The sequence below is a fragment of the Pseudomonas sp. GW821-FHT07F01 genome, assembly GCF_059418825.1.
Genome location: NZ_JBWKQO010000002.1, coordinates 245282 through 475967, shown reverse-complemented (window position 1 = coordinate 475967; position 230686 = coordinate 245282). Strand labels below are relative to the sequence as shown.

Here is a 230686-nt window from a genome sequence, read left to right as displayed (position 1 = left end):
TCGGGGCGTTGCAGCACTGGAGCCACAGCCTGTGCAGCACGGTGCAACTGATGCTCGGCTCGCCGCTGCCGATGGTGATGCTCTGGGGCCCCCTGGGCTACATGATCTACAACGATGCCTATGCCGAGTTCGCCGGCGGCCGCCATCCCTACCTGCTGGGCTGCGCCGTGGAGATGGGCTGGCCGGAGGTTGCCGAGTTCAACCGCGGGGTGATGAACACCTGCCTCAGCGGCGGCACCCTGTCCTATCACAACAAGGAACTGGTGCTGCTGCGCAACGGGGTGCCGGAAGACGTCTGGATGGACCTCTACTACAGCCCGGTGGCGGGGGACGACCAGGCTCCGGCCGGGGTCATCGCCATTGTCGTGGAAACCACCGCCCATGTGATTTCCGAGCGCCGCCGCCAGGCCGCGGAGGCCGCCTACCGGGCGGAGAACGAGCGCGTGCAGCTGGCGCTGAATGCCGGTGCGTTGCTGGGCTCCTTCGTCTGGGACGTCCAGGCCGACGTGCTGTCTTGCGACGAGCGATTTGCCCGGACCTTTTCCTACCCGGCGGACCAGCCCCTGGACAACCTGCCGATCGATATCACCGAAAGCCGCATCCACCCCGATGACCTGCCGCGCATCAAGGAACTGGCCCGGTACAGCGTGACCCAGGGCGGGCCCTACAACGCCGAATACCGGGTGCGCCGCGAGGACGGCAGCTACACCTGGGTGCTGGCCTGTGGCCGTTGCGAGTTCGACGAGTCGGGCCAGGCCTTGCGTTTCCCCGGGGTGCTGATCGATATCCAGGAGCGCAAGATCGCCGAGGAAGCCCTGCGCCAACTGACCCGCAATCTGGAGCAGCGGGTGCTGGAGGAGGTCAACGCGCGGCTCAGCGCCGAGGAGCAACTGCGCCAGGTGCAGAAACTCGAAGCCATTGGCGGCCTGACCGGCGGCGTGGCCCATGATTTCAACAACCTGCTGCAGGTGATCGCCGGCAACCTGCATCTGCTGTCCCGCCACGAAGCGGGCAACGCCAATGTGCAGCGGCGCACAGCCGCCGCGCTGACGGCGGTGGAGCGCGGCGCCAAGCTGTCGAACCAACTGCTGGCCTTTGCCCGGCGCCAGCCGCTGTCACCGGCCAGCTACAACCCGCGGCACCTGTACGAGGGCCTGGGGGAGTTGCTGCAGCGGGCCCTGGGCGAAACCATTTGCATCGATGTGCAATTGCCCGCCGAGCCCTGGTGCATCCATGTGGATCGCAACCAGTTGGAAAACGCCGTGCTCAACCTGGCGATCAATGCCCGGGATGCCCTGGGCGGCGAGGGGCGGATCCTCATCAGCGCCGAGAACCAGGTGCTGGATTCGCACTTCTGCGCCGGCAAGGGCATCGCTGCCGGCGAGTACCTGTGCCTGAGTGTGGCTGACGATGGCCCGGGCATGCCCGCCGAGGTGCTCAAGCAGGCCTTCGAACCCTTCTTCACCACCAAGGCCGACGGTCATGGCACGGGCCTGGGCTTGAGCATGGTGTTCGGTTTCGTCAAGCAGAGCGGCGGCCATATCGAGATCTTCAGCAGCCCGGGGCAGGGCACCCGGGTGCAGATGTACTTTGCCCGCAGTGCCGAACCTACGCTGCAGCAGGCGCCGCGCCCGGGTCAGCGGGCGGGTGGTGGCGAGGAAAGCATCCTGGTGGTGGAGGACAACGCCGAGGTGCGCAGCGCCGCGGTGGAAATGCTCGAACACGAGGGCTACCGGGTGCGCACCGCGAGCAATGGTGACGCTGCCATGCAACTGCTGCTGGACGGGCTCAAGGTCGATCTGATCTTCACCGACGTGGTGATGCCCGGTCTGATCAAGAGCACGGATCTGGCCACCTGGGCCAAGACCCAGGCACCGCCGATCGCGGTGCTGTTCACCTCGGGGCACACCCGCGACATGATTTCGCGCAACCACCAGCTCAGCCCCGACACCCACCTGCTGAGCAAGCCCTACGGGCCTGCAGACCTGAGCGCCATGGTGCGTTCGGTGCTGGAGGCCTGAGCGGCGCCTGGCGCCAAGTGTGAAGCAGCGCATAAAAATCCCCAGGGAGCGACGACAAACTGGCGTCAAACTTCTACGCTGCATGAAGTTGAATGAACTTGTACGTTTTTTCTGCTGACCAAGGACAGGGGCATCGACCGCCTGATCCCATAACAACAAACGTCGTCTTGCGCGGTTTTTCTTCTCAACCTTTTTTGGATGCTCCGCCGTGATCTCCACCCTTGAACTGCGCAGAATCGTTGAAACCAGCTTCCTGCCCCTGCATTGCCAGTGCACCGTCGGCCACGACGGGGCCATGACTGTGCGCATCTGCGACCCCGCCAGCGGGCGCGTCGACCTGTTGGTCACCGGCATCGCCACCCGCGGCCTGACCAGCTCCCGGGCGCTGTCGGAGCTGATTGCCGAGTTGCGCTACGACCTCCAGCACACCCGCCTGAGCACCGAGCAGCAAGCCCGCCGCCAGCACGGTCGCTGAAGCGCCAGGGAACATTGCGCCGGGGGCGAGGCTCGAACCCCGGGTACGCGCGTCGATCTTCCACGGGGCTTGCCTCGGGCCTCGGACCTTGTGTGATGATCGCGCTTCGACTGTTCGCGGTTCTCGACATAAGGCTGGTTCATGACTGCTTCCCGTAGCCCCTCCGATGCTTCCCAGGCGAGCCCTTCGTCCTTTCCAGCCAGCGGTTTTGTCCGGGTGCGCGGCGCCCGCGAGCACAACCTGAAGAATGTCGACGTGGACATTCCCCGGGATGCGCTGGTGGTGTTCAGTGGGGTGTCGGGCTCGGGCAAGTCGTCCCTGGCGTTCTCCACCCTGTATGCCGAGGCCCAGCGTCGTTACTTCGAATCGGTGGCGCCCTATGCCCGGCGCCTGATCGACCAGGTGGGGGTGCCGGATGTCGACCGCATCGACGGCCTGCCGCCGGCGGTGGCCCTGCAACAGCAGCGCGGCACTCCCAGCACGCGCTCTTCGGTGGGCAGCGTGACCACCTTGTCGAGCCTGGTGCGCATGCTCTATTCCCGGGCCGGTAGCTACCCGCCGGGGCAGCCGATGCTGTATGCCGAGGACTTTTCGCCGAACACGCCCCAGGGCGCCTGCCCGGAATGCCATGGCCTGGGGCGGGTCTATGAGGTCGACGAAGCGAGCATGGTTCCCGACCCTTCGCTGACCATCCGCCAGCGCGCCGTGGCCTCCTGGCCCCTGGCCTGGCAGGGACAGAACCTGCGGGACATCCTGGTGACCCTGGGCTACGACGTCGACATCCCCTGGCAGCAACTGCCGAAAAAGCAGCGTGACTGGATCCTCTTCACCGAAGAAACCCCCACAGTACCGGTGTACGCCGGGCTGACCCCGGAACAGACCCGCGAAGCCCTCAAGCGCAAGCAGGAACCCAGCTACATGGGCACCTTCAGCGGCGCCCGGCGCTATGTGCTGCACACCTTCACCCACACCCAGAGCGCGCTGATGAAAAAGCGTGTGTCGCAGTTCATGCGCGGCAGCCCGTGCCCGCTGTGCGAGGGCAAGCGGCTCAAGCGCGAGGCCCTGGCGGTGACCTTTGCCGGGCTGGATATCGGCGAGCTGGCGCGCCTGCCGCTGCTGCAACTGGCCGAGGTGCTGCGGCCGGTGGCGGCGGCAGATTACCTGGAGCAGGCGCCCGCCGATGATCCGGTGCTGAGCCACGCCCAGACCCGTGCCGCGCGTCAGCAGCGCCATGCCCAGGGCGCCCCGGAGCATCGTGGCGCGCCGGATGTGCGGCATACGCCGAACCTGTCCCTGGAAAAGCGCCTGGCCGCCCAGCGCATCGCCCAGGACCTGCTGGAGCGGGTCAGCACCCTGACCGACCTCGGGCTGGGCTACCTGGCCCTGGAGCGCAGCACGCCGAGCCTGTCTTCCGGTGAGTTGCAGCGCCTGCGCCTGGCGACCCAGCTGGGCTCGCAGCTGTTCGGGGTGATCTATGTGCTGGACGAGCCCTCGGCAGGCCTGCACCCGGCGGATGCCGAGGCACTGTTCGAGGCCTTGCAGCGGCTCAAGGCCGCCGGCAACTCGCTGTTCGTGGTGGAGCACGATGTGCAGACCATGCGCCGTGCCGACTGGCTGGTGGACGTGGGCCCGGCGGCGGGAGAGCGTGGCGGCCAGGTGCTGTACAGCGGCCCGCCGGCCGGCTTGGCCGAGGTGGCGCAGTCCCAGACCCGGGCCTACCTGTTTCCCGAGCAGGCCCCGGCCCGGCGTACCCCGCGCCCGCCCCGGGGCTGGCTGCGGCTGGAAGGTATCAGCCGCAACAATCTCAAGGAGCTGGACGCCGAGTTTCCCCTGGGCTGCTTTACCGCGGTGACCGGGGTTTCCGGTTCCGGCAAGTCGAGCCTGGTGAGCCAGGCCCTGCTGGAACTGGTGGGCGCGCACCTGGGCAAGGCTTCGGCCAGCGATGAGGCGCCGGAGCTGGACCTGGCGGACGACGCACCGGTCAGCAGCGGCGGGCGGGTGGTGGCCGGCATGGAGCAGATCAAGCGCCTGGTGCAGGTGGACCAGAAACCCATCGGCCGCACCCCGCGTTCCAATCTCGCGACCTACACCGGGCTGTTCGATCAGGTGCGCAAGCTGTTCGCCGCCACCGACGAGGCCCGGGAGCGGGGCTTCGACGCCGGGCAGTTTTCCTTCAACGTGGCCAAGGGCCGTTGCCCGGCCTGCGAGGGCGAGGGCTTTGTCAGCGTCGAGCTGCTGTTCATGCCCAGCGTGTTCGCCCCGTGCCCGACCTGCCATGGCGCGCGCTACAACCCCCAGACCCTGGCCGTGACCTGGCAGGGCCTGAACATCGCCCAGGTGCTGCAATTGAGTGTCGAGCAGGCCTTGCCGGTGTTCGCCGAACAACCGGGCATCCGCCGCGCCCTGGAAGTGCTGCGCGACATCGGCCTGGATTACCTGCGCCTGGGCCAGCCGGCCACCGAGCTCTCCGGCGGTGAGGCGCAGCGCATCAAGCTGGCCACCGAGCTGCAGCGCACTGCCCGGGGCGCCACCCTGTACGTGCTGGACGAGCCCACCACCGGCCTGCACCCACGGGATGTGGACCGTCTGCTGGAGCAACTGGACAAACTGGTGGCCGCCGGGCACAGCCTGGTGGTGGTGGAGCACGAAATGCGCGTGGTGGCCCAGGCCGACTGGGTGATCGACATCGGCCCTGGAGCCGGCGACCAGGGCGGCACCCTGGTGGCCTGCGGCACCCCGCACCAAGTGGCAAAGCAGCGCACTAGCCGCACCGCGCCCTTTCTTGCCCAAGCGCTGGGCGGACGTTGATCCAGGGCAAAAGTGGCGACGAACGGTTACCGCTGGTCTGATTGGCGGTCGACAGACCCGGTCCGGCGAGGCCATTCTGATAACCGGCAGGGGCGTGATGACGCCCTTGCTGCCGATCAACCACGGAGGTGTTCCATGCCGGTGACCCACGACCTTTACCAGGACCTGAGCTGCAGTAAAGAAGACATTCAACAGCGTCGGGCCAGTGACCCCCACCTGAATGCGCTGTTCGACAAATACACCAGCATCGACGATCAGGTGCTCAAGGCCGAAGCTGCCGCTGCCGCAGACGATGAACTGAAGAAACTCAAGGAAAAACGCCTGCTGATCAAGGATGAGATCGCCGGGAAACTCACCGCCGGTTCCTGACCCCCCTGTAGCAAAGACGCTCGCAGTAGCAAGGAGCTTGTTGTGGCAAGGGAGCTTGCTCCCGCTGGGCGGCATAGCCGCCCAGACGCCCGCCGGGCTGTCCCCACCCCAAGCTGCAACGCACCCACCCTCAAGGCGCCAGCGCCTCCTTCAACGACAACCGGGCCATGTGCCTGGCCGTCAGCGACCCCAGGTACAAGGCATCGCCATATTCGCGCACCGTGGTGATCGGCGAGTAGTTGCCGCTGCTGCCATCCTGCAGGTTGGCGATCACCCGGCCCTGGGTATCCAGGCCCAGCACGAAGCCGCGTTTCTCCACCGGCTTGGGCAATACCGTCATCGCCCGCACCAGCATCTTGCGCACGAAGGGGTAGGGCGCGGTGGCGTCGAGCAACGGGTTGCGCGGTGCGTACAGGGCCACCCAGAAACGCCCGGCGCCATTGAAGCTCAGGTTGTCCGGCAGCCCCGGCAGGTTGTCGATGAACAGGTCGTGGCTGCCGGCCTTGTCACCCTTGAGCCAGTAGCGGCTGATGCGGTAGGCGCCGGTTTCATTGACCAGCACATAGGCCTCGTCCGGCCCCAGGGCAATGCCGTTGGCGAACTCCAGGCGGTCCAGCAGCACCTCGGTGGTGCCGCTCTGGAAGTCGTAGCGCAGCAGGCGGCCATCGGCGCCGTGCTCGATCACCGCTTCGCCGTCATGGCCATAGCCCCAGCGGCTGGTGGCGTCGCTGAAGTAGGCGTAGCGCCCCGCGGCATCGACCGCCACATCGTCGGTAAAGCCGAACTTCAGGCCGTTGGCCTCGGTGCTCAGGGCCTGCAACTGGCCCTGGCTGTCCAGGGCCAGCAGGCCCTTGATGGCATCGGCGATGATCAGGCGCCCGTCCGGGTGCCGGGCCAGGCCCAGGGGCCGGCCGCCGGTATTGACCAGCACTTTGAGCGCACTGCCGTCGAGGCTGCTCTGGATCACCCGGCCGTCATGCAGGCCGCTGAGCAGTTGTTCGTGTTCCAGCAGCAGGGCTTCGGGGCCGTCGATGTCCCGGGCGCCCACCGGCTGCACGGCCTTGAGCTTCTGGTTCTCGGCAAACGGCCCCTGGCTCAGGGACGGCGCCGGCGCCGGGTTCCAGGCCACCGGCTGGACCCTGGTCGGCATCAGCAGCAGGAAGGCCAGGACGGCCAGCAGCACCAGCAGGACAATCCGCAGGCCGCTGAAGCGGCGGGGGGCAATCTGATTCATGCAATGACTCCTGTCGGGGCGGCCTCAGGACGGGCGGCCGGGGGCCTCGGTGGCGGGCAGCGGGATAGCTTGCTGGGCCATCTCGCACAATGCCAGCAATGAGGCGGCGGATTCCCGTTCTATCCGTCGCTTGAATAACAGCTGATTGCCCAGGCGCATCAGCAGGTTGTCAAAGCCGTACTCCAGGGTCCGCACGAAGCGCGTGTGCTGCGCCCCCAGGGGCTGGCATTCGTAGGTCACCTGCAGGTGCAGGCCGTGATCGCCCCGGGCACTGGCACGCCAGCGGTGCCCGGGCAGGTACTCCTCGACCGTCCAGCTCAGGTGGCCGCTGCGCCCGCCGGCATGGATGTCTTCCTCGAAGCCTTGCCCGGCGAACAGCGGGCCTTCGTCGCCCTCGACCTTGAGCGAGGAGGGGTGCCACTGTGGCCAGAGCCGCGAGCTGGCGGCATAGGCCAGGGTGCTGGCGGCGCTGCGGGGGATGTCGACCTGGTGCTGCATGCGGGTCATGGGCGTGGCCTCGTCAGGGGTGGAAGTGACGGCGGGCGGCTCTTGCGGTTGCCAGTGCAGGGTACCGAACAGCCAGTCCATCAGCGGCAGGACAATATTGAAGTTGCGCTCCTGCATCAGCTCGCGGCGGTGATGCAGTTCGTGCAGGCGGCGCATCTGCCGCACCCAGGGCAGGCGCGTCAGGGGGTGGTTGGCGGGCAGGTGCTCGCAGGCATGGAACACCTCGTAGGCCAGGTAGCCGAGCAGGGTGCAACTGGCGAACAGCGCCGCCACGTTGCCATTCCACAGGCGCAGCAGCGCCCACAGGGGCAGGGCGAAGAGCAGGCTGTGCACCACGATCAGCCAGGCCGGAAACAGAATCACCCGCCAGTCCCGGTAGCCTTCATAGGCCATCAGCCCGGGGGCGAAGAAGCTGTGGTGGTCGCCGGTATGGCGGGCATAGAACATCCGCGCGAAGCGCTGCTTGTGATGCCCCAGCCAGCGGTGCACCACGTAGATGCACAGGTTGAAGAACAGCAGCGCCACCGGCACCGCCAGCCATTCTAGGGGCTGCACCTGGCTCAGGGTGCTGCATAGCAGGCCGATGCACAGCAGGCCATAGGCCAGGACAAAGCCGCCATGCAGCCAGGGGTTGTAGCGCGGACTGACCGCCGCTCGGTATTGCTGACGAAAGTGCTGGGTGGTTTCTCGCACGGCCCGATTCCCGTTGTTGTTTTTATGGGCAGCAGCGTAGCCGGCGGGTAATTATCCAGCCAATGGATAGTGGGAATGAGGATTATTCATCAGGCTGAAAATGCCTGGATAAAGCCCAGGGAAACGACAGCGAGGCGAATGAAAGATTGACGCCAGAATAGTGGCTATTTAGTATTTTGATATTGAATTGATATCATTTCTGCTCGCACTCTGCTTCTTTCTGGTTCCGTTTTGCCTGTCAGGCATCGAGGGGCTGCCAGTTCGACCCTGCTTGCCGAAATCAATTTTTCCTCGCCATGGGCCTTCAGGATGAAGGCTCCAGGGGCTTGTGCTCCTGCATTGCTAAGAGACTGACATGGACGTTCGCCACTTCACCTTCCTGGCCCAGCAACCCTCTGCTGTCCTGCAATCCCGTGATTCGTTCTGCGGCTTGTCCAAGCGCAGCCTGGCGTTCGTCCTGGCCAACATGATGTTCTGGCAGCCGCTGGTGGCGATGGCCGACGGCATCGTGGTCAACGGCAGCGGTACAACACTGGGGCAGGCCGGCAATGGCGTGCCCATCGTCAACATTGCCACGCCCAATGGCAGCGGCCTGTCGCACAACAAGTTCAGCGACTACAACGTCGGCCAGCAGGGGCTGATCCTCAACAACGCCACCGGCCGCACCCAGGAAACCCAGCTCGGTGGAATCATTCTCGGCAACTCCAACCTGGGTGGCCGCGCGGCCAATGTGATCCTCAACGAGGTCAACGGCGGCAGCCCCAGCCAGCTCAAGGGCTACACCGAAGTGGCCGGGCAAGCGGCCCATGTCATCGTCGCCAACCCCTATGGCGTGAGCTGCAACGGCTGCGGCTTCATCAACACCCCCAAGGCCACCCTGACCACCGGCAAGCCGGTGATCGAGAACGGCCAGGTCCAGCGTTACCAGGTGGACCAGGGCAGCGTGTCCATCGAGGGCGCGGGCCTCAACGCGAGCAATATCGACCAGTTCGAAATCATCACCCGCAGCGCCAAGCTCAACGCCGAGATCCAGGCCCGGCACCTGGCGGTGATCGCCGGGGCCAACGACGTCGACGCCAAGACCTTGAACGCCACGGCCCGCACCGCCAACCCGGCGGATGCACCGCAACTGGCCATCGACTCATCAGCCCTGGGCGGCATGTACGCCGGGGCCATCAAACTGGTGGGCACCGAGGCCGGGGTGGGGGTGAAGCTCGACGGCAAGCTGATTGCCAGTGGCGGTGATATCCAACTGGACGCCGATGGCCAGTTGCGCATGGCCGAAGCCACTGCCGAGAAGGGCGCGGTGGCGATCAAGGCCGGCAGCCTGGAGGCCCAGGGCGCGGTCTACGCCGGCACCGATCTCAAGGTGCAAACCCGGGGCGACCTGAGCAGCCAGAAAACCCTCGCCGCCCGCGACAGCATCCAGCTGGACAGCAGTGGCCAACTGAGCAACCAGGGCATCATCGAAGCCGGGGTCAATACCGATAACTCTCGCAACGCCAACGGCGATATCAGCCTCAACGCCCGGGATCTCGACAACCGCGGCAAGAGCATTGTCGCCAGCCGCGACCTGACCCTGAACACGGCCCAGACCCTGGACAACCGGGGCGGTACCCTTAGTGGCCAGCATCAGGTGAAGGTCAGCGCCGGCACTCTGGACAACCAGAACCAGGGCCGGGTCCTGAGCAGCGACAGCCTGGAACTGCAGGCCACCCAGGTGCTGAACCACAATGCCCTGATCACCAGCGACGGCCAACTCAAGGCCGAGATCGGCCACCTGGGCAATCGCCACGGCGAGCTCAGCAGCCTGAGCCGGGTTCGCCTGCAACTGGCGGCGCTGGACAACGTCGCCGGGCTGGTGATGGCCGGTGAAACCCTGGATATCAACGCCAGCGGGGCCATCGACAACCGTGGCGGTGCCCTGGGGGCGGAGCGCTTGCTGAAGGTGCAGGCCGCATCCCTGGACAACAGCAAGGCCGGTAACCTGCGCAGCGAGGAGCGCCTGGAGGTCCAGGTCGCCGGGCGTCTCGACAACCAGGACAGGGGCTTGATTCAGGCTAACCAGGCCATGGAAGTACAGGCCGGGCAACTGGACAACCGCAAGGGCAGGATTTCCGGCAGCGACACCCTGGTGGTGCGCGGCGAGAGTGCGGACAACCGCGGTGGGGTGATACATGCCGATCAGGCCCTGGGCCTGCACAGCCGTGACGTGGATAACCGCGACAAGGGCCGCCTGGAAAGCCGGACCGCCGTCACCGTCGAAGGCAACCGCCTGGACAACAGCGGTGGCCTGCTCAGCGCCACTTCAACCCTGACGCTGAACAGCGGCGAGGTGCTCAACCACGCTGGCCGCATCGCCAGCAAAGGCGAACTCCATGCCCAGGTGGACAGGCTTGCCCAGCATGGCGGCGAGCTGGTGGCCGAAGGCGCTCTGCATCTGCAGGGCCAGTCCCTGGATAACCGGGACCAGGGCCTGGTGGCCTCCCTCAAGGCCCTGACCCTGGACGTCGTCGAGGTGGATAACCGTGGTGGTGCACTGTCGGGCCAGGGGGAAGTGCAGGTCAACGGCCAGGGGCTGAACAACAGTGATGGCGGCAAGGTCCTGGCGGACCAGCGCCTGCTGCTCCAGGTGGCCCGGGTCATCAACCAGAACCAGGGGCTGTTGTTCAGCAAGCAAGGGCTGACCCTGAGTGGCGACAGCCTGGACAACAGCGGCGGCCAGCTGGTGAGCCAGAAGCCGTTGCTGCTGACCCTGAGCGCAGCCCTGGACAACCAGCGCGGCCTGATCAGCGGCGAAGACCTGCTGACCCTCAAGGTTGGCAGCCTGGACAACCGCGGCGGACGCCTGACCGGTGCCCGGGCCCTGAGCCTCGACAGCCGCGGGGCGCTGCTCAACCAGGGCGGCTCGATCGTCGCCGAGCAGGGGCTGACCCTGGACAGCACCAGCCTGAACAACAGCGACAAGGGCGTGATCAGCGCCAAGGCCGATGCCCGCCTGGGCACCGGCGCTTTCGACAACAGCCAGGGCGGCAGCCTGACCAGTGCCGGGCAGTTGACCCTGACCACTGCCCAACTGACCAACAACCAGGGCCGGATCGGCAGCGACCAGGCCCTCAATGCCAGCATCACTGGTCTGCAGCAGCAGGGCGGCGAGCTGTTCAGCAACGCCGACCTGACCTTGGACCTGAACCATGGCCTGCTGGACAACCAGGGCGGCAACCTGCACACCCCGGGGCAGTTGTTGTTGCGCAACCTCGACCGGGTGGACAACCGCAGCGGTGAAATCTCCGGGGCCAAGGCCTTCAGCCTCAACGCCCGGGAACTGGACAACGGTGCCGGCAAGCTCCTGAGCAATCAGGCCCTGACCCTGCGCATCGAGCAGGCCCTGGCCAACGTCAAGGGGCTGATCTCGGCTGCAGCCATCGACAGCCGCAGCGCCAGTCTGGACAACCGCGACGGCCAGTTGCACAGCCGTGGCGACAGCCAACTGCAGGTCAGTGGGCACGCCGACAACCAGGGCGCAATACTGCTGGCCGAAGGGCAGATGACCCTCAAGGCCGCCAGCCTGGACAACCGCCAGGAGGGGCTGGTGGGCGCCACCCGCGCCCTGGACCTGCAGGTCGGGCGACTGGATAACCGCGGCGGTGAAGTGTCGAGCCGGCAGATCGACCTGAGCGGCGAGCGCCTGGACAACAGCGACCAGGGCCGCCTGCTGGCCAGTGGTGACCTGACCCTGAAGGTGGCCCGGGTGCTCAACCAGAACCTGGGCCTGATTTCCGCGGACCAGGGCCTGAGCCTCAGCGGCATCGGCCTGGACAACCGGGGCGGGCAACTGGTGGGGGCCCAGCGCCTGGACCTGGAACTGGGTGAAGACCTCGACAACCGCAAAGGCCGGATCAGCAGCGAAGGCCGCCTGGCGATCCAGGCCCGCAACCTGAACAACGACCGGGGCAGCCTGTCCAGTGGTGGTGCCTTGCAGGTCAGCGCCGGGCAGGCCCTGAGCAACCAGGGCGGCAAGTTGTTGAGCGACGCGGGCCTGACCCTGGCCAGTGCCCGGCTGGACAACCAGCAGCAGGGCATCATCAGCGCCAAGGGGCGGCTGTCACTCACTACCGGAGCGCTGGACAACAGCCAGGGCGGCAACCTCAACAGCGGTGATGAACTGAGCCTGAACGCTGCCCAGGTCAACAACGAGCAGGGCAGCATCGGCAGCGCCAAGGCCCTGACGGCCTCGGTCAACGGGTTGCAGCAGCAGGGCGGCAAGCTGTTCAGCAAGAGCCGCCTGAGCCTGGACCTGAACCACGGCACCCTGAACAACCAGGGCGGCCTGATCAATGCCCCCGGTGTGCTACTGCTGAGCAACCTCGGCGCGGTGGACAACCGTCAGGGGGAAATCTCCAGCCAGCAGGCTTTCGAACTGGCCGCCCGCAGCCTGGACAACAGCGCCGGGCAGTTGCTCAGCAACCAGGCCCTGACCTTGCGCATCGAGGGCGCGCTGACCGCGCTCAAGGGCAAGATCGCCGCCGCCGCGTTGCAGATCGATGCCGCTAGCCTGGACCACAGCGGCTCGCTGCTCAGCGACAGCGAACTGGACCTGCGGGTCACTGGCCCGTTGCGCAACCAGGGCCTGATCCAGGCCGCCGGGCCGCTGCAGATCAGCGCCAACGGCCTGGACAACCAGGGTGGGCGCCTGCTCGGCGGCACCCGTGTGGGCATCGACCTGGGGGCCCAAGGCTCGGACCTGGACAACCGCCAGGGCCTGATCAACACCCAGGGCGTGCTGAGCATTGCCGGGCTGCGGGACCTGCAGAACCAGGCCGGGGAAATCTCCAGCACCCAGGGCTTCAACCTGGGCGGGCGCAGCCTGGACAACAGTGGCGGCAAGCTGATCAGCCACCAGCAGCTTGGGGTCGAGGCCGTGAACCTGGGCAACCAGCAGGGCCTGATATCCGGCTGGCAGGGGCTCAAGGTCAGCGGCGGCAGCCTGGACAACCGCCAGCAAGGTACCTTGTCGAGCCTGCTGGGGGATCTGAATATCGACCTCAGCGGCGCCTTGCTCAACAGTGCGCAAGGCGGGCTGGCCAGCCAGGGTCAGCTGACCCTCAAGGCCGCGAGCCTGGACAACAGCGACAAGGGCATCGTCACCAGCAAGGGCGAGCAGCAACTGATCCTTGGCAGTGGAGGTTTGAACAACGCCCGGGGCGGGCTGATTGAAAGCAGCGCCAGCCTCGACATCGGCGCCGGCGACCTGGACAACCAGGGCGGCCGCCTCAGCGCCGTGGGCGGCCTGAACTTCACCGGCAATAGCCTGAACAACCAGGGTGGCAACCTGCGCGGTGAAGGCGCGGTGACCCTCGATCTTCTGGGTGCCCTGGTCAACACCCAGGGCAAGCTGGCCGCCAGCGGCCCGCTGCTGCTCAAGCGTTCCAGCCGCATCGACAACCAGGGCGGGCAGTTGGTCAGTCAGAACCTGATGACTCTGTTCAGCAACAGCCTGGACAACAGTAACCGCGGCACCCTGGCCGCCAACGGTGCGCTGCAGGTCAACGTCAGTGGCGAGGTGCGCAACCAGAATGACGGCCTGATCTACAGCCGCGACGCCGGCCTGAGCCTGAGCGCCGGCAGCCTGAACAATGCCAAGGGCGCGATCCAGAGCGCCAAGGCCCAGACCCTGGCAGCGACCGGGGGCATCGATAACCAGGGCGGCAAGCTGATTGCCGAGGATGGTGACCTGGACATTCAAGGCGCCAGCCTGGATAACCGCGCGGGTGTGCTGTCCAGCCTCAAGGGGCTGTTCCAGGCCCGGATGTCGGGGGTGCTGAACAACCATGGCGGCCAGGCCGAGGCCCAGCGCCTGGATCTGCAAGCCCTGGCCGGTTTCGACAACGGCGCCGGACGCATGGCGGCCAAGGGTGGCGACTTGCTGCTCAATGCCGGCAGCGCCGGGGTGGATAACAGCCACGGCGGCCTGTATGCCAGCGGGCGGGTCAAGGCCAGCGGCAATCAGCTCGACAACAGCACCGGGCAGATCAACGGCCAGCACATCGACCTGGATTTCAACGGTTCCCTGGTCAACCAGGGCGGCCTGATTGAAAGCCGCGAGAGCCTGGCGCTGCGCGGCGCCAGCCTGGACAACCAGGGCGGCAAACTGCGGGCCCTGGCCCCTGGCGGCAAGACCGACCTGCAGATCGGCGGGCTGTTCGACAACCGCAACGGCCTGCTGGAATCCGCCAACACCGACCTGACCCTGGCGGCGTCGGGTTTCCTCAATCAGGGTGGCAGCCTGCTGCACCTGGGCGAAGGCAACTTCGATATCGCCACCGGCAACGTGATCAATGCCGGCGGCAGCCTGGTCACCCGGGGCGGGCTGACGCTGACCGCCGACAGCTGGACCAACAGTAGCGTGATCCAGGCCGGGCGCCTGAACCTCGACGTCAACCACTTCAGCCAGACCGCCGCTGGCCAGTTGCTGGCCAGCCAGCACTTGCAGGCCCGGGGCGGCAATTGGAACAACGACGGGCTGCTGGCCAGCGATGGCAGCCTGGACCTGCAGATCGGCGGCACCTATTCCGGTAATGGCCGGGTATCCAGCCTGGGCACCCTTGGCTTTGGCGCGGCCCAGCTCAACCTTGGCGCCGCGGGCAGCATCGCCGGTGGCGGCGGTACCCAGGTCACGGTCGCCGGGCAACTGAACAACGCCGGGCGCCTGACCTCCAACGCCGGACTCTCGGTGAATGCCGGCGGCGTGCTCAACACCGGCACCCTGGGCGCCGCCCAGGACCTGAGCCTGACCACCCCGACCCTGGTCAACGACCACGGTTTCGTATTCAGCGGCCAGAACGCCGGCTTCAACGTCAATACCCTGACCAACAGCTATGGCGAGTTCTACAGCCTGGGCGGCCTGACCGTGGCCGGCATGGCGGCAGGCACCTCGGCCCAAAACCTGAGAAACATCTCCGGCAACATCCAGAGTGGCGGCGATATCAATATCGCTGCACTGGATCTGGTCAACGACCGGGAAAAATACGAAGCCAGCCAGCAGATCACCGATGGCCGCATGACCATCCGCTGCGTCCAGCACTGCGGCGGTGGCGCCAGTTGGGTCCGGGGGCCGGTGTTTATCTACCGGACGGTGGAAGGCGTGGTGACCAGCGACTCGCCGCAGTCGACCCTGAACGCGGGGGGCAACCTGACGGTCAACAGCACCAGCTTCCTCAACCGCTACAGCACCGTGTCGGCAGGCAATGACCTGAGCATCACCAGCGGCACCATCACCAACCAGGCCTCCCTGGTGGCGTCCGGTTCTTCCGGCTATGAAGTCGGCGCCGGGGTCAAGATCAATCGCGGGCTGTTCTTCCAGCTGGCCCGTGACGTGCAGGCCTATGACCGGGCGCACCCGCAGGGCAGTGCCTTCAACCAGGAGGACTTCGCCGCCCTGGTGGCCAAGTTCAACCCGGGGATCTTCTATGGCATCGACCGGCCGGTAGAGACCTCGACCCAGAGCACTTCCGCCGCGCCGGCCATCATCCAGGCCGGTGGCAAGGCCCGGCTCACGGCAGCCAACGACATCAGCAATATCAGCGTGGTCAAGAATGCCATCGCCGTGGGCGGCAGCACCCGCGACACGGCGGTGGGCGCCTCCAGCAAGCCGCTGATGGTAGTGCTCCACTCCCAGCTACCGCCGGACCTGGCGCAGCAGCAGGTCAACCCCCTGAGCCTGCCCAACTTCAGCCTGCCATCCGGGCAGAACGGCCTGTTCCGCCTGAGCGGCCAGGGCGGCGCAGCGCAGCCCTCGGCCCCGGCGCAGAGCTGGAGCATGGGCGGCGCCAGCCTGGAACTGAGCACTCGCCAGGCCGGTCCGGAGCCGGTCCAGCCCCGGGAACTGAGCAACCGGCCGCTGCCGCAAGTGGCCCTGGGCGCTCGCGACCTGAACCTGGTTGATCACCAGGCCACGGGCATCGATGGCCGCGCAGCGACGGTGCAGGTGAACGCCGTGGCCGGGGATTCGCCGGGGGGCGTGCTGCTGCCCACGGGCAGTGCTGGCAACCAGAGCGTCAACCGCGTCCAGGGCCTGCCGGACAGCAGTGTGCGCAGCAATCCGCACAAGTACCTGATCGAGACCAACCCGCTGCTCACCGACCTCAAGCAGTTCATGGGTTCGGACTATCTGCTGTCGAAACTGGGCTACGACCCGGACCAGAGCGCCAAGCGCCTGGGTGATGGTTTTTACGAGCAGCGCCTGATCCAGCAAGCGGTCACGGCCCGTACCGGCCAGCGTTTTCTCGATGGCCAGAACAGCGATGAGGGCATGTTCAAGTACCTGATGAACAACGCCATCGCCAGCAAGGATTCGCTCAACCTGGCGGTGGGCGTGACCCTGACCTCCCAGCAGGTGGCGGCCCTGACCCACGACATCGTCTGGCTCGAAGAGCAGGAGGTGAACGGCGAGAAGGTGCTGGTGCCCGTGCTGTACCTGGCCAACGCCAACAACCGCCTGGCGCCCAATGGCGCGCTGGTCCAGGGCCGCGACGTGACCCTGATCGCCGGCAAGGACCTGGTCAACTCCGGGACCTTGCGCGCCAGTGAGAACCTCAGTGCCACGGCGGGGACTGACCTGATCAACGGTGGCCTGATCGAGGCGGGCAATCGCCTGAACCTGCTGGCCGGGGACAACGTGGTCAACCAGTCCGGCGGTATTATCGCCGGGCGTGACGTGACGGTCCGCGCCCTGGCCGGGGACGTGATCAACGAGCGCAGCATCACCACCTTCCAGAGCAACCCGGGCTCCACCACCCAGCGCCTGGACTACGCCGACAACACCGGGCGGATCGAGGCCCGCAACGACCTGAATGTCGGTGCCGGTCGCGATATCAATAACATCGGCGGGGTGCTGAGCAGTGGCGGCGACACCACCCTGATCGCTGCGCGCGACGTCAACCTGGTATCGGCCCAGGAGCACGACAAGCTCACCCGCGACCGTTACCTCAACGAAAGCATCACCCAGCACGGTTCAAGCGTCAGCGTCGGAAGGGATCTGGCGGTCAGCGCCGGACGCGATCTGACGGCGGTCGCCAGCCAGATCGAGGCCAAGCGCAACATTGCCATGGACGCGGCGGGTGACCTGACCCTGGCCTCGGCGGCGGATGAACAGCACAGCTACTCCAAGACCAAGAAAGTCACCCGCCAGGAAGACCATGTCAGCCAGGTGGGCACCTCGCTGACCGCCGGGGCCGATGTGGTCCTCAGTGCCGGCAAGGACCTGAGCCTGATCTCCAGCCGTATCAGCGCCGGCAACGAGGCCTACCTGGTGGCCGGTGACAACCTGGAACTGCTGGCGGCCCAGGACAGCGACTACTCGCTGTACGACATGAAAAAGAAAGGCAGTTGGGGCCGCAAGAAGACCCGCCGTGACGAGGTGACCCAGGTCACCAACATCGGCAGCGAGATCACGACTGGCGGCGACCTGACCCTCAAGAGCGGTGGCGACCAGAAGTACCAGGTGGCCAAGCTGGAGAGTGCCAAGGACCTGACCCTGGACAGCGGCGGCGCGATCACCTTCGAGGGGGTCAAGGACCTGCACGACGAAAGCCATACCAAGAGCAACAACAACGCCTTCTGGAACTCCTCCAAAGGCCGCGGCAACACCGATGAAACCCTGCGCCAGAGCAGCCTGGTGGCGGGCGGCAGCCTGACCATCAAGGCCGTGGAAGGCTTGAAGATCGACATCAAGCACATTGACCAGAAGAGCGTCAGCCAGGCGATCGATGCCATGGTCCAGGCCGACCCGCAACTGGCCTGGCTGAAACAGGCCGAGGCCCGGGGCGACGTCGACTGGCGCCAGGTCAAGGAGATCCACGAGTCCTTCAAGTACAACAACTCGGGCCTGGGCCCGGCAGCGCAGTTGATCATCGCCATCGCCCTGGCGGCGGTGATGGGGCCGATGATGGCCGGGATGAACACCATGCTCCAGGCAGTGGCGGTGAACGTCGCCACCAATGCCACGGTCAGCACCATCGACAACCGCGGCAACCTGGGCAAGGTCCTCAAGGACGTGACCTCCAAGGAGAGCATCAAGGGCTACACAGTGGCCGCAGCCACCGCCGGAGTGGCCCAGGGGTTGAACTACAACCCGAGCGCCATGGGCCTGGATGCCAAGAGCCTGCAGACCGTGGCGGTCAAGGTCACGGCCGATGCCCTGATCAAGACTGCGGTCTATGGCGGCAGCTTCAAGGACAACCTGGCCAGCGCCGCTGCCGGCACCGCGGCGAGCATTGGCGGGGCCTATGGTGCCGGCAAGATTGGCGACCTGGGCCTGACCGAAGGCGGCCTGGCGAAAATCGCCCTGCATGCCGGGCTTGGCGGCCTGCTGTCTGAAGCCATGGGCGGTGATTTTCGCACCGGCGCCATCGCCGGTGGTGCCAACGAGTTGCTGGTGGGGGTGCTGGGGGACAAGCTGCTGCCGGACAACCTGATCCCCGGCTCGCCGGAGTACATCCAGGCCCAGGCCAACCTGATGGCGCTGTCGCAGATTGTCGGTGTGCTCGGCGCGTCGGCGTCCGGTGGTGACATGAGCATCGCCTCGGCGGTGGCGGCCAATGGCACTCAGTACAACTACCTGACGCACCAGGCCTTCGACGAGGTGGGCAACTGCCTGTCGGGACGTACCTGCTCTACCGATGAGCAGAAGAAGGCTGCGGTGGCCAAGGCCGAGAAACTCAGCGAGTGGCTGGACTCGGAAATGCGCAGCCTCTGCGACAAGGCGCCGACCAGCGACAGTTGCCGCGCGGCGGTCAATGCCTCGATCAAGTACGTGGCCATGAAGGATGCCTGGAACATCATGAACAAGGATGTGACCCGTTCCTCGAAGAACACCTTCGACTATCTCTACAACACCGAAGGGGCTGCCGGGCGCCTGGTGACCTACTTGAACACCATCGACAACCGGGCCAATTTCTTTGGTGCCAGCCATGTCTACGAGCAGAACATGGGGATTGGTGCCAAGTGGTTCGGTGGGGCGGAAGAGGTGTCCAGGGCCGGTTGGACCGGCCTGGGAGCCGACGATAACCTCTCGTACATAACCTTTGGTGTCGGCCGGCTGATGGCGCCGGTCTATGACTGGCGCAAGGCAGCCGGGGATGCGCTGATCACCGGTGGCTTCGAGAACTTCAAGAACCTCTACAACAAGGCCACCAGCGATCCGGTCGCCTGGGACATCAAGCAATTGAAAGGCGAACAGACTATCCTGCAGCCGATTCATGAGCAGTACATGGGCGACCGGAGTGCATTCACCTGGCTTTCCGGGCTGGTGACCGATACGTCGATCATGCCCGAGATAATGATCGGTGATCGAAAAGGAATGGATGGCGGCGTGGATATTCTGGATTACAAGTCCCGGGTGGAGTTTGGCTGCAAATTGCTGGGCTACTCCAAGAGCCAGGGCTGTGCGCCATGAGTGCGGCGGCTTACCCGCGCCGCCGGGTGTTCATGGCGTTTTTCTTCTGCCCGCTGGTGTTGGGGCTGGTGTTCGGCGCCTTCAAGTTCGTCACGCTGCTGGCCCACCTGGCCAGCAACCCGCGATTGCTGGGGGAGGTGCGGGGGGGCGAGTTGCTGCTGATGCCGGTGCTTGCACCGCTGGTGGCCCAGGTGGCGTTTCTGCTGCCGTTCCTGGTCTTCGCCCTGGGGGTGACGCTGATGAAGGTCTACCACAGCCCGCGCGCCTGTGCGGTGCTGGCCCTGGTGGGCGCAAGCGTGGCCAGCCTATGGGCGCTGATCTTCATCGCCCTGGTGGTCCATGGCGTGAAGAAGGCACAGTTCGCCGACTACCAGGTGGAGATGCTGGTGCTATTCGTGGCTGCCTGCCTGACCTGCTGGCTGGCGGCGCGCCTTTTCCTGCCCGAGAGCAATGCTGGTCCAGGGGTTGCTGACTGACCCCTTGCTCCGGCTGCCGTTATTGACAGCCGGGGCTGGCGCCGCGAATTATCCAGCCCCTGGATAATTTCGAAGGGCATTATTCATGAAGCTCAATGTGCAGCGCCTGGACCTCAACCTGTTGCGGGTGTTCGACGCCTTGATGCAGGAGCAGAACCTGTCCCGGGCCGCGGTACGCCTGAACCTCAGCCAACCGGCGGTGAGCAATGCCCTGGCGCGCCTGCGCCGGCACCTGGACGAGCCGCTGTTCATTCGCACCGCCCGCGGCATGCAACCCACCTCCCGGGCCCTGAGCCTGCATGTGGCCGTGCGCCAGGCCCTGCACCTGTTGCAGCAGGGCCTCGATCCTGCTGCGGCGTTCGAGCCGGCGGCGGCCCAGCAACTGTTCACCTTGTCGATGAACGATTACGCCCAGGCGCGCCTGCTGCCGGCCCTGTCCCGACGCCTGCAGCAGGTAGCGCCCGGGGTCCGGCTGGCGGTGCGCAGCGACAGCGCCGACGCCATCGCCGCCTGGCTCGGTGCCGGGATGCTCGACCTGGCGGTGGACTACCTGTATTTCGACAGCCCGGACCTGTGCTACCAGCCGCTGCTTGAGGAGCAACTGGTGGTGATCGGCCGTCGCGACCATCCGGCCTTTGCCCCGGAACTGAGCCTGGAGGCCTACCAGGCTTGCCAGCACGTGGCGATTCCCGATCGGGGTGGGCGCGGCTCGCCCCTGGAAATCGTTCTCGGCTCGGCCAAGGTCCAGCGCCAGGTGCAGGTGTTCGTGCCCAACTACCTGAGCATTCCGCTGATCGTTGCCCAGTCCGACCTGCTGGGCACCGTGCCACGCTACCTGGCGGAGCATTTCTGCGCCTTGCTGCCGATCCGCATCGCCAGCCTGCCGCTGCTGGCGGCGCCGGTGCAGGTCAGCCTGATCTGGCATCGCCAGCAGCAACAGGCGCCGGGCCTGCAATGGTTGCGCAGGGAGATTGCGGCCATTGCCAGTGCTCCATAGTCGCCATGCACTCCGGGTAAACGGGGCGCTGCCCAGGAGGCGCCGACCTCGGCCGACCAGCTCTGGCTCCGGAATTTCTTGAGAAAGTGCCAAGTCTCAGAAATTTCCTACTTCCATTGGCGAAGTGTCTTGAACTCAGTTGAGTTCAATTTGGCTAGCATGGTTTTTTATCCGGAGCCGCGGTGATGTCGACGCTGAGCGTACTGTTGTTGTGTTCGAACGCTTTTCGGGTTCGACATTTTTCAAGAATTCTCGCGTTTTGCGGTTTTGCTCGGGTACAAGTGATCAGCGATGACTGCGACGGCGCTCAGTTCCCGCCCGCCCTGGATGAACTGGACCTGGTGATCTGCGACTCGCTGCACTCCCTGAACGCCATCCCCTACCTGCGCAGGCTCTGCGAGCACCACGGCTTTTTCTCGATGATGGAATGCGAAGCGCTGCAAGCGCCGATCCGTTGGGGGCTGGCGAACTTTCGCGTGCGTTCCGGCAAGTACTGCGTCGGCAGTTACAGCGAGCTGGACACGCTGCAGATCAGCGCCTTGCTACTCAAGGCGCTGGCCATCAAGCGTACGGTGAAAGGCCATGCACGTGACGATGCTCCAGGGGCGGCGGGAGCTGGTTGCGCCAACAACGACTGGGTGGCCGAACTGGATGTTTCCCAGGCCCTGGAACAGCGGCAGATCGTGCCTTTTTTCCAGCCCCAGGTCTGCATGAAGACCCGGCGCATCACCGGCGCCGAAGTCCTGGCCCGTTGGCAGCATCCTCACAAGGGGGTGCTGGGGCCGCAGTTCTTTCTCGACCTGTTCGACAGCCCGCAGGGCCATCGCCAATTGTTCGATTGCCTGTTGCAGCAGGGCCTGGCGCTGCAGCGGCAGTTGCAGGGCCACGCCAGCGGCGATGCCCTGATGTTCTCCTACAACATTGAGGCCAGCCAGCTGAGCGATCCGCAATTCACCTTGCGGGTGTTGCAACAGATCGACGAGGCGCAGGTGCCCACGCGCCAGGTGACCCTGGAGATCACCGAGCGCCAGGCTCTGGTCCTGAGCATGCAGTGCATCGAGAACATCAGTGTGCTGGTGCACAGTGGCGTGCGTCTGTCCCTGGATGATTTTGGCACCGGGCATTCCTCGATCATGCGCCTAGCGGACATTCCCTTTGGCCAGCTCAAGCTGGACTCCGGATTTGTCGCCAACGCTACGGGGCCCAAGGAAACCCGGATCATCGAGGCCATCGTGGGGATGGCCGGTGCGCTGAACCTGGAGCTGGTGGCCGAAGGCATCGAGACCGAAAAGCAACGTGCGCACCTGCAGCGCCTGGGTGTCGATGCGGCCCAGGGCTTTCTGTTTCACAAACCGATGAATGCGGCCGCCCTGGTCCGGGTCCTGACGTTGAGCCGGCCGCCGCAGCGACAGCTCAGCCAGAGCTAGGATGCAGCGCGGTCACTGCGTCTTGAGCATCACATAGGCTTCACCGCCACGACGGTCGTGCATGAGGATGAAGGTCTGCCCGTTGAGGGTGATCTTGCTCGGTACGCTCTGGGCCACCGGGGTGCTGGAGAACTTGCCGGCCACGCTGAGAAATTGCTGGGTCAGCGAGCTGTCGTTCTGGGTCGGGGTGGTGATCGCGCATTCCTTGTTGGCCTGTATCTGCACGCCCAGGCTTTGGTCCTCGTTCATGCCCATCTTGGCGAAGCCGGCATCGGTCAGGTCACTGATGCCATGGTTGCGCGCGGCGGTCTCGGCGCCGGCGAAGGACGGCGCGGACTTCAGGCAGATATCGCGAAAGGCCAGGATGCCGGCGGAAGTGATGGTGGGCTCCGGGTTGATCTCCCGGGTCACGCTGGAGCAGGCGCCAAGCAGCGCCAGGGCGGTGAGGGTTGCGGCAAGTGGTGCGGTGCGGGGCAGAGTGCTCATGGAAATCCTTGGAAGCAGACGGCAAGGGGGGCGGGGAGGGTTCTTGCCGAATGAGGCATCGGCGCCCTGGCAGGGTAGGCAGGGGCATCGTTCAGATCAATCTTTTGTGTGAAAACCGCGTGTTGAACGGTTCCGGGGCGCTGCGGCTGGCGCAGTAATTGCCTGCCTCATGGCTCAGTTCAACGATGGGACCTGCGGCCATGCAATTACGAGCGTTGCGTTACTTCCACGAGGTGGCCCGGTGCGCCTCCCTGCGTCAGGCGGCGGAGCGCCTGTACGTGACCCCCACCGCAGTCAGCCGGCAGATCGAGCAACTGGAGCACTTCTTCGGCACCGCGCTGATCGAGCGCGGGCCCCGGGGCATTCGCCTGACCGTGGAGGGTGAATGCCTGGCCGAGCAGGTCACCTCCACCTTGCGCGGCTTCGACCAGGTGCGCGATGTGATCGCCAGCCGGCAGAGCCAGGTAGCGGGTAACGTCAGCATCCATGTGTCGGAAAGTATCGTTTCCAGCGTGCTGGCGCCGGTGCTGGCGGCGTTCAACCGGGCCCATCCGAAAGTCACCTTCAACATCGTCATCGCCAGTGCCGGCGCCACTCTGGATGCCCTGTGCAGCGGCGAGGCCGACCTGGGCCTGGCGTTCTACCTGCCGGAACGGGCCGAAGTGGAGGTAACCGCCCACTGCCAACTGTGGCACCGGGTACTGGTCAGCGCCGAGCACCCGTTTGCCCAGTGCCCGAGCATTCGCCTGCAGGATCTGGAGGGCCAGCCCCTGGCGATTCCCGACTCGGCCTACGGCGTGCGCCAGGCCCTGGAGGGCGCGGCGAAAAAGCGCGGAGTGAACATCCTTCCGGTATTCACCACCAGCTCCCTGGAGGTGCAGAAAAGCCTGGCCCGCCAACGTGCGGCAGTGCTGATCCTGCCCCAGGTGGATGCCGAGGCCCGGGACCTGGGGGATGGGCTGGTGGCCGTGCCGATCGACGACCAATACCTGGAGCGGATCCGGGTGGACCTGTGCGTGGTGCGCAACCGGCCCTTGTCGGTGGCGACCCTCAGGTGCCAGGAAATGCTTGTCCGGGCGATGCAACGCCATAGCCTGGCGTAGGAGCAGGCTTGCCCGCGAAAGCGTTTCCAAGAGCGCTGCACGGCTTACGGACCTCTTCGCCGGCAAGCCGGCTCCTACGGAGGAGGGGCGGTGGTCAGAACAGGTTGAACGGGAAATTCCCCACCAGGCGGAACTCGTCATAGCTGCCGTCGATCTGCCCGCCGCTGGCGCGGTGGTTGTAGACGATTGTGCGCAGCACCGCATCCTTGAGCCGCCCGGATTGCACCACATAGGCCAGCATCAGGCCATTCTCGTTGTGCTTGGCGCCGTCCAGGCCGCGTACGTTGTAGCCGCGGTTGCGGCCATTGCGGTCACCGTCGTACTGGGTGCCATCGATGCCCCAGCCCTTGGCGTGCCACAAGCTGGCGCTCAGCCCGGGCACGCCGTAGGCGGCAAGATCCAGGTCGTAGCGCAACTGCCAGGACTTTTCATTGGGGCCGTTGTAGTCCGAGTACAGGGAGTTGGCCATGTAGTTGCCGGTGGACTCCCACACATAGTCGAAGTACTCGTCGCCGAACACCTGCTGCCAGGCCAGGGTCAGGCTGTGGGCCTGATGGCTGCCGGTCAGCGCCAGACTGAAGGCGTCGTTATCGATGTAGCCCAGGCGCTGCTGGCCCTGGTCCCGGGTGTGGTAGTAGTTGAACGTGGTCTTCAGCGCCAGCCGGCTTTTGTCCCCGGCGCGGTGGGTCAGGCCCAGGTAGTACTGGTCCCACATGTTCTCGAAGCGTGAAGCATAAAGGCTGCCTTCCAGGCCCAGGCCGGACTTGACCGTCGCGCCCAGGTAGCTGATGCGCTCGCCGCTGTAGGCGCGGTTGCCGAAGGTGGTGGTCAGGCGTTCGCTGCCGGTACCGGTGCGCGGGATGGCCCGGTCGAAGCTGCCGGCCTGCAGCGACAGCCAGTCGGTTTCATGGCTGTACAGGCCCACGCCCTGGAAGCTGGAGGGCAGGGCGCGGTTGTCCTTGTAGCGCAGCACCGGGTTGTCGGTCATCAGGCGCCCGGCCTTGAGTTCGGTGTTGGACAGGCGCAGGCGGACATCGCCGATCCCCAGGCGGCTCCAGGTGGGCAGGGCATCGCCGTCACTGTCCACCAGCACCCGGTCGCCGCCGTTGGCCACCCGGCCGTGGCCGCGCTCCAGGTTCACTGCGCTGAACAGGCCGGCGTCCACCCCAATGCCGATCAGCCCCTGGGTATAGCCGGAGCTGTACTTGAGCATGCCGGTCTGTACCCAGGTTTCCCGCACCCGGGTGCGCTGGTTGCCGTCGGGTTTCTTGATCGTCAGGTAGGTGTCGCGTTGGGTGTGCTGGTTGGAGTAGTAATGGCGCAGGTTGAGGTCCAGGCTGCTGCCTTCGATAAAGCCCGGGGCCTGGGCCTGCTGGCTTGGGCGCGGGTTGTCCTGGGCCAGCAGGGGGCTGCTGGCGCTCATGGCCAGGAGGCAAAGTACGAGCTGTTTCATGTCGCTTCCCCACAAATCAAAGGCGTCGAACCTCCGCCCGACCGCGGTCATGCGCGGCCGGCAGGGTAGAGGAAGACGCGGTGCCGGAAAAGAGTTTTGGGCAGTGAGGCGAATGCTCAGCGGGCGCGGGCTTCTGCGAGCCGTTGGCCGGGGTTGCTGCGCCCGGGTGCTTGCGGGCGGGTTTCCTTGGCGAACCAGGCGGCGGTCAGGCACACCAGGTTGGCCACCAGCAGGTAGCCCACCGGTGACATCGGGTTGCCGGTGGTGCCGATCAGCCAGGTGATGATGATCTGCGCCGTACCGCCGAAAGCCGCCACGCCAAAGGCGTAGACGATGGAGAAACCGGTGGAGCGCACCGCCTTGGGAAAGCTCTCCACCAGCAGCACGATCAGCGCCGCGCCACTCATGCCGTGCAGCCCGGAGAGCACCGCCAGGGTCAGCAGGAAGGTCGTCGGGCTGGGGTGCTCGGTCATCAATTGCAACGCCGGGAACAGCACCAGCAACAGCACCACCCGCGGCGCCATGAGGATGGTGCGGCGGCCGAAGCGGTCGCAGAGCATGCCGCCGGCAATCGCGCACACCGCCATGGCTGCGCCGGCCACCAGGGTCGAGAGCATGGAGATGCTGGTGGGCAGTTTCAGTTCGGTGAGGGCGAAGGTGGTCATGTAGTTGATGAAGTACTGGGTGATGGTGCTGCCCGACAGAATCAGCAGCCCCAGCACCAGCGCCCGGCGATGCTCGCCGAACACCTGGCGCACCAGGCTGCCGGTGCTGGCTGTCTCACCCTGGCCGTGGAAGGTTTCCGCCAGGTTGCGGCGGATGTAGATGCCGATTGGCAGCACCAAGAGGCCGAACACGAAGGGCACGCGCCAACCCCAGCTGTTGAGGTCCTCGGGGGACAGCACCTGGGTCAGGGTGTAGCCCACGGTGCCGGCGGCCATGGCGGCCACGCCCTGGGCCACCACCTGCCAGCAGGCGTAGGTGCCGCGCTTGTGGGCCGGCGCGGCTTCGAGGATGTAGGTGGTGGCGGGGCCGGCTTCTCCGCCCCAGGCCAGGCCCTGGATCAGCCGAGTGAGCACCAGCAGGATCGGTGCGGCGATGCCGATGCTTTCATAGCTGGGCAGGATGGCGATGCTGCCGGTGCCCACGGCCATCATCACCAGGGTCAGGAGCATCGCCGGCTTGCGCCCGACGCGGTCGGCGTAGGCGCCGATCAGCACTGCTCCCAGGGGCCGCACGATAAAACCGACACCGAAGGCGGTGACCGAGAGCATCAGGCTGACAAAGGCGCTGTCGGAGGGAAAGAAGGTGTGGCCGATCATCACCGCAAAGGTGGCGTAGACCCCGAAATCGAAGAACTCCACGGCATTGCCGAGGATCACCGCGAATACGCTGCGCTTGCCTCCCGCCGCGTTGGGCGTTTCGGGCTCGGGTGTGGCGGATGGATTGGACGCTTGGCTGTGCATACTGGCCCCTCGAATTTTTATTCATAGGTTGCCCAGGCCCCGGGCGGCAAGGCCCGGGGCTGGGGTGAAGGTGGCAGTTTCGGTGTATCAGTGGGACGGCGGGTTCGGCCAGTTGTGGATCGCTCCACGCCAGCTCTCATAGGTCTTGGCCACTTGCAGCAGCCATTGATCGGCAAAGCGCGGGGCGATCATCTGCAGGCCGATGGGCAGGCCATCGGCGGCAAAACCGCAGTTGATCGACAGCGCCGGTTGTTCGCCCATGTTCCAGGGCAGGGTGAAGACGATGTGCTCGAACGGCTGCTGCGGATCATTGCTCGGTGACGGCCACTGGGCGGGAAAATGGTTGATCTGGTTGGTGGGTGACAACACCAGGTCGAACTCGCTGAACACCTGGGCGGCGCGGCGGCGCATCTCGAAGGTCTGGTTGAAGCCCTGCACCGCCTCGACCCCGGACAAGTCGGCCCCCGGCGCCGCCCAGTCGCGGATATAGGGCAGCACCTTGGCAAACTGCTCGGCGCCCAGGGCCGAGAGTTCCGCCCATTGTCGGGCACGCCAGAAGCGGTCGAGGCCGTCTAGCTGAGCGCGGTCCATGATCGGTGCCAGGGTGCGGACCTGGGCGCCATGGCTTTCGAACAGCCGCGCAGCCTGTTCCACCGCCGCGCAGACAAAACCTTCCGGCTGCAGCCCCGCGCCGGGTTCCAGCATCAGGCCGATCTTCAAGCCGTTGACCGACACCGGCGCATCGCTCCAGTCGCCGGTCAAGGGCGGCAGGCTGGTGGCGTCCCGAGCATCGGGTCTGGCCAGATAGCGCATCATCAGCACCGCGTCATCGACGCTGCGGGTCATGGGCCCGGCGCAGCGTCCGGTGTAGTAGGGGTCGATGGGAATCCGCCCCAGGGTCGGCTTGAACCCCACCAGCCCGCACCAGGCGGCCGGCAGGCGCACCGAGCCGCCGATGTCGGTGCCGATGTGCAGCGGCCCGTAACCGGCCGCGGCGGCCGCAGCGGCGCCGGAACTGGAGCCACCGGTATTGCAGGCGGTGTTCCAGGGGTTGCGGGTAATGCCGTGGAAGCTCGACAACCCCGAGGACAACATGCCGAAATCCGGCACCGTGGTCTTGGCCAGGATGATCGCCCCGGCCTCACGCATCCGCGCGGCGGGTGGAGCATCCTGCAACGCCGGCTTCAACGTGGTGGCCGCGCTGCCCAGCGGAATCGGCGTGCCCTGGGTGGCGATCAGTTCCTTGATCGTCACTGGAATCCCGTCCAGCGGGCCGTTGGGGGCGCCCTTGTTCCAGCGCTCGGTGGCGGCCCGGGCCTGCAGGCGCACCTGCTCCGGATCGAAGGCGTAGAGCGCACGGATATGCGGCTCCCAGCGCCCGATATGGGCCAGCAGATGCTCGTAATAGTCCAGGGGTGAGAGCTGGCGGCTGGCGAATTGCGCCAGCAGTTGCGAGGTGGATAGATCGTGCAAATCAGTCATCGAACGCATCCTTGTGTCGGGCGTCAGTCGGGTTGCTGATGGCCCGACTGTATCGCTTCCACCCTAGCCCAACCATCACAAAGGACGCAGCCTGGTGTTGCGTTTTTGTGAGCACTGCAGCGGCGTATCCCTCGGCCCGATTGAATACGGCCCCACCCAATCGCGACGTTCTGTAGGAGCGGGCTTGCCCGCGAAGGCGGCCTCAGGGTTTGCACAAGGCCCGCGGGCCTCTTCGCCGGCAAGCCGGCTCCTACGGGATTTCGCCCGGGTCAGTGTCGCAGGACGGGGGCTTGGGGGTGGGGGCTGGGGAACGCTTGCTCATAGGCCCGGCACAAGCGCAGCACTTGCTCGTCGGCAAAGCGTGCGCCCACTACGTGCAGGCCCACGGGCAGGCCGTCGTCGGCAAAGCCGCAGGGCAGTGAAGCCGCCGGTTGCTGGGTCAGGTTGAAGGGGTAGCTGAAGGGCGTCCATTCCATCCATTCCCCCAGGCCCGAGCCCGGTGGGACGTTGTGTCCGGCTGCGAACGCAGTCAGGGGCAGCATGGGCGAGAGCAGCAGGTCGTAGCGCTCATGGAAGGCGGCCATGTGGGCCACCAGGGCGGCGCGCGCCTCCAGGGCGGCGCTGTAGTCGCTGAGGCTGATGCCTTCGCCCTGTTCGGCGATGCGCAGCAGGCCCGGGTCCAGCAAGGCACGCTGGGCGGGGCTGAGGGCTGCGGTCAGGCGCGCCGCCCCGGAGAACCACAGGGTATTGAACATCTCCAGGGGATCACTGAAACCGGGATCGACCTGCTCGATCTGTGCCCCCAGTTGCGCCAGGCGCTCCACCGCCCGGGCCACCACTCGCGCCACTTGCGGGTCGACCTTGACGTAGCCGAAGTCTGGGCTGTAGGCGATGCGCAGACCCTTGAGGCTGGCATTTTCCGGTAACCAAGGCGTGCTGCGCGGGGCGCCGAGCAGGCCGTCACGGGCATCCGGGCGGGCCACGGTCTGCAGCATCAGCACGGCGTCATCGACGCTGCGGGTCATCGGCCCCAGGTGCGAGAGGATGTTCATCGCGCTGGCCGGCCACTGCGGCACGTAGCCGAAGGTCGGCTTGATGCCGAAGGTGCCGGTGAAGGCGCAGGGAATGCGGATCGAGCCGCCGGCATCGCTGCCCTGGTGCAACACGCCGAGGTTCAGCGAGGCCGCCGCCGCTGCGCCGCCGGAGGAACCGCCGGCCGTCAGGCGAGTGTCCCAGGGGTTGCGGGTGATGCCGTACAACGGGTTGTCGGTCACGCCTTTCCAGCCGAATTCCGGGGTGGTGGTCTTGCCCAGCAGCACCGCGCCGGCCGCGCGCATGAAGCCGGAGAAGGGCGCGTCGACTTCCCAGGGGCCGGCGGCCAAGGTAGTTTTCGAGCCCTTGCGGGTGGGCATGCCACGGGTCAGGGTCAGGTCCTTGATCGACGCCGGCAAGCCGTCCAGGGCGCCGCAGGGCTGGCCCTTGAGCCAGCGCTGTTCGGAGGCCCGTGCCGCGTCCAGGGCCCCTTGGTGGTCGATATGGCAATAGGCGTTGACCAGCGGATTGAAGCGCTCGATACGCGCCAGGGCATCCTCGGTGACCTCCACCGGTGACAGGCGCTTGTCACGGTAATGGCGCAGCAGTTCAACGCCGCTCAGGGCGGCGATGTCAGTGGCTTGCTTCATAGCGATTGAGCTCCTTGAGCGGCATTGACCATGGCCCGCAGCAGGACCGCGCAGCCGTCGGCCAGGTCCTGGGGCGCGGCGTTTTCAATTTCGTTGTGGCTGATGCCGCCCTCGCAGGGCACGAAGATCATCCCTGCCGGGCCCAGCTCGGCGATGAAGATCGCGTCGTGCCCGGCGCCGCTGACGATGTCCATGTGGCTCAGCCCCAGGTGCTCGGCGCCCTGGCGCACGGCGGCAATGCAGGCGGGGTCGAAGTCCAGCGGCGGGAAATCGGCGGTGGCGGTCAGCTCGAACGTCAGGCCGTGCTGGCGGCAGCTGTCTTCGATCACCTGGCGCACTTCATCGACCATGGCTTGCAAGCGGTCGGCGTGCAGGTGGCGCAGGTCGAGGGTCATCTGCACCTGCCCGGGGATCACGTTGCGCGAGCCCGGGTGCAGGCTCAGGCAGCCCACGGTGCCGCAGGCATGGGGCTGATGGGCATGGGCGATGCGATTGACCGCGCTGACCACTTGCGCCGCGCCCACCAGGGCGTCCTTGCGCAGGTGCATCGGCGTCGGCCCGGCGTGGGCCTCGACCCCGCTCAGGGTCAGGTCGAACCACTTCTGGCCCAGGCAGCCCATGACCACGCCAATGGTGGTCTGGCGGTCTTCCAGTACCGGCCCTTGCTCGATATGCGCTTCGAAATAGGCGCCCACCGGGTGGCCGAGTACCGCACGCGGACCGGCATAGCCGATGCGCTGCAGCTCGGCGCCCACCGACAGGCCCTGTTCGTCCTGCTTGGCCAGGGTCTCGGCGAGGTCGAACTTGCCGGCGAACACCCCCGAACCCATCATGCACGGCGGGAAGCGCGAGCCTTCCTCGTTGGTCCAGACCACCACTTCGATCGGCGCCTGGGTTTCCAGGCCCAGGTCGTTCAGAGTGCGGATCACCTCCAGCCCGGCCATCACCCCGTAGCAGCCGTCGAACTTGCCGCCGGTGGGCTGGGTGTCGATATGGCTGCCGGTCATCACCGGGGCGCGGTTCGGGTCACGCCCGGCGCGGCGGGCGAAGATATTGCCGATGCCGTCCACGCTGACGCTGCAGCCGGCCTCTTCGCACCAGCGCACGAACAGGTCCCGGGCCTGGCGGTCGAGGTCGGTGAGGGCCAGGCGGCATACGCCGCCCTTGGCGGTGGCGCCCAGTCGGGCCAGGTCCATCAAGGACTGCCAGAGGCGCTCGCGGTTGATCAGCGGGGCATTGCTTTGCAAGGACTGCAGTGGGTCCAGTCGACTGTTCATGGCGTTTCTCCCGTCAGGCGCTCAGGGCCAGGTAGCGGTTCTTGATGGTCGGGTCGGCGCGAAACTCGGCGGCGCTGCCCTGGTAGACCACGCGGCCCTGTTCGAGCACGTAGTGACGGTCGGCGAGCTTGTCGCAGACCATCAGGTTCTGTTCCACCAGCAGCACCGGAAGGCCGCCTTCCTTGAGGGTGCGCAGGATCTTCACCAGCTCGTCGACGATCACCGGCGCCAGGCCCTCGGTGGGTTCGTCGAGGATCAGCAGCTTGGGGTCATTGAGCAGGGCGCGGGCGATGGCCAGCATCTGCTGTTCGCCGCCGGACAGGGCGTGGCCGGCGTTCTTGCGGCGTTCCTTGAGCCGCGGAAACATTCGGTAGATGTCGTCCAGTTGCCAGCGGCTGGCCTTGCGCTGGGCGATGCGCAGGTTTTCCTCGACGCTGAGCAGGCGAAAGATGCCCCGGTGTTCCGGCACCAGGGCCAGGCCCTGGCGGGCGATCTCGAAGATCTTCTGGCCCACCAGTTGCTGGCCGTTGAAGTGGATCTGGCCCTGGCGCGGGCAGATGATCCCCAGGATGCTGCGCAAGGTGGTGGTCTTGCCCGCGCCGTTGCGCCCCAGCAGGGTCACCAGTTCACCGGCCTCCACCTTGAGCGAGACGCCTTCGAGCACGTGGCTCTTGTCGTAGTAGGAATGGATGTTCTCGACGGTCAGCATCAGGCGGCTTCTCCCAGGTAGGCGACACGCACACGCTCATCGGCGCGTACCACATCCGGCGTGCCCTCGACCAGGATCTGGCCGTGGCTCATCACGGTGATGCGCTGGCTGATGGACATGACGATGCTCATGTTGTGTTCGATCAGCAGCACCGTGTGGTCGCGGCCCAGGTCGCTGATCAGTTGGGTCATGATCGGAATGTCATCGATACCCATGCCCGAGGTGGGCTCGTCGAGCATCAGCAATTGCGGTTTCGAACAGATCGACATGCCCACTTCCAGCACCCGTTGCTGGCCGTGGGACAGCTCGCCGGCCAGGGTCTGGGCCCGGGCCGTGAGTTGCAGGCGTTCCAGCACCTGGTCGGCCACCTCCAGGTGCTCGCGGCGGCTGTCCACGTGGCGCCAGAAGTTCAGCGCCCCCAGGCCGTCGCGGCCCTGGGCGGCCAGGCGCAGGTTCTCCCGCACGCTGAGGTTCTGGAACAGGCTGGTGAGCTGGAAGGAGCGCGCCATGCCCAGGCCGACCCGGCCGTGGGCGGGTTTCTTGATGATGTTCTTGCCGTTGAAACGGATGGCCCCGGCGGTGGCCTGGCGTTCGCCGGTCAGGCAGTGGAACAGGCTGGTCTTGCCGGCGCCGTTGGGGCCGATGATGGTGTGGATGGTGCCGGCCTCGACCTTGAGGTTGACCCCGTTGACCGCGTGGAAGGCACCGTAGGCCAGCTCCAGGTTCTGGGTTTCCAGCAGGTACTGCGCAGGCTTGCTCATGAGCGTTTCTCCTCGGCCAGCAAGGCCGTCTTGCGTGAGCCTTTGAGGCGTTCCACCAGGCTCGACAAACCGCCCCACAAACCGCCGCGCATGAACACCACCACCAGGATCAGGATCACCCCCAGCAGAATCAGCCAGCGTGGCCACAGCTCGGAGAGGAACTCGCCCAGCAGTACGATGGCGCCGGCGCCGAGCAGGGAACCGAACAGCGAGCCGGTGCCACCGACGATGGTCATGATCAGGATGTTTTCCGACATCGCCAGGTCGATGTTCGACAGCGGCACGAAGTGCAGGAGCATGGCGTACAGCGCCCCGGCAATCCCGGTGACCGCGCCGGAGAGCATGAACACCAGGATCTTGAAATGCCGGGTGTCGTAGCCGATGGCGGCGGCGCGGGTTTCGTTCTCGCGGATGGCCATCAGGGTGCTGCCGAACGGCGAGGCGATCACCCGCCGGGCACCGATGAAGATCAGCAGGAACAGCACCGCGACAAAGCCGTAGAAATAGCGGGCGTCGGCCAGGGACAGCAGCACCGTGTCACCGATGCGGATCTCTGGGCGCGGCACGCTGAGCAGGCCGTTGTCGCCGCCGGTCCAGTCGCTGAGGGTGTAGGCGATGAAGTAGGCCATCTGGCTGAAGGCCAGGGTCAGCATCACGAAGTAGATGCCGGTACGGCGGATCGCCAGGGCGCCCACCAGCAGTGCCAGCAAGGCTCCCACCAGCGCCGCGCCGAGCAGGGCACTGAACAGCCCCAGCTGCAGATGGATCATCAACAGGGCGGCGCAGTAGGCACCGGCGCCGAAGAAGATGCCCTGGCCGAACGACAGCAGCCCGGTGTAGCCCAGCAGCAGGTTACAGGCCAGTGCGGCTAGGGCGAAGATCAGGATCTCGCTGGCCAGGGTCGCCGACGGCAGCACCAGGGGCAGGCCGATCAGCACCGCGATCACCAGCCACAGCAGGCCGCGCGATTGAGTCTTGGCAAAGGGCAGGGGATTTTTCTCGCTCATGATCATGCTCTCCCGAACAGGCCGTAAGGACGCACCAGAATGACTGCCGCCATGGCGCCGTAGATCATCAGGCTGGCGCCCTGGGGCCAGAGGCTGGTCATCAGGCTTTGCACCACCCCCACCAGCAGGCCGCCCACCAGGGCGCCGCCGAACGAGCCCATGCCGCCGATCACCACCACCACGAAGGCCACCCCGAGAATCTCCGGGCCGACAAAGGGCTGGGCGCCGCGCAAGGGCGCGAACAGCACCCCGGCGATCCCGGCCAGGGCCACGCCGAGGGCGAAGGTCATGGAAAACAGGCGAAAGATATTGGTGCCCAGCAGCGACACGGTCTCGGTGCTTTCACTGCCGGCCCGCACCAGGGCACCGAAGCGCGTGCGCTCCAGCAGCAGCCACAGGCCCAGCCCCACCAGGGCCGAGAACAGGATCAGGAACAGGCGGTAGTAGGGGTAGACGAAGTCGCCGATCACCAGCACCCCGCGCAGCAGTTCCGGCACCGCCACGGCCTTGCCCACCGGGCCCCAGATCATCACGCTGGCTTCCTGGATGATCAGCGCGATGCCCAGGGTCACCAGGATCTGGAACATGTGCGGCAAGTGGTAGATGCGCTGGATCAACAGGCGCTCGATGATCCAGGCCAGGGCCGCCACCACCAGGGGCGCGAGCACCAGGGCCAGCCAGAAGTTGCCGGTCAGGCTGACGGCGGTGTAGCAGATGTAGGCGCCGAGCACGAAGAACGCGCCATGGGCGAAGTTGACGAAGTTCAGCAGGCCGAAAATGATCGTCAGGCCCACCGCGATCAGGAAGTAGATCATCCCCAGCCCGAGGCCGTTGAGGATCTGGAACAGGTACAAATTAAGCATGCAGGAACCCTCGGCAGGGAGCCCTTGGACGGAGCCCGCTGCCTGTAGCCAGCGATAGAAGTGTCGAGCGTCAGGCCAGGGCGCAGCCGGTGGCGCTGACATCCGGGAACGAGCGACCGGCGCTGAGCACTTCGGCCAGGTCGTCCTTGTCGCGCATCGTGGCGGCGGCCTTGCCCACCAGCAGGTAGTAATCCTTGATCACCTGATGGTCGCCGGCGCGGATGCTCTCCTCGCCGGTGGGGCCCTGGTAGGCCAGGCCCTGCATGGCCTTGGCCACGGTAGCGCCGTCAAAGCTGCCGGTGGCGGCAATGGTGTCGAGGATGATCTTGCTGCCGATGTAGTCGGCGGCCAGCGGGTAGGTGGGGTTGATGCCGTACTTGGCCTGGGTCAGCTTCACCAGTTCGCGATTGAGCGGGGTGTCCACCTGATGCCAGTACTGCGCGCCGAGGTAGACGCCTTCCAAGACGTCGCTGCCCAGCTCCTGGAACTGGTCGAGCCCGGCGGACCATACCAGCAGCACCTTCATGCGTTCCTTGATGCCGAAGTTCACCGCCTGGCGCAGGGCGTTGGATGACTGGCTGCCGAAGTTCAACAGCACCAGCACATCAGGGCGGGCGGCGATGGCGTTGGTCAGGTAGCCGGAGAATTCTTGCTCCTGCAAGGAGTGGTAGCTGTTGCCGATGTGCTCGATGCCATGTTCGGCACAGACCTGCTTCGCCCCTTCCAGCAAGGCTTCGCCGAACACGTATTGCGGGGTGATGGTGTACCAGCGCTTGGCCTCGGGCAGCAACTTGATCAGCGGCACCATGGTTTCGCGGATGGCGCCGTAGGTTGGCACCGACCAGCGAAAGGTCGAGGCATTGCAGTCCTTGCCAGTGACCTCATCGGCGCCCACCGGGGTCATGAACACCCCGCCGACCTTGCCCACCTCCTTGGCCACCGCCAGCGCCGAAGACGACAGGGTGCAGCCCTGGAAGAACCGTGCGCCGTCCTGGGCAATCGCCTCCTGGACCCGGCGCACCGCCTTGCCGGCGTTGCCCTCGGTGTCGATCACCTTGTAGTGCAGCGGTCGCCCCAGCAGGGTCGGGTACTGCTCCACCGCCAGGCGCGAGCCCATGTCGGCGAACTTGCCGTAGCTGGCAAAGGCGCCGGACATCGACTTCAAACCGTAAAAGGTAAAGGGTTCGGCGGCAAAGGCGTTGCGTACCCCCAGCCCGAGGCTGAGGGCACCGCTAACGGCCAGACCGGCTTTCAACAACGTACGACGCTGCATGGGGTAACTCCCTGGTTTAGTTATTGGCAGGAGTGGCAATGGCGAATCGACGTAGCAGCCTGTGTTCAGGCTTGTTATTGGCAAAGCGGTGGACGGCGGGCGCTATCGGTGGTGGTCGAACTCCAGCAGGAAGTGCTGGGTGACTTCGCCTTCCAGGGCGGTCATGTGGTGCTCGGCGTCGCACATGTGTTCGTGCATCAGCTGGCGCACTGCGCTTTCATCTTCGGCGCGCAAGGCCAGCAGCAAGCGTTTGTGGTAATCCAGGTTGGCGGCGTCGAACTGCTTGCGCTTGGGCTTGTAGGCCTTCTTCAGCACCACCAGGTCGCGCAGCAAATCGTTGAGAAACTGCGCCATGAAACTCAGCAGCGGGTTGGGGCAGGCCCGCCCCAGCAGGTTGTGGAACTCCAGCTCGGCGATGCGCTGCTCGCGCTGGCCGGCCTCGCTGTCCTCGGGTTGGCTGCAGAAGTCGATGTTGTCCTGCAGGGCCTTGAAATCTGCCTCGCTCAAGCGCCCGATCACCGACACCGCCAGCTCCACCTCGATCACCTTGCGCAGCTGATAGACCTGCTCGCCGTCCATGTGCTGAAAGTGCAGGTAGTTGCGCAGCGCGCGGCTGGCCGGCTCGGTGCCGGCCTGGTTCAGGTAGGCGCCGCCGTTTGGCCCGGTGCGAGTGTTGACCAGGCCTTCCACCTCCAGCGCCTTGAGCGCCTCCCGGGCCGAGCCCTTGGAGCATTGGAAGCTTTCCATCAGCTCCTTCTCGGTGGGCAAGCGATCCCCGGGGCGCAGGGCATCGGTGACGATGGAACGCTTCACCGACTCGACAATCACGTCGGAAAGCTTCTGGCGTTTGCGGCGAACGGGGCGTTTCAGCATGGGCGGCTATTTATCGTATTAATGCGGATAAATAGTAATAAATAGAGATGAGGGCGACGCGTCAACCGCCTGAGGGAATGGGGTGTCGTTTTTGGTGTTGAGGCGGCGTAATCAGATAACTGTGTCGGGTTCACTGGAGCCGGCGGCTGCGTTAGACAGCGCTTTGCCATCACTGTATTTTCGAGCTGGAATTTCTAAAGGATTTCTTTCTCATCATGACGATGACCGATCACGAGCAGGTGCTGGACTTCTGGCACAGCGTCGAATTCTTCAATGCATACGACCTGGATCAGCCCCTGGACGCCGCGCGTAAATCACGCAGTGTCGAGCGGCTGACCGAGACCTGGTTAGCCAGTGGGCTCTGGGATAAATACCTGGGGCACCGTCGCGTGCTCTATTTGCTGCCCTTCGATGTCACTCATGTCACGCGAATGATCGAAGACTATGTCGACAGTCCTTCGATCAGTGAAGTGGCCAAGGTGCGCGATGGCGAGATGGCAGCAACCGGCCTTACCTGTTACGCCAAATTGACCCTGGGTCCCAACGGTGAACCCAACTTTGAGAGCCTGAGTGTTTCGGCCTTGCCGTGGGCGCTAGGCCGGTTGGCCAGCGGCGATATCGGTGCCTTGTGTGCCGTGACTTTCGATGAGAGCGTACGTGAACTCAAACGCGTCCTGGCTGATGAACAGTCGCAATGGGCAGACAAGCGCCTGGGCGCGAAACAGTTGCCCCAAGTGCTCAAGCACCTGGAGCAATGGGCCGGATGGACCCTGCCACAGACCGACCTGGCCTACATGGATATTTGGCCGATCGCCAAGCCTCGCAACGGTGCGGTTTCGGTTCAGCCTGACGAAGTATCAACTGACAGCCCTGAGCCGATGGCGCCTGCTGATGAATTGGTGATCCTCAACAGCTTCTACGTGCATGACCTTGTCCAGGCCAAACGTCTCTTGAGCAGCGAGCGGCCTGCGCGTGCTTTGCGGGCGTATCTGTCGACACTCGACCCGCAGAAGCTGGACCTGGATAGCGAGTCCGGGCAACAGGCAATAAACCGCACGTTGCGCCCGGAAAATGGCATTGGCGGGCGCTGGCCTGCTGCAAGCCAGCACGTGCAATCACTGATGCAGCAGTTTGCGCTGAATACCATGGGAGCGATGGACGAGGGTGAGATCCTTGCGGTCAACGGCCCACCAGGCACCGGAAAAACCACCTTGCTGCGTGACTTGATCGCCGATTTGGTGGTCGGCAGGGCGGATGCGCTGGCACAACTGACGGTGGCCAAGGATGGCCTCAGTGATCAAGTGATCGATGCGGTTTTCAGCAAGAGGAGTTATCGGATTCCGCTGTTATCTGAAACGCTGACCGGCTTCGAGATGCTCGTGGCCTCTACCAATAACGGCGCCGTGGAAAATCTGTCCCTGGAGTTGCCTCAGCTCAAGGGCATCGACGCCGCGCGCGTCCAGCACCTGAGTTATTTTCAGGAGGTCGCGACTCGCTACGCCGGTTGTCAGGGCGACAAACCCTGGAAAACCCCAGAGCCAGTCTGGGGCTTGGTCGCGGCGGCACTGGGCAGAAAAAGCAACCGCCGGCGGTTACGCGACATTTTTGGCAATCGCGCCGCAACGCCTGCGGATAAACCGGGTGACACGTTTATTGCCAAGAGCAAGGTCGACCTCGGCAGTTGGGAAAAGGTCGGCGCCATGACGTACTGGCATTTCAAGTCCAGCACCCGTCATCGACAGCTCGGTTTCAAGGTTGCCAAGGAGCGCTACCTGAAGGCGCGTAAAATCCATGATGAACAGCGTCAGCGGCTGCAGGTTCTGTGTGCATTGTATGAGCGCTTGCAGCAGGCGTTTCCCGCGGTCCAGGCGTTATGGCCGGCTGCACCGAGGCTGAGCCCGCAGCACCTGGCGTCACTGATCGAGGGCACGCAGCGTCTGCTGGAGCGTCTGGAGGCCAAAAAAAATACCCTGGAACGCAAGCTTGGCCCCGCATGGTGGCGCTGGCTGGCCCAGTGGTTTCGCAAACCGCTCTATCAGCAATGGGTGTCTGCTAGTGATGATCTGGAGCTTGCGCGCGCTTTCGAGAGTGAACTACGGGACCTGCCGGGGTTGATCCAGGAATGCGGCGTCTACCTGTGGGACGGTGCGCCTTTGGACAGTCAGGCGAATCAGCAGCACGCCTTCTGGCAGGGGGCTGCTTTCAATGAAGCCCGCAGCGACTTGTTCGTTGCCGCGATGACCTTGCACGAAGCGTTCTTTCTTGAAGTCGCGAGCCCTGATCTGGTGTTCGCACTGAGCGCCATGCTTGAGCGTCCACCGCTGTTGCCCGCCAGGCGTGCCTTATGGCAGTGGCTGTTTATGTTGACCCCGGTGGTGTCGAGTACTTTCGCCTCGATTCGTGCGCAGTTTGCCGGCCTTGAAGCTGAAGACCTGGGTTGGCTGATCATCGACGAAGCCGGTCAAGCCCCGCCGCAAGCGGCCGTTGGTGCCATCATGCGCGCCAAGCGCGTTGTAGTGGTGGGCGACCCCTTGCAGATCGAGCCTGTGGTGACGCAATCGACCCGTCTGCTCGATACCTTGGGCCGGCACTGGCTCGGTGATTCGCGCTCGCGTTACGCGATCGACAGCCACTCGGTGCAGACCTTCGCCGACCGTGGCTATGGACAGGGTGTACGGCATCCTCTGGACGCTGAAAAATTCATCGGTATTCCGCTGGTCATGCACCGCCGCTGTGACAACCCGATGTTCGAGATTTCCAACCGCATCGCCTACGCCCAGCGCATGCGCCATGCCAAGGATTCCGGCATCGTTGCCCATCCGTTATTGGGTGCCAGTGCCTGGTGGAGTGTGTCGGGGGAGTCGGCGGACGGTACGAAGTACATCGAAGCCCAAGGGCAACGATTGCTGCGCGAGCTGGCAAAGCTTTACCAGGCGGCTCTGAGGGACGGTGGGGCGCTGCTGCCGCCGGTGTTTGTCATCACCCCGTTCCGCGAGGTCAAGGCGGGGCTGGTCAGTCTGTTGGGCAATGCTGCGGCCTGGAGGCGAGTTCTGGGCGCCGAGGTGCCGCCTCCCGCCAATCTGGCGGGGTGGGTCAGCAGTTGCATTGGCACGGTCCACACCTTTCAAGGCAAGGAGGCCGATATCGTTTTCTTTGTGCTGGGGTGTGACTCCACGCGCATGGGGGCGATTGATTGGGCTTGCTCCACTCCGAACTTGCTGAACGTCGCCGTCACCCGGGCGAAAAAACACCTTTACATCCTGGGGGACCAGAACCTGTGGGGGGATCGACAGTATTTCGAAGTGGCCCGGGACCTGTTATCCCGGGCGCAAGTGCAACACCCAGCGAGTGAGGCCATGGCTGCGGCTCCGTCCTGACAGGTCATGTCAGCTGATGTCGCGAGAATAATCAGTACCTGTGTGCTGTTGCCAAGGGCGAGGCAGTAAACATCCTCGCTCAGCGCTTACTTATGCAAGTACTGGCTTGTCAGCGAAGACGGCTTTTCTGTACAAGGTTCGCGGACCTTTTTCGCCAGCAAGCCGGCGCGGCGTTTCATCTCAAGTTGTGCGCTTCATCGTGACAGGTATTCAAGCGGATTCAGGGATGGGGCAGAACAGCAATGACTAGCATCAGTGATACCTTCGACCAGCTCTGTGCACTGGCCGCTTTGTCCTATGACGAGACGGGCGACACGCGCTTCGAGTCGCGTTTGCTGGATATCCTGAACCTGGTGAAGTCTTATCCGCAGGCCCGGGATCTGTTTGTAGAGAAATTCAAGATCATGCTGTCTTCTCGCGTTACGCCCTTGGAGGTTGTGGAGTTCTGCATGCGGGAGCTGCAATGGGAGGAAGTCAAGTGCTTCGCCTTGGCGCTTTACCAGCCCTCCATCAATCCTCGCAGTCATGCCTTGGCGGGACTTATCAGTGCTTACGAAGAGGTTTGGCCGGACGAAGACCTCTATCGGTACTACTCCAACCGATCGTTGTAGGAACGGGCTTGCCCGCGAAGGCGGCCTCAAGCTTTGCACAAGGCTCATGGGCCTCTTCGCCGGCAAGCCGGCTCCTACCGGTTCAGCGTGGCTGCGCTTGCAGCTGGCGGCCCAGTACATCCAGCACGTCACAGCCATCGCGCAGCGGAATGGCGCAAACCAATGCCAACTCTTGCAGCACCACGGCATCGCCGGGGATGTCGGGGCGGGCGGCGAAGTTTTCCAGCAGTTGAGTGACGGCGCGGATGCGATAGGCGGCCGCTTCGTACAGCACGTCGGCAGGGGCCTGGGTATCGATCAGCAGGGAAGGGATGGTGCAGTCGTGGCCGGTGATCGGCATGTATCTGTTCATAAGTAACGCCTCGGTCGGTTAAGAGCGCCACTGGATCGTCGCCAAACGAAAGGTGGCAGCTGTACGCAGGTTGGCGAACCGGGACCGGGGAGCCGGCAGACCCGAAGGTCTCCCGCGTACAGCCGCCATATAGGCAGCGTTACGGATGCGAAAAGCCCTGCAAGCAAGCACAGGGCTCTCGCACACGGTCATCGGGTCGCCAAACCCGTTCGTCATCAGGACGACCCAGGACTATAGGCATTTACCCCAAAACGGAACAAGGCACTGGCACGACAGGACTTTCTGAGTTTGCTGTAGGACTCAGGAGCGGGAGTGTGGATCAAGCGCGCCACAGGTTCAATGGCGGGGCTCAGTCGAAGCCGACGCTTGCGCTGTGGCGGGTTTCGCGGTCGTGCAACTGGTCGATATTGGTTTCGTAGGTGCATTGGCCGCTGCAATTGTGCTCATAGCTGATAGCCGGCTTGAACTGCAACTTGAGCTTCGGCGTGTCGCTCTCTGGCGCCGGGGCCTGGGCGGTGGCCGGCAACGGCGGTTGCGGGTAGCTCAGGTCCAGGCCTGCGGCCTGGGCCGAACAGGTGGCCATCAGTAACAGGGCCGGGAAAAACGCTTTGCAACTGAACATCATCGAATCCGCGTGGCCAAAAAAGGGTTGCCGATTATAACGAGCCAGGGACGGAAAATTTAACCGCGCGGTCTCTGCCACAGGCTTTTCGCGCTGTTTTCGCGGCCTCAGGTCTTCGCAACGTGAAACATTTGTCACGGGGCAGCGAGACGGGCTGCTCCTACACTGCAAGTCACCTCCATGGCCAAGGACACTCCCCGATGCCGGCAAAATCCACCAGCAGCATCCTCGATACGGTTGAAGGCCGGCGCCTGCAGGGCAGCGACGCCGAGCTCTGGCGCCAGTGGGGGCCATACCTGAGTGAACGGCAGTGGGGCACGGTGCGCGAGGATTACAGCGCCGATGGCGACGCCTGGAGCTACTTCCCCCACGAACATGCCCGCAGCCGTGCCTACCGCTGGGGCGAGGACGGGCTGGCCGGGTTCTCCGACAAGGCCCAGCACTGGTGCCTGGGGCTGGCGCTGTGGAATGAACACGACAGCATTCTCAAGGAGCGTCTGTTCGGCCTGAACAATGCCGAGGGCAACCACGGCGAGGACGTCAAGGAGCTGTACTTCTACCTCGACGGCGTGCCCAGCCATGCCTACATGCGCATGCTCTACAAGTACCCCCATGCGGCCTTTCCCTATGCCGATCTGGTGGCGGAAAACGCCCGTCGCGGCCTGAACGACACCGAGTACGAGATCCTCGATACCGGGGTTTTCGAGGACAACCGCTACTTCGACGTGACGGTGGAATACGCCAAGCACACGGCCGATGACATTTTCATGCACATCACCGTGCACAACCGTTTCCACCAGCCGGCGCGGCTGCGGGTGCTGCCCCAGGTCTGGGCGCGCAACACCTGGAGCTGGGGCGGCAACACACCGCGGCCGAGCATGCGCCTGGAGGGCGACAAGGTGCTGGCGCGGCATGGGCAACTGCCCGACCGGCAGATCACCGCCTGGGGGGCCGAGCCCTGCCAGTGGCTGTTCTGCAACAACGACAGCAATTTCCCCAAGCTGGACGGGCTGGCGTCACCCGGGCCGTTCAAGGATGGTTTCAACGACTACCTGGTGGATGGACAGGCCAGTGCGGTGAGTTTCGATGGTGGCACCCGGGTGGCGGCGCACTTCGTCCTGGATCTGGCGGGCGGCGAGAGCAAGCGCCTGTTCCTGCGCTTTGCCCCGGCCGGTAGCGAACCGGTCAGCGCCCGCCGCCTGTTCGAGCAGCGCCGGCGCGAGGCCGATGAGTTCTACGGGGCGTTGCAGCAAGGTATCGCCAGTAGCGACGCGCGCAATGTCCAGCGCCAGGCCCTGGCGGGGTTGCTGTGGTCCAAGCAGCTGTACTACTTCGACGTCAACCAGTGGCTTGATGGTGATCCCGGCCAGCCGGTACCCCCTAGTGAACGCGAGCATCTGCGCAACACCCATTGGCGCCATCTGTCCAACTGCGACATCGTCTCCATGCCCGACACCTGGGAGTACCCCTGGTATGCCTCCTGGGACTTGGGTTTCCAGGCGGTAGCCTTTGCCCTGATCGATCCCGGCTTTGCCAAGCAGCAGTTATTGCTGCTGGTGAAGGATCGCTTCATGCATCCCAACGGCCAGTTGCCCGCGTACGAGTGGCGTTTTGACGACGCCAATCCGCCGGTGCACGCCTGGGCCTGCTGGCGGGTCTACCAGCAGGAAAAGTGCCTGACTGGCGTCGGTGACCTGGATTTTCTCGAACGCATATTCCACAAGCTGCTGCTGAATTTTTCCTGGTGGGTCAACCGCAAGGACGCAGAAGGCCGCAACCTGTTCCAGGGCGGCTTCCTCGGCCTGGACAATATCGCCCTGTTCGACCGCTCCGCCGCCTTGCCCGAAGGTTTCGCCCTGGATCAGGCCGATGGCACGGCCTGGGTCGCGGCCTATGCCCTGGACCTGATGCGTATCGCCCTGGAACTGGCCAAGCGCAATGGGGTGTACGTGGACATTGCGGTGAAGTTCTTCGAGCACTTCCTGTATATCGCCGGGGCCATCAACCGCGTGGATGAAAGCGCCGAGGGGCTGTGGGACGAACAGGACCAGTTCTTCTACGACGTGCTGCACCGCCCTGATGGGCAGAACGAACCCCTGCGCCTGCGCTCCATCGTCGGCCTGATGCCGCTGTTCGCGGTGCAGGTGCTGGAGCAGCATGAGCACGAAAACCTGCCGGGGCTGGCCCAGCGCCTGCTGGGCTTCTTGCATCACCGGCCGGACCTGGCGAGCCTGGTGTCGCGCTGGTACGAGCCGGGCAAGGGTAACCGCATGCTCCTGGCGCTGTTGCGCGGCGAGCGTACCAAGGACCTGCTCAAGCGCATGCTCGATGACAGCGAGTTCCTCTCGGACTTCGGTATCCGCTCCCTGTCCAAGGCCTTCGAGCAGCCGTTCGCCATGCAGGTGGACGGCAAGCAGTTGTGTGCCCGCTATGTGCCGGCGGAGTCCGATTCACGGTTGTATGGCGGCAACTCCAACTGGCGCGGGCCGCTGTGGATGCCGATCAACTACATGCTGATCGAATCCCTGCGCGAGTTTCACCGCTACTACGACGTCAACTTCTCGGTGGAGTACCCGCGGGGCTCCGGGTATCTGGCGTCCCTGGAGGAAGTGGCCGACGGCTTGAGCCAGCGCCTGACGCGACTGTTTCTGCTGGACGAGGACGGGCGCAGGCCGTCCATGAGCGGCTACCCGCAGTTGCAGGTGGAGGCCGAGGACCGCGAGCTGGTGCTGTTCCATGAATACTTCCATGGCGAAACCGGGCGCGGCCTGGGGGCTAGCCACCAGACCGGCTGGACGGCGCTGGTGGCGTTGCTGTTGCAGCCACAGCGCTGAAGTTGTCACCCGGCGACCCGGGCGACGGTTCAGGGGGGGAGGCTTTGGGTCAGCCCACCAGGGCGATGTCCTGGGGTTTGGCCCAGGCTTCGATCAGCCGCTCCGGGGTGCAGCAGGTCTTGCGCTTGTAGACGAAGTTGCTGCACTTCTCGGCGAAGCCCTTGCGGTTCTGCACCATGTCCATGTGCATCTCTTCCAGCTCGGCGTTGCGGCAGTGCTGCATCAGTTGCGGGTCGGCATCCAGCTTGCGCTGGCGCAGGTGCTGGTAGCGCGGGTCGTTGAGCACGCCGTTGGCCCGTTGCAGCAGCCACAGGCCGAACTCGTCCGGGCAGCGCGGGCCGATCTCCTGGACCATGCCCATCTGCAGGGCCTGGAGTGCGCTGATGGGCAGGCAGGCTTCGGTCAGTTGCTTGGCCATGGCCTGGCCGACGGCGCGGGGCAGGCTGTAGGTCCAGTACTCGGAGCCGTACAGGCCCATGCTCTTGTAGTGGGGGTTGTACACGGTGTCGGCGCGGGCCAGGACCACGTCCGCGGCCAGGGCCAGCATCAGGCCGCCAGCGCCGGCATTGCCGGTCAGGCCGCTGACCACCAGTTGGCGGGCGGTGAGCAGTTCCAGGCAGACGTCGTCGATGGCCTGGATATTGGCCCAGGCTTCCAGGCCCGGTACTTCGGCGGCCTGGATCACGTTGAGGTGCACGCCGTTGCTGAAGGCACCGCGGCCGCCACGCACCAGCAGCACCTGGGTGTCCCGGGCCTTGGCCCAGCGCAGGGCGCTGACCAGGCGTTGGCACTGCTCGGTGCTCATGGCGCCGTTGTAGAACTCGAAGGTCAGTTCGCCGACCTTGCCCGTTTCGCGGTAGCGGATAGGTTGGTAGGCCTCGGTGCTGAACGGGCTGTTGGCCACCGACCAGTCCAGCACCGGGACATCGGCCAGGCGCTCGCCGAGCACGTGGCGGGCGGGGCGCTTGAAGGTTTCCTCGCCAGGCTGGGGCTTCTGGCGCAGGGAGCCGATCCACAAGCTGTGATCGCCGCAGGCCACCAGTACTGCGTCGTCGTGCACCGCCAGCAGTTGCCCGGGCATGCCGGTGCGTGAATCCAGGTGGGCGTCGTAGACGTAGTACTGGCCGCCGGCGAGGCTGGCCAGGACGCCGGGCTGACCGTCGGCGGCATCGATGCTGCGCTTGATGAACTGGGCGCTGTCGTGCCAGCTGAAGGTGCGGTCGGATTGCTTCATGTTCGGTTGCAGGCGCCCGAGGACCGAGGGTTTGTCGTAGTCCAGGGGCTGGGGGGTGTAGCCGTTGCGGAATTTCTCCACCACGTCGCGGATACAGTGAATCGCCGCGTCGCTCACCAGGCCGTTGTACAGCTCGGACTTGCGCAGCCCGGCGGGCAGGTTGAATTCGTGGGTCGACCAGATCGGCCCGGCGTCCATTTCTTCCACCGCCTGCAACGCGGTGACGCCCCAGCGCTTGAGTTCCTTGCTGATGGCCCAGTCCAGGGCGCTGGCCCCGCGGTCGCCGACGATGCCGGGGTGGATGATCACCACCGGGCGCTTGGGGTGGCTCCACAGTTGCTGGGGGACCCGGTCCTTGAGGAACGGGCAGATCACCAGGTCGGCCTCGGCCTCTTCGATCTGCCGGCAGACCTCTTCTTCGCTGGTGAACAGCACCACGCTAGGGCGGTGGCCGGCCTGGCGCAGGTCGAGCCAGGCGCGTTGGGTCAGGCCGTTGAAGGCGGTAGACAGCAGGATGATCTTCAGTGATCGCATAATGCAGACTCTTCCGTGAGTGATGGCGGTATGGCAGGTGGCTCCGGCTGAGCCGTCCCTGGCCGCGATGGAAGGCGCAAGAGTAGAGGGGCGTTGCGGGGTGGGAACTGACCGAGATCAATCAAGCGTCTCGCCTGAAATGCCAGCCGCCCAGCGGTATTGATTCAGGGCAAAGGCACGGGCCAGAGCGGTTGCGGCAGCCAGAAACGACGAATCCCGCCACAGGGGCGGGATTCGGGTACAGCCGGACCTTGCGCGGTCTTAGGCTGGGAACAGCTCGCTCAGTTTCATGGCCAGCATCATGTCGCCTTCGGCGCGCAGCTTGCCGCCCATGAAGGCTTGCATGCCGTCGGTCTCGCCGCTGACGATGCCGTCCAGGGTCTCGCCGTCCATCACCAGGGTGACCTGGGCGTCCGGGTTCTCGCCTTCCTTGAGTTCGCAGGTGCTGTCCTTGACGACCAGCGAGAAATGCTTGGAGTCATCGATGCGGAAACCGAAAACCAGGTCCAGGCCGGCAGCGGCAGCTGGGTTGAACTTGGCTTGCATGGCTTGTACGGCGTCAGCTACGGAGGTCATGGTTCGATCCTTTTATGGGGTGGTTACAGCAAGGGTCACAGTAAGCCGGGCTCAACGGAAGGTGATGAGCTCCGGGGCCTTCAACAGTTGCAGATGGGCATGACCGTTGAAGGAAGCCAGGGACACCTCGCGACCGCGGAACTTCAGCTGGTTGAGCGAGGTGTTGACGATTTGCCAATTCAGTTCGAAAGCCTGCTGGGCGGGCATCCGGGTAATCAGGTGGAGCAGGGCGGTGATGGTGCCGCCGGAGGTGAACACGGCGATCTTCTGCTGGTTGTTGGCTGCTTCGAGAATCCGTTGCAGGCCGCCCTGGACGCGTTCGACAAAACCCAGCCAGCTTTCCAGGCCAGGTGGGTCGTAGGTGCCGGCCAGCCAGCGCTGGATGATCAGGGCGAAGATGCGCTGGAACTCACCGCGGTTCTGCGCGGCGTTGCGCAGGATGTTCAGGGCTTCGGGTTCCTGGGGCAGCAGGTCGGGCAGCAGGGCGCGGATGATGGCGTCGGCATCGAATTCGTTGAAGGCGGAATCTATTTCCAGGGCCGGGCTGTCAAAGCCTGCGGCGCTCATCTGTTCCAGAGCGGCCTGGGCGGTGTGCTGCTGGCGCCGCAGATCGCCGGACAGGCAGCGATCGAAGCCGATGCCCAGCGCTGCCAGATGTTCGCCGAGCACCGCCGCCTGGCGCACGCCGGTAGCCGACAGCACGTCGTAGTCGTCTGCACCGAAGGAGGCTTGGCCATGTCGAATCAAGTAGATGCTGCCCACGTCCGCGTCATCCCGGTACGTTGAAAGTTTTGCGAGGTTATGAGGATGCCGGTGAGCTGTCAATGAAAAAACATACGCTTGTTTGAAATGATTGTTGGAGCTTGGTTACACAAGGTTTCCCGACTGGTGGCCGACCAGTCGCGCCGGTATGCTTTAGCCCATTACGCCGCTCGTTGGCAGCGGTCCATGTTTGAGGAGTCCCTGTGGAGTTTATCGCCGAATACGCCAGTTTCCTGGCCAAGACCGTGACCCTGGTGGTCGCCATCCTGGTGGTGCTGATCACCGCCGCTGCGCTGCGCAGCAAGGGGCGGCGCAAGGGTGTGGGGCAGTTGCAGGTCAGCAAGCTGAATGATTTCTACAAGGAACTGCGCGAGCGCCTGGAGCAGAGCCTGCTGGACAAGGATCAGCTCAAGGCCCTGCGCAAGGCCAAGAGCAAGACCGAAAAGAGCCAGAAGAAGCACAAGAAACAGCCGGCCGAGGCCAAGCCCCGGGTCTTCGTGCTGGACTTCAATGGCGACATCAAGGCTTCGGCCACCGAAGGGCTGCGCCATGAAATCACTGCCCTGCTGAGCCTGGCAACGCCCAAGGATGAAGTGGTGCTGCGCCTGGAGAGCGGTGGCGGCATGGTCCACAGCTACGGGCTGGCTTCGTCGCAGCTGGCGCGTATCCGCCAGGCCGGTGTGCCGCTGACGGTGTGCATCGACAAGGTAGCGGCCAGCGGCGGCTACATGATGGCCTGCATCGGTGAAAAGATTATCAGCGCGCCGTTCGCCATCCTCGGTTCCATTGGCGTGGTGGCCCAGTTGCCCAACGTCAACCGCCTGCTGAAGAAGCACGACATCGATTTCGAAGTGCTGACCGCTGGTGAGTACAAGCGCACCTTGACGGTGTTTGGCGAAAATACCGAGAAGGGCCGGGAGAAATTCCAGGAAGACCTGGACGTCACCCATCAACTGTTCAAGAACTTCGTTTCCCGCTATCGCCCGCAACTGGCCATTGATGAAGTGGCCACTGGTGAAGTCTGGCTGGGCGTGGCGGCGCAGGAAAAACTGCTGGTGGACGAGTTGCAGACCAGTGACGAATACCTGGCGGACAAGGCCAAGAGTGCCGATGTCTTCCACTTGCACTATGCCGAGCGCAAGAGCCTGCAAGAGCGGGTAGGGCTGGCGGCCAGCGGCTCCATCGACCGCGTGCTGCTGACCTGGTGGAGCCGCCTGACCCAACAGCGCTTCTGGTAACCCCCCCGGCCTTGTAGGCGCTGGCTTTTTGTAGGAGCTGGCTTTGTAGGAGCTGGCTTGCCAGCGAAGGCGATCGCAAGACTTGCACAAGGCCCGAGGGCCTCTTCGCCGGCAAGCCGGTTCCTGCGGTAGGTGGGAGGCGCGGAAACAAAAAAGCCCTGGAGCGGGAAACCGTTCCAGGGCTTTTTGTTGGCGCCAGGGCTTAGCGGCGACGGAACAGCGGCAGCGGTTCGTCGGTGGCGGCCTGGTAGGTCACCGAGAAGTCCTTGAGGCTTTCCAAGGCTTCGTAGGGGTCCTTGTCGGCCCGCAGTGCATAGGCGTCGAAGCCGCAGCGGTGCAGGTAGAACAGCTGGTCGCGCAACACGTCGCCAATCGCTCGCAACTCGCCCTTGTAGCCGTAGCGGTCACGCAACAGGCGGGCGTTGGAGTAGTTGCGGCCATCGGTGAAGGCCGGGAAGTTCAGGGCAATCACCTGGAACTGCTCGACGTCGTCACCGATTTCCTCGGCTTCTTCGTCCGCATCCAGCCATACACCCAGGCCGCCATCGCGGGCCTTGAGGGCGTGAGCATGCTCGCGCCACAGGGCCAGTGGCACGATCAGGTCGTCGCAGTTGGAAATGCCGTCGAGGGTCGCGTCCTTGGGCAGCAGGTGCCAGGTTTCGTCGATGACCTCGTTGTTCTTAATGATTCGCTGCATAGACGCGCTCCTTGAAGAGGTCGATGCCAATACGTTGATAGGTGTCGATGAAGCGTTCGTCTTCGGTACGTTGTTCCACGTACACGTCGATCAGCTTCGAGATCACGTCGGGCATGTCGTCCTGGGCGAAGGACGGGCCGAGGATCTTGCCCAGGCTGGCGTCGCGGCTGGCGCTGCCACCCAGGGACACCTGGTAGAACTCCTCGCCTTTCTTGTCCACCCCGAGGATGCCGATGTGGCCTACGTGGTGGTGGCCGCAGGCGTTCATGCAACCGGAGATGTTCAGGTCCAGTTCGCCGATGTCGAACAGGTAGTCCAGGTCGTCGAAACGGCGCTGGATGGATTCGGCGATCGGGATCGACTTGGCGTTGGCCAGGGAGCAGAAGTCGCCGCCCGGGCAGCAGATGATGTCGGTCAAAAGGCCGATGTTCGGCGTGGCGAAGCCGTTCTCCCGCAACTCGCCCCACAGGGTGAACAGTTGGCTCTGCTCGACGTCGGCGAGAATGATGTTCTGCTCGTGGGAGGTGCGCAGCTGGCCGAAACTGTAACGGTCGGCCAGGTCGGCGATGGCGTCGAACTGCTTGTCGGTAACGTCTCCCGGCGCTACGCCGGTGGGCTTGAGCGACAGGGTCACGGCCACGTAGCCCGGCTTCTTGTGGGCCAGGGTGTTGCGCGTGCGCCAGCGGGCAAAGCCCGGGTGCTGCTGGTCCAGGGCGGCCAGTTCGGCGTCCTGGTTGCTCAGGGTCTTGTAGTCCGGGTCGACGAAGTGCTTGGCCACGCGATGCACTTCGGCATCGGTCAGGGTGGTCTGGCCGCCGCGCAGGTGGGCCATCTCGGCCTCGACCTTCTCGGCGAACACTTCAGGGGTCAGGGCCTTGACCAGGATCTTGATCCGCGCCTTGTACTTGTTGTCACGCCGGCCGTAGCGGTTGTAGACCCGCAGGATGGCGTCGAGGTAGCTCAGCAGGTCCTGCCAGGGCAGGAACTCGTTGATGAAGGCACCGACCACCGGGGTACGGCCCAGGCCGCCACCCACCAGCACGCGGAAACCCAGCTCACCGGCGGCGTTGTACACAGGCTCAAGGCCGATGTCATGGACTTCGATGGCCGCGCGGTCAGAGGTCGAGCCGTTGATGGCGATCTTGAACTTGCGCGGCAGGTAGGCAAATTCCGGGTGGAAGGTGGTCCACTGGCGGACGATCTCGCACCAGGGCCGCGGGTCGATCAGCTCGTCGGCGGCGACACCGGCGAACTGGTCGGTGGTGACGTTGCGCAGGCAGTTGCCGCTGGTCTGGATCGCGTGCATCTGCACGGTGGCCAGTTCGGCGAGGATGTCCGGGATGTCTTCCAGGGCCGGCCAGTTGAACTGCACGTTCTGCCGGGTACTGATGTGCGCGTAGCCCTTGTCGTAGTCGCGGGCAATCTTGGCCATCATCCGCGCTTGGCGCGAGGTCAGTTGGCCGTAAGGCACGGCGACCCGCAGCATCGGGGCAAAACGTTGGATATAAAGGCCATTCTGCAGGCGCAGGGGGCGGAATTCTTCTTCGCTCAGCTCGCCTGCCAGATAGCGTCGGGTCTGATCACGGAACTGCTTGACGCGGTCCTCGATGATCCGCTGATCGTACTCGTCGTATACGTACATATAGGTCCAGTTCTCAGGCTACAGGCGGCGCTCAAGCGCACTTGGCAAATACTGCGGTGAACGGCTTCGGTACGCTGCTCGGACTGGCGTCCAGCGCGGTTTTCGCCGGTCTCACCTCGTCTTGCCTTCGTTCACGCTTCACGCCACCCATGTAAGCAAATCTGCGCGCACGGCCGCGCACTCCCAACGGAGCCGCCGAACGATACCAGTTTGCGGTTATGCGCAAAAGTGATGTTTGAGTATATGCACAGAACCAAAACGACTAACGGTAGGGGCGTGAGAGTAACCCCATTTGTGGTAGGGGCAATCCTGGTCTTAACTGTGGACGTGTCTTTGAGCAGTCACCGACAAAATCTACTAGAGGCGATGCTATGAGCCATCCAACCAAAGTAAGGAAAAGTGACAGTAGCGTTGATGCTTGGGCCATTCTCTTTCTGATCATACTGGTCGTGGGTACGGCCGTGTTCTGGGTCAGTCACCAGTAGTCGAGCGATAAAAAAGAGCCTGAATTGTCGGACAATCATGACAATTTGCCGCCGTTGGCCAGCACTTTGCCAGTTATACTGCCTGGGCGAAATTCTGGGGCTCTTCTCGTAATGTTCAAGCGTCTGTGCAAGTGGCTGTTGTGCCTGAGTCTGCCGTTCTGGGCGGTCGCTCATGCCACATCGGTGGTGTTTCTCAATCCCGGCAATTCCACGGAGACCTTCTGGGTCAGTTATTCGCAGTTCATGCAGGCCGCGGCCCGGGACCTGGGGCTTGACCTGCGCATCCTCTATGCCGAGCGCGATCCGCAGAACACTCTGCAGCAGGCCCGGGAGCTGTTCCAGGGCCGCGACAAACCCGATTACCTGATGCTGGTGAACGAACAGTACGTGGCTCCGCAGATCCTGCGTCTGTCCCAGGGCTCCGGGATCAAGCTGTTTATCGTCAACAGCCCTTTGACCCTGGACCAGCGGGAACTGATCGGGCAGAGCCGGCAGAACTATTCGGACTGGATCGGCAGCATGGTGGGCGACGATGAGGAAGCCGGCTACCGCATGCTCAAGGAGCTGCTGCACAAGCTTGGGCCGGTCCCGGCAGGGCACGGCATCGAACTGCTTGCATTTTCCGGGCTCAAGGTCACACCTGCGGCGCAGTTGCGCGAGCGCGGCTTGCGCCGGGCCCTGGCCGAACATCCGCAGGTGCATTTGCGTCAGTTGGTCTATGGCGAATGGAACCGGGAGCGCGCCTACCGCCAGGCGCAACAGTTGCTCAAGCGCTACCCGAAAACCCAACTGGTCTGGTCGGCCAATGACGAAATGGCCCTGGGGGCCATGCAAGCGGCCCGGGAACTGGGCCGCAAGCCGGGAACGGATCTGCTGTTCAGTGGAGTCAACAGTTCGCCCGAGGCCTTGCAGGCCCTGATCGACGGCAAGTTGTCGGTGCTGGAGGCGGGGCACTTCACCCTGGGGGGCTGGGCCCTGGTGGCATTGCACGATGATGCCCTGGGGCTGGACGCCCGGCGCCTGGGCGGGCCGGATTGGCAGCTGTCGCTGTTCCAGGCATTGACCCCGGCCCAGGCCCGGCAGTTGCTGCGCCTGGGGGATCAGGTGGGCACCAGGGTCGATTTTCGCGGGCTGTCCGCCCAAGGCAAGCCGGACAGCTACCGCTATCCCTTCGGTTTGCAGCTGTTGCTGCGCTGACGCCGCTTCAGACCCCCGCCAGGTGCATCGCCAGGTTGGCGATGCCCAGCAGCACCAGAACAAACAGGGTGGTGAACAGAATGCCCAGCACGATGAAGTGGCTGGGCTTGCCGTGGCTGAAGTCGCGGGCGCGGTTCTTCCCGCTCTGTACGCCGAAGGCGGCGGCCAGCACGCTTTGCAGCATCTGCAGGAAGGTCGGAGGCTGATTGTCCTTGCTTGGATCGTCCATAAATCCCTCGACACGGTTGGGTGTCAACAGAGCATAGACAATGCCGCCCGGGGTGGCGGGCGGCTGCAGGAATGGGCTTGCCAGCGAAGAGGCCCAGGGGACCGCCTTCGCCGGCAAGCCGGCTCCTGCACAACGTGGGTCAGTTGTCGTAGCCCAGGTTGGGTGCCAGCCAGCGTTCGCTCACGGCCAGGTCCTGGCCCTTGCGTTCGGTGTAGCTCTGGACCTGGTCCTGGTCGACCTTGCCCACGGCGAAGTACTGCGCCTGCGGGTGAGCGAAGTACCAGCCGCTGACGGCCGCCGCCGGGAACATGGCGAAGTGCTCGGTAAGGAACACGCCGCTACGGCCGGCACGGCCTTCGCTGGCCTCGGGGTCGAGCAGGGCGAACAGGGTGCTCTTCTCGGTGTGGTCCGGGCAGGCTGGGTAGCCCGGGGCAGGGCGGATACCGCTGTACTGCTCCTTGATCAGTGCCTCGTTGTCCAGTTGTTCGTCCTTGGCATAACCCCAGTACTCCTTGCGCACCTGCTGGTGCAGCCACTCGGCGCAGGCTTCGGCCAGGCGATCGGCCAGGGCCTTGACCATGATCGAGTTGTAGTCGTCGCCGGCATCCTGGTAGGCCTTGGCCACTTCTTCGGCGCCGATTCCGGCGGTGGTGATGAAGCCGCCGACGTAGTCGGTGACGCCGCTGTCCTTGGGCGCGACGAAGTCGGCCAGGGAGAAGTTCGGCTTGCCATCGGTCTTGATGATCTGCTGGCGCAGGTGGTGCAGGCGCGCCAGGGGCTGGCCGTCATCGCCGTAGACTTCCAGGTCGTCGTCCTGCACCTGGTTGGCCGGCCAGAAGCCGAATACGGCGCGGGCGCTGATCAGCTTTTCGTTGATCAGCTTGTCGAGCATCTCCCGGGCGTCCTTGTACAGCGCGGTGGCAGCTTCGCCCACCACTTCGTCTTCGAGGATGCGCGGGAACTTGCCGGCCAGGTCCCAGGAGATGAAGAACGGCGTCCAGTCGATGTATTCGGCCAGCACCTTGAGGTCGATGTTGTCCAGCACCCGGGCGCCGGTGAAGGTCGGTTTGACCGGCTGGTAGCTGCTCCAGTCGAACTGCGGCTTCTTGGCGATGGCCGCCGGGTAGCTCAGGCGCTCGGTGCGGGCGCTGCGGTTGGCGGTGCGCTCGCGCACTTCCACGTATTCCTCGCGGGTCTTCTGCACGAAGCCGGCCTTGAGCTCCTTGGACAGCAGCTGGGTGGCCACGCCCACCGCGCGGGAGGCGTCGGTGACGTAGACCACCGCGTCATTGCTGTACTTGGGCTCGATCTTCACCGCGGTGTGGGCCTTGGAGGTGGTGGCGCCACCGATCATCAGCGGCAGGTGGAAATCCTGGCGCTGCATCTCGCGGGCGACGTGGACCATCTCGTCCAGGGACGGGGTGATCAGCCCGGACAGGCCAATGATGTCGCACTTCTGCTCCTTGGCCACCTGCAGGATCTTCTCCGCCGGCACCATCACCCCGAGGTCGACGATGTCGTAGCCGTTGCAGCCCAGGACCACGCCGACGATGTTCTTGCCGATGTCGTGCACGTCGCCCTTGACCGTGGCCATGAGGATCTTGCCCTTGGCTTCCGGCTTGTCGCCTTTTTCCAGCTCGATGAAGGGAATCAGGTGGGCCACCGCCTGTTTCATGACCCGGGCGGATTTAACCACCTGGGGCAGGAACATCTTGCCGGCGCCGAACAGGTCGCCGACCACGTTCATGCCGGACATCAGCGGGCCTTCGATCACCTCGATCGGGCGGCTGAAGCTCTGGCGCGACTCTTCGGTGTCTTCGACGATATGGGTGGTGATGCCCTTGACCAGCGCGTGTTCCAGGCGCTTGTTGACTTCCCAGCCGCGCCATTCCTCGGTTTCCGCTTCCTTGACGCTACCGTCGCCCTTGAACTGGTCGGCGATGGCCAGCAGCGCGTCGGTGCCGTTGGGCGTGCGGTTGAGCACCACGTCTTCCACGGCGTCGCGCAGCTGTTGCGGGATCTGGTCGTAGATCTCCAGCTGGCCGGCGTTGACGATGCCCATGGTCAGGCCGTTGCGGATCGCGTACAGCAGGAACACCGAGTGGATCGCTTCACGCACCGGGTTGTTGCCGCGGAACGAGAACGACACGTTGGACACACCGCCGGAGCTCAGGGCATAGGGCAGCTCGTCGCGGATATAGGCGCAGGCGTTGATGAAATCAACGGCGTAGTTGTTGTGTTCCTCGATGCCGGTGGCCACGGCGAAGATGTTCGGGTCGAAGATGATGTCTTCCGGTGGGAAGCCCACTTCATTGACCAGGATGTCGTAGGAGCGCTTGCAGATTTCCTTCTTGCGCGCCTCGGTATCGGCCTGGCCGACCTCGTCGAAGGCCATCACCACCACGGCGGCGCCGTAGCGCTTGCACAGCCTGGCATGGTGAATGAACTGCTCGACGCCTTCCTTCATGCTGATGGAGTTGACGATGCCCTTGCCCTGGATGCACTTGAGGCCGGCCTCGATCACCTCCCACTTGGAAGAGTCGATCATGATCGGCACGCGGGAGATGTCCGGCTCCCCGGCGATCAGATTGAGGAAGGTGACCATGGCCTTCTTCGAATCCAGCATCCCCTCGTCCATGTTGATGTCGATCACCTGGGCGCCGGCTTCCACCTGCTGCAGGGCGACTTCCAGGGCCTCGGTGTAGTTGTCCTCGCGGATCAGCCGGGCGAACTTGGCCGAGCCGGTGATGTTGGTGCGCTCGCCGACGTTCACGAACAGCGAGTTGCGATCGATGGTGAAGGGCTCCAGGCCCGACAGGCGGCAGGCCTTGGGGATGTCCGGGATCTGTCGCGGGGCATAACCGGCCACGGCCTTGGCGATGGCGCCGATATGCCCCGGGGTGGTGCCGCAGCAGCCGCCGACGATGTTGAGGAAGCCGCTCTGGGCGAACTCTTCGATGACCTTGGCGGTTTGTTCCGGCAACTCGTCGTACTCGCCGAACTCGTTCGGCAGGCCGGCGTTGGGGTGCGCCGAGACGTGGGTGCTGGCCTTGTTCGACAGCTCTTCCAGATAGGGGCGCAGCTCGCTGGCGCCCAGGGCGCAGTTCAGGCCCACCGAGATCGGCTTGGCATGGGCCACGGAGTTCCAGAAGGCTTCGGTGGTCTGGCCGGAGAGGGTGCGCCCGGAAGCATCGGTGATGGTCCCGGAAATCATGATCGGCAGTTCGAAGCCCAACTCCTCGAACACGCCCTGCACGGCGAAGATCGCGGCCTTGGCGTTCAAGGTGTCGAAGATGGTCTCGATCAGGATCAGGTCGGCACCGCCTTCGATCAGGCCCTTGGTGGCCTCGGTGTAGTTTTCCACCAGTTCATCGAAGGTGACGTTGCGGTAGCCGGGGTTGTTGACGTCCGGCGACAGCGAGCAGGTGCGGCTGGTCGGGCCCAGGACGCCAGCGACGAAACGTGGCTTGTCCGGGGTCTCGAGGGTTTTCGCGTCCGCCACCTTGCGCGCCAGGCGGGCGCCTTCTACGTTCAATTCGTAGACCAGTTCTTCCATGCCGTAGTCGGCCTGGGACACTTGGGTGGCGTTGAAGGTGTTGGTCTCGAGGATGTCGGCACCGGCATCCAGGTAGGCTTTTTCGATGGCGCCGATCACGTCCGGGCGGGTCAGCACCAACAGGTCGTTGTTGCCCTTGACGTCGCTGGGCCAGTCGGCGAAGCGCTTGCCACGGTAGTCATGTTCTTCGAGCTTGTAGCTCTGGATCATGGTGCCCATGCCGCCATCGAGAATCAGAATGCGCTCTTTGAGGGCTTGCTGGAGGGCGTGGAGGCGAGCACTGCGATCGGACATGAGAACTACCTGGTAAGGCCATTGCGAAGGGCGGCGATCATAGCAAACCTGCATGGTTTTGCGGCATGCGTGGTTTTTGCATGAATATCGCTCATGTTGGTCGAGGGGTGAGACCGGTAGAATCGCGGCGTTTTTTTCTTTCGGGACCAGGGACATGCCGTTTCGTTTTATCGTCAGCAGCGCGCTGCTGCTTCTGAGTTCAGTGTGCCTGGCACAAGGTCCGGCGCCGGCGATTTCCTATACCCGCGACATCCAGCCGATCTTTACCGAGAAATGCGTGGCCTGTCATGCCTGTTACGACTCCGCCTGTCAGCTCAACCTGGGCAGTGGTGAAGGGGCCAGCCGCGGTGCTTCGAAGATTCCGGTGTACGACGGCGAGCGCAGCAAGGCCCAAGCGCCTACGCGGCTGTTCTATGACGCCACTGGCCAGCGTGCCTGGCAGCAGAAGGGCTTCTATTCGGTGCTTGACGCCCAGGGCAGCCAGGCGGCGCTGATGGCGCGCATGCTGGAACTGGGCCATCGCACCCCGCTGCAACCCAACGCCAAGTTGCCCAGCGAGATCGCCCTGGGCCTGAGCCGCGAGAACATGTGCCCGCAGCCGGCGGAGTTCGACGCCTATGCCGGGGCTCACCCCAAGGAAGGCATGCCCCTGGCGGTCACCGGCCTGACCGATCAGCAATACCTGACCCTGCAACGCTGGCTGGCCTCGGGCGCGCCCATCGACGAGCAAGGCCTGGCCCCCAGTGCTCGGGAAAGCCTGCAAGTGGCTCAGTGGGAAAACCTGCTCAACGCCCCTGGCGCCCGGGAGAGCCTGGTGGCGCGCTGGCTCTATGAACACTTGTTCCTCGCCCACCTCTATTTTGAAGGCGGCGAGCCGGGGCATTTCTTCCAGTGGGTGCGTTCCCGTACCCCCAGTGGCCAGCCCATCGACCTGATCAACACCCGTCGCCCCAACGACGACCCGGGCACCCAGGTGTACTACCGCCTGTGGCCGGTGCAAGGGGTGATCGTGCACAAGACCCATATCACCTACCCGCTGAGCGCGGCGAAGATGGCCCGGGTCAAGACCCTGTTCTACAGCGGCGACTGGCAGGTCACGGCCCTGCCGGGCTACGGGCCGGCGCGCCGGGCCAACCCGTTCGAGACCTTCGAGGCGATTCCGGCCAAGGCCCGCTACCAGTTCATGCTGGATAACGCCGAATACTTCGTGCGCACCTTTATCCGTGGCCCGGTGTGCCGCGGGCAGATCGCCACCGACGTGATTCGCGACAACTTCTGGGCGCTGTTCCAGGCCCCCGAACATGACCTGTACATCACCGACCCGGCCTATCGCGGCCAGGCCACGCCGTTGCTGGCCATGCCCGGGCAGAACGACGACGTCGGCAGCGTGCTCAGCCTGTGGCTGGCCTATCGCGACAAGCGCAACGAGTACGAGGCCCTGCGCCGCGATTCCTATGCCGATTCGCCGGCGCCCAGCTGGTCGACCCTGTGGGCCGGCAACGACAACGCGCTGCTGAGCATCTTCCGCCACTTCGACAGCGCCTCGGTGACCAAGGGCCTGATCGGCGAAGTGCCACAGACGATGTGGCTGTTCGACTACCCGCTGCTGGAGCGCACCTACTATCAATTGGCGGTGAACTTCGACGTGTTCGGCAACGTCTCCCACCAGGCCCAGACCCGGTTGTACTTCGACCTGATCCGCAATGGCGCGGAGCAGAACTTCCTGCGCCTGATGCCCGCCGGCACCCGCGAGGATTTCCTCGACGATTGGTACCAGAACAGTGGCAAGTTCAAGATGTGGCTGGATTACGAGTCCATCGACGACGACAAGCGCAGCGCGCTGAAGCTCGACCTCAAGGACCCAAAAAAGGACTTCGCCAACCAGTTGCTGGCCCGCTATGGCGACCTCAACGCCAAGCCGGATCCGATCAACCGCTGTGACAGCGCCTACTGCTCACGCCCGAACATCGACCCGGCGCTGCAGGATGCCGAGCAGGCCCTGAGCCGCCTGGCATCGCGCCCGGCGGCGGGCCTCAAGGTCATCGAACAGTTGCCGGAAGCGACCCTGCTGCGTGTCCAGACCGCCAGCGGCAAGCGCGAGTTCTACAGCATGCTGCGCAACCGCGCCCACAGTAACGTGGCCTTCATGCTCGGCGAGTCGCTGCGCTATCAGCCGGGGCTGGACACCCTGACCATATTCCCGGGGATTCTCAGCAGCTATCCGAACTTCATGTTCAACGTACCGGCCGGGCAAGTGCCGGAGTTCGTCGACGCCATGCAGGCGGCCCGGGACGCCGCCAGCTTCGAGAAGATCGTCGAGCGCTGGGGCATCCGCCGCAGCCATCCGCAGTTCTGGCAGTACTTCCATGACCAGACCCGCTACCTGCAGGAAACCGACCCGGTGGAAGCCGGGGTCCTGGACATGAACCGTTACGAAAACCTCTGACATAGAGCTGTCATCGCCCCCGGACTGCGCCTTGGCGCGGCCCGGGGACGCTCTATACCAAAGTCTATCCCGACAAAAATACTAGGACTTTGTCAGCGGCTTGGATTGGCGTAAACTGCGCCCACGTCTGCGAGGAACCACCATGAGCGCCATAACCATTACCGACGCCGCCCACGATTATCTGGCTGATCTGCTATCCAAGCAGAACACCCCGGGGATTGGCATCCGCATCTTCATCACCCAGCCAGGGACTCAGTACGCCGAGACCTGCATCGCCTATTGCAAGCCGGGCGAAGAGAAACCCGAAGACAAGGCCCTGGGCCTGAAAAGCTTCACCGCCTACATCGACGCCTTCAGCGAAGGTTTCCTCGATGATGCGGTGGTCGACTACGCCACCGACCGCATGGGCGGCCAGCTGACCATCAAGGCGCCCAACGCCAAGGTGCCGATGGTCAATGCCGACAGCCCGGTCAACGAGCGCATCAACTACTACCTGCAAACCGAGATCAACCCGGGGCTGGCCAGCCACGGCGGCCAGGTCAGCCTGATCGACGTGGTCGAGGACGGCATTGCCGTGTTGCAGTTCGGCGGCGGTTGCCAGGGCTGCGGCCAGGCCGACGTGACCTTGAAGGAAGGCATCGAGCGCACCCTGCTCGAGCGCATTCCGGAGCTCAAGGGCGTACGTGACGTCACCGACCACACGCAGAAAGAAAACGCCTACTACTAAGGCGTTCGCTGCGACTTGAAAAAACGGCGCCCCGTGAGCGCCGTTTTTTTATGCCCCCAAGCCAGCTCCCCCCAAAGCCTCCGTAGGAGCCGGCTTGCCGGCGAAAGGGCCCTAGAGTCTTGTACCAATTCCCAGATCGCCTTCGCTGGCAAGCCAGTTCCCGCAAAGGGAGTCAAGGGCGGTAGAGATGTGCGTGCCCGGCGCGGTACAGCGACGATTCGCTGAATGCATCCGTGGCCAGCACCCGGCCCACCAGGATCAGTGCCGTGCGCCGAAAACCCTTGGCCGCCACCTGATCGACGATGTCCGCCAAGGTTCCCAGGGCCCAGTCCTGATCCGGCCAGGTGGCGCGGTGCACCACTGCAATCGGGCAGTCTGCGCCGTAGTGGGGCAGCAACTCGGCAACGATCTTCGGCAGGTGATTGACCCCCAGGTGGATGGCCATGGTGGCGCCGTGGGCCGCCAGGCTGGCGAAATCCTCGCCGGCAGGCATCGCGGTCTTGTCCGCGTAGCGGGTAAGAATCACGCTTTGGGAGACGTCCGGCAGGGTCAGTTCGGCCCCCAGCAGGGCAGCGCAGGCGGCGGTGGCGGTGACCCCGGGGATGATCTCGAAGGGGATGCCCAGCTCCCGCAGGCAGCGGATCTGCTCGCCGATGGCGCCATACAGGCTCGGGTCGCCGGAATGCACCCGGGCCACGTCCTGGCCCCGGGCATGGGCCTGCTTGATGGCCTCGATGATCTGCTCCAGGTGCAGTTCGGCGCTATTGATCACCCGCTCCGCGCGGTGCCCGTCGAGCACTGCCTGGGGGACCAGGGAGCCGGCGTAGATGATCACCGGGCAACGATGGATCAGGCGCTGGCCCTTGACGGTGATCAGTTCCGGGTCGCCGGGGCCGGCGCCGATGAAATAGACAGTCATGGCTGTGTCCTGTGAAAAAAGGTCGGGAGCCGTGCTTCAGATGAAGATTGCTCATGATCGAAGGCGGGAATTATCGGGGATTCTACCGGGCGGCGACCAATGCCAGGGTGGCTTGGGCGTATTTTTGCCGGGGAACAAGCAGTGTGGCCGGGCCGGGTGACAGCTGTTCGGCCAGGGCCAGGGCGGCACTTTCGGCCACGCCGTAGCAGCCGGTACGTTCGAAGGCGATTTGCGAGCGGTGGCTCAGGCGCAGGGCAAAGGGGGCGAGCTGGCCGCTGCTGAAACAGGTCAGCGGCAGTTCCAGTTGCTCCGCCAGTTGCAGCAGGCCGGGTTCGTTGCGCTTGAGGTCGATGCTGGCCAGGGCCAGGACCTGCCGGGCCTGCCACTGGTGCGCCGCCAGGACCTGGTCGAGCAAGGCGCGCAGCGTGGTCACCGGGCAGCCTTTCTGGCAGCCCAGGCCGACCACCAGGGTCGGCGCTGCGCTCACTTCGATCATGCCGAGTACTGGCCCGCGCTCTTGCGCCGGAACAACCAGGCGCTGATCAGCCCGAGGGCCAGCCAGAAGGCCGCATTGGTCAGCTGCGAGGCGATCTTGAATTGCGCTTCCAGTTCTTCCGGGGCCAGCATCGAATGCACTTCCGGCTGCGGCGCGCCGATCACGTGGGGTACGGCGATGATGGCCGCGCCCAGGATCTTCAGCAGCCAGTTGCGGGCGAACACGATCAGGGCAATGCCCACAGCGGTGGAGGCGGCGGTGCCGACCCACCAGATCTGCCGCTGTGCCAGGTCGGCTGCGGCGGTACCCGGCAGTTCCGGCGGCAGGCCCAGGGTCGGCGCCAGGCAGAAGGTGGCATAGCCGGCCAGGCCCCAGAGCAGGCCCTGGGACGTGCGGTTCGGCGCGCGCAGGGTGTAGAGGCCGGCCAGCATCAGGGCGAAGCCCACGGCCACCACCAGGTTGCCTCCGGTGGTGGACAGCACGCGCTGCCAGCCGTCTTCCGGCTCCCAGGCTTCGGCATCGTGGCTGTGGACGGCCATGGCGCCTTCGGCGTGCTCATGGACTTCGGCCGCGGGGGCCTTTTCATAGGTTTCCGCCTGCAGGATCAACGGGGCGACCCAGAAGCTTTGCAGCAGGGTCAGCAGCAGGGCGGCCAAGAGGCCGGTGAAACCTGCGGTTTGCGCGATACGCTTGATCATGTCGGCAGGTCTCAATGGCAAGGGAAGGCGGCGCTGTGGCGGGTGTCGTGAGCCGCGTTGTGCACCGCCTCGATGTGGGAGAAGCCGGCGAAGTACACCAGGCACGCGCCGAGGATCGAGGCGCCGATGGCGGCCACCAGGCGCTGGCTCAGGGTGGAGGTCGTGCTGGCGGAGTGGCTGGTGCTGCTGATGATCGACATGGCGCTTCCCTCTGGAGTGTCAGCGGGGTAGAGGCGCAGGAAAACCCCGCGTGATGGCCACGCAGGGTTTGCAACAGCGCCCGCCCACCGCGGGTTGTTATGTAAGTGTTGCGGGCCGGTCTCCGGGCTTGCGAGGGGCAGGGCTGTGTCATGCCGTGCCGGCAAGTGTCGCCTTCCCATGCCTTGGCACAGTGGATCTGACACTTCGCTCGCTTACCGTTGCGGGGGCAGCACCGGACTGGCCACGGCTTTTTAGTTAAGCACGTGATTCACCGGTTTCCCGTTTCACCCTGTAAGGGGCACCCGTAACAAGGTGTGTAGGAGATCATGGGCGGGGCAGGGGCGTCAATTGCCGTGACCGCTGCGCAGGTGTGCGCCGTGCTCGTGCAAGGTTCAATGGCTCTTTCGCCGGCAAGCCGGCTGCTACGGGCGCATTGTCGATTGACCGTCCCCCTGGCTCTGCGTAGCCTTGCGCTTTCGAGGTTCTTCGGCCACGGGTCGAAGCTAAGAAGGGAACGCGGTCGATGCCGCGGCTGCCCCCGCAACTGTGAAGGGTTCGATTGCTGCAAGGCCACTGCATGGGTGTCGACGACGCCGGTGGGAAGGCGCAGCAATCGCCGGTCCGACGACTGGCAAGCCCTCAGCCAGGAGACCTGCCTCGATCCAAGATTCTCACTACAACCGGGCGGGGTGATCCGGTGGCGAAATCTCCGCGCGCCCGGCGTTGCGGTTCTCGTCCCGTTTGCCCGCCTCCTTTTGCCAAAGGGCATCCGATGAAAACACTGGCCAAACTTCCCGTCACCATCGTCACCGGCTTCCTCGGCTCGGGCAAAACCACCCTGTTGCGGCACATGCTGGACAATGCCCAGGGCCGGCGCATTGCGGTGATCGTCAACGAATTCGGCGAGCTGGGCATCGACGGCGAAATCCTCAAGCAATGCGCCATCGGCTGCACCGAGGAAGAGGCCAGCGGCCGAGTCTACGAGCTGGCCAACGGTTGCCTGTGCTGCACCGTGCAGGAGGAGTTCTTCCCGGTGATGCGCGAACTGGTGGCGCGCCGTGGCGACCTGGACCACATCCTCATCGAGACCTCCGGTCTGGCGCTGCCCAAGCCTCTGGTCCAGGCCTTCCAGTGGCCGGAAATCCGCAGTGCCTGCACCGTCGATGCGGTGATCACCGTGGTCGACAGCCCGGCCGTGGCCGCCGGCACCTTCGCCGCCTTCCCCGATCAAGTGGACGCCCAGCGCAAGCTCGACCCCAACCTGGACCACGAATCGCCGCTGCATGAGCTGTTCGCCGACCAGCTGTCCAGCGCCGACCTGGTGATCCTCAACAAGACCGACCTGATCAGCCCCGAAGACCTGGCCAAGGTGCGCCTGGAAGTGGCCGAGGAGCTGCCGCCGGCGGTCAAGGTCATCGAAGCCAGCAGCGGTCGCCTGCCCCTGGATGTGCTGCTGGGCCTGGGTGCCGGTTCCGAGGAACACATCGACGGCCGCCACAGCCATCACGACCATCACCATGACGGCGATGACGATCACGACGACCACGATCACGACGCCTTCGATTCCATCTCCATCGAGCTGCCCCAGGCCGACGAAAGCCTGCTGCTGGACGCCCTGACCCAACTGGTGGTCAAGCACGGCATCCTGCGGGTCAAGGGTTTCGCCGCCATCCCCAACAAGCCGATGCGCCTGCTGATCCAAGGCGTGGGCACGCGCTTCGACAAGCACTTCGACCGCAAGTGGGGCGCCGACGAGGCCCGTACCACGCGCCTGGTGCTGATCGGCCAGGAACTGGACGCCGCCCAGCTCGAAGCGCAACTGCGCGCCGCACTCAGCGTCTAAGCCATGCACCTGCTCAGGACCCAGCCCGGCGGTTTCGTGTCGGATGACAACATTGCCGACCTGGGACAAACCCCCGCCGAGCTGGTGATCCTGTGCAGCGGCGATTCCAGCCTGGCGCTGCTGGCGGACGCCGCCGAGCAATTGCCCGAGGACTACCCCAGCTTTCGCCTGGCCAATCCGATGCAGGTGCAGAACCACGCCTCGGTGGACCTGTATGTGGACCAGGTGCTGCGCCACGCCAAGGTCATCCTGATTTCCCTGCACGGTGGCATCGCCTACTGGCGCTACGGCGTCGAGCGGCTGGTGGAGCTGTCCCAGCGCGGGGTGCAGTTGATCCTGGTGCCGGGGGACGACCGCCCCGACCCGGAACTCGGCGACCTGAGCACCGTGGGCCCCATCGAGCGTGATCGCCTGTGGCAATACCTGCGCCAGGGCGGCCGCGATAACGCCTTGAACTTCTACCGCTGCCTGGCCAGCGGCCTGTTGGGGCGCGACTACCCCTGGAGCGAACCGCAGGCCCTGCCACGCACGGCGATCTACCACCCGCACAAAAGCCAGGCTGCCCTCAGTGACTGGCAGGCCGACTGGCAGCCGGGGCAAGCCGTGGCAGCGCTGCTGTTCTACCGCTCCCACCTGCAGGCGGCCAACACCGGCTTTATCGACCTGTTCTGCCAGCGCTTGCTGGCGGCGGGCCTCAACCCCTTGCCGATAGCGGTGGCCAGCCTCAAGGAACCGGGCTGCCTGAGCCAGGTGGAAGACTGGCTGGATGAAACCGCGGCCGGGGTGATCCTCAACACCACAGGCTTCGCCCAGTCCAGCCCCGAAGCCCCGCACCTGCGGCCGTTCCGCCGCAATATCCCGGTGATCCAGGCGATCTGCGCCCAGGACAACGAACCGGGCTGGCGTGACAGCGAGCAGGGCCTGGGGCCGCGGGACCTGGCCATGCACATCGCCTTGCCGGAACTGGACGGGCGCATCATCAGCCGGCCCATCAGCTTCAAGGACCTGGCCTGGCGCAGCGAGCGCAGCCAGTCGGACGTGGTCTGTTATCGCGGCCAGCCCGAACGCATGGATTTCGTCGCCGAACTGGCCCGGCGCTGGGTCGAACTGGGGCGCCTGGACAACGGCCACAAACGCGTGGCCCTGGTACTGGCCAACTACCCGACCCGGGACGGGCGCATCGGCAACGGTGTGGGCCTGGACACCCCGGCGGCGGCGCTGAACATCCTCAAGGCACTGCACGCCGAAGGCTATCCGCTGCCGGCCGAACTGCCGGCCAGCGGCACCGAGTTGATCCAGCAGTTGCTGGGTGGGGTCAGCAACGACCTGGACAGCCTCGACCAGCGCCCCTGCCAGCAAAGCCTGGCCATGGCCGACTACCTGACGCTGTTCCAGGCCCTGCCCGAAGCCAACCGCCAAGCGGTGCTGGCACGCTGGGGCACGCCGCCGCAGGACCCGATGTGCCGCAACGGGCGGATGATGATCGCCGGCCTGCGCTTTGGCCTGACCTTCGTCGGTATCCAGCCGGCCCGGGGTTACCAGGTGGACCCCAGCGCGGTCTACCACGACCCGGACCTGGTGCCGCCCCATGGCTACCTGGCGTTCTACTTCTGGCTGCGCCAGGCCTACGGCGCCCACGCGCTGATCCATGTCGGCAAGCACGGCAACCTGGAATGGCTGCCGGGCAAGGGCGTGGGGCTTTCCGAGCAATGCTGGCCGGATGCGCTGCTGGGGCCGTTGCCGAACATCTACCCGTTCATCGTCAACGACCCGGGGGAGGGCGCCCAGGCCAAGCGCCGCACCCAGGCGGTGATCATCGATCACCTGATGCCGCCCCTGACCCGCGCCGAGACCTATGGCCCGCTGCGCAACCTGGAACTGCTGGCGGACGAATACTACGAAGCCCAGTTGCTGGACCCGCGCCGGGCCCGGGAGCTGCAGCGGGACATTCTCAAGCTGGTGCGCGAGACCCATATCGACCGCGAGCTGCAATTGGGCGAACAGCTCGACAGCGACGCCGACGCCGCGCTCTGGCTGCCGCGCCTGGACACCTACCTGTGCGACCTCAAGGAATCGCAGATCCGCGATGGCCTGCACCTGTTCGGCGAGTCCCCCGAGGGGCGCTTGCGCATCGACACCCTGCTGGCCCTGCTACGCATTCCCCGGGGCGACGGCAAGGGCGCCCATGCCAGCCTGCTGCGGGCCCTGGCCAAGGCTTTCGGCCTGGGCTTCGACCCCCTGGACTGTGCCCTGTCCGAGCCCTGGACCGGGCGCCGCCCGCCCGTGCTGCAACAGTTGAGCGAGGCGCTGTGGCGCACCGCCGGTGACGTTCGCGAGCGCCTGGAGCTCTACGCCGCCGGGTTGATCGAAGCGGCGCTGCAAGGGCCCGTCCCACAGCTGGACGAACCCGGCTGGGAGCCGGTGCAGAGCATCATCGACGGCCTGCGCGAGGTGGTCGCACCGCGTCTGGACGCCTGTGGCCCGGCGGAAATGCGCGGCCTGCTGGACGCCCTGAACGGGCGTTTCGTGCCTGCCGGCCCCAGTGGTGCGCCAAGCCGCGGGCGCCTGGACGTGCTGCCCACCGGGCGCAACTTCTACTCGGTGGACGTGCGCAACCTGCCCACCACCACCGCCTGGCGCATCGGTTTCCAGTCGGCCAACCTGATCCTCGAACGCCACTTGCAGGATCACGGCGACCACCTGCTGCAACTGGGCCTGTCGGTCTGGGGCACCGCCACCATGCGCACCGGCGGTGACGACATCGCCCAGGCCATGGCCCTGATGGGGGTACGCCCGGTGTGGGCCACCGGCAGCCAGCGGGTCGATGACTTCGAGATCCTGCCCCTGAGCCTGCTGGACCGGCCGCGGGTCGACGTAACCCTGCGGGTGTCCGGGTTCTTCCGCGATGCTTTCGCCAACCTGATCCGCCTGTTCGATGCGGCGGTGCAGGCGGTAGCGGCTCTCGATGAACCCGAGGATTTGAACCCGCTGGCGGCCAGGGTGCGTGCCGAGCGCGCGGCCCTGGAGGCGTCGGGGCTGGATGCCGACGCCGCCTCGCGCCAGGCCGGCTGGCGGATCTTCGGCGCCAAGCCGGGGGCCTATGGCGCCGGGGTCCAGGGCGCCATCGACGGCCGCCTGTGGCAGAGCCGCGAGGACCTGGCAGAGGTCTACCTGAACTGGGGTGGCTACGCCTATGGTGGCAGCGACGAAGGCACTGCCGCCCGCGAGCAGTTCGCCACCCGCCTGAGCCGGGTGCAGGCGGTGCTGCAGAACCAGGACAACCGCGAGCACGACCTGCTGGACTCCAACGACTACTACCAGTTCCAGGGCGGCATGCTGGCGGCGGTGGAAAGCCTCAGCGGCGCCAAGGCCGCCAGCTACCACGGCGACCACAGCCAGCCGGACCTGCCGAAGATCCGTACCCTCAAGGAAGAACTGAACCGGGTGATCCGTTCCCGGGCGGCCAACCCGAAGTGGATCGAAGGGGTCAAGCGCCATGGCTACAAGGGCGCCTTCGAAATGGCCGCGACCCTGGACAACCTGTTCGCCTTCGACGCCACCACCGAACTGATCGACGATCACCAGTACGCCTTGCTGGCCGATGCCTATCTGCTCGATGGCTCGACCCGCGAGTTCGTCCGCCAGCATAATCCCCACGCCCTGCGGGACATGACCGAGCGCCTGCTGGAAGCTCAGCAGCGTGGCCTGTGGCAAGAGCCTGGCGATTATCGTGAAGCCCTGGAACACCTGCTGCTGGATATAGAAGAAGATTCCTGAGGCGGCGAGTGCTGCGCACTCGATCGCCAGCAAGCTCGCTCCTACAGGGCTGGCATTGCCGCTGTAGGAGCGAGCTTGCTCGCAAAAGCGTCCTGCGGACATCCCCCGACCCAAGCGAGACCCTGACATGAGCGACACCCCACATTTCCCGCTGTCCGCCGTGGTCGGCGCCGAAGCATTGAAACTGGCTCTGTGCCTGACCGCCATCGACCCGAAGATCGGCGGCGTGCTGATCGAAGGCCCACGGGGCATGGCCAAGTCGACCCTGGCCCGGGGCCTGGCGGACCTGTTGGCCAGCGGGCAGTTCGTCACCTTGCCCCTGGGCGCCACCGAAGAGCGCCTGGTGGGCACCCTGGACCTGGACGCCGCCCTGGGCCAGGGCCGGGCGCAATTTTCTCCGGGGGTACTGGCCAAGGCCGACGGCGGCGTGCTCTACGTCGATGAAGTCAACCTGCTGCCTGACCACTTGGTGGACCTGTTGCTGGACGTGGCCGCCAGCGGCACCAACCTGATCGAGCGCGACGGTATTTCCCACCGCCATTCGGCGAAGTTCGTGCTGATCGGCACCATGAACCCGGAGGAGGGCGAACTGCGTCCGCAACTGCTGGACCGTTTTGGCCTCAACGTCGCCCTCAGCGGCCAGCCCGCGCCCCAGGAGCGCGGGCAGATCATTCGCCGCCGCCTGGATTTCGACAGCGATCCCCAGGGCTTCTGCGCCCAGTGGGCCGAACCCCAGGCGGCATTGCGCGAGCGCTGCCAGCGGGCGCGGGCCGCGCTGGCCAGCATCCCGCTGGACGACCAGGCCCTGGCGCTGATTACCGAGCGCTGCTTTGCTGCTGCCGTGGACGGCCTGCGCGCCGACCTGGTCTGGCTGCGCGCGGCCCGCGCCCATGCCGCCTGGCGTGGCGCCCCGGCGATTGCCGAGGAGGATATCGATGCTGTGGCCGAGTTCGCCTTGCGCCACCGGCGGCGGGAGACACCGCCCAGCGCGCCACAGTCCGGGCAAAGCCCCCAGGCACCGGCGCCAGCCAACGCCAACCCCAGCGAAGGCCAGGGCCAATGGGGCGAAATGCCGGCCCAGGCCCTGCCCACCGGCGCCCGTCGTGAAGTGCCCAGCTGGCCAAAAAAGCCCTAGGCATCCGCCCCCGCACTGACCGGGGGGCGGATGCCAAGCCCCGGGCGGGGCACCTGGATCACGGCCGGCAAGGCAAAAGCCGCGAGGCCAGCGCCGGTTCGGTCAACTGGCCCGGCACCTTGCTCAAAGGCCGTCCACGGTTGCGTGCAGAGCTGCTGTTTCGCTTGCGCAGCCGCTCGCCCCATGAGCTGTGGCTGGTGATAGTCGACGCGTCGGCCTCGACCCGCCGGCACAGCGCCCTGAGCGATGCCAAGGGCCTGCTGGCGCAACTGTTCGACGACGCCTACCGCCAGCGTGCACGCCTGGCCCTGCTCACTGCCAGCGGCCGTGCGCCGAGCTGGCAGGTCCAGGGCCTGAAGGCCTCCAGGGACCTGCGGCACTGGCTCGACGGCCTGGGTGCCGGCGGCGGCACGCCCTTGCCCCAAGCCCTGAACGAAGCGGCCCAGTGGCTGGAACAACGCCAACGGCGCCTGCCGGCGGAGCAGCAGCGCGTGCTGCTGATCACCGATGGCCGGCTGAAGAACCTGCCACCGCCCAGGCCCCTGAACTGCCCGACCTTGCTGCTCGACATCGAACGAGGCCCGATCCGCCTGGGCCGCGCCCGCGAACTGGCGACTCGGCTCAACGCTGTCTACCAGCATATCGACTGACTACCTCCCCGACACACCGCACATCCCCCGTAGGAGCTGGCTTGCCAGCGAAAGCGTCCGGCCTGGCGGTGCAAGTCACACGGGCCTCTTCGCCGGCAAGCCGGCTCCTACAGGGTTTTGCCTTGGCATGCCGGAGCGGGAAGCGGCTACGCTTTGCGCTGTCTTTCACAGGAGTGACTTCATGCGGGTACTGGTGCGTAACGACAAGGACGATTTCCGGGTCAAGGCCTATGCCGGAACCAACGGGGTGCTGCTGGCCATGGACCTGGATGCGTCGCGGCGCCAGGGCCTGTTGGGTTTTGCCATCGAAAAACAGACCGGCAGCAAGCCCTGGCTGTTTCTGTTCAACAGCCTGACTTTCCCCGGCAAGGCCCATACCTTCCCCCAATACAACGCCACCCCCAGCGATCAGGCGCCCCTGCAGAAATTCCGCTGGGCCGACTACGCGGTCAACCCCGGTGCCACCCTCAACTACCGGGTGCACCTGGCCTATGGCAGCCCGGACGCGCCGCAACTGGGCGAGTCCCTGCAGTTGAGCATCACCGCCGACAACGGCCAGCCTCCCGGCCAGCGGGTGATCTTCAACCGTGCGGTGGCTGCCAGCCAGGCGTTCTCGCGCAAGTTTCCCGAGCTCGATGCGTTGCTCAGCGCCAACAAGAACCTGCCCATCGAAAAGTGGCCGGACGCGCCCCGCCAGTGGCTGGAAAACGGCCTGCTGGAGGCGCTGCTGGGGTTCATTCAGCGCGCCACGGACGCCAGCTGGAGCCTGGACATCGCCATCTACGAGTACCAGTTGCAGGCGATCATCGATGCCGTCAACGCGGCTTTCGACCGCGGCGTACAGGTGCGGGTGCTGTACCACGCCGCCCCCGGCGATGCCGACACCACGATGAACCAGGCCAGCCTGCAGCACCTGCCCGAGGCCAATAAGTGCGGGCGGGTGACCCACGCGATCTTCCACGACAAGTTCATCGTCCTCGGCCGCCTCGACGCCGCCGGCCAGCGCCAGCCGCAATCGGTGCTGTGCGGCAGCACCAACTTCACCGCCAATGGTGTCTACCGTCAGGCCAACGTGTTGCACAGCCTCGACCACGTGGACATCGCCACGCGCTACCTGGAGGTGTTCGAGCAGGTCTGGGCGACGCCGGCGGATGTCGGCGCCACGCGCACCTGGCTGACCCGGAACAACCCGGTGCAGCCGCAGGCGCCGCTGTTCGCCGGGTTTTCCCCGCGCAGCGGCCAGGGCGACCTCGCGGAGTTCGTCGATATCATCAACGGCGCCCGCCGCGACCTGCTGTTCGTCACCGCCTTCGCCTTGCCCGACAGCATTCTCGATGCCTTGCTCGGCCAGCCCCACGACGATGTGTTGCGCTACGGCCTGCAGAACACCGCCAGCCGCATCACCGGTTTTCACGCCGACCGCACGGCCGAGTTCGCCGCCACCGCCTTGCTCAACAATGGCCTGGAGGGCTGGCTCAAGGAGGGGCTCAAAGGCCAGAAGGGCAACCTGCTGGTGCACACCAAGGCCATCGTCACCGACTTCACCAGCGAGGCGCCGGTGATCATCAGCGGCAGTCACAACCTCAGCGTCGGCGCGAGCCAGAGCAATGACGAGAACTTCCTGATCATCCGCGGCGACATCGACCTGGCGGACCGCTACGGCCTGGAGCTGCTGCGGTTCTACGAACACTACCGCTTCCGCTACTTCGCCAGGCAACTGGCCCTCAAGCAGGTCCAGCCCCTGGCGGTGGACGACAGCTGGAGCAACGCCTACTACCTGGAAGGGGATCTGCGCCAGCTGTCGCGGCTGCGTTTTTCCGGGCGCTGACCGGGGCTGCGAGCAGCCGCCACAAGGTTGGACAGGGCGCGCCCGACTGGGTAGTTTTCACGGACCGCGCACAAGGACCCTGCCATGGCCCCGGACCTGACCTCCATCGAGCTGTTTCTCAAGGCCCTGACCCTGGGCAACCTGTCCCGGGCCGCCGAGCAGTCGCACCTGTCGCTGTCCGCCGCCAGCCGGCGCCTGTCGCTGCTGGAGCAGCATTTCAAGGTGGCGCTGCTGACCCGCACCTCCACCGGGGTATTGCCGACGGCGGCGGGGCAGGCCCTGGCCGAGCACGCGCGAAGCCTGCTGCGGGCGGTGGATGTGATGCACGCCGACCTGGCCGACTTCGCCAAGGGCGCCACCGGCCGGGTCAGCCTGTACGCCAACAGTTCGGCCATGAGCCAGGAACTGCCCCGGCAATTGACCCAGTGGAGCGACCTGCACCCGGGCATTCGCGTGGACATCCGCGAGGAGCGCAGCCGCGAGATCCTCCTGGCGGTGCGTGACGGCGTGGCCGATGTGGGCATCGTCACCACCCGGCCACGGGGCCAGGACCTGCATTTCATCCCTTATTGCCGCGACCGGTTGTGCCTGATCGTGCCCCAGGACCACCCGTTCAAGATGAGCCGCGCGCGCTTTCAGGACCTGTTGGGCTATGACTTCGTCGGCCTGGAGGACAACGCCGCGATCACTCCCCTGATCAGCGAGGCGGCCGCGGCGGTGAGCATGCCCTTGCGCCTGCGGGTGCAGGTGCGCAGCTTCGAGGCCGTGTGCCGGCTGATCGCCGCAGGGCAGGGCGTGGGGGTGCTGCCCCAGGGGGCGGTGCAGATCTTTCGCAAGGAGATGGCCTTGCGTTTTATCGAAATCGACGACCCCTGGGCCGACCGCCAGATGTACCTCTGCCGGCGCCAGGAACAGCCGTCCCTGGCCAGTCGCGAGCTGTTCGACTACCTGGCCGGTTGCGGGCAGGCCGCGGCAGCCGCGGGCTAGCCGCCGGTCATAGCAGGACTCTTCCCGCGTGCCTTCGAATTTTGCGAAGGCGGTTTCCATAATGAGCAATTCCCACTGGCCCCGCGCTGTGGCCAGAATGGGCTCGCCCATGCGCTTGACCTGCCTCCATAACAACAACACGTCAGACCAGGAGAGACGGCTTGTCCAGGATCAATCCCGCTGTAAAACCTCCCCATCGCATTGCGGTGATCGCCGGTGACGGCATCGGCCGCGAAGTGGTCCCCGAAGGCCTGCGTGTGCTGGAAGCCGTTAGCCGGCGCTTCGGCATCGCCTTGCAATTCGATCATTTCAACTGGTGCAGCGAGCACTACCAGGCCCATGGCAGCATGATGCCCGACGACTGGGCGCAGCAGATCGGTGGCCACGAGGCGATCTTCTTCGGCGCCGTGGGCGCGCCGGACATCGTGCCCGACCATATTGCGGTCTGGGATTCGCTGCTGAAGATCCGCCGCCAGTTCGACCAGTACGTGAACATCCGCCCGGTGCGGCTGATGCCCGGGGTGCCGTGCCCGCTGGCCGGCCGGGCGCCGGGGGACATCGATTTCATCGTGGTGCGGGAAAACACCGAGGGCGAGTATTCCAGCGTCGGCGGGCGCATGTGGGAGGGCACCCCGCGGGAGATTGCCCTGCAGGAGTCGGTGTTTTCCCGCCATGGTGTGGACCGGGTGGTGAACTACGCCTTCGAACTCGCCAGCCGCCGGCCCCGGCGCAACCTGGTGGCGGCCACCAAGTCCAACGGCATCGCCATCACCATGCCGTTCTGGGACGAACGGGTGGAGGCGCTGGCCCAGGCCTACCCTCAGGTCGCGACCCGCAAGTTCCACATCGACATTCTCTGCGCGCACTTCGTCCAGCACCCGGACTGGTTCGACGTGGTGGTGGCCTCCAACCTGTTCGGCGACATCCTCTCCGACCTGGGCCCGGCCTGCACCGGCACCATCGGCATTGCGCCCTCGGCCAACCTCAACCCGGAGCGCCTGTACCCCTCGCTGTTCGAGCCGGTGCATGGTTCGGCGCCGGATATCGCCGGTCTCGGCGTGGCCAATCCGATCGGCCAGATCTGGTCGGCGGCCCTGATGATCGAACACCTGGGGCAGGGCGATGAACTTTACCAGCGGGCCGCGGCGGCGATTGTCGAAAGCATCGAGACGGTGCTCGCCGAAGGGCCGCGCACCCGGGAAATGGGCGGCACCGCCAGCACCGTGGAAGTGGGGCGGGCGATTGCCGAGTGTCTGGCTGGAAACAGGAGCTGAACAGATGACCCTCGAACACTACATCGACAACCAATGGCAAGCCTCGTCCTGGGCCGAGGACATTCCGGTGCAGGACCCCAGCACCGGCATCAGTTACGCGCGGATCGCCCGGGGCACTGCCGACGATATCGACCTGGCGGTGCAGGCCGCGCAACGGGCCCTGGGGGACAATTTCGACGGCCCCTGGGGCAGCCTCTCGGCCCTGGAGCGCGGGCGTCTGCTGGCGCGCCTGGGCCAGGCGGTGCTGGAGCACCATGAAGAGCTGGCGCAGATCGAAGCCCGGGACACCGGCAAGGCACTCAAGGTGGCCCGCGCCGACGCCACCGCCCTGGCGCGCTATTTCGAGTACTACGCCGGGGCCGCCGACAAACTCCACGGCGAGACCTTGCCCTATCAGGCCGGCTATACCGTGCTAACGGTGCGCGAGCCCCATGGCGTTACCGGGCACATCATTCCCTGGAACTACCCGATGCAGATCTTCGGCCGCAGCGTCGGCGCCGCTTTGGCGGCGGGCAATGCCTGCGTGGTCAAGCCCGCCGAGGACGCCAGCCTGTCGCTGCTGCGGCTGGCGGAGCTGGCGGCCCAGGTCGGCTTCCCGGCGGGCAGCCTGAATGTGGTCAGCGGCTATGGCCACGAAGCCGGTGCCGCGTTGTGCGCCCATCCTGGCGTCGCGCATATCTCGTTCACCGGCTCCACCGGCACCGGCGCCCTGGTGGCCAAGGCGGCGGCCGAACGGCATTGCCCGGTAACCCTGGAGCTGGGCGGCAAGTCGCCGCAGATCGTCTTCGCCGACGCCGATGTGGAGCGGGCGCTGCCCGTGCTGATCAACGCCATCGTGCAGAACTGCGGCCAGACCTGTTCCGCCGGCAGCCGCCTGCTGGTGCAGCGCAGCCTGTATGAACCGCTGCTGGAACGCCTGGCCCAGTGCTTTGGCCAACTGCGTGCCGGGCCCTCGGAGCTGGACCTGGACATGGGCCCGCTGATCAACCAGAAACAGCTGCGCCAGGTCCGGGAGTTCGTCCGCGAGGCCGAGGCCGCCGGCATCCCGGTGGCGGCCCGTGGGCAGGTGGTGGCCGAGGCCGGCAGCGGCGGCTACTTCCACGAAGCGGTGCTGTTTCGCGATGTGCCGCCAGACAGTCGCCTGGCCCGGGAGGAAGTGTTCGGCCCGGTGCTGGCGGTGATGCCCTTCGAGGACGAGGCCGACGCCATCCGCCTGGCCAACGACAGCGCCTTCGGCCTGGTGGCCGGGGTCTGGACCCGGGACGGCGCGCGTCAGTTGCGCATGGCCCACAAGCTGCGCTGTGGCCAGGTGTTCATCAACAACTACGGCGCCGGTGGCGGCGTCGAACTGCCCTTCGGCGGGGTCAAGGCCAGTGGTTATGGCCGCGAGAAGGGCTTCGAGGCGCTGCTGGGCTTTACCGCCTTGAAGACCATCGCCATTCGTCACGACTGAGGGCCGCCACTACGGCGGCCAATAACAACAAAAAAAGGAGTCACTAGCATGCGTCTAGCCCATAAAACTGCCATCGTCACCGGCGCCGGTTCCGGCTTTGGTGAAGGCATCGCCAAGACCTTCGCCCAGCAGGGCGCCCGGGTCGTAATCGCCGACATGAACGCCACGGGCGGCCAGCGGGTGGCGCAGGAAATCCGCGATGCCGGCGGCCAGGCCCACTTCATCGAGGTCAACGTGGCCCAGGACGCCAGCGTTGCCGCGCTGCTGCGCAACACCCTGGAGCAATACGGCGGCCTGGACATCGTGGTCAACAACGCCGGCACCACCCACCGCAACCGGCCGATGCTGGAAGTGGACGAGGCCGAGTTCGACCGGGTGTTCGCGGTCAACGTCAAAAGCATTTTCCTCAGCGCGACGCACTTCGTGCCGCATTTTCGTGGCCAGGGTGGCGGGGTGTTCATCAACATCGCCTCCACGGCGGCGATCCGGCCGCGTCCGGGGCTGGTCTGGTACAACGGCAGCAAGGGCGCGGTGGTGGTGATGAGCAAGACCATGGCCGCCGAGCTGGGGCCGGACAACATCCGCGTCAACTGCGTCAACCCGGTGGTGGGCGCCACGGCCCTGCTCAGTGAATTCATGGGGGTGCCGGACACCCCGGAAAACCGCCAGAAGTTCATGGCCACCATTCCCCTGGGGCGCTTCTCCACCCCCCAGGATGTGGCCAACGCCTGCCTGTACCTGGCCTCTGACGAGGCGGCCTTCATCACCGGCACCTGTCTGGAAGTGGATGGTGGACGTTGCGTCTGATGATCTGTAAAACCCTCCAGGCCAGAGCCCCCGGCGCGTGTGATCCGGGCTTCGTGTAGCCGCTGCCGCAGGCTGCGAACGGCCCACAGGGCCGCAAGGTTCCAGAGGGGCGCCGGGGCTTGACGGTTGATCGCCAGGCAAGGCCACGCGAGCATTTTCGCCCGTTTCAACCCAATCAATGGAGTGCATTCGACATGTGTGGGATCGAGAACAACAAGAACCACCCCAATACCCGGCAACTGCTTGAAGGCCTGCCAAAGAACTGGGGCAAGTGGGGCCCGGACGACGAAGTCGGTGCCCTCAACTACCTGCAACAGGCCGAGGTACTGCGGGGCGTGGCCGCCGTGCGCCAGGGCAAGACCTTCACCCTGCAAGTGCAGATCGGCCATCCCGGCGGCGACCCGATGTGGCCGGCACGCAACCCGTCGATGCGTTTCAATACCCTGGACCGCAGCCACTATCAGGCCGGCAAGCAGCCCTCCATGACCGGTGGTGCCGAGTACTGCGACGACGTGATCTTCATGCAGCTGCAGGGCTCGACCCAGTACGACGCCCTGGGCCATGCCTGGTACGACAACCAGCTGTGGAACGGCTACGACGCCAGCAGCACTGTCGGCGGCATGGCCAAGGCCAGTGTGTTGCCGATTGCCGAGCGCGGCGTGGTGGGCCGTGCGGTGCTGATCGACATGGCCCGGCACCGCGGCAAGAAGTACCTGGGGCGCGGCGAGACCTTCAACCATCTGGACCTGCTGGCCGCTGCCCAGGCCCAGGGCGTGGCCATCGAGAAGCGCGACATCCTCATCATCCGCACCGGTTCCATGGGCGCCTTCTACGAGTACGGCAAGACCGAGTTCTTCAAGGACCTGGTGGAACCCGGGCTGACCTACAGCCGGGAACTGGTGGACTGGTTCAACCAGATGGAGATCCCCAATCTGGTCACCGACACCATCGCCAACGAGGTGATCACCGACCCGGTGTCCGGGGTGCAGATTCCCCTGCATTGCGCGCTGATGCGCAACCTGGGGATCGCCTTCACCGAGATCGTGCTGCTTGAAGAACTGGCCGAGGATTGCGCCGCCGATGGCCAGTGGACCTTCCTCTACACCGCCGCGCCGCTGAAGATCGTCGGCGGCAGCGGAGCGCCGGTGAACCCCATCGTCATCAAGTAACCGCTGTTTGCTGGTGGCGAGGCAGGCGCAGGGTTTATCCTGCGCCCCCTCACCAAGACCGATAGGGATCATCGACCGATCATGCATGACGATTCACATTCGCCGGACTGCAGCTGCTGCCTGGATCACGCCAATGCCCATCAGGGCGTGCTCGATACCCTGGGGTTGATGGCCGACCACCCCGAGGCCAGCGAGGACGACATCGTCCAACTGCTGCAGGCGCGTGGCTACTCGGCCATCGCCGCGGAAAAACTCAACGCCTTCGTGCCATCGGCCCTGGCCTGGATCGTGCTCAAGCGCCTGGGGGTGAAACACCTGCCCAACCACTTCATCGCCCTGGATGAGAAGGGTGAGGAGGTCCGGGTTCCAGTGGCCGGCCAGCACTATTTCACCGCCGCGCTGACCCTGGCCTACAACACCTTTGAAAACGGCTGGAGCGAGGTCCTGCCGCGCAAGACCTACGAAATGGTGGCTGGCCGCAGCGCTGAAATGGCCATGGCCAACGAGGCGCTGTATGCCGGGGAATCTTTGCAGGGCTCCACTCTGGAACCCTTGCAGCTGCTGCGCCTGGATGCCCAGGCCGCGCTGACCTGAGCACCTGGTGCAACACTACCTACACTGATGGGCAGTCACCCCGGCCGAGAACCCTTGCGCACGCAGGCCGCTGGCCGGGACCACCCGCCTTCAGTACAGGAGAACCCCCATGAACCATGAATCCGTTTGCATCGTCGCGGCGGCCCACACCCGCTTTGGCCGCCTCGATGGCAGCCTGGAAGACCTGGTTGTCCAGGTCACCCGCGACGTGCTGGTGGACGCCGCCATTGACGCCGGGGCGATCGATGCGCTGTTTCTCGGCCAGTTCAACTCCGGGCTGGTGCCTGATGGTTTTCCCGCGTCCCTGATGCTCCAGGCCGACCCGCAGTTGCGCTTCAAGCCGGCCACCCGCTGCGAAAACGCCTGTGCTTCCGGCTCGGCGGCGATCCAGGCCGGGATCAACGCGATCCGCAGCGGCGCCGCCGAACTGGTGCTGGTGGTGGGGGCGGAAAAGATGACCGGCAACAGCACCGCCGAGGTCACCCGGGCCCTGGCCGGGGCCGGCTACCAGAACGACCCGCAAGAGGCCGGCCTGAGCTTTGCCCAACTGTTCGGCCAAGTGGCCCAGCGCTACACGGAGCGCTACCAGAGCCCCCTGGCTGCCATGGCGGCGATTGCCGTGAAGAACCACGCCAACGCCATGGCCAACCCCCTGGCGCAGATGCATCGGGCCATGGATTTTGCCCACTGCAACAGCGTCTCGCCCGGCAACCCGCTGATCGCCGAGCCCCTGCGCCTGACCGACTGTTCGCTGATCAGCGATGGCGCGGCGGCGATCCTCCTCGCGTCGCCGCGCCGGGCCCGGGAGTTCCGCCGTGAAGTGGCGATCCGCGCCCTGAGCCAGGTGAACGACTTCCTGCCCATGGCGCGCCGCGACGTGCTGGCCTTCGAAGGCCCGCAACTGGCGATCCAGGGCGCCTTGCACGAAGCCGGCCTGGGCCTGGACGACCTGGCGTTCGCCGAAGTCCACGACTGCTTCACCATCGCCGAACTGCTGATCTACGAAGCCATGGGCCTGGCGCCCAAGGGTGAAGGCCATCGAGCCCTGGACGAAGGCTGGGTGAATGCCGACGGACGCCTGCCGGTGAACCTCTCCGGCGGGCTCAAGGCCAAGGGACATCCGGTGGGCGCCACCGGTGTGTCGATGCATGCCCTGGGCTTTCGCCAGTTGACCGGCGAGCCCATTGGCCTCGCCGCGCGCTCGCCGGAGTTCGGCCTGCTGTTCAACATGGGCGGCATGGCGGTGGCCAACTACGCCTCGGTGTTGCAGGCCGTCAGGGTGTAAGGGGTTCCGGCCACGCCGGCGTTCAGTGTGCCGGCGTAGCGCCCAGGGGCCCCCAGTCCAGTCTGCGGGCCACTCTCCAGTACCCCGGTTCCTGGCACATGCCAACGTAGAAGGGTTTATGAGCGAGCAATGGCTTTGGCGGCTTGTGGGTCACCTTGCTGTCGCGCACCTTGATACAGTAGCGGGTGTAGTTGCGGATCTGGTTGAGGCTGACGTCGATCAGGTCCTGGGGGCAGATCAGCAGTGCATCACCGAACAAGAACTGCTGGAATCCCTGGATCTCCAAGCGGCCCTGAGGGCTGAGTCGGGTTTTCCACATCAGCGGGTCGAGGTCCTGTAGCTCAAACTCCTGCTGCACCGAGTAGCGTTCCACGGCTCCCTGGCGAACCTCCAGGCCGCCTGCGGCCTTGTAGGTGATCTGGCTCATGGCCCCGGGCAGCATCAGCAGGAAGGTGCAGGCCATCAACAGTGCGCAGGCTACCGAGTAGGCGATGCGTTTGTAGAGGTCCGCGTTGAGGCAGTAGAAAATCACGACGGGTAGCAGGGTAAAGGCCAGCACCAGCAGGTTCAGGATTGCCGGGAAATGGGGAGCTTCACTCAGCACCTCGTTGCTATAGGCATTGAGCAGCAACAGGCTGGGAAAGACTCCCGATATCACCGTGCTGGTCAGGCAGAAGGTGATGAGGTAGGTAAAGCCGATCCTTGAGGCCCGTGTCGCCCTGCCTGGTTTGTTCACGTTGCTGTCGAGCACCTCCTTGAAGGCCGGGCGCGAGAGCACCCCCCAGCAGGCGAGCAGCACCAGTGTCACCACCAGCAGTATGGCCAGGCCCGGATCAAGCCATTCGCTGAGGTAGTAGCTGATCAGAATGAAGCCGCCAAAGCCCGCCAGGACCGGCAGGGTCAGCCACACCACGACGTTCTTCAGGTGTTCGGGCGTGGAGTGGAACAAGCTGCACGCCAGTCCGAAGAGCAAGGTGGTGGTGGCCAGCAGTATCAGGTAGAGCACCATCAGTACCAGCACGATGACCAGCCACACCGCCAGCGCCGATTTGGCATCGATGGCGGCCATGAACAGGTCGGTGCGGCCTATTGCACGGGTGTACAGGTACAGGCTCAGCAGGCCCTGGCCGGCTGCGCCCAGTCCGATGAGGGTGCCGATCGGTCCCCAGTACGTGAGCACGCGCTTGAAATTTCTCCTGAACACTTCTTCAAAGGCTGGTCCTGCGACTTGCATGTGGGCACTCCCTGGCGACGTTGATGGCGCGGGAGTAGAGCAAGACCTCATGGGCTGTGTCGATGCTTTTGCACGCTGGCCCGCTGGCAACCGCGCCCTCCCTGGCGCGTTCCTGCATCATCGCGGGTACGCGGCCGCCCGGCCATGAACCCGCCCCTTGCGCCCCGCCGTCAGGCGATAGGCAATGCCCAGCCAGACAAACCACGCCGGCATCACGCACAGCGCCAGGCGGGTGTCCGGGCGCAGGGCCAGCAGGCACAGGACAAACAGCAGGAAGGCCAGGGCAAACCAGGCCATGGGCACGCCGCCGGGCATCTTGTAGCGCGAACGGGCGTGCAGTTGCGGGTGCTTTTTGCGGTAGGCGATGTAGGACGCGAGGATGGTCGACCAGGTGAAGATCACCAGGATCGCCGACACCGTGGACACCAGGGTGAAGGCGGTCATCACCTCGGGAACCACGTACAGCAGCAACACCCCCAGCAGCATCAGCAGGGTGGTGAAGCTCAGGCTGATGACCGGCACGCTCTGGCCCGACAGGCGCTTGAACAGGCGCGGCGCATTGCCCTGGTCGGCGAGGCCGAAGAGCATGCGGCTGGCCGAGAACACGCCGCTGTTGGCCGAGGAAGCGGCGGAGGTCAGCACCACGAAGTTGACGATGCCCGCCGCCGCCGGGAAGCCGGCAATCAGGAACAGCTCGACGAACGGGCTCTTGTTCGGCGACACCTGCTGCCAGGAGGTCACGGCGATGATGCAGGCCAGGGCCAGCACGTAGAACAGGATGATCCGCAGCGGTATGGCGTTGATGGCCTTGGGCAGGGTGCTGTGAGGGTCACGGGTTTCCGCGGCGGCGGTGCCGATCAGCTCGGTGCCGGCGAAGGAGAAGATCGCCATCTGGAACCCGGCGAAGAAGCCCAGCAGGCCGTGGGGAAAGGCCGCTTGCCGGTCCAGCAGGTGGCCCAGCGAGGCGGTCACGCCCGAGGGCGAGACGAACGAACTGGCGATCAGCACCAGGCTGACGCCGATCAGGGTGACCACGGCGATGATCTTGATGATGGCGAACCAGAACTCCACTTCGCCGAACAGCCGCACCGTGAGCACGTTGAGGGCGAACAGCGTCAGCATCATGCTGACCGCGGGCATCCAGGCCGGCACCCCGGGGAACCAGTACTGGAAGAAACCGCCCACCACCACGGCGTCGCCCACCACCGCCACGCTCCAGCTCAGCCAGTAGGACCAGCCCAGAAAAAACGCCGCGCGCGGCCCCAGGTAGGCGCCGGCAAAGTCGGCGAAGCTCTTGAATTGCAGGTTCGACAGCAGCAGCTCGCCCATGGCGCGCATCACCAGGTACACGAACAGGCCGATGATCATGTAGATCAGGATGATCGAGGTACCGGACATGGCGATGATCTTGCCCGAGCCCATGAACAGCCCGGTGCCGATGGCGCCGCCCATGGCCATGAGCTGGATATGACGGTTATGCAGGGTGCGTTGCAGCACGGGGCGCGCAGGGGCCCCGAGGGTATCTGGAGTCATCACAAAACCTCTTGATTTTATAGTTGTCGAGTTTTGGCAGTGCAGGGTGGCTGGGGCTGCGCGCTGTGGTTGTAGGTCGGGGTGGCGCAACCGGTTCGGGTTGGGCCGCTGCACAGGGGCACGGGGCGTTTTCCCGTGCAGCGGCCATGGGGGTATTGCCTCAGCCGCTGGCCAGCCGGCGCGGGGCGCCTGTGGCGGCGTCGGGGCCCTGGCCGATCAGTTGGTACAGGTCCTTGATGTTGGCCGGGGTCGGCACCAGGTGGATCCGCTCGCCTATGCCGTGTTCGCGCGCCTGGTCGTGCAGGTAGCGCAGGGACGAGAAGTCCTCCAGGGCAAAGCCCACCGAGTCGAACACTGTGACCTGCCGGGCATGCTCGCGGCCCGGTTCCAGGCCCTGGGCGATGCGGAAGTATTCGGTCACCGCAAAGTCCGCCGGCAACTGCTGGATATCACCCTCGATGCGCGTTTGCGGCTCGAACTCGACGATCACCCGGGCATTGCGCAGGATCTCTGCGTGCAGCTCGGTCTTGCCCGGGCAGTCGCCGCCCACCGCATTGAGGTGCATGCCGGGCTCGATCAGCTCCGGGGTGAGGATGGTGGCGTAGGCCTTGTCCGCGGTCACCGTGGTGACGATGTCGGCGCCCTTGACCGCATCGGCCACCGACTCGGCGATGTGCACCTTCAGGCTCGGCCAGGCTTGCAGGTTGTGCTTGAGCTTGCGGGAGGCGGCCGGGTCGATGTCGAAGATCCGCAGCTCGTCGATGCCGAGCATGTCGTGGAAGGCGATGGCCTGGAACTCGCTCTGGGCGCCATTGCCGATCAGCGCCATGGTTCGGCTGTCCGGGCGCGCCAGGGCACGGGCCACCAGGGCCGAGGTGGCGGCGGTGCGTACCGCGGTGGTCAGGGTCAGTTCGCTGAGCAGCACCGGGTAGCCGCTGTCCACCTCGGCCAGCACACCGAAGGCCATGACCGTGAGCAACTGCCGGGCCGGATTGCCAGGGTGGCCGTTGACGTACTTGAAGGCGTACTGCTGGCCATCGTCGGCGGGCATCAGTTCGATGACTCCGGTGGGCGAGTGGTTGGCGGTGCGCGGGGACTTTTCGAAGGCTTGCCAGCGCAGGTAGTCGGCCTGGATATAACCGGCCATTTCACGGATCGCCCTGGCGACACCCAGGCTCTTGTACAGCGCCGCTGCCTGATCCACATCGATAAACAAGGTCATGGTGATTTCCCTCTCGGTCGGAACGTTGAACACTGCGGGGGAGCGCGCCTGGCGCGCGCTAGCGGTTGGCATGGCCGTGCAGCACATTGACCGCATTGAGGCCGATCTCATCCACCATGTAGCCGCCTTCCATCACGAACAGGGTGGGCGTGCCCACCGTGGCGATGATCTGGCCCATGCCGAGAAAGTCTTCGCTTTCCAGCAGGAAGTGGCTGATGGGGTCGTCCTTGAACGTGTCCACGCCCAGGGACACCACCAGCAGTTCGGGAGCGAAGGCCCGCAACTGTTTGCAGGCCAGCTCCAGCGCTTGGCGGTAGTGCTGCCAGCTGGTGTTCTTCGGCAGGGGCAGGTTCAGGTTGCAGCCTTCGCCGGCCCCGCTGCCGCGCTCGCTGGCATGGCCCGAGAAGTAGGGGTAGGACACGGCCGGGTCGCCGTGCAGCGAGACGAAGAGCACGTCGCCACGGTCATAGAAAATGTTCTGGGTGCCATTGCCGTGGTGGAAGTCCACGTCCAGCACCGCCACCCGCCTGGCGCCCCGGGTGATGGCGTGCTGCGCGGCGATGGCGGCGTTGTTCAGGTAGCAGTAGCCGCCCATGTATTCCCGTGCGGCGTGATGCCCCGGCGGGCGGCACAGGGCGAAGGCGCTGTCCTGGCCTTCATCGATCAGGGCCAGGGCAGTGAGGGCGATATCGGCGCTGGTGCGCACCGCATCCCAGGTGGTGGCGGTGATCGGCGAGCCGGCGTCCATGGCGAAGAAACCCAGCTTGCCGTCGATGAATTCGGGCACCTGCTGGTTGGCCAGGTCGCGCACCGGCCACACCAGGGGCAGGGCGTCGTGGCTGCGGCCGGTGGCGGTCCATTCGCTCCAGGCGTTTTCCAGGAAGCTGACGTAACGTTCGCTGTGGGCGGCCACGTAGCAGGCGCGGTCGAAGCGCCGCGGGCCGATGATCTCGCCAAGCCCCACGTGGCGCACCCGGTCTCGCACCGTGTCGGCGCGGCTGGGTTGCTCGAAGGAGGGCTTGAGCACGCCATCCTTCAATTCGGTGCCATGGTGCAGGCGGTGGGATTCGCTGAAGACGGTAAGCATGCTGAACGCATCCATTGTTATTGTCCGGTGCAAATAGTTTGTTCCGGCATGGCTGCGAATTCTTTGCTTTTTGTTCGGGTGCAATTAGAGTTTTGGGTAATATTTTCCCCGTTGGTGGTGATTGTGAAAAAAACGACTCGCAGCGTTAACCTCGACGACACCGACCTGGCGATTCTTGCGCTGTTGCAGCAGGACGCGAGCATTTCCAACGCCGAGCTCAGCGAGCGCCTGTCCCTGAGCCTTACCCCCTGCTGGCGGCGGCGCAAGCGCCTGGAGGAGGAGGGGGTGATCAGGGACTACCAGGCCAACCTCGACCGGCGCCTGCTGGGGCTGGACATCCTGGCCTTCGTCCATGTGCGGTTCGCCACCCACTCCGACCAGACCCCGGACGATTTCGAGACGGTGATCATGCGCCTGCCCGAGGTCCAGGCCTGCCACAAGATCACCGGCGACGCCGACTACCTGCTGCAGGTGCTGGCCCGAGACCTGGACAGCTACAGCGACTTTGTCGAGCACGTGCTCAGGCGCCAGCCGGGCATTGCCTCGATCCAGTCCAGCCTGGCGCTGCGCGAGGTCAAGGCCACCAGCCGCCTGGCGATTCCCCAGCCGCTACCCAGGTAGGGCGGCATCAGATTTCCGATTTTTTGTGCCGGGCTATTCAATGATTGCCCTGCAGGTACTTTCGGCTCGGTCGTGCGCTCGCGTTCCAGCGAGGCAGGCAACAGCAGTGTTGAGCAGGCCATGGATGCAGAAGCAGCAGCGCCTGGCCGCGGCGCCGCCCCGGCCCCAGGGCCTACTGAAATTCGCCGGACTCCAGGCAGAAGGCGACCAGGGCCTGGTCGCTGTCCAGGTTGAGCTTGCGGATCGCCGAGATCTTCTGCGCACTGACGGTCTTCACGCTGCGCTTGAGGTTGGCGGCGATCTGCATCATTGATTCGCCGCGCACGAAATGCCGCAGCACTTCGTATTCCTTGGGCGTAAGGCTGCTCAGGCCGTCGGCCATGGAGCGCAGCGGGCTGCTGTTGAGCTCGTTCTGCACCAGGCTCGGCGGGTGGTGGATGCGCCCCTGGCGGACGTTCTCCAGGGCGCTGAGCAGCTCGCTCATGTCATGGCGCTTGGGCAGTACCGAGCGCACGCCGATGTCATACAGCGCGGCCACGATCATCGGGTTGGACATCATGGTCAGCACCAGTACCTGGACCCTGGGGAAGTGCCGGATCAGGTAGGTCACCAGGCGTATGCCATCGCCGAAGGTCGGGTCGCCCTCCATGAAGTAGTCGGTGATGACCACGTCGATCCGCGGGTCATCCGAAAGTTGCTGGACCAGGGCACTGGGGGTGGTGACAGCCGCCACCACCTCGTACTGGCGGGTCTTTTTCAACAGGTCGCTGACGGCAGCGAGCACCAGGGGATGATCGTCGGCCAGGGCAACGCGTATTTTTTTCATGGTGGACACGATCCATTGTCAAAAGGGAATGCGCAGAAATGCGGGTACTAGGAGCGTTCATTCGAGCTGGCTGATGTCTTGCAAGGCGTGCAGCAGCATCAGGCTATGCGTGCGCGTGGTAGCCGTCAAACCGCTCTGGCGCAGGCTCTGCCCCAAGTCGTGGACCTGCAGGATCAGCGCTTCCTGGCCAGCCACCGCCAGCGACCCGCGCACCCGGTGCAGCAACTGGAAGATGCGCTCGTAATCCTCCTCGTCCAGGGCCTGGCGCAGGTGTTCCACGTCCTGGCCCATGGTGCGGGCAAACAGTTCCCGCAGGTTCGGCGGCAGGCCATCAACTGGCGCGTTGCCAGGCGCGGCTGCAGGCTCGGCGAGCGGCTCCGGGGCGAGGCTGGTGAGCCGTGCCAGGCTGGCCCGCAGGGTCTGCAACGGCACTGGCTTGACCAGCCAGGCGTCCATCCCGCAGGCCTGGCAGCGGGCCTCTTCGTCGCACATGGCATTGGCGGTGATGCCGATGATCGGCCGGTCGTCCCCGGCGGCGCGCAGGATGCAGGTGAGTTCGTAGCCGTTCATGCGCGGCATGTTGACGTCGGTCAGCAACAGGTCGTAGTCGCCGATGCGCCACAGGTCCAGGGCTTCCGCGCCATCGGCGGCCAGGGTATTGCGGCAGCCCAGTTGCTGCAGCTGATGGCTCAGGGTCGCCTGGTTGATCGGGTTGTCCTCGGCCACCAGCACGTTCAGGCCCAGGGGGGCCAGAGTGGCGATGTCCCGGGCCGGCAGTTCCGGTTCGGCAGGAGCGTCGGGCGCGCCGCCCAGGGTGCGTTCCAGCAAGCGGCCGATGGCATAGTAGTCGCCGGCCTCGGCCAGGCCCGCACCGGGGGTGCGTTGCTGGCCGCCCAGGTCGATGCGCAGCAGCCCGGGGGGCAGGGCCTCGGACGCTTCGGGGCGGTCATCGAACAGCCGCAGGAGAACGCCCTGGCCCTGGGGAGGTGGGGCCGTAGCGTCCACGGGGGTGGCCTGGGCGTGCCACTTCTGCAGCCACTGGCAGAGGTTGTCGGTGAGTTCGTGGTGCGGGCTTTGTACGTAGATTCGCGCGCCGCCCAGGTCGGGCTGGCGCTCGGCGTCGGGGTCGCTGGCCACCGGCAGTTCCAGCTGCATGGAGAAACTGCTGCCCAGGCCCAGCTCGCTGGTGAGGTGGATCTGGCTGCCCATCAGCGCCGCCAGCTTGGCGCAGATCGACAGGCCCAGCCCCGCGCCGTGCACTGTGTGGGAGTGGGCGTCGATCTGATAGAAGGGGATGAACAGCTGCTGCTGTTCTTCCTTGCCGATACCGATACCGGTGTCCGCCACCTGCAGCGACAGCAGCACCCGTCCCTGGCTGCCGGGCTCGGCCCGGGCGCGCACTATCACCTGGCCCGAGTGGGTGAACTTGACCGCGTTGCTGATCAGGTTGGTGAGGATCTGGCTGATCCGCCCCGGATCGCCGAGCAGGGCTGGAGGCAGTTCTGGATCGACCCAGGAAAACAGCAGCAGGCCCTTGTTCCGGGCACTGTCGACAAAGCTTGCGGTGCAGCGCTGGACCAGGGCCCTGGGATCGAACAGCTGATCCCCCAGGGACAGCTGGCCGGATTCGATGCGGGTGATGTCGAGGATGTCGCTGATGATCTGCAGTAGCAGCCCGGACGACACCTGGATGCGTTCGAGCAACTGGCGCTGTTCGCGGTCCAGGTCGGTCAGGCCCATCAGTTCCAGGGAGCCGAGCACCCCGTACAGCGGCGTGCGGATCTCGTGGCTCATGGTGGCGAGGAACACCGACTTGGCGCCGTTGGCCTTGTCGGCCGCCTGTTTCGCCTGGGTCAGTTGCTGCTCCATCTGGGCCCGCGCACTGAGGTCGGCAAAGGCGCAGATCAGCACATCCTGGTTGCGGTAGCGGGTGGGGGCGAAGGCGATGTAGAACGAGCGTCCGTCGAAGCTCTGGAAGTTTTCGATCTCCCCCGGCTCCCGGGCCCGGGCGATGCGCTCCAGCAATGCCGGGTCCAGGCCGCTGGCGTCCAGGCTCTGGCCGACCTGGGTGGTGAACCATTTGAGGGCCAGGTTGTTGGCGAAGACGATCCGCCGGTCCTCGCGGCTGAGCACGCACAGGGCCACTGGCGTGGTCTCCAGCAGGGTGCGGCTGAACTGATGGTTTTCCACCAGCTCGGCGTGAGCCTGTTGCGCCGGCGCTATGACCCGGCGCTGGTACCAGCGCGCATAGACCCTGGCGGCCAGGGGGCTGAGCAACAGCAGCAGGAAGATCGCCGCCAGGGACCAGGAGTGGCCGAGGAACAGGGTGCGGTAGCTCAACAGGTAGTAACCGCTCCAGTGGCCACTGGCGTCGTTGATCCGGAACAGCAGGCCGTCGTTGCGCACGTTGGCCCCCTCGTGCAGCGCCAGGGGCGCCGGTTCATCCCCCAGCAGCAGGCCGTCGAGCCGGCCCTGCAGCCAGAACTTGTCGTAGAAGTGCCGCCGCTGCGGCGTGGTGAAGACGTTGATGCGGTCCCTGTAGGTGAGGCAGGCAGCATAGGTGCCGGAACTCTGCAGGCCGCTGCCGGGGGCAAGGTTGTGCAGGGCGGTGAAGGCGATCATGTGCTGGGGAAAGTCCTTGAGACGGATCCAGCGGATCGCGTCGCTGTCGCTGCTGGTAGCGCTGGCGCGCACCGCATGCAGGCCTGCCAGGACCAGGGGGGTGGTCAGCCGCGGCCAGCGGCTGCCGATGGTGGGCACGGTAAAGCTGCTGCCGGCACCGGCGTCCACCACCAGCAGGGCCGAAGCGGGAAAGCTCGAGCGCACCCAGAAGCTGGAGTAGAGATCGGCCAGGTAGCGCCCAAGGCCGGCTGCTGCGGCGCTCTGGTGGGGGCATTGGGCCAGGTCCTGGCAGACCAGGGTGAAGGGGGTTTCCACCGAGGAGGGGTTACCCTGGAACAGGGTCGCGCCCACCGCCTCCTGTTGCTCCATGAGGTGGAAGAGCTGCGCCGGATCCTGGTCCGCGTCCTTGTATTGCAGGCGCTTCTCGCCGGCCAGCCGCTGGAGCAGGGCTTGCTGCTCGCTCATGTAGCGGGTCAGCAGTTGGAAGTCCACGGCAATCCGTTCCTGTTCCTGGCGGATGATCCGCTGGCCGCCCCAGAACAGCGCGCCGCCCATGACCAGCAGCAACGGCAGAATGAGGAACAGCACGAGATTCAATCGTCGGAAGTTTTTCGCGATGCGGCGTAGCGGGATGTCTGGCATGGGAGAGAGGAGGCGGGCCGGGTAGGTGACGAAAAGGGTGGAGTAACAGTGCATCCCAGCAGTTGTGTGAAGGCGTCCAGCTCCAATGCGGCGGAAATAAGATACCCCTGGGCACTGTCGCAGCCAATCTGGCGCAGAAATTCCAGGTCACGGGCCGATTCCACGCCCTCGGCCACCACTTCCAGGCCCAGTTGCCGGCCCAGTTGCACCGCCGCCACCAGAGCTGCGGCGCGGGCATCGTCGGCTGCGGCGCCATGCACGAAGTGGCGGTCGATCTTCATCTCGGTAAAGGGCGTGGAGATCAGGCTGTACATGGAACTGTAGCCCATGCCGAAGTCGTCCTGTGCCAGGCCGAAGCCTTTGAGGCGCAGGCGGCTGGCGCCCATATGATACTGCCCGGGGGACAGTGGCCGCTCGGTTTCCAGCAGCTCGAAGCAGATATCGCTGGTGGCCAGCCCCGAGGCGAGGGTGATCTGCTGCAACTGGTCGGGCAGGCCGGGGTCGTCCAGCAGTCCGGTGGGCAGGTTCACCGATACGCTGAGGCGGTGGCCCAGGCGTTGCCAGTGCTGCTGCGCCTGGAGGGCGTCGTCGAGCATCAGCAGCAACAGCGCATGGTCCAGCTGGCAGCGGCTGATGGAGGCAAGGAACGAGTCCGGCATCAGCAGCCCGAAGGACGGACTGTTCCAGCGCACCAGGGCCTCGGCGCCGACGATCCGGCCAGTGCTCAGCGAGCGCCGGGGCTGGAACCGGGCCTTGAGCTCGCGGCGTTCGATGGCCCGCTCCAGGACCTGGCGGTCGAACACTGCCTCGTGCTCGGGCCGGGCTGCCAGCACCGGGTCCTGGCTGTTGCCGATGATGGCGCTGATCTGCTCGACGTGGATCGCTTCCAGAGGCTTGGGGAAGGTGCCGAGTACCGCCAGGCCCTTCTCCTTGGCCATCAGGCTGACGCTGTTCATCAACCGCCGCGAGCAGGACGAGACGATGGCCAGGATCGGCACCTGGTCGACACCGGTCAGGGCATGGATGAACTGCACTCCATCCATTTCCGGCATGTGCAGGTCCACCAGCACCAGGTCGTAGACCTGGCGGTGCAGCATGGCCAGGGCCTGGCGCGCATCGAGGGCGCTGTCCACCCGGCCGAACCCGGCCGCCTGCAACAGGTGCCGGGCCTGCAGGCAGTGGATCGGATGGTCGTCCAGCACCAGGACTCGCAGGGGCTTGAGCATGCTCAAATGACTTTCCTCTTGATGGATTGCAGTACCTCGCTCAAGGCGTCCAGGGGTACCGGCTTGATCAGCAAATGACGGATTCCGGCCGACTCGCAGTGGCTGCGCAGCGCCGGGGAGAGCTCACCGGTGATACCGATGATGGGGCCGCAATACCCCCGCTCGCGCAGGGTGCGGGCAAACGACAGACCGTCCATGTGTTCCATCTGCAAGTCGGTCAGCACGCCGTCGAAGGACAGCAGGTCGGTGCGTTTCAAGGCATCGACGGCGCTGGCGCAGGCCACCATCCGGTTGCCCAGGTAGCGGCCCTGCTGAAAGATCACCTGCAGCGACAGGGGGCTGTCGTCCACCGCCAGCAGCTTGAGGTCCAGGCTCGGGGCCAGGGCTTCGGGGGAGGCGAAGCACCGTTCGGCAACGATGCCGGACTGGGCCTGGGCCACGGCGTTGCGCAGGCTGTCGAGGCTGAAGGTGCGGGCCACCCAGCTGTCGCCGGCCTGGCGCTGCGGCGGGCCCATGCCGGGGGCGTGCATGAGCACCCGCGGGCCGCTCCAGGCCACTGGCCGCGAGGGGCCGAGAAAGGCTTCCACCAGCACCGCCTTGCGGGTCGGCGGGTCGCGTTCGGCCACATAGGGAATGGCCAGGGCGCCCCAGCGGCGCAACCAGTGGCAGAGGTTGAGATTCACTTCCTGGATATCCCCGCGCACATACACCGGGGTCACCCCCAGGCGCGGCAGGTCTGGCGCCGGGGCGGCGGTGCAGGGTTCCAGGGCCAGGCTGAAGCTGAAGCTGGAGCCCAGGCCCGGTTCGCTGATGGCGCTCAACTGGCCCTGCATCATCGTCGCCAGCCGTTGGCAGATGGCCAGGCCCAGGCCGGTGCCCGACGCCTTCTGGCCCAGCCAGCTGGGCACCCGGTAATAGGGTTCGAACAGGTTGGCCTGGAACTCCGGGGCGATCCCCGGGCCGCTGTCCACCACCTGAAAGCGCAGGCGGGGCGCCTGGCTCGGGCCCGCCTCGGCATGCAGGCGCAGCACCACATGGCCGGACTCGGTGAACTTGATGGCGTTGCTCACCAGGTTGTTGAGGATCTGGCGAATGCGTTCGCCGTCGCCCACCACTCGCTCGGCGACATTCGGGTCCAGGGTCACGTACAGGCGCAGGCCCTTGCTGCGGGCCCGGGCCGAGTAACTGAAGGCCACTTCTTCCACCAGCCGCACCGGGGAGAAGGGGGCGCTGGTGAGGCTCAGGCGGCCGGACTCGATCAGTGACATGTCGAGGGTGTCGTTGATGGTTCGCATCAGCGCCGAGGATGCTTGCTGGGTGGCTTCCAGGTAGTCGCCCTGCTGGGCGCTGAGGGCGGTGGTGCGGAGCATTTCCAGAGAGCCGAGGATGCCGTACATGGGCGTGCGGATCTCGTGGCTCAGGGTGCTGAGGAACAGGGTCTTCTCGTGGTTGGCCTGATCCGATAGCAGCTTGGCCTGCAGCAGCGACTGTTCGGCCACCTTGAAGTCGGTCACGTCGCTGATGCAGCACAGCACCGCCGCCACGCCGTTGTAGCCGGTGGGGGCACAGGTCAGCTGGATGAAGGTGCCGTCGTCCAGGGCATGTTCGATGGCATGCACCCGGGCAGGCGGCTCGTCGAGGATGCGCTCGCGCAGGCCGGGCACCGAGGCCAGCCAGCGGCGCCCGGATTCATTGCACAGGATCAGCCGGCCGTTGTCGCGCCGCATCAGGCACAGGCCCACCGGCGCCACCTCGATGAAGCGCCGGTTGAGGGACACGCTGTCTGCCAGGGCGCTGTAGTGGCGCACTGCGGGTTCCACCAGGCGCAGGCGGATGTAGCGCGCGCCGAGAAAGACCACCGCGAACAGAAGCAGGGTCACCAGCAGGGTGGTGTACAGCGGGCCACGGCTGTCGCGCAGCAGTTGGCTGACCGGTGCGTAGTACACCAGGCGCCAGCCGGCGTTGCCCACGGATTTATTGAGCACGATGTAGTCGGGCAGCCCGCCCAGGCGGTGCAGGCCGAAGGAGTCCTCGTCGGCCTGCAGGCGCGACAGGCTGCCGGGCACTTGCCAGTTGGCGCTGTGCAGCACCAGTGCGCCGTCGGCGTCATACAGCAGGTATTTGCCCTGGTGCAGGCCCAGGGGGTCCAGGGCCAGGTCGATCTCGGTGAGCTCCAGGCCCAGCCAGCCCTCGCTGGCGTGATGCTCGTCCACCGGGCGCAACAGGTACACCTGCTTGTTGCCATCGATGCCGGCCCAGTACCACAGGGTCCGGGCCTCGGGGTGTCGGGCCAGCAGGTCCTGTACCGCACGCTGGTCGAGCTGGCGCAGCCAGGGCGCGTCCACGGCCTTGCTGGGGGGCTGGCCGGTGCCGGTGGCCGCTGGCTCGTAGAGAGTGCTGACCAGGCCCTGTTCCGGCACCAGGTACAGCAGCTGGCTGTGGGTGCTGTCCACTTCCACCAGGTCGCGGGCAGTCAGCACCAGGGCCCAGCGCCGGGAGGGAGTACTGCCGAAGGGCAGTACCCGCAGTTGCTCGTTACTTGCCAGAAAGTTGCGTGCCGTTGAACTAAGGCGCTCATCGCTAGTGCGCACGGCCGAAGAAGAAATGGCCTTCAACAGGCTTTCCCGTTGATTGAAGAATTGTTGTGCGTTAAATGCCGCTGCGTTCATTTGCCGGCGGTAGTTGGAGAGGGTTTCATTAAGTGACCAGTGGACCACGAAACCGGCAATGATCAGGATGCAGGACAGCAGGCTGTACATGAAAAGGCGCAGCAGGACCACCGGGATATAGGCCCCGGAGAAGTGGCTGGTAAACGCAGGGAAGTGGGCTTGTGTATGCATCGGCCCATAGTAAGGAGAACTATCTATATCCCTCTTCAGAATATTCTTAATGCCAGGGGCTTTAAGAAGATTCTCATTTTTTAGTTCACCTATTGACTTCAGGCTTTCGACCCTCTTGTGCTCTAACGCAAAGGTTTGAAAGTTATGGTTCTGGTTAAGAAAACGATAAGCCTCGCCGTTAGCTCCGCGCTGTCGTTGATGACGCTTGTTACTCAGTCTGCAACCGCTGCTGATTATGAAAAAATCGATTTGTCCTCGCCCGAAGGTGAATCCCTGACCCTGGATGAGGCGTCTGTCGATTACACCGGCCGTGGGCCGGCGGTGCGGGTCAGCGGCGCTCAGAACCAGTTGCAGGGCCAGGGCTACGATATCCGGGCCACGGCGGACAGCCCCAACAGCGCGGTGGTGGGCGTGCAGGTGGACGCCGGCGGCAAGGCCGAACTGAGCGGCGTGACCATCAGCACCGGCGGCTCGGATTTCGCCACCGGGGCCCAGGCCACCGGCGCCGGCAGCCAGTTGACCCTGAACGATGTGCAGATCACCACCAGCGGCAACCAGAGCCGCGGCGTGGTGGCCAGCGCTGGTGGCCAGGTGCAGGTGGCCGGTGGCTCCATCACCACCTCGGGCAACCAGGCCGATGTCTTGTCCGCCTCCGGCATGGGCTCCAGCATCCTGGCCTCGGACCTGACCCTGACCGCCACTTCGACCGGCTCGGTCAATGCGGTCCGCGCCGCCGATGGTGCGGCCATCGAACTGCAGCGCGTCAGCATCCAGTCCAGCGGCTTCATTGGCGCGGTGGCCGTGGAAGGGGTCGGCTCCTCCCTCAGCGCCGACGGCGTCGACATCACCGCCGAGAATGGCCGTGGCATCGGTGTGACCAGCGCCGCCCTGACCTTTCGCAACGGCAGCATCAATGCCAAGGGCGACGGCATCACCTTGAGCAGCCTGTACCAGAAACCGGGTGGCACGGCGGTGGTCAGCCACAGCCGGATCACCTCGCAGAATGGCAACGGTATCAACGTCAACGCCGACCAGGCCGCGGCCGATCTGGACAGCGTGCAGGTCACCGCCCTGGGCGACTATGGCGTGGCGATCTGGATGCCGGGCAGCAACACCCGGGTGGACGTCAAGGACAGCATTCTGCAAACCCGTGGCCAGAGTGCGGTGGCCATCGACAACCGTGGCGGCGTGTTCACCATGGACGGTGGTTCCATCAGCACCCTTGGCGACAACTCCCATGCCCTGTACGCCTCGCCGGACACCACAAACAGCCCCGGTGCGGTGTTCAACGTCAGCCGCGTGCTGATCGAAACCAGCGGCCGGGGCTCCGTGGGGGCGCTGGCCCGCATGGCGGGGGCGAGCATCAGCCTGAGCAACAGCAGCATCGTCACCCACGGCGACCTGGGCTATGGCCTGTTCGCCTCGGGCCGCGGTGCCAGCGTGGAGCTGCAGGACAGCGACGTGCAGACCGCCGGCGAGCAGGCTCACGGCCTGGCCATCAGCAACAACGCCACGACCCGCTTCCAGGGCTCGACCGTGGTCACCAACGGCAGCAACGCCCATGGCATCGTCAGTTTCGCCACTGGCGCCGGGGTGGTGAACGATGTGGAGGTCACGTCCAGCCATATCCAGGCTGAAGACGGCGCCGGCATCCTGGTCAACGGCGGAGGCCTGACCACGCGCTTTACCGACAGTAGCCTGGTGGGCCGCAGCGGTGGCGAGCAGGGCACCGCGCTGTGGATCACCGACCGCGCCAGCGGGGTGCTGGCCGGTGCGGTGCAACTGGACGCCGTGCGCTCGAACCTGTTCGGTGATGTGCTGGTGGACGGTGGCAGCCTGCAACTGTCCCTGGCCGACCACTCCAGCCTGGACGGGGCGATCAAGGGCGGCAGCCGTGATACCCAACTGAGCCTGGACGACAGCAGTGTCTGGACCCTGCGCGGCGACTCCCAGCTCACCCACCTGGCCAACAACGGCGTGGTGGAGTTCGCCGATCCCGGCCTGGCGGGGGCCTTCAAGCAGTTGCAGGTCAGTGGCGACCTCGAGGGTGACGGCCACTACATCATGAACACCGACCTGGGCCTGCAGCAGGGTGACCGGTTGATCATCGGCGGCCAGGTCACCGGCAACAACGACATTCTGGTGCGCAACTCCGGCAGCGAACCGGGGGCCGAGGGCCAGAGCCTGACCCTGGTGCAAAGCGCCGGCGGCCCGGGTTCGTTCAGCCTGGCCAACCGCGGTGGGGTAGTGGATGCCGGGACCTATCGCTACGGTCTTGCGGCCGATGCCCAGGGCAACTGGAACCTGGTGAACGTCGGCCGTACCCAGCCGGCGCCGGGGCCGGACAACCTTTCCACCGGCGCCAGCGCGGCGGTCAACAGCAGCGCCATTGCCACCTTGCGGGCCACCTGGGATGCCGAGCGGGCAACCCTGGTACAGCGCCTCGGCGACCTGCGCCAGGGGGCCGATCGCCAGGGTCTGTGGATCCGTGGTTTCGGCCAGCAGCAATCCCTGGACAACGGCGTTGGCCGGACGTTTTCCCAACAGGTACAGGGCACGCAACTGGGCATGGACACCCGGCTCGACACCGCCGGTGGCACCCTGGTGCTTGGCGCGCTGGCCGGCTACAGCCAGACCGATCGCAACTTCAAGGGCGAGGGCAGCGGCAAGCTCGACAGCTACCACCTGGGCGGCTATGCCACCTACCTGGATGACTCGGGCTGGTATACCGATACATTGCTGACCCTGAACCGCTGGTCCACCCGCCTGGATGTATGGGGCACCGACGGCGCCAAGGTCTCCGGGCATTCACGCAGCAAGGGCGCGGGCCTGTCGGTGGAAGCCGGCAAGCAGATCGATCTGGGCAACCGCTGGTTCGTCGAGCCCCAGGCGCAGGTTTCCATGCTCTATGCCCGCTCCGACAACTACCGCCTGGACAACGGCTTGCAGGTGCAGCCCGGCGATGGGCTGTCGACCCAGATTCGCACCGGTGCCCGGGCCGGGCGTAACCTGCAGCTGCAAGATGGCACACGCTTGCAGCCCTATCTCAAGGCTGGCTGGGTCGAGGATCTGTCGGCGCAGAACAAGGTCCGCACCAACGGCATCGCCAGCCGTCCCGATGGCAACGGCGGTGGCTGGTATGCCGGGGTTGGCGTGACCGGTGAGCTGAGCCGCCAGCATCAGGTGTATGCCGAGGTCGAGACCAGCGAAGGCTCGAACATCGACCGGCCCTGGGCCGCCAACCTCGGTTACCGCTTCACGTTCTGAGGGGCACTGGCGCTCGCCGCGAGCGTCTGGCGCACCCCTTGGGCATAGGACGTCTTGGCGATCGGCCCGATCAGAGCTTGCAGGGCCGAGTCGTCGAGGATCAGCGGCGAGCTGATCAGGTAATGCATCTCCACCATCTCGCGCAGCAGCGGGTCGAACAGCCCCAGCAGGCGCAGCAGGGGCTTGCCGATCACCCGCTGCTTGAAACGGGTACCGCCGTGCTGCCGGATCAGCTCCAGCAGCTCGCGCTGGCTGGTGACCCCGGCGCCGCCCAGGTGCCAGGTCTTGCCGAAGGCTTCGGGCTGCTGGATCAAGCGGCAGACCACCGGCCCCACGTCGGGAACGAAGACAAACTCATGGGGCCGGTCCAGGGGGCCTACCAGGTTCGCCGTGCCGCCCTGGACCGCGGCCTGGAACGCGCCGTGCAGCAGGCTTTTATCGACCCCGGGCCCGTAGAAGTCCGGCAGGCGCAGCACCGTGGCCTGGATCTTGCCGTCGGCATGGGCCTTCCATAGCAGGTCTTCCTGGGCCTTGCGCATGCGGCCCTTGAAGCTGTTGGGCTGGCGCGGATGCTGCTCCGCCACCGGGTTGCTGCGAGCCATGCCGTAGGGATAGACGGTGCCGATCAGCAGGATCCGGCGCACCCCGGCGGCGATGGCGCCGTCCAGGGTCTGGCGCATCAGTTGCGGGTGCAGTTCGAAGCGCCAATAGTCCACCCCTACCAGATAGATCAAGGTGTCGATGCCGGCTGCGGCAGCCTCGACCGAGGCGGGCTGGTCGGGGTCCCAGGTGACCGGCTCGGCCAACGGGTCGGCGCCATAGGCCTTTAGCAGGCTGCTCTGGCTGCGGCCCACCACGCGGTAGGGCTGGCCCTGGCTGCGCAGGGTCCGGGCAATGCTCTGGCCAATGGCGCCGACGGCGCCGAACAAGGCTACTTGGGGCATGACGGGGTTCCTCGTGGATGAACAGAGCTTGCAGAGTGCGAGTTCCTCGGCTAAATGGAAATTGCCCAGACTTCGATGGTTTCTATAAAAAAATGCATAGCCCCACGGATACTCCCCCCCACTGGGACTGGTACCGCACCTTTCTCGCAGTGCTGGACAGTGGCTCCCTGTCTGCCGCCGGCCGTGCCATGGGTTTGACCCAGCCCACGGTGGGCCGGCATATCGACCAGTTGGAAGCGGCCCTGGGCCTGAAGCTGTTCACCCGTTCCTTCGACGGATTCGCCGCCACCGAAGCGGCGCTGGAGCTCAAGCCCTACCTGCTGCAGCTGGCGGCGGGGGAGGCGGCCTTGCGCCGGGTGGCCAGCAGCCATGGCGCCGGGGTGCAGGGCAGTGTGCGGATCTCGGCCAGCGAAATCATCGGGGTGGAGGTGTTGCCGCCGATTCTCGCCACCTTGCGCCAGCAGCATCCGCAGTTGGTGGTGGAGCTGGTGCTGTCCAACCGTGCCGACGACCTGCTGCAACGCCAGGCCGATATTGCCGTGCGGATGTTCCGCCCGACCCAGGAAGCGCTGCTGGTGCGCCGGGTCGCCGACATCGAACTGGGCCTGCATGCCCACCGGGACTATCTGCAGCAGCAGGGCACGCCGCTCTCGCTGGAGCAGTTGGCCGGGCACGCCCTGATTGGCTTCGACCGTGAAACCGCGTTTATCCGCCGCCTGCAACAGCAGTACCCGATGCTGGCCCGGGGCGCCTTCGCCTGGCGCAGTGACAGTGACCTGGCGCAGTTGGCGGCATTGCGCGCGGGGTTTGGCATTGGTGCCTGCCAGGTACGCCTGGCCGAAGCTGATCCACGCCTGGTGCGGGTCCTGGCGGAGCAGTTCGCACCGAGCCTGGAAGCCTGGGTGGCGATGCATGAAGACCTGCGCAACAGCCCGCGCTGCGCGGTGACCTTCGCCGCGCTGGTGCAGGGGCTGGCGGCCTATGCCGGGGGCGATTGACCGCCAGGGTGTCGGCAAGGGTTGCCAGGTGGCCCCGGCAGCGGTTTATCATACGCTGTATGTTTAGGCCCCCAGGAGGCAACGCCCATGGCATTCGGCAAGGTATTCATCGCCACCTCGGTCGATGGTTTCATCGCCCGCAACGACGGTGCCATCGACTGGCTGCCCAGTGGCGAGTCCGGCGAGGACTACGGCTACGGCGCCTTCATGGCGTCGGTGGACGGAATTGTCATGGGCCGTGCTACCTACGACAGCGTGCTGGGTTTCACCCCCTGGCCTTTCGACAAGCCGGTGGTGGTGCTCAGCCGCACCCTCAGTACGCAGGACGTGCCGCAGCGCCTGGAGGGCAAAGTACGCATCAGCGCGCTGCAACCGGTGGAGCTGGTGGCGCAGTTGCGGGCCGAGGGCTGGAGAACCGCCTACATCGATGGCGGCACCCTGATTCAAGCCTTTCTCCAGGCCGGGCTGATCGATGAAATGACCCTGACCCGGGTGCCGGTGCTGCTGGGCACGGGCCGCCCCCTGTTCGGCGCACTGCCCCGGGACCTGCACCTGCGCTGCGTCGATTCCCGGTGGTATCCGGATGGGCTGGTGAGCACCCGCTACCGGGTGGAGCGGGGCGCCGTCCATGACTGACCGGCCCAAGCGCAGCGGCCGCCCTGCCGCAGGGCGTGAACTGAGCCTGGACCAGGTCCTCGACGTGGGCCTGGAGCTGCTGGAGGAGCTGGGGCCCCAGGGGTTCGGTGGCCGGGCCCTGGCGCGGCAGCTGGGGATTACCCCGATGTCGGTGGCCTACCACGTGGGCGACCAGCGCAACCTGATGCGCCTGCTGGTGGAGCGGGTGCACGCCGAGCCGCTGGCCGAGCCGGCAGCGCAGTGGCCACCCGAGGCAAGAATCCAGGCGCTGCTGGGGGAGTACATGGCCCGGGTCCGCCGCCATCCGGCGCTGACCCTGTGCGTCCTCGGTGACCCGCAGCTGTTCGGCGGCTCCCTGGCCACCTTCAGCCAGCGCTTGCGCGAGGAAGTACGGGCCTTCGATGCAGACCCGGCGCTGTTCGACCTGCTGGTGGACTACAGCCACGGCCACGCCCTGGCGCTGGCCCTGGCCGGGGAGGGCGCGCAGGCGCTGGAGGGCGCTTTCGAAGCGGGGCTGCGCCGCTTGCTGCGCTAAGCGGCTTTCTACAGGGCGCCGGCGAGCATCGCGGCAAAGCGCCGGGCTGGCCATTCCTTGCGGTCCGACACCTGGCCGTCGCCCACCTCCACGAGGCGCAGTACGCCGTCGGCCCGCAACACCACATCCACCGAGAAGAACCGACTGTCGATCAGTGCCGCGCATTCGTGCACCAGCGCCGGTACTTCACCGCTAGCACCGTAAGCCTGGCCGTTGAGGACGAAGTAGCGGCGCTCGGTGTCATCCTGGTAGTCCTCGCGACGCCTGACGCAGACACCACCTTCGATCTGGCCGCGATACTGGCGCATGCGTTCGATCAGTGGCGCGATATCCGCGGGGGTGTGCATCAGGCTACCGCTGCCGGTGTTCAGCGATTTGACGTAGTCCTTGATGAAATACCCCGGCCAGTGGAGGTCCGCCAGGGCCTGGGTGAAGTTGGCGTCGGCCGCCAGCACCCGGGTTTCGCAAGTGAAGCGGGCCAGCCGCGGATACCACTGGGGCAAGTGATGGCAGTCCCGGTAGTCGGCAACGCTGGTGAAGGCAACGGCGCCCAGGCGTTGCAGATGCTCCACCAGTTCGCGGTAGCCTTCGGGCGTCAGCATCCAGCCGCGGTACAGCACCGGGGTGCCTCCTTCGAGGGCTGGCCGCGCCCGGAAATTGCCGCTCTCGAAATCCTCGAAGGAAAATAGCGAAGCGCTCAGGCCGGCGGCCAGAATCGCCTGGTATTCGTCGAGGTACTGCTCGTCCGGGCGCTTCGGGTCGAAGGGGTCGCTGGGGTAGAGAAGGTGCATGGCGAATCCTGCCGGTGAGGGTTTGCCCGGGCCCATGGGCGCCGGTGAAGTGAGATGGCGGCCGATGATAACGGGATTTTCCAGGGCAATCCTCTCGGCCCGGGCGTTCATTACATCCCTGCACCTTTGTTCACAGAAAATCACCGACCCACGACAGATTCCAACACCGCTGCTGGGGATACTGGCGCCTGCTCCGCCGGAGCGCCAAGGACCGACGTGACTGGAGAACCCCATGCGTAGACTGTTGACCGCCGTGCTGATCTCGACCCTGGGGGCGGCCTCTCTGGTTCGTGCCGATGGACCAGCGCCATTTTCCAAGGTGTTCGAGGATATTTCGGCCGACCAGCCCGGCTGCGCCGCCGGGGTGATGCGCGGCGGCAAAGTGATCTGGAGCGCAGGCTATGGCGCCGCCGACCTGACCACCGGAGCGGCGATCCAGGCCGATACCCTGTTCAACCTGGCGTCGGTGTCCAAGCAGTTCACCGGCTTTGCCATCCTCCAACTGCAAGCCCAGGGGCGCCTGAGCCTGGAGGACCCGGTGCGGCGCTTTCTGCCGGAGCTGCCGGCCTATGCCCAGGGCATCAGGATCCGTCACCTGTTGCACCACACCTCAGGGCTGCAGGACTACATGCTGCTGGCCGAACTGGCGGGGATTCCCCTGAGCCAGCGCTTTACCCAGCAACAGGCCCTGGACCTGCTGGTGCGCCAGAACAGCCTGATGTTCCCGCCCGGCAGCGAATTCAGCTACAGCAACAGCGGCTACGTCCTGCTGTCGAGCATCGTCGAGCGAGCCAGCGGCCTGTCGCTGAAACACTACTCCCGGGCGAACATCTTTTTGCCCCTGGGCATGGATCACTCAAGCATCGTCGATCAGTACCCGGTGCTGTTGCCGAACCTGGCCCGGGGCTATGAACCGGGCGGGCAGGGCAAGGCCCAGGTGGCGGTGGATGCGCGCTGGGAGCAGACCGGCGACGGCCAGGTGCACAGCAATGTGGCGGACCTGATGCGGTGGTTGCGCAACCTGTCCACCGGGCGGGTCGGGGGCAAGGCGCTGGTGGAGAACATGCGCCAGACCGAGCCCCTGAACGACGGTGATCCCGGCTATTACGGCATGGGCCTTGCCAACCGCAGCTACCGCGGGCTGCAAGAGCTGTCCCACAGCGGCGGCTGGGCCGGTTTCAACACCGACGTGGCCTGGTACCCCAAGCTCGATGTGGCCACGGTGGTGCTGTGCAACAGCGATGACGGCCGTGCCTCGGAGCGCGGCCGCCAGTTGCTCGATACCCTGCTGGGCTCGCCGGCGCCGTCCGGGGAAGCGGACATTCCGCCGCCACCCCCGAGCATCCGGGCGCTGCCCAAGGCCTCGCTGAAAACGCTGGTGGCCGGCACCTACCTGAACGATGGCGGCCATCAGTTGCAGCTGCGGCGCAGCGGCAAGGGTTGGAGCCTGGAAACCTTCCCCGACGTCCTGCCGCTGACCCGGCAGAGCGATGAGGTGCTGGTGGCGGACAACGACGGCACCCCGATCTACCTCGCGGCGGCCCCGGGAGGGCGGATCGCGCTCAACAACCCGGCCTCGACCTATGCCCTGGCCCCGCCCTGGAAGCCCGATGATATCCGCCCCTACGTCGGCCTCTATACCCTGCAAACCAGCCCCGGACAGCTCAAGGTCCATGCCCGGCAAGGCAAGCTTTATGTACGCATCGGCCTGTACACCTACCCGATGCAGCCCCTGACCGCTGAGCGTTTCAGCGCCGGGGAACTGGGGGTGCTCAGCTTTGCCGAGCAAGGCGCGGTGCTGACCAGCAGCGTGGCGCGCCACTTGAGGTTTCGCAAGGTGGCGCAGTAGTGTTCCGGCCTCAATTCTGGACCCCTCAAACCCGCCGGCTACGGCCCAGCAACCACAACAGGTAGAAACCTCCCAGCAGGCCGGTCATCAGGCCGATGGGCAGGTTGGCGTGGAACGCCAGGCGCTGGCTCAGCAGGTCTGCGGCCAGGAGCAATACCGCGCCCATCAGCGCGCCCGACCCCAGCGGCACGTCGGCGCTGCGGGTCAGGCGCCGGGTCAGTTGCGGGCCGGCCAGGGCGATAAAGGCGATGGGCCCGGCAGCGGCGGTGGCGATGGCAGTGAGGCCGACGGCGGCCAGGACCATGATCAATCGGGTGCGTTCCACCGCGACCCCCAGTTGGCTGGCGGTGGCGTCGCCCATTTCCAGCAGGTTGATGCGCCGGGCGTGGTACAGGGCGATCGGGGCGATCAGCAGCAGGCCCAGGGCCGCCGGCAGTACATGGGACCAGGTGCGGGTGTTCAGCGAGCCGGCCAGCCACAGTTGGGCGAACATCGCCTGGTCGAGGTTGCCGCTGACCAGCAGGATGCTGTTCAGGCCGGACAGGCTGGCGCCCACGCCGATGCCCACCAGCACCAGGCGATAACCCCCGCTGCTGTGGCCGTTTCGCGCCAGCAGCAACACCAGCAGGGCGGTGCCCAGGCCGGCCGCCACTGCCGCCAGGGACGTGGCCAGGGGGCCGGCATCGAACAGCATGATCTGCACGATGGCGCCACTGGCGGCGCCGGTGGTGAAGCCGATCACGTCCGGCGAGCCCAGGGCATTGCGCGAGATCGACTGGAAGATCGCCCCGGCCATGCCCAGTGCCGCGCCCACCAGGGTCGCGGTCAGGGCCCGGGGCAGGCGCACGCGTTGCAGCACCCGCTGGGCGGTGGGGTCCTGGCCCTGGCCCAGCAGGTTGGCCAGTACCTGTTCCGGGCCCAGTGACAGGCTGCCGGTACCCAGCAGCAGCGCCCAGAGCAGCAGCATCGCCACCAGCAGCACGGCGCAGACCAGGGCCGTGCGCGGTTGCCAGCGCAGCGAGAGCGAGCCCAGGCGCAGGGCCTTGAGCCCCTTCACAGGCGGCTCAGGCGAAAGCGCCTGACCAGTACGATGAAGCACGGCCCACCCAGCAGCAGGGTGATGATGCCGGCGGCGATTTCTTCCGGCGCTGCCACCACCCGGCCGAGCACGTCCGCCCCCAGCAGCAGGCCGGCGGCCAGCAGCGCCGAGTAGGGCAGGATCCAGCGGTAGTCGGTGCCCACCAGCATCCGCGCCAGATGGGGCGCCACCAGCCCGACAAAACCGATCGGCCCGGCCACGGCGGTGGCGGCACCGGCCAGCAGCATCACCGCCAGGCAGGCCAGTAGCCAGGTCAGGCGCAGGTTCACTCCCAGGGCGCGCCCCAGGTCCTGGCCCAGGGCCAGGGCGTTGAGCTGGGCGGCGATCCCCAGGGCCAGGGCCAGGCCCAGCGCGATGGCCAGGGCCGGAACCTGCAGCAGGGCGAAGCCGCTGCCGGACAGCGAGCCCGCGGCCCAGTGGCGAAAGTGATCGAAGACCTCGGGTGGGCTGTTGAGCACGATGATCCCGGTCAGTGAAGTCAGCATCACTGACAGTCCGGCGCCGGCCAGCACCAGGCGCACCGGGTTGGTCCCGGTCTCATGGGCCTGCCCCAGCAGGAACACCACCACTCCCGCCAGCCCGGCGCCGCCGAACGCCAGCCACAGGTACTCGGCCAGGCTGGTCAAGTGCAGCAGCGCCACGCCGCCGATCACCGCCACGGCGGCGCCGGCATTGATGCCCAACAGGCCCGGTTCGGCCAGCGGGTTGCGAGTCACCGCCTGCATCACCGCGCCGGCCACCCCCAGGGCGAGGCCGGCCAGCAGGGCGATCAGGGTCCGGGGCAGGCGCAGTTCACGCAGGATCAGGTGCTGGTCGTTGTGCAGGTCGGGTGCCTGCAACGCCTGCCAGGTCACGCTCAGGGGGATCGCCCGGGAGCCGATGGCCAGGCTCAGCAGGGCCAGCACCAGCAACAGCGCCAGCCCGGCCAGCAGGCCCCAGGTGCGGTGGTGAGGGCGCGACAGCGGTCGGGCCAGGGGCTGGGCAACGAGGTTCATGGCTTAGCGAAAGTGCGCGGCGACGGCATCGATCATCTGCCGTCCCGAGTAATAGTCGATGCGAAACGAACTCGGGCCCAGGGCATACACCCGCCGGTTGATCACCGCTGGCAGGTTGGCCAGCACCGGGTCGGCGAGGAACGCCTGCACGTCGCCGTCGGTGGCGCTGAGCAGGAACACGCTGTCACCGGTGATCGCCGCCGGCAGGTTTTCCCGGGAGATGAACTGGAAGTCCGACGCCCGGGTGACCTTGCCCGCCAGCGCCTCGGGCAGCTCCGCGACCTTGAAGCCAAGAGCGCCGAGCAGCCGGGCCTGGGGGCTGTTCAGGCGGCCGATGGAATAGCTGCCGGCAATGTTGTAGCCCACCACGCTCACCGGCCCCGGGGGCGGGGTGATGCGGGCGGCGGTTTGCGCGGTGTACTGGTCGAAGCGCTGGATCGCCGCCCGGGCCTGTTGCTCCAGGCCGGTGCGCTGGCCCAGGGCGGTGGCGATGTCTTGCCAGCTCTGGTTCGAGTAGTCCACCACCAGGGTCTCCAGGCCCTGGGCCTGCAGCTCGCTGCGGTGGGCGACCACGCTGTCGGCGCCGGTGGCGGACACCACCAGCAGGTCCGGGTCAGCGGCGATCACCGCTTCGATATCGAATTGCAGGTTGCGGTACAGCACCGCTACGCCGCGCTGCCTGGCCACTTCTGCCCACTGGGAAAAGAACCCGCGCTCATCGGTGAGGCGGCTGGGGGTGGTGGCGGCGCTGGCCACCAGCGGCGCATCCATGGCCAGCAGGATCCCGGTGACGCTGGGGCTGGTGGAGACGATGCGGGTGGGGGTGGTGCTTGCCCCGAGGGCCAGCTGGCAACTCAGGGCCAGGACCGCTGCACTGAGCAGCCGGGCGCAAAGGCGTGGGTTCATCATCGATCCATCGGACGGTAAAGGGTGGGGCGCAGGGGCCTGAACAGCAGAACCATATGATAATGCTTCTCATGCAATGCGTTCCATATTGTAGAATCCATTCCGCAATTGCAATACTGCAAGCGCTTGTCTCCCAAGGAAAACCCCGCCATGACTCACCGTTTGCACGCCGATGCCGTGACCTTGCGCCACGACGCGCGAATCATTTCCCAGGGCCTGTCCCTGAGCATTCCCGACGGCTCGTTCACGGTCATTGTCGGGCCCAACGCCTGTGGCAAATCCACCTTGCTGGCGGCGTTGTCCCGGCTACTGGCACCGGCTGAAGGGCGGGTGGTGCTCGATGGCAAGGACATCCGCCAACTGCCGGCCCGGGAAGTGGCCCGGCGCCTGGGCCTGCTGCCGCAAAGCGCCATGGCGCCGGATGGCATCAGCGTCGCCGAACTGGTGGCGCGCGGGCGCTATCCGCACCAGTCGTTGCTGCGCCAGTGGTCGAAGGAGGATGAGCAGGCGGTGCGCGGGGCGATGGCCGCGACCCGGGTCGAGGCGCTGGCCGAACGCTTGCTGGACGAGTTGTCCGGCGGCCAGCGCCAGCGGGTGTGGATCGCCATGGTGCTGGCCCAGGAAACGCCGATCCTGCTGCTGGACGAGCCCACCACCTACCTGGATATCGTCCATCAGATCGAGCTGCTGGAGCTTTTGGCCGAGCTCAACCGCCAGGGCCGGACCATCGTCGCGGTGCTGCATGACTTGAACCAGGCTTGCCGCTATGCCAGCCACCTGATCGCCCTGCGCGACGGCGCCATCGTCGCCCAGGGCGCGCCGGCGGCGATCTTCACCGAGGCCCTGGTGGAGCAGGTGTTCGGCCTGGCCTCGGTGATCATCCGCGACCCGGTCAGCGGCACGCCGTTGATGGTGCCCAAGGGCCGAATCGACCCGGCCTGAAGCCACGGCTCAGGGGCGCGCCGGCAACGCTTCCTGGGGCACGCGCTGGCCACCGGTGGCCTGATTGACCTGGGCCGCTTCATGGAACAGCGCATCGCGGTCTTGCGGGGCCTGCAATTGCCCCAGGTCAGTGACCGTGGTCATCACGCAGACGATCTCCTGCTGGGCGTCGAATACCGGCGCGGCCTGCCCGGTGACGTTGGACAGCAGGTGGCTGGTGAGTTCGGCCCAATGCCGGCGTCGTACCTCGTCGAGCACCGCGGCACTGGGCGGGGTGCCGCGAAAATGCGCCGGCTGCTGCTTGCGCGCCGCGTCGATCACGGCCTTGGGCAGAAAGGCCTGGAACACCAGGCCGCAGGCGGTGTTGTCGATGGGCAGGATGTCCCCCAGGGCCAGGGGGTTGATGGAGAAATAGGCGCTGCGGTACCAGCGCACCAGAGTCGGCCCGCGGTCGGTCCAGATCGCCACGCCCCCGCTGGCGGCATGCCGCTGGGCCAGGGCTTTCATGCGCTGGGCGGCGATGTCCACCGCATCGATGCGCTTGAGCGCGCCAATGCCGATGCTCAGGGCCGCCGGGCCCAGGTCGTACAGGCCACTGAGCGGGTCCTGCTTGGCCAGCCCTTCCTTGACCAGGCTTTGCAGGTAGCGGTGGGCGGTGGAGCCACCCGTGCCGGTGCGCCGGGCCACTTCCCCCAGGGCCAGCTCGCCCTCGGCATTGGCCAGGGTGTTGAGAAAACGCGCGGCGATCGACACCGACTGGATCACCCCGGAACGTTTTTCCGGCGGTGCATCCAGGGTCTCGTCCAACGGGGGCTGCGAACTGTTCAACGGCTGGGTCTCCTCACCAATGTCTGGCCGCGTGGGGTACGCAGGCTACGGCCTGCGCGGCGCTGGCGCTAGCGGCGGCCATGATACCGGTTCCACCGCCTGCCTGGGACGGGGGAATGCGCCCGGGCCAAAAGTGTAGATCATTCCAATTTGCAGAACGTATTCCGTATTGAGGAATATCATGGCAGCGTGATAGCCTAATCGTGAAAGAGGATCATTCTCATTTGGAAGGAAGTTTTGATGGCCCTTACGCACCGCACATTCAGTCACGGTATTGGCGTTCTCACCTTGTCCACCCTGCTGGCGAGCCCGCCGCTGATGGCCGAGGACAGCAGGCAGCCGGACAAGCCGGGGAAAGGCAGCCTGGCCCTGGAATCGCTGGTGGTCACCGGTGAGAAACTCGACCGCGAGCTGAAGGACACCGCCTCCTCGGTGTCGATCATCACCGACCGCGATATCGACCAGAACAAGACCGGCGATGCGTCGGTGTCGGAGGTCATCAACGGCAGCCCCAACGTGATCTACACCGATTCGGTGGGCGCGCCGATCATCCGCGGCCAGGACACCCAGGGCCCGAACAACGGGCAGAACGTGTTCTGGGGCGGTACGGTGCCGCGGGCCACCATCAACCTGGACGGCCACTACCTGAACTACAACGAGATGTTCTTCGGCGCGACCTCGGTCTGGGACCTGGACAGCATCGAGGTGTTCCGCGGCCCGCAGACCACCTCCCAGGGCGCCAACGCGATTGCCGGGGCGATCATCGTCAACACCAAGAACCCGACCTTCACCCCCGAGGCGGCCTACCAGGCAGAGATCGGCAGCTACCACTCGCGGCGCAGTTCGGTGGCGGTGTCCGGGCCCCTGGCCCAGGACTTTGCCGGGCGCCTGGCAGTGGACTATTCGGCCCGCGACACCTTCATCGACTACGACAACCCGAAGTTCCAGGGCGGCAAGACCGACCAGGATTTTCGCAACCTCAATGCCCGGGCCAAGCTGCTGTGGTTGCCCACCGACATTCCAGGGCTGGAAAGCCAGTTCACCTTCGCCCACAACGACAGCAACCGCCCGACCCAGGAAGCCGCCTCGGCGCCGTTCCACAAGCTGGAGCACAGCTCCACCACCATGCCGTCCTGGGAACAGGACACCAACACCAGCATCCTCGACGTCTCCTATGAGCTGGGTAATGGCCTCAAGCTGTTCAACCAGGCGCAGTATTCGCTGTCGTCGGTGCACCGGGTGACTGGGGCGGCGGGCGAGGGCGATGCCGACATCCACCAGAAGAACGCCTCCAACGAGTCGCGCCTGACCTTCGGTGAGAAAGAGGACCTGCTCAGTGGCATGGGCGGGATCTACTACGCCCGCACCCGCACCGACGAAACCCTCAACCTGCGGGGCCGTTCGGCCTTCGACGACACCAAGACCAACCTGGGGATCTTCGGCGAGCTCAACTACCGGCTCACCGACCTGTGGACCCTGAGCACCGGCCTGCGCTACCAGCAGGACCACATCGAGCGCACGGGCAACTCGGTGCTGGCTCCCGGCGCGCTGAACTACGACAAGACCTTCTCCACCGTGCTGCCCAAGGTTTCCCTGGCCTACGCCGCCACCCCGCACTGGACCGTCGGTGGCCTGGTCAGCCGGGGCTACAACCCGGGCGGTGTGTCGCTGAACCTGACGACCCGGCAATGGGCCTATTTCAAGGAAGAGTCGATCTGGAACTATGAGCTGTTCAGCCGCGCGAGCTTTCTCGACGACCGCCTGCTGATCAACACCAACCTGTTCTACATGGATTTCAAGGACGCCCAGTACAACATCCCGGTGGTGATTTCCCCGGGGGTGGCACAGTCCTACACCATCAACGCCGAGAAGGCCCACGCCTATGGCCTGGAGCTGGATCTGGACTATCGCCTGCTGGACAACCTGCGGCTCAAGGCCAGCGCCGGCACCTTGCGCACCCGCATCGACAAGATTTCCAGCAACGCCGACTACGCCCACAACGAGTTTGCCCGCTCGCCGGGCTACACCCTGAGCGTCGGCCCCAGCTGGGACATCACCGAGCGCCTGAACCTCAATGCCCAGGTGCGCTACCTGGACGGCTACTACTCGGATACCGCCAACACCTCGGCCTATTCGATCAAGCCCTACACCCTGACCGATGCGCGCATGAGCTACCGCTTCAACGACCAGGTGCAGCTCTATGGCTACGTCAAGAACGTCTTCGACGACCGCTCGCCCACCTACATGCAGCAGAACCGCGGCATCGGCGGCATCGAGGCCAGCATGACCCAGCCACGGACCCTGGGCATCGGCGTCAAAGGGGCGTTCTGAGGCCCCGGGAACCCGTCGCCGGCCGCCCCCCGAGGCGCTGCCGGCGTTCATTCGTACACAGGAGATTGGCAACAGATGAGTAACCGCAAACGCCTGCATATCGGCATGTCCCTGGCCCCCACCTGGCTCAGTGGCGATGCCTGGCGCCAGCCCGACAGCAATATCGAAGGCATCTACAGCGCCGACTTCGCCGTGGACATCGCCAAGCGTTCCGAGGCCGCGCACCTGGATTTCGTGTTCCGCCCCGACGTCAGTTGCCTGAACATGGACGGCCTGGAAAGCGGCTCGGGTTTCGCCAGCCTCGATCCCACGGTGCTGCTGGCGTGCATCGCCCGGGAGACGTCCCGCATCGGCCTGGTGTCCACCGTTTCCACCACCTTCTTCCCGCCCTATGTGGTGGCGCGCCAGTTGCAGTCGCTGCATTGGGTGAGCAACGGCCGCGCCGGCTGGAACATCGTCACCGCCTTGCAGGGCCACGAGAACTTCGGCCTGGAGGCCATGCCCGGTGCGGATGAGCGCTATGCCCGGGCGGCAGAGTTCACCCGCCTGGTGCACGACCTGTGGGCCAGCTACCCCAACCAGGCGCTGCTACTGGACCGGGAGAACGGCCGTTACGCCGACCGCAGCCAGGTGCACCCGGTGGACCATGCCGGCGAGCACTTCCGGGTGCGCGGCCCGCTCAACCTGCCGGCGTTCGGCAAGGCACGGATTCCCCTGGTCCAGGCCGGCGCCTCGGACACCGGTCGCGACTTTGCCGCCTCGGTGGCCGACCTGGTGTTCGCCCCGACCCCGGACAAGGATGCGGCCCTGGAACTGCGTCGCGACCTCTCGCAACGGGCCCGGCGCCACGGCCGCCGCCCCGAGGACATCCGCCTGCTGCCGGGCCTGAGCCTGTACCTGGCGCCGACCCGGGAACAGGCCCGCGAGCTGTTCATGCAAACCCACGGGCGCCCGGACAACGCGCGCAAGTTCGCCTCGATCCAGCAGATGATCGGCCTCGATTTAAGCGACTGGCCCCTGGACCGCCCGGTGAGCGCCGCCGACCTGCCGGCCCCGGTGCACAACCCCGGCAGCCGTACCCACACCAACCTGCTGCGGCGGTTGATCGAGCGCGAAACCCTGCGCCTGGACGAACTGCTGCTGCGCCCGGAAGTGATTTCCGCGGCCCACTGGCAAGTGATAGGCACCGCCGAAGATGCATTTGCACAGATCGTGGAATGGGCCGAGGCCGGCGCCATGGACGGCTTTATCGCCGCGCCGGGGGGCTCGATTCGTTCGATGCACATTTTCCTGGAACAGGTGATACCGATGCTGGTGGAGGCGGGGCTGTTTCGCGAGCGCTATAGCGGCACGACCTTTATCGAACACCTGCAAGAGCAGGATTGACCCGGGGCCTGCGAGAAATCTCCGGCCTTGGGGGGGCGGGCGCTATGGTTGTTTCTACACAACGTGCGCCCGGATCATGCCGGGCGATCCTAACCCCGCAGTCAATAAAAGGAATGCAACATGAAAGTCAGTGCACGCAACGTGTTCAAAGGCCGGGTCAGCCAGGTGGAAGAGGGTTCGGTCAACGCCGAGGTGGTGCTGTCCCTGGAGGGCGGCGAGCAACTGGTGGCGGTGGTGACCCTGCAAAGCCTGCGTAGCCTGGGCATTGCCCCGGGCACCGAGGCCCTGGCCCTGGTCAAGGCACCCTGGGTGATGCTCATGACCGATGCCGAGGGCATCCGCCTGTCCGCTCGCAACTGCCTGCAGGGCAAGGTGATCAGCGTCACCGATGGTGCGGTCAACGCCGAAGTGGTGCTGGAGCTCAGCGGCGGCAGCCAGGTGTATTCCATCGTCACCCGCGATGCGGTGACCGAACTGGGCCTGGCCCCGGGCGTCAGCGCCACGGCGGTGATCAAGGCGTCCCACATCATCCTGGGCGTGCCGGCCTGATACCCGGCGGTTTCGATCGAGCAGGGGTTCAGGCGCTGTCGGAAGCTCCGGCATCCGCCTGCGCCCCCGGGTTCTCGACGCTTGCGGCAGAGTGCGTACTGCCAATGAACAGGTACATGGCTGGCACCATGAACAGGGTCAACAGGGTGCCGATGGACAGCCCGGCGAAGATCACCAGGCCCATGTCGTGGCGGCCCGCCGCGCCGGCGCCGGAAGCCCAGACCAGCGGCACCACCCCCAGGACCATGGCCGCGGTGGTCATCAGGATCGGCCGCAGGCGCACCGCGGCGGCTTCTTCGATGGCTTCGCGCTTATTGTGGCCGGCGCGCTGCAATTGGTTGGCGAACTGCACGATGAGGATCCCGTGCTTGGTGATCAGCCCCAGCAGCGTCACCAGCCCGACCTGGGTGTAGACGTTGATCGAGGCGAACCCCATGGTGATGAACGCCAGGGCGCCGAACAGCGCCGGCGGCACCGAGAACAGGATCACCACCGGGTCGCGGTAGCTCTCGAACTGGAACGCCAGGGCCAGGTAGACGATCAGGATCGAGAACAGCAGCAGGCCGACGAACCCCCCCGATTCCTGGATGAACTGCCGTGATTCGCCGGCGTAGTCGCTGGAGTAACCGGACGGCGCCACCTGTTCCAGAATGCCCTTGAGCCGGGCCAGCAACTCGCCCTGGGACACGCCGCTGACCCCGGACAGGGTCGCCGAGTTGAGCTGCTGGAAGTGGTTGACCGACTCAGGCTCGGTGGAGGTTTCGATATGGGCCACGGTGCGCGCTGCAATCATCGCCCCCGACGGGGTACGGATGTAGTAGTCGAGGATCTGTTCGGGGTTCAGCCGGTCCACCTGCAGCACCTGGGGGATCACCTTGTAGGAGCGCCCTGCGGTGGAAAAGTAGTTCACGTAGTTGCCCCCCAGGGCCGCCGAGAGCGCGGCGCCGACGTCGGCCTGGGTCATGCCCAGGGCGGCGATCTTTTCCCGGTCCACCACCAGCTTGGCCTGGGGCTTGTCGAGCTTGAGGTCCAGGTCGGAAAACCAGAACAGCTGCTGCTTGGTGGCCTCGGCCAGTACCGCCTGGGCCACCTCGTTGAGGTTGGCCACCGACTCGGTGGTGCTGATCACGAACTGCACCGGCAGGCCCTGGGCGCCGGGCAGCGAGGGCAGGGGGAAGGCGGCGATGGTGGCGCCGGGCACCTGGTTCCACTTCTGTTGCAGGTCGAGGATCAACTGCGCCTGGGAGCGGTCACGATCCTCCCAGGACTTGAGCAGCACCCCGCCCAGGCCCTGGTTCAGCGAGGGCAGGCCGGTGAGCTGGAACATCTGCAGGTACTCGGGCTCCTTGTTGGCGATCTGGAACGCCTGGTCGGCAATCCACTCCATCTGCTGCGGCGAGGCGGTGGGCGCGCCCTTGATCTGCATGAACACCAGGCCCTGGTCCTCGGTGGGCGACAGCTCGCTCTTGGCGGTCAGGCCACTGGCGGCCACCAGCACGAACAGCAGGAAGCCGAAGGTCACCAGCACCGGCCAGCTATCCAGCCCGGCCGCCAGCACCCGGTGGTAGCGCCCCCGCAGCCAGTCGAAGTAGCGGTCCAGGCGCTTGGCGAACCGGCCTTCCTCCTGGCCGCTCTTGAACAGCCGCGAGGTCATCATTGGCGACAGGGTCAGGGCGATCACCGCCGACACCGTCACTGCGCCGGCCAGGGAAAAGCAGAACTCCTTGAACAGCGCCCCGGTCAGGCCGCTGCGCAGGCCGATGGGCACGTAGGCGGCGATCAGCACCACGGTCATGGCGATGATCGGGCCGCCCAGCTCGCGGGCCGCCAGCAGCGCCGCCTCCAGTACGCCGCGGCCTTGCTCCTTGATATGCCGGTCGACGTTTTCCACCACGATGATGGCGTCGTCCACCACAAGACCGATGGCCAGCACCAGGGCCAGCAGGGTCAGCAGGTTGATGGAATAACCCAGCAGGTACATGACGAAGAAGGTGCCCACCAGCGACAGCGGGATCGCCACCAGAGGCACGATCACCGCACGGAACGAGCCGAGGAACAGGTAGATCACCACCGAGACGATGATCATGGCTTCCACCAGGGTCTTCACCACCTCGAAGATCGAGGTGTTGATGAAGGCCGTGGAGTCGTAGACGATCTCGCCGCGCACCCCGGCCGGCAGTTGCGATTGCAGTTCGGGGAAGGCTTTGCGCACGTTGTCGGCGACGTTGAGGATGTTGGCGGTGGGCGCTGCCTTGATGCCGATGAACACCGAGCGCTTGCCGGAGAAAGCCACGCTGCTGTCGTAGTTTTCCGCCCCCAGGGTGACGTTGCCCAGGTCCTCCAGGTACACCAGGGCGTCGCCGTTGTGCTTGACCACCAGGCGCTTGAATTCGTCCACCGTGTGCAGGTCGGTGCCGGCGGTGAGGTCCACAGTGATCATCTGCCCCTTGGTGGAGCCCACGGCGGACAGGTAGTTGTTGTTGCCCAGGGCCGTGGCCACGTCCTGGGCGGTGACGTTGTGGGCCGCCAGCTTGTCCGGGTCGAGCCAGGCCCGCAGGGCGAACTGGCGACCGCCGAGGATCTCTGCGGTCTGCACGCCTTCCAGGGAATCGAGCTTGGGCTTGACCACCCGCACCAGGTAGTCGGTGATGTTGTTGGTGGCCAGGGTGTCGCTGTAGAACCCCAGGTACATGGCGTCGGTGGTCTGGCCCACCGCTACCGTCAGCACCGGTTCCTGGGACTGGGCCGGCAACTGGTTCTTCACCGAGTTGACCTGGGTGTTGATCTCGGTCAGCGCCTTGCTGGAGTCGTAGTTCAGGCGCAGGGTCGCGGTAATGGTGGAGAGCCCGGTGATGCTGGTGGACGACAGATAGTCGATGCCCTGGGCCTGGGCGATGGCGGCCTCCAGGGGCTGGGTAATGAAACCGGCCACGGTGGCGGCGTCGGCCCCGTAGTAATAGGTGCTGATGGTGACCACGGTGTTTTCCGTGCGCGGCCACTGGTTCACCGGCAGCTCGAAGATCGAGCGCAGGCCCAGGATCAGGATGAACAGCGAGACCACCACGGCCCAGACCGGGCGCTTGATAAAGGTATCGGTGAAGTTCATGGCGGGCCCTAGTGCTCTTGCGGCGTCGGCGAAGGATCGTTGCGCGGCGCGTGGCTGTTGTCGACTTTCACCAGCGAGCCGTTCTTGAGTTTCATCTGGCCGCTGGTGATCACCAGGTCGCCTTCCTTGACCCCTGACAGCACCGCCACCTGGTCGCCACGGTTGGGGCCGGTTTCGATGAAGGTCTGCTGCGCGGTGAGCACTGCGTCGCCCTGGTCGTTGTTCTTCTGGCTGGCGATGAACACCGTGGTGCCGTAGGGGTTATAGGTGACCGCGGTCTGGGGCAGGGTCAGGTAACGCTGGGTGCCGCCGGAGGCCACCACGGCCCGGGCGAACATGCCGGGCACCAGGCTGCGCTTGGGGTTGTCGATGGTGGCTTCCACCGTGACGTTGCGGGTGTTGGGGTCGAACTGGGTGTCGATGGAGCTGACCCGGCCGGTGAACGTCTGTTTGGGCAGGCCGTCGGCGCTGACCGTGACGCTCTGGCCCAGGGCCACCTGCTGCACCTGGGCCTGGGGCACGTTGAAGTCGATGTAGATCGGGTCGAAGGTCTGCAGGTTGGCGATCTTGTCCCCCGGGTTGAGGTATTGCCCGGGGTTGACCGCGGTGATGCCGATGCGCCCGGCAAAGGGCGCGCGGATGCTCTTCTTCGCCACCAGCGCGCGCTGCTGTTCGGCAGCGGCCAGCTTGGCCTTGAGGTCGGCTTCGTCGGCCTCGACCAGGGCCTGGGACACCGCGCTCACCTTCAGTTGCGCCCGGTCGCGCTTGAGCACCGTGCCGGCCAGGGCCGCGGTGGCTTCCAGGGAGTGCAGCTGGGCGATGTCGGAGTCGGCATTCAACTGCACCAGCAGGTCGCCGGCGGCCACTTCCTGGCCGGGCTTGAAGCCGATGCTGCGTACGATGCCGCCGACCTCGGTGGTCACGTCCACCCCGCGCACGGTCTTCATCGAGCCCACCGCGGAGACGCTGGGCTGCCACTCTTCGTACTGGGCCTTGATGGCGGTAACCACCGCGGGCGGCAGGGGCACCTTGGCCTGGGCGATCAGCTTGGAGATCTGCGCGAACTTGACCCCGCCGATCACCGCGACGATCAGCAGCACCACGCCGAGCATGATCAGCATCGGCCGCAGCAGCCGGCGCTTGCGCGGCGCCTGGGGGGCCGTGCCGGGGTGCGCAGGGGAGGGGCTGGAATGGACATCGGCCATGGCGGATCTCACTTAAGGCAAGGGTGCAGGTCGAGTGGACGGCGCGGCGGCTGCCGGCCCCTGGAGCCGGCCCGGCTGGCCGGCTTGAGCCTGTTCGCGGTGCTGGGCCGCGGGCGGCGGGTACATCTCCTTGAGCGACGGCCAGCCGAAACGATCGGGGCTGCCGAGGCTGTCGGGGTCGACATCCTGGCGCTGCCACCAGCCGCCCCCGAGGGCCTGGAACAGCGCCGTGGTGTCGCTGTAGCGGGCGGCCTGGGCCCGCACCCTGCTGACAATCGCGTTCTGGTAGGTCTGCTGCGCAGTCAGCAGGTTCAGGTAGCCCACCGCGCCCAGGCGGTACTGGGCCTGGGCCAGGTCCAGGCTCTGGCGCGCGGCGGTCTCGGCCAGCACTTGCTGTTGCAGGGCCTCGGCGTCGGCCTGCAGGGCACGCAGGGCATTGGCTACGTCCTGGAAGGCGGTGATCACCGTGCCGCGATAGCGCGCTGCGGCCTGCTCATAGGCGGCCACCGCGGCGCGCTTGCGATGCTCCAGGGCGCCGGCGTCGAACAGCGGCTGGGCGATGGAGCCGGCCAGGCTCCAGACCCCGGTGCCGGAGGAAAACAGTTTGGTGCCCGCCAGCGCCGTGGAGCCCAGGGAACCGGTAATGCTGAACTGCGGCAACTGGTTGGCGATGGCCACGCCGATATCGGCGCTGGCCTGATGCAACTGGGCCTCGGCGGAACGCACGTCGGGCCGCTGCTCGACGATGGCCGAAGGCAGGCTCAGGGGCAGTTCCTCGGGCAGGTGCAGGGAGGCCAGCTGGAAGTGTTCGCCACGGTCCTGGCTGGGGAAGCGACCCAGGTAGGCCTGCAACTGGTTGCGGGCCTGGGCCAGCTGTTTCTGCAAGGGCGGCAGTGTGGCGCGGGTCTGGGCCAGGGTCGCTTGCTGGGTCAGCAGATCGCTGTCGCCGATGGCACCCAGTCGACGCTGGGCCTGCAGCAGGTCGAGCTGGTCGCTCTGCAGGCGAATCACGGTTTCGGTGGCGGCGATCTGGTCACGGATCGAGGCCAGGCTGATGGCGGTGTTCACCAGGTTGGCGGTGAGGGTCAGGTAGGTCGCCTCCAGCTGGTAGCGCTGGTAGTCGGCCTGGGCACCGCTGGCCTCGATCTGCCGGCGGGTGCCGCCAAACACGTCGGGGGCGTAGGACACACTCAGGGACGCCGAGTTGACCGTGAAGATCTGCGCCGCAGAGCCCCCGGCCGCTGCCGCACCGCCGCTGGAGCCGAGGGCGCTGGCGGCGGACACCTTCTCGCGGGTTTTCGAGGCCGAGGCGCTGAGGGAGGGAAACAGCGACGCCTGTTCGGCGTACAGCAGTTCATTGGCCTGGCGCAGCGCGGCCTGGGCGGCGTCGATATCCGGGTTGGCCTGCAGCGCTTCCTGCACCAGGGCATCGAGTTGCGGCGAGCGGAACAGCGTCCACCACTGCCCGGGAATGTCCATGCCGTTCACCAGTCGCTGCGCCGCGCCACCGGCGGCGACCCCCGCCGTGACGGTGCCGGGCGGCAGGGGCGTGGCGCTGTAGCCGGCGTCCCGGCTCAGTTCCGGGCGGCTGAAATCCGGCCCCACGGCGCAGCTGGCGAGGGCTGCGATGCAGATCAGGTTCAGGGACGAGCGGGCAAGCAACAGAAGAGACAGGTGCCCAGAGGATTTTCGACCGGTACCTTCGTCCCTGTGAGGACGCCGGCCGCCAGTGGCTACAGGCAGCAGCTGTGGCTTGTTCATATTCTCTCTAATTGAGCAATCAGTGAGTGAGTTCAACAGGAATATGGAGAGCGGCGCGACGGCAGGGCAGGCACCCCCTCAAGCACTGGGCTGCGCGAAGTGTAATGAACGTTAATGGATGAGTCGGCTAACCGCCAATAGATGAAATCTTGTGCCGGAAGGTGATCGGTGGGGCTTGGGCTATCCCATTTGCCGCGGGGGAGCGGCAAATGGGTATTGCGTGCTGGAGCAGGTGTCTGGGTCAAGCTACCAGTGATCGAACAGCTGTTTGACCTGCATCGGCGCAGTACAGCGCAGCAGGGCCTGGCGAAACCGCGGGTTGGTAAACAGCCGTGCGGTGTCGGCCAGCAGGTCCAGGTGCTGCTGATCGGCGGGAGCGGGCACCAGCAGCACCAGGATATCGCTGACCGGCTGCTGGTCCGGGGCGGCAAAGGCCATGGCGGTCTGCGGCCGCAGGTACAGCGCATGAATGCGATCGAGCTCGGCGAGCCGCGCGTGGGGCACCGCCACCCCTTCACCGATGGCGGTACTGGCGGCCAGCTCCCGGCGCCACAGGCTGGCGGCCACCCACTCCGCCGGCAGTTGCCGGGTCTCTTGCAGGTGCTGGCCGACCTGCTCGAACAGGCGCTGCTTGTTCGTGACATTGACCGCCAGGAGGATGTCTTCGACCTGCAGATAGCGGGCGACTTTGCTCATGGGCTTCTCCGGGAGCTTCAGGCTTGGCTTGCAGGCTATTGAAGCGCATTTGCCAGGTGCCGGGAGGGGCGGGCGGGCAGTCTTTACGAACTCTTTAGATCGCCAGCCGCCGGCCCGCTGCCGCCAGGCGCCTGTTGCCCAGCGCCTCGAAGTCTGGCTCGACAGCGGTATCCGCAGCGGGCAGGAGGTGATCAAGTCCCTGGCGCTGGCCCTGTGTGGCCACACCGATGTGCAGCCGCCGCGGCCAACCTCTCATAGGGCCTCCAGGAAAGCCTTCAGTGCCTTCAGTTCGGTCCGGTCCAGCTCCAATACCTTCAATTGCGCCGACGTCACGGGAAACAGCGGGTCTTGCAGCTGCCCCTCCTTGGGTACGGGCCTGGGCATGCCTGCGTTGTAGAACAACAGCACCTGATCGAGGCTGCTGGCCAGCCCGTTGTGAAACCAGGGGCCGGTATGGCTCACCAGCCGCAGTGAAGGTGTGCGCATGCGCCCGACATCCTGCGCCAGCCCGGTGACTTCATAGCGCCCGAGGTCTTCGCGCAGGCGCCCATAGAAGGTCAGGCCTGCATTGTGGAAGCGGTCGTCCTGCATCCCCGGGCCGAAGTGGCAGTTCATGCAGCGTGCCTTGGTGCGAAACAGGTGCAGCCCCTGCAATTGCTGGTCGCTGAGCGCCTTCGCCTGCCCCCGTAGAAAACGCTCGAAGGGGGTGCGTTGGGCAACCCGCAGCAGGCCACGCTGATAAGTCGCCAATGCCGCCGCCACTTGCTCGGCACCCAGCGCCTGTCCGGGAAATACCTGGGCGAACTGTGCCGGGTAGTCCGTGGTGTCACGCAGCCGGGCCACCAGTTGCGCGACACTGAAGGCCATCTCCTTGGGGTCGACGACCGGCATCAGGGCCTGCATCTCCAGGCTGTCGGCGCGCCCGTCCCAGAACAGGCTCTTGGCCAGGCCGCTGGCCACCAGGCTCGGTGCATTGCGCCGGCCCGCGGCACGGTCATGCCCGAACGAAACCCGACGCCCATCGGCGAACCCCAGGTCCGGTTCATGGCAGGAGGCGCAGGCAATCTGCCCCGAACGCGACAGGCGCGGGTCGAAGAACAGCCGGCGGCCCAGATCGGCCTTCTGCTGCGTGTAGGGGTTGTACGCCGGGGACGGCGCCCGCTCGGGCAAGGGGCCCAGCTCTTGCCAGGCCACGCCGGCATCCACCTGCGGCGCCGGCCACTGCGCGGGGGGGCGGCTGTACAACTCGCGCAGGCAAGACGGTTCGCTCGTGGCGCAGGCCAGCACGTGCTGCGGGCCAATCACCAGCACCATGCCGAGCATGATCTGCAGGCTCTTCAGGGACCGGCGCATTTCAGAACGCGTATCCGACTTCGAGCCAGTACTGGCGGCCCACCTCATAGGTCGAGACCGAGTTGCTGTTGACCGTCTGGTTGGCATTGACCGACTTCTTGTCGAGCACGTTGAACACGTCGACATTGATGAACACGTTCTGGTCCCTGGCGGTGGGAATACGCCAGCCCAGGCGCGTGTCCCAGGTCAGCGCCGCCTGGAATTTCTGTTCCTCCCAGACATCCACCGAGGTGCCCATGTAGTCCACATTGCGCCCCGTGTCGCCAATGCGCTTGTAGCCGGCGCGGTAGCGCCAGAAGTTGCTCCACTGCAGATTGGCCTGGGGGATCTCGGTGATGGTCGTCAGGCGGGCCGTCCAGGGCCGGTTGAAGTTGCTGGCCGGGCGGTCGTCATAATTGATGAAGCTGCCCTGGTACTGGATGACGCTGTTCTGGTAGTACAGGTTCTCGGCCGCGACGTAGGTCGGTGCGGAGGCCTTGCTGTCGGTCCAGTTGAGCGCCAGTTGCCCGCCGGTCTGGGTGCCCAGCAGTGTCCAGCGCTGCAACGGTGTCACCGTCAGGGTGTAGGTGTCGGTCTCGCTCTTGCCGTCGTTGGTGTAGGTGGTGTAGTTGCTCGCCAGCGTCGGGTCCGTGGAGGGCTCGCCCAAGGTCTTGCCGGACACCTGAACCACCTGGTCGCGCCCCTTGCGATTGACATACTTGAGGGCATATTCGACCCCGGCCCATTGCTGCACCACGCCCAGCATCAGCTCGTCGTCGTAGGGGATGTCCAGCTGATTGAAGCGCACCTGGTTGGCCGCGTTGGATTTGACCACCCAGGGTTTGTCCAGGCTGTCGCGGGTTTCGTTGAAGCGCAGGCGGTTGCGCCCGTCCTGCAGCTGCCAGCTGCTGACGCTGCGCCCGTAGTAACGGTTGACGCCGGCATTGAGCAAGGTGGTGCGGTCACCGAACAGGTCATATTCCAGGGAGAAGCGCGGCGCCCAGGTGGTCTTGTCCATGTAGTCGTCGCTGTCCACGCGTACGCCGGGGCGCAAGGTCAGTTGGCCGAGGGTGATCTCGTCCTGCAGCCAGCTGCCCCAGGAGGTGGTGGTGAAGTCGAATTCGCCAGTGGCATAGCGGGTACGGCTTTTCATGTACTGGCCCGCCCAGCCGTTCAGGGTCTGGCCGATGTTGCAGGCGACGCTGTCGGTAACCCCGGAGCTGTTGGTGCAGGTGGTGGTGGCCGCGGGTGTGACATAGGTGCTGCTGTCGGTCAGGCGCTCGTAGCGCACGTACTGGCGGGAGAACTCCAGGCCGGTCTGCGGGCGGTGAGTCATGCCCAGCCAGTCGACGCTGCGCCAGTCGGCATTGAGCTTGTACTGCCAGGTACGTTGCTGCTGCTCGATATCGCCCCAACCGCCTTCAAGGGTATTGGAGGTGGCCTTGTTGCCGATGCCCCAATCCTTGGTGGCCGACTTGCGCCAGGTCCAGTAATCGGCGGAGTCGGATTGGCGGCTCTGTTCCTGGCCGCTCCACGCCAGGTTCTGTTCGACGCGCGCCAGGTCGCCATCCCAGACGGTGCGCAGGTTCACTTGGGTGCCGCCGGCCTTGTTGTCATAACCCGAGTTGGCCACGTTGGCACGGAAGTAGTGACTCTCCTCGGGGGCATGGGTCACGCTGGTCTCAACAGTGAGTTGATCGCTGGCTTTCCATACCGACTTGAGGAAGTAGTTGTCGATGCGCCGTTGCTGCTTCTCCTCGTGGAAGCCCATCTCCTCGACATTGTTGTAGGAGTAGAAACCCAGGGGGATGGTCGAGCGCTTCTGGCTGAAGCTGCCAAGCAGGCCGAAATTGTCGGTCAGGTGGCCCTGCAGCGTGCCACGAACGGTGACCTTGTCGAACTTGGGCTGCTCGTCGGGAGAGCCCGAGTTTTCCATGCGCTGTTCTTCGCTTTCGTCGACGTGATATTGGGTCCAGGCGGAGCGGGTGGTCTGCACCGAGAATTTGCCGTGCAGCGCCTGGGTCGGTGCACGGGTCTGTGCATCGATGACGCCACCGTTGAAGCCGCCATAGGCCGCTGGCACGTTGCTGTCCAGGACCGTGATGTTCTCCAGCAGGTCGGTGTCCAGTGCCAGGCCCTGGCTGCGCCCCGGTACCGCGTCCAGCAATTGCACCCGGTATTCGGCCGGATCGATGTCATTGTTCATGTTGATGCCATCGACCAGGAAGGCATTCTGGTAGAACTGCGCCCCGTTGATGCTGATGTTGGCCGGGCCGATTTCGCCAGGGGTCTTGCTGCTCAGTTGAGCGTCGTCGAACTGCACGTTGGGATGGCTGCGCAACAGGCTGGTGATGTCGCCATTGCCCGCCGGCATTGCTTCGATCGTCGCGCGGTCCACTCGGGTTTCACCCTGGGGCAGCGAGAACTCGCCAGGCACCTTGGTATTGCCCAGGCGGACCGGGTCGGTACGCGGGCGAGTCGCCCGTTGCACCATCAGCGCGTCGTCACCGATGTAGATCCACTCCAGCTGGCTGCCCTTGAGCAGCTTCGCCAGCGCCTGCTCGGCGCTCAGTTCGCCCTGCACCGCCGGAGCGTTCAGGTTGAGCAGCAGTTGGCTCTCGACGCTGATCTGCAGGCCGGTCTGCTGTGCCAGCGCCATCAGCGCCGTGCTTAACGGCTGGCGTGCGATGTCGATGCTATGCCGTGTCCGATGGTCACTGGCCAAGGCCGGCAGGGACACCGCCAGCCCCACTGACAGCCACAACAGCCGCGCACTGCGTCGGCAACCCTGAAGTCCCTGTTGGGGGAAAATGGACATGCTCTGGTGAACTCCCCGTTCAGTGCGAACAATACGCACATGCTAATGAGAATAATTATGATTAACTCAGCGGGGCAATAAACGAACGGCGATCGAGAACTTCCAGAAAATTTTGAAATTTATTGTTTTGCCGGCACTTGCGGCTCTTTGCGGATCAGCGTGAGGTAGGGGCCCCATTGCCGCAGATGCCCACCCAGCGGAGCGATCGCCAGTTGCAGTGCGCTGACTGGCGAGCGCAGGTTCAGCGAAGCGGTGATGCGCCGCTCGCCCAGAGCAGGGTCCGTCAATAGCAGTACACCGGGGTAATAGTCCTGCAGCGCTTCAACCACCTCGGAGAGTGGCCGGTCATTGACCAGCAACTGCCAATGGCGCCAGGGGGCAACCTGGCCAGGCAATAGCCGACCGCGCTGCGGCGGGCCCTGGTCCAGGCCAAGGCGAAGGCTATCGCCCGGGCCCAGGGCCGGCACCGCGAGTTCGCCGCGCCCATCGCGAACCTGGACAGCGCCGCTCTGTACGGCTACCACCACGGCGGTGCGGCTGAGGTCCACGTCGAACGCGGTCCCTATGACCCTGACCTTGACGTCCGCAGCCTGCACCGTGAACGGGCGCGAGGCATCGTGGCTGACCTCGAAGAACGCCTGCCCCCTGAGCAGGGTGACCGCCCGCGTACTAGGTTCGAAGTCCACTCGAATAGCGCTATCGCTGCCCAGTTCAATACGGCTGCCGTCACTCAAGAGCACTTGTCGGTGCTCGCCGGCTGGGCTGGTATGGGCGGTCGGTGGTGTCGGCCCGGCCAGCAACAGCAGGCAGGCTGCCAGTGCAAGCGCCTTCAGTGCCCGCCGCGGCCTGTTGCGCCGAGCCCGGAGCGGGGTGGGCAAAGGCTGGGGCACGGGTGGTTCCAGCGGCGCCAGGCCGCCACTGAGCAACCAGACTTTCTCGGCCTTGCGCCAGGCGACAGCATGGCGCTCGTCAGCGGCCAGCCAGCGCGCATGGGCCTGTTGCAGCAAGGCGTCATCCGGCGCCGAGTGGCATTGCAGCAGCCAATCCATCGCCGCCTGCCACACGGGGTCGTCCTTCAGTGAACCGGATACAGGTTGAGGCAAGGGGGTATCAGTCATCGGCCAGGTGCTCCGCACAGTGGGTCAGTGCGTCACGCACCAGCTGGTGCGCCAAGCTGGAGGAGATCTTCAGCTCAGCGGCAATTTCCTGGAAGGTCAGGTGTTGCAGGCGGTGCATGTGGAAGGCCCGGCGCGTGCGCTCCGGCAGCAGTGCCAGCGCATCTTGCAGCAGGCGCAACTGGTCGCTGTGCAGCGCCTGATGCTCCGGTGATGGCGTACTCGAGGGCAGCTCGTTCAGCAGATCGGCGCCATCGGGATGACGATTTTCCAGGGTCGAGCGCCGCAGCAGGTCAAAGGACAGGTTGCGCACGATGCGGTACAGGTAGCCCACCGGGTTGCTCGGCTGGGCGGCGCTATCGGCCTGGCCGCAGAAGCGCAGCCAGGCCTCCTGGACCACTTCTTCGGCTTGAGCCCGACAACCGACAATGGGCGCCGAATAGTCGACCAGCGCGGTACGGTGGGAAAGGTAGAGCTCGAGTTTATCGCTGAGATAAGACACGGCGGCGATCATTCAAGGCGGGATCAGACGAGGGGGCGGGATTCTATCCTTGATTGCAAATGATTATCAAATGCATTTTGTGAGCCTCAATCAGCACCGCCTGGGCAAGCCTCGCGCTGGGATGGCCAGGCTTCAAGGGCCTAAGGCATTCGAAAAAAACGTACTACAAGGGCTTTCTCATTGGGCACAAACCCATTAGTGATTATTTATTTCCTGGCGTGGGTGACGGATCGACTTCAGAGGAGGAGGAGGAGGAGGAGGAGGAGGAGGAGGAGGAGGGAAACTACAAATAGCTGTCGCGGGCGCTTGGCCGATCGGGCTGGTTGTTCGCTGGGGCGCTGCGCAGCGAGCCACTGAGGTCGAGCTGCTGCCACATCAAGGGGCACCTGGATCAGTGACCCTTCCCGGCAAAAGATCACATGAGCCGGGCTATTCGTGCTTGAGGACGCTTTCTGCTCTATTGCTCCCTAGACCTCGGTACTGGCCTGCATGGAAGACCAGCGGTTCTGCGCCGCTGTAGCGGTATTGTTCGATCTCGCCAATGAAGATCAGGTGGTCACCGCCCTCGTACTGGGTGACGTTGCGGCACACCAGCACTGCCACCACATCGTCCAGCACCGGGGCTCCCGCCTTGCCATAGGAATGAGCTACACCGGCGAACTTGTCGGCTGCTGCCCGTGCGAACTGCTCCGACAGGTGGTGCTGGTGCGCGCCCAGTACGTTGATGGCGAAGTGGCTCGCCGAGCAAAAGGCCTTCAGGCTCGGTGCCGTGCGTGCCAGGCTCCAGAGCACCAGCGCCGGTGACAGCGACAGTGAGGAGAACGAGTTGGCCGTCACACCGACGTTGCGGCCGTCTGCGGTGCGGGTGGTGATCACGGTCACACCGGTAGCAAACTGCCCCAGCACGTTGCGCAGTTCACGGGCATCGCGGACATCGCGGCCCTCGGCATCGAGCAAATCGTGAACTTTGGTTTCGGTGGCAGCAATCATGGTGAGCTCTCCCCTCAAGCTGGCTCAGGCGGCCTGTTGGCTCATTGCGCGTGTTTGCATGCGCAGCGTGAATCGAACCAGCGGTGCGGTCAGCGCCGTCGTCACCAGCGCGAACACCACGAGGATCGTGTAGACCTTTGGCGGAAGAATCTGCATCTGCAGGCCGATTGACAGGACGATTAGCTCCATCAGCCCGCGCGTATTCATCAACGAGCTCACCAGCATCGCATCGTGCGGCGCCAGCCCAGTGCCACGCGCGCCCAGATAGCTGCCGCCGAACTTGCCGATGAATCCGCCCACGAGGAATACCCCGCACCACATCCAGGATGCCGCGTCGTCTATCGTGCCGACCGACGCATGCAGCCCCGCACACGCGAAGAACACCGGCATCAGTACAAGCTTGACGAAACCTTCGACGTTATCGCGCCACTCCTTCGCGACGCCGGGCACGCGCCGCACGAATAGCGCCGCCGCAAGTGCGCCAAATGCACTATGGAATCCGATCAGCGACGTCGCGAGTGCCGAGGCTATTACAAAGCAGAGCAACACGGCCAAGCGGTCGCGCGTCGCATGCGCAGTCGAGGCGAGCCGCGCAAGCACCGGTCGCACCACGAAGCGCACCAGGAGCGCGCATAGCACCAGGTACACGAGCAGGCTGACGAGCATGTGCGCAAATGCCCATCCAGGCCCGCTCGATAGCGAGGCAATCGTTGCCAGCAGCATCCAGCCGAGCGCATCCGTCAGCATCGCGGCAGACATTGCGTGCCGTGCGCCGACCATGGCGCCGAGCGCCAGGTCGTCGATGATGCGCGCCATCACCGGCACCGCTGATACCGCAAGTGCGACACCGCAAAAGAGTATGTAGGGCAGCGCCGGCACGTCGCTGGCGAGCGTATCTTTCGAGACGATGGCGACGATCATGCCGATCGCGGCCGGCGCGATGAGCCCGCCCGCCGCGATCGCGACAGGTATGCGCCAGCGCTTGCCGCGCAGCGTCTCGCTCAACTCCATATGCAGACCGATCTGAAACATCAGCAGTATCAGGCCGACTTCGCCGACTTGCGCCATGGCTGACAGCGTACGTGGGCCGAACAACAGGTCGTAGAAACTCGGTGCGATCACGCCGAACAGCGAAGGCCCCAACAGCAGGCCGGCCGCGATCTCGCCGACCACCGCGCACTGGCCGAGCCGTTCGGCAAGGCGGCCGCAGAGGTTGCAGAGCGCGATCACCAGCACGAGTTGCAACAGCCAGATGGTCATGAATACCTCGCAAAGAGCGACACCGACACCAAGCGGGTGGCCGCGAGCCCAAGCGGGCCCGCCGCGCCGTACGCCGTGATCTCCGTGACGCAGCTCGAAAGGTTCGCAAGCGCCGGGCAGCGCGACGCGGCCGCTACCGGCTCGGCCTCACGCATTACTGCTCACTCGCGACACGGTCGACCCAGCCGCGGTAGAACGCACGGTACTTGAGCACGAGCTTGTCGTACTTGCTGTACGCGCCGCCGCCGTCGGGCTTCATCCCGTTCCAGATTTTGACGTCGTACCCCGCTGCCTGTCTGGTCTGCAGCCCGAACAGCACGAAGTCGGTCGCACGGCGCAGGACGCCGCCCACCTTCTTGATCGAGATGAGCATGTGCATGATGTTCTTGCCGTCGCTCACCGGTGTCACACACTGGAGCAGTTTGTATTTGACGTCTGCGTCCAGGGCAACGGTCATGATGCACCCGCCGGGGTAGCCATCGAAGTGCAGGTTCATCTGCGACATGTTCAGGCCGAGCGCGCGCGACAGCATGCCGAGGGGGCCGAAGTAGCGGTTCACGTGGAAGTCGATCCCGGCACCGAACCACGCGCCCGCCCGGGCCAGCGACTCAACCTCCGGCCACCGGCTCCAGTCGTCGAAGAGCTTGAGCTCGAAGGCCGAGATCGGGAGCGCGTGCACGGGGGTTGCGTGCTGTGCGTCGTAGAAGTTCTCGACGATCCGCAAGACCGCCGTCGTCGTCTCGAACGCGAAGTGCAGGTGCATGAAGTCGCCGTTGTCGACGTCGGCTGCGGTGATTTCGGGCAGCGGGTGCAGCGGCTGCGGGGAGCCGTACCAGACCCACACGTAGCCGTATCGCTCGGTGGTGACCAACGTCGGCTGGCGCGCCGCGCGTGGCACCGGCTCCAGCTGGCGCACCACCTCGCTGTGGCCGGGGATGTGAACGCACTTGCCTTGCTCGTCGTAGCGCCAGTGGTGAAACGGGCACTGGATGCACCCGTCCTTGATCCGCCCGTCAGCCAGGTTCGCGCCCAGGTGCGAGCAGTGGCGGTCCATCACCACGGCCTGCCCCGTCGCTGCGCGCCACGCCACGTACGGACGGCCAAAAAGCGTCAACTCCTTCGGCTTGTCCCTGAGGCCGTTCGAGCGCATCGCGACGTACCAGCTCGCGGCCACGCGTGTGGTCGCGTCGTACGCCCCCGGGGGATGCTTCTTGACGTTCGCTTGATCCAATTGAATGTTGTTCATCGCGTGTGTGCCGTCCTTGGCCGACTACTTCTTCAGAGCCAAGCCGATGCGGGTGGTGATGTACGCCTTGAGCAGCGCGAACATCGGGTTGTAGTCGAAGTACTTCTTCACCTCTGCCGGCGCGCGGGTTTGCGTCCAGTACATCAGCTTCATCGCCGGTATCAGGCTGTACTTCGAGTTGTTGAGCTGCGGCTTGTCCCCGGTGATGCAGTACCCGAAGCCGAACATCGGCTTGGCGAAGTCTCGTTCGTCGATGAGGGCGTGAATCCGCAACGCGGCCTCCTCGGCCGACTTGTGCCCGGCGCTCACGGCCTCGACCTCGGCTTTGGCGTCGTTGAACAACTGGTAGTACTGCTCCATGTCCGCGCACAGGTACCCGAGGTACGGCGGGTCGTTGTCGAGGTGATCGAGGTCGCCCTCGTCGCGCGACGCGCGAAACCTCGCGTGGGCTTGCACCAGCCGGAACTGCCCGAGGATAGTGCCGACCGCCCACAGCCGGTGGAACGCGTCCCATAGGCGGAAGTCCGAGAACGCCGTGTAGCAGCAGCTGACGAAGTCGTCGTTGTGGTCCAAAAGCTTTTGCTGCAGGCGCTCGATGTACTCGAAGCGCTCGGGGGAGAAGTCGTCGTCGCGTAGCGCCCTGATGAGGCGCGCCGCGAGCGCGTGGATGGTCACCGCGGTGTTTTCGAGCCCCCGGGAGAAGAGCGGGTCGATGAACCCGTTCGCGTGCAGCATCAGGCAGTAACGGTCGCCGACGCAGGCGTTCGACGAGAACTGCAGGCGGTCGGTCTTGACCCAGTCGCGCACTGGCACGGCGTCCCGGAACTGAGCGCCGATGCTCGGGAACCGCGCGAGGAACTCGTCGAATTCCTGCTGCGCAGGAATGTCGGTTTTCGGGTAGATACGCGGGTCGAGCTGCAGGCCGACGCTCACCAGGTTATTGGTCGACCGCGGGTGGTTGTTGAACGGAATCACCCAGAGCCAGCCGCCCGTGAACATGTGGTGCAAGGTCCCTTCGTGCCAGCGCCAGCGCTGCCCCTTGACCTTGAAGATGTCGTCGAACGGCTTGACCCCGAGCATGTGCGTGTAGAGGCTGCGCGAGTGCGTCTTGAAGCGACACGGCTCTTCGCGGAGCCCGAACTTGGTCGCCAGCGGCGCGCCGGGTCCTCCGCAGTCGATCATGTACCGGCCGGTGAACCGTTCGCCCTCGGCGGTGGTCACCGCGACGCCGTCCTTGTCCGCGTGATATTCGGTCACGCTCGTCTTCTGGCGGACCGTGCAGCCATATTTGATGGCCGCTTGCAACAGATAGGCGTCGACGTCCTGCCGGTAATAATGGCTCTCCGGCCCCCACGGCAGCTCGGGAATGACGCACTGGGTGAACTCCTTCGGGTCGTGCTCCTGGCCAGGTTTGTGGAACACGAAGCCGAAGTTGCGCTTGATGCCCGTGCTCGACGAAACGTAACGCTGCGTCGAGTAGAACGAGGTGATGTGGCCGAGCTCCGGAATGTCGTAGCGATCAGCGATGATGCGGTTCATGAGAGACGTTTCGGGGATCGACGATTCGCCGATCGTGAACCGCGGGTGCGACGACTGCTCGATGATCAGTACGCGAAACTGTTGTTTGGCCAGGATGGCCCCCATCTGGGTACCGGACATGCCCGAACCGAGGATGATTACGTCGAAGTGGTTGCTATCGTGTCCGTTCGCGGGGCTCTTCTGAGTCATGGGGGCAAACTCTCCTTGTGAGATAACACTGGGTCGCGCGCATCAGGATTCATCGAGCGCGGCGCGGATGCGGGACCGCGCGGCATGGGTGAGCGTGAGTAGGTCGCCGAGCATGCTGGGCGCGTAGCCCCCGCTGCCGGTTGTGGGGCCGCTGCGCCCGGCTTCGTATGCCCGCTCCGCCAATTTGAGGTGAGGCGCCCGGAAGCGCAGCAGGACCTTGAAGACCCGCTCGAGGGCCGTCAGCCCAGCCCGGACGTGCTCGCCCTGCGTACCCACCGCTCGCGCCTCGTCGAGCGCGCGGTCGATGAGCGCCGGCTCTGTGGCGAACCGAGCGTAGACCGCCCTGTACGCGGGAAGCACGTAGGGCAGGTACGTCTCTTTGAATTCTCGATAAGCTGGGTCGTCCGATTGCGAGCCCCACAAGACGTGCTCCAGCACGAAGAGGGGCATTTCTACGGCACCGGGGCCGAGGTAGCTCTGGCCCCCGACTCGAATCGGTTCGTAGAAGGGGCGCAGCTCATCGTAGAAGACCTGGGGCGAGATGAAGCGATACGCGTAGACGATCGATTCGACCATTTTCTGCAGGTAGGCTTCCAGCTCATCGCACCCTTGTGCGAACGCGGGCGAGCGCAGGGATACATCGGACAGCTCGACGGTCAACGCGATGGCCGCCTCGAGGGCCGCCATCGAGATGCGCACGCTCTCGAGCAGGTGCGCTTCGTCGGGCAGCCCGGTGTAGCTCCGCTGCGCATCGGCCGCCGCCGGGTTCCAGACCGTCACATGCAGGAGTGTCTCGCGCGGCGGCAAGTCGGTCACCCGTGCCAGGTCGAGCAGCACCCGTTCAAGCCCGGGCACCAGGTCCACGGGCTCATGTCCGTGCCGCTTGAGCGACCCCAGGACGAAACCGATGTCCCGCATCGCGGCGGCGGCTTCGACGAAGCCCCAGCTGGAGGGCACGCCGCGCACCGGGAGGAATTCGCGCAGCAGGCCGACGATGCCGGGCACGTCCTTGTCACGGTTCAGGGCCGGCAGCTGCAGAACCAGCGCGCGCGCCTGTAGTGGATCGCAGGCCGCCACGGCAGCGTGTGTGGCCGCGAATGCGGATACCCGGTTCAAGGTGCGTTCCACTACTGGCGTTCCTGAGCCGCGAGCGTCGGCCCGTGCTGGTTGCGCGACACCTGCGCGCCGTCACGCAGTGACCGCAGGTAGTCGTAGTTCGTCGGCAGGCTCGTGCGCAGGCGCTCGGCTTCGCGCCGGATGCTGGCGAACATCGCTTCGGCCTTCTGGATCGACTCCGGTTGGTGCTGCAGGAGCGGCAGCGACCGGTCGGGCAGCATGCCCAGGCCGGCAAAGATGCAGTAGTAGTTGCCGTTCAACCAGAAGTTCTTGAATTCGTAGTCGAAGGTCTCGTAGTACGTGGAATCGTCGAACGAGGTGGTGGTCAGCGGCAGCCCGGCCTTGTAGCGCTCAACCTTCTCCTGGATGGCGTCCGAGAGCCGCAGTTCGTGCCGGTTCGCGAGCCAGAACGGCGTGTCTTCGCGCGATGTAGTGAAATAGTGCGCCTGGACGAAGTCTCGGCAGTCGTCGAACATGTAGACGATCTCGGCGTTGAATGCGTCGCGCAACCGCGGGTCGAACGAGGTGTCGGGGAAGTGCTTCACGAGTTGGTAAAGCGCCGCGTAGATGAAGTAGATTCCCGTCGATTCCAGGGGCTCCAGAAAGCACGACGACAGCCCGATCGAGACGCAGTTGTTGACCCACGCTCGCTTGTTGCGCCCGACCCGGAACTTGATCTGGTTGAGCTGCTGATTGTCCGAGAGGCCCCAGAGTTTGAGGAAGTCGGCGGTGGCCTGGTCGCGCGAGGTGAACTTGCTCGAGAAGACGTAGCCGCTGCCGAACCGGCCCAGCATCGGAATCTTCCAGGTCCATCCCGAGTTCATGGCAATCGCGGAGGTGTACGGCTCGACCCCCTCGCGCGCGTCGTCGTTGGGCACGGCGCTGGCGACCGCGCTGTCGCACAGCAGGTAGTCGGACATGTCGATGAAGGGTTCCTTCAGGGCCTGATTGATCAGGAGCCCTCGCATGCCGGAGCAGTCGATGAACAGGTCCGCCTCCAGCGTCCGCCCTTCCTTGGTTAACAGGGTGGAGATGTAGCCGCGGTCGTTCAGTTGAACCTCCACGACCTCGTCGACCACGCGATTCACCCCGCGCTCGACGGCCCAGCGCTTCAAGAAGTCGGCCACCAGGTGCGCGTCGAAGTGCCACGCGTGGGACATCTGGCGGGTGCCGTCGGCCAGGCAGGGTGCCAGCTTGCCGTCGAGGGCCCCGGGCTGCGGGTAGCACGCGTACGCCATCGGTTGCTGGAAGCCCTGTTCGCGCTTGCGCAGCCAGTAGTGGGTAAGTGGCACGCCGTCGCAGTTCGGCACGCTGCCGAACAAATGGTAGAAGTAATCTTCGCGCGATGGGTCGGGAGATTTTCTCCAGTTCACGAACTTGATCGCGGCCTTGAAGGCGCCGTTCACTTGGGGCATCCACTCCCGCTCCGGTATCCCGAGGAAGTCGAAGAACACCTTCTGCAAACTCGGGATGGTCGCCTCGCCCACGCCGATCCGGGGGATCGCCGCAGACTCGATGAGCGTGATGTTTACCTGCTGTTGGAGCGCCCGGACGAGGTACGAAGCGGCCATCCAGCCCGCGGTGCCGCCGCCCACGATGACGATATTCTTGATCGGCTTGTTCATAACACTCCCTGTTTCGAGGCGGGCTGTCTGTGAGGAGGGGAAGGCCGCCAGTCTCTGTGCATCCGTGCAAGAGGCACATCAATGTGCTTGTCGGATTTAGACTCTAGCCTGCCGGAAAAGCGATGCACCTTCCGTTTCCGAATTAGCATTCAAAAAAGCAAAGGCATTTGGTCTAAAGGAAAATATTGCGTAGGTTTTTTGCGCCTGATCAGTCGGCCGCTGAGGGGGGGCTGAAGTTTGGGCATGCCTTCATCCGCTGCCGATCTTGAAAGAGGCGAGCCGCTCAAAAATGATCGGATCACTGAAGGAACGCGACGGTTTTCTTGTCCCGCTTGTGCTTACGGCCAATCCGTTGGCGTGCAGTCGAAACGTCTTGATGGATGAGAAGCGAGGCCTGGGGAGGTGGTTTTCCCAACGCCACCCTCGATGGATGCTACTGCCACCCTTTTCATGGACACAGGCCTCTAATGTGGGTGCATTAGAGGCTGCGATGGCATGCCCGGGGGTAGAGCCTTTCTAGGTGATCTTGAACCAACTGTCCTTGAGCCAATTGGTCCTGGCCAGTTCGATCACCTCGTCGCCACGCCCGCTCATCACCGCCTTGAGCATGTACAGGCTGAAGCCCTTGGCCTGTTCCAGCTTGATGGCCGGCGGCATGGCCAGTTCCTGGGTGGCGGTGACCACGTCCACCAGCACCGGGCCGTCATGGGCCAGGGCGGTGCGCAGGGCGCCTTCCAGTTCTTCGGAGTTTTCCACCCGCAGGCCGAGAATGCCCATGGCGTTGGCCATGGCGGCAAAGTCCGGGTTGTGCAGGTCGGTGCCGGTGTCCAGGTAGCCGGCGGATTTCATTTCCATGGCGACAAAACCCAGGGAGGCGTTGTCGTAGACCACGATCTTCACCGGCAGCTTGAGCTGGGCCAGGGAGATGAAGTCGCCCATCAGCATGCTGAAGCCGCCATCGCCGGACAGCGAGATCACCTGGCGCTGGGGAAAGGCGGCCTGGGCGCCCATGGCCTGGGGCATGGCGTTGGCCATGGAGCCGTGGTTGAAAGAGCCCAGCAGGCGCCGCTGGCCGTTCATTTTCAGGTAGCGCGCGGCCCACACCGTGGGGGTGCCGACGTCGGCAGTGAAGATGGCGTCTTCGTCTGCCAGTTCGCTGAGCAGCCGGGTCAGGTACTGCGGGTGGATCGGCCGGCCAGCGGGCGAGGGCTGGGCCAGGTCGTCCAGGCCCTGGCGCGCCTTGGCGTAGTGCTTGAGGGATTCTTCGAGAAAGCGGCGGTCGCCCTTATAGGGCAGGCGCGGCAGCAGTGCGGCGAGGGTTTCGCCGACGTCGGCGGCGATCCCCAGGTCCAGCGGCACTCGCCGGCCCAGGGCCTGGGGGTTGCGGTCGATCTGTATGACGCAGGCGTCGCTGGGGTAGAACTGGCGATAGGGAAAGTCGGTGCCGAGCATCACCAGGGTGTCGCAGTTGAGCATGGCGTGGTAGCCGGAGCTGAAGCCGATCAGGCCGGTCATGCCGACGTCGAAGGGGTTGTCCCATTCCACATGCTCTTTGCCGCGCAAGGCATGCACCACCGGTGCGCCGAGGGCGTCGGCCAGGGCCACCACCTGATCGTGGGCGCCGGCGCAGCCACTGCCGCAGAGCAGGGTCACGGCCTTGCTCTGGCTCAGCAGTTCCACCAGCTTGTCCAGGTCGTGGGGGGCGGGCAGGGTGCGCGGTGCGTGCAGGGCCGGCCATGGCTTGCTGGCGGCGGGCACCTGTTGCAGGGCCACGTCGCCGGGGATCACCACCACCGCCACGCCGCGGTTGAGGATCGCGCTGCGCATGGCCCGGTGCAGCACCTCGGGCATCTGCGCCGGGTTGCTCACCAGTTCGACGAAGTGGCTGCACTCCTTGAACAGCTCCTGAGGGTGGGTTTCCTGAAAATAGTCGAGGCCGATCTCCGAGGAGGGGATCTGTGCGGCGATGGCCAGTACCGGCACATGGTTGCGGTGACAGTCGAACAGGCCATTGATCAGGTGCAGGTTGCCCGGCCCGCAGCTGCCGGCGCACACCGCCAGTTGCCCCGTGGCGGCGGCTTCGGCGCCGGCGGCAAAGGCGGCCACCTCTTCGTGGCGCACATGCATCCACTCGATGGTCTGCATGCTGTGCAGAGCGTCGGTGAGGCCGTTGAGGCTGTCGCCGGTCAGCCCCCAGATACGCTTGACCCCGGCCTGTTCAAGGGTGGTTGCCAGTTGCTGGGCGATGGTGATGTTCGCCATGAAGAGCTCCTGCGGTCCGCTTAAGAAGTCGTGCAATCAAAAGAGGACAACAGGCGAGTGCGGATGATTCCGTGAAATCTTGCAGGCCCTGCCGCGGTGTGGCGACAGGGGCTGGTGTTCAGGCGAAGCGTGCCGGTCGGCAGGCGGCCAGTTCGGCGCAGGTTTGCCCGTGCAGCAGTTCCTGGCTGATCAGGCGCGCCACCGTGGGGGCCAGGGTCACTCCGGCGTGCATCACCGCCAGGTACAGGCCCTGGTAGCGGGTGCTGGGGCCGATGATCGGCAGTTGGTCCCCGGGCATCGGCCGCAGGCCGACTTCCACGCTGCGCAAGGTGATGGCCTGGGCGCCACGGAACAGCTGGCGGATGCTGGCCAGGGCCTGTTGCGCGATGGCCTCGGGCCCCAGTGGACCCTGGGCATCGATATAGTCCTCGGCCAGCAGCAGGCTGCCGTCCGCCGCTTCGCGGATTTCCAGCTGGCTGTTGGAGACCAGGGTCTTGACCAGGCCCGGTGGCGCATTGACGCGGATCAGGATCGACGGCGAGGCCTGCACCGGCAATTGGATACCCAGGGGCGCGAGCAGGGCCGGGGTGGCGCAGCCGCTGGCGAGCAGCACCTGGTCGGCACGGTGGAGCCCTGCGGCGGTGTTTACCCCGAGTACCCGCTGGCCTTCGACCCGCAAGCCAAGTACCCGGGTCTGGTCGAACACCCGGGCGCCGTGGGTGCAGGCCGCATCGAGCAGGGTGCGGGTGGCGGCCACCGGGTCCAGGCTGCCTTCGCCGGATGCATAGCGGGCACGCTCCGGCAGCACTTGCAGGTGGGGTTCCAGTTGGGCAACGCCGGCCCGGTCCAGCCACCGGGTCGAGGCCTCGGCGGTTGGCTCGTCGGTATCTGGCGCTTGCTGGTCGGCCGCGCCGTAGGTCAGCGCGCCGGACCAACGGATCTGCAAGGCCGGCAGTTCGTGCTGCAGGCGGCGGTAGTCTGCCAGCGCCTGGGCCCGCAGGGCGCGGGCGGCTGCCGGGAACTCGCCGTGGGGGTTGATCCAGGCAAAGGAGTGGCGGGTGACGCCCGAGCCCGGGCTGTCCTGTTCCAGCACGGTCACCTGCGCGCCCTGGCGGGCCAGGTGGTAGGCAATGGCGGCGCCGACAATCCCGGCGCCCACCACGATCACGCTTGAAGGCTTCACGCTCACCTCGTTATCCATTCAATGGGGCGTTGCGAAGGGCGCACCTTAACCGTGGCGGATTGCCCCAGCAATTGAACGAGTGTTGTGAAATTGCAAGCGGGCGGGCCAGGACCGCTGCCGCAGGCGCGGCAGCGGTTTGTGCAGTGCCTGGGCTATTGCAGCTTCAGCGTCAGCCCCGACGCCTGGGGCAGTGGATTGCGCATCAGCCGGCCCACCACCATGGCGCCGAGCAGGGCGAGCATCCCGGCCACCGTCAGCACCAGGCCGAAACCACTGACAAAGGCCTGCCGGGCCAGGGGCTCGACCAGGGCCTGGGCATCGGTCGGTAACCCGGCCATCGCGCCCTGCATGTCCCCGGCCACCACCCGTGAGGCAATCTCCGGTGCCTGCTCCAGCCAGTGCCCGGGCACGGCGTGCAGGCTGCCCTGCAAGAGCTGCTGGGTATGGCTGGCCAGCAGCGCACCGAACACCCCTATGGCCAGCATGATGGCGCTAAAGCGCATGGTGGTGCTCATGCCCGAGGCCATGCCGGTGCGCTCCCGGGGCACGCAGGCCATGATGTTTTTCTGCGTGTCGCCATTGAGCAAGCCGGCCCCGGCGCCGGTCACGGCGATTGCCAGGGCGAAGTTCAGGTAGCCCCCGGCGTGTACCGCCCAGGCGCCGAGCAGGTTGCCGCAGCCCACCAGGGTCAGCCCTGCGGCCATCAGCGTGGCCGGCGCATAGCGCCCGGCCAGGCGTGCGCCGACCCGCGGGCAGATGAGCATGGTCAGGGCGAAGGGCAGCATGCCCAGGCCCGAGGCGATGGCCGAGAAGCCCAGGCCGTTCTGCAGGTAGAAGGGCAGCAGCGTCATCATCACCTGGGCACAGCCGGCGTAGGCGAACATGCCCAGCAGGGCGCCGATGAAGCGCGGGTGGCGGAACAGTTGCAGGTCCACCATGGGCCGGCTTTGCAGCCGCTCGATCAGCACGAACAACCCCAGCAGCGCCACGCCTGCCAGCAGGCGGGTGGTGGTGGCCGGGTGGCTCCAGCCGATGCGGTTGGCCTCGATCAAGCCCCAGATCAGGCACAGCAGGCTGGCGCTGAAGGCCAGGCTGCCCCAGGGGTCGAGGCGCGCCGCCTGGGTATCCCGGGATTCCGGCACGTTGCGCAGCACACTCCACAGCAGCAACGCACCCACCGGCAGGTTGAAGTAGAAGATCCAGCGCCAGCCGAAGTACTCGGTGATCAGCCCGCCGACCGTGGGCGCGGCAGTCATGGCCATGCCCATGCAGGCGCCCCAGAAGGCCCAGGCCTTGGCCCGTTCCACTTCGTCGTGGAAGGTATGGCCGATGGAGGCCAGGGCCGAGGTCAGCAGCAGCGCCGCGCCCACCCCCTTGAGCGCCCGGGCGATGTCCAGCAGCAGGGCGTTGGGCGCCGCGCCGCAGCCCAGGGAGGCGAGGATGAACAGGCCCAGGCCGCAGAGCAGGGTGCGCTTGCGGCCGAAGCGGTCGGCCAGGCTGCCGGCGGGCAGCAGCAGGGCGGCGAAGGCCAGCATGTAGGCGCTGACCACCCACTCGATATCGGCGAAGTTGGCCCCCAGGTCACGGGCGATGCTCGGCAGCGCCACGGCGACGATGTTGGTGTCCAGAACGATCAGCGAACAGACCCCGGATGCAGTGAGCAGGGTCAGGCGCGGGTTGACGGAGCGGTTCATTGCGTGGCCTGCCGACTGAGGGTGGCGAGGGCGGCCAGGGCGATTTCATCGTCGTGGGCCGGGGTGTCGGCACTGACCCCGATGGCGCCGATCACCTGGCCGTCGACGATGATCGGCTGGGCGCCTTTCATCATCACCAGGCCGGCGCTGAGGGCGGCGGGGCGGCCGCCATTGACGGCGTTTTCCAGATCCCCGGAGGGCCGCTTGAACAGCGCCGAGGTGCGTGCCTTGCCCTGGGCCAGCTCGACTCCGGCCACCACTGGGGCGCCGTCCATGCGCGCGCCGAGTATCGGCCAGCCGCCGTCGTCGACGATTGCCACGGCGCAGGGCCAGCCCTTGGCCTGGGCGGTTTGCTGGGCGGCCCTGAGCAGGCGCTGGGCGTTGTCCAGGGTAAGGATTGCCTTGTGGGCAACGACGGGGCGGCTGTCCTCGGCGGCCGCAGTCTGCAGCACGCAGCAGGTGATCATTGCCAGAAGCAGGGGTTTGACGCGCATGGCAGAGGCTCTCTACTGTGAAGGTTCGCTCAGCTTATCCCGGCCTTTCGCGGTCTTTGTTAGCTGCTGGCGACCAGTTCATTACCTTTGAGCTAATGCCCATTATGGAAATTCGTCACTTTCGCTACTTCCTGGCGGTGGCCCGGCAGCGCAATTTCACCCGCGCCGCTGAGCAATTGGGGATTGCCCCGCCTACCCTGAGCCGGCAGATCCAGGACATGGAGAACACCCTTGGCACCCGGCTGTTCCTGCGCCAGCAACGCGAGGTCAGCCTGACCGAGGCCGGCGCCACCCTGCTGCTGGAAGCCGAGGCCACGGTGCGCCAGTTCGAGTTTGCCCAGCGCAATGCCCAGCGTGCCGGGCGCGGCGAGATCGGCCATATCGAACTGGGCTATGTGGCCTCGGCGGTGTATTGCGGGCTGTTGCAGAAACAGGTGCAGGGCTTTGGCCGCGACTGCCCGGACGTCAGCCTCAACGTGCGGGAGTGCCCGATGGCGACGCTGCCGGCGCGGATTGCCGATGGTCGCCTGGACGTGGGCTACATTCGCTCGCCCATGACATTGCCGGAAGGGGTCGAGGCCATTCGCCTGGACGCCGAGGGCTTTGTCCTGGCGCTGTCCGACGAATCCTGGCTGTGCCGCCTGCCGCAGATCGCCTCCGAACACCTGCTCAATGAAACCTTCATTCTTCCGGAGCAGATCAGCGGCACCTTGCAGGTGGCGGCCCAGGGTGCCTACGCCCCCAAGCTGGGCCCCCAGCCCGGCGGCCTGGTGGCGGTACTGGCCCTGGTGTCCCTGGGGCAGGGCGTGGCAGTGGTGCCGGAGTCGGTGGTGGGCCACATCAGCCTGCCCCATGTGCTGTACCGGCCGATTGGCGGCAGCTCGGCGACGTCCTGGCTGTCGCTGATCCACCGGCGTTTCGAGCAGGCACCGGCGGTGGTGCGCTACATCGAGCAGGTACGGCGCGAGTACCGCGGCAAAGCCTGATGGGGCATGTTCAAGCGACGGCCCGGGTCGCATAATCCCCGGGCCATTCCTTTCGCTTCAGGAGCTGCGTCTTCGATGATCGACCACCTTGACCACCTGGTACTGACCACCATCGACCCGATTGCCGCCGAGGATTTCTACGTCCGGGTGCTGGGCATGCAACTGGAAACCTTTGCCGGCGGGCGCAAGGCCTTCAAGTACGGCAACCAGAAGATCAACCTGCATGTGCGCGGCCAGGAGTTCGAACCCAAGGCCCACCTGCCGGTGCCGGGGGCGCTGGATTTGTGCTTCATCGCCAGCGTGCCCCTGGACCAGGTGATTGCCCATCTGCAACAGGCCAACTGGCCGATCATCGAAGGGCCGGTGCCGCGCACCGGCGCCACCGGCCCGATCCGTTCGGTGTACCTGCGGGACCCGGACCTGAACCTGATCGAGATTTCCGAGCAGTTGTAGCGGTGCCGGCCTGCGTCAGAGACGCGGGCCGGATAAAATCTTGTAATGATTTCCCGCTGGGGAATCGGCTTGCCCTCCCTGTAATCTCCAAGTCCGTTTTTTCCTTCAGGACTTGCATGAACACGCTCTCGGAGCCCCCCAGTCGGCGCTCTTTCCTCGCTTTGCCCCATGACTTCTCGCGCCATCCGGCGGCCCTGAGCCCCAGACGCTCAGGCAGCCATTCTCCCGGTTGCACTTGCCTGGCACTTGCCACTTCCTGCCTTTATCCGCCCGTACCCGAGGTTTTGCAGCCCCTGCACCTTGGCGCTGCGTCGCGCCTGGCCGTTTGAATTTTCCGGAGCACTTGAGTCGTCGTTATGGAATGGATCGCAGACCCCACGGCCTGGCTTGGCCTTTTGACCCTGATCGTCCTGGAGCTGGTGCTGGGCATCGACAACCTGGTGTTTATCGCCATCCTCGCGGACAAGCTGCCGCCCGAGCAGCGCGACCGTGCGCGGATCATCGGCCTGTCCCTGGCGTTGTTGATGCGCCTGGGCCTGCTGGCCAGCATCTCGTGGATGGTGACCCTGACCCAGCCGCTGTTCGAGGTCTTCGAGCACAGCTTCTCGGGGCGTGACCTGATCATGCTGTTCGGTGGTGTGTTCCTGCTATTCAAGGCCACCATGGAGTTGCATGAACGCCTGGAGGGCCATGTCAGCCAGCGCGCCGGCAGTACCACTTACGCCTTGTTCTGGCCGATCGTGGCGCAGATCGTGGTGCTCGATGCGGTGTTCTCCCTGGACGCGGTGATCACCGCGGTGGGCATGGTCGAGCACCTGTCGGTGATGATGATCGCGGTGGTGGTGTCCATCGGCGTGATGATCGTCGCCAGCAAGCCGCTGACCCGCTTTGTCAACGCGCACCCGACGGTGATCATGCTGTGCCTGGGCTTCTTGATGATGATCGGCTTCAGCCTGACCGCCGAAGGCTTGGGTTTCCATATTCCCAAGGGTTACCTGTATGCGGCCATCGGCTTCTCGATCCTGATCGAGGTGTTCAACCAGATCGCCCGGGCCCGGCGCAAGAAATCCATGCAGGGCCTGCGGCCGATGCGCGAGCGCACGGCCTATGCGGTGATGCGCCTGCTGGGTGGGCGCAGGCTGGCGGCGGAAGAAGTGGGCGAGGAAATTGCCGACTTGCTGGAAACTGATGAGGCCCCCAGCAGCGAGCTGTTCGACCGCCGTGAGCGGGTGATGATCAGTGGTGTGCTGCAACTGGCGGAGCGGCCGATCCGCAGCCTGATGACGGTGCGTGCCGAGGTCGACTGCATCGACCTTACGGACAGCCCGGAGAGTATTCGTACCAAGCTGATGCATTCTTCGTACTCGCGCCTGCCGCTGATTCGCGATGGCGCGGTGGATGAGCCTTTGGGCTTCGTGCACAAGAAGGAACTGCTCAAGGAGTACCTGGCGGGCAGCGAGCCGAACCTTGAGCATCTGGCGCGCAAGACCATCAACCTGCTGGACAGCTTTTCGATCCTCAACGCCCTGGAACAGATGCGCCAGGCGTCCACTCACATTGCCTTTGTGATCAACGAATTCGGTGACTTCATGGGCATCCTGACCATGACCGACATTCTCGAATCCATTGCCGGCGAGCTGCCGGATGCCAGCGAGATCGAAGGCCCGGATGTGATCGAAGAAGAGGGCGGGTTCCTGGTCAATGGTGCGCTGAACCTGCCTCAGGTACGCCAGCGGACCGGCTTCGGCGCTGAACCCACCGAGGACTACCAGACCCTGGCCGGTCTGGTGATGAGCCTGCTGGACCGCCTGCCGGTCAAGGGCGATAGGGTGGAGTGGGCGGGCTGGAGCCTGCAGGTCAGGGCAGTGGAAGAGCGCCGGGTAACCCAGGTGCTGCTGTCGCGCAGGAGCGTGGACTGACACTGGGGCCTCTTCGCTGGCAAGCCAGCTCCTACGCGGGTGGTGCGGGCCTGGCGGCTGGATGGAAGGTGTAGCGATCCTTGCCGCCGTGCTTGGATTCGTACAGCGCCTGGTCGGCCTTGATCAGGGCCTGGTTCAGGGTTTCGCCAGGCTCGACCCGGGCCAGGCCCATGCTGATGGTCACTGGGTGCCGGGTCGGCTGGTCGCGCACCACCTGGCACAGCCGCGCGGCCAGCGCCTCCACATCCGCGCGGGGCACGTCGGCCAGGTAGATGGCGAACTCCTCGCCGCCCAGGCGGGCATAGTCGAAATCCCTCATCACTCCCTTGATATCGGCGGCGATGCGCTTGAGCACTTCGTCGCCGATGTCATGCCCGTGCATATCGTTGACCTTCTTGAAGTTGTCGATGTCGACCATCGCCAGGTAATGGTCGTGCTCCCGGGGCAGAGCCTGCAGGCGCTGGCCGGCGCGGGCCATGAACGAGCGGCGGTTGGGGATCTCGGTGAGGGTGTCGAGGTAGGCCTGGTCCAGCAGCAACTTGGACATGATGTAGTTGTGCAGCCGGGCCTGGCGCAGGGTGATGAAGCTGTAGAGGGTCAATGCGCTGAGGAACAATGCGTACACCAGCACCAGCAGCCCCTTGAGTTCCTGCAGGGTGGTGCTGGTGCGCCAGAACGGATTGAGCACCAGCCAGGTGATGAAGATGGCGCTGACGAACGACCAGCGTCGCAGAGGCATCACCGAGGCGCCGTAGAGCATGCTCGACGCCCCGAGAATCAGCCAGACCGGGCGCTGGTCGATGGGCAGCCCCTCGATCACCAGGCGCACGCCGATGGTGATGGTCAGCACGAACAGCAGGTTGACCCACTGGAAGTGCCGGTCCTGGCGGGTGAAGCCGAGGATGATGGTGGTGAAGGACAGAATGCTCAGAAAGACCATCGAATAGGCGGTGAAGCCCTGCTGCCCGGGAAAGCTGACGATCAGGTCGAAGATCAGCCAGATCAGGATGCTGGCGGTGTAGATCAGGACGCAGAAGCTGCGCAGGCGTTCGAAATCATGTTGCGCGAATTCAAGCTTCAAGGCCGCCGGAGCGGCCTGTTTGAGCACTTGTTCTTCAAGGGTTCTGAACATCGCGGGCCTTGGATGTGAGCTGATGATCCAGCAGCGGCTTGCCCCAGGGGCGATAGCGCAGGGAGAACACCGCGCCGGGGTTGGAGGGGGCGCGACGATCCGCTGCTTGAAAGTGTAGGTCGTCCAGTTCAATCGGCAGGTACCTGCCAGTGACCGGTAGCTTCCAGTTCTCGCACAAGGTGTGGAGCCATATGGCCAACTGGACGTTTTGCGACTGCGGGCTGCGGGGGCTGCCCGGGCTCATGCCGGAGTACGGGGGGCTTGGGCCTCCAGCCAGGTGCACAGGCGGCGGGCGATGTGTTCGCTGGCGCGGCCGTCACCGTAGGGGCTGTACACGCGGCTCATGCGGGCATGCAGCTGTGCATTGTCCAGCAGTTCGCTGGCGTGGTGCACGATGCGCTCGCGATCGGTGCCCACCAGCAGCACGGTGCCGCCTTCCAGCACCGACGGCCGCTCGGTGACCTCGCGCAGCACCAGCAAGGGCTTGCCGATGGCCGGGGCCTCTTCCTGGACGCCGCCGGAGTCGCTGAGGATGAAGTGCGAACGTCCCATCAGCCAGACAAAATGCTGATAGTCCTGGGGCGCTACCAGGTAGATGTTCGGCTTGTTCGAGAGCAGGCCGTACACCGCGTTCTGCACCTGGGGGTTGAGGTGTACCGGGTACACGAACTGCACGTCCGGGTAGCGCTCGGCCAGGGTTGCCAGGGCTTTGCAGATATCGCGGAAACCGTCACCGAAGTTCTCCCGGCGGTGGCCGGTGATCAGCACCATGCGCCGGCTGTCGTCGAGCACCGCCAGGGGCGAGTTGGCCGCGGGGCGCCAGTGGGTGTGCTTCTGCCGGTTGCGCATCCACAGTAGCGCGTCGATCACCGTGTTGCCGGTGACCTCGATGTTTTCAGCGGGCACGTTTTCCCGCAGCAGGTTGGTTGCGGACCTGGCGGTCGGGGTGAAGTGCAGGTCGGCGATGACCCCGGTCAGGCGCCGGTTGGCTTCTTCGGGCCAGGGTGCCTGGAGGTTGCCAGTGCGCAGGCCGGCCTCGACGTGGCCAATGGGCAACCGCCGGTTGAAGGCGGCGAGGGCGGCGATAAAACTGGTGGTGGTGTCGCCATGGACCAGCACGATGTCCGGTTGCAGACGCTCGTAGCTGGTGTCCAGATGGATCAGCAGTTGCTGCGACAAGCCGTTGAGGGTCTGGCCCTGGGTCATCACTTGCAGGTCCACATCGACCTCGAGCTCAAAGGCGTCGAGTACCTGTTTGAGCATTTCCCGATGCTGGCCGGTGGAACAGATGTGCAGCTCGATACCTGGCCAGTGCCTTAGAACCCGAGCCAGTGGTGCCATCTTGATCGCCTCAGGGCGTGTACCGAAAACCATCATGACCTTGAACGACATGGACCCCTCCCTGGGATTGTGAAAACCGGACCTGGCGTTGAGATCAAAGCAGTCAGGATCACTCTTGTCCAACCAGGAGTGCAGGCGCTGATAGCGCTCAGGTTCGCGGTTTAGCGGGAAAAGGGGGCTTGCATTGATCCCGGAGGCAGCAGGTTTCTCGGCGGAAAGAAAACACTGGGCGCAATGCAAGATGATGTTGCGCAGTTCGGCTGCCCGTTAAGAAGAGTTAGGCTGATTTAAGCCATTAAATTGACGCCAATACCATTTGTCGGGAGGCTTTTAATCAGGCTTAGAGGCTCGTGTCAAAATGACGTCGCGCGCTGCTAGAATGCGCGCCATGACTCACCCCGAGAGTGAGTGTGTTGATGACTGCCTGGTTCGTGGAGTGATGCTGTGGGTCGTGCTTTAGCGGTGTATGTAGTGGGGATGGCCCTGGTGCTGGCGTGTTTTGCCTGGGCAATGGTGACGCTCTACAGCTGAGCGCCGGCGGCGCTCGAGCTTTCCCGGGCAGTGTTCATCGGCCCTTCAATGTTGTTTGCCCAGGCCCATGAGCAGCAGGGCCTGGTCCAGTCATTCAGCCAGGGATTTACTGCCACCCAGGGTGGGCAGGGCTGCTGCAATCGCCCCAGCCAGGCCTCGTGCCGCGGGCAGATCCCGTTCGGCTGCCTGAGCCTGGAACCAGTTCAATACGGTTTCGCAGGCCGGATGCGCGGCGCCGCTGTCGCGTAGCCACAGGGCATAGACCCCGCCGGTCTTGAGCGCCTGGCCAAAGGGGATCAGCAGGCTGCCCCGGGCAATCGAGTCCTGGGCCAGGATCAGGTCCGTCATGGCCACCCCCAGCCCCCGGGCCGCGGCGTCCAGGGCCAGGTCGTCGAGGTTGAACAGCAGATGCTTGTAACTGTGGGGCGTCTGGTCGTCCTGGGCCTGCAGCCAGGCGGTCCATTCCTGGCGGCTGGTAGAACCGTGGATCAGCGCGTGCCCGGCCAGTTCCTCCAGGGAGCGCGGCGGCAATTGCCCGTCACTGAGCGTTGGGGCACACACCGGTACCAGGTATTCGTCGAACAGCGGGGTCAGCGGCCGCTCGTCCAGGCCTTCCGGCAGGTACAGCACATAGGCGTCGCAATCGCCGCCGGGGTCTACCGTGGCCCCGCCCACGGTCTCGATCGACAGGCACAGCCCGGGGTTGGCGGCGTAGAAACCGCTGAGCCGCGGCAGCAACCAGCGCACCGCCAGGGAGACAAAGATGCGGATGCGAAACGGCCGGTCCAGGGGCGCCGGGGCCAGGCGTTCCTGCAGGGAGCCGAGGGACCTCAGGACTTGGGTGGCCACCGTGCAGACATCGCGCCCCTGTTCGGTCAGCGAGACCCTTCGGCTGCTGCGCTCGAACAGGCTGACCCCATAGTGCTCCTCCAGTTGCTGGATCTGCCGGCTCACCGCGCTCTGGGTCAGGTGCAGGCGCGCCGCGGACTCGGTGAAGCTGTGGGTCTGGGCCACGCTGACCAGGGTCTGCAGGGCCTGCAACGAGGGCAGTCGAAGAGGGTTATCCATGCGTTTTCCGAATAGATGGATGAATTAATAACGTTCGAAATAAAGCCGTCATATCCATAGATTGTAGGCATGTGGCGCCGGGTTGAGTGTTCTGTTGAATGCTCCGGGCGCATGGATTGTGCAGGAGTGACAGGCTTTGAACAATGTATGTGGCTGGATCGCCCTGGCAGGGCAGACTTCCCAGCGGCCAACCCTCAAGGGCCTACAGAAAGCCGACTGGCTGATCATTGGCGGTGGCATCACCGGCCTCTCGGCGGCCCATGCCCTGGCGCGGATGTTGCCCCAGCAACGCATCGTCCTGATGGATCGCCAGCGGGCGGCCCAGGGGGCTTCGGCGCGCAACTCGGGGTTTGTGGTCAGCCATGAATTACCCGGCGCCGATGAGTTGCTGGGCCGGCCCGGCCACTCGGCCTATCAGCATGCCTGCGGCATCGGCATCGCTGCCGGTGAAGAGGTGCGCCGGCGCATTGACGAGTTGGGCATCGAGTGCGAGTTCGACGCTGGCGGCTATCACTTCGCCGTGCACCAGGGGCAGCACTTGCAGGACAGCGGCGCCCGAGTCGCTACCCTGAACGCTGCGGGCGCCCAGGCCCAGTACCTGGAAGGCGCGGCCTTGCAGCAGCGCCTGGGCAGCGGCTTCTACCAGCGGGCCATCCACTGCGCCGGTGGCAACGCGCTGCTGCAGCCGGCCAAATACGTCAAGGGCCTGCTGGAGCGCCTGCCGGAGCGGGTGGAGGTGTTCGAGAACAGCCCGGTGCAGGACCTGCAGCCTCTGCCGGGCCGGGGCTGGCGGGCGGTGACCGGGGAGGGCGAGATCCAGGCGCCCCAGGTGCTGGCCTGTGTCGGTGCCTTCCTACCCCGGCTCGGAGTCCGGCACAGCCGCACCTTCCCCCTGGAGCTGAGCGCCAGCATCACCCGGCCCCTGCAGGAAGATCACTGGCAGCGGCTGCTGGATGAGCAGGGCTGGGGCGTGCTCTCCACCTTGCCCGGGGCGGCCACGGTGCGCCTGTTGCCCGGGCGCCGCCTGCTGATGCGCAACACCGTCGAGTATCGCCAGCGCGATCTCGGCCCGGCGCAGTTGGCGGTGCGCCGCCAGGAACACCTGCGGGGCCTGCAAAAGCGCTTTCCCGGCATTACCGATACCGACCTGCAATACACCTGGACCGGGCACCTGAGCGGCACCCGTTCCGGCGAGCCGTACTTCAGCCGGGTCGCCGAAGGCCTGCACGCGGTGGCCGGCTGCAACGGCTCGGGGGTGGCGCGGGGCACCCTGTGGGGCAGGCTGCTGGTGGAAATGGCCGCCGGCTGCGACTCCTCGCTGCTGCGGGACGTGCTGTCCCAGGCCCGGCCCGGCTACCTGCCACCCCGACCGTTTTTCGACATTGGAGCAAGCTTGCGCATGGGCTGGGAAGTGCAGCGCGCGCGACATGAACGTTAACCGTCGCGGCGAATGAAACGCCGCAATAATAAGAGCACAGAGGGCGGCAACATGATCAATCGCACCACTACGGCACTGTTATCCCTGGCCTTGTGCGCCGCAAGCGTCCAGGCGGCCGAGACCGTGAGCATCGCCAACTGGAGCGGCTATATCGCTCCGGACACCCTGGCCCAGTTCACCCAGCGCACCGCAATTCAGACTACCTACGACGTGATCGACAGCAACGAGACCACCGAGGCCAAGCTGATGACCGGCGGCAGCGGCTATGACCTGGCCAGCCCGTCCAACCACTTTCTGCCGCGGCTGATCCAGGCCGGGGCGATCCAGCCCCTGGATCGCAGCAAGCTGCCCAACTGGAACAACCTCGATCCCAAGCTGATGAAGCTGCTGGAAACCAGCGACCCGGGCAATAGGTACGGCATTCCCTATATGTGGGTGACCGTGGGCATCGGCTACAACGTCGACAAGATCAAGGCGATCTTCGGCGACACCGATGTCACCCAGTCCTGGCAGCTGCTGTTCAAGCCGGAGAACATCCAGAAGCTCAAGCAGTGCGGCGTGGCCTTTCTCGACAACCCGACACAGATGGTGCCCATCACCCTCAATGCCCTGGGCCTGGACCCCCACAGCGAACAGCCGGCGGACCTGAAAAAGGCCGAAGCGGCGCTGCAGGCGATCCGCCCCTCGATCCTCTACTTCCACCAGGCCAAGTACGTCAGCGACCTGGCCAACGGCAACATCTGCGTGGCCGTGGGTTTCAGCGGCGACGTGCTGCAAGCCATGGCCACCGCGCAGCAGGCAAAAAACGGCGTGAACCTCGGCTACAGCATTCCCAGGGAAGGCTCCACCGTGGCCATGGACATGGTGGTGATTCCCAGGAACGCCCCGCACCTGGACAACGCCTACGCCTACCTGAACTACCTGCTGGACCCCAAGGTGATCGCCAACATCAGCAACTTCGTGCAGTACGCGAACGGCAATGCGGCGTCCTTGCCCTACATCGAACCGCAGTTGCGCAGCAACCCGGCGGCCTACCCGCCGCAGTCGGTGCTCGATACGCTGTTCCCGATCAAGACCATGACCCCGGCCGGCATGCGCCTGAGCACTCGCCTGTGGACCCGGGTCGTCAGCGGCACATGAGGAGCACGGCATGATTGCAAGTCAGCAACAACGCGGCCACGCCGTGGTGGTGGGGGCCGGGGTGGTGGGCCTGGCCAGCGCCCTGTGGCTGCAGCGCCTGGGCTGGCGGGTGACCCTGCTGGACCGCCAGCCGCCGGGCAGCGGCACTTCCTTCGGCAATGCCTGTACCTTCGCCACCTATGCCGTGGAGCCAGTGGCAACCCCCGGCATCTGGCGCCAGGCCCCGGGCATGCTGTTGCGGCGCGACAGCCCGCTGGCGATCCGCCCGGGTTACCTGCCACGGATCGCCCCCTGGCTATGGCGCTTTTTGCAAAGCTCCAGCGAGCCGCGGGTCAAGGCCATCAGCCATGACCTGCACAGCCTGCTCAAGCCCTGCATGGGCGCCTGGCAGGCGTTGTTCGACGATGCCGGGGCCAACGACCTGGTGCGCCATGACGGCTCGCTGTACATCTTCGAGGCCCACGAGCGGCAGAGCGCTATCGACATGCTGGCCTATCACCAGGGGTTCGAGGTACCCATGCGCCTGGTGCAAGGGCCGGAGCTACGGGCCATGGAGCCGGCCCTCAACGCCCGTGCGGCCCTGGCGCTGGAACTGCCCCAGGTCAGCCGCACCCTCGATCCCTTCGCATTGAGCCAGCGCTTGCTGCGGTGCTTCATCGAGCGCGGCGGAGTGTTTCGCCGCGATGAGTTGCAGGGGGTCGAGCGCAGCGCCCAGGACGGCGAGCGGGTGCTTGCCCGCCTCGGCAGTGGCGAGCAACTGCCCGCCGAACGCCTGGTGTTGTGCAGCGGCGCTTGGTCCCGCCGCCTGGCGCAGAGCCTGGGGGACGAGATTCCCCTGGACACCGAACGCGGTTATCACGTGCTGTTCGATCAGGCTGGCGGCTTGCTCAGCCGCCCGGTGTGCTGGGGCGCCGGCGGTTTCTACCTGACGCCCATGGCCCAAGGGCTGCGGGTGGCGGGCACGGTGGAGTTCGGCGGCCTCGACGCCGCGCCGGACCCGCGCCGCTATCACTACCTGTCCCGGGCGGCGCGACGCTTCCTGACCCTGCACCACGAACCGGTTTCCCGGTGGATGGGCTTTCGTCCCTCGCTGCCGGACAGCAAGCCGGTGCTCGGCCAGTCGCGGCTGCTGCCCCAGGTGCACTACAACTTCGGCCACGGTCACGTTGGCCTGACCCTGGCCGCCATCAGTGGGCAACTGGTGGCGGAACAGGCCAGTGGGCTGACCCCGAGCGTGAACCTGCAACCCTTCCTGGCGGGGCGTTTCCGCTAGTCACGCAGCCGCGGTGGTTATGGGGAAGGGAAACGGTCATGTTCATCTGCTACAACGGCTTTTTCCCTCGACAGACCTGCCCGGCGGCCGGAAAGGCGCCGGGGGACCTACGCTAGCCATGGACGCGCCCCTATGCGAAATGCACTTGTGCTGACCTCCCTGTTCCTGTGTGCCGGCGCAGCTTGCGCCGAAGACCCCGCCTCGGTACTGGGCCATGGCTTTGGTTCCCTGGGCTGCATCGACCTCAAGGACCCCGACAGCAAGGCCACCTGCGGCGCCCGCGCCCTGTCCAACGGCACCGGTTGCCACGGCCTGTCCAGCCAGGGCATGCGCGACAAATGCCTGGATGAAGCGCTGTACCCGCAAAGCAGCGCGAGCCGCACCCGTACTGCGAAGACGGCCCAACCAACGGCCCCGGTGCCCGCCCTGTCCAGCCAGCGCCTTGTCCAACCGCCTGCGCCCTTGTTGACGGAGGGCGAGGCGAAGCGGTTGGAAGAGGTGTTGGGGGTCAATGGTTCCAGGCGCTGAGCTTGGCTATTGCACCACGGGCTTTTATGCTCCCGGTCCGGTGAATGCACTGACCGGCAGCGGGCTTGAGCATTGATGCCTGCTGATGCAGCGAACAAGGGCTCGCCTGTTATCCCTGGTGAGGATGCGGTGCGCTGGAGGAGGTGACTCAATGGCCGGGCCGACTGTCAGGGTGCTTTTACCGCGCCAGATCGATGGCTTGCTCGAAAACCGGGTGCTGGCCTGTCTGGCCGCAATTGCGGATCAACCCTGGGCCGGTACGAGCTCGTTCTTCATTGGCGGTAGCCCCATGCTGTTTGGGATGGGGGCCGAATATCCAGGGGAACTGGCGGAATATGCCGGGCTGGCCGGGCAACTGGGATGGCTCCCTGAAGACATTCTGAGCCTGGCGGCCATGGATAAAGACCAGACGGATCATCAACGCCTAGGGCAGGCGGCGCTGACCTTGGCCCGTCACCTGGATGGCGTACTGGCCTTCGGCGCCAGCATCCATGCCTACACCCGGGACAGCGAATTTCTGGCGGGGCTGGCGATCATCGAGCATGAGGGCGAGAGCATTTTCAGCGCTGCGGACTTTGCGGCATGGTTGGGCCACCGGGATTTTCGGCTGGTGAAATAATCCACGGCTACACGCCCGCACTGCCGCCCACCCACTACCTTGCGTAGGCGCTGGCTTGCCAGCCAAGGCGTTCGGGAGATCGCTTTCGCCGGCAAGGGAGGGTCAGGCTTGCTGGCGGTGCTCGGCGGCGTGCAGGCCCAGGTAGAAGGTCAGGTTGTCGTCGCTGATGCCCAGGGCGCCGAGAATCTGTGCCATGAAACTCACTGGAGCGCTGCCCGGGGCGGTGATCACGCGCTGGTCCGCTACCGCATGGGGCACATCCTGGTAGTGCGCGGCGCCGGCATAACCCACCGCCAGCAGGTTGTCCGCCGAATTGGAGGTGTGCTTGAGCTGGTCCAGCACCCCGGCCCTGGCCAGTTCGCGGGTGCCGTCGCAGATGCCGGCGAGGACCAGCTTGCGTTCCTTGGCCGCGCGTAGCAGTTCGCGGATATCCGGCGCCTGGGGGCTTTGCCAGACCGTCCCGCCGCAGACCATCAAGAGGTCCACCTCATCCAGACGAATATCTTCCAACGCCAGGTCCGGGGTCACCCGCAGGCCGCCCATGGAGGTCACGATGGCACCCTTGGGGGAAGCGTAACGGCAGTCGAAGCCATAGTAGCCACGGCCGGTGGCGTTGATCAGGGCGGTTTCCCAGTCGGCGAAATTGTCGCAGACAAGGGTAATGGCGCGGGTCATGGGCAGCTGTCCTTGCTGAGGCGAATGAGTATTGGAGGGCGCGCAGAATAGCCCGATTTCAGCGACTGAATGGAACATCTTGTTGTGGAGCAAGGGAGGGGGCTGCTGTCGGCGGTGTGTTTCTGCCCCGAGCAACAGTGCTTGGTGGGATAAGCCTATTTATCGAAAACCTTCTGTGCTCGGGCCGAGTTGAAGCGCAACCTGGCGCCGGCTCAACTAATTTTTCGCCGGCTATTTACATCCAGGCCGTCATTGCCCATTATCCGGGCCGTCTAAGTTTCGCTGCTGACCAGACAATTCCAGCCACCAAAAGGGTGGTTGTTTTGTTGCGTCCAAGAAAAGCAGTTGAAAAATGACCAAGACTCCTCTGAAAAGAATTCAGCACAAGCTCGCCCGTTCCGGGGTGGCCATCGAACGCCTGAATTCCAATTCCCTCTCTATCTCGTCCACCAATGACGCCGGCCTCAAGGTGGATCTGCTGCTGCCCGACAGTTTTGCCATCGAAGAGAAAGCCATCCTGCAACTGATGGATTTCGCCAAGGTCGCCCACCCCCATGGCGGCGAAGTGAAGTGCGCCTGCGCCACGCCGGATTTCCATACCGGCAGCCCGATTCCGGTGGGTAGCGTGATCGTCACCAGCCACGACATGGTGGTGCCGCAAGCCATCGGCACCGACATCAATTGCGGCATGCGCCTGCACAAGCTGGGGCTGAACTACGAGCAGTTCATGGCGCAAAAGGCCAAGTGGACCGCCCTGGTGCGTGGCGATCTGCTGGAAGGCACGCGCAATATTCCCACCAGCCCCACGGCCATGAGCGCGCTGTTTGCTTCGGGGCTGGGGGATTTCTGGGCTCAGGTACAGCAACAGGACCCGATCGGGCTGTTTGCCGGGGCGGATTTCGCCCAGTTGCAGCGTGAGCTTTCGGGCCTGCATGAGTCGTCCTTTGCCCGTGGCAGCGCCGACTATGCACCGGAGGCCCTGCAGGACCTTTCGCGCAAGATCCTTCGCGACCCGGGCCTGGGTTCCCTGGGAGGTGGTAATCACTTTGTCGAGATCCAGGTGGTCACCGAACTGGTGGATCGCCAGGCCTGTTTCGCCCAGGGCCTGTCCGTGGGGCAGGTGGTGATGATGATCCACACCGGCTCTCGCGACGTGGGCTTCTATGTAGGCCGACGCTGGATGGACAAGGCCAAGGCCCTGTGGCCGGCCGGGATCAAGCATCCCGATTCGAAGATATTCGCCCTGTTTGGCGAGATGGCCGATGAGTACCTGCTGGCCATGCACAGCGCCGCGCACTACGCCGACGCCAACCGCGCACTGATCGCCGAAATGGTGCGCCAGCGCACTCGGCAGGTGTTCGGCGCGGGCATCGAAGCGCCGCTGATTGTCGATGTACCGCACAACATCGTACTGCGCGAGGAAGGCGGCAACGTCCACCGCAAAGGCGCCACACCGGCCTACGCCGGGCAGCCGCTGCTGATTCCGGGGAGCATGGGGCATGACTCCTACCTGCTCACCGGGCTGGGCAACGATCGCTGGTTGCGCTCGGCCAGCCACGGCGCCGGACGCTCCATGTCGCGCAGCGAGGTGGTGTTCAAGGCCAAGAAGGACAAGGCCTTCCTCGGCCTGCAGGGCGTGGAGTGCATCACCACCAAGGAAGAGCGGATGATCGAAGAAGCACCGGGGGCCTACAAGGAAATTGGCCAGGTGATCCAGTCCCAGGTGGAAGAGGGAACGGTGTCGGTGATTGCGCGGTTTTCGCCGATCCTGACGTTCAAGGCGTAAGCACGAGGGGGCTGTGGGGGTGGGATGGTTTCGGGTTTGCCGTGCAACTGGACGGCCGATCCATGGTCGCTCCCGGCCCGATCGTTCTGACCCCCCTGTCATGTTCCGTGCTCCCCATGGCACACTCCTGCGGAATTTATTCCGTTATTTGATATTTAATTCCGTTGTAGCGGAATTATTGCTGTGTGACCCAGGCCGCCTTTGTTTTTCCGAGGGTGGTCTTGTCTGCTCAGCCTTCAACCAGGAGAACCTCTCATGAGCATCACCCGTTACGGCACCGGTAGCACCGCAGGCGGTGGCCAGCCGCGTCCTTTCGCTCGCGCGGTCGAGGCCGATGGTTGGCTGCATGTGTCCGGCCAGGTGCCGGCGCTGGATGGCGAGATCATTCACGGTGGGATCGTCGAGCAGACGCATCAGACGCTGCGCAATCTGGTGGCCATTCTCGAAGAGGCCGGGTATGGCCTGGAGGATGTGGTGCGGGTTGGCGTGTGGCTGGAGGACCCGCGGGATTTCTGGAGTTTCAACAAGGTGTTCGGTGAGTACTTCAAGCCCGAACACGCGCCGGCCCGGGCCTGTGTGCAGGCCAGCATGATGGTGGATTGCAAGGTCGAGATCGATTGCGTGGCCTACAAGAAGAAAGCCTGATGGCTATGGCCTGTAGAAGCTGGCTTGCCAGCGAAGGCGCCCCTGAGGGTGGCACAAGGCTTGAAGGCCTCTTCGCCGGCAAGCCGGCTCCTACGGGTCGATAGAGGGGGCGCAGTTAGATGAGCGAAGACAACATCAAGCGTCGGGCCAAGGGCCTGGATCGGGCGTTCGATATTCTCGATTTCCTCAAGGAGGTCGGCCAGCCGTTGCGGCCCAACGATATCGCCAAGGGCATTGGCGGCCCCAAGTCCACGGTCTATGAGTTGGTGGCTTCCCTGCTGGAACGACGGGTACTGGAACCGGTGGGCCAGGAGGGGCATGTGTACCTGGGCCGCCAGTTGTACTTTCTCGGCCAGGCCCATTTGCGTCATTTCGACCTGAGCCGCGAGGCCGATCAGGCCTTGCAGGAAATCGTCCGCCAGACCCAGGAAACCGCGCAGATGTGCCTGCTCAACGGGCGCAAATACACGGTGGCGCTGATGAAGGAGGGCGAGCGGCACTTCCGCATTTCCTCGAACATCGGCGAGAACGCGCCGATTCCCTGGACCGCTTCCGGGCGGTTGCTATTGGGGCATTTGAGCGATGGGCAGATTGTCGACCTGATCGATGAACGGGACTTCGTTCTGCCCGACGGTGAGCGTCTGCCCTTGGAGACGTTTCTCAAGCAAATCCGCCAGGCCACCGAGGATGGGTTCTTTTCCTTCGACAGCGTGGCCGACACCTTTACCCATTGTTTTGCCGCACCGGTGCGCGATGAGCACGGCGTGTGCATCTGCACGCTCTGCATCGTCGCGCCCAGGGCCGATGCCCAGCGCAATTACCAGCAATATCGCCGGGTGCTGATCGACAGTGCCAACCGTCTGGCCCGGCGTATCAACGATTGATGACTGTTTCGCGGCTGTGCGCAGCTGCCTTGATAAGGAGTGCCAAGATGTCTTCCGTATTGAACCTGCCACTGGTGGAAAAGGGCGCCGCTGCTGCCGGCGCGAGTCTGCTGAGTGACGTCAGCCTGCCGGCCCTGGTGCTGCACCGCGAGGCGCTGGAGCACAACATTCGCTGGATGCAGAAGTTTGTCAGCGACAGCGGCGCCGAGCTGGCGCCCCACGGCAAGACCAGCATGATGCCCGCGCTGTTTCAGCGGCAGTTGGACGCTGGCGCCTGGGGCATCACCCTGGCCACTGCGGTACAGACTCGCGCTGCCTATGCCCATGGCGCGCGCCGGGTGTTGATGGCCAACCAGTTGGTGGGGGCGCCGAACATGGCGCTGATCGCCGAGCTGCTGGCGGACCCGGATTTCGATTTCTATTGCATGGTCGATCACCCGGACAGCGTCGCCGACCTCGGGCCGTTTTTCGCCCAGCGTGGGGTCACGCTCAAGGTGATGATCGAGTACGGCGTGGTCGGTGGGCGTTGCGGTTGCCGCACCGAGCAAGAGGTGCTGGCCCTGGCCAAGGCGATCCAGGCGCAGCCGGCCCTGGCGCTGTGCGGTATCGAAGGTTATGAAGGGGTGATCCATGGCGATCAGGCCATCAGCGGCATCCGCCAGTTCGCCGACTCCCTGGTGCGCCTGGCGGTGGACCTGCACAACGACGGGCTGTTCGCCATCGAGCGGCCGATTATCACTGCCTCGGGGTCAGCCTGGTATGACCTGATTGCCGAATCCTTCGAGACCCACAACGCCAAGGGTCGCTTCCTCAGTGTGCTGCGTCCGGGCAGTTACGTGGCTCATGACCATGGCATCTATAAAGAGGCGCAGTGCTGCGTGCTGGATCGCCGCGCCGACCTGGAGGAGGGCCTGCGCCCGGCCATGGAGGTCTGGGCCCATGTGCAGTCGCTGCCGGAGCCGGGCTTTGCCGTGGTGGCCCTGGGCAAGCGCGATGTGGCCTATGACGCCGGCTTGCCGGTGCCGCTGCGGCGTTATCGCGCCGGGGCCCAGGCCAGTGCCGGGGATGACGTGGGGGCGTGCAAGGTCACTGCGGTGATGGACCAGCATGCGTTTCTCACGGTGGCGCCGGGAGTGGAGCTGCGCATTGGCGACATCATTTCCTTCGGTACTTCGCACCCCTGCCTGACCTTCGACAAATGGCGCACCGGGTTGCTGGTGGATGAGCGCCTGCAGGTGATCGAGAACCTGGAAACCTGTTTCTGATCGCCGGAGCCGGGGATATGCAGGGTCTGCAGGAGCCGGCTCGCCGGCGAAGAGGCCTTTGGATGAGGTGCAGGCCTTGCGGGCGCCTTCGCTGGCAAGCCAGCTCCTACGGGGCAGGAGGTATGCAGGTTTTGTAGGAGCCGGCTTGCCGGCGAAGAGGCCTCTGGATGGTGCGCAGGCCGTGCGGACGCCTTCGCTGGCAAGCCAGCTCCTACCCGGTGGAATGTGCTTTGAGGGGAGGTCAGGAACATGGACAGGAAGAAACGCATCGCGGCCATCGGCGAATGCATGATCGAGCTGCAGCAGCATCATGACGGCAGCCTGCAACAGAGCTTTGGCGGCGACACCCTGAACGCCGCGGTGTACCTAGCGCGGGAAATGGGCGAGGCCGGGCGGGTGGATTACGTCACCGCCCTGGGCGATGACAGCTTCAGTGATGCCATGTGCCAGGGGTGGGCGGCGGAGGGCATCGGCCTGGAGCGGGTGCAGCGCTTGCCGGGGCGCCTGCCTGGGCTGTATTGCATCCAGACTGACGCCCGGGGCGAGCGGCGCTTTCTCTACTGGCGCAACGAGGCGGCAGTGCGCGACTGCTTCACCACGGCGGCGGCCGGGCCGATTCTCGAAGCGCTGAAGCATTACGATGTGCTGTATTTCAGCGGCATCACCCTGGCGGTGCTGGGGGAGGTGGGGCGCGGGAAGTTGTTGCGGACCCTGGCCGAGGCGCGCCAGCGCCAGGCGCTGATAGTCTTCGACAACAACTACCGGCCGCGCCTGTGGGTGTCGGTCGAACAGGCCCGGGCGGCGTACCGTGAAGTATTGCCCCAGGTGGATCTGGCATTGCTGACCCTGGAGGATGAGCAAGCGCTGTTTGCCTATCCGGATGCCGAAGCGGTGTTCGCGGCGTACCAGGGCACTCCGGAAGTGGTGCTCAAGCGGGGCGCCGAGCCCTGCCTGATTCGCGTGGCGGGTGGTGCTTTCGAGGTGCCGGCCCAGCGGGTGGAGCAGGTAGTGGACACCACGGCGGCCGGGGATTCGTTCAGCGCAGCCTATCTGGCCCGGCGCCTGCTGGGCGGTAGCCCGGTGCAAGCGGCAGAGGCCGGGCACCGCCTGGCGAGCCAGGTCATCCAGCATCCCGGCGCCCTGATACCCCGCCATTGAACCGGGCGTTGACCTTGCGGGCACCTTCGCTGGCAAGCCAGCTCCTATAGGGCAGGGAGAGGTTGTAGGAGCCGGCTTGCCGGCGAAGAGGCCATTGAACCGTGCGTTGACCTTGCGGGCGCCTTCGCTGGCAAGCCAGCTCCTACAGGGCTCGGGGTCAGTCGCGGAAGAAGACCTGCACCAGGTGATAGCCGAACTTGCTCTTGATCGGGCCATGCACGGTGCGCAGGGGCTTCTTGAAAATGACCTGGTCGATGGCACCGACCATCTGCCCCGGGCGCACTTCCCCCAGGTCGCCGCCGCGCTTGCCGGACGGGCAGGTGGAGTATTTCTTCGCCAGTACGTCGAAGGCTTCACCCTTGGCGATGCGCTGCTTGAGCTGTTCAGCCTCTTCGGCGGTTTTCACCAGGATGTGGCGGGCTTGGGCTTTCATGGGCGGGTGACCTTGTAGCGGGAAATCGGCGGCCGCGGATTATGCCTGAATTCAGGACGCGCGGCCGATCATCTGACGAATCTTCTGGGCCATTTCCTCAATGGAAAACGGCTTGGCCATCAGGTCCATGCCCGGCTCCAGGAAGCCCTGGCGCTCGGCCGCCTTTTCCGCGTAGCCGGTCATGAACAGCACCTTGAGCCCGGGCCGCTGCTGGCGGGCGATCTCCGCCAGTTGCCGGCCATTCATGCCCGGCAGGCCGACATCGGTCACCAGCAGGTCGACGCGCATCGGCGATTCCAGCAAGGGCAGGGCGCTGCGCGCATCTTCGGCCTCGAAGGCGCGGTAGCCCAGTTCGGCGAGGACATTGAGCACCAGCATGCGCACTGCCGGGTCGTCTTCCACCACCACCACGGTTTCCCCGGCGATGGCCTGGGGCGCCTGGTTGAGGGTGGCGGGTTCGGCGCTGTCCAGTGGTGCGGCGAACAGCCTCGGCAGGTACAGGCGCACGCAGGTGCCCTGGTCCGGTTCGCTGCTGATGGTCACGTGGCCGCCGGACTGCTGGGCGAAGCCGTAGATCATCGACAGCCCCAGGCCCGTGCCCTGGCCGATGGGCTTGGTGGTGAAGAACGGGTCGAAGGCCTTGGCCAGGATCCGCGGGCTCATGCCGGCGCCGTTGTCGCTGACGCCGAGCATCACGTAGTCGCCGGCCTTGACCGGTTCCAGGGTGCTGATGTCGCTGCCGTCGAGGTAGCTGTTGGCGGTTTCGATCAGCAGCCTGCCGCCGTCGGGCATGGCGTCGCGGGCGTTGATCACCAGGTTGAGCAGGGCATTTTCCAACTGGCTGGCGTCGGTGTTCACCGGCCACACACCGTCCGCCAATTGCATCTGCAGCTCGATGTGCTCGCCCTTGGTGTGGTTGAACAGCTCTTGCAGCGAGCGCACCAGCTGGTTGGGGTCCAGGGGCTGGCGGTCCAGGGACTGGCGCCGGGAGAACGCCAGCAGGCGGTGGGTCAGGGACGCCGCGCGTTTGGCCGAGGACATGGCCGCTTCGGTGAAGCGGCCGATCTCGGCGCCGCGGCCGTTGTCGATATAGCGCTGCATCAGGTCCAGGCTGCCGATGATGCCGGTGAGCATGTTGTTGAAGTCGTGGGCGATGCCGCCGGTGAGCTGGCCCACGGCTTCCATCTTCTGCGCATGGCGCAGGGCATCTTCGGCGCGTTCGCGCTCGAACATTTCGTTCTGCAGGCGCTGGTTGGCAGTGGCCAGGGCCTCGGTCCGCTGGTTGACCCGTTCCTCCAGGGTTTCGTTGAGATTGCGCAGGGCTTCTTCGGTCTGCCGGCGCTCGGTTTCGTCGATGACAAAGATGTAGAAACCATTGATCGCGCCGTCGGCGCCGTAACGCGGCAGGTACTTCATCAGGGCATGGCGCGGCCGGCCGTCGCGGTGCGGCGAGTTGGCCTCGAAGCTGCACGGCTTGCCGGCCAGTGCGGCCTTGATGTTCTCGGCGCGAGTGGCGTAGATCTCGTCGCCCACCACTTCGCGGATGCTCTTGCCGTACAGCTCTTGCGGGGTCAGGCCGTACCAGTCCAGGTAGGCGCTGTTGTTCAGGCGAAAGCGTTCCTCGTGGTCGACATAGCCGATCAGCACGGGCATGGCATTGATGATCAGTTGCAGCTCGGTCTGGCTCTGGCGCAGCGCCTGTTCCATCTGCTTGCGTTCGGTGAGGTCCAGGGCCGCGCCGAGAAAACGCGTCGGCCGGCCATGGTGGTCCTTGTAGCAGCGGCCTCGGGCGAACACCCAGCGCAGCTGGCCGTCGGCCAGTTGCAGGCGGTACTCCTCGGCGTATTCGGTGCCGTGGGTGATGCAATGCTTGATGCCCCGGGCCACCATGCCGCGGTCCTCCGGGTGCACGCCCTTGAGGTATTCGCTGATGGGCAGTTGCCGGGACTGCTGCGGATCGACGCTGTGCAACTGGGCGAAATGCGCGTCGGCGATGAAGCGGTCTTCGCCGATGTCCCAATCCCAGGTGCCCACCGCGTCGGTGGCGGCCAGGGCCAGTTGCAGGCGCTCTTCGGTCTCGTGCTGGGCGCGCAGGCTGTCGTCGGAGCGCTGCTGCAGTTCCAGGGCGATGCGCCGGCGCTCGTTGGTCTCGATGGCGGTGACCAGGATTCCGGCGACGTCGCCGCGTTCGTTGCGGATCGGGCTGTAGGTCAGGTCCAGCCACAGGTCGTATTCGCTGCCGTTGGTGCGTTGCAGGCTGAAGCGCTGTTCGCTGAAGGTGCGCACCTGGCCGTTGAGCACGGCGCGGTAGATCGGGTCGGTGAAGTCCATCAGTTCCGGCCAGGTCAGGTGCGCCGGGTGGCCGAAGGCACTGGGGTGCTTGTTGCCCGCCAGCAGGGCGAAGCCGTCGTTGTAGATCTGCGTCAGCTCGGCGCCCCACAGCAGCAGCATCGGCATCGGCGAATGGATCACGATGTCCACGGCGGTGCGCAGGCTCTGGGGCCAGTGGCCGGATTCTCCGAGGGGAGTGGCCGACCAGTCCAGGCGGGCAATCAGGTTGGCGGCTTCGCTGCCGGAGTGGGGGCCATTCATGTCGAAGGTGTCCTGGGTGGTGCGGTATTACGCGGCGACGCCACAGGCTCGCGCACTCGAAAAGTCGCATGGACATGCGGTGCATATTCAAACGGATGGATTGTAGGCGTTTTCGGCGCGCACATTTTCACCCGCTTTTGCGGCGGATGACCAGTCTAGAGGGGCTGAACGGTTATCAGAGTGATGCGTTGGGGATGCGGTAGCCCGTAGGAGCCGGCTTGCCAGCGAAGTGGCCATTGCCTAGCGCGCCGACCTGGGCGACGCCTTCGCCGGCAAGCCGGCTCCTGCAAGGAGCGGGGTCAGCTGCGCAGTTCCTCGCGGTCGCGAAACTGCTCCAGGGCCTCGGGGTTGGCCAGGGCGTCGGTGTTCTTCACCGGCAGGCCGTGCACCACGTTGCGTACCGCCAGTTCGACGATCTTGCCGCTGATGGTGCGGGGAATGTCCGTGACCGCGAGGATCTTCGCCGGCACATGGCGCGGCGTGGTGTTGCTGCGAATCACCTGGCGAATGTGTTCCTGCAAGGCTTCATCGAGCTCCACGCCGTCTTGCAGGCGCACGAACAGCACCACCCGCACGTCCTGCTCCCAGCTCTGGCCGATGGCCAGGCTTTCCAGGACCTGCTCCAGCTTTTCCACCTGGCGGTAGATTTCCGCGGTGCCGATACGCACCCCGCCGGGGTTGAGCACGGCGTCCGAACGCCCATGGATCAGCCAGCCACCCTCGGCCAGTTGTTCGGCGTAGTCGCCCTGGGCCCAGACGCCGGGAAACAGGCTGAAGTACGAGGCCTTGAGCTTGCTCTGGTCCGGGTCGTGCCACAGGCCCACGGGAATGCTGGGGAAGTGCCGGGTGCACACCAGCTCGCCTTTCTCGCCGATCACCGGCTGGCACTGGTCGTTCCACACTTCGATGGCCATGCCCAGGCCCTTGCCTTGCATCTCGCCGCGGCGCACCGGTTGTATCGGATTGCCGGCGACGAAGCAGGCGACGATATCGGTGCCGCCGGACATCGAGGCCAGGCACAGCTCGCTCTTGATCTCGCGGTACACGTAGTCGTAGCTCTGCGGCGACAGCGGCGAGCCGGTGCAGAGCAGGGTCTTCAGGCTCTCCAGGCGGTGGCTCTGGCGCGGCCGGCTGCCGGCCTTTTCCAGAGCCGCCAGGTACTTGGGGCTGGTGCCGAAGACGCTGATGGCTTCGCGGTCGATCAGGTCCATCAGGTGCTCGTTGCCGGGATGGAACGGCGAGCCATCGTAGAGCACCAGGCTGGCCCCGGTGGCCAGGGCCGAGACCAGCCAGTTCCACATCATCCAGCCGCAGGTGGTGTAGTAGAACAGGCGCTCGCCGGGGCCCAGGTCGGCGTGCAGGCCGTGCTCCTTGAGGTGTTGCAGCAGCACCCCGCCGGTGCCGTGGACGATGCACTTGGGCACCCCGGTGGTGCCGCTGGAATAGAGGATGTACAGCGGATGGGCGAAGGGCACCGGGGTGAATTCGGGCTCGCCGCCGGGGCGGTAGAAGTCGTCCCACAGGCTGACGCTGGCGGGGGTGCGGTAGTCCTCGGCCCGGGCCTGCGAGCGGGCGTAGGGCACGATCAGCAACTGCTCCAGGGACGGCAGGCGCTCGAGGATCTGGTTGACCTTGGCCGTCTGGTCGATGTCCTTGCCGGCGTAGCGGTAGCCGGCGCAGGTGATCAGCACCTTGGGCTCGATCTGGCCGAAGCGGTCGACCACCCCCTGGGTGCCGAAATCCGGCGAGCAGCTGGACCACACGGCCCCGAGGCTGGTGCTGGCGAGCATGCCCACCAGGGTCTGCCAGGTGTTGGGCATGCAAGCGGCAACCCGGTCACCGAGGCCGACTCCAGCGTCCCGCAGGCTGCGTTGCAGGCCGGCCACCTGGGCCGCCAGTTCGGCGTGGGTCAATTGTTCGCGCTGGCCGTTTTCGTTGATCGCCACCACCGCGACGCTGTCATCCCGACGCTTGAGCAGGTGCTCGGCGAAGTTCAGGGTGGCGCCGGGAAACCACTGCGCGCTGGGCATCTGCGGCCCTTCGCGCAGCACGCATTCAGCAGGCTGGTGGAAGCTGACCTCGAAGAAGTCGACGATCGCCTGCCAGAAGCTTTCTCGCTGGTCGATGCTCCACTGGTGCAGGGCGGGGTAGTCGTGAAGATTCAGGCCGTGGCGCTGATTGACGAAGCGGCGAAAGGCATCCATCCGCGTCTTGCCGATGCGCTCGGCGCTGGGTTGCCAGAGTAGGTCGGACATGCAAGGCCTCGTGTTCTTATTGTTGTTTTTTTGGGGGGCTGTTCGCTGGCAAGCCAGCTCCTACGCGGGCCAGCACAGCCGTGTAGGAGCCGGCTTGCCGGCGAAGACGTCAGCCAGAGACGCGCGTCATTGCGCCAGCCACCCGCCATCGATGTTCCACGCCGCACCACGCACCTGGGCGCCGGCTTCGCTGCACAAAAATAGCACCAGTTCCCCCAGTTGCGACGGGGTGACGAACGCCAGGGACGGTTGCTTTTCCGCCAGCAGATCATGCTGGGCCTGTTGCGGGTCGGTGCCGGCCGCGACGCGATCATCGATCTGCTTCTGCACCAGCGGGGTCAGCACCCAGCCCGGGCAGATGGCGTTGCAGGTGACGTTGCTGGTGGCGGTTTCCAGGCCTACCACCTTGGTCAGGCCGATCACCCCGTGCTTGGCCGCCACATAGGCGGCCTTGCCCACCGAGCCCACCTGGCCGTGCACCGAGGCGATGTTGACGATCCGCCCCCAGCCCTTGGCGCGCATCCCCGGCAGCCCCAGGCGGGTGCTGTGGAACACCGACGACAGGTTGATGGCGATGATCGAATCCCAGCGCTCCACGGGGAACTCCTCCACCGCCGCCACATGCTGGATGCCGGCGTTGTTGACCAGGATGTCGACGCCGCCGAACTCCCGTTCGGCGTAGGCGAACATCTCGGCGATCTGCGCAGGGTCGCTGACGTCCGCCGGGTGATGGCCGACCTGGCCGCCGAATTGTGCGACCTCGGCGATCGCCTTCGAGGCATCGCCAAAGCCGTTGAGAATCAGCTTGGCCCCGGCCTTGGCCAGCACCAGGGCGATGCCCAGGCCGATGCCGCTGGTGGAGCCGGTGACCAGTGCGGTCTTGCCAGAAAGAGTGGTCATGAATACCTCACACAATGCCGGTGGCGTAGAAAGTGGCGATGACGACGAAGACCGCCAGGGTCTTGATCAGGGTAATGCAGAAAATGTCCTTGTAGGCCTCGCGATGGGTCAGCCCGGTGACCGCCAGCAGGGTGATCACCGCGCCGTTGTGGGGCAGGGTGTCCATGCCGCCGCTGGCCATGGCGGCCACCCGGTGCAGCACTTCCAGGGGAATGTTGGCAGCGTGGGCGGCGCTGATGAAACTTTCGGACATGGCCGCCAGGGCGATGCTCATGCCGCCCGAGGCCGAACCTGTGATGCCCGCCAGCAGGGTCACGGTAATGGCTTCGTTGACCAGCGGGTTGGGGATGCTTTTGAGCCAGTCGGCCAGCACCAGGAAGCCTGGCAGGGAAGCGATCACCGCACCGAAGCCGTATTCCGAGGCGGTGTTCATGGCCGCCAGCAGGGCGCCGCTGACCGCGCTCTTGCTGCCCTCGGCGAGCTTGCTGCGAATCGCCGAGAAACCGAACACCAGCACCATCAGGATGCCTACCAGCAACGCCGCCTGCACCGCCCAGATGGCGGTCAGCTTGGCGATTTCGCTGGTTACCGGCGCCGCCATGCCCGGCAGGCTGAGGCTGTGGGTCTTGCCGTACCACTGGGGAATCCAGTGGGTGAACAGCAGGTTCATGATGCCCACCAGCAGCAACGGCGACAGCGCCAGCCAGGGGTTGGGCAGTTCCAGGTCTTCGGCGGTTTCCGGCTCGTTGCGCAGCTCGGTGCCGTAGCCTTCACCGGCCTTTTGCGCCTTGTTGCGCTGGCGCTGGAGGAACAGCATGCCCGCGCAGAACACAAAGATGGTGCCGATCACCCCCAGCCAGGGCGCGGCCCAGGCGGTGGTATTGAAGAAGGTGCTGGGGATGATGTTCTGGATCTGCGGGGTGCCGGGCAGGGCGTCCATGGTGAAGGAAAACGCCCCCAGGGCGATGGTCGCCGGGATCAGGCGCTTGGGGATGTTGCTCTGGCGGAACATCTCGGCGGCAAAGGGGTAGACCGCGAACACCACCACGAACAGCGAGACCCCGCCGTAGGTCAGCAGCGCGCAGACCAGTACGATCACCAGCATGGCCTGGCGGGTGCCCAGCAGGCGGATGGCGGCCGCGACGATGGAGCGGGAAAAGCCCGACAGCTCGATCAGCTTGCCGAACACCGCGCCCAGCAGGAACACCGGGAAATACAACTTGATGAAGCCGACCATCTTCTCCATGAACACGCCGGTGAAGGCGGGCGCCACGGCGGACGGGTCGGTGAGCAGCACCGCGCCGAGGGCGGCGATGGGGGCAAAGAGGATGACGCTGTAGCCACGGTAGGCAGCGAGCATCAGCAGCGCCAGGGCTGCCAAGGCAATGATCACACTCATGGTGTGTCTCTCCAGGATTGTTATTGTTGTCGGGTGTTGCGTGTGGAGAGCGTTATAGCGAGAACTGTGCCATAAACATAACTTATTGAAATATATGAATATTTTTACTTTTCTGGGAGCGGGCTGGCGTTGATTGTCTCTGTTTGGAGAATTTTTTTGGTTTGTCGGCTTCTTCGCTGGCAAGCCAGCTCCTACAGAAAGTGTGCAAGCCTTTGTAGAAGCTGGCTTGCCAGCGAAAAGCGCGCAGTGCGCGGTAGGTTCTTCAAACTGAGATTTGTGTCTCTTTATTGAGACTCGACAATCCCCAGGGCTGCCATCTTCTTGTACAGCGTGGAGCGCCCCAGCCCCAGGCGCCGGGCCGCTTCGTCCACCTTGCCGGCACATTGGGTCAGGGTGGCGCCGATCAGTTGCCGGTCGAAACGCTCTCGGGCCGCGGCGAAGGTTTCCTGGTTTGGCGAATCGCCTGGCACCAGGGCTTCGTTACGCTGCACCGGGCTGAAGCTGCCAATCGCCGCGCGAATATCCGAGGCGTTGAGTATCAGGTCGTCGCTGAGCAGCGCCGCTCGTTCCAGCACGTTGCGCAACTCGCGGATGTTCCCCGGCCAGGCATGTTGCGCCAGCAGGGCCAGGGCATCGCGGTCCAGTTCATGCTGGCTGCGCAGTTCTTCGAGAATCCCTTCGCTCAGGGCTGGCAGGTCGTCCAGGCGTTCGCGCAAGGCTGGCACCTGGATCGGCAGCACATTCAGCCGGTAGTACAGGTCGGCGCGAAACTCGCCGCGCTTGATCGCCGCCTCAAGGTCTGTGGAGGTGGCGGCGATGATTCGCACATCGCTGTGGATCACCTCGTTGGAGCCCACCGGCTCGAACTCTTTTTCCTGCAGCACCCGCAGCAGCTTGCTCTGCAGGGGCAGCGGCATGTCGCCGATTTCATCGAGGAACAGGCTGCCGCCCTGGGCGATCTGCAACTTGCCCGGGCGGCCCTTGCGGTCGGCGCCGGTAAAGGCACCGGGGGCGGTACCAAAGAATTCCGCCTCCAGCAGGGCCTCGGGAATGGCCGCGCTGTTGATGCTGACAAAGGGCTTGTGCGCTCGTGGCGAGGCGGCGTGGATGGCCTGGGCCAGCAGCTCCTTGCCGGTGCCGGTTTCGCCTTGCAGCAGGATCGGCGACTCGGCGCTGGCCCCGCGCCGGGCGCGGCGCTTGACCTCCAGGCTGGCGGCACTGGTGCCGATGAAGTGAGCGAAGTTGTACTTGGTCTGCCGGGCCCGCAGCAGGGAGCGGGTAGAGGCCAGTTCTTCCTGCATGCTCAGGTAGCGCTTGAGCATCGGCGACAGGCTGCGCAGTTCGTCGAACAGGGCAAAACCGATGGCGCCGATCACCGTGCCGGCGTCGTCGTGGATCGGCAGGCGCATCACCACCAGGGGTTCCTTGGGGGTGTCCTGCATGTCCAGCAGGATGGGGCGGCCGGTGCGCACCACCTCCCGCAGCAGGCTGCCGGGGATCACGCTTTCACAGGGCTTGCCGATGGCGAAGGCTGCCGATTCCAGGCCGAAGCGCCGGGCATAACGCTCGTTCATCCAGACGATATTGGCGTCGCGGTCGACGATCACCGTGCCTTCGCTGGATTGCTCGATGATCTCGAACAGCGAGCGGATCGCCAGTTGGCGCACACGCTGGTAGTCCTTGAGGCTTTCGCTGTCGTTCATGGCGGCATCCTGGAAATGGGCGCAGGGATTATGCCCGATTTGTAGGAGCCGGCTTGCCGGCGAAGAGGCCTTTGGGTGGGGCGGTGATCTTGCGGGCGTCTTCGCTGGCAAGCCAGCTCCTACGGTGGCGGTGAATGTGTTCGCCCGTGTAGGAGTCGGCTTGCCGGCGAAGGGGCCCTTGGCTCAGCCGGGATGGGCGGCAGCCAGCAGTTCCTGGGTGTAGGGGTGCTGGGGGTTTTCGAACACCTCGTGGCTGGCGCCGCGCTCAACCACCTGGCCGTCCTTGATCACGATCATGTCGTGGGCCAGGGCTCGCACCACAGCCAGGTCATGGCTGATGAACAGGTAGGTCAGGCCGTACTTTTCCTGCAACTGACGCAGCAGGGCCACCACTTGCTTCTGCACGGTGCGGTCCAGGGCCGAGGTGGGTTCGTCCAGCAAAATCAGCGCCGGCTTCAGCACCAGGGCCCGGGCGATGGCGATGCGCTGGCGCTGGCCGCCGGAGAACTCGTGGGGATAGCGGTGGCGGCTGTCGGGGTCGAGGCCGACTTCCTCCAGGGCGCGGATGACCTGTTCGTCGCACTGGCGGGCATCGTACTGGCTGTGCACTTCCAGGCCTTCGCTGATGATCTGCGCCACCGACATGCGCGGACTGAGGCTGCCGAAGGGGTCCTGGAATACCACCTGCATCTGCTTGCGCCAGGGGCGCAGTTGCTTCTGGTTGAGGCCGTCCAGGGCCTGGCCCTGGAAGCGGATGCCGCCCTGGGAATCCAGCAGCCGCAGGATTGCCTGGCCGAGGGTGGATTTGCCCGAGCCGGATTCGCCGACGATCCCCAGGGTCTTGCCTTGCTGCACGCTGAGGCTGATGCCGTCCACTGCCCGCAGGTACTCCTTGCGCCGGAACAGGCCGCCGCCGATCTGGAATTCGACGCGCAGGTGGTCCACCTCCAGCACGGTTTCCCGGCTGTCGCGGCACAGCGGCTCGCCTTCGGGTTCGGCGTGCAACAGTTCGCAGCTGTAGGGATGCCTTGGCGCGTTGAACAGGGTGTCGCAGTCGGCCTGCTCGACGATTTCCCCGGCTTTCATCACGCACACCCGCTGGGCGATGCGCCGCACCAGGTTGAGGTCGTGGCTGATCAGCAGCAGGGACATGCCCAGGCGCTGTTGCAGGGATTTGAGCAGCAGCAGGATCTTGCGCTGCACGGTCACGTCCAGGGCGGTGGTGGGTTCGTCGGCAATCAGCAGTTCCGGTTCGCAGGCCAGGGCCATGGCGATCATCACCCGCTGGCGCTGGCCGCCGGAGAGCTGGTGCGGGTAGGCCTTGAGCCGTTCCCGGGGCTTCTGGATGCCCACCAGCTCCAGCAGTTCGAGGATCCGCGCCTGGGCCTCCTTGCCCCCCAGGCCGCGGTGCAGCAGCAGGGTTTCGCCGATCTGTTTTTCTACGCTGTGCAGCGGGTTGAGGGAGGTCATGGGCTCCTGGAAGATCATGGCGATGCGGTTGCCCCGCAGCTGTTGCAGGGTCGCCGGGCTGGCACCGATCAATTCCTGGCCGCGATAGCGCACGCTGCCGGTGGCGCTGCAGCCGGTCTGCGGCAGCAATTGCAGGATCGAATGGGCGGTCACCGACTTGCCCGAGCCGGATTCCCCCACCAGGGCCAGGCATTCGCCGGGGCGGATATCCAGGCTCAGGTCGCGGACCACGGTCTGCGCGCCGAAGGCGACATTGAGCTGGCGGATTTCGATCAGGTTTTCAGTCATTTCTACAGTCCGCTTCAAGATCGAGGATCAAAGGCATCGCGCAACGCCTCGCCGATGAACACCAGCAGCGAGAGGATCAGCGCCAGGGTGAAAAACGCCGTCAGCCCGAGCCACGGCGCCTGCAGGTTCTGCTTGCCCTGGCCGATCAACTCGCCCAGGGAGGCGCTGCCGGCGGGCATGCCGAAGCCGAGGAAGTCCAGGGCGGTGAGGGTCGAGATGGCCCCGGTGAGAATGAACGGCAGGTAGCTCAGGGTGGCGTTCATGGCGTTGGGCAGGATGTGCCGCAGGATCACCTTGCGGTCGCTCAACCCCAGGGCCCGGGCAGCCTTGACGTACTCCAGGTTGCGCCCGCGCAGGAACTCGGCGCGCACCACGTCCACCAGGGCCAGCCAGGAAAACAGCGCCATGATCCCCAACAGCCACCAGAAGTTCGGCTCGACAAAGCCCGAGAGGATGATCAGCAGGTAGAGCACCGGCAACCCGGACCAGACCTCCAGCAAGCGCTGGCCCAGGAGGTCGACCCAGCCGCCGTAGTAGCCCTGCAGGGCGCCGGCGGCGATGCCGATCAGGGCGCTGATGGCGGTCAGGGCCAGGGCGAACAGGATTGACACCCGGGCGCCGTAGATCACCCGTGCCAGCACATCCCGGGCCTGGTCGTCAGTGCCCAGCCAGTTGACCTTGCTCGGCGGGCTGGGGGCCGGCTGGGTCAGGTCGTAGTTGGGGGTGTCTTCGCTGAAGGGCACCGGCGGGAACAGCAGCCAGCCACCGTCCTTGCGGATAAGTTGCTGCACGTAGTCGCTGCGGTAGTCGGCCTGGAACGGCAACTGGCCGCCGAATTCCTGTTCGGTGTAGCGCTTGAGCACCGGGAAATACAGCGAGCCCTGGTAGCTGACCACCAGCGGCTTGTCGTTGGCGATCAGCTCGCCGCCCAGGGTCAGGATGAACAGGCCGATGAACAGCCACAGCGACCACCAGCCGCGGCGGTTTTTCTTGAAACGGTCGAAGCGCCGGCGCGCCAGAGGAGAAAGCGTGAGCATCAGGCGTTCCTCGCGGCGAAGTCGATGCGCGGGTCGACCAGGGTGTAGCACAGGTCGCCGATGAGTTTTATCAAGAGGCCGAACAGGGTGAAGATGAACAGCGAGCCGAACACCACCGGGTAGTCCCTGGACACCGCGGCCTCATAGCTCATGCGCCCCAGGCCGTCGAGGGAGAAGATCACCTCGATCAGCAGGGAGCCGGCGAAGAACACGCTGATAAAGGCCTGGGGAATGCCCGAGACCACCAGCAGCATGGCGTTGCGGAACACATGCCCATACAGCACCCGGCGCTCGCTCAGGCCCTTGGCCCGGGCGGTGACCACGTACTGGCGGGTGATCTCGTTGAGGAAGGAGTTCTTGGTGAGGATGGTCAGGGTGGCGAAGCCGCCGATCACCAGGGAGCTGACCGGCAGTACCAGGTGCCAGAAGTAGTCGGCGATCTTGCCCAGGGTGCTCAACTGCTCGAAGTTGTCCGAGACCAGGCCGCGCACCGGGAACCAGTTCAGCGAGGTGCCGCCGGCGAACAGCACGATCAGGAACATGGCGAACAGGAAGGCCGGCATGGCGTAGCCGATGATGATCGCGGTGCTGCTCCAGATGTCGAAATGGCTGCCGTGGTGCACCGCCTTGCGGATCCCCAGGGGGATCGACACCAGGTAGGTGATCAGGGTCGCCCAGAGCCCCAGGGAAATGGTCACCGGCATCTTTTCCAGGATCAGGTCGGTGACCGTGGCGCCGCGAAAGAAGCTCTTGCCGAAGTCCAGCTGGGCGTAGTTCTTGAGCATCAGCCACAGGCGTTCATGGGCCGGCTTGTCGAAGCCGTACTGTTTCTCGATGTCCTGGATCAGCTTGGGGTCCAGGCCGCGGCTGGCCCGGGAGCCGCTGCTGCTCATGGCATCGGCGGAACCGCCGACAGCGGCGCCGCCACCGATGCCCTGCAGGCGGGCGATGGCCTGTTCCACCGGGCCGCCGGGGGCGGCCTGGACGATGACGAAGTTCACCAGGAGGATGATCAATAGGGTCGGGATGATCAGCAGCAGGCGCCGCAGAATGTAGGCCAGCATCAGTGGCGCCCTCCGGGTTTGCCACGGCGGATCAGCTCGGCGGCCATTTGTTCGTCGGTCAGCGCGCTGCTGCTGACTTCCCACCAGCTTTCGATGGCTTCATCGTTGCTCGCCGGCACCTTGGGGATGCCGAAGCGGTTCCACCACACCGTGGAGGTGCCGGGCGGGTAGTAGTTGGCAATCCAGTAGTAGTTCCACTGCAGCACCCGGTCCAGGGCATGGGCGTAGCGCAGCATCTCCGGCTGGCTGGTGGCCTTCACCAGGCCATTGACCAGGCTGTCCACGGCCGGGTTCTTGAGCACCATGTAGTTGTTGGAGCCGGGGTCGTTGGCCGCGGCGGAGCCGAAGTAGTTGTACAGCTCCATGCCCGGCGAGGTGGTCACCGGGTAGCCGGTGACGATCATGTCGTAGTCCCGGGCCATCAGGCGGTTGACGTACTGGGCGGAGTCGATGCGGCGAATGTTCAGGCTGATGCCGATCTGCGCCAGGTTGCGCTTGTAGGGCAGCAGCAGGCGTTCGATGGAGCCCTGGGTGATCAGGAAAGTGAAGCTCAGGGGCTCGCCCTGGGCGTTCACCAGCTTGTCGCCCTCGGGCTTCCAGCCGGCCTGTTCCAGCAGGGCCAGGGCTTGCAGTTGCTTGTCGCGGATCACGCCGCTGCCGTCGGTTTTCGGCGCCTCGAAAACCTGGGTGAAGACCTCGTCGGGGATCTGCCCGCGCAGCGGTTCGAGGATCTTCAGTTCCTCGGCATCCGGCAGGCTGCGGGCCGCCAGGGCGGTGTTGGAGAAGAAACTCTGCTGGCGGATGTAGAGGTTGCGCATCATCTGCCGGTTGCTCCATTCGAAATCCCAGAGCATGGCCAGGGCCTGGCGCACCCGGCGGTCCTGGAACACCGGCCGATCGAGGTTGAACACATAGCCCTGGGCCGGTTGCGGCGCCGATTGCGCCAGGTGGGCCTTTTGCAGGCGGCCGTCGTTCAGCGCCGGGCTGTCGTAGCCGATGGAATAGCCGGTGGCGGAAAACTCGCGGTTGTAGTCGTAGGCGCCGCCGCGCAGCACCTGGCGGGCGACGTCGATATCGCCGAAATACTCGACGCTGAAATGATCGAAGTTGTACAGGCCGCGGCTGACCGGCAGGTCCTTGCCCCACCAGTCGGGGTTGCGGGCGAAGGTGATGCTGTTGCCCGAGTCGACCTTGGCCACGCGGTAGGGGCCGCTGCCCAGGGGCGCTTCATAGCCGCCGCCATTGGCGAAGTCGCGACTCTTCCACCAGTGTTCGGGGAACACCGGCAGGGTCGCGATATCCAGGGGCAGGGTGCGGTTTTCATTGTTCTTGAAGTCGAAGCGCACCACTCGTGGTGATTCCACGGTGACGCCTTTGACGTCGTCGAACTGGGTGCGGTAGCGCATGCTGCCCTGGGTCATCAGCAGGTCGTAGCTGTAGCGCACGTCTTCGGCGGTGATCGGCGTGTTGTCGGCAAAGCGCGCCTTGGGGTTGAGGTAGAAGCGCAGCCACAGGCCGTCTTCGGCACGCTCCATCTTTTCGGCCACCAGGCCGTAGACGGTGTAGGGCTCGTCCAGGGAGCGCTGGGCCAGGGGCGAATAGACCAGGCCGTCGAGCTGGGAGACACCGATGCCCTTGTCGATATAGGGCAGTACGTGGTCGAAACGGCCGATTTCGATGGCCGAGCGGCGCAACGTCCCGCCTTTGGGGGCCTGGGGGTTGACGTAGTCGAAGTGGCTGAAACCCTGGGGGTACTTGGCCGGTTCGCCATAGACGGTCATGGCGTGTTGCGGTGCGGCTTGGGCACCCGCGGCGCCCAACAGCAGGGCGGTGAAAAGCATGGTGAAGGAAAGCAGTCGCATTGTCAGCCTTAGGAGCCGGGTGATCGATGACCACGATTTGTACGCTAGCGGCGCGTGACTGGCCAGCCGCATCCGCTTTGGGCAGAGCCTGGCGCCCATGCGCAACGGCCCACCAAAAGGCGGGCCGTTGAGCAGACGCAGGCGCTTGGGGATCAGTCCTGGCGGCTGGTGACTTCCAGCAGGTGGTAGCCGAACTGGGTTTTCACCGGGCCTTGCACCACGTTTACCGGAGCGCTGAACACCACGGTGTCGAATTCCTTGACCATCTGGCCTGGGCCGAAGGAGCCCAGGTTGCCGCCGTCACGGCTGGAAGGGCAGGTGGAGTTCTTTTTCGCGACTTCGGCAAAGTCGGCGCCGGCTTCGATTTCGGCTTTGAGTTCGTTGCACTTGGCTTCGCTGGCAACCAGGATGTGACGGGCAGTGGCTTTGGCCATGGATGTTGCTCCTTTCAAGAAAGTTGAGAGCCTACCGGATTCAGGTGGCTATTTCTTCTCAAAGTTCCTTCAAGGCATTGCCGCCTGGCGCCTGCGGGGGATGAGTGGTGAGGGTCCTGTAGGGGCCGGCTTGCCGGCGAAGAGGTCCTTGGAGGAGACGCTGCTCTTGAGGACGCCTTCGCTGGTGAGCCAGCTCCTGCGGGGGCGGTGCTGCTCAGGCGGGGACGGCTGCGGCCTTGTCTGCGTGTCGCAGTTGTTGCGCGCCATTGCGCAGCAATTGTTCGGTGGCGTTCCAGCCCAGGCAGCCGTCGGTCACCGAAACGCCGTAGCGCAGGTTCGCGCTCAGGGGCTGGCAGCCTTCGAACAGGTGGCTTTCCAGCATCACCCCCATCAGCGAGGTATCGCCCTGCAAGCGCTGCTCCAGTACCTCGTTGAACACCGCCGGCTGACGCAGCGGGTCCTTGCCGCTGTTGGCGTGGCTGCAATCGACCATGATCCGCGCCGGGATCTTCAGCTTCTGCAGGTCCTGCTGGACCTGGGCCACGCTCTGGCGGTCGTAGTTGGGCCCGCGATGGCCACCGCGCAGCACCAGATGGGTGTCGGGGTTGCCTGGGGTCTGGATGACCGCCGGGTGGCCCTGGCTGTCGACGCCGAAGTGGCGGTGCGGGTGGGCCGCCGAGCGCATGGCGTCACAGGCGATAGCGACGCCGCCGTCGGTGCCGTTCTTGAAACCCACGGGCATGTCCAGGCCGCTGGCCATCTCGCGGTGGATCTGCGATTCGGTGGTGCGCGCACCAATGGCGACCCAGCTCAGCAGGTCATCGAAGTAGCCGGCGGCCATGGGCTGCAACAGTTCGGTGGCAACCGGCAGGCCCAGGCGCAGCATCTCGCGCATCAGTTCACGGGACAGGTGCAGGCCGCCGGCCATGTCGTCGCTGCCATCCAGGCGGGGGTCGTAGGCCAGGCCTTTCCAGCCGACGGTGGTACGGGGCTTTTCCACGTAGGCGCGCATCACCAGCAGCATCTGGTCGCGCACTTCATCGGCCAGGCGGGCCAGGTTGGCGGCGTATTCCAGGGCCGATTGCGGGTCGTGGATGGAGCAGGGGCCGACGACTACCAGCAGGCGTGGGTCGCGACCTTCGAGGATGGCGCGCACCGCCTGGCGGTGAGCGGCGACTTGTTGGTTCAAGGCCAGGGACAGCGGCAGTTGCTGCTTGAGTTCCAGGGAGCTGGGCAGGCGCTGGTTCAGGGTTTCATTGGCGCTGACGTGGGCGGACAGGGGCAGGGCGGATACGGACGAGTTCATGTGCGGTCTTCCTGGGCGGGCGGCGGGTTATGTCCCGCGCGCGGCCCTACTGGGGTGTTCGACAATTGGCCGTACTGGCCATAAGTGTGCAATTGCCACCGGTAGGTGACCGATCGGAGGCGGCAGGCTGTCCCGAGCGGAGGCTGCTAAATCGCCAGGCGCAAAACATGTCGTAGCGGTAATAGGTGGAGTAGTTCATGGAGCAATCCTCAGTAAGTTCGGTGTGTCGCTGAAAGTCGTGGTTGAAAATGCAGTGCCGGAAAAAACAAAACCCCCGGTCGGGAGGCCGACCGGGGGTTGAGATTTCTCTGGTAGGCGACCCGTTGAAGTGGGCGCCGGTTGGGTATCAGGCGCGCCAGTGGCTAAACCAATACCCAAAATAAAAGCTGGCCGGAGCCCGAGTGCCGTTGACCCAGGCAGCCGCGACCGAGCGCAGTGCGCTGGCAGTGTGGCGGTGCAGGGAAGGGGTCTTGGACAACATGGGTTTCTCCGTAAAGTGGGGGCGAGCTTACTAGAGGCTGGTGCCGGGATTCAATCAGTAATTTCTATCGGCGCAGCACGCGGCGGCTATGGATTAAGCCTGCAGGGGATTTATGCCACACTCGCTGCTCCCGCCTGTTCGCCCTCCAAGGAATGTTCATGTCCGTGCTGACCCTCGCTGCTGCCCAAACGGTGTCCATCGCGGGCGATCTACCGGCCAACCTGGCCCGGCATCAGCAGTTGATGCAACTGGCAGCGGCGCAGGGCGTGCAGTTGCTGGTGTTTCCCGAGCTGTCGCTGACTGGCTACGAACCGCAACTGGCGCTAATGCCGGATGCACCGCAGTTGCAGCCACTGCGGGATCTGGCCCGGGCGCTGGAACTGACGGCGGTGGTGGGGATGCCGATCCGCCTGTCTGTTGACGGGCCGGTGCTGATTGGCGCTCTGGTGCTGGGCGGCGACGGTTCGCTGGCGGTCTACACCAAGCAGCACCTGCATGCAGGAGAAGAGCGCGCTTTTGTCGCAGGCCGGGGCGGCGCACCTTTGCCTATCGGTGGCGAAACCGTGGCTTTGGCGGTCTGCGCGGACTTCTGCCACGCCAGCCATGTGCAGGCGGCGGCCGATGCCGGCGCCGGGATCTATGCTGCCGGGGTCTTGATCAGCGAAGGTGGCTACGCTGCCGATAGCGCGCAGCTCCAGGGATACGCCCAGGAACACGGGATGCTGGTGCTGATGGCCAACCACGGCGGCCCCAGCGGTGGTTGGGCCTGCGCCGGACGCAGCGCGGCCTGGGATGCCCGGGGCCGGTTGCTGGGCGCCGTCGAGGGTGTGGGCGAGGCTTTGTTGATTGTCCGGGGTGGTACTGGGCAATGGCAGGCGCAAGTGCTGGAGGTGAGCCATTGATGGACGGCTTTTCATTACGCCCGGCGGTTGATTCGGACCTGGCGTTCGCCCGCGACCTGACCCGTTCCACCATGCTCGGCTATTACATTCGCAACGACTTGCTGTGGCAGGACGAAGCCTTCGATGTGGCCTGGGCCGGCCGCAGGAACCTGCTGATCTGCCAGGGTGCCCGGGTGCTGGGGTTTGTCAGCCTGAGCCGGGATGCGCAGGCGCTGTATGTCCGCGAATTGCATGTGCTGGAGGCTTTCCGGGGGCAGGGCGCCGGTGCCTGGACGCTGGAGCAGGTGCTGGAGCTGGCTCGCCAGGAGCTCCGAGGGTTGTTGCGCCTGACTGTGTTCAAGGGCAATCCCGCACAGCGGCTGTATGAGCGGATGGGGTTGCGGGTGGTGGGAGAGGATGATTGCTTCTGGCGCATGGAGCGCTTGTCTGATTCGCTTGCCGGAAGGCTTGGCGACGCCTGAGCGCAACGCCCTTCCGCAGGCTTTACTGTGCGTTGGGATCTATCGCGGGCGCATCCTCGAGGATGATGCCGTCCTTCATTCCCAGTAGCACCGCGACCTTGTGCGCTTCCCCTCGTTTGCCTTTCTTGCGGCCTGCCAGCACCTGATAGGTAGTGGCCGGGTCAACCCCGTGTTCACGAGCAAATTGTTGAACCGATTTACCTTGATGTTCCAGCCAGGCCTTGGCTTGTGCGGCAGTGCGGATACCGGGCATAGTTCAAAACCGTTCAAATTTGTTCAATGCTTGAAGAGTATGACACCCCCTTGGGGTGTATCAGATGGGATCATACATCCAAATGAGTGGAATCGGTTCGCGGTTGAGGCAGGAGCGAGAACGCCTGGGACTGTCGCAGAAAGTTTTTGGTGAAATAGGCGGGGTTGAAGCCAACGCCCAGGGTAAATATGAAAGTGGTGATCGTGCACCCAAGGCGGATTATCTGTCCCGAGTGGCGGCAAAAGGGGTGGATGTGCTGTATGTGCTGACCGGCAGCCGGATCCCGATCCAGAGCGGCGGGCTGAGTCAGACCGAGGAAAAGGTCCTGGATTGCTATCGGGCGCTGTTCAAGGAGGATCAGGATGCTATCTGCCGCCTGACCAGTACCCTGGCCGAGCTTTCGGCAAGCCAGGGCGAGAGGCGCAAGGCCCAGGTACGAGAGTGAGGGGCGCTGGCCTCTTTCGATGCGCACGGGGGTAGGACCGTTATTGCGCCCGGATGTTTTTTATATAGCGCTTGTGATTAGGTTTGTACGCCGCTTTTTTGCTAAGGTGTCGGGCAACCTGTAAAGACCATATCGCGAGGTGTCTGCTTGATAAGGGTGCTAGTAGTCGATGACCATGATCTCGTTCGTACGGGCATTACACGAATGTTGGCTGACATCGATGGCCTGCAAGTAGTCGGGCAGGCGGAGTCAGGGGAAGAATCCCTGCTCAAGGCGCGGGAGCTGAAGCCCGATGTGGTCCTGATGGACGTCAAGATGCCAGGCATCGGCGGCCTCGAAGCCACGCGCAAACTGCTGCGCAGTCATCCGGACATCAAGGTCGTGGCGGTCACCGTCTGCGAGGAAGATCCCTTTCCTACCCGCTTGCTGCAAGCGGGTGCGGCGGGCTATCTGACCAAGGGCGCCGGTCTGAACGAAATGGTCCAGGCCATCCGCCTGGTATTTGCCGGCCAGCGCTATATCAGCCCGCAGATCGCTCAGCAATTGGTGTTCAAGTCATTCCAGCCTTCCAGTGATTCACCGTTCGACGCCCTGTCGGAACGGGAGATCCAGATTGCGCTGATGATTGTCGGCTGCCAGAAGGTGCAGATCATCTCCGACAAGCTGTGCCTGTCGCCGAAAACCGTGAATACCTACCGCTATCGCATTTTCGAGAAGCTCTCGATCAGCAGCGATGTCGAGTTGACGCTATTGGCGGTTCGTCACGGCATGGTTGATGCCAGCCTCTGAAATGACCGACCAGTTTGATCCCAGTGCCTTTCTTTCTACCTGCAGTGGCCGCCCCGGTGTGTATCGCATGTTCGACAGCGATGCACGCCTGCTTTACGTCGGTAAAGCCAAGAACCTGAAGAACCGGCTCTCCAGCTATTTCCGCAAGACCGGCCAGGCGCCGAAGACCGCCGCCCTGGTGGCGCGCATCGCGCAGATCGAAACCACCATCACCGCCAATGAAACCGAAGCGCTGCTGCTGGAGCAGACGCTGATCAAGGAGTGGCGGCCGCCGTACAACATTCTCCTGCGCGACGATAAGTCCTACCCCTACGTGTTTCTTTCGGACGGCGACTTTCCGCGTTTCAGCATCCATCGCGGGGCGAAGAAGCAGAAGGGCAAGTATTTCGGCCCTTATCCCAGCGCCGGCGCCATTCGCGAAAGCCTCAGCCTGTTGCAGAAGACCTTCATGGTCCGCCAGTGCGAGGACAGCTACTACAAGAACCGTACGCGGCCCTGCCTGCAGTACCAGATCAAACGCTGCAAGGCGCCCTGCGTCGGCCTGGTGGAGCCTGAGGTCTATGCCGAGGACGTGCGCCACTCGGTGATGTTCCTGGAGGGGCGCAGCAATGCCCTGACCGACGAACTCTCCACCGCCATGGAAGCCGCCGCCAGCACCCTGGATTTCGAAAAGGCCGCCGAACTGCGGGACCAGATCTCCCTGCTGCGTCGGGTCCAGGACCAGCAGAGCATGGAAGGTGGCACGGGCGATGTGGATGTGGTGGCGGCCTTCGTCAACCCGGGCGGCGCCTGTGTGCACCTGATCAGCGTGCGCGGCGGCCGGGTACTGGGCAGCAAGAACTTCTTTCCCCAGGTGGGTATCGAGGAGGACGTGGCCGAAGTCATGTCGGCGTTCCTCGGCCAGTATTTTGTCAGCAGCCCGGAACGCGACCTGCCTTCCGAGTTGATCGTCAACGTGGTCCATGAGGACTTCCCGACCCTGATCGCCGCCATCGACGAGCTGCGCGGGCGCGAGTTGACCATCAGCCACCGGGTACGCGGTACCCGCGCCCGCTGGCAGCAACTGGCGGTAACCAACGCCGAGCAGGCCCTGAGCGCGCGCCTGGCCAACCGCCAGCACGTGGCCGCACGTTTCGAAGCCCTGGCCGAGGTGCTGAACCTGGACGAGCCGCCGCAGCGCCTGGAGTGCTACGACATCAGCCATTCCAGCGGCGAGGCCACTGTAGCCTCCTGCGTGGTATTCGGGCCGGAAGGGCCGCTGAAGTCCGACTACCGGCGCTACAACATCGAAGGCGTGACCGCCGGCGACGACTACGCCGCCATGCACCAGGCCCTGACCCGGCGCTTCAGCAAGCTCAAGGACGGCGAGGGCAAGCTGCCGGACATCCTTCTGGTGGACGGCGGCAAGGGCCAGCTGTCCATGGCTCGGGATGTGCTCAATGAGCTGGCGGTGCCGGACCTGATCCTGCTCGGCGTGGCCAAGGGCGCGACCCGCAAGGCCGGATTCGAAACCCTGTACCTGAACGACGCAGCCCATGAATTCACCCTCAAGGGTGACTCGCCGGCGCTGCACCTGATCCAGCAAATCCGCGATGAGGCTCACCGCTTCGCGATCACCGGTCACCGCGCACGGCGTGGCAAGACCCGGCGTACCTCGACCCTGGAAGGGGTGGCGGGCGTCGGGCCGAAGCGTCGGCGGGACCTTCTCAAACATTTTGGTGGATTGCAGGAACTGTCCCGTGCAAGCATCGACGAGATTGCCAAAGCACCGGGAATCAGTAAAAAGCTCGCAGAGTTGATTTATGCAAACCTGCACAGCGAGTAGAATGCCCAATCACCTCGTAGCCAGTTGTGCCGATGAATATCCCTAATCTGATCACCGTTCTACGCGTCCTGCTCATCCCGATTTTCATTTTGCTGTTCTATTTGCCCTATAGCTGGAGCTACATGGCCGCCAGTTCGGTGTTTGCCTTCGCGGCCGCCACCGACTGGCTGGACGGCTACCTGGCGCGGCGCCTGCAGCAGAGCACGCCGTTCGGTGCGTTCCTCGACCCGGTGGCCGACAAGCTGATGGTGGCGGTGGCCCTGGTGCTGCTGGTGCAGGAGCATCACAACCTGTGGCTGACCTTGCCCGCCGCGGTGATCATCGGTCGTGAAATCGTCATCTCGGCGCTGCGCGAGTGGATGGCCGAGCTCGGCGCCCGTGCGCAGGTGGCGGTGTCGAACATGGGCAAGTGGAAAACGGCGGCGCAAATGCTGGCGCTGGTGATTTTGCTGGCCAATCCCTCGGACTTCAGTTTCTGGGTGCTGGTAGGTTACGCGTTGCTGTTGGCGGCAGCGGGCCTGACCCTGTGGTCCATGCTGCAGTATCTGCGAGCCGCCTGGCCGCACCTGAAAACTGATAACGAGAAAAAATAAGTTTTTTTGAATCAAAGGCTTGACGCGCATTCGGATTTCTATAGAATGCGCAACACCAAGACGTTGCGGGAATAGCTCAGTTGGTAGAGCACGACCTTGCCAAGGTCGGGGTCGCGAGTTCGAGTCTCGTTTCCCGCTCCAAACATAGCGCTGCAGAGTTCCACGAATTCTGCAGCGATCGAAAAAAGGACCTTCGGGTCCTTTTTTCGTTTCTGCGGGCTTCACTGAAATCCAGCACCATCCAGCGCCTTCAAATCCAGGAATTGAGTCCTTCTCAAAAGGCTTGAATCCGGGCAGCGCTGAATCGGTTCGTTGCTGGAGCGGTGATGAACATCCGGCCCCTGGCCTGTTCAGGCACTCACGATGGCGCTCTCGGATAACAGCCAGGCGCTGAATGTTTCAAGCGCCGGATAATGCTGATAGCGCGCTGCGCAGGTCAGATAGTAATTGCGACCGCTTTCCATAGGGCCAAACAGTTTTACCAGTGCCCCGGATTTGATTTCGTCTTGCACCAGAATATCGGGAACCAGCCCAATGCCGACGCCAGCGGATACCGCCTGTATAAGGTGGGCCGTGAGCTCAAAGCTTGGGCCTGTCCGCATTTTCTGGTGGTCCAGTTTGTTGAGGTCAAACCAATCGGACCAGCTATTGGGTCGAGAAACGACATTCAACAACAAATGATTGGTGACATCGTTGAGCGACATCTCAAGGCTGTCCGGCAGCGCTTTGGGGCTGGCGACAACCACCAGTTTTTCTTGTAGCAAAAGGTGCGATACGTAGCCCGGCCAGTCGCCTTTTCCCGCGTAGATGATGGCCTGCATGTCGCTCACGCTGGATGGGTTGTCGGCGTGAATGATCCTCGAGTGGACGTGCACCAGGCTCCTGGGATGACGCGCATAAAATTCATGCATTTTGGGCAGCAGCCATTTTGAACCGAAGGTCGGCAGTACCGCGAGGTTCAATGGGCCTTCTTCCTCCTTGAAGGCAATTGTCTGCAGGGTAGCGCTTCGAATTCGGCCCAGTGCGGCAGTGAGTTCATGCTGGTAAAGCGCGCCGGCAGCGGTGAGTTCGATTCTTCTTCCCTCACGTTTGAACAGCGAGACCTCAAGCTGTGATTCCAGAGCCTGCACTTGCCGGCTGACAGCGCTTTGAGTCAGGGCAAGTTCGTCTGCCGCTTTGGTAAAGCTGCAATGTCGGGCTGCTGCCTCGAAAGCGATCAGCAGGGACATCGAGGGGGTCAGTCTTCGTGGGTTCATTCATAAAGCTCATGGAAAAGCTGCAGATTTTACGTTTGTGTGAATTGTCTTGTCCCCACAAAATCGGTGGAAAGGCCTTTGTCCTGAGCCAGGCCTCGGGCTAGGAAGCATACATAACGAGAATGCTCAGATTAGCCGTATCGCCGCTAGGAATTCCACCATGATTGCCAGGTTGCCTCCCCACGAAACTAAAAACGAACCCTGTGAGTTGTTCCTGGCTCGCCTTGAGAAAGAAGGATTCCAGGGTGAAATTGCTCGCGATCATGCTGTGAGGACAGTGCTGGCAACCGACAACTCGATCTATCAGCGTCTGCCTCAAGCCGCGGTGTTTCCTCGAAATGTGCAAGATGTCGAGCTCTTGGCCCGCCTTGCGGCGCTGGCGTCGTTCAGTTCGGTGGTGCTCACACCGCGTGGCGGCGGAACCGGAACCAATGGCCAATCGTTGACGAGCGGCGTTGTGGTGGATCTGTCGCGTCATATGAACGGCATCCTTGAGATCAACGTCGAGGAGCGCTGGGTGCGTGTGCAAAGCGGTGTGGTCAAGGACCAGCTCAATGCGGCGTTGAAACCGCACGGACTGTTTTTTGCACCGGAGTTGTCGACGTCGAATCGGGCCACGATCGGCGGGATGATAAATACCGACGCAAGCGGTCAGGGAAGCTGTACCTACGGAAAAACCCGTGACCACGTCCTGGCGCTTTCTACCATTCTGATAGGCGGAGAGCGGCTCGATAGTGCGGTCCTGGAGCGAGATTGCTGGCAGGCGCAAGCGCATCGCGACGACAAGGTTGGGGCAATTTATCGATGTGCCTCGCAGATCGCCCATGATTACGCCGAACTCATCGAGCATACCTTTCCCAAGTTGAACCGTTGCTTGACGGGATATGACCTGGCGCATCTGCGTGAGCCGAATGACCGATTCAATCTGAACAGTGTCCTGTGTGGGTCCGAAGGCTCACTGGGTTTCATTGTTGAAGCCACGCTGAATGTGTTGCCCATTCCCAAGTACTCGATCCTTGTCAACGTACGTTACGCGGGCTTCATGGATGCATTGCGCGATGCCAAGGCGTTGATGCAGCTCGAGCCATTGTCCATCGAGACGGTCGACTCCAAGGTCCTCGGGCTGGCCATGAACGACATCGTCTGGCACGGAGTCGCCGAGTACTTTCCCCAAGAACCCGATGTGCCAACCCTGGGAATCAACCTGGTGGAGTTCAGCGGCGACGATGAGGAAGTGGTTCAGCTGCGTGTTCATGAGTTTGTCCGGCACCTTCAGCAGGACACCAGTGTGGTGCGATTGGGGCACACCCTTGCCATCGGTGCAGAGGCATTGAAGCGGGTTTACGCGATGCGCAAGCGTGCGGTGGGGCTGCTGGGGAATGTCAAAGGTTCCGCCAGGCCCCAGCCGTTCGTTGAAGATACTGCGGTTCCTCCCGAGAACCTGGCTGATTTCATTGCGCAATTTCGGGCGCTTTTGGATAGCCATGGTTTGGAATATGGCATGTTCGGCCACGTTGACGCCGGGGTCCTGCATGTGCGGCCGATTCTGGATATGAAAGACCCCGCTCAGGCGGCCTTGATCCAGCCCATTTCCGATGCCGTCGCCGAGCTGACGCAAAAGCACGGTGGCTTGCTCTGGGGGGAGCATGGCAAAGGGTTGAGGTCGCAATATGTGCCGGACTACTTCGGCGAACTCTATCCGGCGCTGCAGGAACTCAAGTCGGCTTTTGACCCGTACAACCAACTCAACCCGGGAAAAATCGCCACGCCACACACGCTACCTGACGCTCGGTTGACTCGAGTTGATGAGGTCACGTTGCGCGGCGAGCTGGATCGTACGATTGATGAGCGGGTGTGGTTGCATTACGACGCCGCGGTCCATTGCAACGGCAATGGCGCCTGCTACAACTTCGACCCCGATGACGCCATGTGCCCTTCCTGGAAGGGCACTCGAAATAGAATTCACTCGCCCAAGGGGCGCGCTTCTCTGGTCCGGGAGTGGCTGCGCTTGCAGGGGCAGCAAGGTGTCGATGTGTTGGTTTCACAAGGGGCTCGCCCTTTAGCGGCCACGGTGATCAGCTTCGCCAGGCGTGCTGCCAATACGGTTGCGCACAAGATGGGCCAGAAAGACTTTTCCCATGAGGTCTACGAGGCGATGGCAGGGTGCCTCGCCTGCAAGTCCTGTGCGGGTCAGTGCCCGGTGAAAGTCAATGTGCCCGACTTTCGCTCACGATTCCTCGAGCTTTACCACAGCCGATATCTGCGCCCATTGAAGGATTACCTCATCGGTTCTCTGGAGTACACGATTCCCTACTTGGCCCGTGTGCCGCGCTTGTACAACGGGATCATCGGTTCTGGGATGGTGGGGGCGTTTCTTCGGCGCGTTGCCGGTATGGTCGACAGCCCGCTGCTGAGCTTGCTGAATTTTGATGACGTTTGCCGCCGCTGGAAGGTGCGCGTGGCGTCGCCAGTGCTTCTTGAAGGGCTGGACGAGGCGCAGCGTAAACGCAGCGTTATTCTCGTGCTGGACGCCTTCACCCGTTATTTCGAGACACCGCTGCTCGCGGACTGGATCGAGTTGATTTCCAGGCTCGGGTTTGAGGTGTACATCGCGCCGTTCGCGGCCAATGGCAAGCCGCTGCAGGTTCAGGGCTTTCTAAAGGCATTCGAACAAGCAGCGCATTTCAACGCCCGATCGCTTCGCGAACTGCATCAATATCAGATTCCGTTGGTGGGGCTTGATCCCGCGATGACCTTGGTTTACCGCCAGGAGTACGTCAAGACCTTGGGTGAGGACCAGGCCCCAGCGGTTCTGCTGCCGCAGGAATGGCTTGTGGAGGTGCTTGTGCAATCAGCGGTGAGCGCCGACGAAGGTACTTACTACTTCCTGCCGCACTGCACCGAGAAAACCAACGAGCCGGGCAGTGTGGGCCTGTGGCAGACGATCTATGCGCGAGTCGGCTTGAGGTTGCAGGTGCAAGCCAGTGGGTGTTGTGGAATGTCCGGAACCTACGGGCACGAAACACAAAATGCCGAGACGTCCGAGGTTATTTACCGACAGTCCTGGGGGCCATTGGTGGCCCGTCTTAATGGGGCAGGGCGCCTGCTGGCGGATGGGTACTCGTGTCGAAGCCAGGTCAAGCGCAAGGACGGGCAGCTTGTCCTGCACCCGCTCCAGGCGTTGCTGAGGTTCCTGCGCGACACTGCCACCCCATCTTCAGGATGCTGATTGGCGCGAGCCTGAGGCGGCTTGGCCGCCTCGCGTTTCTTAAGGTATTGATTGGAGGCCATCGGTCCAGCGAAAACCGATGTGCGCAGATCGTCGAGCGGTATCAGAACCCATAGAGCTTTGCAGGGTTATCAACCAAAATCTGCTTGATGAGCGCGTCATCGTTTTCAACCCAGTTAAACAGCATCTCCAGCAGACTGGCATCGTTGGGCATGGGTACCGGTATACAAGGATGTGGCCAGTCGCTCGCCCACAGTAAGCGGTTTGGATTCGCTTCGATCAACGCCCGAGCGTAGGGCGTTACGTCGTCGTAAGGGAAGTCCTTCGATGCTGTAAAGCGATAAGCCCCCGAAAGCTTGACCCACACACGACCTTCTTTTAACAGCCGCAGCAGGTCGGTGAATCCTGGATGGCCCAGCCCGCAACTGGTGGGCATGTGCCCCATGTGGTCGATGACGACTGCGACGGGCAGGCTGGCCACGGTCTCGTACAAGTCGGCGAACTCGGTGATATCGATCAGTAGCTGTAGGTGCCAGCCAAGTGGCGCGACTTTTTCTGCCAGCGCTGCAACATCCGATACCTCGACACCGCTTTTGAAGATCAGGTTGACGCGCACGCCGCGCACCCCGAGGCGATGCATTGCCCACAAGGTTTCTGTATCGGTATCGGCATCGATCACCACAACGCCGCGGAATGCGCTGCCCGCTTCTTTCAGTGCCGCGAGCGTTGTGCTGTTGTCCGCCCCATAGACGCTGGGTTGGACGATGACCCCGCGACTTAGCCCCAGGGTTTTTTGGACGCGCTGAAATGCCTCCAGTGGAGCGGGCGGCGGCGTGTAGGAGCGGTGAGGAGAGAAGGGTTGGCCATTCTCGTCACCAAAAACGTGGAAGTGGCAGTCGCACGCGCCGTCAGGCAAGGCGCGTGGCAATGTACGAGGTTCAGGGTCCGGGCCTGCGCATTGCGGTGCGTAGGTCTCTCCCAGCGAACTCATCCGAGTGATTTCCCAGCCTTGCAATCCTCGCAATCCGTTGCGTTCGGCGGAGTTGATGATTTGTTGCCAGGTGACTCGTCTGGCAAGGTCGGGATCGCCGAGCCTGATCGCTTCGAAGATCGCCTGATGCTCAGCCAGTAGCGTCTCGCCAAGGTCGCTGGAGCGAACCAGGTGGTTCTCCAGTAACGCCGCTTCGTAGACGTGGCTGCACAGAAAAATGATGAAGTTGCGAAAGTATTCATTGCCTGTGGCATCGGCAATTGCGCGCTTGAACTGCAGGCTGTGTTCCACCATGTCCTGACGGTTTTGGATACTGGCGCGCAGGGTGTCCAGTGCCGCTTCAATCTTGTTCAACTGACTGAGTGACCGGCGTCTGGCGGCCATGGCGGCCGCGGCGACTTCGAGGTCCAGGCGCAGCTCATACAGTTGACGCAGCTTGGTGCTATCGGTGAGCTCCTCTTGAGTAATCCGGAAACTGCTTTGGTTGGCTTCGGTTGCAACAAATACCCCAAGCCCCTGGCGACTGACGACGAGGCCGGCCGAATTGAGCCGAGCGACAGCTTCACGCACTACATTTCGGCTAACGGCAAAAGCCTCTGCCAACCGGCTTTCCGTGGGGATGCGATCACCTGGGCGGAGTCGACCTTCACGTATTTCGCTTTCCAGGTGACGAAAAATTTCAACCGAGAAGTGATCGCGTCGGCCAATTGCTTTTATAGTCATTTTACTCAGTCATCAAATGTCAGTTTCAAAAGCTTGAAACGTCAAACGCCCACGTAACGAACATTGCGTGGGCGTTACTCTAACAAATGATGGCTGGCTCAGTGTAATTGCTTGCCCTTGGTTTCCGGGAGGAAGAAGGTCACCACCAGGACAAGGCAGTAGGCTCCTCCCGCGAAGATCGCGATGGCGGTGCCGAGGCTGTATTTGGCGCTTATAAAGCCTACGAGTCCGGGAAACAGAGCGCCTACCGCTCGCCCAAAGTTATAGGAGAATGCCTGGCCATTGGCCCTCACTGCTGAAGGATAAAGCTCAGTCAAAAAGGCGCCCATGCCGCTGTAGATACCTGAAGCTGCGAAGCCCAGTGGAAAGCCGAGAAACAGCATTTGAGTGTTGGTCAAGTTCAGTTGCATGTAGCAGACCACACTGATGGCCGACAGAACGGCGAAGATGATGAAGTTGGGGCGCCGCCCCAGGCGGTCAGACAGGAAGGCGCCGCAGACATAGCCAAAGAATGAACCGATGATGACCACCATCAGATAGCTACCGGTGCCAAAGACCGACAGGCCCTTTTCCAGTTTCAGATAGGCCGGCAACCACGTGGTGATTGCGTAGTAGCCACCTTGAACGCCCATGCAGAGCAGGGCGGATAGCAGCGTGGTGCGCAGGAGCGAGGGTGAGAAAATGTGCCAGAAAGGAACCGAGTTGCCTGTTTCGCTCTGGTGCTTTTTAGTCCGCAGGAATACCTCGGGCTCTGGTACATATTTACGAATGTAGAGGACCAGAAGTGCCGGAACGATGCCGATCCAAAACAGCGACCGCCAGGCAATATCTTCGGGAAGCAAGCTGAAAGACAGTGTGTAGAGCAGTGCGGCGGCGCCCCAGCCAATGGCCCATCCGCTTTGCACGATACCCACGGCTTTGCCGCGATGTTGCGCTCGAACCATTTCGCCGATCAGTACCGATCCCACGGCCCACTCACCTCCGAACCCGAGCCCCTGCAGTGCCCGAAGGACAAATAACTGTTCGAAGTTTTGCGCAAAGCCGATCAATACGGTGCAGATCGAGAACCACAGAATACTGATCTGCAGCAACCGCACACGACCGTATCGGTCTGCCAGAATGCCCGCTCCCCATCCGCCAATGGACGAGAAAAGTAACGTCACGGTACTCAGTAGCCCCACTGAACCCTTGTCAATGTGCCAAAGGGTCATCAGCGAGGCGATGACAAAGGTGAACACCATGAAATCCAGGGCGTCCAAGGCCCAGCCACCAAATGCGGAATAGAAGGTGCGTTTTTCAACGGTATTAAGTTCGCTAAACCAACTCATTATTATTCTCCGTGCAGCACCGCAGTTCTGCTTGGTTATTGTTTTTGTTATTTGAAGTCGTACAGGGCGCCAGGGTTATCAACCAGAATGCTCTGTCGTTGGCGTTCGCTGGGCGCCCATGAAAGCAAGCGATCCAGCAATGAACTTGTGTCGGGCGTACTTTCGAGTGCTACGTGAGGCCAGTCGCTGCCCCACACCATTCGTTCCGGGGCAACGGCCAGCAAGGCATGGGCGAGCGCATCTGTATCGGCATAGTCCGGACGCTGATCACTCAGGCGGTAAGCGCCCGACAACTTGACCCACCAACCGTGCTCCGCCACGTTCCTCAGCAGCAACTCAAACCCCGGTTCCTTAATGCCCAGATGGGCCGGGAAGTGCCCGAAGTGATCAATCACGACAGCGCAAGGCAACTTGGCCATCCGGGCCTCAATCTCACTTAGAAGCCGAACATCAATCAGAAACTGCATATGCCAGCCAAGGTCGGCAATTCGATGGGCCAGGTGCTCCATCAAGTCCAGATTCACTCCGCCTCGAAACAGAACGTTGATGCGAACACCACGCACACCCAAGGCATGCATATTCGCCAGTTCGTCGTCGCCAACGTGTTCGTCTACTACCGCGACCCCTCTCAGTTGCTCCTGATGACGTTGCAACACTTCGAGCATGTACCGGTTATCGGTGCCATAGACGCTCGGCTGCACCAAAACCCCTCGCTGCATCCCCATCGCCCGCAACACCTCCAGATACAGCGCCTCAGGTGCCGGAGGCGGGGTGTAGCTACGGTCGGGTACCAGTGGATAGCGCTCAAGATCGCCGGAGATTACGTGTGCATGGGTGTCGCATGCCCCGGCCGGCATTACGAAGCTCGGGGCGCGGACCTCTGCTCCAGGGGGCGCGCACAAAGGCGGCGAGTCGGTGGCGGGTCGCAAGTGAGACATGGATTTCATCCCCTCGACAGCCTTTCGCGCGTCATCACGGTTGAAAAGCGGCACTTGTTAGTTGTTGGTTGTTGGTTGTTGGTTGTCCTACAAGTGCTGACATGTTGAGTTTTTGCCTCTGCCTTGTCAATGCGTGCAGGCGTGGTTTTTTACACGGGGGTGGGGGGCGTCTCGGGATGCCTGGTCGAGATTGTTCAGCCCCCGGCCGAACCGGCCCAGGCTGAACGAGGTATTGAGCAACGCCGGCGGGCCAGGCGGCGGCCCGCCTCGGTTCTAAAGCTCGGCCGCTGAAAAACCGTTGCGCTGGAAGAACCGGTCCAGCTCCCGGGGCAGGGGCTCCACGCCGGTGAAGATCTTCAAGTACTCGGGGATGTAGCGCATGCGCTGCGCCATCGGTTCCTGGGTGTTCATGCTGATGTAGCCGATCTGGGTCAGGTAGATCGAGCGCGCGCGGGTGACGGCGGCGTCATGGGCGAAACCGAAACGGTCGAACATCTGTGCCAGGGCCTGCACCCGCTGTGCATCGGCCTGGCGGATCTCGTGCGCCACTTCGGGGGATTGCAGGGCCCAGCTGCGCATGGCGAACTCGAACTGTGAATCGAACAGTTCGCTGTTCAGCCAGCAGTCGAAGACGTTGAGAATCGCCTCGGTGATGGATTCGGCATAGGCCTCGGACTGTGACACCAGGCTCAAGGTGTTCTTGTTCTTCCACAGATTAACCAGGGCTTCGAGCAGGGCTTCGCGGTCCTGGAAATACCAGTAGAAACTGGTGCGCGACAGGTTGAGTTTCTTCGCCAGCGGCATCACCCGCACCGCATCCACTCCCGATTCCTTGAGGCTCTCATAGGCCGCGTTGAGCCAGCTTTCCAGAGAGCCGCGGCCGGCAGCTTCCACATTGTTGCTGGTTGCTTTCATGGGGCATTTTTTCCTTGTCCGTTTAACCTTGACGGGGCGAATGTACACCACTGTCAGTGTCATTGACACTGGTGTACATTGAGGTCTATCGTCTGCCTTGCCTGATGACCAGTATGCGAGACCGATATGAATAACGATCCGCTTCTTCAGCCCTATCGCCTCAAGCACCTGACACTTCGCAACCGTATTATCACCACCTCCCACGAGCCGGCGTACCCCGAAGAGGGCATGCCGAAGAAATTGTACCGGGCCTACCACGTCGAGCGTGCCAAGGCCGGTGTGGCCATGACCATGACTGCAGGCTCGGCGGCGATCTCCCGCGATAGCCCACCGGTGTTCAACAACATCCTGGCGTACAAGGACGAAGTGGTCGGCTGGATGAAAGACCTCACCGACGAATGCCACGAGCATGGCGCGGCGGTGATGATCCAGCTCACCCACCTGGGGCGCCGCACCCGCTGGGACAAGGGCGATTGGCTGCCGGTGGTGTCGCCCTCGCACAATCAGGAGCCGGCACACCGAGCCTTTCCCAAGAAGCTGGAAATCTGGGATATCGAACGCATCATCCGCGATTACGCCGACGCCGCCGAACGCATGCAGGCCGCCGGCCTGGATGGTATCGAACTGCAGGCCTACGGCCACCTGATGGACCAGTTCTGGTCGCCATTGACCAACGAGCTGGAGGGCGCCTACGGTGGTTCATTGCACAACCGCCTGCGGTTTACCTTCGAGGTGCTGAGTGCGATTCGCCAGCGGGTGGGCCCGGAGTTTATCGTCGGCATCCGCTACACCGGCGATGAAGTGCTGGCCGGCGGCCTTGAGAAAGAGGAGGGGCTGCACATCTCGCAGCTGTTGAAAGACAGCGGCATGGTCGATTTTCTCAACGTGATTCGCGGCAATATCGCCACCGATGCCGGGTTGACCGACATCATCCCGATCCAGGGCATGCGCAATGCACCGCACCTGGACTTTGCCGGGGAGATTCGTGCCCTGACCGGTTTCCCCACCTTCCATGCGGCGAAGATCCCCGATGTCGCCACCGCCCGCCACGCGATTGCCTCGGGCCTGGTGGACATGGTGGGCATGACCCGTGCGCACATGACCGACCCGCACATCGTGCGCAAGATCATCGAGAACCGTGAAGATGAAATCCGCCCCTGTGTCGGCGCCAATTATTGCCTGGACCGGATCTACAACGCCGGCGCCGCCTACTGCATTCACAATGCCGCCACTGGCCGCGAAACCAGCATGCCCCACGAGGTGCCCAAGGCCGCGCACCCGCGCAAGGTCCTGATCATCGGCGCCGGCCCCGGTGGCCTGGAGGCGGCGCGGGTCGCCGGCGAGCGCGGGCATGAAGTGCTGGTGCTGGAGGTGGCCGACCAGCCCGGCGGGCAGGTGCGCCTGACCGCGCAGTCCGAGCGGCGCAAGGAGATGATCAGCATCATCGATTGGCGCATGGCGCAGTGCGAGCGCCTGGGGGTGAAGTTTCGTTTCAACACCTGGGCCGATGCGGCGATGGTCCTCGATGAAAACCCCGACGTGGTGATCGTCGCCACCGGCGGCTTGCCCCATACCGAAGTCCTGCACAGCGGCAACCAGTGGCTGGTGTCGAGCTGGGACATCATCTCCGGCGACGTGAAGCCTGGGCGCAATGTGCTGGTGTACGACGATGCCGGCGATCACGCAGGTTTGCAGGCTGCCGAGTTCATCGCCCGCAGCGGCGCCAGGACCGAGATCATGACCCCCGACCGCTCGTTCGCGCCGGAGGTGATGGGCATGAACCTGGTGCCTTACATGCGCTCGCTGCAGCAGTTGGACACCACCTTTACCGTCACTTACCGGCTCAAGGCCGTGGAGCGCCAGGGCGAGCAGTTGCTGGCGACCATTGGCACCGACTACAGCGACCTGGAGAGAACCCGACTGGTGGACCAGATCGTGGTCAACCACGGCACCCGGCCCCTGGACGAGCTGTATTTCGAGCTGCAGCCCATGGCCACCAACGAAGGCGCCGTGGAGTACAAGGACCTGATTGCCGGCACCGCGCAAAACCTGGTGACCAACCCTCAGGGGCGTTTCCAGTTGTTCCGGATCGGCGATGCGGTGTCATCGCGCAATACCCACGCGGCCATTTACGACGCACTGCGCCTGGTCAAGGACCTCTAGCCACTGCTTGCGCCCTGTTTTGCACAATAAGAAAGACAGCCGTCATCCGTTTCCCTAGCGTCAAGTCACTGCCCCGAACGTTGGTCTGACTGGTTTTGATAAACCTCAAACTCTTCCCAGCGGAGGTTGTTGCATGCACACGGATACCGATTTCACCGAGCTGCTCAATGTCGTTCCCCCAAGCCCTCTGCACTATCGCAGTGATGCCAGCGTCACCGGCCATGCCCTGGCCCCGGTGGACCACGGCCTGCTGGCGGCCTATGCCGCGATCGACCGGCCGGCGCTGCGCCAGTACCGCCTGGAGCGCATTCGCCAGCAACTGCGCAAGCAGGATTACGCCGGCGTGCTGCTGGCCGACCCGATCAATATCCGCTACGCCACCGATACCAATAACCTCGGCCTGTGGGTGATGCATTCCCCTAGCCGTTACGTATTCGTGGCCACCGATGGCCCGGTGGTGCTGTTCGAGTTCGACAGCAGCCGGCACAACAGTGAGCACATCGAGACCATCGATGAAATTCGCCCGGCGATCCCCTGGCTGTATTTCCTGGCCGGCCCACGGGTCGAGGAGAAGGCCGAACGCTGGGCCCTGGAGGTGGCCGACCTGCTGACCCGGCATGGCGCCGGCAATCGTCGCCTGGCAGTGGACCGCTGCGACCCCTGGGGCGCGGAAAAGCTCAAGGCCAGGGGCATCCAGCTGTTCGATGCCCAGCCGCTGATGGAGCAGGCGCGGCTGATCAAGTCGGTGCAGGAGATTGCCAGCCACCGGGTGTCGATGGATGTGTGTGACCTGGCGATTGCCCGCATGCGCGCCAGCCTGGTGCCGGGCATCACCGAAAACCAGCTGTGGAGCATCATGCACGGGACCAACGTGGCCCAGGGCGGGGAGTGGGCCGAGAGCCGCCTGCTGAACTCCGGGCCGCGCACCAACCCCTGGTTCCAGGACGCCTCGGACAAGCTCATCGCGGCCGGGGAGATGGTCTGTTTCGACACCGACATGGTGGGCCCGGGCGGTTATCTCTCGGACATCTCCCGCAGCTTCATCTGCCCCGGCAAGGCGCCGACGGCGGCCCAGCGCGACCTGCTTGACATCGCCTCGCAGCAAATCAGTTTCAATCTCGACCTGCTGCGCCCGGGGCTGTCGTTTCGCGAGTTCGCCGAGGGCTGCTGGCCGGTGCCCAGGCAGTTCGAGCACAACCGCTACATGATGATGCTGCACGGTGTGGGCCTGGTCGATGAGTACCCCAGCGTGGCCTACGCGGTGGACTTTGCCGAGTGGGGCTATGACGGCCACTTCGAGGAAAACATGGTGCTCTCGGTGGAGAGCTACATCGGCGAGCGGGGCGGCCATGAAGGCGTGAAGCTCGAAGAGCAGGTGCTGATTACCGCTGCTGGAGCGGTCAAGCTTTCCCGTACCCCGTTAGTCGACGGCGATCGATAGCAGTGGTTGTTGCCTGATTCTTGCAGGCACGGCGTCTACCCTGTCCGGAGAAAAACAATGAGCAGCATGACCGTGATCGAAAACGCCAGCCCCCTGGCACCGCCCCCGGTACCCAGCGCCGAACCTTTCCTGCGACTGGAGGCGATCCATAAGCAATTCGGGCCTTACCCCGTATTGCACGACGTGTGTTTCGAGATGGCCAAGGGTGAGGTGGTGGCGATCATCGGCCCCAGCGGCTCGGGTAAAAGCACCTTGCTGCGTTGCATCAACCAACTGGAGCCCGCGACCCGGGGGCGGGTCAGCATGGGCGGGGTGGCTATCGAAGCCGGGCACCCGCTGCCCCGGAGCGAGCTGCTCAATCTGCGCCGGCGCATCGGCATGGTGTTCCAGTCGTTCAACCTGTTTCCGCACCTTACGGTGCTGCGCAACGTCAGCCTGGCGCAGGTCCGCACCCTCGGCCGCAGCGCCGAGGAAGCTGACGCCCGCTCTTTGCAGTTGCTGGACCGGGTGGGGCTCGCGGACAAGGCCAACGCCTATCCGGCGCGTTGCTCCGGCGGCCAGCAGCAACGCATCGCCATCGCCCGGGCCCTGGCGCTGGATCCGGAGCTGATGCTGTTCGATGAGCCGACCTCGGCCCTGGACCCCGAGCTGGGCCTGGAAGTGCTGGCGGTGATGAAGGAGCTGGCGCGCGAGGGCATGTCGATGCTGGTGGTGACCCACGAGATGCACTTTGCCGAGACGGTGTCCGACCGGGTGGTGGTGATGGCCGAAGGGCGGATCATCGAGCAGGGGCCCAGTGCCCAGGTGATGCGCGAGCCGCAGCACGCGCGGGTGGCGCAGTTTCTCCAGGCCGTGAGGAATCGCTGATGGCGGATATTCTGCTGGTCCTGTTGCGCGGCGTGCCCTGGACCCTGAGCGTGACCCTGGGCGCTTTCTGCATCGGCGTGGTGCTGGGCTTTCCACTCTGTGCCCTGCGTCTGTCGAACCTGAAGCTGTGTCGCTGGCTGGCGGCGATGCTGGTGCTGACCCTGCGTTCGATACCGCCCATCGTCTGGCTGTTCTTCATCTTCTTCGGCATCGGAGGCGGCTACATCGCCTTGTCGCCGTTCGCTGCCGCGGTGCTGGGCCTGGGGCTGATCACCGCGGCGCATATGTCGGAGGTATATCGCGGTGCCTTTGCGGCGATCCCCCAGGGGCAGTACGAGGCGGCGCAGGTGCTCAATCTGTCGGCGCCCCAGCGCTTTTTCGATGTGATGCTGCCGCAACTGGTGCGCATCGCCATTCCCACCTCGGCCACCTATGCCATTGGCTTGCTCAAGGACTCGGCCGTGGCCTCGACCGTCGGTGTCGGTGACGTCAGCTTCCAGGCGTACCAGATGTCTCAGCAAACCTTTCAAGGGCTGGAGGTGTACAGCGTGGCGGCGCTGGTCTACCTGATTCTCAGCGTACCGGTGGCGCTGTTCTCGCGCTGGCTGTCGGCCACCCTGAAGCAGAGGGTTGCCCGATGAACGAGATCCTGACGATGTGGCTGGCCTGGTTTCCCGAGCTGTGGAAGGGCTTTGTGCTGTCAATTCAGGTCACCGCCGCCAGCCTGGCACTGGGGGTGGTCCTTGGGTTGTTGCTGGCGCTGGGTGTGTCGGCGCCCCGCCGGGCAGTGCGCTACCCCTCGTTGCTGATTGTCGAGCTGGGGCGTGGCGCGCCGGCGTTGATCCTGTTGCAGTACTTCTATTTCGGCCTGCCTTCGGCGGGCCTGACCCTGAGTTCTTTCTGGGCGGCAGCCCTGGCGCTGGCCTACTGCACTGCGGCCTACACCAGCGAGATCATCCGTGGCGGCATCGAGGCGGTGGCCCAGGGGCAGAACGAGGCGGCCGAGGTGATCGGCCTGAACCGCTTCGATGCACTGCGTTTCATCATCTTGCCCCAGGCGTTGCGGGTGGCTCTGCCGTCGTTGTTGGGGTTCTCGATCATGATGTTCCAGGCCGCGTCGTTGTGTTTCACCATCGCGCTCCCGGAGATCGTCAGCCGCGCCTCGGCCATCGGTTCATCCACCTTCGAGTACATGCCGGTGCTGACCCTGGCCGGCCTGATGTATGCCGCTGTGTGTGCGCCCGCGACCCTGGGTGTGGCGGCGCTGGAGAAAAAACTGGCCCCCAGCCAGCACGCATGACCTGCTCGAGCCGTCTTTCGGCTGCCATTCTCTTAATGCAACCCATGCACAGGTGAAGCCATGATCCGTTCATTCAAACGCATTGTTCGTTGGGCGTTCCTTTGTTCCTCCCTGGTGGGAGGTTCGGTGCTGCTCGGTGCCCCCCAGGCTCTGGCCGACTGCAAGCCGGCCCACTCGTTTGAAACCCTGACTCCTGGGGTGTTGAGCGTCGCGGCCTGGGTCTTCCCGCCGTACTCGATCCCCGGGCCGGGCAACCAGTTGAGCGGGGTCGATGGTGAAATCATCAAGCGCATCGCTGCCAGGGAGTGCCTGGATATCAAGCTGACAGTGGTGGACCCGGCAGCGGTGGTCCAGTCGGTGATCGCACGGCGGGCCGACGTCGGCATCGGCGACTGGTACCGTACCGCCGAGCGCAGCAAGGTCCTGGGTCTGACCGCGCCGCTGTACCTGGACGTGATGGGGATCATTTCCAGCGAGGGCTATTCGAAAATTTCCGAGCTCGAAGGCCAGCGCATCGGCACGGTGCAGGGTTACCTGTGGGTCGACGACTTGAAAAAGGCCTTTGGCGACAATCTGGTGCTCTACCCCAACCCGGTGGCCATGGCCCAGGACCTGGCGGCCAAGCGGATTGCGCTGGGCATCGACAGCTTTGCGGTGGGTGTGGCTTCGCAGCAGAAGGGTGCCTACCGGGGCATGAGCATCAAGGTCTCGGAGCCCGACCCGCGGGTTAAGGCTACCCTGGAGCCGGGGCAGACCAGTTTTCCCCACACCAAGGCCAATACGGCGCTGAGTGAGGCGCTCAATGAAAACATCCAGGCCTTGCATGCTTCTGGCGAAATTGCCGAGATACTCGGCTCGTTCGGCCTGGATAAACAAGCCGCCAACGTGGGGGCGCCACGCCTGGTGGAATGACCCGCAGCCCCGGGCCCGGTGGCCAGGGCGGTTGTGCAGCAGCGTCAGGGAGCAATCGATGCAAGAGAGTGCAGCGTTCAAGTGTCTGTCGCTGGCAGAGGCCAGGGATCTTGCCCGGCGCTGCTGCCTGCAGGCGGGCAGCAGCCAGGAAGTGGCCCAGGCTCTGGCCGAGGCCACGGTATCGGCCCAGGGTCATGGCCTGGCCAGTGTGGGTTTCGAGCATCTGGCCGATTACCTGCACGGGTTTGCCAGCGGGCGCATAGCGGGCTTGGCCAAGCCACTGATCACCCAGCTGGCCCCGGCAATGATCCGTTGCGATGCGCGCGCGGGCATTGCGCAACTGGGGTTCGATCAGGCCTTTGGCGCTGTGTGTGACAGCACCCGGCAGTTGGGAATCAGCCTGTTTGCCCTGCACAACGGGTTTACCTGTGGCGAGCTGGGCTACTACACCCGGCGCCTGGCCGCCGAAGGCCTGGTGGCATTGGCGTTCTGCAACGGCCCGGCGCTGTTGACCGTGGCCGGCCAGCGCCAGCCGATCTATTCCACCAACCCCCTGGCCTTCGCCGCTCCCTGCGGCGACGGGCGCCTGCTGCTGATCGACCAGGCCAGCAGCGCCACGGCCTTCGTCAACCTCCTCAAGGCGGCCGAGGCCGGGGAGGCGATCCCCGAAGGCTGGGCAGTGGATGCCCAGGGCGCAGCCACCCTGAGTGCCCGGGAGGCCATGCACGGTGCCTTGCTGGCGTTCGGCGGCAGTCGCGGGGCCAACATCGCCTTGCTGGTCGAAGTGCTCGCCGGCGGTGTCGCCCGGGGCAACTGGTCGCTGGATGCGCCCGATTTTCGAAGCGGCGCACAATCGCCGGGTTCGGGCCTGCTGGTGATCGCCATCGCCCCGCACCTGCTCGACGAGCAGTTCGAGGCTCGACTGGCGCGGCAGATGCAGCGCCTGGCCACCCTGGGGGTTCACCCTCCGGGGCAGGCCAAGCAGCAGGCCTGGGCCCGGGCGCAAATAGAAGGAATCAGCTTGCCCATGGCGCTGTATCAGCAGCTGGCGGCGCGCTTCTAGGGGGGAGCGAGTTCTGCCGTCAGAGCCCCAATCGTTGCAGCGATGCCAGGGAGCGGCTTACCTGGCGGATGACATGGGTGGCCAGAAGCGATTGCGCGGGGCATCACAACCGGCGCAGCCGGTGTTTGAATAATCCCCGGAATAATGCTGTGATTGCGCGCGTCACGCCCCCGGGCGGCCCTGCTTTTTTCAGAGACACTGCGAAATGGATAGCCAAGAAACGACAGCCAGGATGTCGCAGTTGCCTCCCGGCGATGACCTGTCCACGCGCCTGCAAGGGATTGCTGCCCAGACCGCACTGGTGTTGGAAACCAACAATCTGCGCGGCGGCAAGAATGCAGGCGAAGCCTTGGGCAGCCTCCAGCGGCTGATTGCCCGGCTGGCCCTGCAAAGTCTGGCGCCCCAGGCTTTTGCCCAATGGATCATCACCCATGACGGCCTCGACCTTGAGGCACGCCAGGCGCTGTGCAGCCTGGCCGGCTGTGCGCTGGAGTTCATCGAGATCGATGCCGGTACCGGTTACTACGATGCCAAGAATGTCGGTTTCGATGGCGTCGACCAGGCGCGCTGCCAGTACGTGGTATTCGCCGATGCCGACTGCCTGCCCGATGCCCATTGGCTGGAAGAATTGCTGCTGCCCTTTGTGCAACCCGAGGCGCCCGTGGCGGTGGCCGGGCGCACCAGCTACGCGCCGAGCGTCGCCGGCAGTGCGCTGACCGCCATCGACTTCATGTATTTCCCCAGCCCCTTGCGCCACGGCGCCACGCGTAACTTCTACGCCAACAACGTGGCTTTTCGCTGTGCCACCTTCGAGCAGTATCGCTACGAACCCCTGGCTGGCATCTATCGTGCCCATTGCCAGGTCATGGGCCTGCGCCTGCAAGCGGCGGGGGTGGCGGTGGCCTATGCGCCGGCGGCGCATACCGAGCACCGGCTGCCCGACAGCCAGGGCGAGGTGTTCAAGCTGCGCTGGCTCAGGGGCGGCGACAGCGTCGGCCTGACCCCGTACCTAGTGCGCGCCTACATGCCGGGCTGGCTGCAATGGCTCGGGCGCAGTGGGCCGCTGGGGCCTTTGTGCGTGATGGTCGGGCGCCTGGGCTACAGCCTGCGGGCCCTCAACCACCAGGACCTGCCGCCCCTGCACGGAGCCCGGCGCCTGGGGGCCATGGCCATGGTCACTGCCATCTCGTTGCTCGACACTGCCGGCGCCGTGGTGCGTGGCTGCGGGCTGTCCATCGGCCGCTCCAGTGCCCGGCACAGTGAAGCGTTGTCCTACCACCGCAACCTGGATTGATCCGCGTCGCGCCGTATCGTCGCACGCCGTTCGCGTGCCCAGAGGAAGTCCCCATGCAGAACCCTTCTCTTGCCTCATTCGGCCGTTCCCTGGCGTGCCTGGCCTTGCTGGCACTCGGTGCCCAGGCCCAGGCCGCTCCCGGCGAGTTCGCCGGTCGCGGGGTGTACCACTTCGCTTCGGACAGTGGCTGCGCCACGTTCGCCTCCAGCAACCTCGACTGCAACCGCATCGCCCTGGACGTGAGTGATGCGCGGGCCAGTGTCGACCGGCAAACCCATGCCATCGTCATCGACGCCGACAGCAACCACGACAGCAAGACCGTGATCGGCGACATTCTGCTGCACGGCAGCGGCATCGCCAGCGACGGCCAGCGTGTGCCCCTGAGCCTGCAGGTGCTGCTGCGCCGTTCGGGCAAGGTGTGGAAATCCGATACCTATGTGCACGCACCGGTGCGTGGCAAGTTCCGTGACATCAGCCTCGATCCCTATCAGATCAGCGTCCGTGAAGGCACCCGTGAGCGCGTGCTGTTCAGCCCCGAACAGGCGCGCAACGTATTGGCCCAGCCGTCGATCGCGGCGCGCCTGGCCAGTTATTTCGTGGTGGTGCGCCCCAGCGATGCGCAGCACCCGACAGCGGGCGACATCACCATCGGCCTGGGCGTCGGCCGAGTGTCGAAGTCGCTGATGCGTGCCAGCTTCAGTACCAGGCAGCCGGGCAGCGAAGCGCTGGAGCAGGTGCTGCAGCAGGGCACCTGGAACCTCGACCTGCAGGCCCTGAGCGGGCAGATCCCGCTGTGGGTGGTACAGCGCCAGCTGTTTGTCTTTGCGCTGGAGGACAGCCCGTTGCTCAGGGAGGTGCGTCAGCGGGGCTTGAACAAGAGCGACAGCCTGGAGCTGGGTGCGGTCAACGGCCAGGGTTACCTGCGCTATAACGGCCAGGAGGAGAGCTTTCCCGGCGCTGCGGCCAGCGGCACGGCCTTCATGCGTGACAGCTTTATCGGCCTGATCCTGGCCTGGCAGCGCCATTCGCACGGGGCCAGGACGGCCACCGCCAGCGCCGCGCAGCCCGTGCAATGAATGCGGGGCAAGCGGTTGCCGGCGAGGCCAACTTCGACTGCCTGAGCATGCCCCGGCCCCAGGGCCTGGGGGCGCTGCAGGCGCGGCTGGTGGACCGCATCAAACGCGCCGCCTTGTTGCGCCTGCACCGCAGCCCGCGAGGCGAACGCCTGCTGTTGCGCATGTACCTGGCCGGTGAAGACGCCACCGAGCGTGCGTTGCTCGATGAATTGTTGCCGCAGTCGCCACCCTGGCTCGAACGGCAGGTAGCACAGCACCTAGCCGATGAGCAGCGCCACGTGACCCTGTTTGCCGAGGCCCTGCGCGAGCGGGGCGACGACGCTCAAGCCCGCCTGGAGCCGGACTGGCTGAGCCGGCGCAAGATCCAGCGCTGGCAGCGCCTGGCCCGTCGTTATGCGGGGCATTTCGAACAGGGCCTGCTGGTGCCAGCCTATGCCACCGGGCTGTGTGCCGAGCAGATGGCCGAGCGGGTATTGACCCGCCATTGTGCGGTGCTGGATGCCGGGCATGGCTTGTATCCGCTGCTGGCGCGGGTGCTGGCCGACGAGAAAGCCCACGTGTGCCTGTGCCAGAACACCTTGCGGCGCATCGTGGCGCCCCATGAGGCGGGCCATCTGGCGCGCCTGCTCAAGGACATTCGCCGCGTCGATGCGAGCTTTGGCGTGACCGGTGCCCTGGCGATGTATGGTGCCGGCTGGCTGCTCGGTGGTCGGGGCCGAGTGGGGCGATGAGTGCACGGATTCTTTACCTGGCGACCGCCGATGCCCGTGGGCACTTGATGCGTGCCCAACTGCTGGTACATGCCTTGCGTGCGGCCGGGGCCGAGGTCGAGGTGCTGACCACCTCGCAGCAGGGGCAGGACTTCCTGCAGCGCTTCGGCATTGCGGCGCAGATTCTCTCGCTGCATTACGCGGTGCAGTTCGACAGCCAGCAGAACATGCTGCGCCAGGCCACCAACCGCAATGTCGCCCACTACCTGTTCCGCCCCGGGCGCATGCTGCGGGACATCCTCCAACTGCGGCGCCGGCTGCGCGGCGTGGACCTGGTGATCAACGATTCCTTCCACCCGGCGCTGCTCTACATGGGCATGCTCCCGGGCTGGCGGCGCCAGGTGGTGCACGTGTACGGGGCCAGCCTCAAGGTGGCGCTGCTGAACAACTTTGCCGGCATGTGGCCGCGCCAGTTCGGGCGCCTGTTCGGCTGGATTGTCGGGCGCCAGATCGATACGGCGCGGGCGCGCATCGAGCACGATTTCGCCTATGAAGTCGACGATACCCAGGCCCCGGCACTGTATCGCCTGCCGACCCCGGTGGCCCTGGCCGAAGCCTTGCCGGAACAGGCCGCCGTGGGCGCCGCGGTGTACCTCAACCCGCATTTTCGTGAGCCCGACCTGGCCGATGCCTTGAGCCGTGGCCTGGAGGATGCCGGCCTGGACGCTCACCGCGTGGGCGAGGGGTATGCCGGGCGCAGCGGCTGGCTGCAGGTCGATCCGCTCTGGGCCAGCCGCGCTGCCCGGGCGCAACTCCTGGTCTCGGCACCGGGCATGGCGGCGCTGTCCATCGCCCGGGTCTACCAGCGGCCGATCATCCTGGTGGTGAGCGACCAGCCGGAACAGACCCGCAACGCCGCCCGGGCCCGGCAATTGCAGTTGCTGCACCGGGTGGTGACCTGGCGCGGCGACCCTGCCGATTTTCGCCGTCAGGTGGCCGAGGCGGCGCGGCAGTTGAGCGCGGCGGCGCCAGCGCCCGACGTGATCTTGGGCAACCAGCGGGCCCAGGCACGGATCGATGCCTGGGCCAGCCGCTTGCTCGGCTTGTGAGGGCGCGGCCGTGAGTCGTCACCGCTGCATGCCCGCACCGGGCCAGCAGCCATGACCGGCACCTTGCAGCGCCTGATAGCCGCCGCCAACCTTCGGCAGGCCCTGGCTGCGGTGTTCGCCCTGCTGTTGGGGCTGGGCGCGTTCATGGGTCTGCAGCGCCTGGTGACGCCGCGCTACAACTGGGTCACGCCATTGGATGAGCTGATCCCCTTTATCGCCCAGTCCTGGTTCGTCTATGTGCTGTTCTTTCCCTTTGTGCTGCTGGCGGCGGCCTATGCCAGCCAAGAGGGCTTCAGGGCCATGCGCAACGCCACCGGCATGGCCTTCGCCGTTGGGCTGCTGTGCTTCTGGCTGTTCCCCGAATATGTGCCGAGGCCGGATATCGCCGCCCTCGACAATGGCTTCCTGCAACAGCGGCTGGGCCGGATGTGGCAGCTGGACCTGGCCTGCAACGGTTTTCCCAGCCTGCATGTGGCAGTGACCTGCCTGGCCTGTCGCGCGCTCTGGCGCCGCCCTTGCAAAGAGCTGAGCGCTGTCATCGGCCTGCTGATCTGCCTCTCGACCCTGACCCTCAAGCAGCACACGCTGATCGATGTGGCGGGCGGCCTGTTCCTGGCCCTGGCCTGTGCCCTGGCCACCCAACGACAAGGAAACCCTGCCCGTGTCCCAGCCTGAACCCCGTGCCGGAGAGAATCGGGCCCTGCGTGCCTTTGCCCCCGACGCCGGGCTGTTCCTGCTCAAGCCCTGGATCGGTGGCCTGGCGCTGCTGGCCGACTGGGGGCTGATCGCCGCCGCATTCGCCTGCGCTGCGCTCTGGCCGCACCCCGTCATCTACCTGCTGGCCGCGCTGCTGATCGCCCGCAGCCAGTTGGCGCTGGCGGTGCTGATGCACGAGAGCGCCCACGGCCTGCTGCTGCGCGGGCAGAAAGCCAATGATCGGCTGGGCCAGTGGCTGGCCGCCGGCCCGCTGTTCCTGTCCCTCTGCACCTACCGCGCCGGCCACCTCAAGCATCACCTGCATCCGATGGAGCATGACGACCCGGTGGTGGCGGTCTTCGGCCTGGGGGATTACCCCTTGCCCCGGGGCAAGCTGGCCCTGCGCCTGCTGGCGGACCTGTGCGGGGTGGGCTACTTCATCAGTGCCTTGAGGTTCGCCCGGGGTGACTACCGCGCGATCATGCCCCGGGTCGACAAGTCGCCGCGCCAGGCCCTGGCGCAAGTGCTGTCCATGCTGGTCAGCAACGGCCTGCTGTTCGGCCTGCTGGCCTGGAGCGGCCACCCCTGGCTGTACCTGGGGTTGTGGCTGTTGCCGGCGATTACCCTGCTGCCCTTGCTGGGCCGGGTACGAGCCATCATGGAGCATGCCGGCCTGCCGGTTGCCGCCGACCAGAGCCGCAACGCCCGCAGCATCGTACGGCCCAGCGTGCAGACCTTCCTGTTCGGCCCCCACGCCATCCACTACCACATCGAGCATCACCTCTATGTGCGTGTGCCGTTCTACCACCTGGGCGGCCTGCACCGGCAACTGGCCACGGCGCAGTTGCTGCCCGAGGGCAACCTCTACCAGGGGTATGGCGGGGTACTGCGAGATGTCAGCGACCCCGACTGGAGGTCATCGGCGCGCTGAGGCGTGGAGGAAGGGGAGAACGGGCCCGCCATGGGTGGCGGGCCCGTGAGGGCGGTCAGAGCTTGGGCAACTGGCCGATGCGGCCGACCATCTCGGTGACGATCTGCAGGTCCAGGAGGAACTGCTCCACGGTCTTGAACTCGTTGTCGGTGTGGCCGGTGTACTTGACCTCGGGCCGCGCCAGGCCGAACTGCACGCCGTTGGGCAACTCGTGCACCGAGGTGGCGCCGGCGGAGGTGCCGAACTTGTGCGCCATGCCCAGGTTCTCGCTGGCCACCGCCAGCAGTGCCTTGACCCATTCACCCTCGGGGTTGCGGTACATAGGTTCGGCGATCTTGGTGTCGATGTTCACCGCCACCTGGGTCTTCTTGCTCCAGGCCGCCAGCTTGTCGGTGATTTCGCCCTTCAGCACTTGCGGGGTCTTGCCCTTGGGCACCCGCAGGTTGACCGCCAGCTTGAAGGTCTTGTCATCCACGCTGACCTGGGTCAGGGAGGTGGTCAGCGGCCCCATGAAGTCGTCGGAGAAGCCGATACCCAGCTTGTTGCCCAGGTAGTCCAGGCCCCAGTTGTCGGCGGCGTAGCGGGCACCATCGGTGAAGGCGTTGTGCTTGAAGGCGATCTTGCCGTCCTGGCTGTTGATGAAGTCCAGCATCCGCGCCACCGGGTTGACCCCGGACTCGGGCTCGGAGGAGTGGGCCGAGACGCCGGTGACCGTCAGTTGCACATCCTTGCCCACCACCTTGGCCGCGACCTGGAAGTTGCCGCCGTGCTGCTTGGCATATTCGGCGCCGGCCTTTTGCAGGCTGGCGGCCAGTTCCGCAGGCTGCTCGGTGACCAGGGTGGCTACCGAGGTCGAGGGGATCTGGTTGGTGGCCAGGCCACCGGTGAGGTGGGTGATCTCCGCCCCTTTGCCCTCGGCGGCGCGCCGGGCGAAGCTGGCCATCACCGTGCCGTAGCCTTTCTCGGCGATCACCACCGGGTAGCCGCCGTCCAGCGCCAGGTTGTAGTTGGGCGTCGGGTTGTGTTCGAAGTAGTAGGGAATGGCATCGCCGCTGGTTTCCTCGGTGGTGTCCACCAGCAGCTTGAAGTTGCGCGCCAGGGGCAGCTTCTCTTCCTTGATGATCTTCATCGCGTAGAGCGCTACCACGATGCCGTTCTTGTCGTCCTCGGTACCGCGGCCATACATGCGGTCGCCGATCAGGGTGACCTTGAACGGGTCGAGGCGGGTGCCGTCTTCGAGCACCCAGTTTTCCGGGGTCACCGGCACCACGTCGGCGTGGGCGTGGATGCCGACGACTTCATCGCCGCTGCCTTCCAGGGAGATCTCGTAGACCCGGTTGTCGATGTTGCGAAAGTTCAGGTTGAAGGCCTTGGCCAGGTCCTGGATCTTGGCGGCGATCTTGAGGAACTCGGGGTTCTTGTACTGCGGCACGCCGTCGATGTTGAAGGTGGGGATGGCCACCAGCTCGCGCAGGGTTTCGGTGGCGGCCTTGCCGTACTTGATCCGGGCGTAGAGGCCCAGCAGGCGGTGGATCTCGTTCTGCTGTTCGGCGTTCAGGGGCTTGTTGGCCAGGAAGGCCTCGATGGTCGGGGCGAGCTGGTCGCTCTTGGCCAGCGGGCTCTTGGCCAGGGTGCCGAGGAACTGGCGGAAATCCGTGACCGTGGCGTCATTGAAGGTCTTGAGGATGGCCGCGCTTTGTTGCGGGGTAATGTTGGCCTGGGCGATCGAGGTGTAGGACGACAGGCTGGCGAGCATCAGGGTGGCCGCAGCCAGGTGCTTGAGAGAAAAATCCATTGCGGAGGGCATTCCTTTGCAGGGGGTGAGGATTATCTGAGCTGTTAGTCAGAAACCTTGCCAAGCTAACACTGCGAAGGAGCAGGGCGGGAGCCCCTGAAGTGGGATCTGTCGCACAGAAACGCAAAAGCGACGCACAAACGAAACATTCATCCAGGCAGGAGGCGCCTGCATCGGCGCCTCCTGTCGTGGCTAGTGCATCAAGCCTTGGCGTCCCATGGGCGGTCGCCCTGTTCGTCCTTGATGCGGGTCGGCAGGCCCATCAGGTCCAGCGCCTTGAGGAACGGCTTGGCCGGCAGTTCCTCGACGTTGGCCATGCGCTGCACGTCCCACTCGCCACGGGCCACCAGCAGGGCGGCGGCTACGGGCGGTACGCCGGCGGTGTAGGAAATGCCCTGGCTGTCGGTCTCGGCGTAGGCTTCTTCGTGGTCGGCCACGTTGTAGATGAAGACTTCGCGCGGCTGGCCATTCTTGCTGCCCTTGACCAGGTCACCGATGCAGGTCTTGCCGGTGTAGCCCGGGGCCAGGGAGGCCGGGTCAGGCAGCACGGCCTTGACCACTTTGAGCGGCACCACTTCCAGGCCTTCGGCGGTCTTCACCGGTTGCTCGGAGAGCAGGCCCAGGTTGCGCAGCACGGTGAACACATTGATGTAGTGCTCGCCGAAGCTCATCCAGAACCGCACGTTGGGCACGTCGAGGTTCTTCGACAGCGAGTGCACTTCATCGTGGCCGGTCAGGTACAGGTTTTGCGAGCCGACCACAGGCAGGTCGTCGGTACGCTTGACTTCGAACATGGTGTTGCTGGTCCACTGGCTGTCCTGCCAGCTCCACACCTGCCCGGTGAATTCGCGGAAGTTGATTTCCGGGTCGAAATTGGTGGCGAAATATTTGCCGTGGGAACCGGCATTGACGTCGAGAATGTCGATCGAGTCGATGCGGTCGAAATGTTCCTGCTGGGCCAGGGCCGCATAGGCGTTGACCACGCCCGGGTCGAAGCCGACGCCGAGGATCGCGGTGATGTTCTTCTGCTGGCACTCTTCGAGATGCTTCCACTCGTAGTTGCCGTACCAGGGCGGGGTCTCGCAGATCTTGCCCGGTTCTTCGTGGATCGCGGTGTCCAGGTAGGCCACACCGGTATCGATGCAGGCACGCAGCACCGACATGTTGAGGAAGGCGGAACCGACGTTGATGACGATCTGCGACTCGGTCTCGCGGATCAGCGCCTTGGTTGCCTCGATGTCCAGCGCGTTGAGCGCATAGGCTTTTATTTCAGCGGGCTGTTTGAGGCTGCCCTTGGCCTTGACGCTGTCGATGATGGCCTGGCATTTGGAGATGTTGCGCGACGCGATAGCAATACGACCGAGTTCGTCGTTGTGCTGCGCGCACTTGTGGGCCACCACCTTGGCGACACCTCCTGCACCAATGATAAGAACATTCTTCTTCAATTTATTTACTTCTCCTCGTGACCTGTCCGCTCAGGAAAGGCTGGACAGGTAGTCTTCGAAACCAAACTCGCGTACCACCTCGATGCTGCCATCGAGTTGTTTCACGACAATGGACGGCATTTTCAGACCGTTGAACCAGTTTTTCTTGACCATGGTGTAACCCGCCGCATCAATGAACGACAGTCGATCGCCGATGGCCAGCGGACGATCAAATTGGTATTCGCCGAAGATATCCCCGGCCAGGCAGGACTTGCCGCACACCATGTAGGTATGTTCGCCCGCGCTTGGTGACAGCTTGGCGTTCAGGCGATAGATCAGCAGGTCGAGCATGTGGGCTTCGATGGAGCTGTCCACCACGGCCAGGTGCTTGCCGTTGTACAGGGTGTCGAGCACGGTCACTTCCAGGGAGGCGCTCTGGGTGATTGCCGCTTCGCCCGGCTCCAGGTAGACCTGCACGCCGTACTTCTGGGAGAAGGCCTTGAGGCGCGCGCAGAAGGCGTCCAGGGCGTAGTCCTCGCCGGTGAAGTGGATGCCGCCGCCGAGGCTGACCCACTCGACCTTGTGCAGCAGGTGGCCGAAGCGATCCTCGATGGTGGTCAGCATCTGGTCGAACAGGCCGAAGTCGCCGTTCTCGCAGTTGTTGTGGAACATGAAGCCGGAGATCTGCTCGATGACCTGCTCGATCTTGGCCGGGTCCCACTCGCCCAGGCGGCTGAACGGGCGCGCCGGGTCGGCCAGCAGGTAGTCCGAACTGCTGACCTGGGGGTTGACCCGCAGGCCGCGTACCTTGCCCGCGCTGGCGTCGGCAAAGCGCTGCAGCTGGCTGATGGAGTTGAAGATGATCTTGTCGCAGTTGGCGAGCATCTCCTCGATTTCGTCGTCGGCCCAGGCCACGCTGTAGGCGTGGGTCTCGCCTTCGAACTTCTGCCGGCCGAGCTTGAGCTCGTAGAGCGACGAGGAGGTGGTGCCGTCCATGTACTGCTGCATCAGGTCGAACACCGACCAGGTGGCGAAGCACTTGAGGGCCAGCAGGGCCTTGGCGCCGGACTGCTCGCGCACGTAGGCGATCTTCTGCATGTTGCTCAAAAGCTTCTGCTTGTCGATGAGGTAGTACGGCGTCTTGATCATTTCAGGGTCTCCGGCAGGGCCAGCCAAAAAGGTACGCATTGTGCCCGCAGTGCCACTAGATCGAAAGCTCGGAAATATATTTTCCACGGTCAACCGTCTGTCCCTTGCGTTGTCGAGCCAGGCATGCGATTCCACACAGACAGCTGCAGGCGGTGCACACTGGCCCGAGCCCCGGTCGATGAATGCTGCGGCGCTGCAACGTTTCGCCGATTCGATGAAAAAAATACCCGACGGAAACTGCCATGCCTGATCTGCCCGAGCCGTACCACCCCCTCACTGACGATCGCTTCCGCCTGCTGGTCGATGCGGTGGTGGACTACGCGATCTACATGCTCGACGCACAGGGCCGGGTCGCCAGTTGGAACAGCGGTGCCCGGCGCTTCAAGGGCTACCGGGAGGAGGAAGTGCTGGGCCGGCACTTTTCCTGCTTCTATACCCCCGAGGATCGCCAGGCCGGTTTGCCCCAGAGGGCGCTGGACAGTGCCGCGCAGTGCGGGCGTTTCGAAGGCGAGGGCTGGCGCCTGCGCAAGGATGGCACGCGGTTCTGGTGCCATGTGGTGATCGACCCGATCCGCGACAGCGCCGGCGGGCTGATCGGCTTTGCCAAGGTCACCCGTGACATGACCGAGCAGCGGGCCGCCGAGCAGACCCTGAAACAGAGCGAACAGCAGTTCCGCCTGCTGGTGCAGAGCGTGACCGACTACGCGATCTACATGCTCGATGCCCAGGGCCGGGTCAGCAGTTGGAACCTGGGGGCGCAACGGATCAAGGGCTATGCCCCAGAGGAAGTCATCGGCCAGCACTTTTCACTGTTCTATACCGCCGAGGACCGGGCCAGCGACGAGCCGCGCAAGGCCCTGGAAGCCGCCGCCCGCGAAGGCCGTTTCGAGAAGCAGGGCTGGCGCCTGCGCAAGGACGGTACACGGTTCCTGGCCCATGTGATTGTCGACCCGATCCGCGCCGACTCCGGGGCCATCATCGGTTTCGCCAAGATCACCCGCGACATCACCGAGGTGGTCCAGGCGCAGAAGGAACTGGAGGTCGCCCGCGAAGCGCTGTTCCAGTCGCAGAAGCTCCAGGCCATCGGCCAGCTCAGCGGCGGCATCGCCCATGACTTCAACAACCTGCTGACGGTGATCCGCGGCAACCTGGAGCTGCTGCACAACCGGGTCGGCGATGACCCCAGGCTGCGGCGCCTGCTGGACAACGCGCTGCAGGGCACCGAGCGCGGCGTGACCCTGACCCAGCGCATGCTGGCCTTCGCCCGGCGCCAGGAGTTGAAATCCCAGGCCCTGGACCTGGGCCAACTGGTGGCCAGCCTCAGCGGCCTGCTGTGCAGTTCGGTGGGGCCCAGGATCGCCCTGCGGGTGGAGATGGCGCCGGACCTGCCGGCGGTGCAGGCTGATCTCAACCAGCTGGAACTGGCGCTGCTGAACCTGGTGAGCAATGCCCGGGATGCCATGCCCGAGGGCGGTTCGATCCTGATCGAGGCGCAATTGTGCGGGGCCACGGGCAACCTGGCCCGGGGGCAGTACGTCTGCCTGGCGGTGGTCGACGATGGCCAGGGCATGGACGAACAGACCCTGGCCTGCGCCGCCGATCCGTTCTTCACCACCAAGGGCCTGGGCAAGGGCACCGGCCTGGGCCTGTCGATGGTCCACGGCCTGGCCGAGCAACTGGGCGGGCGCCTGGTGCTCCAGAGCCGCCTGGGCCAGGGCACCCGCGCCGAGCTGTGGCTGCCCCTGGCGAGCGCGGCCAAGGGTTCGCCGGGCAGTGAGGCCATGCCGGCCCCGGGCCCGGACCACCCGCCGCTGTGCGTGCTGCTGGTGGATGACGACAGCCTGGTCCTGGACAGCACCACGCTGCTGCTGGAGGACCTGGGCCATCGAGTCATCCGCGCCGCCAGCGGGGCCCAGGCGCTGCAGTGTCTTGAGCAGCACCGGGACATCCAGCTGATGATCAGCGACATGGCCATGCCACACATGGATGGCCGCCAGTTGGCCGAAGCGGTGCGGCGCCTGCACCCGCAGTTGCCGATCATCCTGGCCAGCGGTTATGCCCAGCGCCAGGACGGCCCGGTGCCGGAGCTGCCACGGATCTTCAAGCCCTTCAGCCAGGCGCAGTTGAGGGACGCCCTGGCCCAGGTCCTGGCGCAGTCTGCGGCGGGCTGACTGCGGCGCACGGCAAGAGGGTGCAAACCCTACACCGGCGACACCTGCTGGGCCATGGCCGCGCCGGTCATGGGGGCCTGTGGAAAGGGCGCGGGAAATGCACGCTCGTAAGCCCGGCATACCCGCAGCACCTGATCGTCGGCAAATCGCGCGCCAACCACCTGCAGGCCGATGGGCAATCCCGCCTCCGAGAACCCGCAGGGCAATGAGGCAGCAGGTTGCTGGGTCAGGTTGAAGGGGTAGCTGAAAGGCGACCACTTCATCCAGTCATCGATAGCGCTGCCGGGCGGGGTGTCGTGGCCGGCCTCGAACGCGGTGATCGGCAGCATCGGGCAGACCAGCAGGTCGTAGCGGCTGTGAAACATGTTCATGTGGGCCATCAAGGCCGCCCGGGCTTCCTGGGCCGCGGTGAAGTCGGCGAGGGTGGTGTGGCGGCATTCTTCGGTAAAGCGCAACAGGCCCGGATCGAGCATGGCTTTCTGGGCCGTGCTCAGTTGCCGGGCCAGCGTCTGTGCGCCGGCGTAGATCACGCTCTTGAACAGTTGCAGGGGGTCGTTGAATCCCGGGTCGACCGCTTCGACGATCGCCCCCAGTTGTTCCAGCCGCGCCACGGCCTGCGCCACCTGGCGAGCGACCTGCGGATCAACCTGCACATAGCCGAAGTCTGCGCTGTAGGCGATGCGCAGGCCGTTGAGGTGGGTGCTGTCGGGCAGCCACGGGGTGTGTCGCGGGGCCCCCATCAGCGCGTCCCGCGGGTCGGGCCGGGCGATGGCCTGCAGGAGCAGTACGGCATCCTCCACGGTGCGGGTCATGGGGCCCAGGTGAGACACCAGGGTCGTCGCGCTGGCCGGGTACTGGGGGATGTAGCCAAAGGTGGGCTTGAAGCCGAAAGTGCCGGTAAAGCTGGCGGGGATGCGGATCGAGCCTCCGGCATCGCTGCCCTGATGCAGCACGCCCAGATTGAGCGCCGCGGCCACCGCTGCGCCGCCGGAGGAACCGCCGCAGGTCATGCGGGTGTCCCAGGGGTTGCGGGTGATGCCGTAGAGGGGGCTGTCGGTCACGCCTTTCCAGCCGAACTCCGGGCTGGTGGTCTTGCCCAGCACCACGGCGCCGGCCTCCCGCATGAAAGTGGTGACGGGCGCGTCGATGTCCCAGGGGCCTTCGGCCGAAATGGTCATCGATGCTTTGCGCGTGGGCATGCCCCGGGTCGGGGTCAGTTCCTTGATCGATGTGGGCAAGCCGTCGAGGGCGCCGCAGGGCTGGCCCTTCATCCAGCGCTTTTCAGCTTCGCGTGCGGTGTTCAGCGCGCCTTCGGGATCGGTGTAGCAAAAGGCATTGACCCGCGGGTTGAAGCGCTCGATGCGGGCCAGTGCGTCCTGGGTGACCTCCACGGGAGACAGCTGCTTGTCACGGTAATGACCGAGCAGCTCGATGGCGCTCATGTCGGCGATGGCGGTGGCGTTTGGCATGGCAGTGTCCTGATAGGCGGGTGCAGGGCTGGCCTGCACAAGACAGTGTGTGGGCGCCCAGTTCGGGGCACCCCGAGAACCAAGCGCATCAGCGCAAGTAGCCCTCGACCAGTTCCACCCAGCACGCTGCGCCCAGGGGAATCAATTGATCGTTGAAGTCGTAGTGATCGTTGTGCACCGAGCAGCCGTTGAACTCCCCGGTGCCATTGCCCAGGCCGAAATAGCAGCCGGGCACTTCGTCCAGCATCCAGGCAAAATCCTCGCTGCCCATGGCCCTGAATGACACTTGCTCCACCACGTTCTCGTCGCCCAGGGCCTTGCGCGCGGCGTCGAGCATCTGTCGCGTCTCGGCGACGGTGTTCACCAGGACCGGGGCCAGCAACTGATAGTCGATCTCGGCGGTGACCCCGAATGCTGCGGCCTGGCCCTCGACGATGGTGCGGATCCGCTGCTCGACCTGTTGGCGGATCGCCGGGTCAACCGTGCGCACGCTGAGTTCCAGCATGGCCGATTCGGGAATGATGTTGGTGGCGGTTCCGGCGTGTACCTTGCCGATGCTGATCACCACCGCATCGTTGGCGCTGATGTTGCGCGAGACCACGGTTTGCAGGGCACTGATGATGCCGGCCAGGGCCGGGATCGGATCGACGGCGCGCTCCGGCACGGCGCCGTGTCCGCCTTTGCCGGTCAGGGTAATGCCGACCCGCTCGGACGAGGCCATGACCCCGCCGCTCTTGATGATCGCGTAGCCCACGGGAAACCCCGGCATGTTGTGGAAGGCGTACACCGCATCGCAGGGGAAGCGCCGGAACAGCCCGTCGGCCATCATGCTCCTGGCGCCGGTCAGGCCTTCTTCATCCGGTTGGAAGATCAGGTTCAGCGTGCCGTCGAACTCGCCGTGCAGGGCCAGTTGTTCGGCCGCCGCCAGCAGGGTGGCGGTGTGGCCGTCATGACCACAGGCGTGCATCACCCCGGCGCGTTGGCTGGCCCAGGGCAAGCCGTTGCGCTCGATGATCGGCAGGGCATCCATGTCCGCCCGCAGGCCCAGGGTCCTGGAGCCCGAGCCGCGACGCAGGACGCCGACCACGCCATGGCCGCCCACCCCGGTGTGGACTTCATAACCCCAGCCTTCGAGCAGGCCGGTGACCAGGGCTGCGGTGTCCAGGGTGTCTTCACCCAGCTCCGGATGGGCGTGGATGTTGCGCCTGATCTTCAGGAAGCGCTCGGTGCTGGCTTGCAGTCGGTCTTGCAGAGAGGTCATGTTCACAACGGATTCCTTGTTCCAGGTAGAGGGGCAGTTGCAGGTCGGATTCAGGGACGGCCGGGATATTCCGGGTAGAAACGCAGGGCCACGCCACTGAGCACGATGGCGCTGCACAGATACCAGGCAGGTACCAGCGGGCTTGCGGTCACGGCGATCAGCCAGGTCACGATCAGCGGCGAGAACCCCCCGAACAGGGTGACCCCGAAGCTGTAGACGATCGACAGCCCGGTGACTCGCTCGTCACGGGCGAAGGCTTCCATCAGCAGCGCCAGGCCGGCGCCGCCGCTGATGGCCATCGGCAGGATCAGCATCGACACCGCCACCAGGCAGAGCAGGGTGCTTTGCAGGCCCAGCAGCATGAAGGCCGGGTAGGTCAGGATGATCTGCAGCCCGCACAGCCAGTACAGCAAGGGCTTGCGCCGTGGCATGCGGTCAGCCCATCGCGAGGCCAGCGGGGGAACGACCGTCAGCAGGACGCAAGCGAAGGCCACCAGCGAAAAGGCGAAGCTGCTGGAGTAGTGCAAGGTCCGGGTGAGGTAGGTCGGCATGTAGAACACCACCATGTAGGAGGTGACCGTCGAACTGGCCATGAGCAATATGCCCAGCCCCAGGGTGCGCGCGTGCTTGCGCAACAGGTCGCGAAACGGCGTCGGGTTCTCCGGGTTCTGGTGGGTTTCATCCAGGTGCTTGCGGATGTACCAGCCCACCGGGCCTATCAGCAGGCCGATGATGAACGGAACGCGCCAGCCCCAGCTGTGCAGCGCCTGCTCCGACAGAACACTGGTCAGCGCCAACCCGGAAAGCGCCCCGAGCAGGGCGGCAGCGCCCTGGCTCGCGCCTTGCCAGCAGACCATGAAGCAGCGGTTGTCGGTGCGCCCGGACTCCATCAGGAAGGCCGACGCGGCGCCAACCTCACCGCCCGCGGAAAAGCCCTGCAGCATCCGCCCCAGCACCAGCATGATGGTGGCGAAGATCCCGATGCTGGAATAGGTGGGGGTAAAGGCAATGATGCCCGTGCCGATGGTCATCAAGGCAATGGTCAGCGACAGCGCCTGCTTGCGGCCGTAGCGGTCGGCCACCCGGCCAATCAGTACCGCCCCTAGCGGGCGGACGACAAAACCCAGGGCGAAGGTCACCAGCGACATCATCAGCGATGCCAATGGGGAGTCGGAGGGGAAGAACAGCTGGCCGATGATCACCGCGAAAAAGCTGTAGACGGTGAAGTCGTACATCTCCAGCGCATTGCCCAGGGAGGAGGCGACGACCACCCGGCGCATGTTGCCGCGGGGTATTGCCGGTGCTGTGCTCGGCGCGTATTGAAGCGGTAGCGAAGGAGCGGGGGTGCTTTTCATGGCATTTTCCAAAGAGTGGCGGTTGGCACAGAGGCTGTGCCCACCGCCAGTACGAGGTCCTGGCGCCCCCTCGGCGAAGGCGCTGTTGTTCGAGCCGTCGTGACCCGAGTTCAGCGCACCCCACTCTGGCGCAAGGCGTTGGGCGTGAACTCGGCCTCCAGCGCCTTGACGCCGAACTGATAGTTGCTCTTCTCTTCGTTCTTCAGGCCCAGCACCAGGTAGCGGCCGCTGACCATGTCATTCAGGGTCTCGGCGGTGTACCAGGGCACCTGGCTGTTGTAGTAGGAAAGCTGGTGGGCTTCGGCAACCCGCCACAGGGTATTGCGCCCGTCGTAGTGATCGATGACCGCGGCCTGCCAGGAGTCCTCGTCGATGTAGAAATCGCGCTTGGCATACACATGGCGCTGGCCGGGTTTCAAGGTCGCGACCACGTGCCACACACGGTGCAGTTCATAGCGCGCCAGGTCCTGGTTGATGTGCCCGGCCTTGGTGATCTCGGCGTACTTGAGCGTGGGCGAATCGAGCTTGTAACTGTTGTAGGGGATGTACAGTTCCTGCTTGCCCACCAGTTGCCAGTCATAGCGATCCGGCGCGCCGTTGAACATGTCGTAGTTGTCCACCACGCGCTGGCCGTCGGTACTGGCGGCCGGCCCGTCGTAGGCCACCTGCGGGGCCCGCCGCACACGGCGCTGGCCGGCGTTGTAGATCCAGGCCTGGCGAGGTTCCTTGACCTGATCGAGGGTCTCGTGAACCAGTTCCACGTTGCCGGCCAGGCGCGCGGGCGCGACCACGGTCTGCTTGTTGTAGAACAGCACGTTGCTCGGCTTGGCCGGATCGTAGTCGGCGAGGCTCTCGCGCAACACGTACTGGTGGGCAAAGGTCACGGGTGTGCCGTTGCCCTGGACATCCGGCACGATCTGCACCATCTGGCGCTTCACGCTGTCACCGCGATAACGGGTGATGTGGTTCCAGATCACCTCCAGCCCATTCCCGGGAATCGGAAACGGATAGGCCTTGGTGAAGTGCTCCAGGCCGTTACCGCCGGCAACCAGGGTGGTGTTCAGGGCGTTCTTGCGGGCCGCCTCGACGATGCTCGGCGGTACGTTGGCGCTGCGGTGAGTGGGGTAGACGTTCATCCGGTAATCGGGGTAGCGCTTGAACATCGCGACCTGGCCCGGGGACAGGCGGCTTTTGTACTGCTCGACGTTCTGCGCGGTAATGCTGAACAACGCATGTTCGCTGCCATAGGGGTCGGCGAGAAAACCGGCGCTGTCGATCGTCCCGGCATTCTTCGCCAGGCCGCCGGTCCAGGCCGGAATGGTGCCGTCGGCATTGCCGGCGCGCTCGGCACCCACCGGGGTCAGCGTGGTCTCGAGCTTGGCCGCCTCTTCGGGCGACACTGCGGCCATGGCCGACGTGCAAAGCAGCAGCGACAACGCACTGCCGTGAAAAACCGACTTCGAAATGTTCATCGCACCCTGTCCTGTTCGATTGCTGATTGCGGATTCAAAAGCTCACGCCGAAGCTGAGGGCGACGAAGTCGCGATCAGTCGAAGTGTTGTAGGCGCCACCGAAGAAATCGGTGTAGGAAAGACTCGCCGAGTAGGTATTGCGAAGGTCGGCATCCAGGGCGAGGCTGATGGCCTTGCTGCCTTGGTTGAAGTTGGGGCCGTAGCCTTGCACGTCATGGGACCAGGACAGGCTGGGCTTGAGGTTCACCCCGGCGATCACGTTCTGATAGTCGAGGATGGCGCGGCCGCGATAACCCCAGGAATTGGCGGTGTAGAAGCCCTTGTTGTTGCAGTTCTGCGGGTTGACCGGGTTGGCCATCAGCGCGCAATTGCGGTTGTCGGGCAGTTCGCCGTTGCCGAAGATACTGTCCCGGCCGAAGCGCAAGGCGTTGCTGTTGATATCCCCCAGGTGGTTGTAGCCGATCTCGGTAATCAGGCTCAGGCGCTCGGCGGCCCAGACCTGGTCGATGAAATGGGTGAGGGTGATTTGCGCCTGGGTCACCGGCTTTCGCACATAACCGTGGAAGCTCTCGCCTGGCACTGGCTGCGCAAAGCCGCTGGTGAAGATCGGCGCACCGAGATCGGCCGCCATCGGGCCGGCGAGCGCGGCAATGGTCACGTCGCTGCCGTTGAGTGACAGCGGCATATTCGGCCGGTAGCTCAGTTCACCGGAAACCGCAGTGGTGCCCAGGGTGGTGGCAAAGCTCAGGCCATAGAGGCGGATGTCTTCCGGGTACTCGATGAAGTACTCGGCGCTCGATGCCCTGGTCCCAGGCTTAACCGCGAAGGGGGCCGTGCCGACCGTGCCACCGAGGAAAGGCGCGCGGCTGTGGTAGTTCAGGGCATACAGGCCGAACTCGGTGTTGTTCAGCGCCTCGACCTGCCAGCGCAGGGCCATCCCGAACTGGCCACTGTCCCGCGCGTCGCGGTCGCCACCCCGGGTGAAGTGATACTGGCCATTGGGGTCCCAGGGGGGCGAGAAACCCATGCGGGTATTGCATCCATCGGCCATCACGTCGGAGCCGAAAAAGGTCCCGCAATTGTCGACGACGGTCTGGTCCCATTCCAGTTGATAGAAAAATTCGGCAGAGAGGTTTTCGCTCAGCCCCTGGGACAAAAACAGCATGTTGACCGGAATCAGGCCTTCCTTGATTTCGGCTCCCGGGCGCCGGAAGGCTGCGACATCCGTCGGGTTGATCACGTTGATGCCATTGCCGATGAAGGTGCTTTCCCCCCAACTGACCACCTGTTTGCCCAGGCGCGCATTGCCGGGCTGATCGGCGATGAAATAGTTGTGATAGACAAAGGCGTCCAGCAGCTGCGCGCCCGAGGACTTGGCGGCCTCCTTGCGATGCTCATCGCTGATCTGCACATAGCGCCGGCTCTCGTCCTTGAGCTCGAAGTCGTACCAGTACTTGCCCCGCAGGAACAGCCCGCTGTCGCCGTAGCTGAGCTGCAGGTCGTGCACGCCCTTGAAGATCTTCGAGAAGGTTTCGCCCTTGCGAAAGTTCAGCCGGCCGTCGTCGGAGGATTGGCTTGAAGCGTGCCCTGCGTTCCACGTGCCGATGAAGGCCCGGTCCGGGTTGCGCAGTGCCCAGCTGGCGCCAATGGACAACGAAGAATCGAATTGCCCCTGGATCTCGCCGATGTCGAAGGTAGCGGCCTGGCCAGGTGCGCTGATGCTCAGTGCAAGCAGCGTTGGCAGGCCCAGTAAGCGGAATGGATCAAGCTGGAATTGGTGCGCCACAGAACTTCCCCATCGTTTTTTTTATTGGAGGCAGTACGTGTTGTCTGCCGGGCGATGCTGGTGGTGGAGAATCTTCTGGGAGCGTGTTAAGAGTGTCCAATGCAAAGATAGGGCTTGATTAATGCAGTGAACGACTTAATCGATCTGAAACGTGTGCGCCATCTGGTCTATCTGAGTGAGGAACTGCATTTTTCCCGCGCTGCGGCTCGGGCCAACCTGTCGCAGACGGCGTTCAGCCGCAGCATCCAGTCGCTGGAAGCGGACCTGGGCGTTCGGCTCTTCGATCGTGATACGCGCACGGTGATGCTCACCGCTGCCGGGCAGCAGTTGATCGGGCGTGCTCATGAGCTGCTCGGTTGCGCCAGGAAGCTGGTGGCGCAAGCCATCGATATTGCCGGCGCCGAAGGTGGGGAACTGCGCCTGGGCATCAACCCGATGGCGGCCACGCTCAACACCGTCGATATTCTCATCAGGTTGCGCAAACAGGTCCCCAGGCTGGTGCTCAATGTCCAGGTCGGGTACTGGAATCAGTTGTGCCACCTGCTGGAAACCGAGCAACTGGATTTCGTGGTCGCCAGCCTCAAGTCGGGCGAGGAAATCGACCCGCGCTTTTCCGTGACCCATCTGCCGCCTCAGCCGGCCTCGGTGTTCTGTCGCCGCGATCACCCCCTGGCCCGCCAGGCAGGCCCGATTGCCCGTGCCCAGATCCTCGACTACCAGTGGAGTGGCGTGTCGCCGTCCAACGAAGCTTCGCTGTATGCCCTGTTCGATCTGGCGCCTGGCACCTTGCTGCCCTGGACCCTGAGCTCCAACGATCTGAACCTGTTGCGCGAAACCACCCTGAGCAGCGACTCGTTGCTCCTGACCTGGCGCTCGTGGCTCGACCAGGACCTGCACAACGGGTTGCTGGTGGACCTGGCACCTTTCATACAGCCGCCCTGGCCGGCGGATGTGCTGACCATCCGCTACGCCGTGGTGACCCATGCCGGACGCACGCTTTCACCGATTGCCCAGCAAGCCGTGGACATGATCGTCAGCGAAGCCCCGGGGAGTGCCGGGCTGTCGACATTCCCGGGTGCTTGAACCGCGGGTGCCGGGGGGGCTCAACCGGCCGCCCCAAAGATCTGTACGAAAACTCGCCGAGCAAAGATCAGGCAAGGCAAAAGCAGGCGAGGAAGCCGAGTCCAGCGGCCTGAATGAGCATGCCGAGCCTGTCTTCAACGCAGTCTGATCGAAGCACAGGTAGTTTTCGTACAGAGCCTAAGGTTGCGCCAGGTGCCTTTGGCGACATGCGCTGGGGCTCTGGCCGAACCAGCGATAGCAGGCGCGGGTCAGCGAGCTGGGGTCGCCGTAGCCCAACAGGAACGCCACTTCGGTCAGGGCGATCTGCGGGTGGGGCAGCAGCGACTCAAGGCGCTTGCGGCGCAAGTCATCGATGATCTCCTCCACGCGCAAGCCTTGGGCTAGCAGGCGGCGCTGGAGCATATGCCGGGGCATGCCCAGTTGTCCGGCCAGGACCGGCAGCGTGCAGTTGCCCGTCACCAGCAGGCGCTCCACCAGTATTTCCACCTGGCGGCCCAGGTCCAGGGGGTGGCTCTGGATCAGGCGGCGGACAATGCGCTCGGTGGTCTCAAGCATTGCCGGGCTGGCGCTGGCCAGCGGGGTACTGAGCAAGCTGGCGGGAAAGAGCAGGGCGTTTTCAGCCTGGTTGATGCGTACCCGGCAGCCATACAGGGCGCGATAGGCCTTGGCGTCGAGGGGGCTGTCATGCCTGAAATTGATTTGCCATTGCTTGCCGGTGTGGTGGGTAACCCGGCGCAGGAAAGCCAGGGCAATGCCATGGACCAGCTCGCTCAATTGCCGGTCGCCCAGCCTGCTTACACTCAGGTCATGCTGCAGGTGCCAGGCGGCATATTGGCCCTCGACGCTCAGGCGCAGGTTCAGCCCGGGGGAGTGGTAGGGCATGTAGCGAGCGACCCGTTCCAGGGCATCGGCCAGGTGGCTGGCGTGGAGCACGATGAGGGCCAGCGGCCCGAGGATGGAGACGTCCTGCAGGTTCGCCAGGCGAGCGCCGAAATCCGCCAGCGACAAGGCCTGCGAGGTGATCTCCAGCAACTGCGCGACCTTCTCCAGGGGCAGGCTGAAATGGGCGTCGTCGAGCTGGGCCTGGGTCATGCCGACACGGGCCAGCAGGGCCTGGGCGTCACCGCCATGCTCGCTGACCAGTCGGGTGAAGCCGGTCAGGGCAGGGGCCCTGACAAACAAGGGGGGACGGTTCATTTTGTTCCCGAATGCCAAATTCTTGTTATCAAATGCCAAGTAACCTAATTCGCCTCATGCCAGCATCTCAAGTCAAGAAAATTCATGATTGGAGGTCTTGGAAATGCTTTGCGACTATCAGGACGTTCTGCAGATCGAGGCGGGTCCTCAGCCCTTTGCCGATATCAACAACACCTATGCGTTGATCGAACGCAGCGCGAGCCAATGGCCACAGGCCCCGGCCCTGAGCTTCTTTCTGCGGGTCGAGGATCATGCGCGGCCGGTGCGCTGGACATACGCCCAACTGCTGGCGGACATCACTCGCGCAGCCAACCTGTTCGAGCGCTTGGGGGTACGGCGGGGCGACGTGGTTGCGCTGATCCTGCCGAACTTGCCGCAAACCCATATCGCCATGTGGGGCGCGCAGACCGCGGGTATCGCCTTTGCGGTCAACGTCTTGCTGGACGGCACGCAGATGGCCGAGCTGCTGGCGACGGCCAAGGTCCGCTGGATAGTCACGGTAGGCCCCGAGCCGGATGCGCAGATCTGGCAGCGGGTCGAGGGCGCGATTGCCCGCTTGCCCGGCCTGCAAGGCGTATTGGCTGTCGACCCGATGCGGCACCTGCCGGGCCATGGGCAGAGCGCGCCGCTGCCCGCTGAAGTGGCCGGGGTGCCGGTCCTGGATTTTTTCGCCGAACTGGCCCTCGAGCCAGGCGAGCGCCTGCGGTTTGCCCCGCCGGGCCTGAACGACGTGGCGGCCTACTATTGCACCGGCGGCACCACCGGCTTGCCGAAAATTGCCCGTCACAGCCAGCGCAATGAAGTGATCTTCTGCGGGCAACTGGATGCGGTGATCGGCGCGCCGGTCCTGCGGCCAGGACGCACCGTGCTGACCGCGTTACCGCTGTTTCACGTCAATGCGCTGATCGGTTGTGGCCTGGCGGCATTTGCCCAGGGCGGTCATGTGCTGCTGGCACCACCGGCGGGGTTTCGCACGCCGGGATTCATGCCGCGGTTCTGGGAGATAGTCGAAACCCATCAGGTCAGCAGCTATTCAGCTGTGCCCACGGTCTACGCCGGCCTGTTGCAGGTGCCCTGCGCGGGGCATGACACAAGCTCGCTGACGGTGGCGATCTGCGGCGCGGCGCCGATGCCCAGGGACTTGCTGCGCAAGTTCGAGCAACAGACAGGCCAGCGCATTCTCGAAGGCTATGGCTTGACCGAGGGCACTTGCGCGTCGTCGGTCAATCCGGCGCGTGGTGAGTCGCGCATTGGCTCGGTCGGCCTGCGCCTACCCTGGCAGGACATGCGGGTGATGATCCTCGATGAGCGAGGTGCCTGGTTGCGTGATGCGCAAGTCGATGAGGTGGGGGCGATCTGCATCAGCGGTCCCAATGTCTTCATCGGCTATCTGGACAGCGCCCATGATCAGGGGGCGTGGTTCGATACTGTCGCCCTCGACGGTGTGTCCGAACAGCGCTGGTTCAACACCGGGGACCTTGGGCGCTGCGATGCCGAAGGTTACTTCTGGCTCACCGGGCGCAAGAAGGAACTGATCATCCGCGGGGGGCACAACATTGAGCCCAAATACATCGAGGAGGTGCTGGCCACGCACCCCGATGTGGCGTTGTGTGCAGCGGTGGGCCGGCCCGACGCGCACGCTGGGGAAGTACCGGTGGCCTATGTGCAGGTGCGCGCCGGGAGTGCCATCAGCAGCGCCCAGTTGCTGGACTACGCGACGCGGCATATCAGCGAGCGCGCAGCGGTGCCCAAGGCGATCATCCTGGCCGACGCGCTACCCGTCACCGGAGTGGGCAAGATTTTCAAGCCCGCGCTGGTCATGGCTGAAATCGAGACAGTCATACGCCAGGAAGCCGCCTTGCTGGCCATCGAGCTGCAAGAGGTGAGGGTGGTGCAGAGCGCCAGGCAAGGCCTGGTGGCGAGCTATCGCTGCGCAGATGAAACCTCGCGACTGGCCGAGGCTCTGAGCCGCTACACCTTTGTCAGTGAGCGAAGCTGAGCCTGGGCTCCAGGCCGCGGGCCCGAGTGCTTGCGATGCAGCGCCGGTGTTGTGAAGTTGCACGCTTCGCATGCTCGCGCGCTGCCTCGCTTTTTCTTATCCAGCGAGCACATTTTTAATATTTTTCCTTCGCAGGCGTCTGTCGCACCATCTGTGGCATCCGACTTACCCCCGGGTTCTGAACAGCGTGCGCCCAGCCTTCCGGCCGGCGCCATTCGTCTCGCAGAAGGACACAGACATGACCGTAGAACAACCCATACAAGTGGACACCCTGGTGGTGGGCGCAGGCCAGGCCGGCGTGGCCATGAGCGAGCACCTGAGCAAGCTCGGGGTGCCGCACCTGGTGCTGGAGCGCAGCCGAGTGGCCGAGGCCTGGCGCACCGGGCGCTGGGATTCCCTGGTGGCCAACGGGCCGGCCTGGCACGACCGCTTTCCCGGGATGGAATTCGATGTCGCCGCCGATGCCTTCCCGGCCAAGGACCAGGTGGCGGACTATTTCGAAGCCTATGCGCGCAAGTTCAATGCGCCGATCCGCACCGGCGTGGAAGTGCGCAAGGTACTGCGCAATGTCGGCCGCCCGGGCTTCACCGTGGAAACCTCCGAAGGGCTGATCCAGGCCCAACGGGTGGTGGCCGCCACCGGGCCGTTCCAGCGTCCGGTGATCCCGCCGATTGCCCCGGCCAATGACCGGCTGACGCAGATCCACTCCGCCGAGTACCGCAACCCGCAGCAACTGCCCGAGGGCGCGGTGCTGGTGGTGGGCGCGGGGTCGTCCGGGGTGCAGATCGCCGATGAGCTGCAGCGTGCGGGGCGCCGGGTCTATCTGTCGGTGGGGGCCCACGACCGGCCACCGCGCTCCTATCGCAACCGGGATTTCTGCTGGTGGCTCGGGGTGCTGGGAGAGTGGGACGCCGAGATCGCCAAGCCGGGGCGCGAGCACGTGACCATTGCCGTCAGCGGCGCCCGCGGCGGCCAGACCATCGACTTCCGCGCCCTGGCGCACCAGGGCATCACCCTGGTGGGGCTGACCAAGGCCTTTGCCGGCGAGCACGTGACCTTCCAGGCCGACCTGCTGGACAACCTGGCCCGGGGCGACGAGAACTACCTGGCATTGCTGGACGCGGCGGATGCCTACATCGCCCGCAACGGCCTCGACCTGCCCCTGGAGCCCGAAGCCCGCCGGCGCCTGCCGGACCCGGACTGCGTCAAGCAGCCGATCCTCGAACTCGACCTGCAACAGGCCGGCATCACCTCGATCATCTGGGCCACCGGCTACGCCGTGGACTTTTCCTGGCTGCAGGTCGACACCTTCAGCGAACAGGGCAAGCCCCTGCACCAGCGCGGCGTGTCCCGCGAGCCGGGGGTCTACTTCCTCGGCCTGCCCTGGCTGTCGCGCCGTGGCTCGTCGTTTATCTGGGGGGTGTGGCACGACGCCAAGCATGTCGCCGACCACATCGCCACCCAGCGCAAGTACCAGGCCTACAGCGACGCCCGGCCGCCGGCGGCTACCGCCGAAGCACCGGCCCTCAACCTCAGCCCCGTGGGAGCCCACTGATGCCTACTCATACTCGCATCCGCATGTTCAACACCAAGGACACCTACCCCAACCAGTCCCTGGACAACGACCTGTGCCAGGCCGTGCGCGCCGGCAACACGGTGTATGTGCGCGGCCAGGTCGGCACCGACTTCGACGGCCGGCTGGTCGGCCTCGGCGACCCGCGGGCCCAGGCCGAGCAGGCGATGAAAAACGTCAAGCAACTGCTGGAAGAGGCCGGCAGCGATCTGAGCCACATCGTCAAGACCACCACCTATCTCACCGACCCGCGCTACCGCGAGCCGGTCTACCAGGAGGTAGGCAAGTGGCTCAAGGGGGTGTTCCCGATCTCCACCGGGCTGGTGGTCTCGGCCCTCGGCCAGCCGCAGTGGCTGATGGAGATCGACGTGATCGCGGTGATCCCCGAGTGAGGGGGTTGCCGAAGGTTCCGGCGGCCTTGTGCCGCGCTTGCCACAAGGCCCTGTGGGCCAGGGAGTTTGCATGACTTTTTCCATCGTTGGACGCTGCGCCGAAACCGGCCAGCTGGGCATCGCCATCAGTTCTTCCAGCATCGCCGTGGGCGCGCGCTGCCCCTGGGTGCGGGCCGGAGTGGGCGCGGTGGCGACCCAGAACGTCACCTTGCCGGCCCTGGGCCCGCAGATCCTCGACCTGCTGGAGGGCCAGAAGCTCGACCCGGCCAGCGCCCTGGACCGGGCCCTGGGCAGCAACGGCTGGAGCCAGTATCGCCAGGTCACGGTGATCGACAGCCAGGGCCGCACCGCGTTGTTCAGCGGCCAGGAAGCCCTGGGCCAGCACAACGCGGTGGCGGGGGAGCAGTGCGTGGCGGCCGGCAACCTGCTGGCAGGCCCGCAGGTGATCGAGGCCATGGTCCAGGCCTTTGAAAACACCCCGGGCATGCTGGTGGAGCGCCTGCTGGCGGCGATGCAGGCAGCGATGGCGGCGGGGGGCGAGGCGGGGCCGGTGCATTCGGCGGCGCTGAGCGTGGTGGACGACCTGACCTGGCCCATCGTCGACTTGCGGGTGGACTGGGCCGACGCCGACCCCATCGGCCAGCTCGCCGGCCTGTGGCAGGCCTACCGGCCGCAGATGCAGGACTACCTGACCCGCGCCCTGGACCCGACGGCGGCGCCCAGCTACGGAGTGCCGGGCAATGAGTGAACAATCGAGCCGCGAGTTGTTGGCGCGGCTGGTGGGCTTTGCCACGGTCAGCCGCGACTCCAACCTGGAGCTGATCGGCTTCATCCGCGATTACCTGGCCAGCCATGGCGTGCACAGCGAGCTGATCTACAACCCGGAGCGGACCAAGGCCAACCTGTTTGCCAGCATCGGCCCCGAGGATCGTGGCGGTGTGGTGCTGTCCGGCCACACCGACGTGGTGCCGGTGGACGGCCAGGCCTGGAGTGTCGAGCCCTTTGTCCTCAGCGAGCGCGAAGGGCGCCTGTACGGCCGCGGTACCGCCGACATGAAAGGTTTCATCGCCTCGGTGCTGGCTGCGGTGCCGGGCCTGACCCGGCGCCGCTTGCGGCTGCCGGTGCACCTGGCCTTTTCCTATGACGAGGAGGTGGGGTGCCTGGGGGTGCGGCCGATGCTTGAGCGAATGCAGCAGCGGCCGCACAAACCGCTGCTGTGCCTGATCGGCGAGCCCACCGAGCTGCGCCCGGTGCTCGGCCACAAGGGCAAGCTGGCCATGCGCTGCCAGGTGCGCGGCGCGGCCTGCCATTCCGCCTATGCGCCCTATGGGGTCAATGCCATCGAGTACGCGGCGCGGCTGATCGGCAAGCTGGGGGAGATCGGCAGCCGCTTGGCGCAACCCGAGCACCACGACCCACGTTTCGATCCGCCGTTCTCCACGGTGCAGACCGGCACCATCCAGGGCGGTCGGGCCCTGAACATTGTGCCGGCCGAGTGCCAGTTCGATTTCGAGGTGCGCACCCTGCCGGGCTATGACGCCCAGGCGGTGGTGGACCAGTTGCAAGGCTATGCCCGGGACCAGCTGCTGCCGCAGATGCAGGCGGTGCAGGCCGACACCGGGATCGCCCTGCAACCTCTGAGTGCCTACCCGGGGCTGGCCACCGCTGCCGACAGCGAGGCCGCCGACCTGCTGGCGCTGCTCAGCGGCTCGCGGGAGTTCGGCACCGTGGCCTTCGGCACCGAGGGCGGGCTGTTCCACCAGGCCGGGATTCCCACGGTGGTCTGCGGCCCGGGCAGCATGGACCAGGGCCACAAGCCGGACGAGTTCATCAGCCTTGAGCAACTGCACGCCTGCGACGCCCTGTTGCTGCGCCTGGGCGACTGGCTGGAGCACCCGGCCTGAACCGGATGTGCTCAACCCAGGCTCCCTCGCCGTGGGACAGTGCCCATTCGCCGCCATCCGGACCTCCGGATGGCGGCGTTTTGCGTGGGGCGCCAGGCCGTCTGGTTGCAGAGCTTTTTCATGGGACTCGAACATATTTTTAGTATTTTTCCTCTGGCCCGCTGTGACGCACCATCGCTCTGGACCCAATAACCAGCAGGCCGTCGCAACGGCCGATGAGGGAATGCAGCGTGTTCGATCTCGGTTACTGGCAGCAGCGGGCTGCCCGACAAACATTCATTGACCAGGCGCTGATCGGCGGCCAGCGGTTGTCCGCCGAATCCGGCGCTACCTTCGATGCCATCAACCCGGCCACCCGCCAGGTGCTGGCCCGGGTCAGCGCCTGTGGCGCAGCCGAGGTGGACCTGACGGTGGCCGCCGCGCGCCGGGCCTTCGAGCACGGGCCCTGGGCGCGCATGGCCCCGGTGGAGCGCAAGAAGGTCCTGCTGCGCCTGGCCGAACTGATGCTGGCCCACCGCGAGGAACTGGCCCTGCTGGACAGCCTGAACATGGGCAAGCCGGTGATGGACGCCTGGAACATCGACGTGCCCGGCGCGGCCAATGTCTTCGCCTGGTACGCCGAAAGCATCGACAAGCTCTACGATCAGGTGGCCCCCGGCGCCCGCAACAGCCACGCCAGCATCAGCCGCGTGCCCCTGGGGGTGATCGGCGCGGTGGTGCCCTGGAACTTCCCCCTGGACATGGCCGCCTGGAAGCTGGCGCCGGCCCTGGCGGTGGGCAACTCGGTGGTGCTCAAGCCCGCCGAGCAGTCGCCGTTCTCGGCGCTGCGCCTGGCCGAACTGGCCCTGGAGGCCGGTTTGCCGGAAGGCGTGCTCAACGTGGTGCCGGGCCTGGGCAGCGAAGCCGGACGGGCCCTGGGCCTGCACCCGGATGTGGATTGCCTGGTGTTCACCGGCTCCACCGAGGTGGGCAAGTTCTTCATGCAGTATTCGGCGCAGTCCAACCTCAAGCAGGTCTGGCTCGAATGCGGTGGCAAGAGCCCGAACCTGGTGTTCGACGACTGCCAGGACCTGGACCTGGCCGCAGAGAAGGCCGCCTTCGGCATCTTCTTCAACCAGGGCGAGGTGTGTTCCGCCAACTCGCGGCTGCTGGTGCAGCGCAGCATCCATGAACAGTTCGTGGAACGCCTCAAGGCCAAGGCCCGGGACTGGCGGCCGGGCAACCCGCTGGACCCGGCCAGCCGTGCCGGGGCCATGGTCGACGCGCGCCAGACCGCCAGCGTCATGGGGCATATCGCGGTGGCCCGGGAGCAGGGTGCGCAACTGGCCTGTGGTGGCCGGCAACTGAGCATCGATGGCAGCGACAACTACATCGAGCCGACCATCCTCACCGGCGTGGGCCCGGCGATGGCCATCGCCCGGGAAGAAGTGTTCGGCCCGGTGCTGGCGGTGACGCCGTTCGACGACGAGGAACAGGCCATTGCGCTGGCCAATGACAGCGTCTACGGCCTGGCCGCCTCGCTGTGGAGCGACGACCTCAACCGCGCCCACCGGGTCGCCGGGCGCTTGCGGGCCGGCACGGTGTCGGTCAACACCGTGGATGCCCTGGACGTCACCGTGCCGTTTGGCGGTGGCCGGCAGTCGGGGTTCGGTCGCGACCTGTCGCGGCATGCCTTCGACAAGTACACCCAACTGAAAACCACCTGGTTCCAGCTGCGCTGAGCGCTGTGAACCCTCTGCGGCGCCGGGCTGGCGCCGCTGCACCTGCCGCCCCGGCGGCAGGCCCACAACAACAATAAGAACGGAGTGCGTGCCATGACTGCAAATCTCTCCACGGGGGCCTTGAGCCCCACCAGCAAGGGCGGCCTGCGCCGGGTCCTGGGCCTGGGTTCACTGGTCTCGGTGGCTGTCGGCCTGGTGGTGTCCCAGGGGGTGATGGTGCTGATGCTGCAAGGGGCGGGGATGGCCGGGCTGGGCTTCTTCATCCCGCTGCTGCTGGCCTACCTGCTGGCCCTGACCTATGCCCTGTCGTTTTCCGAACTGGCGCTGATGGTGCCCCGGGCCGGCAGCCTGAGCAGCTACACCGAGGTGGCCATCGGGCATTTCCCGGCGATCCTCGCGACCTTCTCCGGCTACATGGTGGTGGCGATGTTCGCCCTGTCCGCGGAGCTGCTGCTTCTGGACCTGATCATCGGCAAGGTCTACCCCGGCGCGTTGCCGCCGATGCTGGTGGCCTATGGGGTACTCGGGGTGTTCACCTTGCTCAACCTGTTGGGCATCGACGTCTTTGCCAAGCTGCAGACGGTGCTGGCGGTGGTGATGGTGGTGATCCTGCTGACCCTGGGCCTGGGCGCCGTGAGCAGTGCCCAGGCCGACCTGCAACTGCCCCTGGACCAGGGCTGGAACCCCTTGCAAGTCGGCGCCCTGGCGCTGGCGGCCATGGCCATCTGGGGCTTTGTCGGTGCCGAGTTCGTCTGCCCGCTGGTGGAGGAAACCCGCAACCCGGAGCGCAATATCCCGCGTTCGATGATCATCGGCCTGAGCGTGATCTTCCTGGTGATTACCCTCTATTGCCTGGGTGCCTTGCTCTGTGTGCCGCGGGCGCAACTGGCCAGCGATCCGCTGCCGCATTTCCTGTTCGCCACCACGGTGTTCGGCGAGGCCGGCAAGCTGTTCCTGGTGGGGGCGGTGATCACTGCCACCTGCAGCACGGTCAACTCGTCCCTGGCGGCGCTGCCGCGGATGCTCTACGGCATGGCCCAGAACGGCCAGGCCTTTCCCCAGTTCAAGCGCTTGAGCCCCCGTGGCCGTACGCCCTGGGTGGCGGTGCTGTTCGTGGCGGCGCTGACCGGGCTGCCGATCCTGCTGCTGGGCCAGGACCCGGATTCCATCAGCCTGCTGCTGTTGGCCGCCGCCCTGGCGTGGCTGCTGGCCTATATCGTCGTGCACATCGACGTGATCGCCCTGCGCCGCCGCTACCCCGATGCGCCACGGCCGTTCCGCTCGCCGTTCTACCCCTGGCCCCAGGTGCTGGGTATCGTCGGCATGCTGTTTGCGATCTACCACGTTTCCCCATCCCCCGAGATGACCGCGCGGATCTTCGGCAGTGCCGGCGTGGTGCTGGGGGTGATTTCGCTGATCGCCGTGGTCTGGATCAAGCTGGTGATGCGCAAGCCGCTGTTCGTTCCCGAACCGCTGCTGCCCGGCGAACCGACCCTGGCAACCCAACCTTCCCTTGAACCCGCCTACCGTGCAGGAGAATGACCATGAGCACCTCCAACCAACAGCCGCAGCCGGCCGCGCCCCGCAGCACCCAGGATTACCAGGCCGCCGATGCCGCGCACCATATCCATGCCTTCCTCGACCAGAAGGCGCTGAACGCCGAGGGCCCGCGGGTGATCGTCCGCGGTGAGGGCCTGCACCTGTGGGACAACGACGGCAAGCGCTACCTGGACGGCATGTCCGGCCTGTGGTGCACCAACCTGGGCTATGGCCGCAAGGACCTGGCCGCTGCCGCCAGCGCCCAGCTGGAGCAATTGCCGTACTACAACATGTTCTTCCACACCACCCACCCGGCGGTGGTGGAGCTGTCCGAGTTGCTGTTCAGCCTGCTGCCCGGGCACTACAGCCACGCCATCTACACCAACTCCGGTTCCGAGGCCAACGAGGTGCTGATCCGCAGCGTGCGCCGCTACTGGCAGATCCTCGGCCAGCCGCAGAAGAAGGTGATGATCGGCCGCTGGAATGGCTACCACGGCTCGACCCTGGCGGCCACGGCCCTGGGCGGAATGAAGTTCATGCACGACATGGGCGGGTTGATCCCGGACGTGGCGCATATCGACGAGCCTTACTGGTTCGCCCACGAAGGCAACCTGACACCCGCCGAGTTCGGCTTGCGCTGCGCCCGCCAGCTGGAGGAGAAGATCCTCGAACTGGGGGCCGAGAACGTCGCCGGTTTCATCGCCGAGCCGTTCCAGGGCGCGGGCGGCATGATCTTCCCGCCGGAAAGCTACTGGCCACAAATCCAGCGCATCTGCCGCCAGTACGACGTGCTGCTGTGCGCCGACGAAGTGATCGGTGGTTTCGGCCGCACCGGCGAATGGTTCGCCCACCAGCATTTCGGTTTCGAGCCCGACACCCTGTCCATCGCCAAGGGCCTGACCTCCGGCTACATCCCCATGGGCGGGCTGGTGCTGAGCAAGCGCATTGCCCAGGTACTGGTGGAGCAGGGCGGGGTGTTCGCCCACGGCCTGACCTATTCCGGGCACCCGGTGGCAGCGGCCGTAGCCATCGCCAACCTCAAGGCCCTGCGCGATGAAGGGGTGGTGAGCCAGGTCAAGAACGATACCGGCCCCTACCTGCAGCAGTGCCTGAGGGAAGTGTTCGGCAACCACCCGCTGATCGGCGAGATCCAGGGCACCGGGCTGGTGGCGGCGTTGCAGTTCGCCGAGGACAAGGCCAGCCGCAAGCGTTTCGCCAACGAGAACGACATCGCCTGGCGCTGCCGCACCCTGGGCTTCGAAGAGGGGGTGATCATTCGCTCGACCTTCGGGCGGATGATCATGGCCCCGGCCCTGGTGGCCAGCCGTGGCGACATTGACGAACTGGTGGACAAGACCCGCCGCGCAGTGGAACGCACCGCCGGGGAAATCGAGGCCGGTACCCTGCCGAGCAGCTAAGCGCGACACAGACCCGTCTCCCTTGAGTGGCATCACCCGCCGCAGCCTGGCTGCGGCGGCTTTTTTTGCCTGTCACTCGGCAGGGGAAGCATTTCCTTCTGCATGCCCCGGTGATGGGGCGTTAGCCTGTGGTCAGCCTCTAGAACTTCCCGTTCAAACCGATGCGCAGGCTGTCGTTGCGTTCATCCGAACCCAGCGCGGTCTTATAGGAGAAGCCCATTTGCCAGGCACGCCCGAGGTTGAAGTCAACACCCATGTCCAGGCTGGCGAAGTCGCGGTCCAGGGCGTCGGGCTTGAGCCGGTAGAGAAGGCCTTCATCGCCCTGGTCGGTGTAGCGCATCTTGTAGTCGCTGCTGTTACTGAAGTTGTGACCCCAGGCCAGGCCGACCTTGGGGGTGAGCACGCCGACCCGGGTCATCAGGTCGTAGCCGGTGCGCAGGCCCAGGTAGGAGGTGAAGTTCTGCTGGTTTTGTTCTTCATAGGAAAGCCCGTAGATGCCTCCGCCTTTTTCACTGAAGGCGTCCAGGCGTGTGACGCTGGCGTTCAAGCGGCTGTAGGGGGTCAGCGACAGTGGTCCCTGGCGGTACTCGTAGCTGGCGGTCAGCGAGGCGAACAACTGGTCGGCATCGCGCGAGCCACGGGCATAGTCGTCGTTACTGCCCGTGATGTAGCGACGCGAGTCGAAGCTGATGCGGTTGTAGCCCAGCAGGCCGTCGACAAACACCTGGGGCGCCAGGTTCAGGCTCAGGTAGGTGGCGATGCCGATGGCGTCCGCATCGCTGCGGGTCTTGTTGCTGCCGATCTCGCTGCGGTCGTTGCCGTAGCCGATCCCGACACCGGCGATCAGCGTGGGCGACAGCCGATAGTCGACGCCGGCGCTCAGGCCCAGGGTGGTGAAACTGTTGCCCTGGGCGCCACGGGCGTGGGTCGAGCCGGTGTTGACGAAACCGTCGCTCCAGAACGCCAGGTCATCCTGCTTGCAGTTGTCCTGCGCGGCAGCGGCGGCCTCGCGTTTTTCCTGCTCGGTCTGGTGGGCCGAATCTCCCAGTTGTTCCTTGACCACCTTGGCGACCTCGCCCAGCGGTACGTTGCTGCCGTCCTTGCGCAAGCTGGCGTTGAACGAATTGCGGTCGCAGCGCATCTGGTGCAGCTGCTCCATACGCTGGTTGAAGTTGTCCATCTGGGTACTGGCAAAGCGTTCCGCGGCGCGGGTCTGGGCGTTGAGCAGGCCGATGACCTCGGCGTCCCTGGTCGGGTCCGCACGGGTCTGGATGATGAAGCTCATGGTGCTGGAGGCGCTGGAACCGCTGAGGTTGTGCAGGCTGAAGCTGACGACCGCCGTACCGGCGAAGGCCGCCGATGGCACGAAGCGCATCGAGAAGGGGCCCATCATCATCGCCCGGCCGGCCGAGGCCGGGGTCACCGTGCCCAGGGTGGCGTGGGTGAACGGGCCGCCGGTGGCGCCCTGGGTCAGGTCGACGGTGGCCGACTGGCCCGCTGCGAGGATCTGGCTGGAGGCGGGCACGGTGATCGCCACGGCAGCGATGGTGATCGAATAGGCCTGTGAGCCCGTGGCACCGTTGGCATCGGTGGCGGTGATGACCAGGTTGCTGCTGCCGCTGGTAATCGGCGTACCGCTGATCAGACCGCTGGCAGTGTTCAGGTTCAGGCCCGTCGGCAGGCTACCGCTGGTGATGCTGTAGCTGTAGGGAACGGTGCCACCGGTGGCGCTGAGAGTTGCGCTGTAGGGGCTGCCTGCCGTGCCGGCCCCCAGGGACGCCGGGGTCAGTACCAGGCTGGGCGCGCTGACGGTGATGGTCACCGTGGCCGGGCTGGAAGTGCCGCTGGCGTTGGTGGCGGTGTAGGTGAAACTGTCGGCGCCGGAGAAGCCTGCGGCAGGCGTGTAGCTGATGCTGGTGCCGCTGGCCGTGGCAGTCCCGTGGCTGGCGGCGCTGGCCACGGCGACGCTGGTGGCGGCGCCGCCACTGAGGCTCAGAGGGATCGGGTTGGCGCTGCTGTTGGCCGCGACCGTGGCGCTGACGGCGCTGGCAACCGGTGCCTGAATATTGATGGTGATCGAGTAGGCCTGGGACCCGGTGGCGCCGTTGGTATCGGTGGCGGTGATGGTCAGGTTGAAGGTGCCAGCGGCGCTTGGTATGCCGCTGATCGCACCGGTGCCGGTGTTCAGGCTGAGGCCGGTCGGCAGGCTGCCGGATGTGATGCTGTAGCTGTAGG

The 230686-nt window shown here is 65.0% G+C and carries 172 protein-coding genes, 1 tRNA gene and 2 riboswitches (1 of these 175 only partly in view); of the genes, 82 read left to right on the top strand and 91 right to left on the bottom strand.

Annotated elements, in window-relative coordinates; all coding sequences use genetic code 11:
- The 4 genes from AC07R1_RS08245 to AC07R1_RS08230 form a co-directional block, all read left to right on the top strand.
- On the top strand, nt 1-2021 hold the 3' portion of the coding sequence (locus AC07R1_RS08245; RefSeq protein WP_495110403.1) for a hybrid sensor histidine kinase/response regulator. It extends 91 nt beyond the left edge of the window; 2021 of the gene's 2112 nt are visible here — the last part of the coding sequence; the start codon falls outside the window, past its left edge; the stop codon is at nt 2019-2021.
- Nucleotides 2022-2229: 208 nt separating this feature from the next.
- Nucleotides 2230-2496 (top strand): DUF1652 domain-containing protein, encoded by a 267-nt coding sequence (locus AC07R1_RS08240; RefSeq protein ID WP_011061967.1) that lies wholly within the window; start codon nt 2230-2232, stop codon nt 2494-2496.
- Nucleotides 2497-2637: 141 nt separating this feature from the next.
- Nucleotides 2638-5304 (top strand): ATP-binding cassette domain-containing protein, encoded by a 2667-nt coding sequence (locus tag AC07R1_RS08235; protein WP_065363320.1) that lies wholly within the window; start codon nt 2638-2640, stop codon nt 5302-5304.
- A 135-nt stretch (nt 5305-5439) separates the two neighbouring features.
- Nucleotides 5440-5673 carry a DUF465 domain-containing protein gene (locus tag AC07R1_RS08230; protein WP_015636110.1) on the top strand — a complete coding sequence of 78 codons (234 nt, stop codon included), beginning with the start codon at nt 5440-5442 and terminating at the stop codon, nt 5671-5673.
- 130 nt (nt 5674-5803) lie between these two features.
- On the opposite strand, the gene AC07R1_RS08225 is transcribed toward AC07R1_RS08230, so the two are convergent.
- Both AC07R1_RS08225 and AC07R1_RS08220 read right to left on the bottom strand, forming a co-directional pair.
- Entirely contained in the window at nt 5804-6907 is a 1104-nt protein-coding gene (locus tag AC07R1_RS08225) for an SMP-30/gluconolactonase/LRE family protein (protein ID WP_493169984.1), read from the bottom strand.
- A gap of 24 nt (nt 6908-6931) precedes the next feature.
- The gene (locus tag AC07R1_RS08220; RefSeq protein ID WP_495110402.1) at nt 6932-8107 is read right to left on the bottom strand and encodes an SRPBCC family protein; all 1176 of its coding nucleotides are present in this window, start codon (nt 8105-8107) and stop codon (nt 6932-6934) included.
- A 355-nt stretch (nt 8108-8462) separates the two neighbouring features.
- Between AC07R1_RS08220 and AC07R1_RS08215 the strand changes: the two genes are divergently transcribed.
- The 4 genes from AC07R1_RS08215 to AC07R1_RS08200 all read left to right on the top strand — a co-directional run bounded on the left by AC07R1_RS08215 (nt 8463) and on the right by AC07R1_RS08200 (nt 22462).
- The gene (locus tag AC07R1_RS08215) at nt 8463-19562 is read left to right on the top strand and encodes a two-partner secretion domain-containing protein (RefSeq protein ID WP_495110401.1); all 11100 of its coding nucleotides are present in this window, start codon (nt 8463-8465) and stop codon (nt 19560-19562) included.
- Nucleotides 19559-20038 (top strand): hypothetical protein, encoded by a 480-nt coding sequence (locus AC07R1_RS08210; RefSeq protein WP_227454146.1) that lies wholly within the window; start codon nt 19559-19561, stop codon nt 20036-20038. The genes AC07R1_RS08215 and AC07R1_RS08210 overlap by 4 nt, the downstream gene beginning before the upstream one ends.
- A gap of 85 nt (nt 20039-20123) precedes the next feature.
- A complete protein-coding gene (gene bsrA, locus AC07R1_RS08205) occupies nt 20124-21035 on the top strand; it encodes a LysR family transcriptional regulator BsrA (protein WP_019095452.1) in 912 nt (303 codons plus the stop codon).
- 185 nt (nt 21036-21220) lie between these two features.
- Nucleotides 21221-22462 (top strand): EAL domain-containing protein, encoded by a 1242-nt coding sequence (locus tag AC07R1_RS08200; protein WP_495110400.1) that lies wholly within the window; start codon nt 21221-21223, stop codon nt 22460-22462.
- A gap of 12 nt (nt 22463-22474) precedes the next feature.
- On the opposite strand, the gene AC07R1_RS08195 is transcribed toward AC07R1_RS08200, so the two are convergent.
- Nucleotides 22475-22948: a hypothetical protein gene (locus AC07R1_RS08195; RefSeq protein ID WP_015636104.1), complete on the bottom strand. Its 474-nt coding sequence runs from the start codon at nt 22946-22948 to the stop codon at nt 22475-22477.
- 200 nt (nt 22949-23148) lie between these two features.
- Here AC07R1_RS08195 and AC07R1_RS08190 point away from each other — a divergent pair, with 200 nt between their 5' ends.
- Nucleotides 23149-24051 (top strand): LysR family transcriptional regulator, encoded by a 903-nt coding sequence (locus tag AC07R1_RS08190; protein ID WP_015636103.1) that lies wholly within the window; start codon nt 23149-23151, stop codon nt 24049-24051.
- Between the two features lie 94 nt (nt 24052-24145).
- Here the strand turns inward: AC07R1_RS08190 and AC07R1_RS08185 are convergent, their stop codons facing one another.
- From AC07R1_RS08185 to AC07R1_RS08135, 11 genes are all read right to left on the bottom strand, one after another.
- Complete coding sequence (locus tag AC07R1_RS08185; protein WP_077934433.1) at nt 24146-25504, bottom strand: OprD family outer membrane porin; 1359 nt, start codon at nt 25502-25504, stop codon at nt 24146-24148.
- 116 nt (nt 25505-25620) lie between these two features.
- Nucleotides 25621-26970 (bottom strand): citrate-proton symporter, encoded by a 1350-nt coding sequence (locus AC07R1_RS08180; RefSeq protein ID WP_011061958.1) that lies wholly within the window; start codon nt 26968-26970, stop codon nt 25621-25623.
- A gap of 87 nt (nt 26971-27057) precedes the next feature.
- Nucleotides 27058-28452, bottom strand: a complete 1395-nt coding sequence (locus AC07R1_RS08175) for an amidase (protein ID WP_495110399.1) — start codon at nt 28450-28452, stop codon at nt 27058-27060.
- A 269-nt stretch (nt 28453-28721) separates the two neighbouring features.
- Nucleotides 28722-30134 carry an amidase gene (locus AC07R1_RS08170; protein WP_401025099.1) on the bottom strand — a complete coding sequence of 471 codons (1413 nt, stop codon included), beginning with the start codon at nt 30132-30134 and terminating at the stop codon, nt 28722-28724.
- Nucleotides 30131-31411: a Zn-dependent hydrolase gene (locus AC07R1_RS08165; RefSeq protein WP_401025102.1), complete on the bottom strand. Its 1281-nt coding sequence runs from the start codon at nt 31409-31411 to the stop codon at nt 30131-30133. The genes AC07R1_RS08170 and AC07R1_RS08165 overlap by 4 nt, the downstream gene beginning before the upstream one ends.
- A gap of 13 nt (nt 31412-31424) precedes the next feature.
- Nucleotides 31425-32120: an ABC transporter ATP-binding protein gene (locus AC07R1_RS08160; protein ID WP_123472714.1), complete on the bottom strand. Its 696-nt coding sequence runs from the start codon at nt 32118-32120 to the stop codon at nt 31425-31427.
- Nucleotides 32120-32881, bottom strand: coding sequence for an ABC transporter ATP-binding protein (locus tag AC07R1_RS08155; protein WP_011061953.1), 762 nt, complete (start codon nt 32879-32881; stop codon nt 32120-32122). Before AC07R1_RS08155 ends, AC07R1_RS08160 begins: the two co-directional genes overlap by 1 nt.
- A complete protein-coding gene (locus AC07R1_RS08150; RefSeq protein WP_041118906.1) occupies nt 32878-33888 on the bottom strand; it encodes a branched-chain amino acid ABC transporter permease in 1011 nt (336 codons plus the stop codon). The genes AC07R1_RS08155 and AC07R1_RS08150 overlap by 4 nt, the downstream gene beginning before the upstream one ends.
- A 2-nt stretch (nt 33889-33890) precedes the next feature.
- Nucleotides 33891-34751, bottom strand: a complete 861-nt coding sequence (locus AC07R1_RS08145; protein ID WP_011061951.1) for a branched-chain amino acid ABC transporter permease — start codon at nt 34749-34751, stop codon at nt 33891-33893.
- A gap of 70 nt (nt 34752-34821) precedes the next feature.
- Nucleotides 34822-36024, bottom strand: coding sequence for an ABC transporter substrate-binding protein (locus AC07R1_RS08140; protein WP_495110398.1), 1203 nt, complete (start codon nt 36022-36024; stop codon nt 34822-34824).
- A 102-nt stretch (nt 36025-36126) separates the two neighbouring features.
- Nucleotides 36127-36897 (bottom strand): FadR/GntR family transcriptional regulator, encoded by a 771-nt coding sequence (locus AC07R1_RS08135; RefSeq protein ID WP_072449937.1) that lies wholly within the window; start codon nt 36895-36897, stop codon nt 36127-36129.
- Nucleotides 36898-37112: 215 nt separating this feature from the next.
- Here AC07R1_RS08135 and AC07R1_RS08130 point away from each other — a divergent pair, with 215 nt between their 5' ends.
- Together AC07R1_RS08130 and AC07R1_RS08125 are read left to right on the top strand one after the other, a co-directional pair.
- A complete protein-coding gene (locus AC07R1_RS08130) occupies nt 37113-40274 on the top strand; it encodes a DEAD/DEAH box helicase (RefSeq protein WP_495110397.1) in 3162 nt (1053 codons plus the stop codon).
- A gap of 242 nt (nt 40275-40516) precedes the next feature.
- Entirely contained in the window at nt 40517-40885 is a 369-nt protein-coding gene (locus tag AC07R1_RS08125; protein ID WP_159892919.1) for a hypothetical protein, read from the top strand.
- A gap of 82 nt (nt 40886-40967) precedes the next feature.
- Here AC07R1_RS08125 and AC07R1_RS08120 read toward each other — a convergent pair whose 3' ends face one another.
- On the bottom strand, nt 40968-41237 hold the full coding sequence (locus tag AC07R1_RS08120; RefSeq protein ID WP_183001488.1) for a hypothetical protein: 270 nt from the start codon (nt 41235-41237) through the stop codon (nt 40968-40970).
- Nucleotides 41238-41586: 349 nt separating this feature from the next.
- Nucleotides 41587-41859, bottom strand: a complete 273-nt coding sequence (locus tag AC07R1_RS08115; RefSeq protein ID WP_181003051.1) for a hypothetical protein — start codon at nt 41857-41859, stop codon at nt 41587-41589.
- A 200-nt stretch (nt 41860-42059) separates the two neighbouring features.
- Between AC07R1_RS08115 and AC07R1_RS08110 the strand changes: the two genes are divergently transcribed.
- Nucleotides 42060-44693, top strand: a complete 2634-nt coding sequence (locus AC07R1_RS08110) for an MGH1-like glycoside hydrolase domain-containing protein (protein ID WP_492617333.1) — start codon at nt 42060-42062, stop codon at nt 44691-44693.
- A gap of 49 nt (nt 44694-44742) precedes the next feature.
- Here AC07R1_RS08110 and AC07R1_RS08105 read toward each other — a convergent pair whose 3' ends face one another.
- The 3 genes from AC07R1_RS08105 to AC07R1_RS08095 form a co-directional block, all read right to left on the bottom strand.
- Nucleotides 44743-46461, bottom strand: a complete 1719-nt coding sequence (locus AC07R1_RS08105) for a hydrogenase maturation protein (protein WP_019094329.1) — start codon at nt 46459-46461, stop codon at nt 44743-44745.
- Between the two features lie 261 nt (nt 46462-46722).
- Complete coding sequence (locus tag AC07R1_RS08100; RefSeq protein ID WP_011061945.1) at nt 46723-47037, bottom strand: SCP2 sterol-binding domain-containing protein; 315 nt, start codon at nt 47035-47037, stop codon at nt 46723-46725.
- A 51-nt stretch (nt 47038-47088) separates the two neighbouring features.
- Nucleotides 47089-47799 carry a histidine phosphatase family protein gene (locus AC07R1_RS08095; RefSeq protein ID WP_019094330.1) on the bottom strand — a complete coding sequence of 237 codons (711 nt, stop codon included), beginning with the start codon at nt 47797-47799 and terminating at the stop codon, nt 47089-47091.
- Between the two features lie 203 nt (nt 47800-48002).
- On the opposite strand from AC07R1_RS08095, the gene sohB reads away from it, so the two are divergent.
- Nucleotides 48003-49037, top strand: coding sequence for a protease SohB (sohB, locus tag AC07R1_RS08090; RefSeq protein WP_492617335.1), 1035 nt, complete (start codon nt 48003-48005; stop codon nt 49035-49037).
- Nucleotides 49038-49239: 202 nt separating this feature from the next.
- Here the strand turns inward: sohB and AC07R1_RS08085 are convergent, their stop codons facing one another.
- Together AC07R1_RS08085 and AC07R1_RS08080 are read right to left on the bottom strand one after the other, a co-directional pair.
- Nucleotides 49240-49734 carry a DUF934 domain-containing protein gene (locus tag AC07R1_RS08085; protein ID WP_011061942.1) on the bottom strand — a complete coding sequence of 165 codons (495 nt, stop codon included), beginning with the start codon at nt 49732-49734 and terminating at the stop codon, nt 49240-49242.
- Nucleotides 49718-51376 (bottom strand): nitrite/sulfite reductase, encoded by a 1659-nt coding sequence (locus tag AC07R1_RS08080; protein ID WP_011061941.1) that lies wholly within the window; start codon nt 51374-51376, stop codon nt 49718-49720. The genes AC07R1_RS08085 and AC07R1_RS08080 overlap by 17 nt, the downstream gene beginning before the upstream one ends.
- A gap of 596 nt (nt 51377-51972) precedes the next feature.
- Between AC07R1_RS08080 and AC07R1_RS08075 the strand changes: the two genes are divergently transcribed.
- Nucleotides 51973-53058 carry an ABC transporter substrate-binding protein gene (locus AC07R1_RS08075; protein WP_011061940.1) on the top strand — a complete coding sequence of 362 codons (1086 nt, stop codon included), beginning with the start codon at nt 51973-51975 and terminating at the stop codon, nt 53056-53058.
- Nucleotides 53059-53065: 7 nt separating this feature from the next.
- On the opposite strand, the gene AC07R1_RS08070 is transcribed toward AC07R1_RS08075, so the two are convergent.
- The gene (locus AC07R1_RS08070) at nt 53066-53287 is read right to left on the bottom strand and encodes a DUF2970 domain-containing protein (RefSeq protein WP_015636084.1); all 222 of its coding nucleotides are present in this window, start codon (nt 53285-53287) and stop codon (nt 53066-53068) included.
- Nucleotides 53288-53426: 139 nt separating this feature from the next.
- Nucleotides 53427-57137 (bottom strand): methionine synthase, encoded by a 3711-nt coding sequence (metH, locus tag AC07R1_RS08065; RefSeq protein ID WP_210483734.1) that lies wholly within the window; start codon nt 57135-57137, stop codon nt 53427-53429.
- 154 nt (nt 57138-57291) lie between these two features.
- Between metH and AC07R1_RS08060 the strand changes: the two genes are divergently transcribed.
- Complete coding sequence (locus AC07R1_RS08060; RefSeq protein ID WP_053152490.1) at nt 57292-59583, top strand: fatty acid cis/trans isomerase; 2292 nt, start codon at nt 57292-57294, stop codon at nt 59581-59583.
- Nucleotides 59584-59725: 142 nt separating this feature from the next.
- Nucleotides 59726-60310, top strand: a complete 585-nt coding sequence (gene nfuA, locus AC07R1_RS08055; RefSeq protein WP_011061936.1) for a Fe-S biogenesis protein NfuA — start codon at nt 59726-59728, stop codon at nt 60308-60310.
- A 172-nt stretch (nt 60311-60482) separates the two neighbouring features.
- Here the strand turns inward: nfuA and cobM are convergent, their stop codons facing one another.
- The 4 genes from cobM to AC07R1_RS08035 all read right to left on the bottom strand — a co-directional run bounded on the left by cobM (nt 60483) and on the right by AC07R1_RS08035 (nt 62623).
- Nucleotides 60483-61229, bottom strand: a complete 747-nt coding sequence (gene cobM / locus AC07R1_RS08050; protein ID WP_015636081.1) for a precorrin-4 C(11)-methyltransferase — start codon at nt 61227-61229, stop codon at nt 60483-60485.
- An 82-nt stretch (nt 61230-61311) separates the two neighbouring features.
- Nucleotides 61312-61725, bottom strand: a complete 414-nt coding sequence (locus tag AC07R1_RS08045) for a cobalamin biosynthesis protein (RefSeq protein ID WP_011061934.1) — start codon at nt 61723-61725, stop codon at nt 61312-61314.
- Nucleotides 61722-62423 (bottom strand): CbtA family protein, encoded by a 702-nt coding sequence (locus tag AC07R1_RS08040; protein ID WP_495110396.1) that lies wholly within the window; start codon nt 62421-62423, stop codon nt 61722-61724. Before AC07R1_RS08040 ends, AC07R1_RS08045 begins: the two co-directional genes overlap by 4 nt.
- 11 nt (nt 62424-62434) lie before the next feature.
- Entirely contained in the window at nt 62435-62623 is a 189-nt protein-coding gene (locus tag AC07R1_RS08035; RefSeq protein ID WP_011061932.1) for a CbtB domain-containing protein, read from the bottom strand.
- 96 nt (nt 62624-62719) lie between these two features.
- Nucleotides 62720-62945: riboswitch (cobalamin riboswitch) on the bottom strand.
- A 141-nt stretch (nt 62946-63086) separates the two neighbouring features.
- Nucleotides 63087-63298: riboswitch (cobalamin riboswitch) on the top strand.
- A 98-nt stretch (nt 63299-63396) separates the two neighbouring features.
- Between AC07R1_RS08035 and cobW the strand changes: the two genes are divergently transcribed.
- The 12 genes from cobW to AC07R1_RS07975 all read left to right on the top strand — a co-directional run bounded on the left by cobW (nt 63397) and on the right by AC07R1_RS07975 (nt 79426).
- Nucleotides 63397-64467: a cobalamin biosynthesis protein CobW gene (gene cobW / locus AC07R1_RS08030; protein WP_011061931.1), complete on the top strand. Its 1071-nt coding sequence runs from the start codon at nt 63397-63399 to the stop codon at nt 64465-64467.
- 3 nt (nt 64468-64470) lie between these two features.
- A complete protein-coding gene (gene cobN / locus AC07R1_RS08025; protein WP_495110395.1) occupies nt 64471-68244 on the top strand; it encodes a cobaltochelatase subunit CobN in 3774 nt (1257 codons plus the stop codon).
- 127 nt (nt 68245-68371) lie between these two features.
- On the top strand, nt 68372-69379 hold the full coding sequence (locus AC07R1_RS08020; protein ID WP_125063345.1) for a magnesium chelatase ATPase subunit I: 1008 nt from the start codon (nt 68372-68374) through the stop codon (nt 69377-69379).
- A 53-nt stretch (nt 69380-69432) separates the two neighbouring features.
- Complete coding sequence (locus tag AC07R1_RS08015; protein ID WP_370059511.1) at nt 69433-70029, top strand: vWA domain-containing protein; 597 nt, start codon at nt 69433-69435, stop codon at nt 70027-70029.
- A gap of 181 nt (nt 70030-70210) precedes the next feature.
- The gene (locus AC07R1_RS08010; RefSeq protein WP_495110394.1) at nt 70211-71857 is read left to right on the top strand and encodes a phospholipase D-like domain-containing protein; all 1647 of its coding nucleotides are present in this window, start codon (nt 70211-70213) and stop codon (nt 71855-71857) included.
- 84 nt (nt 71858-71941) lie between these two features.
- Complete coding sequence (locus tag AC07R1_RS08005; protein WP_019094337.1) at nt 71942-72844, top strand: LysR family transcriptional regulator; 903 nt, start codon at nt 71942-71944, stop codon at nt 72842-72844.
- 161 nt (nt 72845-73005) lie between these two features.
- A complete protein-coding gene (locus tag AC07R1_RS08000; protein ID WP_041118883.1) occupies nt 73006-74118 on the top strand; it encodes a tartrate dehydrogenase in 1113 nt (370 codons plus the stop codon).
- Nucleotides 74119-74122: 4 nt separating this feature from the next.
- A complete protein-coding gene (locus tag AC07R1_RS07995; RefSeq protein WP_495110393.1) occupies nt 74123-75571 on the top strand; it encodes an aldehyde dehydrogenase family protein in 1449 nt (482 codons plus the stop codon).
- Between the two features lie 48 nt (nt 75572-75619).
- Complete coding sequence (locus AC07R1_RS07990; protein ID WP_492583996.1) at nt 75620-76378, top strand: SDR family oxidoreductase; 759 nt, start codon at nt 75620-75622, stop codon at nt 76376-76378.
- A 194-nt stretch (nt 76379-76572) separates the two neighbouring features.
- Nucleotides 76573-77547 (top strand): cyclase family protein, encoded by a 975-nt coding sequence (locus AC07R1_RS07985; protein WP_026020115.1) that lies wholly within the window; start codon nt 76573-76575, stop codon nt 77545-77547.
- 81 nt (nt 77548-77628) lie between these two features.
- Nucleotides 77629-78141, top strand: coding sequence for a hypothetical protein (locus tag AC07R1_RS07980; RefSeq protein WP_072449957.1), 513 nt, complete (start codon nt 77629-77631; stop codon nt 78139-78141).
- 109 nt (nt 78142-78250) lie between these two features.
- Nucleotides 78251-79426 (top strand): acetyl-CoA acetyltransferase, encoded by a 1176-nt coding sequence (locus AC07R1_RS07975; protein WP_011061920.1) that lies wholly within the window; start codon nt 78251-78253, stop codon nt 79424-79426.
- A gap of 22 nt (nt 79427-79448) precedes the next feature.
- On the opposite strand, the gene AC07R1_RS07970 is transcribed toward AC07R1_RS07975, so the two are convergent.
- The 4 genes from AC07R1_RS07970 to AC07R1_RS07955 form a co-directional block, all read right to left on the bottom strand.
- Nucleotides 79449-80660, bottom strand: a complete 1212-nt coding sequence (locus AC07R1_RS07970) for a hypothetical protein (RefSeq protein WP_492583990.1) — start codon at nt 80658-80660, stop codon at nt 79449-79451.
- A gap of 117 nt (nt 80661-80777) precedes the next feature.
- Nucleotides 80778-82193: an amino acid permease gene (locus AC07R1_RS07965; RefSeq protein ID WP_495110392.1), complete on the bottom strand. Its 1416-nt coding sequence runs from the start codon at nt 82191-82193 to the stop codon at nt 80778-80780.
- A 160-nt stretch (nt 82194-82353) separates the two neighbouring features.
- Complete coding sequence (ocd, locus tag AC07R1_RS07960) at nt 82354-83415, bottom strand: ornithine cyclodeaminase (protein ID WP_495110391.1); 1062 nt, start codon at nt 83413-83415, stop codon at nt 82354-82356.
- Between the two features lie 58 nt (nt 83416-83473).
- Nucleotides 83474-84502: a histone deacetylase family protein gene (locus AC07R1_RS07955; protein ID WP_495110390.1), complete on the bottom strand. Its 1029-nt coding sequence runs from the start codon at nt 84500-84502 to the stop codon at nt 83474-83476.
- Nucleotides 84503-84625: 123 nt separating this feature from the next.
- Between AC07R1_RS07955 and AC07R1_RS07950 the strand changes: the two genes are divergently transcribed.
- Entirely contained in the window at nt 84626-85123 is a 498-nt protein-coding gene (locus tag AC07R1_RS07950) for an Lrp/AsnC family transcriptional regulator (protein WP_011061915.1), read from the top strand.
- 172 nt (nt 85124-85295) lie between these two features.
- On the opposite strand, the gene AC07R1_RS07945 is transcribed toward AC07R1_RS07950, so the two are convergent.
- The 4 genes from AC07R1_RS07945 to AC07R1_RS07930 are packed head-to-tail and all read right to left on the bottom strand — an operon-like array spanning nt 85296 to nt 93279.
- Entirely contained in the window at nt 85296-85949 is a 654-nt protein-coding gene (locus AC07R1_RS07945; protein ID WP_011061914.1) for a response regulator, read from the bottom strand.
- A gap of 57 nt (nt 85950-86006) precedes the next feature.
- Complete coding sequence (locus AC07R1_RS07940; RefSeq protein ID WP_495110389.1) at nt 86007-89159, bottom strand: hybrid sensor histidine kinase/response regulator; 3153 nt, start codon at nt 89157-89159, stop codon at nt 86007-86009.
- Between the two features lie 5 nt (nt 89160-89164).
- Nucleotides 89165-90439 carry an EAL domain-containing response regulator gene (locus tag AC07R1_RS07935; protein ID WP_011061912.1) on the bottom strand — a complete coding sequence of 425 codons (1275 nt, stop codon included), beginning with the start codon at nt 90437-90439 and terminating at the stop codon, nt 89165-89167.
- A 2-nt stretch (nt 90440-90441) separates the two neighbouring features.
- Nucleotides 90442-93279: a hybrid sensor histidine kinase/response regulator gene (locus tag AC07R1_RS07930; protein WP_495110388.1), complete on the bottom strand. Its 2838-nt coding sequence runs from the start codon at nt 93277-93279 to the stop codon at nt 90442-90444.
- A 249-nt stretch (nt 93280-93528) separates the two neighbouring features.
- Here AC07R1_RS07930 and AC07R1_RS07925 point away from each other — a divergent pair, with 249 nt between their 5' ends.
- Nucleotides 93529-96546, top strand: coding sequence for an autotransporter outer membrane beta-barrel domain-containing protein (locus tag AC07R1_RS07925; RefSeq protein ID WP_495110387.1), 3018 nt, complete (start codon nt 93529-93531; stop codon nt 96544-96546).
- Here the strand turns inward: AC07R1_RS07925 and AC07R1_RS07920 are convergent.
- Nucleotides 96528-97490 (bottom strand): SDR family oxidoreductase, encoded by a 963-nt coding sequence (locus AC07R1_RS07920; RefSeq protein WP_258610914.1) that lies wholly within the window; start codon nt 97488-97490, stop codon nt 96528-96530. The two genes, AC07R1_RS07925 and AC07R1_RS07920, sit on opposite strands and share 19 nt — an antisense overlap.
- Nucleotides 97491-97582: 92 nt before the next feature.
- On the opposite strand from AC07R1_RS07920, the gene AC07R1_RS07915 reads away from it, so the two are divergent.
- The 3 genes from AC07R1_RS07915 (at nt 97583) to AC07R1_RS07905 (ending at nt 99659) form a co-directional block, all read left to right on the top strand.
- Nucleotides 97583-98488 (top strand): LysR family transcriptional regulator, encoded by a 906-nt coding sequence (locus tag AC07R1_RS07915; RefSeq protein ID WP_011061908.1) that lies wholly within the window; start codon nt 97583-97585, stop codon nt 98486-98488.
- A gap of 87 nt (nt 98489-98575) precedes the next feature.
- Nucleotides 98576-99124, top strand: coding sequence for a dihydrofolate reductase family protein (locus AC07R1_RS07910; protein WP_495110386.1), 549 nt, complete (start codon nt 98576-98578; stop codon nt 99122-99124).
- Entirely contained in the window at nt 99117-99659 is a 543-nt protein-coding gene (locus AC07R1_RS07905) for a TetR/AcrR family transcriptional regulator (RefSeq protein ID WP_015636058.1), read from the top strand. Before AC07R1_RS07910 ends, AC07R1_RS07905 begins: the two co-directional genes overlap by 8 nt.
- Before the next feature lie 8 nt (nt 99660-99667).
- On the opposite strand, the gene AC07R1_RS07900 is transcribed toward AC07R1_RS07905, so the two are convergent.
- Nucleotides 99668-100450 carry an ATP-grasp domain-containing protein gene (locus AC07R1_RS07900; protein ID WP_495110385.1) on the bottom strand — a complete coding sequence of 261 codons (783 nt, stop codon included), beginning with the start codon at nt 100448-100450 and terminating at the stop codon, nt 99668-99670.
- 232 nt (nt 100451-100682) lie between these two features.
- On the opposite strand from AC07R1_RS07900, the gene AC07R1_RS07895 reads away from it, so the two are divergent.
- A complete protein-coding gene (locus AC07R1_RS07895; RefSeq protein ID WP_495110384.1) occupies nt 100683-102299 on the top strand; it encodes a serine hydrolase domain-containing protein in 1617 nt (538 codons plus the stop codon).
- Nucleotides 102300-102324: 25 nt separating this feature from the next.
- On the opposite strand, the gene AC07R1_RS07890 is transcribed toward AC07R1_RS07895, so the two are convergent.
- The 3 genes from AC07R1_RS07890 to fepB are packed head-to-tail and all read right to left on the bottom strand — an operon-like array spanning nt 102325 to nt 105302.
- Nucleotides 102325-103356, bottom strand: a complete 1032-nt coding sequence (locus tag AC07R1_RS07890; RefSeq protein ID WP_495110383.1) for a FecCD family ABC transporter permease — start codon at nt 103354-103356, stop codon at nt 102325-102327.
- Nucleotides 103353-104393, bottom strand: coding sequence for a FecCD family ABC transporter permease (locus tag AC07R1_RS07885; protein ID WP_011061901.1), 1041 nt, complete (start codon nt 104391-104393; stop codon nt 103353-103355). Before AC07R1_RS07885 ends, AC07R1_RS07890 begins: the two co-directional genes overlap by 4 nt.
- 3 nt (nt 104394-104396) lie before the next feature.
- A complete protein-coding gene (gene fepB, locus AC07R1_RS07880; protein ID WP_011061900.1) occupies nt 104397-105302 on the bottom strand; it encodes a Fe2+-enterobactin ABC transporter substrate-binding protein in 906 nt (301 codons plus the stop codon).
- A gap of 147 nt (nt 105303-105449) precedes the next feature.
- Between fepB and AC07R1_RS07875 the strand changes: the two genes are divergently transcribed.
- The gene (locus tag AC07R1_RS07875) at nt 105450-106241 is read left to right on the top strand and encodes an ABC transporter ATP-binding protein (RefSeq protein ID WP_011061899.1); all 792 of its coding nucleotides are present in this window, start codon (nt 105450-105452) and stop codon (nt 106239-106241) included.
- A 9-nt stretch (nt 106242-106250) separates the two neighbouring features.
- Here the strand turns inward: AC07R1_RS07875 and AC07R1_RS07870 are convergent, their stop codons facing one another.
- Nucleotides 106251-107036, bottom strand: a complete 786-nt coding sequence (locus AC07R1_RS07870; protein WP_169893601.1) for an IclR family transcriptional regulator — start codon at nt 107034-107036, stop codon at nt 106251-106253.
- A gap of 270 nt (nt 107037-107306) precedes the next feature.
- Here AC07R1_RS07870 and AC07R1_RS07865 point away from each other — a divergent pair, with 270 nt between their 5' ends.
- The 3 genes from AC07R1_RS07865 to AC07R1_RS07855 all read left to right on the top strand — a co-directional run bounded on the left by AC07R1_RS07865 (nt 107307) and on the right by AC07R1_RS07855 (nt 111335).
- Nucleotides 107307-109400: a TonB-dependent receptor gene (locus AC07R1_RS07865; protein ID WP_026020119.1), complete on the top strand. Its 2094-nt coding sequence runs from the start codon at nt 107307-107309 to the stop codon at nt 109398-109400.
- A 75-nt stretch (nt 109401-109475) separates the two neighbouring features.
- The gene (locus AC07R1_RS07860) at nt 109476-110786 is read left to right on the top strand and encodes an NtaA/DmoA family FMN-dependent monooxygenase (protein WP_093403948.1); all 1311 of its coding nucleotides are present in this window, start codon (nt 109476-109478) and stop codon (nt 110784-110786) included.
- 120 nt (nt 110787-110906) lie between these two features.
- Nucleotides 110907-111335: a TOBE domain-containing protein gene (locus tag AC07R1_RS07855; RefSeq protein ID WP_015636050.1), complete on the top strand. Its 429-nt coding sequence runs from the start codon at nt 110907-110909 to the stop codon at nt 111333-111335.
- 28 nt (nt 111336-111363) lie between these two features.
- On the opposite strand, the gene AC07R1_RS07850 is transcribed toward AC07R1_RS07855, so the two are convergent.
- The 18 genes from AC07R1_RS07850 to AC07R1_RS07765 all read right to left on the bottom strand — a co-directional run bounded on the left by AC07R1_RS07850 (nt 111364) and on the right by AC07R1_RS07765 (nt 137468).
- Nucleotides 111364-114441 (bottom strand): efflux RND transporter permease subunit, encoded by a 3078-nt coding sequence (locus tag AC07R1_RS07850; protein ID WP_125063358.1) that lies wholly within the window; start codon nt 114439-114441, stop codon nt 111364-111366.
- A gap of 8 nt (nt 114442-114449) precedes the next feature.
- Nucleotides 114450-115562 carry an efflux RND transporter periplasmic adaptor subunit gene (locus tag AC07R1_RS07845; protein ID WP_172621766.1) on the bottom strand — a complete coding sequence of 371 codons (1113 nt, stop codon included), beginning with the start codon at nt 115560-115562 and terminating at the stop codon, nt 114450-114452.
- Nucleotides 115563-115658: 96 nt separating this feature from the next.
- Nucleotides 115659-117407 carry an efflux transporter outer membrane subunit gene (locus AC07R1_RS07840; RefSeq protein WP_212805441.1) on the bottom strand — a complete coding sequence of 583 codons (1749 nt, stop codon included), beginning with the start codon at nt 117405-117407 and terminating at the stop codon, nt 115659-115661.
- Nucleotides 117408-117653: 246 nt separating this feature from the next.
- Nucleotides 117654-118103: a PTS sugar transporter subunit IIA gene (locus AC07R1_RS07835; RefSeq protein WP_041118852.1), complete on the bottom strand. Its 450-nt coding sequence runs from the start codon at nt 118101-118103 to the stop codon at nt 117654-117656.
- A 252-nt stretch (nt 118104-118355) separates the two neighbouring features.
- A complete protein-coding gene (locus AC07R1_RS07830; protein ID WP_495110382.1) occupies nt 118356-119456 on the bottom strand; it encodes a cytochrome-c peroxidase in 1101 nt (366 codons plus the stop codon).
- Nucleotide 119457: 1 nt separating this feature from the next.
- Entirely contained in the window at nt 119458-122253 is a 2796-nt protein-coding gene (locus tag AC07R1_RS07825) for a secretin and TonB N-terminal domain-containing protein (protein ID WP_401017886.1), read from the bottom strand.
- Between the two features lie 119 nt (nt 122254-122372).
- Complete coding sequence (locus AC07R1_RS07820; protein WP_495110381.1) at nt 122373-123371, bottom strand: FecR family protein; 999 nt, start codon at nt 123369-123371, stop codon at nt 122373-122375.
- Nucleotides 123364-123882 (bottom strand): sigma-70 family RNA polymerase sigma factor, encoded by a 519-nt coding sequence (locus AC07R1_RS07815; RefSeq protein WP_011061887.1) that lies wholly within the window; start codon nt 123880-123882, stop codon nt 123364-123366. Before AC07R1_RS07815 ends, AC07R1_RS07820 begins: the two co-directional genes overlap by 8 nt.
- Nucleotides 123883-124299: 417 nt before the next feature.
- Complete coding sequence (locus AC07R1_RS07810; protein WP_015636044.1) at nt 124300-124860, bottom strand: flavin reductase family protein; 561 nt, start codon at nt 124858-124860, stop codon at nt 124300-124302.
- Between the two features lie 24 nt (nt 124861-124884).
- Nucleotides 124885-126120 carry a cation:proton antiporter gene (locus tag AC07R1_RS07805; protein WP_019094363.1) on the bottom strand — a complete coding sequence of 412 codons (1236 nt, stop codon included), beginning with the start codon at nt 126118-126120 and terminating at the stop codon, nt 124885-124887.
- A 154-nt stretch (nt 126121-126274) separates the two neighbouring features.
- Entirely contained in the window at nt 126275-127366 is a 1092-nt protein-coding gene (gene prnD / locus AC07R1_RS07800; protein WP_495110380.1) for an aminopyrrolnitrin oxygenase PrnD, read from the bottom strand.
- Nucleotides 127367-127390: 24 nt separating this feature from the next.
- Nucleotides 127391-129094 carry a monodechloroaminopyrrolnitrin halogenase PrnC gene (gene prnC / locus AC07R1_RS07795; RefSeq protein WP_093403925.1) on the bottom strand — a complete coding sequence of 568 codons (1704 nt, stop codon included), beginning with the start codon at nt 129092-129094 and terminating at the stop codon, nt 127391-127393.
- 42 nt (nt 129095-129136) lie between these two features.
- Entirely contained in the window at nt 129137-130222 is a 1086-nt protein-coding gene (prnB, locus tag AC07R1_RS07790) for a monodechloroaminopyrrolnitrin synthase PrnB (protein ID WP_495110379.1), read from the bottom strand.
- Nucleotides 130222-131835, bottom strand: a complete 1614-nt coding sequence (prnA, locus tag AC07R1_RS07785) for a tryptophan 7-halogenase PrnA (protein WP_495110378.1) — start codon at nt 131833-131835, stop codon at nt 130222-130224. Before prnA ends, prnB begins: the two co-directional genes overlap by 1 nt.
- A 516-nt stretch (nt 131836-132351) precedes the next feature.
- Nucleotides 132352-134097 carry a ubiquinone-dependent pyruvate dehydrogenase gene (gene poxB / locus AC07R1_RS07780; RefSeq protein ID WP_194238029.1) on the bottom strand — a complete coding sequence of 582 codons (1746 nt, stop codon included), beginning with the start codon at nt 134095-134097 and terminating at the stop codon, nt 132352-132354.
- 118 nt (nt 134098-134215) lie between these two features.
- Complete coding sequence (locus AC07R1_RS07775) at nt 134216-135280, bottom strand: NAD(P)/FAD-dependent oxidoreductase (protein ID WP_236204239.1); 1065 nt, start codon at nt 135278-135280, stop codon at nt 134216-134218.
- 152 nt (nt 135281-135432) lie between these two features.
- The gene (locus AC07R1_RS07770) at nt 135433-136974 is read right to left on the bottom strand and encodes an MFS transporter (RefSeq protein ID WP_495110377.1); all 1542 of its coding nucleotides are present in this window, start codon (nt 136972-136974) and stop codon (nt 135433-135435) included.
- A complete protein-coding gene (locus AC07R1_RS07765) occupies nt 136971-137468 on the bottom strand; it encodes a GlcG/HbpS family heme-binding protein (protein ID WP_495110376.1) in 498 nt (165 codons plus the stop codon). Before AC07R1_RS07765 ends, AC07R1_RS07770 begins: the two co-directional genes overlap by 4 nt.
- A gap of 104 nt (nt 137469-137572) precedes the next feature.
- Here AC07R1_RS07765 and AC07R1_RS07760 point away from each other — a divergent pair, with 104 nt between their 5' ends.
- The 3 genes from AC07R1_RS07760 to AC07R1_RS07750 all read left to right on the top strand — a co-directional run bounded on the left by AC07R1_RS07760 (nt 137573) and on the right by AC07R1_RS07750 (nt 140826).
- Nucleotides 137573-138454, top strand: coding sequence for a LysR family transcriptional regulator (locus tag AC07R1_RS07760; protein ID WP_011061876.1), 882 nt, complete (start codon nt 137573-137575; stop codon nt 138452-138454).
- Nucleotides 138455-138529: 75 nt separating this feature from the next.
- Entirely contained in the window at nt 138530-138907 is a 378-nt protein-coding gene (locus tag AC07R1_RS07755) for a VOC family protein (RefSeq protein WP_041118828.1), read from the top strand.
- Between the two features lie 356 nt (nt 138908-139263).
- On the top strand, nt 139264-140826 hold the full coding sequence (locus AC07R1_RS07750) for a TerC family protein (RefSeq protein WP_011061874.1): 1563 nt from the start codon (nt 139264-139266) through the stop codon (nt 140824-140826).
- Nucleotides 140827-140857: 31 nt separating this feature from the next.
- On the opposite strand, the gene AC07R1_RS07745 is transcribed toward AC07R1_RS07750, so the two are convergent.
- The 3 genes from AC07R1_RS07745 to AC07R1_RS07735 all read right to left on the bottom strand — a co-directional run bounded on the left by AC07R1_RS07745 (nt 140858) and on the right by AC07R1_RS07735 (nt 144898).
- Nucleotides 140858-141958 (bottom strand): GGDEF domain-containing protein, encoded by a 1101-nt coding sequence (locus tag AC07R1_RS07745; RefSeq protein WP_401400531.1) that lies wholly within the window; start codon nt 141956-141958, stop codon nt 140858-140860.
- A gap of 240 nt (nt 141959-142198) precedes the next feature.
- On the bottom strand, nt 142199-143350 hold the full coding sequence (gene wecB / locus AC07R1_RS07740; RefSeq protein ID WP_495110375.1) for a non-hydrolyzing UDP-N-acetylglucosamine 2-epimerase: 1152 nt from the start codon (nt 143348-143350) through the stop codon (nt 142199-142201).
- Nucleotides 143351-143920: 570 nt separating this feature from the next.
- Nucleotides 143921-144898, bottom strand: a complete 978-nt coding sequence (locus tag AC07R1_RS07735) for a LysR substrate-binding domain-containing protein (RefSeq protein WP_019095395.1) — start codon at nt 144896-144898, stop codon at nt 143921-143923.
- A 136-nt stretch (nt 144899-145034) separates the two neighbouring features.
- On the opposite strand from AC07R1_RS07735, the gene AC07R1_RS07730 reads away from it, so the two are divergent.
- The 5 genes from AC07R1_RS07730 to AC07R1_RS07710 all read left to right on the top strand — a co-directional run bounded on the left by AC07R1_RS07730 (nt 145035) and on the right by AC07R1_RS07710 (nt 149896).
- Nucleotides 145035-146336 carry an NAD(P)/FAD-dependent oxidoreductase gene (locus AC07R1_RS07730; protein WP_495110374.1) on the top strand — a complete coding sequence of 434 codons (1302 nt, stop codon included), beginning with the start codon at nt 145035-145037 and terminating at the stop codon, nt 146334-146336.
- Between the two features lie 51 nt (nt 146337-146387).
- A complete protein-coding gene (locus tag AC07R1_RS07725) occupies nt 146388-147476 on the top strand; it encodes a polyamine ABC transporter substrate-binding protein (protein WP_015636031.1) in 1089 nt (362 codons plus the stop codon).
- Nucleotides 147477-147486: 10 nt separating this feature from the next.
- Nucleotides 147487-148749, top strand: coding sequence for an NAD(P)/FAD-dependent oxidoreductase (locus tag AC07R1_RS07720; protein ID WP_258610898.1), 1263 nt, complete (start codon nt 147487-147489; stop codon nt 148747-148749).
- A 132-nt stretch (nt 148750-148881) separates the two neighbouring features.
- The gene (locus AC07R1_RS07715; protein ID WP_011061867.1) at nt 148882-149277 is read left to right on the top strand and encodes a hypothetical protein; all 396 of its coding nucleotides are present in this window, start codon (nt 148882-148884) and stop codon (nt 149275-149277) included.
- 151 nt (nt 149278-149428) lie between these two features.
- Nucleotides 149429-149896 (top strand): DUF6368 family protein, encoded by a 468-nt coding sequence (locus AC07R1_RS07710; protein ID WP_495110373.1) that lies wholly within the window; start codon nt 149429-149431, stop codon nt 149894-149896.
- Nucleotides 149897-149998: 102 nt separating this feature from the next.
- Here AC07R1_RS07710 and AC07R1_RS07705 read toward each other — a convergent pair whose 3' ends face one another.
- Complete coding sequence (locus tag AC07R1_RS07705) at nt 149999-150571, bottom strand: type 1 glutamine amidotransferase family protein (protein WP_019095391.1); 573 nt, start codon at nt 150569-150571, stop codon at nt 149999-150001.
- A gap of 352 nt (nt 150572-150923) precedes the next feature.
- Between AC07R1_RS07705 and AC07R1_RS07700 the strand changes: the two genes are divergently transcribed.
- The 5 genes from AC07R1_RS07700 to AC07R1_RS07680 all read left to right on the top strand — a co-directional run bounded on the left by AC07R1_RS07700 (nt 150924) and on the right by AC07R1_RS07680 (nt 156309).
- Nucleotides 150924-152357 (top strand): RtcB family protein, encoded by a 1434-nt coding sequence (locus AC07R1_RS07700; protein ID WP_072450020.1) that lies wholly within the window; start codon nt 150924-150926, stop codon nt 152355-152357.
- Nucleotides 152358-152612: 255 nt separating this feature from the next.
- Nucleotides 152613-153002, top strand: a complete 390-nt coding sequence (locus AC07R1_RS07695; protein WP_011061860.1) for a RidA family protein — start codon at nt 152613-152615, stop codon at nt 153000-153002.
- Nucleotides 153003-153121: 119 nt separating this feature from the next.
- On the top strand, nt 153122-153886 hold the full coding sequence (locus AC07R1_RS07690; RefSeq protein WP_011061859.1) for an IclR family transcriptional regulator: 765 nt from the start codon (nt 153122-153124) through the stop codon (nt 153884-153886).
- 47 nt (nt 153887-153933) lie between these two features.
- Nucleotides 153934-155151 carry an amino acid deaminase gene (locus tag AC07R1_RS07685; protein WP_495110372.1) on the top strand — a complete coding sequence of 406 codons (1218 nt, stop codon included), beginning with the start codon at nt 153934-153936 and terminating at the stop codon, nt 155149-155151.
- A gap of 249 nt (nt 155152-155400) precedes the next feature.
- Nucleotides 155401-156309, top strand: coding sequence for a sugar kinase (locus AC07R1_RS07680; protein WP_401400510.1), 909 nt, complete (start codon nt 155401-155403; stop codon nt 156307-156309).
- Between the two features lie 157 nt (nt 156310-156466).
- Here the strand turns inward: AC07R1_RS07680 and AC07R1_RS07675 are convergent, their stop codons facing one another.
- From AC07R1_RS07675 to AC07R1_RS07620, 12 genes are all read right to left on the bottom strand, one after another.
- Nucleotides 156467-156742: a peptidylprolyl isomerase gene (locus AC07R1_RS07675; protein ID WP_011061856.1), complete on the bottom strand. Its 276-nt coding sequence runs from the start codon at nt 156740-156742 to the stop codon at nt 156467-156469.
- Between the two features lie 51 nt (nt 156743-156793).
- Nucleotides 156794-159334, bottom strand: coding sequence for a PAS domain-containing hybrid sensor histidine kinase/response regulator (locus AC07R1_RS07670; RefSeq protein WP_011061855.1), 2541 nt, complete (start codon nt 159332-159334; stop codon nt 156794-156796).
- A gap of 299 nt (nt 159335-159633) precedes the next feature.
- Entirely contained in the window at nt 159634-161589 is a 1956-nt protein-coding gene (locus tag AC07R1_RS07665; protein ID WP_495110371.1) for an acetoacetate--CoA ligase, read from the bottom strand.
- Between the two features lie 126 nt (nt 161590-161715).
- On the bottom strand, nt 161716-162489 hold the full coding sequence (gene hbdH, locus AC07R1_RS07660; protein WP_015636019.1) for a 3-hydroxybutyrate dehydrogenase: 774 nt from the start codon (nt 162487-162489) through the stop codon (nt 161716-161718).
- Nucleotides 162490-162496: 7 nt separating this feature from the next.
- Nucleotides 162497-163888 (bottom strand): GntP family permease, encoded by a 1392-nt coding sequence (locus AC07R1_RS07655; RefSeq protein ID WP_011061852.1) that lies wholly within the window; start codon nt 163886-163888, stop codon nt 162497-162499.
- Between the two features lie 284 nt (nt 163889-164172).
- Complete coding sequence (locus AC07R1_RS07650) at nt 164173-165591, bottom strand: sigma-54 interaction domain-containing protein (protein WP_495110370.1); 1419 nt, start codon at nt 165589-165591, stop codon at nt 164173-164175.
- 183 nt (nt 165592-165774) lie between these two features.
- Nucleotides 165775-167349, bottom strand: coding sequence for an ABC transporter ATP-binding protein (locus tag AC07R1_RS07645; RefSeq protein ID WP_495110369.1), 1575 nt, complete (start codon nt 167347-167349; stop codon nt 165775-165777).
- A gap of 14 nt (nt 167350-167363) precedes the next feature.
- Nucleotides 167364-168386 (bottom strand): ABC transporter permease, encoded by a 1023-nt coding sequence (locus AC07R1_RS07640; protein ID WP_041118786.1) that lies wholly within the window; start codon nt 168384-168386, stop codon nt 167364-167366.
- A complete protein-coding gene (locus AC07R1_RS07635; RefSeq protein WP_161467002.1) occupies nt 168386-169450 on the bottom strand; it encodes a microcin C ABC transporter permease YejB in 1065 nt (354 codons plus the stop codon). The genes AC07R1_RS07640 and AC07R1_RS07635 overlap by 1 nt, the downstream gene beginning before the upstream one ends.
- Complete coding sequence (locus AC07R1_RS07630) at nt 169450-171312, bottom strand: extracellular solute-binding protein (RefSeq protein ID WP_401332376.1); 1863 nt, start codon at nt 171310-171312, stop codon at nt 169450-169452. The genes AC07R1_RS07635 and AC07R1_RS07630 overlap by 1 nt, the downstream gene beginning before the upstream one ends.
- A 152-nt stretch (nt 171313-171464) precedes the next feature.
- Nucleotides 171465-171746, bottom strand: a complete 282-nt coding sequence (locus tag AC07R1_RS07625) for a peptidylprolyl isomerase (protein ID WP_007924449.1) — start codon at nt 171744-171746, stop codon at nt 171465-171467.
- Between the two features lie 214 nt (nt 171747-171960).
- Nucleotides 171961-173052, bottom strand: a complete 1092-nt coding sequence (locus AC07R1_RS07620) for a 3-deoxy-7-phosphoheptulonate synthase (protein WP_495110368.1) — start codon at nt 173050-173052, stop codon at nt 171961-171963.
- A gap of 639 nt (nt 173053-173691) precedes the next feature.
- On the opposite strand from AC07R1_RS07620, the gene AC07R1_RS07615 reads away from it, so the two are divergent.
- Together AC07R1_RS07615 and AC07R1_RS07610 are read left to right on the top strand one after the other, a co-directional pair.
- Nucleotides 173692-174435: a carbon-nitrogen hydrolase family protein gene (locus AC07R1_RS07615; protein ID WP_495110367.1), complete on the top strand. Its 744-nt coding sequence runs from the start codon at nt 173692-173694 to the stop codon at nt 174433-174435.
- Nucleotides 174435-174896 carry a GNAT family N-acetyltransferase gene (locus AC07R1_RS07610; RefSeq protein ID WP_495110366.1) on the top strand — a complete coding sequence of 154 codons (462 nt, stop codon included), beginning with the start codon at nt 174435-174437 and terminating at the stop codon, nt 174894-174896. Before AC07R1_RS07615 ends, AC07R1_RS07610 begins: the two co-directional genes overlap by 1 nt.
- A 22-nt stretch (nt 174897-174918) precedes the next feature.
- On the opposite strand, the gene AC07R1_RS07605 is transcribed toward AC07R1_RS07610, so the two are convergent.
- Nucleotides 174919-175149 carry a DNA-binding protein gene (locus AC07R1_RS07605; RefSeq protein ID WP_011061843.1) on the bottom strand — a complete coding sequence of 77 codons (231 nt, stop codon included), beginning with the start codon at nt 175147-175149 and terminating at the stop codon, nt 174919-174921.
- Between the two features lie 82 nt (nt 175150-175231).
- Here AC07R1_RS07605 and AC07R1_RS07600 point away from each other — a divergent pair, with 82 nt between their 5' ends.
- The 5 genes from AC07R1_RS07600 to AC07R1_RS07580 all read left to right on the top strand — a co-directional run bounded on the left by AC07R1_RS07600 (nt 175232) and on the right by AC07R1_RS07580 (nt 178942).
- Nucleotides 175232-175594, top strand: a complete 363-nt coding sequence (locus tag AC07R1_RS07600) for a helix-turn-helix domain-containing protein (RefSeq protein ID WP_011061842.1) — start codon at nt 175232-175234, stop codon at nt 175592-175594.
- Between the two features lie 147 nt (nt 175595-175741).
- Nucleotides 175742-176383, top strand: a complete 642-nt coding sequence (gene gacA, locus AC07R1_RS07595; protein WP_011061841.1) for a response regulator transcription factor GacA — start codon at nt 175742-175744, stop codon at nt 176381-176383.
- A gap of 1 nt (nt 176384) precedes the next feature.
- Nucleotides 176385-178208: an excinuclease ABC subunit UvrC gene (uvrC, locus tag AC07R1_RS07590; RefSeq protein WP_041118779.1), complete on the top strand. Its 1824-nt coding sequence runs from the start codon at nt 176385-176387 to the stop codon at nt 178206-178208.
- Between the two features lie 32 nt (nt 178209-178240).
- Entirely contained in the window at nt 178241-178801 is a 561-nt protein-coding gene (gene pgsA, locus AC07R1_RS07585; RefSeq protein ID WP_011061839.1) for a CDP-diacylglycerol--glycerol-3-phosphate 3-phosphatidyltransferase, read from the top strand.
- Between the two features lie 65 nt (nt 178802-178866).
- Nucleotides 178867-178942, top strand: a tRNA-Gly gene (locus tag AC07R1_RS07580).
- Between the two features lie 209 nt (nt 178943-179151).
- On the opposite strand, the gene AC07R1_RS07575 is transcribed toward AC07R1_RS07580, so the two are convergent.
- Nucleotides 179152-180057: a LysR substrate-binding domain-containing protein gene (locus AC07R1_RS07575; RefSeq protein ID WP_015636008.1), complete on the bottom strand. Its 906-nt coding sequence runs from the start codon at nt 180055-180057 to the stop codon at nt 179152-179154.
- A gap of 160 nt (nt 180058-180217) precedes the next feature.
- On the opposite strand from AC07R1_RS07575, the gene ydiJ reads away from it, so the two are divergent.
- Entirely contained in the window at nt 180218-183286 is a 3069-nt protein-coding gene (gene ydiJ / locus AC07R1_RS07570) for a D-2-hydroxyglutarate dehydrogenase YdiJ (RefSeq protein WP_495110365.1), read from the top strand.
- A gap of 103 nt (nt 183287-183389) precedes the next feature.
- Here ydiJ and AC07R1_RS07565 read toward each other — a convergent pair whose 3' ends face one another.
- From AC07R1_RS07565 to AC07R1_RS07550, 4 genes are all read right to left on the bottom strand, one after another.
- Nucleotides 183390-185000, bottom strand: coding sequence for an amidohydrolase family protein (locus tag AC07R1_RS07565; RefSeq protein ID WP_019094842.1), 1611 nt, complete (start codon nt 184998-185000; stop codon nt 183390-183392).
- A gap of 98 nt (nt 185001-185098) precedes the next feature.
- On the bottom strand, nt 185099-186328 hold the full coding sequence (locus tag AC07R1_RS07560; protein WP_011061835.1) for an MFS transporter: 1230 nt from the start codon (nt 186326-186328) through the stop codon (nt 185099-185101).
- Between the two features lie 47 nt (nt 186329-186375).
- Nucleotides 186376-187185, bottom strand: coding sequence for an amidohydrolase family protein (locus tag AC07R1_RS07555; RefSeq protein ID WP_283989123.1), 810 nt, complete (start codon nt 187183-187185; stop codon nt 186376-186378).
- A 354-nt stretch (nt 187186-187539) separates the two neighbouring features.
- Nucleotides 187540-188181 carry a TetR/AcrR family transcriptional regulator gene (locus AC07R1_RS07550; protein ID WP_011061833.1) on the bottom strand — a complete coding sequence of 214 codons (642 nt, stop codon included), beginning with the start codon at nt 188179-188181 and terminating at the stop codon, nt 187540-187542.
- Nucleotides 188182-188307: 126 nt separating this feature from the next.
- Between AC07R1_RS07550 and AC07R1_RS07545 the strand changes: the two genes are divergently transcribed.
- The 13 genes from AC07R1_RS07545 to AC07R1_RS07485 all read left to right on the top strand — a co-directional run bounded on the left by AC07R1_RS07545 (nt 188308) and on the right by AC07R1_RS07485 (nt 201743).
- Entirely contained in the window at nt 188308-190344 is a 2037-nt protein-coding gene (locus tag AC07R1_RS07545; protein ID WP_495110364.1) for an oxidoreductase, read from the top strand.
- Between the two features lie 133 nt (nt 190345-190477).
- A complete protein-coding gene (locus tag AC07R1_RS07540) occupies nt 190478-191785 on the top strand; it encodes a M24 family metallopeptidase (protein WP_011061831.1) in 1308 nt (435 codons plus the stop codon).
- Nucleotides 191786-191842: 57 nt separating this feature from the next.
- Nucleotides 191843-192652, top strand: coding sequence for an amino acid ABC transporter ATP-binding protein (locus tag AC07R1_RS07535; protein WP_125063049.1), 810 nt, complete (start codon nt 191843-191845; stop codon nt 192650-192652).
- The gene (locus tag AC07R1_RS07530; protein WP_495110363.1) at nt 192652-193293 is read left to right on the top strand and encodes an amino acid ABC transporter permease; all 642 of its coding nucleotides are present in this window, start codon (nt 192652-192654) and stop codon (nt 193291-193293) included. Before AC07R1_RS07535 ends, AC07R1_RS07530 begins: the two co-directional genes overlap by 1 nt.
- Nucleotides 193290-193952 (top strand): amino acid ABC transporter permease, encoded by a 663-nt coding sequence (locus AC07R1_RS07525; protein ID WP_015636003.1) that lies wholly within the window; start codon nt 193290-193292, stop codon nt 193950-193952. The genes AC07R1_RS07530 and AC07R1_RS07525 overlap by 4 nt, the downstream gene beginning before the upstream one ends.
- A gap of 60 nt (nt 193953-194012) precedes the next feature.
- Complete coding sequence (locus AC07R1_RS07520; RefSeq protein ID WP_103407363.1) at nt 194013-194864, top strand: substrate-binding periplasmic protein; 852 nt, start codon at nt 194013-194015, stop codon at nt 194862-194864.
- A 58-nt stretch (nt 194865-194922) separates the two neighbouring features.
- On the top strand, nt 194923-195927 hold the full coding sequence (locus AC07R1_RS07515; protein WP_495110362.1) for an Ldh family oxidoreductase: 1005 nt from the start codon (nt 194923-194925) through the stop codon (nt 195925-195927).
- 232 nt (nt 195928-196159) lie between these two features.
- Nucleotides 196160-197221 (top strand): glycosyltransferase family 2 protein, encoded by a 1062-nt coding sequence (locus tag AC07R1_RS07510; protein ID WP_495110361.1) that lies wholly within the window; start codon nt 196160-196162, stop codon nt 197219-197221.
- 53 nt (nt 197222-197274) lie between these two features.
- The gene (locus AC07R1_RS07505; RefSeq protein ID WP_495110360.1) at nt 197275-198297 is read left to right on the top strand and encodes a hypothetical protein; all 1023 of its coding nucleotides are present in this window, start codon (nt 197275-197277) and stop codon (nt 198295-198297) included.
- On the top strand, nt 198294-199028 hold the full coding sequence (locus AC07R1_RS07500; protein ID WP_495110359.1) for a hypothetical protein: 735 nt from the start codon (nt 198294-198296) through the stop codon (nt 199026-199028). The genes AC07R1_RS07505 and AC07R1_RS07500 overlap by 4 nt, the downstream gene beginning before the upstream one ends.
- Entirely contained in the window at nt 199025-200116 is a 1092-nt protein-coding gene (locus AC07R1_RS07495; protein WP_495110358.1) for a glycosyltransferase family protein, read from the top strand. Before AC07R1_RS07500 ends, AC07R1_RS07495 begins: the two co-directional genes overlap by 4 nt.
- Nucleotides 200117-200167: 51 nt before the next feature.
- On the top strand, nt 200168-200791 hold the full coding sequence (locus tag AC07R1_RS07490) for a phosphatase PAP2 family protein (protein ID WP_346624355.1): 624 nt from the start codon (nt 200168-200170) through the stop codon (nt 200789-200791).
- Complete coding sequence (locus AC07R1_RS07485) at nt 200778-201743, top strand: fatty acid desaturase family protein (protein ID WP_011061820.1); 966 nt, start codon at nt 200778-200780, stop codon at nt 201741-201743. The genes AC07R1_RS07490 and AC07R1_RS07485 overlap by 14 nt, the downstream gene beginning before the upstream one ends.
- 55 nt (nt 201744-201798) lie before the next feature.
- Here the strand turns inward: AC07R1_RS07485 and AC07R1_RS07480 are convergent, their stop codons facing one another.
- The 3 genes from AC07R1_RS07480 to AC07R1_RS07470 all read right to left on the bottom strand — a co-directional run bounded on the left by AC07R1_RS07480 (nt 201799) and on the right by AC07R1_RS07470 (nt 206111).
- Nucleotides 201799-203538 carry a dipeptidase gene (locus AC07R1_RS07480; protein ID WP_011061819.1) on the bottom strand — a complete coding sequence of 580 codons (1740 nt, stop codon included), beginning with the start codon at nt 203536-203538 and terminating at the stop codon, nt 201799-201801.
- A gap of 200 nt (nt 203539-203738) precedes the next feature.
- Nucleotides 203739-204983, bottom strand: a complete 1245-nt coding sequence (locus AC07R1_RS07475) for a saccharopine dehydrogenase family protein (RefSeq protein WP_011061818.1) — start codon at nt 204981-204983, stop codon at nt 203739-203741.
- Between the two features lie 30 nt (nt 204984-205013).
- Nucleotides 205014-206111: a carboxynorspermidine decarboxylase gene (locus AC07R1_RS07470; protein ID WP_220222813.1), complete on the bottom strand. Its 1098-nt coding sequence runs from the start codon at nt 206109-206111 to the stop codon at nt 205014-205016.
- Nucleotides 206112-206353: 242 nt separating this feature from the next.
- On the opposite strand from AC07R1_RS07470, the gene AC07R1_RS07465 reads away from it, so the two are divergent.
- Complete coding sequence (locus AC07R1_RS07465; protein WP_495110357.1) at nt 206354-208282, top strand: hybrid sensor histidine kinase/response regulator; 1929 nt, start codon at nt 206354-206356, stop codon at nt 208280-208282.
- A gap of 29 nt (nt 208283-208311) precedes the next feature.
- Here the strand turns inward: AC07R1_RS07465 and AC07R1_RS07460 are convergent, their stop codons facing one another.
- The 5 genes from AC07R1_RS07460 to AC07R1_RS07440 all read right to left on the bottom strand — a co-directional run bounded on the left by AC07R1_RS07460 (nt 208312) and on the right by AC07R1_RS07440 (nt 215625).
- Nucleotides 208312-209751 (bottom strand): amidase, encoded by a 1440-nt coding sequence (locus AC07R1_RS07460; RefSeq protein WP_495110356.1) that lies wholly within the window; start codon nt 209749-209751, stop codon nt 208312-208314.
- An 88-nt stretch (nt 209752-209839) separates the two neighbouring features.
- Nucleotides 209840-211012 (bottom strand): amidohydrolase, encoded by a 1173-nt coding sequence (locus AC07R1_RS07455; protein ID WP_065364731.1) that lies wholly within the window; start codon nt 211010-211012, stop codon nt 209840-209842.
- Nucleotides 211013-211062: 50 nt separating this feature from the next.
- On the bottom strand, nt 211063-212367 hold the full coding sequence (locus AC07R1_RS07450) for an MFS transporter (RefSeq protein ID WP_015635991.1): 1305 nt from the start codon (nt 212365-212367) through the stop codon (nt 211063-211065).
- 110 nt (nt 212368-212477) lie between these two features.
- A complete protein-coding gene (locus AC07R1_RS07445; protein ID WP_495110355.1) occupies nt 212478-213839 on the bottom strand; it encodes a DUF1329 domain-containing protein in 1362 nt (453 codons plus the stop codon).
- 34 nt (nt 213840-213873) lie between these two features.
- Nucleotides 213874-215625, bottom strand: a complete 1752-nt coding sequence (locus AC07R1_RS07440; RefSeq protein WP_236203812.1) for a DUF1302 domain-containing protein — start codon at nt 215623-215625, stop codon at nt 213874-213876.
- A 126-nt stretch (nt 215626-215751) separates the two neighbouring features.
- Here AC07R1_RS07440 and AC07R1_RS07435 point away from each other — a divergent pair, with 126 nt between their 5' ends.
- Nucleotides 215752-216708, top strand: coding sequence for a LysR family transcriptional regulator (locus AC07R1_RS07435; protein WP_015635988.1), 957 nt, complete (start codon nt 215752-215754; stop codon nt 216706-216708).
- Nucleotides 216709-216885: 177 nt separating this feature from the next.
- Here the strand turns inward: AC07R1_RS07435 and AC07R1_RS07430 are convergent, their stop codons facing one another.
- On the bottom strand, nt 216886-217905 hold the full coding sequence (locus AC07R1_RS07430) for an AraC family transcriptional regulator (RefSeq protein WP_011061809.1): 1020 nt from the start codon (nt 217903-217905) through the stop codon (nt 216886-216888).
- A gap of 103 nt (nt 217906-218008) precedes the next feature.
- Here AC07R1_RS07430 and AC07R1_RS07425 point away from each other — a divergent pair, with 103 nt between their 5' ends.
- From AC07R1_RS07425 to AC07R1_RS07390, 8 genes are all read left to right on the top strand, one after another.
- Nucleotides 218009-219904: an acyl-CoA synthetase gene (locus AC07R1_RS07425; RefSeq protein ID WP_401018031.1), complete on the top strand. Its 1896-nt coding sequence runs from the start codon at nt 218009-218011 to the stop codon at nt 219902-219904.
- 238 nt (nt 219905-220142) lie between these two features.
- A complete protein-coding gene (locus AC07R1_RS07420; RefSeq protein ID WP_015635985.1) occupies nt 220143-221459 on the top strand; it encodes a flavin-containing monooxygenase in 1317 nt (438 codons plus the stop codon).
- A complete protein-coding gene (locus AC07R1_RS07415) occupies nt 221459-221869 on the top strand; it encodes a RidA family protein (RefSeq protein WP_011061806.1) in 411 nt (136 codons plus the stop codon). The genes AC07R1_RS07420 and AC07R1_RS07415 overlap by 1 nt, the downstream gene beginning before the upstream one ends.
- Before the next feature lie 70 nt (nt 221870-221939).
- Nucleotides 221940-222617 carry a DUF1028 domain-containing protein gene (locus tag AC07R1_RS07410; protein WP_011061805.1) on the top strand — a complete coding sequence of 226 codons (678 nt, stop codon included), beginning with the start codon at nt 221940-221942 and terminating at the stop codon, nt 222615-222617.
- Nucleotides 222610-223773, top strand: coding sequence for an acetylornithine deacetylase (argE, locus tag AC07R1_RS07405; RefSeq protein WP_065364273.1), 1164 nt, complete (start codon nt 222610-222612; stop codon nt 223771-223773). Before AC07R1_RS07410 ends, argE begins: the two co-directional genes overlap by 8 nt.
- 230 nt (nt 223774-224003) lie before the next feature.
- The gene (locus tag AC07R1_RS07400) at nt 224004-225494 is read left to right on the top strand and encodes an aldehyde dehydrogenase (protein WP_495110354.1); all 1491 of its coding nucleotides are present in this window, start codon (nt 224004-224006) and stop codon (nt 225492-225494) included.
- 93 nt (nt 225495-225587) lie between these two features.
- A complete protein-coding gene (locus tag AC07R1_RS07395; protein ID WP_011061802.1) occupies nt 225588-227036 on the top strand; it encodes an APC family permease in 1449 nt (482 codons plus the stop codon).
- A 2-nt stretch (nt 227037-227038) separates the two neighbouring features.
- The gene (locus AC07R1_RS07390) at nt 227039-228451 is read left to right on the top strand and encodes an aspartate aminotransferase family protein (protein ID WP_011061801.1); all 1413 of its coding nucleotides are present in this window, start codon (nt 227039-227041) and stop codon (nt 228449-228451) included.
- 139 nt (nt 228452-228590) lie between these two features.
- Here AC07R1_RS07390 and AC07R1_RS07385 read toward each other — a convergent pair.
- The coding region (locus AC07R1_RS07385) for an autotransporter domain-containing protein (RefSeq protein WP_495110353.1) at nt 228591-230686 on the bottom strand (2096 nt) is incomplete at its 5' end.

Coding starts and splice junctions, on each gene's coding strand:
- AC07R1_RS07695 (WP_011061860.1), top strand. CDS start 152,613: ATGAGCATCACCCGTTACGGCACCGGTAGCACCGCAGGCGGTGGCCAG.
- AC07R1_RS07830 (WP_495110382.1), bottom strand. CDS start 119,456: ATGCGCCGGTCCCTGAAGAGCCTGCAGATCATGCTCGGCATGGTGCTG.
- AC07R1_RS07810 (WP_015636044.1), bottom strand. CDS start 124,860: ATGATTGCTGCCACCGAAACCAAAGTTCACGATTTGCTCGATGCCGAG.
- wecB (WP_495110375.1), bottom strand. CDS start 143,350: ATGTCGTTCAAGGTCATGATGGTTTTCGGTACACGCCCTGAGGCGATC.
- AC07R1_RS07525 (WP_015636003.1), top strand. CDS start 193,290: ATGAACGAGATCCTGACGATGTGGCTGGCCTGGTTTCCCGAGCTGTGG.
- AC07R1_RS07680 (WP_401400510.1), top strand. CDS start 155,401: ATGGACAGGAAGAAACGCATCGCGGCCATCGGCGAATGCATGATCGAG.
- AC07R1_RS07860 (WP_093403948.1), top strand. CDS start 109,476: ATGAGTAACCGCAAACGCCTGCATATCGGCATGTCCCTGGCCCCCACC.
- AC07R1_RS08125 (WP_159892919.1), top strand. CDS start 40,517: ATGACTAGCATCAGTGATACCTTCGACCAGCTCTGTGCACTGGCCGCT.
- AC07R1_RS07490 (WP_346624355.1), top strand. CDS start 200,168: ATGACCGGCACCTTGCAGCGCCTGATAGCCGCCGCCAACCTTCGGCAG.
- AC07R1_RS07685 (WP_495110372.1), top strand. CDS start 153,934: ATGTCTTCCGTATTGAACCTGCCACTGGTGGAAAAGGGCGCCGCTGCT.
- AC07R1_RS07635 (WP_161467002.1), bottom strand. CDS start 169,450: ATGCTGGCCTACATTCTGCGGCGCCTGCTGCTGATCATCCCGACCCTA.
- AC07R1_RS07770 (WP_495110377.1), bottom strand. CDS start 136,974: ATGAACCGCTCCGTCAACCCGCGCCTGACCCTGCTCACTGCATCCGGG.
- AC07R1_RS07520 (WP_103407363.1), top strand. CDS start 194,013: ATGATCCGTTCATTCAAACGCATTGTTCGTTGGGCGTTCCTTTGTTCC.
- AC07R1_RS07990 (WP_492583996.1), top strand. CDS start 75,620: ATGCGTCTAGCCCATAAAACTGCCATCGTCACCGGCGCCGGTTCCGGC.
- AC07R1_RS07395 (WP_011061802.1), top strand. CDS start 225,588: ATGACTGCAAATCTCTCCACGGGGGCCTTGAGCCCCACCAGCAAGGGC.
- AC07R1_RS08105 (WP_019094329.1), bottom strand. CDS start 46,461: ATGCGATCACTGAAGATCATCCTGCTGTCTACCGCCTTCAACGGCCTG.
- AC07R1_RS08080 (WP_011061941.1), bottom strand. CDS start 51,376: ATGTACGTATACGACGAGTACGATCAGCGGATCATCGAGGACCGCGTC.
- AC07R1_RS07735 (WP_019095395.1), bottom strand. CDS start 144,898: ATGGATAACCCTCTTCGACTGCCCTCGTTGCAGGCCCTGCAGACCCTG.
- AC07R1_RS07465 (WP_495110357.1), top strand. CDS start 206,354: ATGCCTGATCTGCCCGAGCCGTACCACCCCCTCACTGACGATCGCTTC.
- AC07R1_RS08075 (WP_011061940.1), top strand. CDS start 51,973: ATGTTCAAGCGTCTGTGCAAGTGGCTGTTGTGCCTGAGTCTGCCGTTC.
- AC07R1_RS07765 (WP_495110376.1), bottom strand. CDS start 137,468: ATGCGCGTCAAACCCCTGCTTCTGGCAATGATCACCTGCTGCGTGCTG.
- cobW (WP_011061931.1), top strand. CDS start 63,397: ATGAAAACACTGGCCAAACTTCCCGTCACCATCGTCACCGGCTTCCTC.
- AC07R1_RS07690 (WP_011061859.1), top strand. CDS start 153,122: ATGAGCGAAGACAACATCAAGCGTCGGGCCAAGGGCCTGGATCGGGCG.
- AC07R1_RS07845 (WP_172621766.1), bottom strand. CDS start 115,562: ATGCTGATCATGCTCGGCGTGGTGCTGCTGATCGTCGCGGTGATCGGC.
- AC07R1_RS07630 (WP_401332376.1), bottom strand. CDS start 171,312: ATGCGACTGCTTTCCTTCACCATGCTTTTCACCGCCCTGCTGTTGGGC.
- AC07R1_RS07670 (WP_011061855.1), bottom strand. CDS start 159,334: ATGAATGGCCCCCACTCCGGCAGCGAAGCCGCCAACCTGATTGCCCGC.
- AC07R1_RS08155 (WP_011061953.1), bottom strand. CDS start 32,881: ATGAGCAAGCCTGCGCAGTACCTGCTGGAAACCCAGAACCTGGAGCTG.
- AC07R1_RS07700 (WP_072450020.1), top strand. CDS start 150,924: ATGACCAAGACTCCTCTGAAAAGAATTCAGCACAAGCTCGCCCGTTCC.
- AC07R1_RS08100 (WP_011061945.1), bottom strand. CDS start 47,037: ATGACCTCCGTAGCTGACGCCGTACAAGCCATGCAAGCCAAGTTCAAC.
- AC07R1_RS07745 (WP_401400531.1), bottom strand. CDS start 141,958: ATGTTCAGAACCCTTGAAGAACAAGTGCTCAAACAGGCCGCTCCGGCG.
- ocd (WP_495110391.1), bottom strand. CDS start 83,415: ATGACCTTGTTTATCGATGTGGATCAGGCAGCGGCGCTGTACAAGAGC.
- AC07R1_RS08060 (WP_053152490.1), top strand. CDS start 57,292: ATGCCGTTTCGTTTTATCGTCAGCAGCGCGCTGCTGCTTCTGAGTTCA.
- AC07R1_RS07900 (WP_495110385.1), bottom strand. CDS start 100,450: ATGCACCTTCTCTACCCCAGCGACCCCTTCGACCCGAAGCGCCCGGAC.
- AC07R1_RS07825 (WP_401017886.1), bottom strand. CDS start 122,253: ATGTCCATTTTCCCCCAACAGGGACTTCAGGGTTGCCGACGCAGTGCG.
- AC07R1_RS07650 (WP_495110370.1), bottom strand. CDS start 165,591: ATGAACGACAGCGAAAGCCTCAAGGACTACCAGCGTGTGCGCCAACTG.
- AC07R1_RS07705 (WP_019095391.1), bottom strand. CDS start 150,571: ATGACCCGCGCCATTACCCTTGTCTGCGACAATTTCGCCGACTGGGAA.
- AC07R1_RS07720 (WP_258610898.1), top strand. CDS start 147,487: ATGATTGCAAGTCAGCAACAACGCGGCCACGCCGTGGTGGTGGGGGCC.
- AC07R1_RS07985 (WP_026020115.1), top strand. CDS start 76,573: ATGTGTGGGATCGAGAACAACAAGAACCACCCCAATACCCGGCAACTG.
- prnD (WP_495110380.1), bottom strand. CDS start 127,366: ATGAACAACATTCAATTGGATCAAGCGAACGTCAAGAAGCATCCCCCG.
- AC07R1_RS08120 (WP_183001488.1), bottom strand. CDS start 41,237: ATGAACAGATACATGCCGATCACCGGCCACGACTGCACCATCCCTTCC.
- AC07R1_RS07425 (WP_401018031.1), top strand. CDS start 218,009: ATGCTTTGCGACTATCAGGACGTTCTGCAGATCGAGGCGGGTCCTCAG.
- AC07R1_RS07645 (WP_495110369.1), bottom strand. CDS start 167,349: ATGACTGAAAACCTGATCGAAATCCGCCAGCTCAATGTCGCCTTCGGC.
- bsrA (WP_019095452.1), top strand. CDS start 20,124: ATGAAGCTCAATGTGCAGCGCCTGGACCTCAACCTGTTGCGGGTGTTC.
- AC07R1_RS08010 (WP_495110394.1), top strand. CDS start 70,211: ATGCGGGTACTGGTGCGTAACGACAAGGACGATTTCCGGGTCAAGGCC.
- AC07R1_RS07855 (WP_015636050.1), top strand. CDS start 110,907: ATGAAAGTCAGTGCACGCAACGTGTTCAAAGGCCGGGTCAGCCAGGTG.
- AC07R1_RS07665 (WP_495110371.1), bottom strand. CDS start 161,589: ATGTCCGACCTACTCTGGCAACCCAGCGCCGAGCGCATCGGCAAGACG.
- AC07R1_RS08180 (WP_011061958.1), bottom strand. CDS start 26,970: ATGCACAGCCAAGCGTCCAATCCATCCGCCACACCCGAGCCCGAAACG.
- AC07R1_RS07675 (WP_011061856.1), bottom strand. CDS start 156,742: ATGAAAGCCCAAGCCCGCCACATCCTGGTGAAAACCGCCGAAGAGGCT.
- AC07R1_RS07975 (WP_011061920.1), top strand. CDS start 78,251: ATGAACCATGAATCCGTTTGCATCGTCGCGGCGGCCCACACCCGCTTT.
- AC07R1_RS08085 (WP_011061942.1), bottom strand. CDS start 49,734: ATGCAGCGAATCATTAAGAACAACGAGGTCATCGACGAAACCTGGCAC.
- AC07R1_RS07640 (WP_041118786.1), bottom strand. CDS start 168,386: ATGCTCACGCTTTCTCCTCTGGCGCGCCGGCGCTTCGACCGTTTCAAG.
- AC07R1_RS08145 (WP_011061951.1), bottom strand. CDS start 34,751: ATGCTTAATTTGTACCTGTTCCAGATCCTCAACGGCCTCGGGCTGGGG.
- AC07R1_RS07725 (WP_015636031.1), top strand. CDS start 146,388: ATGATCAATCGCACCACTACGGCACTGTTATCCCTGGCCTTGTGCGCC.
- AC07R1_RS07920 (WP_258610914.1), bottom strand. CDS start 97,490: ATGCCCCAAGTAGCCTTGTTCGGCGCCGTCGGCGCCATTGGCCAGAGC.
- AC07R1_RS07875 (WP_011061899.1), top strand. CDS start 105,450: ATGACTCACCGTTTGCACGCCGATGCCGTGACCTTGCGCCACGACGCG.
- AC07R1_RS07715 (WP_011061867.1), top strand. CDS start 148,882: ATGCGAAATGCACTTGTGCTGACCTCCCTGTTCCTGTGTGCCGGCGCA.
- AC07R1_RS08235 (WP_065363320.1), top strand. CDS start 2,638: ATGACTGCTTCCCGTAGCCCCTCCGATGCTTCCCAGGCGAGCCCTTCG.
- AC07R1_RS07555 (WP_283989123.1), bottom strand. CDS start 187,185: ATGCCGGCCGGGGCATGCGACACCCATGCACACGTAATCTCCGGCGAT.
- AC07R1_RS08110 (WP_492617333.1), top strand. CDS start 42,060: ATGCCGGCAAAATCCACCAGCAGCATCCTCGATACGGTTGAAGGCCGG.
- AC07R1_RS08170 (WP_401025099.1), bottom strand. CDS start 30,134: ATGAAGCAAGCCACTGACATCGCCGCCCTGAGCGGCGTTGAACTGCTG.
- AC07R1_RS07560 (WP_011061835.1), bottom strand. CDS start 186,328: ATGAGTTGGTTTAGCGAACTTAATACCGTTGAAAAACGCACCTTCTAT.
- AC07R1_RS07470 (WP_220222813.1), bottom strand. CDS start 206,111: ATGATCAAGACGCCGTACTACCTCATCGACAAGCAGAAGCTTTTGAGC.
- AC07R1_RS07600 (WP_011061842.1), top strand. CDS start 175,232: ATGAGTGGAATCGGTTCGCGGTTGAGGCAGGAGCGAGAACGCCTGGGA.
- AC07R1_RS07445 (WP_495110355.1), bottom strand. CDS start 213,839: ATGAACATTTCGAAGTCGGTTTTTCACGGCAGTGCGTTGTCGCTGCTG.
- AC07R1_RS07500 (WP_495110359.1), top strand. CDS start 198,294: ATGAATGCGGGGCAAGCGGTTGCCGGCGAGGCCAACTTCGACTGCCTG.
- fepB (WP_011061900.1), bottom strand. CDS start 105,302: ATGATGAACCCACGCCTTTGCGCCCGGCTGCTCAGTGCAGCGGTCCTG.
- AC07R1_RS07835 (WP_041118852.1), bottom strand. CDS start 118,103: ATGAGCAAAGTCGCCCGCTATCTGCAGGTCGAAGACATCCTCCTGGCG.
- uvrC (WP_041118779.1), top strand. CDS start 176,385: ATGACCGACCAGTTTGATCCCAGTGCCTTTCTTTCTACCTGCAGTGGC.
- poxB (WP_194238029.1), bottom strand. CDS start 134,097: ATGGCGAACATCACCATCGCCCAGCAACTGGCAACCACCCTTGAACAG.
- AC07R1_RS08160 (WP_123472714.1), bottom strand. CDS start 32,120: ATGCTGACCGTCGAGAACATCCATTCCTACTACGACAAGAGCCACGTG.
- metH (WP_210483734.1), bottom strand. CDS start 57,137: ATGTCCGATCGCAGTGCTCGCCTCCACGCCCTCCAGCAAGCCCTCAAA.
- AC07R1_RS07565 (WP_019094842.1), bottom strand. CDS start 185,000: ATGACTATAAAAGCAATTGGCCGACGCGATCACTTCTCGGTTGAAATT.
- AC07R1_RS07755 (WP_041118828.1), top strand. CDS start 138,530: ATGATCGACCACCTTGACCACCTGGTACTGACCACCATCGACCCGATT.
- AC07R1_RS07480 (WP_011061819.1), bottom strand. CDS start 203,538: ATGGATTTTTCTCTCAAGCACCTGGCTGCGGCCACCCTGATGCTCGCC.
- AC07R1_RS07820 (WP_495110381.1), bottom strand. CDS start 123,371: ATGACTGATACCCCCTTGCCTCAACCTGTATCCGGTTCACTGAAGGAC.
- AC07R1_RS07840 (WP_212805441.1), bottom strand. CDS start 117,407: ATGAACAAGCCACAGCTGCTGCCTGTAGCCACTGGCGGCCGGCGTCCT.
- AC07R1_RS07515 (WP_495110362.1), top strand. CDS start 194,923: ATGCAAGAGAGTGCAGCGTTCAAGTGTCTGTCGCTGGCAGAGGCCAGG.
- AC07R1_RS07505 (WP_495110360.1), top strand. CDS start 197,275: ATGCAGAACCCTTCTCTTGCCTCATTCGGCCGTTCCCTGGCGTGCCTG.
- AC07R1_RS07895 (WP_495110384.1), top strand. CDS start 100,683: ATGCGTAGACTGTTGACCGCCGTGCTGATCTCGACCCTGGGGGCGGCC.
- AC07R1_RS08185 (WP_077934433.1), bottom strand. CDS start 25,504: ATGAAACAGCTCGTACTTTGCCTCCTGGCCATGAGCGCCAGCAGCCCC.
- AC07R1_RS07430 (WP_011061809.1), bottom strand. CDS start 217,905: ATGAACCGTCCCCCCTTGTTTGTCAGGGCCCCTGCCCTGACCGGCTTC.
- cobM (WP_015636081.1), bottom strand. CDS start 61,229: ATGACTGTCTATTTCATCGGCGCCGGCCCCGGCGACCCGGAACTGATC.
- AC07R1_RS07415 (WP_011061806.1), top strand. CDS start 221,459: ATGCCTACTCATACTCGCATCCGCATGTTCAACACCAAGGACACCTAC.
- AC07R1_RS07805 (WP_019094363.1), bottom strand. CDS start 126,120: ATGACCATCTGGCTGTTGCAACTCGTGCTGGTGATCGCGCTCTGCAAC.
- AC07R1_RS07815 (WP_011061887.1), bottom strand. CDS start 123,882: ATGATCGCCGCCGTGTCTTATCTCAGCGATAAACTCGAGCTCTACCTT.
- AC07R1_RS08020 (WP_125063345.1), top strand. CDS start 68,372: ATGAGCGACACCCCACATTTCCCGCTGTCCGCCGTGGTCGGCGCCGAA.
- AC07R1_RS07710 (WP_495110373.1), top strand. CDS start 149,429: ATGGCCGGGCCGACTGTCAGGGTGCTTTTACCGCGCCAGATCGATGGC.
- AC07R1_RS08005 (WP_019094337.1), top strand. CDS start 71,942: ATGGCCCCGGACCTGACCTCCATCGAGCTGTTTCTCAAGGCCCTGACC.
- AC07R1_RS08115 (WP_181003051.1), bottom strand. CDS start 41,859: ATGTTCAGTTGCAAAGCGTTTTTCCCGGCCCTGTTACTGATGGCCACC.
- AC07R1_RS08225 (WP_493169984.1), bottom strand. CDS start 6,907: ATGAATCAGATTGCCCCCCGCCGCTTCAGCGGCCTGCGGATTGTCCTG.
- AC07R1_RS07905 (WP_015636058.1), top strand. CDS start 99,117: ATGACTGACCGGCCCAAGCGCAGCGGCCGCCCTGCCGCAGGGCGTGAA.
- AC07R1_RS08210 (WP_227454146.1), top strand. CDS start 19,559: ATGAGTGCGGCGGCTTACCCGCGCCGCCGGGTGTTCATGGCGTTTTTC.
- cobN (WP_495110395.1), top strand. CDS start 64,471: ATGCACCTGCTCAGGACCCAGCCCGGCGGTTTCGTGTCGGATGACAAC.
- AC07R1_RS07910 (WP_495110386.1), top strand. CDS start 98,576: ATGGCATTCGGCAAGGTATTCATCGCCACCTCGGTCGATGGTTTCATC.
- AC07R1_RS07620 (WP_495110368.1), bottom strand. CDS start 173,052: ATGAACTCGTCCGTATCCGCCCTGCCCCTGTCCGCCCACGTCAGCGCC.
- AC07R1_RS07450 (WP_015635991.1), bottom strand. CDS start 212,367: ATGAAAAGCACCCCCGCTCCTTCGCTACCGCTTCAATACGCGCCGAGC.
- pgsA (WP_011061839.1), top strand. CDS start 178,241: ATGAATATCCCTAATCTGATCACCGTTCTACGCGTCCTGCTCATCCCG.
- AC07R1_RS07995 (WP_495110393.1), top strand. CDS start 74,123: ATGACCCTCGAACACTACATCGACAACCAATGGCAAGCCTCGTCCTGG.
- AC07R1_RS07965 (WP_495110392.1), bottom strand. CDS start 82,193: ATGACTCCAGATACCCTCGGGGCCCCTGCGCGCCCCGTGCTGCAACGC.
- AC07R1_RS08195 (WP_015636104.1), bottom strand. CDS start 22,948: ATGAGCACTCTGCCCCGCACCGCACCACTTGCCGCAACCCTCACCGCC.
- AC07R1_RS08200 (WP_495110400.1), top strand. CDS start 21,221: ATGTCGACGCTGAGCGTACTGTTGTTGTGTTCGAACGCTTTTCGGGTT.
- AC07R1_RS07410 (WP_011061805.1), top strand. CDS start 221,940: ATGACTTTTTCCATCGTTGGACGCTGCGCCGAAACCGGCCAGCTGGGC.
- AC07R1_RS07615 (WP_495110367.1), top strand. CDS start 173,692: ATGTCCGTGCTGACCCTCGCTGCTGCCCAAACGGTGTCCATCGCGGGC.
- AC07R1_RS08215 (WP_495110401.1), top strand. CDS start 8,463: ATGGACGTTCGCCACTTCACCTTCCTGGCCCAGCAACCCTCTGCTGTC.
- AC07R1_RS07935 (WP_011061912.1), bottom strand. CDS start 90,439: ATGCTCAAGCCCCTGCGAGTCCTGGTGCTGGACGACCATCCGATCCAC.
- AC07R1_RS07945 (WP_011061914.1), bottom strand. CDS start 85,949: ATGAAAAAAATACGCGTTGCCCTGGCCGACGATCATCCCCTGGTGCTC.
- AC07R1_RS07495 (WP_495110358.1), top strand. CDS start 199,025: ATGAGTGCACGGATTCTTTACCTGGCGACCGCCGATGCCCGTGGGCAC.
- AC07R1_RS08230 (WP_015636110.1), top strand. CDS start 5,440: ATGCCGGTGACCCACGACCTTTACCAGGACCTGAGCTGCAGTAAAGAA.
- AC07R1_RS07625 (WP_007924449.1), bottom strand. CDS start 171,746: ATGGCCAAAGCCACTGCCCGTCACATCCTGGTTGCCAGCGAAGCCAAG.
- AC07R1_RS07550 (WP_011061833.1), bottom strand. CDS start 188,181: ATGAAAGCAACCAGCAACAATGTGGAAGCTGCCGGCCGCGGCTCTCTG.
- AC07R1_RS08190 (WP_015636103.1), top strand. CDS start 23,149: ATGCAATTACGAGCGTTGCGTTACTTCCACGAGGTGGCCCGGTGCGCC.
- AC07R1_RS08070 (WP_015636084.1), bottom strand. CDS start 53,287: ATGGACGATCCAAGCAAGGACAATCAGCCTCCGACCTTCCTGCAGATG.
- AC07R1_RS08130 (WP_495110397.1), top strand. CDS start 37,113: ATGACGATGACCGATCACGAGCAGGTGCTGGACTTCTGGCACAGCGTC.
- AC07R1_RS07605 (WP_011061843.1), bottom strand. CDS start 175,149: ATGCCCGGTATCCGCACTGCCGCACAAGCCAAGGCCTGGCTGGAACAT.
- hbdH (WP_015636019.1), bottom strand. CDS start 162,489: ATGACCACTCTTTCTGGCAAGACCGCACTGGTCACCGGCTCCACCAGC.
- AC07R1_RS07455 (WP_065364731.1), bottom strand. CDS start 211,012: ATGACCTCTCTGCAAGACCGACTGCAAGCCAGCACCGAGCGCTTCCTG.
- AC07R1_RS08035 (WP_011061932.1), bottom strand. CDS start 62,623: ATGTCGATCATCAGCAGCACCAGCCACTCCGCCAGCACGACCTCCACC.
- AC07R1_RS07420 (WP_015635985.1), top strand. CDS start 220,143: ATGACCGTAGAACAACCCATACAAGTGGACACCCTGGTGGTGGGCGCA.
- AC07R1_RS07760 (WP_011061876.1), top strand. CDS start 137,573: ATGGAAATTCGTCACTTTCGCTACTTCCTGGCGGTGGCCCGGCAGCGC.
- AC07R1_RS07750 (WP_011061874.1), top strand. CDS start 139,264: ATGGAATGGATCGCAGACCCCACGGCCTGGCTTGGCCTTTTGACCCTG.
- AC07R1_RS07390 (WP_011061801.1), top strand. CDS start 227,039: ATGAGCACCTCCAACCAACAGCCGCAGCCGGCCGCGCCCCGCAGCACC.
- AC07R1_RS07460 (WP_495110356.1), bottom strand. CDS start 209,751: ATGCCAAACGCCACCGCCATCGCCGACATGAGCGCCATCGAGCTGCTC.
- AC07R1_RS07930 (WP_495110388.1), bottom strand. CDS start 93,279: ATGCATACACAAGCCCACTTCCCTGCGTTTACCAGCCACTTCTCCGGG.
- AC07R1_RS07510 (WP_495110361.1), top strand. CDS start 196,160: ATGTCGCAGTTGCCTCCCGGCGATGACCTGTCCACGCGCCTGCAAGGG.
- nfuA (WP_011061936.1), top strand. CDS start 59,726: ATGAGCGCCATAACCATTACCGACGCCGCCCACGATTATCTGGCTGAT.
- AC07R1_RS08150 (WP_041118906.1), bottom strand. CDS start 33,888: ATGAGCGAGAAAAATCCCCTGCCCTTTGCCAAGACTCAATCGCGCGGC.
- AC07R1_RS07530 (WP_495110363.1), top strand. CDS start 192,652: ATGGCGGATATTCTGCTGGTCCTGTTGCGCGGCGTGCCCTGGACCCTG.
- AC07R1_RS08140 (WP_495110398.1), bottom strand. CDS start 36,024: ATGCAGCGTCGTACGTTGTTGAAAGCCGGTCTGGCCGTTAGCGGTGCC.
- AC07R1_RS07955 (WP_495110390.1), bottom strand. CDS start 84,502: ATGCTTACCGTCTTCAGCGAATCCCACCGCCTGCACCATGGCACCGAA.
- AC07R1_RS07970 (WP_492583990.1), bottom strand. CDS start 80,660: ATGCAAGTCGCAGGACCAGCCTTTGAAGAAGTGTTCAGGAGAAATTTC.
- AC07R1_RS07545 (WP_495110364.1), top strand. CDS start 188,308: ATGAATAACGATCCGCTTCTTCAGCCCTATCGCCTCAAGCACCTGACA.
- AC07R1_RS08045 (WP_011061934.1), bottom strand. CDS start 61,725: ATGATCGAAGTGAGCGCAGCGCCGACCCTGGTGGTCGGCCTGGGCTGC.
- AC07R1_RS08165 (WP_401025102.1), bottom strand. CDS start 31,411: ATGAACAGTCGACTGGACCCACTGCAGTCCTTGCAAAGCAATGCCCCG.
- AC07R1_RS07980 (WP_072449957.1), top strand. CDS start 77,629: ATGCATGACGATTCACATTCGCCGGACTGCAGCTGCTGCCTGGATCAC.
- AC07R1_RS08040 (WP_495110396.1), bottom strand. CDS start 62,423: ATGATCAAGCGTATCGCGCAAACCGCAGGTTTCACCGGCCTCTTGGCC.
- AC07R1_RS07575 (WP_015636008.1), bottom strand. CDS start 180,057: ATGAACCCACGAAGACTGACCCCCTCGATGTCCCTGCTGATCGCTTTC.
- prnC (WP_093403925.1), bottom strand. CDS start 129,094: ATGACTCAGAAGAGCCCCGCGAACGGACACGATAGCAACCACTTCGAC.
- AC07R1_RS07610 (WP_495110366.1), top strand. CDS start 174,435: ATGGACGGCTTTTCATTACGCCCGGCGGTTGATTCGGACCTGGCGTTC.
- AC07R1_RS07915 (WP_011061908.1), top strand. CDS start 97,583: ATGCATAGCCCCACGGATACTCCCCCCCACTGGGACTGGTACCGCACC.
- argE (WP_065364273.1), top strand. CDS start 222,610: ATGAGTGAACAATCGAGCCGCGAGTTGTTGGCGCGGCTGGTGGGCTTT.
- AC07R1_RS07885 (WP_011061901.1), bottom strand. CDS start 104,393: ATGAACCTCGTTGCCCAGCCCCTGGCCCGACCGCTGTCGCGCCCTCAC.
- AC07R1_RS07535 (WP_125063049.1), top strand. CDS start 191,843: ATGAGCAGCATGACCGTGATCGAAAACGCCAGCCCCCTGGCACCGCCC.
- AC07R1_RS07540 (WP_011061831.1), top strand. CDS start 190,478: ATGCACACGGATACCGATTTCACCGAGCTGCTCAATGTCGTTCCCCCA.
- AC07R1_RS08175 (WP_495110399.1), bottom strand. CDS start 28,452: ATGACTGATTTGCACGATCTATCCACCTCGCAACTGCTGGCGCAATTC.
- AC07R1_RS07850 (WP_125063358.1), bottom strand. CDS start 114,441: ATGAACTTCACCGATACCTTTATCAAGCGCCCGGTCTGGGCCGTGGTG.
- ydiJ (WP_495110365.1), top strand. CDS start 180,218: ATGATTGCCAGGTTGCCTCCCCACGAAACTAAAAACGAACCCTGTGAG.
- AC07R1_RS08135 (WP_072449937.1), bottom strand. CDS start 36,897: ATGCTGAAACGCCCCGTTCGCCGCAAACGCCAGAAGCTTTCCGACGTG.
- AC07R1_RS07655 (WP_011061852.1), bottom strand. CDS start 163,888: ATGAGTGTGATCATTGCCTTGGCAGCCCTGGCGCTGCTGATGCTCGCT.
- prnA (WP_495110378.1), bottom strand. CDS start 131,835: ATGAACAAGCCGATCAAGAATATCGTCATCGTGGGCGGCGGCACCGCG.